This is a genomic window from Veillonella faecalis, from assembly GCF_024677885.1.
Lineage (GTDB): Bacteria > Bacillota > Negativicutes > Veillonellales > Veillonellaceae > Veillonella > Veillonella nakazawae.
The window spans coordinates 57,672-277,553 of the sequence record NZ_JALBWL010000003.1; the positions used below are offsets into that span (position 1 = coordinate 57,672).

Here is a 219,882-nt window from a genome sequence, read left to right on the forward strand (position 1 = left end):
GATAATGCAATCTCCTCAGGAGTTTGTGCACCTAAGTCTAGACCAATTGGTGCATATACCATATCTAATTCTTCTTGCGTCCAACCTTGTTCACGCAATACTTCAAATGCATAATGAATACGCTTTTGACTGCCCATAACACCCATATAGGTTGGCAAATAATCGCGCAATTGTTCTAAGCATACATTATCATACTCATGAGCACGAGTAACAATGATAAACCCATTATATTCATCAAGAGGTAGATCATTTTTAAAGTTTTCTAACGGCAAGCATTTACGAGTTACTCGTTCGTCAAAGAATTCAGGAACTACATATTCTGGGCGGTCATCTACAACGGTTACACGACACCCGATAAATAATAATAAATCCGTAATAGCACGGCTCACATGACCAGCACCCAATACGAGAACAGATGGATCGTTTTCTACAGGTTGTACGAAACATTCCGCTTCGCCTACCATACATAAAGAATTAAGCTTTGCTTTATCTACCATAAATCCTTCGATTGGTGTACCATACAAAACACTACCATCTTCAGCATAAATTGTCTTATCCCCTTGACGAGGGCCAGACAATACAGTAACCATCAGCGTAGTTTCTGTAATCTGAAGACGGTCTTTCATCACATCATAGATCGTTTCCATCTTGATTCCTTTCATACTCCCATGCAGTAACAGCTTCTAAAACACCGCCACCAACGGCAAGGGATTTATCTGAAATACTATAACAATGAGCTTCTTCACAACGAGCATCTACATCGGCCAATTTAAAATGGTCGGATACGATGAGTCCGCTCTTAAGAATACCTCTAAGAATACCTGTAATTTTTGCCCGCACTGGCTCTTTATCTACATAACCAATGACTTCATTAGCTTGTACAGAATCGCCAATATGGCGCTTAGCTGTAAACAGACCAGCCTTTTGTGAGTGAATAACACGTTCATGAGTATAACCACCTACATTACCGGGAATCCCCGTATTAGGCTGCGCTGGACCATCATAGATACAACGACCTAAGTAATGACCGCGCATGGTTTCAATAACAACATCCACATCATGCCCTGCAGTAAATCCAGGCCCCACACCAATGACGAGATCTGCATCATCACGTTTGGTACCAAGATTCTTTTTACTTAAAATAGCATCTACCACAATAGCTGGCTTCAATGTATCAAGTAGCTCTTCATACGAACTAGTCACAACGGGAATAACACCTTGTGCCAACGTATCTGCTACTTCACTAAGGGCTACATGACGTGCTACAAAGCGTTCCAAAATCATTTCTCCACGATGTACAGCATTGCCATAACATACTTCACGGCGAATCATGGTAGGAATGGCGATTTCGTTAATCACCACAGGATAGCCTGCACGTTTCAATCTATATACAGCGCCAGAAGCGATGTCTCCGCCTCCGCGCATAAGGACTAATGGTTTCATAATGCCTCACTTTCACGTTGTTTCAAACGCTCAAAATCATCGGGTGTGTCAATATCATATCCAACATCGTCACGAATCCACAATTTGATAACATGGTCTTTACCACTACCGCGAATGATAGTTTTGCCACCTTGATCCCCTTGGATATGTTGCAATGATTCAAACCAATGTGAACCAAATAGAACAGGATTTCCCGACTGATAATTCGCCCCATAATGCGGGACGACGATAGTTTTCGAATGAAAGTTATCACTAAATGCACTAATAACCTGATGTACAACATTCCCAGTCAATAGTGGTTGATCCCCTACAGAACAAAGAATGCCGTCTAGCGGTATCGGTGAGTTTTCTACCAAATGACGTACTCCTATCGCTATGGACAGGCCTTGTCCACGACTAGGATGTTCATTCTGAACCACTTCAAACCCATAGCTCGTAACTATAGGTTCTAATCTCTCATGATCATCACCAGTAACCGCTACAAAAGGTAGTTTACAGGATTCAGTAAGTTCTACCGAATCATTCCATCCACAATGAAGAGCCCCACAGACCGCATCTAAAACAGTTTTACCACGCCAAGGCAAAAGTTGCTTATTACATCCCATGCGCTTGGATTGACCTCCTACGAGGAGGACAATGCCAATATGCAAAGGACGACGGTCTATGGGGTCTCTCATGGGACTGAAAGCGGTATTAGATTTTGCTTTCACATAAGACATGAGTACCTACCGACATTGAATAATGCGACGGATTTCACAACTTGCTTTGTATCCATCAGCTAAGATGATATCGGAAATGTCGCTATCTACAATATGATCAATAAAATCATCAATGATACGATGTTGCACCGTTTCATAACCAGTACAGAACAGAATTTTTTTACCTTTACTGTATTGGAATAAACCTTGTTTATGGAGCACAAGATCAGCCAACATGCGTGGCGTTACAATGGCACCCATATCGCGTTTCACAATATCTTGAACGAGCTCGATGTTATGCACGTGCTCATCATCAAGCGGCGCTCCTAACATTTGTAAATTCACAAGACCAATCGTAGTCTTTGTGAGAGATGGGATGACTGGCTCAGTCGTCTTAGGCGCCTTAAGCCATTTTTCCTTTGCCCCATCTGCTTCCACTACAATTTGCCAGTTCGGATGCAATTTTGCTAAACCATCGATAAGATCACAATCTAAGGAGTCCACTTTTGTTCCTGTAATGCCAGAGAACCACGCACCACAATATCCACGCAAAATACGATCAGTACAATATTCATCAGCTTCATTAATATTTCGAGTATAAATCGGTTCATAATGAGCCACTTGAGATTCATAGAGTCGAGTCGTAGTCGTAACTACGATGGGCTGACCTTTCAGCCTTCCATATTCTACTAATTTTGAAAGCACAGTCGTTTTACCGCCTGCCCCAACAAGGGCCACGATTCCCGGCTGAATCAATCGATTCCAATAGGATGTTTGTGATGTCATAAAACCAGGCCTCCTTAGAAAGGAAAAGTAAATAGAAATCTCTATACTTTATATTTCTCGTCCATAGCCATAAATACCTTCTCAGGTGTCATAGGTAATGTACGAACGTCCGCACCAACTGCATTTTTAATAGCATGTTGAATAGCTGGACTAGCCGTATTAATAACAACTTCACCAATAGATTTGGCACCAAACCCGCCTGTCGGTTCATAAGACTCTACAAAGTCTACATGTAACTCGCCAATATCTTGACGGGTTGGAATTTTATAAGTCATAAGGTTATTAGTCTCTAAGCGACCATTATTGGAATAGCGTACATCTTCATATAACGCCATGCCGATAGCTTGTACCACACCGCCTTCAACTTGAACACGAGCCAATTTAGGATTGATAACAGTACCGCAATCGATGCAGGAATATGTATGAAGCGGAATAACCTTGCCAGTTTGTTTGTCTACTTTTACCTCTGCAATAGTTGCCATGAATGGAGGTGGGGACGTATGACTGCCCCATGTAGCGAAACCAGACAATTGTTCTGCATTAACGCCTACCAATAATTTTGGAGCTAATTGATGGATATCCATAGTTTGAGAACCATCTTTTGTGGTAGCTACAACGCCATCAAAGTCGATGTTTTCTACATCTGTATCGAAGAATTGAGCGAACTTAGCAATAATCTTAGTGCGTAATTCTTCAGCAGCCATTTTTGCTGCCGTACCAGTTACGTATGTTGTACTAGATGCATAAGAACCTGGATCAAATGGTACGATGTCTGTATCAGATTCAACAACAGTCATGTATTCCATAGGACAGCCAATGATTTCACAAGCCATTTGAGTCAATACAGTATTAGCACCCATGCCCATATCGGAAGAGCCCGTATACAATGTGTAGTTACCATCATCGCCAAGACGAATTTCTACAGATGCTACATCAATGTTAGCAACACCAGAACCTTGTAACGCTAATGCCATGCCAAGGCCACCGCGATAACGTTCGTCAATATCCCAAGAATGAGGACGTTCATCCCAACGAGCCATTTCTTTTACGCGATTTACTGTATCTTGGAATAGACCAGAGTCAAGGTATTCATCTGGAGCGTATACCAAGCTTTGTTCACCTTGAGCAATCAAGTTCTTTTGACGCAATTCAGCAGGGTCAACACCCATTTTATCTGCCAAATTATTAACAGCACACTCTAATGGCCATAACGCTTCTGTAGCACCATAACCACGGAATGCACCGCCTGGTGTATGGTTCATGTATACGCCTTCTGTACCGTAGTGGATAGCTGTCGCTTTATTGTATAAAGGAATGGACTTATGCTCACCAGCTGTAGTAGTAGTGAAACAGTGAGTTGCATGAGCACCTGCATCAGTAATGGAGTCCATATCAATTACTTTGATAATTCCATCTTTTGTAGCACCTACACGGATTTTCCATTCACGAGCATGACGTGTAGTGGAGCAAGTCTGTGCTTCCGTGCGATCGTATAAGAGATAGCAAGGTTTCTTCAATGTCCATGCCACAAAAGCTGTCATAATTTCTGTGCAAGCCGTTTGTTTAGAACCGAAACCACCGCCGATACGAGGTTTGATTACGCGAACCTTTGTAGCCGGAATTCCTAATGCACGCGCAATATGACGGCGCACATGGAATACGATTTGTGTAGAAGATACGATAACTACGCGGCCCAATGCATCAATGTAACCATAACTTTGGAATGGTTCCATTGCTGTTTGGCGTGTAGCTTGGTCAAAGTAAGTACCATCTACTACATAATCACATTTTGCAAGTTCAGCTTCAATATCGCCTACTCGTTTATGATAAGATACGCAAATATTGCGTTTATAATCTTGACCTACAGGGATATTATTGTGAATATCATCTTCAGGGTGGACTACTGTTTCATGGTCGATAGCCGTATGCATATCGAGTACAGGTTTTTGTACTTCGTATTCAACCTTGATAAGAGGCATCGCTTTAAGTGCTGTAGCTTCATCTTTTGCAACAACAAGAGCCACTTCATCGCCTACATAGCGAACTACAGGATCCAAGATAAGCGCATCATAAGCAGATGGCTCTGGGTAGGTTTGACCAGCCAATGTAAAACGAGTATTAGGCACGTCTTCATGTGTAAAGATCGCTTCTACACCAGGAATCAATTTAGCTTTAGATGTATCGATTGATTTAATGCGCGCCTGTGCATGAGGGCTACGAAGAACCTTAATAACGAGCGCATCTTTTGGAACAAAATCGCCAGTATAAGACGGTTTGCCCGTCAAAATACCTTTAGAGTCAACCTTATCATAAGATTTACCAATGTGCTTATTCATTATTTTAGGCCTCCTTCTAAGAATTTACGAACCCCTCGAAGTTGTGATTCATAGCCAGTACAACGGCACAAGTTACCGATGAGGTATTCACGAATCTCATCATCAGTAGCCTTTGGATTTTTACGTTTCAAATTGATAGCACTCATCATCATGCCAGTTGTACAGAAGCCACATTGGTCAGCGCCTTCACTAGCAATACAAGCCGCTAATAATTCAGCCTCTTCTTGCAAGCCTTCTAATGTAGTGATTTTATGACCTGGCGCACGGAATGTAGGATATGCACAAGACAAGATAATTTCGTCATCTATCCATACAGTGCAAAGGCCACAGTTTGTTGTGTCACAGCCACAACGTACGCTATAGTAACCAAGATTACGCAATGTATCCAATAACATTTCATCAGTTGGCACATTAACAGTTACATTTTTATTATTAATATTAAGTACGAGTTCCATTATTGTGCCACCTCCTTAGCCAAGCGTTGAACCATTGCTTTTACCATTTCCATGCGATATTCTTTGGAAGCATGAGAGTTAGATTGGTAAACTAACTCTTCAGATGCTAATTGACCTGCTTCTTTTGCTGCAGACAATCCTTTTTCTGAAAGCAGAGCACTTGCTTTTTCTGCTAATTGAGGCACGCCAGGTCGTGTACCGATGTACACTTCAACGCCTTTGTCATCACGGCGAAGTGCACCTGTCAACACTGGGAAATCACCACGAGAGATGCGAAGAGCCTCTACAGCTACAGGCACATCTACTTTAGGGATACGAATTTCCACGAGGATATCACGTTCTCTGTATTTCATATAGTCATGTATGGACATGCGACCGCCTTTAAAAGTAACGATGTCTGCATGTACTGCCATTAATGCAGGAATAATGTCGGAGAAGCCGAAGCGGCTTGCTACAGATCCACCCATAGTAGCAGTGTTGCGGAATTGAATGCCAAGAATTTCTTTAACACCTTTAACAACAGCACCACCACAGAATTGTTGTAATGGCTCAAAACGTTCCACGTCGCCTTGCGTTGCCATAGCACCAATGACAAATTCGTTATCCTCTTCGCGAACATAACGCAAGTCAAGACTAGCCATATCAATCACTGCAGGCCATGTGCGCCGACCTAAACGCAACCAGCAGCCGCCAGCTAGCATTGGGGCAGTTTTGTTTTTTGTGGCTAATTCATAAGCCTCTTCCACCGTCTTCGGTTGTAATACTTTCATAAATGCTAACATAATCTGTCCTCTCAATGGTATACTAATACTAACAGAACTGGATGATAACCACAAAAATACAGATATCACCGAACTACAAACTTAGCAGGAATCTATAGAATTCCTCACGTTTCTTATACTTTTATTTTACCAATTATTCGCCACTAAATCTATGATGAAAGATATAAATTTACAGGAATTTTGCAAAGAATTACATATTTATGAATTTGGGATTGCCCCTTGGCCTCTACCTGAAAATGCAAAAACCATTTTGTACGAAACTAATCCCTGTCCATTTACAGCTGCAGATGTGGAGGAACGACTACTAGGAACAACTGAGTTCACACCTAAAAGTGCTATTGTCTGTCTCTTTCCATACTACGTAGAACATAGCGGTCCATCCAATCTATCCCGCTACACATGGGGTACAGATTATCACCTGGTCATTAATGAATATTTAGAAAAACTTATTGAAAAATTACAAAAAATAAATACTTCAGCTCAGTTTTCTATACATTGTGACACCTCTCCCCTCGCAGACCGTTACATGGCATACTTAGCAGGCCTTGGCTTTTATGGCAAAAACAATTGTTTTATCAGTCCTAAATGGGGATCCTATGTTATGATAGGAACAATTTTAACTACCTTAGAATTTGAGCCGAACACACCGCTTAAACAATCTTGCATGGGTTGTAATCGTTGTATTACCGCTTGTCTAGGTCAATGCTTAGGGCACGAAGAATTCAAATATGATACTTGTAAAAGCTACTTAACCCAGAAAAAAGGCGAACTCACCGACCAAGAACAACATATTATCGCTAAAACCCCATTAGTATTTGGGTGCGATGTATGCCAAGAGGTTTGCCCTCATAATCAAGGTATCCCCGCAACGCCTATACCTGAATTTCAACGAGTAGAACCGTACATAGATATTAACGAACTAGAGACCCTAACAAACAAAGAATTCAAAGCTAAGTATGGTAATCGGGCATTCTCGTGGCGGGGGAAGAAAATATTAATGAGAAACCAAAATATTATTGAAGAAAAATAGATATTATAATTTGTTATGCTTTATAATATCTTTGTAAGCTTTACAGGCTTTGACATCTGTTTAGCAAAAACTTATAATAATATAACAGAGATAGCTAGATGCCTAAGAACGTCCAGCTCATCTCTAAAACTTTATTTGAGATGTAAAATGGCTGTGACGTCTATTAAGATGTTATGGCTATTTTTCGTTTTTACGGCAAATAAGCACTACGAATGCGCCACAAGTGAATAATAAGCTGATGATGCTTACCACTAGGGACAATATTTCAAAATCACTCATAGTCTCACCTCCTCGAACGAGAGAGATGAGCAGAACAACATCTAACTACCTCCTACACTAAAGTATAAATACAAGAAATTACGAAGTATAATGATTAATTGATATGCCACTAATAGTCACATACGTAGGAGATTTGGTATTTTTGCAGAATAAAAAGAGACGACCATCCGTCGTCTCTTTTTTAATCATTATTTGATTTCGTAATAATTTAGCTCATCTAAGCTTTTACCAAGAGCAGGCATATAAGTCTCAAGGAACATATCTACCTCTGGCATGTTGAGTGCTTTCAGTTTAGCCAAAATGGAGTCATGTGCTTCTTTAAACTCATCGTTCCCTGCCTTGAGTTCGTTTACACATTTCATATAGGCCGAAATTGTATCTGCTGCCTTAACGATAGGCCACTCAGGATTACCCTCTGCATCTACTATGAAAGGCTTATAAACAGCTTGTAATCGTTCTGGCAAGGTAGATAACATTTTCTCTTGTGCTAATGTTTCAACTTCACCGTACAGTTCACGAAGTTTTGGATCAAAATATTTAATCGGTGTTGGCATGTCGCCTGTAAAGATTTCACTCACCTCATGATACATGGCAATGACCGCTACCTTATTAATGTCCACATTACCACCAAAGTATTCATTTTTGAGAGCTGCTAAGTTATGAGCTACCATAGCCACTTCAAGGCTATGCTCTTGAATATTTTCAGTTTCTGTATTACGCATAAGGCTCCATCGATTGATAAAGCGCATGCGTTTTAAAAATGCAAAGAATGAACTCATATATCCCCCATTACACAATAGTTCCCCTAAATAACTCCACGAAGTTTAAAACCGTAATCAAGGAATTGTACTGCTTCATCCCAACGGTTATCATCGTTAAGCATAACTACAATCATAGTATGACCATTACGGGTAGCCGATGCAATCAAGCATTCTCCGGCAGCATTCGTAAAGCCAGTTTTTAAACCATTAGCACCGGGATATTTATTGCGAATGAAATGGTTTGTGGTGCGAATTGTTTCTGGCGTACGGTTTTGATAAGGCACCTTATAATAATCATTGGCTACTTTATCGCGGAACATTTGGTATTTCATACCATACGCCGCAATCATCGCCAAGTCACGAGCCGTAGAGTGATGGCCCATTTGTGTCAAACCATGAGGATTTAAAAATACACTATTTTTTGCCCCTGCTTTTGCAGCAACGCGATTCATGTCCTTTGCAAAGTTCTCTACAGAGCCACTTACATTTTCTGCTACGACAACGGCCGCATCATTACCGCTAGCAACCATCATGCCTTCAAGAACGCCTTCCAAGGTAATTTGATCGCCAACGCGAACCCCCAGATTGGATTCCTCCATACTAGTGGCATAACTACTAATAGTCGCCAGTTCATCAAGTTGTGTACCTTTGAGTTCTAGAGCTGTTAGCAATGTAACCATTTTCGTAGTGCTCGCAGGATGCATCCACTTATCAGGATTCTTTGCAAATAGGATTTCCTTTGTATCCGCATCAATGAGAACAACAGCCTCACCTATCGTAGATGGCGGCGCAATATACGCCGCATGAGAAACACTAGTACTGAAAATAATAGCGCCTATACAGGCTATCATCAAAATAAGTCGTTTCCAAACTATACAAACATTAGTTGTTAAAGATATCATATATCTCACTTTCTGTATCACATATTAACTTTCAGGGTTATCATCAATGGCAACATCCGTTCCACTTGCTTTTTTCTTAGTTCCCTTAATTTCACCAGTAGAGTTATCTACATTTTGAAGATATACAACACGTTGAGGATATGGAATGTCGATACCATATTTATCGAACGCATCTTTTACATCAGACATAATTCCATATTGCACATCTAAGAAGTCTTTCGACTTAACGCGTGCATAGGCAGCAATGCGTACAGAGTTATCGCCAAATTCAGAAATACCAATTTCCATATTTTTAGGATTGAGTACACGTTTATCAGCAGCAAAAATATTTTTTAAGATTTTAATTGCTTCATGATGATTATTGTTATAACCAATATCAAAGACGAACGGGATAACCCTTTCGTGGGTATAAGCAATATTAGTTATGGCTTGGGAGGTAAGGATAGAGTTTGGTATATACACATTTTTTTGATCTTTAGTAGTGATAATAGTATACATAAATTGAATAGACTTAACACTACCTACAGTATCTCCAACTTGAATAACATGACCTGCTCTAAAAGGCTTAAATATAAGAATTAATAAGCCTGATGCCAAGTTAGATAAGTTGTTTTGTAAGGCCAAACCAATACCTAAACCAAAGGCACCAAAGGCAGCTACAAAGGATGTAGTAGGGACACCAATTTGATTTAAGCAAATCAATATTAGACCTACTAGCAATGCATAATTGATGATCTGCGTAATAAAGCTCATCGCAGCAGAGTCATAAGAGGCCTTAGTCATAATACGGACAGCAAAGGTTTTCACCCATTTAATAGCATAACGACCTACCCAAAATATAATAAGAGCTAATAATATATTGCCTGCTTGAGAAAAGAACCAATCTCGAAATTGAATCAATACATTCGCATCTTTAAACAGTAATTCAGAAGCCCTATTTAAAAGATCACTCATACTAACCTCCATGAATAAAATATAACGCTCATTCGGTAGAATCGGAAATATATTCGAAATAAACATATGTGTTATAATCTAACATATGTATTTTACAATAATTTAGTAAAACTATTATATCCTTATATTATATATATAACAATCTAAACCTAGGGAGACTTATATGTTTAACAATCCATATGAAGCACCACAAGAGCTTGCAACAGGAGGTCATGTAACAAAAGAGTTAAATTCCGTTACCGTACACTTTGATGACATCCATTATTCCTTATCTAGTGGTCAACTCAATGGCGGATATCACCATACTTTGGCCGTACGAAATCAGCAACTGACGTATCAAATTGAAACAGAAAAAGATTTGCCTGGCGGCTCTGTAGCAAATTATTTAGCACAAGAGTTTGAACACATCGATACACCTGTTCATTTTAGTACAGCGCTTCTTACGTCTGCTACAATGAACCTTCACGCGTACGCTAAGGTTGAAGAACACGATACGATTGTGGAGACCATCGTTACTGCAGGCTATGAAAAAACAGCCCATCGTGCAGGAACAGGCTATTGCTACGAGGAGCGAGATGGTAGTTTCATAGTACCTGGTACCATTAATATTCTTGTCTTTACAAACAAGGCATTAACAGATAGTGCCATGGTGAAAGCCATCATGACAATTACGGAGGCTAAAACCGCAGCCCTCCAAGATTGGGGTGTTGAAAGTGTACACCTCTATCCATTTATCAACGAAGATATTCCTGAAGCAATTACAAAAGAACGCAAGACTTCTGCTACCGGTACCTCTACAGATGGTGTGGTTCTCACTATCGATACCAATGGTGATGTGTTAACAGATGCAGGCTCCTTCTCCCTATTCGGGGATACATTAGCTAAGGCTGTTTATATAGGTATACAACGAGCCTTAGAAAATGCTATTGGCGCCGAATAAAAAATACGCATTCTAGGCGAAATCAGAACCACCCGTAAAACGGGTGGTTTGCTCACGGGCTATAAGCCCGTAGTACTAGGCCAGCGTCTAAAGGCGCTGGCTTTCACTACGTTCAAGCCGCATAGCCATTGACTCGTAACGTTCCCCTTAAAGGGGATATGTATTACTTGCTACCCTTAAAAGGGTCCTCATATTCTTTTACACTAAGTTTATCTTTCATTTGGTCATGTAACTCTTGCTCACGTATATATTTCTTTACTGTAGCCTCATTTAAACCTACTGTACTAACATAATACCCCTCGGACCAAAAGTGTCTATTTCCAAATTTATACTTTAAGTTTGCGTGTTTATCGAACATCATTAGCGCACTTTTCCCTTTTAAGTATCCCATAAAAGATGATACTGATATTTTAGGTGGGATTAATACTAGCATATGCACATGATCAGCCATAAGCTCCCCCTCTATAATCTTGACACCCTTATATTCACATAAACGTCTCAGTATTTCACGTAAACTATTTCTATATTGATTATATATAACTTTACGTCTATACTTAGGTGTAAATACTATGTGGTATTTGCATAACCATTTTGTGTGCGCAAGGCTCTGTGTCTTTGTTGCCATATAAAATCACCTTTCTTTTGCATATAATGCGGCTTGAACACCTACATTATACTTAAGCAAGGTGATTTTTTTGTATAACTTTCGTTGCCGCACCCGCATAGCGGGTGGTTTAATGATTCGCGACTACGTCGCGAACCAGTCTAAAGACAATAATAAAAAACCGCACATCCTAGGCGATCGGGATGTGCGGTTCATTGTATATAAAACTGTTACACATAGTATAATACTTGAAAATGAATATCAAATTAAGATTTGAGAGTTTTTCTCAAATCTTTTTTTGTTTTCTAATTAATATTCATAGAAGAACTGTTGTAACTTTTTAAGATTTTTAGTTTTTGTAAGCCCCAGCATCAATAAGATACGAGCTTTTTGTGGACTCAATGTATCACTTACGAGATAGCCTGCTAGTGCATCTTGTGGTACAGCAGATACCATGCCACTCCCTGTACGAGAGGCACGTACAGTTGGGAATGCTGTATTTTGTGTTATTTGACGTACATTTTGAGGAATTGTACCATGACCCAATCCAGTCAAGATGAGCCCATCAGGATTAGTGGCAACTACACTCATTGGCACCATGTCATCCATACCGCCATAGCAAGTCAAAATGACTACACGAGGCAATTCCTTAAGGTCATGTACATCAAAGATGGATCCTTTCGTATGACGACGAATAGAGGCTTTATAATAATGAGCTACACCATCCTGGACGATACCAAGATGCCCTACTAATGGACTGTCAAAGGTAGCCACATTAGTTGTATTCTGTTTGGACACATCACGGGCCCCATCAACATAGCCATTTAGAACAACAAGTACACCTTTACCTACAGATGCAGGTGTTCTTGCCACTTGAATCGCTTGTAACAAATTAATAGGACCATCTGCACTGATTGCCCCAGCAGGTCTCATCGAGCCAGTAATAACGATAGGTTTATCTGTATGAACAGTAAGATTAAGAAAATAAGCTGTCTCCTCCATGCTATCTGTTCCATGAGTAATAACAACACCGCCTATATCCTCTTGATTGACTAATTCTTGTACTAACTTAGATAAATCCAACCAATGCTGGACAGTAATATCGGAACTTTCAATATTACTAAACTGAGTATATGTATATGGACCATATGGTTCTGTGCCTGGTACGGAGTCTAAAATTTCATCGAGGCCTAATACACCTGCAGTATAGCCCGTCAAATCTGTATCGGATGCACCTTGTCCAGCAATTGTACCACCCGTACCAATCAACGCAATTTTTGTCTCCATATTACCTCCATCATAAAATACATAAGAAATAGTAAATCTTTTGTTAATCAACATTAGCATGAATTAGACTAGCTAAAACAAGTCCTCTCTCAACATTGTGGGTGAAAGGACGGCATCAATTCTAATTTATGCTTATTAATACGATTTAAATAATCAATACGTTCTTTCGTTTCAAGATTTTCTATCTCTCCAGTTCTAATATATCGATCTAATACAGCATAGGTAAATCCTAATTTATCCTCATCAGATAGACCGCTGAGTCCATCACTAGGCGTCTTATCTACAAGATATTTTGGAATATCAAGTAATCGACCTATTTGGCGCACCTCTTCTACGACAAGATTGGCAAGAGGACTAAAATCCCCAGCACTATCGCCATATTTTGTAGAATACCCGACATAATCTTCAGATCCATTACATGTATTAGCTACGCGTGCCCCATTTGGCAAATTTTGCCCTATTGCATATAGCGTTGTCATGCGAAGACGCGGTGGTGTATTAATTCCTGCATCCTTGGATATATCAGATCTACCAGTAACTGCTTTATAACCTTCACCTTGAATGATAGCATTCGTCAAAGCTTCATAGGCAGTTCCAATATTCACTATGATATGTGGAATCCCCAAATGTGCCACTACAGCCTTAGCATCATCGATATCAGACTGAATTCCATTCGGCATAAGAACACCTACTACGCGTTCTGCCCCAAGGGCTTCTTTACATAAAGCAGCCACAATTGTGGAATCCTTACCACCTGAAACGCCCACTACGGCGCTACAGCTAGGCCCATTTTGACTAAAATAGTCTCTAATCCATTGAACGAGAGCCTCTTTTGTTGCTTCTGGATTGTCTAACATAAGCCCTCCTACTTCTTCCGGAAAATACGATTTAATAAATCCATTTTCATTTGATAGTATCCTGGACTCATATCAAGGTAATGGCGATGTGGATTTTCAAAGCGCTGTTCTTCTAACCAAATTTCGCGGTCTAATTGGTCTTTAACGTATTGACGAAGCTCTTCTAATGTCGGCAATTTTACGATAAGCTTGCCATCTTTAATAATGAGTTGTTTCATCTCTTTAAAGGTGCAATTTTCAAAGTACAATTCACGCCATGGTTGTTCTGGATCGATATAACGATATGGTTCTGTCGTATCTGGCACCTCTTCTAACAATGTTAATAAATCTGCAATGGCACGCCCTTTATCATTGTATACGCGATACACCTTTTTAAAACCTGGGTTCGTAATCTTTTCAACAGATTCAGAAATCTTGATACGAGGCTCCCACAAACCATTCTTTTCAACACCAGCAATCTTGTATACGGCCCCAAATACAGGGTCACTCTTAGAGGTAATCAGTCTTTCACCTACACCAAAGATATCAATGGGACCACCCTGTCCCAATAAAGAGGTTATTGTATATTCATCAAGACTATTGGAAGCCATAATTTTGCAATCTTCTAAGCCTGCCTTGTCAAGCATACGACGCGCTTTTTTAGCTAAGTAAGCAAGGTCACCTGAATCAAGGCGTATACCTTTTAAGCGTTTTCCCATAGGTTCCAATACCTCTTTAGCTACTTTAATAGCATTAGGAACCCCAGAGTTTAATACATCATAGGTATCAACAAGGAATACCGCTCCATCCGGATACACTTCAGCGTAAGCTTTGAAAGCTTCGTATTCAGAATCATGATACATAACCCAGCTATGAGCCATGGTTCCACTCACAGGAATACCAAATTGTTGGCCCGCTAAAACAGTTGCCGTAGACTGTACCCCACCAATGTAGGCTGCTCTCGCACCATATACAGCGGCATCCACATTATGAGCTCGACGAGCCCCAAAATCGGCTACTACACGCCCATCCGCAGCACGAACGATGCGATTAGCCTTTGTAGCGATAAGGGACTGATGGTTCATCATAGTTAGCACTGCAGTTTCTACGATTTGTGCGTCTATGAGAGGGGCTACGATGGTTATAACTGGTTCATTTGGATAAATAATAGAACCTTCTGGGAACGCATATACATCACCAGTAAAGGAAAAATCTTTAAGATAGTTTAGAAATTCCTCACTAAAGATCCCTTGATTCCGTAAAAAATCGATATCACTTTCATCAAAGTGTAGATTTAAAATGTACTCAACGATTTGTTCAAGACCACCAAAAATGGCAAAGCCACCCTTATCTGGATTGCGTCTAAAGAACACATCAAAAGCGACGCGATCCGTATTTTCATGTTGTGTAAAATAGCCGTGTGCCATGGTCATCTCATAAAAATCCATGAGCATACTAATATTGCGACTGTCGTGTTGCATCGGTTCACCAACCTTCTAAAATCTAATGGATTTAATCAATCGTTAATCGTATATCCTCATTATACATTATTATTCCTATATAGCCAGTACATACATATATTACAGATTTCATTAACTATCCTAATAATCATTCTTGTGATATAACTATATATATACTAACTATTTATATATTCCATATATATGTCTGTGAAAGTTATCACTGGAATAAATTCTTTTATTAGTATTACAAATTCAGATACTAATAAAAACACTAAGTATTCCGTATAATCAATCAACATATATATCTATTATTTACATGAGAATGAAAGGAACCATTATGGAATCAATCGTTCAAGCAAAACGCGTATTAGAAATATTTAAAGAAATGAGCCAAATTCCTCGTGAATCAGGAAACGAAAAAGGCATCAGCGATTATATCGTAAACTTTGCTAAAAATTTGGGGCTTGAGGTTCATCAAGACGATCAATTTAATGTAGTCATCAAAAAGCCAGCGTCTCCAGGTTATGAAAACCGACCTTCTATCATCTTACAAGGCCATATCGATATGGTTTGTGTACGAGATCATGACTCCAATCATGACTTCTCCAAGGATCCTATTGCAAACATCATCGAAGGTGAATGGATGCACGCAGACCACACTACACTAGGTGCGGACAACGGTATGGGTGGTGCCATGATGCTTGCCATCCTCGAAGATGATAGTCAACAACATGGACCTATGCAATTATTGTTCACCACAAATGAAGAAACTGGCATGGATGGCGCTTTCGCGATTAAAGAAGGCCAAGTAAGTGGCGATTACTTACTCAACCTCGATACAGAGGTAGAGCACGACTTCACTGTTAGCTGTGCTGGCGGTTGCCATGTTCACGTAAACATTCCATTATTGCGCGAAAACAACCAACCTGGTTATGATGCAGGCTTATCTTTTACCGTAACAGGCCTTAAAGGTGGTCATTCCGGTATTGAGATCTGCGAACAACGTGCTAATGCTAACCAAGTATTAACACGTGTACTCTATGATATTCAACAACAATATCCTGTATGCTTAGCATCCTTTGAAGGTGGCGTAAAACATAATGCCATTCCTTCTAAAGCAGTTGCTGTATTATCCGTACGCGCTGAAGATGTAGCGGCCATTAAAACATTAATTGCCTACCAAGAAAAGCAATATCTCCATGAATATGGTATCCAAGATCCAGGTCTTACATTTGTTGTAGAAGATGTCGCTACTCCTGATGTAGTATATGCAGATGACACAACAGAAGCTCTTATTACTTATATCTATCTTGCACAAGATGGGGTTCATTCTGTAAGCAAATCTATCCCAAATCTTGTAGAAACTTCTAACAACATCGCTATCGTACGAGAAAACGAACATACTATTGAAATACTCATTTCCATTCGTAGCTCCAATAGCAACAGTCTTGAATTCTTGGCTAAGAAAATGATATTACTTGCGAAAACACTAGGTGTATCTGCAGAGCGTACGGGTGGTTATCCTGCATGGGAATACGATAAAGGCTCCAAACTTGAAGAACAAGCTATTTCCTTACATAACGAAATGTTTGATACACCAGCTAATGTAAACGCTATTCATGCAGGTCTTGAATGCGGCTTGTTGAAAGGCGTATTACCAAACACCCAAATGATTAGCTTTGGACCTACTATCGTAAGTCCACATACACCAATGGAACGCGTTCATTTACCATCCGTTGAAAACGTATATGTATACCTCAAAGCATTATTAGCTAAGTTACAATAAAATTATAATAAACATACAATATTAAATAATGACTATATACTTTATATATAATTTGGTATACTAAAAGTAATCTAATTAGAGATTTATATAACGAATTCTCTTCCCCCTCCTATGAGGGCTTCAGTCAACTCTTCCCGACTGAACCTTCTATAGGAGGGATTTTTTTATGTTTTTCAAAAAAATATAAAATTAATATATATTCAAACAGGAGTATTCATTCATATATGGAGAAATTGATAATTCCTACGTTTTTCACAATCAATTATGAATATTAAATACATCTGTTAATATACTCATATAATGTATATAATCCATATATTTAAAGAGAATTTTAAGAATAATAGAAATTTCATAACTATGCATATACCCTAGGATGTATTTTCTGTGTTATCCTATGGGTGTATACTGTGTTTAACTTACTCAGGAGGCACGTATGATTCCTATTATTATCATATCCGGATTTCTAGGTTCGGGAAAAACAACATTTTTACAACATATACTAAAAGAACATAAACCTACAGACAAGGTTTTAATTATAGAAAATGATTTTGGCGAAACTAGTCTTGATGCAGCAAATCTGGCTAAAACAGGTGCTACTATTCGTGAAGTAACGTCTGGTTGTATTTGCTGTAGCTTACAAGGAAATTTCCAACAAGCATTACTCGATATTCTTCAAAATTATGATGTAGATATTATCTATATCGAACCATCTGGGGTCAGCAAATTGAGCGAAATCATCCATACATGTGAAGATGAAGACATTGCGAAATCCGCCTATGTTCACGCCTCAGTAACAACGGTGGATGCTATGCAAGCACCTATGTTTATCAAAAACTTTGGTTTATTCTTTAAAGATCAAATCACAAACAGTGACGCTATTTTCTTAAGTCACACCGAAGATGTTCAACAGACAAGTATTACAAAGCGCATGATTCACGACTTAGCTCCCAACACACCTATTCACGAAGAGTCATGGGATACCATTTCCTTACGAGACTATATTAAACGCCTCTATCACTGTCATGATGACAATTCATTACATGATGAGCATCTATTTATGAGTCATACCTTTAAAGACTTGCGCACACTCACTGTATTACAGTGGAAAACGATCTTGGAAGGTATGCCAGACAGTGTGCTCCGTGCTAAAGGTATTGTACCTACCACCGAAGGTCCCCATGAATTGCAATATGGTACGCATTACTGCTCCCTAGTACCTAGCGAATCCACTGACTACAGCTTAGTCGTTATTGGTACTGATTTTAATGTGCCAATGGTACATAACGAAGTGTGTCAATCATGATACCTGTTTATATCGTTACCGGATTTATCGGTTCTGGTAAAAGTACATTCATAAATGAACAATTACAATACCGTAAAAAGCTGGGCGGCACAGCATGTATCAGTGCCGAACAAGGCTCTGTATCACTTATTAAAGATGCTTTACAACTTAGCCCTGATAAACTCAGTGCAATCACACCTAATCAACCTGACACCTATAGTTCTATAGCAGACGAAATCGCAACCTATATCAATAAGGCAAATCCCAAAGAAATATGGATCGAATGGAATGGTATGGTCAGCTTTCACGAGCTAGAAACCTTGCTATACAGTGATAAGCTGCATCACATGTTACAAATCGAAAAGGTATTATATATTTGTACGGATCAATTCGTCGCATCGATGTTACCTGGTTTAGGTAATGATGTAACAAGCCAGTTATACAGTGCAGATTGCATCATCACGGAGACCGATACACACCATGCCTTATTACGAACCTATAATAGAGAGGCCAAGATTGTAACAGCGCCAACGCCAGAAAAGGTAGAGCAATTATGTCGCAATTCTACGTGGGGCCTTATACCAAATCTATTAGTTATCGGCATTACCGCCTATATACTTTTAGTTACCGCGTTCCGTCATGACATTCCTTACTCTATTCATCAATGCTTTGCCATCATTACAGGGCTGATTATCGAAGCGATTCCATTCCTTTTATTAGGAACTATTGGGTCAACCGTTATACGCTATTTTGTACCACAGAGCGTACTACTAAAACTATTAGGCGATTATTCTTGGAAAAGCTATGGTGCCGCCATGGTTAGTGGCCTAGCCTTACCTGTATGTGACTGTGCTATTATTCCATTATTCAAAGCACTCACAGATCGAGGCGTACCATTATCAGTGGCCCTCCTATTTATGCTCGCCAGCCCAATCATCAATCCTATTACCATTCTCTCCACTTGGTATGCCTTTCCAGATGATCCCATGATTTCTGTATGGCGTATCGTCCTCGGTCTTGGCGTGGCTTTATTGGTATCATTATCGTTCCGCTTCTATCCACCTTCAAAGGAAATAATGAAATCTAGAAATACCCAGAATCTTAGCTACGAAGAGATTTTAATAGAGTCATCTAAGAGTAAATACATCAACAAAAAAAGATTGTTAATTCATATGGAAAAAGAGTTTTCCCAACTCTTATTCTATTTCTCCATGGCAGCCTCTGTTTTATCAGTAGTCCAAGTATATGGAAAACCTTGGCTCATCAATGCGGGTATTACATTACCTATCGTGTGGGCTATTCCAATCTTGCTAGTATTAGCTTTCTTCTTCTCAATCTGTTCTACATCAGATGCTATTATAGGCAAATCCTTAAGCACCCTATTTCCTATAAGCTCAGTTATGGGTTTCCTCATCTTAGGACCAATGCTCGATATTAAAAATGTATATATTTTAAAACAATATATGCCAACTTCATTCATACTTCGTCTAGGCATAACTATTGTAATTATGTCTTATATAACAGCATTAGGTTTTCAATTCTTTGTAGGCTAATTTTAGTCATTACCATTTCAGTTCGTAATAAATATAAAAGGAGATGATTCTATGAAATTAGGACTGAAAGATCGCTTTTCAATTGTGAAAGGCGCTCTCTATCTCATCTTAGGTATCTGCTGTGTATACCTAATTCTGACGGGCCGTTATTTGAACTATATTGCACCCCGATATGAACTACTGCTCGGCATCAGTAGCATAGCTCTCATATTAGGTGGATTAGCAACTATCATTTGGGCTCCATCCCGCTATTACAAGCACAATTTACGTTCTATCGTGCCTATTATTATCCCCGTAGTTTTGCTCATTGTTCCCCCTGTCCTAGTTCCTAATACTGGTGTTCACGGCGCGGCACGGGTTAATGATGATACGAATAATTTTGATTTTACAAATGATGCTATAGGTGAGGTTATTACCGTTAATAGTGAAAGCAAAGAGCCTGGCATTTCTAAAGACAAAAAAGAAATCGTACTAAACTCCGATAACTTCTATCAAACCATAGTAAAGGTCGGCTCTAATGTAGAGCAATACAAGGACTACACTGTATATATGACAGGCTATGTAAATCGCGATGATAATACGCTAAAATCTAATGAATTTACCATCTCTCGTATGGCCATGTCTTGTTGCATCGCTGACGTAGCTCCCATTGGCATGACAGCTCATAAAACAGATGGCGATAGTTTAGCTAATGAACAATGGGTTTCTATCGAAGGCAAAGTATCTACACGAGACTTCCACGGTCGTGCTCAACCATATGTAGAAGTAACCAAAATAAAAACAGCAGAACCTATTTTAGGTTATGTATATCCTTAAATAAATAATATTAAATCAATAGTCTTAATAAAGCTGAAAGAGATATCATTAAACAATCTTAAATAGATATCATTAAACAATCTTAAATAGATATCATTAAACAGTCTTAAATAGATCTGTAAACAAATAAAACCGAGGCATAACGCCTCGGTTTTAATAAATATATAATAATATTATATAAAGACTATATTATCGATGTAATTCTTTAACAATTCGTTTGCCAAGAGATGCTGCAACGGCACAAAGGAAGATGTCTGGACCTACGGGAATCAAGAAGCATGTAATAATAACAGCTTCAACCCCAATTGGTTTGCCTAAGTATAAGTTCATAATAAAGTATAGATAAATCATACCAAGGCCATACACGATAAATAGATTTAATATGGAACCTGCTAATAATTGTTTAAAGGAAAGTTTCTCCATAGATTCTGCAATACGACCTACTGCATAAGCACCTACCATAAAACCGATCAAATAGCCAAAGGTAGGTTGTAAAATGTAACCAGGACCACCACCAGATGTAAAAATCGGTACTCCAATTAAACCTAAGACAATGTATATGCCAACGCTAGCAGCCCCCAATCGACTGCCTAATACAATGCCTGCGAGGGTAGTAAATAAGATTTGTAATGTAAATGGACAATTCGGTAATGGTACCCGTATAAAAGCACCTACGGCAATCAATGCGACAAAGAGTGCTGTCATCGTTAACTGACGGGTAGTGATGCGACCTTGTTTCGACACGGTAGAACTCATGGTATACCTCCATTAATAACACATCAACAAACTACTAACTACCTAAATTAAAACACTTGCATTTTTAATTGTCAACTACGTCTGTTGACTTTTAGTTAACTATGTAGTCTAATACTATATATACGGCAATTTCAAGTATTTTGTTATTTTGACTATACATTATAGTTATTACCAATCATTTATAATAACTAAAAGATATACTCATCTTCATACAAAAATCTTTGAATTTCATCTTGTATTCATGTAGCAACATTAAATTATACGTAAGTAGATTGAGTAAAATCTACTTTCACAAAACAGTATATAAAAGTACCTTATATTAGGAGGCATTCATTATGAAAAATGTTAAAAAAGTATCAAAGGTATTATGTGCATTTGGCGTTAGTACAGTATTATTAGCAGGTGTAGTTGGCGCAGCTAGCAACCATGCTTACAACAACAATAGCAACTGGAAAGGCGTTGGTAGCGTAGCTCCATCCGCTCAAGCTAACTATTCTGTTGATTACATGGGCGCTGTTACAGTATTCCAACAAAACTTCCCTGGCGCTACTGTAAAATCTATTTCTTACGATGCTAAACATAACCCTTACTATGAAGTAGAAGGTTACTACAACAATCGTGCAGTAGAACTTAAAGTAGACGAAGCAACTGGCCAAATCGTTGGTAAAGAAGTTAAAGGCTATGCTAAAGCAAACAAAACTATTAACGTTCAAAACATCATCATCCCTGAAGTAGCTGAAACAAAAGCTCTTGAAAAAGTTGGTTCCGACTTCCAAACTATGGAATGGTCCGTTGAACGCGAAAACGGTAAAGTTGTATACGAATTCGATATGACAACTGGTGGCGACAAAAAAGCAGAAGTAAAAGTTGACGCTACATCCGGTAAAGTATTGAGCTCCAAAGTAAAAACTACAAAATACTAAGAAGCTCTTTTCATCTAGTGAACCCCTATCCTAACCCACTAAGATGACACACTACACATATAACACACATACTATACACACAGTATCCCAATGGATACACTCTCTAACACACAAACTAACACACAAACTAACACACAAACTTAGAGAGCCCTATAACTCATAAAGGGCTCTCCCAAAACCCTATCTCACACAATAGGTAAAGGGTCTGTGTTCACACACCACAGGCCGAATATTACACACACTATACTCCCTTTAAAAGACCTTGGATCGTTGAATCCAAGGTCTTTTTTCTATCCTACTCTATCCGCTATCTCCCAGATATGACTATCTATTTACAAAGATCTATCATAACCCAATAAACTAATTTACAATTAACCAGAATATATATTACAACACAAAAAGACCTCCCAAGAAGGGAGGTCTTTTGTATAAGTTTTATAGGTCTGATAGTTTGTGTTCTATTTCTTAAGCGAGGTCAAAGCTCAAGAATGTCATTTGTATGTTCTGAAAGTTTGATCTATAGTATTTCCATAATGGAAGTAAGAAGTTATGCTTTATCCAAAGCTTGAGCCAAGTCTTCGATAATATCGTCGATATTTTCAAGGCCAATGGATACACGGATCATATCTGGTGTTACGCCAGCAGATTTTTGTTGTTCTTCGTTAAGTTGTGCATGTGTTGTAGATGCAGGGTGAATAACAAGAGATTTAGCATCTGCTACGTTAGCCAAGTTGGAGAAGATTTCCAAAGAGTCAACAAGTTTAATACCTGCTTCTTTTCCGCCTTTTACACCGAATGTGAATACAGCACCAACGCCTTTAGGGAAGTATTTATCCGCTAAAGCTTTGTATTTGCTGTCTTCTAATTCCGGATAGCTTACCCATGCTACTTTAGGATGTTTAGTCAAGAAATCTACTACTTTACGAGCATTTTCTACGTGACGTTCTACGCGCAAGGACAATGTTTCAACGCCTTGCAAGATTTGCCAAGATGCAAGTGGAGTAATGCATGCGCCAGTATCACGAAGCAATTGAGCGCGGATTTTTACAGTGAATGGAATTGGCAAATCACCATATACTAAACCATTGTAGTGTTCATCGCCTTCGGAGAAGCCAGGGTATTTACCAGAACCTTTATAATCGAATTTACCAGATTCTACTACTACACCAGCCAATGTTGTACCATGACCACCAAGATATTTAGTAGCAGAATGTACAACTACGTCAGCACCATGTTCTAATGGACGGAACAAGTATGGAGATGCAAATGTGTTATCTACGATCAAGATGATATTATGTTTATGTGCAATATCAGCTACCGCTTGTACATCAACAAGGTTAATACCAGGGTTACCAATGGACTCGATATAAACAGCTTTAGTGTTTTCATCAATAGCTGCTTCGAATTCTTCCAAATTATCTGGGTTTACGAATTTAGTGTGAATACCCAAACGTGGCAATGTAGCAGTGAACAAGTTATAAGTACCACCGTACAATGTAGATGCAGCAACGATATTATCGCCCGCATTAGCTACGTTCAAGATAGAATATGTAATCGCTGCGGAACCAGATGCTACTGCGATACCACCAGCACCACCTTCAAGTTGTGCCACACGGGCATCTAATACATCTGTAGTAGGATTGCCAAGGCGGGAATAAATGCCACCAGGATTAGTTAAGGCAAAACGACCTGCTGCTTCTTCTGCATCTTTAAATACGAAAGATGTAGTTTGGTAAATAGGCACTGCACGAGAACCTGTTGGATCTACTGTTTGACCGGCATGTAATTGTAATGTTTCAAATCTGTATTGTTTGCTCATTATAACAACTCCTTTATATTAACTGTGAATTGAGTTCATTCTTTATACCTAGTATAATACTATGTTTTAAAAATTATGTCTACTATTAATTTACATGGTTATCCATAACTTAAAGCTATATCCAATATATCTATACAAACCAAAGATCGCTATTCTGCACAAACCAAAGATTGCTATTCTGCAAAACTGCAAAGCGAGATCAATTGATAACATATAAAAATCCCCTAATTACTTTCTTTATATTATCTCACACTAGAGATTTCAGCAGTAATTAGGGGATCTTTTACTAATGATACTTTAGATATAGGCACCTAAGTTCTTATCACGTTCAAATTTCATTTTTTGGATTTGTTCAATGATATACGGTGTTTCTTGGTAAACATAATAATTTAACCAATTTGTAAATAACAATGTACTTACAGAACGCCAGCGTACGATAGGACGTTGTTTTGGATCGTCGTTAGGGAAATAATTTTCAGGAACAGCGATATCCATGCCTTTTTTAATATCCCGTACGTATTCGCGGTTTAATGTGTCCCAATCGTATTCAGCATGACCGAAGACAAAGATATGTTTATTGTCTAAGCTCCGAACGATAGCTGCACCTGTTGGCTCAGAGCCAGCCAACAATTCTAAATCGCGGTTTTCCTTAATTTGTTGCAAGGAAACTGTGGTATGACGGGAGTGTGGCATCCAGAACTTTTCATCGAAGCCACGTAAGAGTACTGGTCGATCATTGTAGATATCATGTTCATACACACCAAATAGCTTTTCATCCATAATGCATTTATTAATACCAAAGTGATGATATAAACCAGCTTGAGCGCCCCAACAGATATAGAATGTGGAGTATACATGCTCTTCGCCCCAGTTCATAATTTCTACTAACTCAGGCCAATAGTCTACCTCTTCAAAAGGCATTAACTCTACAGGAGCCCCTGTAATAATCATGCCGTCAAAGAACTCATCTTTTACCTCATCAAAGGTACGGTAAAAAGTTTCTAAATACTGCTCATCTGTATTTTTAGCCTTACGAGATGCAGTATGTAGTAGTGTCAAATTCACTTGTAATGGACTATTACTAAGAGCACGTAAGATTTGTGTTTCTGTAACTTCTTTAGTAGGCATCAAATTGATTAACAGAATATTCAAAGGTCGGATTTGTTGAGTCTCCGCCCGTTCTGTATCCATCACGAAAATATTCTCTTGAGCTAATTTCGTAATGGCCGGTAAATTTTTTATTACTTTAATAGGCATATTATCACCTCTATACACTAAACAATTTGATAACCTAATCTAAAAAAAATAACTAATTTAGTTAAAACCCTCTAGCCTCGTAGGCACGGCGCCAAGCTTCAAGGCCTTCTTCCAATGTTTTACGAGGACACGCTACATTGATACGTTCAAAATCTTCCCCATCAACGCCAAACATGGAACCAGTATCAAGCCACAACTTAGCTTCATTGATAATCCATTCATCCCGTTCTTTAGGGCTTAATGGCAACTTAGAGCAATCTAACCACATAAGATATGTGCCTTCTGGACGATATACGTGGATTTTCGGCATATATTTTGCTACATAATCAATGGTGAATTGAATATTATCTTGAATATATTCTTTTAACTCGTCGAGCCAAGGGGCACCAACTTTGTAGGCCCCTTCACAACCAACGATGCCCATCGTATTTAGCTGGCTATAGCCAGCACGGTCGATTTCTTTAATAAAACGACGACGTAAGGAATCATTAGGAATGAAAATATTACTTACTTGAAGACCAGCGATGTTGAAAGTCTTGCTCGGTGCAGTACATACGATGCAATGTTCTGCATAGCTTTCACCAAGATCAGCAAAAACCTTGTGCGTATGACCTTTCCAAACAAAGTCAGCATGAATTTCGTCGCTCACGATGAGTACGTTATGTTTAATACAAATGTCGCCAAGACGTTTTATCTCATCCTCAGTCCACACGCGACCTACAGGATTATGCGGATTGCACAAGAGGAATAATGTTACATTTTCCTCCACGATAGCACGCTCAATACCTTCAAAATCGATGGTATATTTGTCTTCCCCTTTGATTAATGGCACATTGATAAGGCGGCGATCATTATCATCGATAACCATACTAAATGGATAGTATACCGGTTGATTGATGAGTACGCCCTCACCTTCATTGGTGAAAGCGCGAACTGCCATGGCCAAGGCAAAGACGATACCAGGTGTTTTAACTAGCCATTTTCGGTCTGGTGTCCAGTTAAAGCGCGTAGTAAACCAGTTTTGTAATACTTTAAAGTATTCATCATCGGATTCTGTATAACCAAATACACCATGGTTTACGCGATCTAGCAAAATTTGCTTCAACTCAGGTGGCACCTCAAAGTCCATGTCCGCCACCCAGAATGGCAATACATCGGCTGGTTTACCGCGTTTTACAGCAAAATCGTATTTCAAGGATTTTGTGTGAGTTCTATCTAAAATTTGATCAAAATTATATTGTCCCATAGGAACTCCTTTATTTATTGAAAGCTTGTTCCAAATCCGCAATCAAATCATCTGTATCTTCAATACCTACAGATAGACGCAATAAGCGACGTGTAATACCTTTGCGCTCTGCATCTTCTGGTTTTAAATCTGGATGTGTTTGCGTTACAGGGTAAGTCAACAAGGACTCTGTACCGCCAAGACTTTCAGCAAACTGAATAAGCTCAATGCCTTCTAATACTTTTTTAGCCGTTTCTTCGCTATCTACTTCAAAGGACAACATACCGCCGAAGCCTGTTGTTTGGGCTTTATTGATTTCATAGCCTGGATGTTCTGGAAGACCTGGGAACAATACTTTAGTAACCTTAGGTTGTGTTTTGAGCCATTCCGCAAGAGCAATGGCATTCTTTTGGTGTTGTTCCATACGAAGGGCCAATGTTTTGACGCCGCGGATAACGAGCCAGCTATCCATTGCAGATAAGCAAGCACCTACAGTTTTGTAAGTTAGACGCAATTTCGCAGCCAATTCATCGTCTTTCACAATAGTAAAACCAGAAATTACATCGTGATGACCACCGATGAATTTTGTACCACTATGAACGACAATATCTGCCCCCAACGTTAAAGGTTTTTGGAAATATGGGCTCAAGAATGTATTATCGATGATTACAAGCGCATTACGCTCATGGGCTAACGCACAGAGAGCGCGAATATCAGTAATCTCCATCATAGGATTTGTTGGTGTTTCAATATATACAGCCTTTGTATTTGGTTTGAAAGCTGCTTTCACCGCATCAAGATCAGATGTACCTACATAGGTAAACTCAATGCCATTTTGTTCGTAAATATTTGTGAACATACGGATAGAACCACCATATAAGTCATCACCTAAAATGATATGGTCTCCAGGGGAGAATAGATGGAATACTGCGTCTACCGCTGCCATACCAGAAGAAAATGCCAATGCATCTGTACCGTCTTCAAGGCCTGCAACCAATTGTTCCAAGCGGTCACGCGTCGGATTAGATTCACGCGTATATTGATAACCTGTTGTATCACCCAACTTTGGATGGGAAAATGTACTAGACATATAAATTGCAGGGGAAATTGCACCAGTGCTATCTGGTTTACCGCTGCCATGAACGCATTTTGTATTAAATTTCATTCCATTCAACTCCTCATATTTGTATACAATATGTTAATTATAAAAGTAGACAATGACTAAGGTCAACAAAAATGGGCACTCATACAGTATGAGTGCCCTTAAAAAGTCATATCTATTTTGAATGGCTTGCCATAACTATAAGTTAAGTTAGACTAAATTTTAGTACGTTTTGTAATAAGTAGAGCCAAAATAATGCCCAAAGAAGATGTTACCAATTGAGGCCAACTAGATACAAATAACATAGTATTTACAATCTTCGGTGGGAATTGGAATAGAGAAAAGAACAAGGAATATCCTCCAAAGAGAACACCTGCTTTTACCAAGGCCGCCACGATAATAAGCAATACCTTCGGTTTATGTTGTAACCAGTGCGCTACGAATACATAGGCTGTCGTGCCAAGGGCGGTAATCAAAATAAACGGTGGCAACGGCAACATGCCTTGTAAATATGCGACTACTGGTGCAATCCAAGCAATAACAAGGCCATTTTTCCAACCATAGCGCCATGTGGCGAGTACAAACGTAGCAGATGTAATAGAACCGATGAGGAACATACTCACCTGGTTAGGAATAAATGGAAAAATGAGACGCAAACTTTGCGCCAATAAGGCTACGGCCAACAATAGACCTGTGCCCGTAATAGACTTTGTAGACATAAGAACCTCCTACTATACGATATAGATTTTACAAGAGGTACCTACCTCATATTTCAAATTAAGCCTCTACAAAATATAGACGCGCTCGATCATACACCCAATTATACACATACGTATAACCTAAGATAACCAATGTCATCGTTATATCCGTCATAAAAGCCATCCAAAAGGTCATCTGCATCATGTACATAATAATCGGTACAGTAGCAAGCATAAATAGACCTTCAAACAATACGGCATGGATTGTACGGATAATTGGGCCCCGTGCTAATCGATCACCTGGTACTAGTTTATCAAAAATCCAATTAAACACAAAATTCCAAACCATAGCTAGTAAGGAAAAAATAACCATTAATACAAAAGGCTGTCCCTCATGCGGAACAAACTGCATTACCAAACAACCAATTAAAATACAACCAAGCTCATATAAAATCGACTGCACCACACGCTCTGAAGTAGACATAATAATAAACACCTCCAGTAAAAACCCCAGATAAGTAATTTACCATCACACCACTATTATATTGATTTTTATAGATTTGTCGAATTTTGTGGAGTATTGCCATTTTAAGATAGAAAAAGCTGCCATATATCTGTCTAGCGACTTGCCCTCTGAAGTGAGTTTTGCCATTTTAAGATAGAAGAAGCCGCCATATGTCTATCCAGCGACTTGCAGCGAATGGAGCGCAGAGAGACATATGGCGGCGGAAAGCCTATCCTAAAAGTGGCATTACGAACTGAATCCATGGAATCCCCACTACAATAAAGATAGCGAGGTAGATAATTCCAAAGATAGCGCCTAATTTCCAGAATTCAGGACCTTTGTTATAGCCACTAGCAAACCAGATTGGGCTGTGACCAGTACCATATGGTGTGAGGATACCCATAATCCCCATTGGTACTAAAAGAATCAACATAACTTGCGCTGGGTCAACGCCAGGAATTTGAAGAATTAGAGTAGCAAATAAGCCTACCATAGCCGTTACATAAGCAGTACCAGATGCAAAGAAGTAACGAAGCAAGCAGAATGCTAACAACAAACCTAAAACTGCCATTGTAGGATCTAGAGACACTAAAGAACCACCTGCAGATTTAGCAAGCCAGTCCAAGAAACCTACATTTTTAAGGCCGGAAGCCATAGGTACGAGTGTAGCGAACCAAGTCAAAACATTCCATGCTGGTTTGTTAGCAAGGAAGTCTTGCCATGTCATAATCTTAGTGAAAATCATTAAGATAATAACAATTAAAGCTGTTGTAGTTGGGTTTACTTTAAATGTAGAAGCACCAATCCACAATACAAGAGCTAACACGGAAATCAAGGCCATGAAAATTTCACTGCGTGTCATGGAGCCTAATTTCTTGTACTCATCCTTTGCCCACGCTGCAATTTCAGGGGAACCTTTCACCTCTGGCTTACAGAATACATAGGTCAACAATGGAGTGATAATGAACAAAATAAGACCTACTGGCAAGAATGCGAGGAACCATGTGCCCCAGTTTGCCGCCACGATACCAGATTTGGCAGACAATTCAAGAGCCAATGGGTTTGGCGCTGCGCCAGTCAAGAAGATGGAGCTAGATACACATGTAGTTGCCAACGCTACCCAGTTCAAATAGGAACCGATTTTACGAGGGTTCTTATCTGGATAAGAGTCAAACATCGGACAAATACTAGATACGATTGGGTAAATCGTACCACCAGAACGAGCCGCATTACTTGGGATGAACGGCGCCAATACAAGGTCCGTAATAGCGATGGCATAACCAAGGCCTAAAGAGGACTTACCAAGCTTTGCTACGAGGAACAACGCAATACGACGGCCAAGGCCAGAGTTTTCATAACCGATACCAATCATGAAAGCGGCAAAGATCAACCACACGATGGCATTAGAGAAACCGCTAAGGCCCCAACTGATAGCTTGTGCATCAGTAATCGCCTTTGCTACACCAGTTGCTTTATCTACAACAGGTGCAGGACCAACCTTAAACAACATAGACACGGTAACAGCAATGATACCGATGAAAGCTGGTGGCATTGGTTCTAAAATCAACCCTACCACGAGGCCCGCGAAAATGCTTACGTAAATCCAAGAATTTGCGCTAAGGCCTTCAGGAGCACCGATGAGCCATACAAGAATAGCTACTACAAGCGGTGCGAATAATTTCCAATTCAACTTCATTAGAAACTCTCCTTACTACTTCAAAACAAAAATTGCAAAAATTGCTTATATAGTATATCAAATATTTTAATAAGATGATATAAACTTAATCATAATACTTATTAATTGATAATAAACTTTTAGTAATAAATTTCATCCTACTAGTAGTAGAAAACGGCACCATTGTGAAACAAGGGACACATCACGAACTGATAGAGCGTGGTGGTCACTATAAAGAACTCTATGAAAACTATGCGGCAGGCATGACAGTATAAGTCAATCTAACAAAAGTTCCACTTTGTATCAGCCAATAATATCCTCATGTTATCTCATATAAATAGAACCCCTAATAAGTAAAAACTTATTAAGGGTTCTTTTATTCATTCCTATATAGCTGTTCGTGCCTATATATTACATTATTATATTCTATTCACCTTTTGGTACGAACCATAGGCCATTGTTATTTTTTTCCATGTAGTCTTTGAATTCTTGAGAGTGGTAAGCTGCTACGATGTCTTTTGCCCATTGTGCATCTTTGTTTTTCTCATTAACTACGAGTTGTAACAACCATTGTGGCAATACGTCTTCATTTGCCAAGGCAGATTTAGGATCGATTTTTGCATTATAGATAATCGCGCCAGTAATGACAATGTAATCGAAATCAGTACGTACAGAAGGAATTGTAAGGGATTTCATTTCTGTAAATTTAAGATGTTTAGGATTTTCAATAATATCTGCTTGTGTTACTGTCGCTAAATCTTTATTTGGATCAAGTTTAATCCAACCAATTTTTTGCAATAATGCATAAGCACGAGCCATGTTGGATGCATCATTAGGTACTGCAATAGTGTCACCATCTGCCACTTGATCTAGAGATGTTTTAGAACCACTAAAGATACCTGCTGGTACTGTTGGAATTGGAGTTAAGGCTACAAGATGACCATTTTGTTTTTCGTTGAAGTTTTTCATGTATGCTGTATGTTGTTCAACGTTGAAATCTACTTCACCATCGCTCAACACTTGGTCTGCTTGTACCAAGTCAGACATATCTACACCTTTAAAGGTATAGCCTTGTTTTTCCAAAATTGGTTTTACACCTTTTTCGAACAATTCAGAGTAAGGGCCTTGAGATTTACTATAGCTTAATTCTTTTTTAGCACCATTATCACTACTGTTTGAGCCGCAGCCTGCGATAAAAGCTACGCTAAATACTAATGCCGCACCGAGGGCAAGAAATTTTTTTAATTTCATGGTATATTCTCCTATACTTTTATACTTTCACAATCAAGATGACTAGAATCTATTTCATCAAATTAGGAACGACGTGCACGACGTGCAAAGTAGTTACCTATTGTTTGAATAATTTGAACAAAAATAATTAAAATAACAACGGTAAATAGCATCAACGGGAAGTTCAACCGTTCATAACCATAAGTAAGAGCCAAATCACCTACACCACCTGCACCAATGGCACCTGCCATAGCAGTAGCACCGATAAGACCTATGGTACCTGTTGTAATAGATAGAATAAGCGAACCCTTTGCCTCTGGTAAAAGGAAATGCCAAATCACCTCAAAATGAGAGGCCCCCATCGATTGTGCTGCCTCGATAATGCCTTTATTAACCTCTAAAATAGAGTTCTCAAAAAGTCGAGCCAGATACGGTGCAATGAATATAACAAGTGGTACAATAGCCGCTGTTGTGCCGACACGAGTACCTACAATCATCTTAGTTAACGGTAATATAAACACCATTAAAATGATAAATGGTACAGAACGCACAATATTAACAATGGTATTTGTAATGGTATAGACAATACTATTTTTAACGATACCATTAGGATTTGTTACTACCAGTGTAACTGCGATAATTAGACCTAATACAGTACCAATGAACAAAGATAGGAACACCATATATAATGTTTGTTCTGCGGCTAGCAATAACTGCGAACCGGGAACACCAAGTTCTTGCATAAAGAAGTCCATTATAGTGTCACCTCCTGCCATTCAATACCTTGTGTCACAAGATATTCTTTTACCTTGCCCACTTCAAGATCATCACCAATAAACTGAACAATAAAAATACCAAGTACTGTATGTTCTAACTCCGTTACTGTAGCAAATAACACGCTCGTTTCTAAATCAAAAGTTTTATTAATATGATATAAAACATTATCGGTTGTATTATTTCCTAAGAAATGCATCTTAAGAATAGTATAAGGTCGCTTATCACAGGCCAAGGTATGTTTCACTGTTGATGGAATTTCATCAGGAATGACAGTCCTAACAAATCGTTTCGTTGTTTCATGCTTTGGTTTACTAAACACCTCAAGCACAGAACCACTCTCTATGAGTTTTCCATGTTCCATAACCACAACGCGATTGCAAATTTTTTGAATTACATCAATCTCATGAGTTACGATAACAACCGTTACCCCTAGTTCACGATTAACGCGCTCTAATAATTGAAGAATAGACTCTGTCGTATCTGGATCAAGAGCACTTGTTGCTTCATCGCAAAGTAGAATTGATGGATCTGTAGCTAGCGCACGAGCAATACCAACGCGCTGCTTTTGACCACCAGATAATTCTCCAGGATATGCATTTGCTTTATCCCCTAAATCAACAAAATCTAATAAGGTTTTAACCTTGTTATCAATCTCTGATTTAGGTACCTTATTTAGAATCAATGGAATCGCCACATTATCGTACACAGATTTAGCATTCAACAAGTTGAACTGTTGAAACACCATACCTATGCGCTTACGAACCTTTCTGAGCTCATTAAAACTTAAGCCATTGATATTCACACCATCTATTTCAACATGACCAGAGGTAGGTACCTCTAAAGCATTAATCATCCGCAACAGTGTAGATTTACCAGCTCCACTGAAACCAATAATGCCAAATATATCGCCTTTTTCTATGGTAAAGTTTACATCAGATAATGCAGTAACCTTTTGCTTATTAACGTCAAACTCTTTCGTTACATTTCGTATAGCAATCACTGTACCACCTCTTTCCCCACAAATTAGTAGGAATTAATATTTTTCTAAAACATATCTTTAAGGTATGTTTTAATTGTATACTTAGATTACTACAATTTATAATGACTGTCAAACACAAAAAGAACCTCAACACTAAAAAGGTTGAGGTTCTTTTCGTATCTATATACTTTTATTTAAGATTAAAACTAGTCCTTTTATCAAACCCATCATCTATATCGATTAAAGAGGTATAGTGATCCTAAAATAACAGGTGCTCCAATATAAAGTCCCATATTTGGTATTTCTCCCAATAAGAATGCTGCCACTATAGCTGCCACAATTGGCGAGATATACATAAAATTGGTTACATCCGAAACTTTTTCGGCATGTTCAAAGGCATAACTCCAGAATACGAATCCTAATGCACTGGAAAAGAATGCTAGGTATACCATAGCAAGCTTCGCAGTAATTGGTGCGGCTCCAATCATTTCAATAGCATGATCTGCAAAAGGTAGTGCCATAATGGCACCTGTAAACATGGACCACATAGCGATAGTAATAGAGTCATAACCTTTCAGACTAAGCCCGCGATTTAGAATATTATAAACCGCAAACAGTATCATACCAATCAACGTCCATATGGCTCCCATTGGAATGGTCAGAGTGGAATTCCAAAGAATAATAATAGCCACACCTATAAAAGCAGTTATGGTGAAGATCCAACCTATAGGGCGTATTTTATCCTTATAGACTACCAATGCCATCAATGCTGTAGTCATCGGTGTCAAAGCCATAATAATACTAGATGTAGCGGCCGGTATTGTTCGCAATCCTTCATTAAAAACGACTTGGTAAACGAAGTTTCCTGTAGCCCCTAGCAGAATATATATGCCCCACTCACGCCAAGATGTAGGTATATGTAATCCCTTAAATACACCGATAATGAGCATGAGTATAGCACCACCTACAACCCGCGCTACCGAGAGTGTCAATGCATCTACTGATTGCAATGCTACTTTACCAAAAGGAAACGCCGTAGCCCAAACGGCAATGGTGGCAGATGCCCCTAAAATGGCTTTCATCCGATTTGTCATTAGCATCTACCTTTCTACGTAATTCCATAATCAATACTATCTAAATATTACCATAATAAGACCCTACAATTCCAAGAAGATACATCACAACATATCGAACGCTCTCTATTTATTGATATAAATTTTCATTATTTAAAGATAATACAATAATTAGTTCCCCCAAATCCAAACCCAAACAAATCAAGTAATTAGTTATACTTTCAATGTATTTATATAGTGTTTTCAATATTATTAAATTACAAATAACATCCATTCTTACGAAAATTGCATAGTATGTATTGAAAATATATATCATTTAAAATTTGTTAAATCAGGACAAACATTGTACACTATAGGCATAGAAATCTATAGTTATATCCTTTTATGGAGGTGCAAAATGCAACATACTGCATGGAAAGATTTTAACACAGGTGTGTGGGATAAAGCCGTTGACGTACGCGACTTTATTCAAAGAAACTATATCCCCTATGAAGGGGACGATTCCTTCCTTGCTGGTCCTACAGAAAGAACGACAAAATTATGGGACCAAGTAATGAAGCTTTATGAAGAAGAACGTGAAAAAGGCGGCATGCTCGATGCTGATACTTCCGTGGCCACACACATTACTGCCCATGCGCCAGGATATATCGACAAAGACCTTGAAACGATCGTTGGTTTGCAAACTGACAAACCATTAAAACGCGCCATGTTCCCTTATGGTGGCTTGCGTACTGCGAAATCCGCTATTGAAGAATACGGCTTCAAAATGGATCCGCAAACAGAAGACTTCTTCAAAAAACATCGTAAAACGCACAATGATGGCGTATTTGATGTATATACACCAGAAATGCGTGCCGCTCGTACGGCTCATATCGTAACTGGTTTACCAGATGCTTACAGCCGTGGCCGTATCATCGGTGACTATCGCCGTATCGCTTTATATGGTATCGATTACCTCATCGAAGATAAAAAAGAGCAATTCAGCATTACTATGGGCGATATGCTTGAAGACGTAATTCGCGACCGCGAAGAGATTCAAGAACAAATCCGTTCCTTAAAAGAATTAAAAGAAATGGCTGCATCTTATGGTTACGATATTTCTGGACCAGCTAAAGACGTGAAAGAAGCTATGCAATGGATTTACTTCGGCTACCTTGGCGCTATTAAAGAGCAAAACGGTGCTGCTATGTCCATCGGCCGTAACTCTACATTCCTAGATATCTACGCAGAACGTGACCTTCGCAATGGCACATATACAGAAGAGCAAATCCAAGAATTCGTAGATCATTTCATCATGAAATTGCGTATGGTTCGCTTCGCACGTATCCACGAATACAACAACTTGTTCACAGGCGATCCTGTGTGGACAACTGAATCCATCGGTGGTATGGGTACTGACGGCCGTACATTGGTTTCCAAAATGTCCTTCCGTTATCTACATACATTGACTAACCTTGGTCCTGCTCCAGAACCAAACCTCACTGTATTGTGGTCCCCTCGCATGCCAATCGGCTTCCGCCGCTTCTGTGCAAAACTATCTATTGAAACATCTTCCATCCAATACGAAAACGATGACTTAATGCGTCCTAACTCTGGTGATGACTACGCTATCGCATGCTGTGTATCTCCAATGCGTATTGGTAAAGAAATGCAATTCTTCGGCGCTCGTTCTAACCTTGCTAAATGCTTGCTTTACGCAATCAATGGCGGCGTTGACGAAAAATTGAAAAAACAAATTGGTCCTAAATACCGCCCTATTACTTCTGAATACTTAGAATTCGACGAAGTATGGGAAAAATTCGACGACATGATGGAATGGTTGGCAGGCGTATATGTGAACGCATTGAACATCATTCACTACATGCACGACAAATACGCTTATGAAAAACTAGAAATGGCATTGCATGACCGCAAGGTAACTCGTTGGTTTGCAACTGGTATTGCTGGTTTATCCGTAGTAGCTGACTCCTTGTCTGCTATTAAATATGCTAAAGTAAAACCTATTCGCGACGAAAACGGCATTGCTGTTGATTTCGAAATCGAAGGTGACTTCCCTAAATATGGTAACGATGACGATCGTGTAGATAGCTTGGCAGCAAAAGTTGTTTCCACATTTATGAACAAGATTCGTAAACACCCTACATACCGTCAATCTGTTCCTACTATGAGCTTGTTAACAATTACTTCCAACGTAGTATATGGTACTGCAACAGGTTCCACACCAGACGGCCGTAAAGCAGGTGAAGCTTTTGCCCCTGGTGCTAACCCAATGCATGGTCGTGATACTCACGGCGCTATTTCTTCGTTGGCATCCGTAGCAAAAATGCCATGGCGTGATAGCTCCGATGGTATTTCCAATACCTTCTCTATCATTCCTGACGCATTAGGTAAATCTGGTGAAACATTTGTGTCCGTCAGCGATTTTGATATTGAGTTAGATTCATCTCAATTACCTAATTCCAATACAAACTTCGCATGTAGTGAACCGAATGTTACTATAAAGGAAGATAAATAGCGTCTTCCATAGTATCGAGTTGCTTTCACCGGCACCGATACGAGTGTTAGTCTTGGTTGAAAGGAGGCAATACCCATGAGCAACCAACAACAAGTTGATAACTTGGTAGAGTTATTGGATGGCTACTCCCAAAAAGGCGGTCATCATTTGAACGTTAACGTGTTCACTCGTGAAACATTGTTAGACGCTCAAAAACATCCTGAGTTGTACCCTCAATTGACTGTTCGTGTATCTGGTTACGCAGTACACTTCAGCAAATTGACAAAACAACAACAGGACGAAGTTATTTCCCGTACATTCCATCAACAAATCTAATCGAGGTTTCCTATGACAGGACGTATTCATTCGGTCGAAACGATGGGTACGGTTGATGGTCCAGGCATGCGCATGGTGGTTTTTCTCCAAGGATGCCCCATGCGTTGTGCTTATTGCCACAATCCCGACACATGGAATGAAACTAGCGATGATGTTAAATTCATGACTGTTGAGGAATTGTGGGACCAGTACGAACGTAACCGCCAATTTTATACTAATGGTGGTATCACCGTCACAGGTGGGGAAGCTCTCATGCAAATTGACTTTGTTACTGAGCTTTTCACATATTTCCGTGAAAGAAACGTCCATACCTGTTTAGATACAAGTGGAATTTGTTTTGATCCCCACCAAGAGGTGGCCTACCGTAAGCTACTCAGTGTCACTAGTCTCGTCATCCTAGACATTAAGGAAATCGATGCTGATAAACATCTGTGGCTAACAGGCAAACCGTTAGAGCCCATTCTCGGCTTTGCTAGATTGACAGCAGACGTAGACGTTCCCATTTGGGTTCGTCACGTTGTAGTCCCTACGATTACAGATAATGCAGATCATCACTATCGTCTAGGCTTTTTTCTAGGATCCCTGAAAAACTTACAAGCCGTTGATTGCTTACCATATCACGTTATGGGTACTGCTAAATATAAGGAGTTAGGTATTACCTATCGCCTAGAGGGCATACCAGCTGCCACAAAAGATATTGCAGCTAAAGCGACAAAAACCGTGGTGGAAGGAATCAAGGCCTATCGACGCCATTGGTGGAGTCCCATCAAAACACAACATCAATCATAATCAAGTTTGAGGATAACTACCTCCCTTGATATATATATACATATATACCAAGACTTGATCTATGATAGCCCTAAACAATAGAGCCGCCCCCACACAACCGGGGACGGCTCTTATTGTATTTATTTAGATACTACGTTAATTGGTTCACCTTTGAAGAATGCTTGAACATTGTCACGAATGATGCCTACCAAACGTTGACGTGTTTCAAGGCCTTTCCAGCCCATATGAGGTGTGATAATCACATTATCGAGTGTATATAGAGGGCTATCCTCTGCTGGAGGTTCTACCTCTTGTACATCAAGGCCTGCACCTGCAATGCGTTTAGTCGCTAATGCTTCACAAAGATCTGCTTCGTTAATGAGTGGACCACGACCAGTATTTACAATGACTGCACTAGGTTTCATCTTAGCGATTGTCTCTTTATTGATCATATACTTAGTTTGCTCATTCAATGGGCAATGCAATGTAATATAATCACTATTTGCGAGTAATTCATCAAGGCTTACATAACGAACGCCGTCGCCATCAGCCTTTGGTGTACGTGTATGAATCAAAATATTCATACCAAGTGCTTTCGCCACTTTGATAACTTCCATACCAATGTGGCCAGCACCAACCACACCTAATGTTTTACCATTCACTTCTGTGTGGCTCACTTGCAAATATTTTGTAAAGTTGCTGCGATCACCTTTAGCAAGCATGCCGATTTGTTGTTGCATTGTGGACGCAAAATTGAGGATCATCATGATTACTGTATGTGCTACACGCTCTGTGCTATACGCTGGAATGTTGCACACAGTGATCCCTCGTTCCTTTGCTGCATTAAGATCAATATTGTTATAGCCTGTACCTGCTTCAACGATGAGCTTTACTGTATCTGGGAATTGTGAAAGTAACTCAGCATTAACAGGAAGCTCTTTTGTTACTACTACACGAGCCCCTTGAATGCGCTCAATAAGTTCTTCATTTGTACTATTATCATAAACCTGTACATCATTAGATAATATGGAGAAATCTAATGCATGGTCATAATTCATTTTACCTGCGTTTACCACTACCACACGTTCGCTCATGAGAACCTCCTACATAGATACTATATTATATATTTATAAATTCCAAACCTACAAGTAATCTGGCTATGTTCACGATGTTAGATGATTACAATTTTGTCTAAATCATTCATAATCAATCTATTAGCTAGAAAAAGCATATATCATACTCTACTATAAATTATACTATTATTTATATAAATTTATACTATTAATATCACAGCTAACAATATTAATTAGTATACTTTCACAATTATTGTATATAATATATGCAGAAAAGCTATAAAATTCAAAATAATACCAATATTTCTGTATAAAACTTTCACAAAAGTATTGTTTAATTCCCTAAAAGTTATACAATAAGATTAATGTTATATAGAATTGAGGAATATCATGAGACCTACCTATTTGACCATAAATACAAGTCTCGTTCGCGAGAATTTGCGTAAAATTAAAGATAGTTTACCGGAATGGAGCACATCCACCGCTGTTATCAAGGCCAATGGCTATGGCCACGGCAGCGTTATGATGGGCCGTATTGCCGTTGAGGAAGGTTATGAATCCTTAGCCGTTGCTATTCCTGAAGAGTCAGTTCCACTTCGCAACGCAGGGATTATGGTACCAATTTATCTACTTGGCCTCACAAGACCTCAGTCCTTTGAACTTGTAGCAGACACAAATTCCATTCCAGCTGTATGCGAATCTACCGATTTAGAAGCACTCGACAAGGTAGCAGAAAATCACGATATGATTATCCGCGTTGCAGTCGCCGTTGATACAGGAATGCATCGTATTGGTATCAAGCCTGAAGATGCTGTTGAGTTTATCAAACGCGTTGAATCCTACGAAAATCTCGAGGTAGACGGTTTCTTCTCTCATATGAGTAACGCCGATGCGGCGGATCAAAGCCACGCTCATGGACAGGCACAAAAATTCCATAAAATGGTCGATGAAATCCGTGCATTTAGACCTGATGCGGACTATCGCTTCTCTCTTGCCAATAGTGCTGGCTTATTATCCGTAAAAGACAGCTTATTCACCGATGCCCGTCCTGGCATTATTCAATACGGCATTATGCCATCCCTTGATGTGCCAAATCGATTAGGGTTAAAACCAGTCCTCTCCTTCCATAGCGAAGTAGTACATGTACAGCGACTAGAAGCAGGTGAAGGTATCGGTTATGGTTCTACCTATGTAACACCTGAACCAATGACGATTGCTACCATTCCTGTAGGCTATGCAGATGGATATCCTCGTAGCTTATCCAACCGCGGTACAGTCCTCATTCATGGCACACGTTGTCCTGTAGTGGGTCGCATCTGTATGGACCAATTCATGGTGGCCGTTCCAGATACGATTACTGTACAACCAGGTGACAAGGTTGTGCTCCTAGGTTCTCAAGGTCATGAAAGCATCTCTGCACTCGAGATTGCTGCTCTTGCCTCTACAATTCCTTATGAAATCTTTTGTGGTTTCTCAGAACGCGTGCCTCGACAATACATATAAAAGGCTAACTATTGTTACTAATAGTAAATGCTCCATATACCAAAAGCGCAGATATGCATTGTATCTGCGCTTTTTCAATTTTTACTATGTATTTTCCTTATATGGTATATCTTTATATTAAATTAACATAGAAAAAGCCCGTAATACATGCAGCGGTCTACATGTATTACGGGTTTTCCTGCTCCCCTATACCTAGCGTACTGTAAAGCAGTTACGTTCTTATTGTGAGAGAGAGTATTATATACCAAGTATATAATCTTATGATTGGGAGGGAACCACAATGCATAAGGGGCCCTCTGAACGACAGACGGCATAGGAGAGAGTCAATGTTTGTCTATCCAATCCAGAGGGCTGCGTGTGTGTAATTGTTTATTGTGTGTGTAAGTGTATTGTGTATGTGTGTTGTGTATGTGTGTAAGTGTGTATAGTATTATGTGTTTAGTGTTCGTGTATTAAAGGGGTTTGCTTTACAGTAGGATAGGCTTAGGATTAGCTTATTTTACGGCCATACCTGTTTTAGCATCCAATGCAATGGATACAGGTTTGTTTTGTGCATCATGGAACTCTACAGTATATATAGGTTTACCATTTTGGTTCACTACAGACCAAGAGTTAATACCAGTTGCTACATTGCCAGTTTGTGCGAAGGCTGCATTGATCGCCACATGTGGAGGTAACACAGTACCAGCATCAATAGCACTAGCTTCCATGGATGCATCATATGCTTTAGGAGTACCTTCAGTTACATTACCAGTTGCCACATCTAGAGTCATGGAATGGGCACCACTAGCATTGAAACCGTCTACTTCATAAACAGCAGTTTTGTCGGCAGCTTTGAAGGATACTTTAGTAATCTTAGAGTCGCCATATTTATTTTCAAATTGATCGATTAAATAATTCGCACCAATTACGAAAATACTATTTTGATCGACTACGCCTGCTTGCTTACTTGTTGTGCTAGGTTGTGATTTTCCACTTTTAGAGTTTTTTTTTCCTCTTTAGTAGTTTCTTTTTTGTCAGCTTTTTTATCTGCTTTTACTTCTTTAGTTTCTTTTACAACTTTATCAGCTTTAACTGCTTTGTCAGCTTTTACTTTAGGCGCTTTATGTGCTTGCGCTTTTTTAGTATTTTTTTCGTCTTTATTAGCTTCTACTTTTTTATCTGCTGCACGTACTACTTTAGCTTCGCTAGGGGCTTTTGCTACCGCTGCAGTTTCAATTGTAGGAGTTGCTGCTGCTGCTGGATTAGCTGCTGCTGGAACTACAGTGTCTTGAGCAACTGGAGCTTTTACATCTTGAGTTGCTGTTGGAACTGGTGTAGTATCTTTAGCTGCTGGTGTAGCTGGAGTCACTTCAACTTTAGCTGCTGTAGGTACTACTTTAGCTGCTACTGGAGCTACTTCTGTTTTAGCTGCTGGAGTCACTTGAATGGTAGGAACTACGTGATGAGTAGCATGTTCTGCGACAGGAGCTGCAGTAGCTGCTACCTCTTGAGTTACAGGAACCGGTGTTGCTTGTTCAGCTGCTGTTACTGCTACAGTAGCACCAAATACGCCAGCTACTGCTAAAGCAATACTGCTTTTCAAAATAGATTTTTTCATAATATCCTCCTTGATAATTCATATATATGCAATCTTACGCATATATATTTCAACCAACTCGGTGTCATCGTTATAGTTCCAAAACATATATCTAGCGTGGACTGTAGATATATAGTCTGGAAACTCCCGATATATTTGAGTTCTGTCTTTTGACTGGACACATATTATCGATAATCTATGAAATAAAAATGTAGAACTCACCGGTCTAGCTTATTTTGGGGTGAGAATAAAATGAATTTATATGTAATTTCAATGAAATTCTATAGTAGTCGATTTACAACTAAGTATTCTATGAACTAACTCTAAAAAGCCTTTTTCCCCATAAATAAAGGAACAAAAGACACTCATTGTAATTCTCATAATGTAAATATCCCCTTTCATGAGCAAATGTTCACAAAAAACTCCTTAAAACTATCCTTTTCTACAAAAAAAGATAATTTTAAGGAGTTTAATTCTTATATTTAAGATAATAAGTCTTCTACTATTAAGTTATATTTACTAGTCACCATAGTTTAGTCGTCAAATTTAACAGACAACAACGTACCATTCATAGCATCAATTCGTACATTGACCTCTTTGTCACCTTCTGTACCGAAGCTAACTTTGTATACTATTTTACCTTTATCATATTGTACAGACCACTCATTAAGGCTTGTCGCTTTGCCTTGTGTTTGAGCATAAGCAAAGTTAACTACAGCTGCTGGCGGTAAGATTTCACGAGGATCAAAGGATTTTTTCTTTAAGGATTTATGGAAGTCACCTTCACGTTTTTCAAAGATTTGATTTGTTGCATAGATATAAGTGAGCTCATATTTGCCACTTTCATCAAAACCTTCTACATCATATCTAATTTGTCCACCATCCGCATCAAAAGTGATTTCAGTGATAGCTGCATTTGGATGATTTTGAATAAATGCATTCAATAAACCATTTGCCCCTACAATCGCTGCATGGTTTCCATCAACAACTGCAATAGTTGGTTCTACTGCTACTAAAGGCGCCGCACTTGCATTTGGCATACCAAACACTGCTGCCAAGGCTAATACAAGGCTACCTTTTATAAATAAGGATTTCATAGGCTCCTCCATCTCTCAAACAGGACCATAGTGTATATATACAATTATACACTAAATCGATACGATTTATTAATCTTTATTTATAATATTAATGCATAGACCACTGCCCTATGATACAATGCACGTAGAATATTTTTTACTACAAGTGAGACCATTATGATTTCAATATATCCTACTATATATCACACATTTCAATGCAAAGCAGATCGATGTGAAAATACATGCTGCCAACTGTGGACCATCGATATTGACGAGACCACTGCGGAACGCTATCATGCCACGACAGGACCTCTTGGTGAAAGCTTACGACAAGCCATCACTGTCGATGACGAAGGTAGCCATTTCGTGTTTTCTAAAGAACAACCTATGTGTCCGTTACTCAATGAAAATGGCCTCTGTAAGGTGGTGCTCGAACTAGGTGAAGAAGGCCTATGCGATACATGTCACATGCATCCGCGATTTTATAAATATATTGAGGACCTCGAGCTATGTGGGGTTGGTTTATCCTGTGAAGCATCGGTAGAACTGCTAGCAGAAGACATGCAGTCTAATCAAGTAATCTTTACTATTGAAGACGATAACGGCGAATTTAGTCCTGATGAACGTTTAACTATTCAGAATATATTTGAACTATTAGCCTTTGATATAGATCCAGCACTATTTCAATATATTCCATCCCCTGACGCACAGTATTATACAAGGCTATTAGATCTATATGGTACAACAGAGCCTATCGATGAAGAATGGACTGCACAAGTCAATAAATTATCTAGTGATATAGATAAACTCACTACCTCTGTTCAAACCTATGTTGCCACTCACGATATGAGCCTATTTAACAAGATTTTCCAATACATCTTATATCGTCAAATCGATATGCTAGCAGATTATTCTTTAGAAGCCATCCTTTCCTATGCTAAGGATGGTGTGGAATACATACTTATGACAAGTGCCCTCGAAGGCTCTCCACTTAAACAAGTGGCAAGATGGTCCCAACAAATCGAATACGACGAAGACAATGTAGAACTACTATTACAACATTATGAAGCAACAAAAACCTCCTAGTATAAACTAGGAGGTTTTTATATAGTTACGCAAACAGTATGCGCATAATCCAGTTATATAAAAGATTTATAATAAATAATACCACATAAACAGCCCCTACTGTAAGAGGCTCTACTTTCATAATACGAGATAAAAGCATAACGGCAACGTAGATAACGGCACAAACATAGGCTAGTGCTAAAGGAACTAATAGGATCATCAAAAATGGCGTAATATAAATGCAAATAATAGATACCAAAATTAATGCTAATCCCAGTGCGCCTGTATAGCCTTCCACATAAGCAGTGCCCATTAATACTTGCTTGAAATCAAACTCACGCTCTAAAAGAACACTCAGTAATTTCCAAAGTATAAAGCTACCAATAAACCAATATATACCAAGGCCTAATATCTCTCTCAATATAGAAAATATGCCATATACAGCAGGAATAAAGCCAAATAAAAAACCTCCAAAGGTCATGGCCAAAGGTAACAGAACAATACCTAAAGCAAAGCCTAAAATATGAGTGGCACACCAACTAGCAAGGCCAGCTTTAATACCCTTTTCTAAGGTACCAAACCAGAAGATTTCATCTATTCCCTTCTTCGGTGAACGCACCAGCAGGGATATTTCTCGTAAAAATGTCGTATCCATAACTAACTCCGCTCTCAACTATACTATAAATTTTATTATATCATAAATTCCAAGATTTAAATTATATATAATTAATTTTAATATAAATTAAACGACAAAAAAACCACAAGACTTTCATCTTGGGGTAATACTTGATTTTACGACTTATATTATTTAACTAATGTATGTACAAAGCGGATCCATTGAGGCAATACCGATACTGATAGCAATGCTACAACAAACATAACAATATAGGTTTTTACGATTCCTAGATTAACATAGCGGCGCATGAGTTGTGCCCCAATAAAAACAGCGTAATACTGACTAAACATGGTAACAAGATAGGCCATATCACCTACATATTTCGGCATAGATAGATAGATTAATATAAGACCCACTATATGAACCAATACCAATACTACGGTACGGAGTGCATTCGTATAGGCTAAGCCATAAATATAGTTCCGCATTACTCCCTTATAGGTACCTGTGCCGCCTAACAATATAAGTAATCGCCAGATAACGAAAGCTCCTAGGATAATCTGAAAAATTAAAAACGATGCATTCCCGAAGGCACTGACTATATCAAAATGTGTTAACCCTGTCATCCGTTTTATGCCTAATGCGGGCGATACGGCTTTCACTATCAAAGGCAACGCATAAGTTATTACATATAATACAACCGTAGATGTTATGAGATTTAAAATAGCGCGAGCATAGGATCCATTTCTAATAATATTTTGAAAGGATTGTTCACTTAATTTCGTGAATAAATGCAATATATCCTTATACCAAGTCATAATGCTCCTTATCTGTTATCGAGTTAATGTATATAGCACTTCACACAACAAAGCCACTAGAATGGCAAGCAACATAATGCTTAGGCCTTCATAAGCACTACCATCAATACAAGCCCCTGCAATACGTCCCATGGTCTGTAGCAACAATACAGTACTAAGAATGCATAATACAATCATACAAAAACCAATAATGGCTTGTAGCAGAATTGGTATGGTCGTTAGAATCAACATAATACCTGCCGTAAGAGTGATCATAGCTACTACTAGTTGAGCAAAGGCCATCATATGTAAAACCCCAGTGACTACGCCGCGAATGTAGAACTTACGTTTTTGCAACACGGCGTAACCTATCAAGATACCAGACATAAGCGCCGCTTTTAAAATCACCCACGTAAAACGACCTACATTCCAAAACTCACGAGGTTTACTTAGCTGCTCAAAAAAGACTTGTATTTCATGCTGCCCTACGGGAAGCGAAAACAATTGCCACTTTACCAAAAGTGATGAATTACGTATAAATGCGCGTATAGCGTCTAAATAGACGCTTTCACCAACGATGGTAAATTGATAACATATGAGGGACAATACCAGCATCCATACAAGCTGACCATAGGTAACATCATAGTGGTACATGCGCGGATGTTTTTCTTCAATGGGGTTTAATAAGCGATAAACGAACTCTAATAAACCTCCCATCATGCCTCTCACCACCTTTTACACAACAAGAATAGCACCATTCTATATAGAATGATGCATCACACAACACAACGATTACGAATTTATAACAATTATTTTATTTTTAATTCATACTCTGTTCATCATTATAGCACAAAAGCAAGGTATATTCATACCTTGCTTTCATATTTTTCATGCTATGTAATTATCTAGATGTAGCAAGCATAACCATGCCTACCAAAATACCAATAAAGACTACAGGAATTAAACTCGTAATAATAGAGATGCCAAAAGTTGCTAAACGAGATTTATTAATTTGGTGACTCAACAATGTCAACCACACCCAGAATATAAAGACTGAAAAAGCAATTAATGTAAATATAACAATAGTTAACCATACGATACTATTTACTGTAGAATTTAGATTAAAACCTAGTATCACAAAGAATGGCACTGATACTAATATTAGTCCAATAAAATATACTAATCCCATAATCTGGTTATAAGCTTGTTCATACCACATAATCTTTAACACAGACTCATATGTAGTATTGGCATCAAATTTATTAGCGACCCAAGAGAAAATAGCAGAATAAATAGCAATGCCAATAAAAGTAAATAGCAAACCTAATACTAGATTCAATATACCGCCCCCAAAAAGAGCTGCCACAATAGTAAGTGCACCATCAAGTTTATCTGCAAATATCGTACTCACAATAATAGGCAAGATATCTGAGAATACCAAGGATACCAATGCCATAGCCACAGTAGCATAAAACCCCTTTCGACAAGATCCATGCTCTACAATCTGTGGAATACCACGTTTAAATGGAGCTACAATAAGCTGCCAAATATCTGAATACCATTTTGTTTCCATATGTTCCCCTCCAAATACATCTAAAGCACATATATGTCTATCATTGTATCATAATACACTTTTAAATTAAATATAAATTCATTATAAATTATCAAAACAAATATAGTAATAAAAAGGTTGATAGACACCTAAAAGCATCTATCAACTTTTCGATTACATATATATTTAAAGAGACATGGACAAGATAATGCCACCTATGCCAAAGACAAAGGATACGATATAAAAGGAAATACCCGTTATCCAAGGGCTCAGGCTAAATTGCTTAGACATTAATTGTGCCATGATAAAGACATTAATGAGTTCTATAGTGCTTAATCCCCCCGACCCACCTCGAATTTGTAAGTTTAATAAGAGATAAATAGGTGCAGCCAAAAGTACAAAAATAAAATGAATCCAACCAGCAATACAAGTATTCAAAAGTAAGTCTGCTACTAGTTGCTTATATGTAACCTGCCCCTTAAAGATCTTGAAAATACCATATAAAATACCAGAAGATGCGAGAACAACTGCTACAATTCCAAGTACATATCCAACGATAGGCACTACCTCAATCTCTACGGGGCTTATAATCTCCCAAATAAATGTTTTAAAAAATGGGCTTTTGGAGAAAATTAGCGATAATATATGTAACCCCAAGTCAGTTATGATTGCTGATATAACAGCTAATAATAACATATTTTTAATGGTGATTAAATGCATCCATTTTTCTATATAAGGACCAAACAAACCATTCATAATACTATACCTTATAAATCCTCACTCTTAAATAATTGATAGCCTTCAAAATAATAACTATGGTCAAGGCCTTTCATAAATAATTCTCGATTATTGATATCACTTGTAAGCGCCTTAGCTAGGACAGTTTTAATTTCTAAATCATTTACTGGACTTCGTTCCATAGCAGATAAATATTGCTCTTTATCAACTTGACTCCAGTCTATAGTCTTTAGTAATTCTGTACACAGCATATGATCAAGCCATAATCGCATACTCCGCCCATTACCTTCTCTAAAAGGATGGGCTACATTCATTTCTACATATTTTTCTATAATTTCATCAAAGGTAGATTGCGGCATATCTTCAATAGTTTTAACCGCTTCAGCAAGATACATGACAGGAACAAAGCGGAAATTTCCTTTTGCAATATTCACAGTCCGCAATGTACCAGCAAAATCATATATATCTTGAAATAATATAGTATGTATTTTTTGCAAGGTAGTCCACGTACCACTAGGCATATCATTAAGTAAGTTTTTTTCAAACAATGTTGTTGCCGCTTTTTTACTAATTCGTTCTTCTTCTCTAGCCAAAGTGGGAGAATCAGTAATGCCTAATTTATTAGTACTAACCATATTGGACCTCCTTTTTATTTATCTTTATTATATATTATACTATAGGTACAAAAATTATAGTTGCTTAATTGTAGAATGAAATTGAACAAATAAAAATCCATAGTGAACCTTGTGTTATGATTTAGGTGTCTAATCAAAATATAACCGAGGTAATCACTATGGACTACAATAATCATAACACGACATTACGCACAAACACTTAAACTTCGAAGAACGATTTTATTTAGAAAAGAGAATTCTTCTAGGAGATAGTATCACTGCAATTTCACGTGCACTGGGTCGTTCTAGAACAACTATTTATACAGAATTAAAACGCGGTACTGTGATTCAAATTCGACAAGGTAAATCTCAACTTGTATATTTAGCTGATTCTGGACAGGCAACATATGAAAGACAACGTGTGGGCTCCTTTAATACCATGAGAGTTGGTGCTATAGAAGCTTTTATAAATTGGATTGAAAGCAAAGTTCTAAATGATCATTGGTCTTTTGATGCTGCTGTTGGATATGCTAAACATAAGGGTTTGTTTGTGCGTAATGAAATGGTTTGTGCTAAAACTTTATATAACTATCTTCACAAAGGTGTATTAGGTATAAAAGCAATTGATTTACCATTAGTAGTAAGGCGTTCCCAACGAAAATCTATTTCTAGAAAACATAAGCGAGAACTTGGTAAATCCATAGAACTTCGTGATCCTAAGATTGAAACGCGCGAGGAATTCGGGCATTGGGAATTAGATACCGTCCGTGGAACAAAAGATAAGACAGACCATGTTTTAATCTCTTTACTTGAGCGTAAAAGCAGACTGTATGTGGCTTTACGATGTCCATCAGCACGAGCTGCTGATGTAAAAGAAACACTGCATACATGGTTAAATACGTTTAAAGATGTTAATCTATCCTACTTATGTAAAACAATAACTGCAGATAACGGTTTAGAGTTTTCAGAGATATCTGATTTAGAAAATGAAACTTTGTCTATTTATTTTGCTCGACCTTATTCTGCTTGGGAACGTGGATCGAACGAAAGGCATAATGGTTTACTTCGTAGATGTATACCGAAAGGAATGTCAATAAAAGCCGTTTCAGAAGAAACAATTCAACGAACACTTCAATGGTGTAATAATTTGCCACGCAAGCTTCTAAATTATAGAACCCCTTTGGATGTTTTTCTTGAAGAAGTTAATAAAATTGTAGATTTGGATACTGTTCAATTTCATATTGCAATTTAAGAAAAATTATAGTTATTACAACTTTAAATATTACGAGCAATGAATAGAACTAAAAAAGCAGCCCAACAAGGGCTGCTTTTCGTTCATCTTATTTCAAAGATGCTGCAATTTTTGTAAGGTTTTCATCCATACGTTCTAAGTATGTTTTATTATCTTCGTTACTTTCGATTGTGTAAATAGTTTCTACCTTAGCACCAACTTCGCTTGCCAAAGTCTTGGATACTTCTGGGCTAGCCATTTCTTCTGCGAAGATAGTAGTGATATTGTTTTCTTTACAATACTTGATGAGTTCTGCCAATTGCGCTGCATTTGGTTCGCCTTCAGCAAATACATCTTCTACACTATTTTGTTCTAACCCAAAGTCACGACATAAGTACGCAAATGCTGCATGACCTGTAACAAAGTTTTTATGAGGCGCTTGTGCAAATTGACCCTCATATTTCTTAATCATTTCATCAAGTTTAGCTACGTAGTCATTGTAATTCTTTTCGTAGTAATCCTTATTAGCTGGGTCAGCTTTTACAAAAGCATCTTTAATATTTTTCACTTCGATTTTTGCATTTTTTAAAGATAACCATGCATGAGGATCTTCTGCGCCATGTTCCTTAATTTCTTCAGGATCAGTATTTTTGATAGCTTCTACGCCCTCTGTTGCAACAACAGTGATGAGCTTGCTGTTTTTAGCCGCATCAATCGCTTGTTGTGCCCATGGTTCCATACCGAAACCGTTGTACACGAATACTTGAGCTGTTGCCAATTGTTTCATATTGTCAGGTTTCAACTCGAAATCATGGGGCTCTACGCCATCTGGAATAATAGTAGATACCTCTACCTTGTCACCGCCAATAGCCTTTGCAAATTCAGCCATTGCATTAAAACTTGTTACCACTTGGATCTTCTTACTTGCTTGCTCCTTCGGTGCATCATTGCCACAGCCTGCAAATAGAGCGGCCATCATGATGCCTACAACTAACAAAACCAGTTTTTTGACCATCGTAGTCCTCCTTTTGTTAATCCTGATCGCTATGCATTCATAGAATATTAATCATTCTATAGTTGCAGTTGCGACTCAGTTGCATTTGTAATATAGTTATAGTATAAACTTACTCAAGATTTTGTCAATTAGAAAAGTGGTTTTTATATGTTATCTATTGAACATCTTTATTTTTCCTATCAAGGTCAGCCACCTTATGTGTTGAATGACCTTAACTTACATATTCACAGCGGTGATTATATATCCATCGTTGGGGACAATGGGTCTGGTAAAAGTACCCTTCTACGTCTCATCTTAGGGTTCCTTAAACCTGTAAAAGGCTCTATCAAGCGAGATACAAACAACATTCGCTACGTATCTCAAAAGAATGATTTCTCTCATGCAGGCTTCCCTATTACGGTAAAAGAAATACTCGATTCCTACCGTAAGCTATTAAAAATTAAAGATAAACATGAAGTAGATCGTGTCTTAGAACTCACCAATATGACGGAGTTCAAAGACCGTTTAATTAGCAAACTATCTGGTGGTCAAGCACAGCGCGTCTCTATCGCTCGTGCCCTCATCGGTAATCCTGACCTCATCATACTTGATGAACCATCTACTGGTGTTGACCGTAAAAGCCAAGAAGGCATTTACTCACTCCTCTGCGAATTAAATCAAGTTCATCACATTACGATTATCTCGGTGGAACATAACCTTGAAATGGCCTTAGCCAATTCAACTAATATTTACCATATCGCAAATGGTCAAGGTCATCTTTGCTCCCCTGAACAATACGCTTGTGAAATTATGCACAGCACAGGACGCAACCCTATGGATCACGAAAGCTGTGCTTGCTTCACAGATGTAACAACCCAGGCTCAGGCTCAGGCTCAGGCTCAGGCTCAGGCTCAGGCTCAGGCTCAGGCTCAGGCTCAGGCTCAGGCTCAGGCTCAGGCAAATGATACTATAATTGAGGAGGTGCGCCATGTTTAGTTATGATTTTATGCAAAACGCCTTCTTTGTAGCTATCTGCATTTCCCTCTTATGTCCCTGTATCGGTATCTTTATGGTACTACGCCGTTCTAGTATGATTGGTGATACCATGAGCCATGCCTCACTAGCAGGTATTACATTAGGCTTATTAACAAATACGAATCCTATCTTAGGAGCATTCATCTTTACTGCTATTTGCGGTGCCCTTATCGAGTTCTTGCGAAAATATTTTTCTCACCATCTCGATTTGATTCTTACTATTATCTTATCTCTTAGCATCGGTACAGCTATTACTCTTATTAGTTCAGGTAAATTAAAAGCTAACGCCAATGTATTCTTCTTTGGCAGTATCTTAACCGTAAACACTACGGATATGATTAGTATTGCAGCCCTAACAATTCTATCTGTTTTAACCTTATATTTCTTATATAACTCACTTCTTTACATCGCTTATGATGAAGAGGCAGCCCGTGTAGCCGGTGTTAAGGTTGATTTTATCAATTACATCTTTGCCATCTTAATGGCTGCGGCCGTATCCATTTCTATTAAAATCGTTGGTGTTCTCGTATTAAGTGCTATGATTGCCTTGCCTGTAGCATCGGCATTACAACTAGAAAAAGGATTTAGAACGACATTACTCTGTTCTATTGGATTTAGTTTGCTAGCCATGATTATCGGCCTCTTCGGATCCTACTATCTCAACGTAGCTCCAGGTGGTTTTGTATCGCTAATATCAGTTGCAATTCTACTCGTAGTATTAGTCATTAAAAATATCAGAACTATCCTACGCCGTATGCAATTTAGCAAGTAAACAAAGATAATCATCAATATATAGATAGCTATTCTATTAGCAAAATAAGATGGCTATCCTGTGCAAAAAAATTATCTACTTATACTTGTATAACAAGTTTAGTATTAAAACAGAATCGAAAGAGCGTTATGAATACAACAAGTTGGCCTGAAGGCATAAAAAAAACCAAACAGCGCGAAGCCATTTGGTCCGTATTAACAACTACAGATAAACCTATTACGGCTATGGAAATCGCAGAGCGATTAGGCGATGGTAGCACTACATGGATGTCTACTATTTACCGCACTCTTGAGCTGTTAGAAACAAAGGAAATCGTTACCCGTACAACACTCATGGGTAGCGATATGGCATATTATGAAATTACACCGCATACACACCGCCACTATGCAGTGTGTACAAAATGTGGAGCCATGATACCTCTGCACACATGCCCTGTTGTAGAAATGCCACAGGAATTAATTGATGCAGGCTTTACGGTGACGGAGCATCATTTGGAAATTGCCGGAACATGTAAAGATTGTAAGAATAAAGGTTAATAAAAACTCTCTAAATAAATCAAACAAAAAGGACGTAACTTTTGAAAGTTACGTCCTTTTCTTATTTGAATATGTTTGAATTAGCCTTATTTAGCTTTTACCAACTACAGCATCAATGGAGCCACTACAAAGCCAAGTGCTACTGCGATAGCAATGGATAGTACACCAGGGATGAAGAACGGATGATTAAATACGAGCTTACCGATTCGTGTTGAGCCAGTATCGTCCATTTGTACAGCCCCTAAAAGTGTTGGGTATGTAGGCAATACGAAAAGTGCAGATACAGCTGCGAAGGATGCGATGATAATGTATACGGATCCTGGGTTCTCTGGAGTAATACCGAGAGCTAGAATTACAGCTGGTACCAATGCTTGCGTAGTTGCCGCTTGGCTATACAACAATGTACTAGCAAAGAAGAATGCTACGGCTAATAGGAATGGATACGCTGTTACCAAGCTAGATGCTAGAGCTTTGATTTCAGGGATATGACCTTTTACGAAAGTATCACCCAACCATGCTACGCCCAATACGCAGACACATGCGGATAAACCGGATTTAAATGTGCTTGTATTAACAAGTTGTGCTGTATCAATCTTACAGAAGAATGTAATAGCAGCCGCAATAATCATCATGAATCCAACGATGGCATCATTTCGACCAAAAATAACTGGTTTAATAAGACCAATGTTCTTGGAGATGGCAGTTGCATAGAATACGATACAAATAATACCAATCAAGAAAATCAATACAGAAGTTTTCGCACCTGGTTTCAAGTGGAAATCAGCACTCTTTTCACGAGGTGGAGCCACATGCCCTGCTGCCAAACGTTCTTGGTATACTGGATCAGAAGACAAATCATTATTCGCAAATGTAGACATAACAAAGGCAGTAATCATAACTGCTACGAATGTTGTAGAAATACAAATAGCGAGTAATGTTGGGTAGTTTACACCGAATGGTTCAAGGAAACCACTCATAGCAACAACTGCTGCAGATACTGGGCTCGCTGTAATAGCGATTTGGCTCGCTACAACGGCAATAGATAAAGGTACAGATGGCTTAATGTTTTCACTTTTTGCCACCTCTACGATTACCGGAATCATAGAAAATGCTGTATGACCAGTACCAGCCAACAGAGTTAAGAAATACGTTACTGTTGGTGCTAAATAGTTGATGTGTTTAGGGTTTTTGCGCAAAATATTTTCCGCAATACGCACCAAATAATCAAGACCACCGGCTAACTGTAAGGCACAGATGGCAGCGATAGCAGACATGATGATGAGAATTACATCCCACGGAATCTGTCCAGGGAACATACCCATACCAAGGCTTAACAATACTACCCCAAGGCCGCCAGCGTAACCGATGCCCATACCACCGAGGCGAACACCAAGGAAGATGGCACCAAATAAAATAATAACTTGCATAATTACATAAATGTCCATACGATGACCTCCTTTATACATATATAGTATCATAGATATGCAGAAATATCATCGAATTTTCACAATGTATAGTCTATAGTTTAAAGACATAACTAAAACATCATAATAAATAAATATAAAAAGCTATATATATCGACAGCCTACATCGTCTGTAGAATCGTGATATATATAGCTTTTATTATTACACCAAACCTTTATAAAATGCTTGATCCTATATTTTTACAAAATAATTGGCCGTAAATCTTCGAGAATCCCCTCTTCTTCGGTAGCTCGTTGGATACTTTCACCAACGATGCGAACCATATCCTCTAATTGTTCCACAGTGGACGCCAATGGAGGCATGAGAATTACTACATCGCCGATAGGACGGCAAATAAGGCCTTGTTCACGGGCAAGAATAGCCACCTTAGCCCCTACCGCATCATTTGGACGATATGCTTCATGAGTGGCCACGTCTTTTTCAAGTTCAATACCTACGATGAGGCCTCGTTGACGAACCTCTTTCACATGTTTCAAATTTTCGATTGGCTTCAATGCATTGGTGAAAGCCTCGATTTTTTTAGGCAATCCTTCGATAACCTTTTCATCGCGAAAAACTTTCAACGAAGCCAATGCAACCGCACAAGCTAAGGCATTACCTGTGTAGGAGTGACCATGATAGAATGTTTTCTTTTCTTCAAAGGTGCCAAGGAATGCATCAAATATGCGTTGTGTAGTCAATGTGGCAGCTAGAGGCATATAACCGCCAGTAATCCCTTTAGACAAGGTCATAAAATCTGGAGCCACATCTTCGTGTTCGCAGGCAAAGAATTTACCAGTACGACCAAAGCCTGTTGCTACTTCATCGACAATGAGAAATACATCATGTTTCGCAGTCAATTCACGAACCCGTTTCAAATAGCCATGAGGCATGACGAGCATGCCTGCTGCAGCTTGAACCAATGGTTCCATAACAAGAGCTGTAATTTCATCACCTTCTTCATTAAGGATGCGTTCTAATTCAGCCAAAGACTCATCGAAGGCTTTATCTCGATCTGCTACGTCGCGATATACGCCAGGGCTTGGTAATGTCAACGGTTTGAATAATAGATTATGGAACACTTGGTGGAATAATTGAATACCGCCTACAGATACAGTACCTAATGTATCCCCATGATAGCCTGCATTAAGGGCAATGAACTTAGTTTTCTTTGTTTGTCCTACAAGTTGACGGTATTGGTACGCCATCTTGATGGCAACTTCAATAGCTGTACTGCCATCATCGGATAAGAATACTTTATTTAAGCCTTCTGGAGCGAGCTCTACCAATTCTTTACACAACTGTGCAGATGGTGGGCTTACAAGACCGAGCAATGTACTATGGGCAATCTTATCTACTTGTTCCTTCAATGCTTGATTTAATACAGGATGATTATGACCATGAATGTTAACCCATAAAGAGGATACGCCGTCATAATACTTTTTACCGTTCTCATCGATGAGGTATACCCCCTCACCACGTTCGATTACCACTGGTTCTTGTGCTAACCAATCTTGCATTTGTGTAAATGGATGCCATACAAACTCATGGTCCCATTGTGCCGCTTGTGAAAGCTGTTTCTCTGCCATTTCCTCACCTCATACGTACAAATTTTACAAACTATAATTCTCTATCCCTATAATACTAAATTACTATAACAATCTAATACCATAAATAATTAGTCTAAATTAAATTACAATATCTAATTACTATATACCTAATACTGTATTCCATACCTTCTTAGAGTCCACAAAGGACCGAGCCCAACCTAGCTGAACCTTTTGGATATCTGGGCCTTGATATGGCGGTACAACAGCCACCACAGGAATACCTGTATATCGTTCCATGTCTTCCACATTTGTTTTCAACAAGAACGGATCCACTGCCGTTGTATCATTAACAATGATAGCTTTCACTTCAATACCATGCATCTTCGCGTATTCACAAGTCAAAATCGCGCGGTTAATGGAGCCCAACCGTCCATCAGCTACAACGATGGCTGGTAATTTAATATCTTTCATTAAATCAGTAAATGTTGTATCGCCGTAAAGAGGTGTTGTAATACCACCAGCACCTTCTACAAAGGTTACATCATAGCGATTAACAACATCTAATGTATGAGCTACTACACCATCATAATCGATTTCTATACCAGATAACTCTGCAGCAAGACGAGGAGAAAAATCACCAGCAATAGCATAGGGATTTACTTCATGACGACGAGATTCAGGAATACCTGCAGCACGCATCAAATGCGTAGCATCCTTGCTTTCAAGATCCACATTATAATTATCCTCATCCATCGTTACACATTCAGGAAAAGGTACTGCGCTGGAGGACACCGGTTTAACCATACCAACCGCAAAGCCATCATCAACAGCCATAGCCCCTAACAACCCTGTCACAAACGTCTTGCCTACATCTGTATCGGTTCCAATTATAGAAATACCTAACTGCTTCATACACGTCTCCTCTCAGCGATACTTAACGCCGCATAGGTTAACCAATTTATGTGAGTAAGTTTACAATCTAATTACAATATACAGCTAAACGGAATATATAGTCAACCTATTATTCCGCTTAAGGTTTACCGTAATAGGACTATATGGGGCCCCCATACATTAGTGCAAGCCTTGTTAAAAATCACAGAACCTAGCTCATCGCTCCAAAGCGAGCTAAGTCGCTCTTTACTAGGTTCTGTGATTTTTATGGCTGTACTTATGTAACAGTCCCATATAGTCCTATCTACAACCATAAATGCGAGAATAATAGGTTGGCTATATATGGAGAAAAAGAAAAAGAGTGATGACTAACCGATTAGCGACTTAGCTCGCTTTGGAGCGTAGAGGTTAGTCATCACTCTTTTTTACCTAAATGTAATTATGTAGAGGGGCCCTTTATTTCTTTTCCCCCTCTCGATACGGCGAAATTACGCTAACTCGTTAATGGCATTCAGATTTGATGGGACTAATTCATAGGTACAGTTAGAAAAAGGACGAGAACTAACCGATTAGCGACTTAGCTCGCTTTGGAGCGTAGAGGTTAGTTCTCGTCCTTTTTCACTTAAATGTACAAATCAACTTGGGCCCCATCAAATCAAAGGTTATATTTCGAGGTAGCGGAATTCGCCTGTATCAGGATCCATCATCCCTCCATAGAATCCCATTCCTTTTGGGAATAGTGGGTGGTTACGCAAGAAGTTAACTGTATAGATTACATTGTCTTCGGAGATGTGGAAACGATCCATCCAGTCAATAAGTCCTGGTTCGATCATGCGAATCGCATCTTCACTGATACCTTTTTCTTTCATGGACTCCATAAATGTAGTAGCAGAGAAATCAATCATACCACAGTTTTCATGGCCAATGATTAATACGTCTTCAATCTCCATACCATAAGTCGCAACTAGCAAGCTTTGTACGATATTATCGATCGGTTGTGTTACGCTATTGCCGGCTGTTTTAATGACGATAATTTCGCCACGGTTAAAACCTAGTGCATCTTCTAGCATGCAGACTAAACGCGTATCCATACATGTGACAATACCTAATTTTTTAGTAGGATGGCTTGTTAATCCTGCCTTTGGTAATTCAGGATGATTTTTCACATATTCTTTATTGGTTTCAATTATTTTTTTAATATCAATCATAAGGTACCTCATTTACATTTCTATCTATAAAATAGATTCTATTCATTATATACAACATATTCACTACAAAACAAGTGATTTCCATCACCTATAAATATTAATTATAACCTATCATCTTCACAAGAAGGCCATAAAACTCATATTAATTCTATCTTTATAATTAATATTCATTTATTATACCTTTTATTCTTATATATTTATAAAAATGAATATACTGTATATTTCTTACATTACTAGTAGATTATAATTCCCCCTATGTGGTACTATTAAAACTATAGAAGAGAAACGCCACATGATACCACATATGACGTGAACTGTATGTACAGTAAGGAGGTTTTTATTATGGGTATCAATCAAAAAACATTGCCAGGCATTCTGCTCTGTGCAGTCCTCGCTATTCCTTGTTGGCTATTAGGCCTGGAATTTCACCTTATTGGTAGTCCAATCTTTGCCATTATCTTAGGTATAATTATTGGCTCTATATTCACATCTTGGAAACGCGAAAAAACTGGTGCCGGCATTGGATTTACATCCAAAAAGATTTTACAATGGGCCGTTATTTTATTGGGCTTTGGCTTAAATATTACACAGATTTTACATGTAGGTTGGATTTCATTACCTGTCATCATTTCAACCATCGCTACATCCTTAATCGTGTCCTATGTTATCTATCGACTCACTCATATCGACTCTAATACAGCTGTACTTATCGGCGTAGGTTCCTCCATTTGTGGTGGTTCTGCTATCGCTGCAGCTGCACCAGTCATCAAGGCAGAGGATCAAGATATTGCCCAAGCAATCTCCGTTGTATTCTTCTTCAATGTAGTAGCAGCTTTTGTATTCCCTCCATTTGGTGATGCTATTGGTCTTTCTAATATGGGCTTTGGTCTATTTGCTGGTACCGCTGTAAACGATACATCCTCTGTAACAGCTACAGCTGCCGTATGGGATAGTATGAAAGGTACTGGTACACAAGTACTAGAATATGCGACAATCGTTAAATTAACACGTACCCTCGCTATTATTCCTATTTGTTTAGGTTTAGCAAGTTACCAAGTATATAAAGCAAAACAAAGTGCTGCTCAAGCTGATGGTAGCAGTGTTAGCATCGCTAAAATCTTCCCTAAATTTGTTTTATACTTTGTGATTTGTTCTCTTATTACAACAGCATTATCCTATGCGAATGTAGATATTCAATTCTTGAGTGTATTCAAAACTATTTCCAAATACTTTATTACAATGGCCATGGTTGCTATCGGTCTTAATACTAATATCGTAAAATTGATAAAATCCGGTGGTTCTGCCCTTGCATTGGGTGCTTGTTGCTGGATTGCCATCACAGCAGTCAGCCTAGCTACACAACATATGATTGGTTTATGGTAAGAAATATACATACCTATTTTAATATGATATAATTGTATATAGTTAGAATAGTAATAACCCCTCCAGTAATGGAGGGGTTTCGTGCTACTATTCACCTTATTAGTACTTTATCATACTATAGTTAGGAGGGTTAACATGTACTTCTTACAAGGACTTCTTGTCGGTCTCGCAACATTTGCCCCTGTTGGCATGCAAAACCTCTTCATCATCAACACAGCATTGGTACAGCCTATACGTCGTATCATATTGACCCTTATCATATTGGCACTATTTGATATGAGCCTCAGTACGGCAGCCTTCTTTGGTATCGGCGCCATTCTTGAAATGTGGCCTCTTACAAAGCTTATCGTACTCCTTTTTGGGGGCCTACTGATTGTATACATGGGCTTTAATATATTCAGAACTGAACCAGATATACGCAATGTAAATACGAATATTCCAATTCGTAAAATTATCCTATCCGCTATCGCTGTATCCTGGGGGAATCCTCAAGCCGTTCTTGATGCAACTATGATGCTCGGCGCCTTTCAAGCTAATATACCTGAAGAAGGTATTTATTATTTCTTTGGAGGCTTCCTAGCTATGACCCCAATGTGGTTTGGAGCCTTGGCTGCCACCATGCATTTATTAGCTAAAAAAATCAAAATTACCCATATGGCTTGGATCAATCGCTTCTGTGGTGCAGTACTCGTCATTTATGGTATAAAATTATTCATCGATGGTGTTACAATGCTCTTGGAATATGTTTAATTAAACGATCCTCAATAAAGCAATATTCAAACAATAAAGCCGTTAGCATATGCTAACGGCTTTTATATTGTAATTGTTTATTTGTTATATGACGATTAAATTTATTTTACATAATCCGTCTTTGATACATTAAAACTCTGCTAAAACTTGTTTAAACATTTCTCTAAAGGCTTCTACATAGGTGTTACTTTGATTTTGTTGCGATACAAAGTAGTAATTGCGCTCCATCGATTTACCATGGTTAGTCAATACCTTGCGCTCAATACCTGGCATGGAGTCGGTTAAATATTTAAAACGATCAAGCAGCAATAGTCCTTGTTGACCTGCTACTAAATAGCGCGCCTCCTCTAATGTACGAGCATAGGCAAAGGCACCAGCATAACCAATGGCCTTACGATAATGTTCTTCCTCAGCTAGCGTATACTTACCGCGACATACTAAGATAAGTGGTAAGTCATCAATAGTTTTAATTTCGACGCTACCTTCCTTTGTATAACCTTGTGGCACCTCGATTACTGTGGTCGCCTTATCAATCAAATGACTTTCATAATCATCAGATAAAATCTGCCAATGATCATTAAAAATCACATCTACGCGACGATCATCTAACATGCCATATAGTTCCTCATGGCTGCCACTATACATGCGGATATCTAGGTTTTTATAGCGTTTAGCCATGCGAATGACCGTTTGCTGCATAGCCATCCCACTATAGCGATTTAAATAGCCAATTCGTAAACTAACACGTGCATCTGTACCAATGCGGGTTGTTTCTACCTTAATATCGTGAAAGCGTTCTAGTAATTTTTTACCAGATCGATATAAATATTGCCCCGCTGGTGTTAGGTGAAAGCTTCGTTTTTCTCGTACCATCAGCTCCACACCTAAACTTATTTCAAGGGCTTTAATTTGTTGTGAAATAGCAGATTGAGACACATACTGCTCCGTCGCAGCTTGAGTAAAACTATTATTATCAACTACACACACAAAATACTCTAATTGTTTCAACAACATAACGATACACTCTCATCTCTCTTATAATTAGTAGCCTTACTCTATCTACTAGCCCACTACACAACATACACCAACCCCTCTCATTGGTATTTGCTACTCACATAATATTTTTCTCTACAACTACAACTACAACTACAACTACAACTACAACTACAACTACAACTACAACTACAATTATTATATTTCATTGAAAGTAGATTCACTATGATGAACTGCTTTCACGAGACATAACTAAATTACGATATACAAACCAGGACGCCACAAAGAATATTGTCGCCGTAGACCAAAACACAGCACCATATCCAAAGGCACGCGCAATAACACCACTAATAACAGGGCCTAAAACATTACCCATCATGGCTACGCTAGATACGGCACCAAAGACAATGCCGCGTCGCTCAACAGGGACGGCCTTGGATATCAGCGTATTTGCAATTGGCGTAATAAAGCCCATAAAGAATCCGGCTATAGCACGGAATACGCCAAGTCCCCATATACTAGGCATCAAGTATTGCAAAATAAATAAGGAGCCCACCGCCCATGTAGCAGTAAAGATAATACGAGGCATGGTCAATCGTTGTGTTACCTTACCGATTGAAATGGATGCTAAGGCGCTAAACAAACCAGCCCCAAAGATAATAATCCCTACAATGGTAGCAACAAATTCATCATTCACGGCCATATAGTGTTTGATATAAAGCGGTAAGATGGGACCAATACCAGTAATACCAAAGTTACATAAAAACTGCATCGCCACTAATAGACGAACTCGAGGTATCATGAGAAATGATTTAATCAAAGAAATCTGTGATTCTTGAGCATCTACCTTATGCTTAAACTGAAGATTAGGCATTAAGAAATAAATACCTAACAAGCAAATTCCAGTCAATCCAGAAAATACAAAAAATGGTGCTCTATAGCCTAATAAATCGGCCGCTAATCCCCCCATAAGAGGTCCAAAGACGAGTCCCATTACCATAGAGGCCTGATATAGCCCCATCGCCCATGGCACCTTTTCCTCAGGTGTTATGAGTACAATAATGGCCAGTCCTATCGGCACATAGCCGCCTACTACACCTTGCAAAATTCTTAGAACCAACAGCTGAGACGGGGTTTGTGTGAAAGCACAGGCCCCCACCGTAACCATTAAGGTGAATAAAATAAACATCATTACCTTACGTGGCCCAAGCTGGTTTGCCTTGCGCGACCAATACGGTGCACTAAGCGCTACCATACACGGCGTTACACCGGATACAATACCTGCCCACATAGCAGCTTCACCTGGATTATGTAGACCTAACTCTATAAGGAATAACGGAAGGAATGATAGTACCCCTATAATTGTTATTCCCCCACCGATCTGTATAATACAGATTAAATAGATAATTCGTTTCCAAGAAGACTCCATAGTGACCTTCTTTCTTATCAGTATATACTTGCACAAAATAATAGAATATACTCATAATATTATTGTATCGTAAACTACAAAAAAAGACCATCTCTTCCACATATAAAGGGTAGAGATGGTCTCTTTTTAGTTCTATGATTATACGACTTTTATAAGAATAAAAGTACGTATATATCATTTATTTTTGTTTAAACATCCAATAGATGTAGTAAATAACAAGTGCATACGTCACTACATCAAATACAGGCAAGAATGGTACCATTTTAGACAAACGTCCAAAACCATGAACATGAATATTTGCTGCAATGATAGCAATAAGGTTCAAACGATGAATCCAGATTGCTTTTTTACGAGATACAGATTCTGCCATATTGCCTACCCAAGGCGTTAAGTACAATACGGCAAAGATAAGAGCAATAAACATGGCTCCAAGGGAGATATAACCGCCCCAGAATCCTAAGAAGGACTTCAATGCTTTCAAGAAGTATACATACCAATGTGCACATACAAGAACAACACTAACGATACCTACGATGCGATGAACTTCAAACATTTCTTTTGGATTATATCGTTTGATAAACCATTTTGGTCTTGTTGCAATATATGTTAATACAAGCCATGCAACATAAGGAATAAGACCTAAGTGAACCTTCCAGTTACCAAATGATCTACCTCCTGTTACATAACCATATTCTACCATTCCCATAAATATTAGGGATAAAACCGCAATCCATATTAAAATATGGTATTTACTCTTAAACTGTTTTTTTACTACTTCTGCCATATAAACCTCACTATTTCTTATACAAACTACCAGTATATATCTAGTTGGCCTAATGTAGCATGCTAACAATTTCAATCCACATAGCATTCTACTTAGAACTTAAAACTAATTAGTTATTAAATCCAGATCCATCCTAAAATTAGAACTAGAATTTGAAGTTGAGGTCTGCACGGTAGAAATCATTTACACGGTTACCATCTTGTGTTTTCGCATGGAAGCCATAGTATGCATTAATACCAATATTTTTCTCTGGTGCGTAAGATGCACCTAATTGCCATGCTTTATAACCTTCATACCGTGTTTTCTTCAATAAATCATTAGATTCATATTTTTGCGTTTTAAATACTGGGGCATTTTTAGCTTGATCAAAGTAATCTAAGCGGATATCCCAAGAGTTCTTCTTGTTAATTTTATAATCGCCCCATTTAACGCCTACGTTCCAAACATCGGAATCACTCAAGCCAGATGCTTTTACCCACTCGCCATCAATACCGAATTTACCAACATTATATTTAGCATTAAAGCCATATACATTATCGAATTCGTTATTTTTCTTGCCATTACCCATACGTACATTTGTTGTACCTACATGAGCAAACATACCGCCAAAGCTAAAGTGATCATTAACAGCTACATGGGCATTAATAAGACCTACATCACCATTATCAGCTTTACTAGTCTTAGCAAAACGGCCTGCTGTCATATAACCATATGCACCATTTAATGTAACTTTATCACCTAGCTTCGCTGTAGCGCCTACACCATCAAAGTTAGAGCTATAAATCAAGCCACCACCAAACTTTTGAGTATAACGACCAGCATCAACTACAACATTTTTACCAAATTTGTGCTCTACATATGCTAGATCCCAGTTAGCTTGAGCTTCTTTAGAACTATCACCTAACTCAATAGAGCCTGTTGTAATACGCGCTTTTACAGATGTATTTTTATTAACCTTTGCATCTAGGCCTAAACGTACACGGGCTGTAATTTTATCTTCGTAATCATAACCATCGATACCCTCTTTGCCGATATAGTTGATACGAGCATCACCAGTAACCTTTACATTGCCTACGCGGTCTTCCAATTTAGCTACACGCACACCAAGCGAATGCAACTCATTGGAGAACTCGTCGGCCAAGCGATTCAACATAGCTTGTTGTTCTGCATTAGCACGATCTTGATTAGCCATGCCTTTCGCAATCATTTGAGCCATTTCGTAACGAGTAATGTTATTTTGGCCTTTGAAAGTCCCATCAGGATAACCATTGATAATACCAGCTGTAGCCAATTGATCTACTGCTTGATATGCCCAGCTATCGGACGGAACATCGGAAAATGGATTAACAGCAAACGCTGTAGCCACACCCATCATGGCTGCCACTGCAAAAGCACTGGTCATTTTACGTTTAATCATAATAAACCTCACACAATAAATAATGATTAATAAAAAATGAAAAGATAATGAAATTTATGACTATAATTATCATTATCATATTTAATATACAAATAATAGCAATTTTCATCTGGTCAGTAAAGAGAGAATGTATATCAATCTCATAATCAATTATGCATTAAACTGATAATATAGAATATTTTATTTCTTAGAAAATAAAAATATAACGAAAAAATCCCTTCTGTATAATACAGAAGGGATTTGTAGGTATCTTATTATTTCTTTTTAAACATCAAGTAGATGCAGTAGATAACAAGGCCATATGTAATGATATCAAAGACTTGTAAGAATGGTACCATTTTGGAAATACGATTAAAACCATGAATATGGATATCCGCAGCAACTAATGCTACGAGATTTAAACGATGAAGCCAAATACCAACATTACGACCAGATGGTGTAACTTTTCTAAGTTTTGGCGTCAAGAACGCAAGGCCAGAAATAGTACCAATACCGAAGGAAGTAAGGGCTACATAGCCACCCCACCAACCGAGAACGGATTTAGCAGCTTTACCGAAATAGAGATACAAATGGAATGCAATAACAGCTACAGATGCAATACCTAATGCACGGTGAATCTTGAACATTTCACATAAGTTATAACGGCTTGTAAACCATTTAGGGCGCGTAGCTAAGTAAGTCATTACAACCCATGCACACCAAGGCACAAGACCTGTGTATACTTTATAGTTACCAAAGGCACGACCACCTACGATATAGCCCCACTCTAGTAAACCAATCATAATTAAAGAAAATACACCGATCCATATAAAAATATGGTAAATACTCTTGTATTGTTTTGTTTCAACTTGATTCATCTAAAACCTCTCTAAAATAATACCTATGGATAACAATCTATCTAAGATATTTTATCATTTAAATCGAAATTTGTGGATTACTTTTATTAGATAGGTAGTATCTATTATAAGAATAATTCTAATTTAGACTTTTATTCTAACTATATAAACAACTGCAAAGTATTTCGGTATAAATAGATTATTCAATCAGAAACAATGTTATGTTATCTAAACTACTTTATCCAAAATTAGCAAACAAAAGCCCCTTGTAGTAGTGAGCATCAGCTTTCACTATTACAAGGGGCTACGATCAATTTGTCATATCATGAAGGGCATACAAATCAATCATCATCCTAATTATTTTTCGTCACGTTTACGATATACAATGAACGGACGTGTTAAGTAGTTGAGTGGAACACTCAAGCAGTGTACCAAACGGCTGAATGGGAAGATAATAGCTACCACCATCCACGCTAACATATGGAATTTAAACATGAATGGTACGCCTTCCATCAAGGATGGATCAGGCATAAAGGATAGTAAGCTACGGAACCAAGGACCGATAGATACGCGGTAATCAAAGAAACCAGATGCATTAAGCAATGTACCAGCCATACCGCTGAAAATAGCTAATGTTAAGAACAAGTATAACCATTTATCAAGGCCAGATGTGTTAACTTTCATAGCAGGTACAGTAAAGCGACGTTTCATCAAGAGCAAGAAGCCTACGATGAAGATAATACCCGCTACAGCACCCATGTATAACGCACCTTCATGGTACAAATGGTCATTAATACCGATTGCAGCAGTCCAAGTTTTAGGGATTAACACACCTACTACGTGACCACCGATAACGCAAAGCAAGCCAAAGTGGAACAATGGATTGGCAATGCGCAATTGTTTTTTCTCTAAAAATTCACTCGATTTTGTAGTCCAGTTTCTTTCAAAATAGAAGAAACGAACCAAAGTACCTACGATTAAGAAGGTGAAAGCGATGTAAGGCAAAGCGCCCCAAAGGAATAGATTCATCGTGCACCGTCCTCCAATCCATTTGCAACAGACAAGATAATATCAAACAAGAATGCATAAGGCAATTTAGCCTCAATGAAGCGTTCTCTAATGTATTCCAATTTTGGCTTACAATAGTCGTAAATTTCTTTTGCTTTTTCATCATCGATAACGGCACATAATTCAAGAAGTGCTGGAACATAGTCTGGCATTTCTTTTGGCAAATCATAGTCGTTTTCTAGGAAGAAAGCTTTAAATTTAACGAGTTCTTCTGCTTGTTCCCCAGTACCTTGTAATTCATAAGTCGACAAATACATAGTTGTATTTTGACTAAAATCAAAGGTACGAACATATTGGTCTTCAAATTCTTTTTTATCGGATTCCTCTACATAGTCGAAGAATTCTAATAAACCTTGGCGAAGTTGAGGATGCCCAACAGATTGGGCGTCCTCTCTCCATTCAGGTAGTTCGTTATACCATTGTTCATCAGGATAGCGTAGAAGAAATGACGCAATAAGAGCGATTTTCTGAGCATCCTTCATTATTGACATCCCCCTGTAGGGCAAGCAAAACCGCGATTATGTTGCATTTCTAGGCGACCTTCGCGAGATACTTTTACGTCAGATGGAATAACAAAGCGATCATTGTATTTGGACAATGCCAACAATTTGTACATACCGTACATTTGATCCTCTGTTAAATCAACTTTATGTTCAATAGGACCGTCACCTGTTTCACGACGGCGCATGTATTCACGCATGTCGAGAACACGTTGCAATGTACGAGCTAAAATTTCTGTATTACCTGCTGTAAACAAGTTAGCAAGGTATTGTACAGGTACGCGCATTTCATGTGCATCTGGCAAGTATACATCAGATGTTACACGTTGCAAGATTGGGCTGAGTGGTGGTACATACCAAACCATTGGCAATGTGCGATACTCAGGATGCAATGGCAATGCCACGCCCCACTCTTTTACAAGTTTGTATACAGGAGATTTTTGAGCTGCTTTAATCCATGCTTCGGAGATGCCTTCAGCACGAGCCGCTTTGATAACCTCTGGATCATGAGGATCCAAAATCAAATCTAAAGTATTTTCGTAAATATCTTGTTCATTTTTTGTAGCTGCCATAGCTTCTACTTTGTCCATATCGTAGAATACAACGCCAACATAGCGCATACGACCTACACAAGTTTCAGCACAGATTTGAGGCAAACCATTTTCCAAACGTGGGTAACAGAATACGCATTTTTCAGCTTTATTAGTTTCCCAGTTATAGAAGATTTTTTTGTATGGACAAGATGGAACGCAATGTCTCCAACCGCGGCATACATCTTGAGATACGAGAACTACACCATCTTCGTCGCGTTTATAAATCGCGCCGGATGGACATGCAGCTACACATGCAGGGTTCAAGCAGTGGTTACAAAGACGAGGCAAATAACGCATGAATACTTCTTCGTAGTCAAATACGATATCTTGGCCCATCTTAGTTAAGTTCACATCAGAACGAGCATGTTGACCACCAGCCAAATCATCATCCCAGTTAGGACCCCAAGTAACTTCCATTTTTTGTTTCGTTACAAGGGAACGAGGACGAGCAACTGGTTGGTTATTTTTACGACCACCATGAATCAATGTTTCATAGTCGTAAGTCCAAGGTTCGAAATAATCCTTCAACTCTGGTTGTTCAGGATGGAAGAATAATTTCATCAAACGATTTGTTTTAGAACCTGTAGAAAGAGCTAATTTACCAGAGTTATCTAGCGTCCAGCCGCCCTTCCATTTTTCTTGGTCTTCCCAATTACGTGGATAGCCTACACCTGGGCGAGTCTCCACGTTATTAAAGTACATATATTCCGCGCCTTCGCGGTTCGTCCATGTATTTTTACAAGTGATAGAGCATGTATGACAGCCTAAACACTTATCCAAATTTAGGACCATGGATACTTGAGCTTTAATCTTCAAGCCAATCCACCTCCTTCAACTTACGAGCCACAATTGTCATATCACGTTGGTTACCAGTTGGGCCATAGTAGTTAAAGCCATAGCTCAATTGACCATAACCGCCAATCATGTGTGTCGGTTTCATGTGAATATGAGTTGGTGCGTTGTGTGTACCACCGCGACGGTCTTTCTTAACTTGCGTACCAGGAACGTTGATGTGACGATCTTGAGAGTGATGCATATAGGAAATGCCACGAGGAATACGTGGAGATACAACTGCACGAGCTGCAACTACACCATTTTTATTGAAAGCTTCTACCCAGTCATTATCTTTAACGCCAATTTCTGCTGCATCATCTTCGTTGAGCCAAATAGTTTGACCACCACGGAACAATGTCAACATTTGTTGGCTATCGAAGTACATACTATGAGTAGACCACTTATTATGTGGTGTTAAGTATTTCAATGTAATTTCTGGAATACCTTCTTGTTTGTAGTCACCTTGTACTGGTTTGTAGGACAATACAGGTTTGTACAACGCCATAGCTTCACCGTAATCGCGCATCATTTCATGATCGCAATAGAAGGATTGACGACCTGTTACGGTACGGAATGGTACTTTATCTTCTGTAGATGTTGTGAATGGGGAATAACGACGGTTTTTATCGTTTTTACCAGTACTTGTTACAGAGCTAATAATGAAGCGTGGTTGGCGAACCATGTCATCAAAGGTAATTTTTTCTTGTTCACGACCTTTTGCATTCTTTTCAAGATCAGAAAGACCAGTTTTTTCTTCCATTGCCTTCCAAGAACGAACAGCCAATTTACCATTTGTACAAGAAGACAATGTCAATACAGCATTACAAGCTTCTTTACATTCGTAAATGCTTGGACGGCCATGAGAAATGAATTCTGGATTATCGATTGTACCATTTTGTGCGTACAATGTTTGATATTCATCAGATACATCCCAAGCCAAGCCATGAGCACCCATTTTGTTTTCAATGTTAGGTCCCAAAGCAATGAATTTTTCAAAGATTTGGCCATAGTTGCGTTTTACATGAACGAGGTTAGGCATTGTTTTACCAGGAATTGGTTCACATTCGCCTTTGCTCCAGTCGAGAACCTTACCTTCTGGTTGAGCCACTTCACCTGGGCTGTCATGACCAAGAGGCAATGCTACGATGTCTTCGTATTCTGTGAAGCCAGACTCTTTTGCTACGCGAGATACTGTTTCTGCAAGGGTACGGAATGTATCCCAGTCAGATTTAGTTTCCCATGCGCAATCAACAGCAGCTTGGAATACGTGTACATATGGATGCATATCTGTAGAAGACAAGTCTTCTTTTTCATACCATGTAGCTGCAGGGAATACGATATCAGAGTACAAGCCTGTAGAAGCCATACGGAAGTCGATGTCGATTAAGAGGTCAAGTTTACCTGCCCCATCAGCTTCACGCCATTTGATTTCTTCTGGACGTGTAGGTGCATCGTCATCTTCTAATACCGCATTTTTAGTACCTAATAAATGTTTCAAGAAGTATTCATGGCCTTTAGAAGAGGAACCGATAAGGTTCGCACGCCATACAAACAAGTTGCGTGGATGGTTTTCTTTAGCCGCAGGATCTTCTACGCAGAATTGTAATTCTTTATTTTTCAACGCTTGCGCCACATATTGATTAATTTCTGCTTCTGTACCAGCACCAGCTGCACGAGCATCGTTAATCAAGTCTTGGCTGCCTTTATTGAAAGTAGGATATGATGGCAACCAACCTAAACGAGCCGCTAATACATTGTAATCGCCAGGGTGACGGTAACGAGGCTTAGCTAATTTAGATACGCGGTCTGCCAAGTCGATGCAATCAGAACGATATTGTTCTGTAGCAAAGTAGAACCAAGATGTACCATTTTGCAAACGAGGAGCTTTACTCCAGTCGTTAGCTGTCATGATACCGCCCCAGCCTTCAATAGGACGAAGTTTTTCTTGACCTACGTAGTGAGCCCAGCCACCACCGTTAACACCTTCTGTACCACAGAACATGATAAGGTTCAAGATTGTACGGTAAATCACGTCAGCATGGTACCAGTGGTTGATACCACCGCCCATGATAATCATGGAACGACCTTTAGTTTTTTCTGCATTGTCTGCAAACTCACGAGCTGTAGCAATAGCGATATCTGCTTTTACGCCAGTAATTTTTTCTTGCCATGTAGGTGTGTAAGGAGTGTCATCTGTATAAGATGTTGCCACTTCACCGCCGATACCACGATCGATACCATAGTTAGCAAGAATAAGATCATATACAGTAGTTACTTTTACAGGACCATCTACAGTTTGTACTGTAATTGTAGGAATAGCACGTTCAATTACGCCTTCGTGCTCTTCATCTCCAAAGTATGGCAACTTAACAACAGTCACATCTTCACGTTGATCAAACACGGATAAACGAGGGTCGATTTTAGCCCCTGTATCGCGGTTTTCAAGGCGTAAGTTCCATTTTTGTGGATTTGTGTGACGTTCGCCCATTGTACCATTAGGAACAACGATTTCATTAGTTGTATCATCGATTAATACCATTTGGAAGTTAGCGCCTTCCTCTTGGCGACCCAAATCCTTAGCATTCAAGAAGCGGCCTGGTTGTACAGTGCCGTTGATTTCTTCAACGCGTACAAGGAATGGCATATCTGTGAACTCTTTAGCATACTCTTTGAAGTATGGAGTTTCTTTATCGATGTAGTATTCTTTTAAGATTACGTGGCCCATTGCCATAGCAAGAGCCGCATCAGTACCGGCTTTTACATTGAGCCAAGCATCAGAAGAAGTTGTAGATTCCGCATAGTCAGGGGATACGGATACTACCTTAGTACCTTTGTAACGAACCTCTGTTAAGAAGTGAGCATCTGGCGTACGAGTCAATGGTACGTTAGAACCCCAAGTCATGATGTAACCAGCATTGTACCAGTCACCAGATTCAGGTGTATCAGTTTGTTCACCCCAAACTTGAGGGCTAGAAGGTGGTAAATCGGCATACCAGTCATAGAAGGACAATGGTGAACCACCCATTAAGTTAAGGAAACGAGCACCTGCTGCATAGGACAACATGGACATCGCTGGAATTACAGAGAAGCCTGCGTTGCGGTCAGGGCCGTATGTTTTTGCAGTATATAATAAGGATGCAGCAGTAATTTCTGTCGCTTCATCCCATGTGGAGCGCACAAAGCCACCCATACCACGGGCAGATTTGTATTTTTTCGCTTTTTCAGGATCTTCTACGATAGATTTCCAAGCTTCGATTGGGTTCTTAGCATGCTTTTTAGCTTCTCTCCAAAGCTCAGCCAATTCGCCGCGCACATATGGATATTTTACGCGCAATGGGCTATAGAGATACCAAGAGAATGTTGCACCACGAGGGCACCCACGTGGTTCGTAATCCGGCATATCATCTGGTGTTTCAGGGTAATCAGTAGCCTGATTTTCCCACGCTACAACACCATTCTTAACGTAGATATTCCAGCTACAAGAACCAGTACAGTTTACGCCATGCGTTGTGCGGACAACTTTATCGTAAGACCAACGGTCACGATAAAAATTTTCCCACTCGCGACCGCCATCTTCAGTTATTTGATGGCCGCTTGGAGATACGTTCTTCTTGCGAAGAAACTTAAACTTTTGAGACAACAAGCTCATCTCGTGTCCTCCTTCAAAACTACAAAAAAATCCTTTGTGCTAGCTGAGCTAACACAAAGGAGAAAATACTGTTATTCGATATTACTAATATTAGGGTCTATATTATCAACCTCTAAATCAAGCAATCCGATTAAAGCATCAAAATCACAGATTACTAGATGGTGTTTGTCATAGGCTACATAGCCCAACTTACGCAACTCACTTAGCATGCGATTTAAACTTTCTCTTGATGTGGCAGCAAATTCAGCCAACTCTTGATTTGTTAGGGCGATATCGATAAAGATACCATCCTCGCGCTCTACACCATAACTATTGGCTAAGCGCAACAAGGTAGAATAAAATGCTCCCTTCTTGCCATATAGTAGCAAGTCTCGGTATTTTGCCTGTTGACGACGCATATGTAATGTGTAGATTTGCATCATCGCAATAGCCAATGAATGATCTTTTGCAATAGCTGGCTCTAACACATCATAGCGAATGGAATAAACAGAGCAATCCTCCCGAGCGATGGCGTTGAACACATACGTTCTTGTGTTCTCCTCATACAACGGAACCTCACCAATTACATTATTCGGACCTACTAGACGCAACGCAAAAATGTGCCCACTAGATTCGAATTTCTTAATGCTCATTCTACCTTTTAACACTACGTAAAAGTGTTCTGCCTTGTCCCCCTCGTGGAAGAGAAAATCACCTTTATTAAGATGGAGTTCCTCGCCCGGCAAAGCAAGTAATTGGTTAATTAAATTTTTATCCATACCTTCACCACTCCATTGTACTTTTAAAATAAAATCCATTAGTTATACTAATCTATTTATAGTAAAAGCACATGTATTATATACTTTTTTGTATATATAAGATTATTATAACTTATTAATTTCAGAATATGTGTGTTTTATGTCACATTCACAAAAAATTTTACAATATATAATATATTTGTGATATAAGACATTGCAAATTTTGTTGATACAATAATTATAACTCAGTTCTCTAAGTAATTCGAATATTTTCTATAGAAATTCTATAAATTGCAATATTCATATACATTGACTGATAATTGTATCTTCCATGTCTTCATTGCATGTATAGTTTTTCAGTAAGGAGAAGTTCAAAATGAGCGAACTAAAAATGCCTCAAGTAGGGGCAAGCCGAAGCGAAATTGTGGCTAATTGGCAACCAGATAATCCAGAATTTTGGGAAAAGTTTGGTAAAAAAATTGCTAAACAAAACTTGGTTATATCCACAATTGCATTAACCCTTTCATTCTGTGTATGGTATTTATGGGCAACCATTGCAGCGCAACTCAACGGCGCAGGCTTTAATTTCACAACCGATCAATTATTTACCTTAGCTGCATTGCCAGGCCTTGTAGGTGCTACATTACGTTTTGTATATACCTACATGCCAGCCTTAATCGGTGGTAAAAACTGGACATTTATTTCCACACTTATTCTATTAGTTCCTGTTGTATGGCTCGGCTTTGCCGTTCAAGATACAACAACTTCTTATACGACATTCATGATTTTGACTGCCCTTATCGGTTTAGCGGGCGCCAACTTCTCGTCCTCCATGGCGTACATTGGCAACTTCTTCCCTAAATCCGAAAAAGGTACTGCTCTTGGTATCAACGGCGGTGTTGGTAACCTTGGTATTTCCGTAATCTACTTCTTGGCTCCATTCGCTATGGGTTCTGCTGCACTAGGTAGCGTATTCGGTGTAACACCAGCTATCATCAAAGGTAATGCAGTATACCTTGCCAATGCAGCTTTCATGTGGATCGTACCACTTGTTGTTATCCTTGCACTTATGACACGATTCATGGATAACTTACCTCTAGAAAAACCAAATCCTAAAAATCTAGTACAAATCTTTGGTAACAAACACACTTGGGCACTTACATTACTTTATACATGTTCCTTCGGTGCTTTCTCTGGTTATGCAGCAGCACTTGGTCTATTAGTAGGTAAAGAATTCCCAGAAGTACCATTTGCTTCTATCGCATTCGTAGGTCCACTTGTAGCAGGTGCACTTCGCCCTGTAGGTGGTTGGTTAGCAGACAAAATTAACAGCGGTACAAAAGTTACCTTTGTAAGCCTTCTCGGACTATGTGCTACAACAGCTCTAATTGCAGTTGGCGTAGATATGCACAACTTCCCATTCTTCTTTGCTATGTCCGTGTTGACATTCGTATGCTGTGGCTTCGCAACTGGTGCTACATTCCGTATGATTCCTCACGTATTCGGTAATCCATTGCTTTCCTCTTTAATTACAGGTTTCGTTGCTGCCGTAGCTGCATACGGTGCCTTCATTACACCTAAAATCTTCGGTTTTGTATATTCCATGTTTGGCAATATTCACCCAGCCTTTGCTGTATTATTAGCCTTCAACATCGTAACTGTAGCAGTATGCTACTGGTTCTATGTGCGTAAAGCAGCTAATATGAACGTATAATTTTCTGGAAACAGAAAATTTACGTTCACTGGACGGTACAACAAAATATAATTCACTTTTCTAAACTAAGTGATAAAAGAAACCCCGCATCTCTCCTCCATACGTATCAGGTCTGCGGCCTAGGGCCTTGACCTCGTAAGTCGGATCGATGCGGGGTTCTCTTTTATAAGAATATAGTTATAAATAAGCTACTCAAACATAGTGAATTATATTTTACGCAGTACATGTACAGTGCGTACAGCAAATTTTCTGTTCAAAATTATAGACTTCATGTTAAGGGAAGAAAAAGAGGACTGCTAAGCAGTCCATTCATTCTAATTTGACGATATATATCTTTATCTCTATAATATAAATAGATAGTCAGACGAGTAGGAACGTCAGGCGCATCTCAAAAACAAAACATATAGGAAATGGCCTTTCTGTTTAGCTAATTACACTTGGTAACGGAGGGCTATTTGCTTTTTAGAGGCCCAACCTCGCTGACTACCTTAATAGTATTATAATCTGAACAAATATACGATACAATAAGCAGTTATTTATCTATATATATGAATAATAAAAAGAGCCTGCTGGAGCAGGCTCTTTTATTATCCAAAGATTTCTTCTAGTAGTGCATCGTCGATGATGGTACCAACGTAGAAGTCGCTGAAGATGCCGTATTTTGCACTGGCTACTTCAAAGCGCATATCATATACGATTTTTTTGAATTGGATGTCGTCATTACTGAAGATTGTAATGCCCCATTCCCAGTCGTCTAGGCCACAGCCACCTGTTGTAAATTCGGATAAAACGTCTAAGTATGTTTTACCAAGTTCACCGTGAGATTTCATCAACATGCCTCGTTCTTGTGGTGGTAGCATGAACCAATTGTCATCACCTTCACGTTTTTTGCTCATGTTATAGAAGCAGATGTATTTGTCACGAGGTACATGAGGGTATAGTTTTTGGTTAACTTCTTCTGTATCGAGTTTGGCCTTAACATACGCACTTACTTCTGTTACAGATGTATAGGAATATGTTTGAACTAATACACTTGCAATCGCAAGGCGACGGAACTTGCGTTCTACTTGTGCCAAATATTCAAGGGATGGCCCAAGGATCCATAGGATTAAGTCCCCTTTTGCGCCATTGCAATCATAGAATGCATAGCTACCTTCTTTAGCTTGATGTTTAGCTTCAAGATCCGCTAAAAATGCTTTTAATTCGTTGCGCGCTTCTGCTTTTTCTTCAGCTGTAAAGCAGTTCCATGCACTGAAATCCATGGCAAATACCATGTGTTGGCTATGCCAACCTTCTACTGTAGGGATTGCTTTTCCCATTGTGATCACTCCTAACTATGGTGATTATATAAAAATGATATATTTCTATTACTATAAGAATCGAAAAGACTCCATATACTATTATAGCATATGGAGTCTTTTCTTATAATTATTTATTAATATTAATTTTCAATTGCTCTCTGCAATAGACTCTACGAGTTCTTTTGCTTGTTTTACACCATCAGGAATACCGATGCCATCAAACGGTGTACCAATGAGATGTAAGTTTGGATAGTGTTTCGCTACATGTTCACGTACTGCTGTGATGCCTGCTCGATGTCCTACATTATATTGCGGCATGCAGTGAATGAGACGATTGATGCGCACCCACTCAGGTTGCGTGGAGAAATTCATAATACGTTGAATTTCCTTTACTGCTAATGCTGAAAGTTCCTTATCATCGAGATGTTCTACCACATCATTGCCAGGTTTACCGATAAAGACGCGCAATACGATTTTATCGTCAGGCGTTGTTTGAGGCCATTTTTGATTAAGAATAGTACACGCTGTAAGAGGCGTATCTGTATTGCGTGTAATCAAGAGACCAGAACCTTTTAAATCACCATCAAAGGTAGCTTTATCAAAGGCCATAATAGCAATAGCGCAGCTAGACTGCTCCATGGAGCGCAAGAAATCAAAACCCGGATCATCCTTAAACCATTGCGTATATTTGGCAGGCGGTGTCGCGATAATCACATGATCCGCCATAGCAGGAGCTTTATCAAGGAGTACCTCTATAGCTGAATCTGTAGTAGAATCACTAGCTTCTACCCTGTTCTCAGCATTAATAGACGCAGTTCTAATAGATTTAGAATGAGACTGACAGCCACAAGCATCGTTTCCAGAGTTCTCCACATCGATAGCATACATACCTTCAACATATCGAATATTAGAAACTAGCGTACCTGTATACAAGTGCACATTACTAGGCATGGCATCAACGATAGCAGTAATAACGCTTTCAAGGCCGCCTGTCAATTGGCGGAACATACCAGATTGAGCAGCAGTCCCCTTTCGGCTCGCCATATCTACTTGAACCTTACTAGTTTGTCGGTGTGGACTAGTATTTGTGGCATGGCCAGAACTGTTTGAACTATTATTCGTAGATGCAGTTTGACTAGACTTTGCTTCATGACTTTCGAATTGACGGTCTGTCATAGTCCCTTTACCAGCACGCGGTACGTCGCCTTCAGCTACGGCACCTTTAGCCGCTTTAGTAACCCCCGCTTTAGAGTGGCCCATCTTAGCAGCCATCATGCCTTTTACCATATTCCCGTATTTTTGTTCTACTTGAATAAAATGAGGGAATGTAGATAACAAGCTAATTTTATAAATGTCGCCGCCATAGATACCCGCCAATAGAGGCTCGATGAGCTTATCCATCATTTCTTGACCTAAATGGTATTGAAAGAAATGACCAATGGATACATCTCCATTTTTATCTAGCTGGTATGGCTTTTTAAAGTAATCTAAACCAGCTCGTAATTTGCCAGGCCAAGAAATAAGCGTTGCTTTCACAAAAGGCATCATTTCCGTAGGGATGCCCATGATAGAGCCCCCTGGAATAGGATGAATAGAACCTTTGTCATACACAAAGGCTTGCCCTGTTTCATTCGATACAAGGGTGTCCCCTAATCCGAGATCATAGACGAGATCCGTCATTTCCGTTTTACGGCCTAAGTAAGAATCAGGTCCGAGCTCTACCACGAAGTCATCGACGCGTTGTGTTTGTATTTTCCCACCAAATCGTGGTGCTTGTTCATAAAGAGTAATGGTCCAGTTCGGCTTTGCATGGCCTAAATAATAAGCCGCTGTCAATCCGGTTAGGCCACCGCCCACTATTGTTACATTCACGAATGAATCCTTTCTATTATTGCACTCGCCATCGCTTGCAAGAATGTTTCATCACAATTCGGCATTTCTGCACGCATATATACAGCGCCGCCAGCATCAACGAGTTCTTTGCACTCTACATCATTATCGTACAACACCTCTACATGATTGCTTACAAAGCCAAATGGTACAAAGGCTATATGTATCGCGCCACTACGTAGAGCTTGATTAATTGCTTCTGCTACGGTTGGCCCTAACCATTGCCCGTGAGGGGCTGCGCTCTGCCAAGCTACAGACCACTGTTCTAAATCGCAACGTTGAGCGATTTCTTTTGCACTTTCCTCTAAGGCCAAAGCATAAGAGTCTGCATTATGACTATTAATAAGAGGTATGCTATGAGCACTAAAAATAACAAATACATCTTTAGTATCATTGATGCAGTCTGAAACTGCTTTTACCCAATACTCGATAAAGGAAGGTTGATCCCACCAAGCACGAATAACATCAAAAGTTACACCTTGAAGGTCACCAATTGCAGCCTGCACTTGTTTCTCATAAGCGCCAGTACCAAGAGACGTAAAGAATGGGGCAGTTACAATAGCGATAATATGCTCTACACCTTGTTTGACTAATGCATCTACCGCATCAGCAATGGACGGCTTCATATGAAGATATCCAATGGCCGATGGTATGGATGGCAACAAAGTAAGCAGTCTATTATATTGACGTTCTGCCATCGTTTGTAATTCTACGTTGGACCACTGACCAATGACATCATAACGATGGGTAAGATTATTAACTTCAGCATCGGTCGGTACGCGACCATGACGAATACTCGTCATGTATGGCACTAAATCAGCCTTACTTGAAGGGCTACCATAGGATAAAAATAATAATCCTTTTTTCTCAATGTTCACTAGATTACCCCTCTTGAGCCCATAGTTCACGACTACGTTCATGTACATAGTCTGTGAGCCAATGAAGCTTCTTAGGATCCGCTTCTGGGAATACGCCATGACCTAAGTTAAAGATATGGCGACCGTAACGAACACCGTCAAGTAAAATACGATCCACTTCATGAGCTAATGTTTTTTCATCGGCGAATAGGTACGCTGGATCTAGATTGCCTTGTACCGTTTGTGTTACACCTCGTTCATTAGCCATAACGATGGAGCTACGCCAATCAAGGGCGATTACATCCAATGGCAAATGAGACCAAATAGATACGAGATGATCGGTACCAACACCATTCATAGCCATAGGCAAATGAGGGTATCGTTCTTTTACAGTCTTAATAATACGTTCCATATGAGGATAAATCCCTTGTTTGTATTGGTCCGCATTCACAGCACCTACCCAAGAGTCAAAGATTTGTAATGCATTCGCGCCCGCTTCAGCTTGCATAGACAAATATTCAATGGACATATCTGCTAACTTTGTCATCAATGCATTCCATACATCAGGTGCACCTATAAGCATGCCACGGGTCTTATTATAATTCTTTGTTGGTCCCCCTTCGATGAGGTAAGACGCAATCGTAAATGGTGCGCCACAGAACCCAATGAGAGGTACATCGAGCATACCGGATGTTAATAATGTAATCGTTTTTCCAATATAATCTACCTTTGTAGGATCAAAGGTATCTAATGTATCTACATCAGCCATGGAGCGAATTGGTGTATTAAACACAGGGCCTACACCGGCCTTGAGCTCTACGTTTACATTCATCCCTACCATAGGGCTCATAATGTCCTTATAAAGGATCGCTGCATCTACGCCGTATTCTTTTACAGGTAGCTCTGTAACACGAGCACATAATTCAGGCTCTTTTGTAATTTCAAAAAGTGTATATTTTTCTTTAATTTTGCGATATTCCGCTTGGCTACGACCAGCTTGGCGCATATACCACACAGGTGTTACACCAGGGTTCTTACCTTGGATCATATCTAAATATGCTGTATTCAAGTACTCAACCCCTTTCTTTCTAATCAATACTAACACACTATGATAATGAAAACAGTTACTTTAGTTACATCATTTGTAACGTTGCCATTACTATTCCCTGTGAAAGCTATATACCTTCACAGGGGTTATATTTAATTGCGACTTAATCTATGCCGATCAATACCTGTAACGGATTGAGCCATATCAAATACAGAACGTTGGCATGTGAATAACCAGATTTGTTGGTTTTTTCCAATTTCAGCTAGCAATTCTAACGCACTATGTTGACGATTTTCATCAAAGCGCACAAGAATATCGTCTAGGATAATTGGCAAGGATTCAACTTGGTAAGAGAATACCTTAGCTAATGCTAGGCGCAATGCCAAGTATACTTGATCAGCTAAACCACTAGACCAGAACTTCAGCTCTAGTCTCTCTCCGTTGCCATTAACCAAGGCTACGCCTTCGTTGATCCCGAGGATATCAAAGGTATAGATACCGCCAGTCAAACGTTCTATATAAGAGGATGCAAGTTCTAACATATGAGGCTGTTTTTCTTGCTCGTACGATTGTTGAGCCTTATCCATGCAGTGGCTCATCAACACTTGAGTAGCCCAATCTTCGAGAGCAGATTCCAGTTCATTTTGTAATGCTTCACGCTCTTGAAGCATTTGGTGTTGCTCTTGGTCAGAACCTAGGGCACGCATAGATTCTACAATTTGACCACGACGTTCATACAAGATAGCCAACTTATCTTCAATAGAAGCTATTTCTCGTTCAGAATGATCTAACTCATCTAACCAATTATCCTTATTGCCTTCACGCAAGCGGCGATAGAATAAATCTTTATTCTCCGCATCAGGAGCTAATAAATCTAACTGTACCTGACTTTGCTTGTAAATGGTTTGCCATTGCTTGTATTGGTCTTCATCGATAAGATGTTGACGATACTCGTTAGAGCTTTCCATGCCAGCCTTGTGCAATAGCTCTTGTTGACGAAGTAGCAATTCTTTTTCTTTGCGGTGCCAATTATCGTATTCATTGCGGAAGCTTTTACGTTGTGCTTCCTTTTGTTCCCATACAATTTTATTTTGTTGGAAGTTTTTATATTGGTTATAAATACGTTTTAACTCTGTAGGAGATACAGGAGCCTCAACACCAAGGTTATACCACAAGGTCATGGCTTGGTCTTCGATAACACGTAAGCCTTCTTTGTGCTCTGCTAAGCGCTTTTCATAACCTTCAATAGTACGTAACTGTTCATGGTACTGATCGTACTCTTGTTTGAGACCGAAGAAATCATCTTCGTTAAGGCTCTTCGCCGCACCTTGAGGCAACCAATTCTGCCAAGCTGCAAGGGCTTCATCATAAATAGCTTGCAACGTATGACCTTCTTGGATCCAACGATCAAGATGTGCTGCACCCTCTATGGATGGAATTGGGTTCACTACAGGTGTTGCGGCTTTCACAAGTGCCTCTAACTGATGTTCTACATCAGATTTACGAGATGACAAGATTTGTAACTCATAATTCAGTTTAGACACATCAGAATTGCCGTTATGACGTCTCCATGTAGCATACCAGAACAATGCCATAGATAGGATTAATAGTATAAAGCCACCAATCGTATAAAGTACAGACTCTAATACTAATAAGCCTGCTAATACGAGTAAAACGCCAATCACTGCAGCTACGCCACTAATGCGTTGTAACCACTTTGGCAAATTGGTCGGTTGTGCATCAGGACCATAGCTATCCCGTTTTTCTGTAACTCGATCAATATCCATCAAGATAAGCTCTAGTTCACGTTCGAGATGCTCTTTTTTCGCCAAATCCTCTTCACTGTAATTTGGTAACGATGCTCCGTCGAGATTGGCTACTGGCAAATCATCAGAGGCCTCAGCAGGCTTGCGATCTTGCCAGTGTAATAATTGATCTTTAGCAGTGCGCAAGCGACTTGCTAAGCGCTCTCCTTCAAACCAATTCACATCGTCAGCCATCGGCTCATCATCACGCCATGCAGAATGCATAGAACGAGAAAACTCTAATTGTTCTCGTACCTTAAAGATATACGCATCCCCTTCTTCACACTCCCGGCGCAATTGCTCCCACTTGGCACCTTGTTGAATAAGGTCTTCAATATCTTGACCATACGTACCAAATGGACTATTCGGGCTAAAGTTAGCTGGCATCAAGGCCGCTTCCTTTTCCTGCCACAACTGCATATTGTCTCGAGCTCGTTTGATTTCCTCATCGATGCGAAGGAACTCATCACGACTCAAGGCAAGCTCACTATTGTACTGTTGCATATGCATACGCGCTTCTTCGCTACGGCGATACGTATCCCATGCGCGCAATACGACGTCTATACCATCGCGGTATTCCTTCCACTCTTGCAACTGACCTTGTAATTCTGCCTCAGTCTGTTCCGTGCTGTGAAAGACTTTTTGCAATTCTACATATTGCGTTTCATGCTCGGCTAAATGGCTTAACTTTTGACGATTTTCTTTAAGCTCATCCATCAACACATTGATGCGGCGTTTACCGTTAGAGGAAGCTACTAATAGATCAGTAGCGCCTTTTTCAATATCTTTTACGACCGATCCTAAATGCTCGCCCCCTTCAGCACCGAAGAAGCGAGACCTAACCTCTACCTCTTGTAGAACATCGAGGCCTTGTAAATCATCAAGGGTCAATGCAAAAATGCGGTTATATGTCTTTTTGTCGATACCATGCCACCAGTGTTGAGCTGGCTCCTCATGAATGGCTGGATTTCCTGGACTGTAAAAGTCTAGTTGTTTACCCTTACGACCAATGTAGTAGCTTTCACCATTACGCTCTACATCGAGGGCACCCGTCATAGGACCATAAGCCTTATGAGTACCACCAAATAGAAGTGTGCGCATCCCTTCAAGCAAAGAGGTTTTGCCACTTTCATTAGGTCCATACATGAGCTGAACACCATGATTTCCCGTAGTGAAAGACCAGTTGCGATACGGGCCAAATTCATCAAATCGTATGCGTTTAATGTTCATCGTTAGCCCCCATCAATACAGTAACACCTTCAATTTCACAGCGCTTCAAGGCGCGAAGCAATAATCCATCACTCAACAAATCGGCATATACACCTAAGCGTTTAAACTCAGGTCGTTCTGCCAAAATTTGACGTACCGTCTGTACCGCATTGCCATCGACCATATCATCATAGGCACGTAAATAATCCCCTACTACATCGGATAACAATCTACGTTCGGCCAAATTAATGCTAGGTCGCGTATTACACATCATGCGATAAGGCATAACGAATATAGACTTGCTTTTCTCTTCACTTTGGGACTCTTGCAACCATAATTTGCGCACACCGTCTTGTGTACATAAACGATGCAATGGACCTGTACCTACGAGAACGATGGAAAGCAAGATATTTTTCTTATGTTGCTTACGCAGATTTTCTTTTTTATGGCGTAAAATTTCTAAGAATTCTGCTTCCGTTTTCATGCCTGCAATATCAATTTTGATTTCTTCAAAACGGATTGCACTTGTTTCAATGAAACGAGGTTCACAATGACCATTATGAGATACAGAGACGAGATAGCACCCCTTAGGGCCTATTTCCTTGCGGTGTAAACCTTGGGGATTACCGGAATAGACAACAAGAGGTTCCTCGCTAAGAACTTGAGATTTGTGAATATGTCCTAACGCCCAATAGTCCATAGCCGCCTCTACTAGATCAGTTAAACTGCACGGGCCGGTCACATTATGGTTTTCAGAGCCTGCACTAGAACCGACTGTGCCGTGCATGACAGCCAAAGAAAACTCATCTCGTTCAAAGGCGCGGTATTGGCGCGCATAATTGTCGCTTTCATTACCATGGCCACAGCTAATGCCGTAAACGCCCCCAATTTCTATATTGTTAACAATTAATGGGAAACGTTGTACTTGTTCACTAGAGAATACATGCACATTATCAGGCATCTGCAATTGAGCCTTCCAGCTTTCAGCAGGGTCATGATTACCTTGCACCATATATACTGCAATGCGATGTTCTGCCAAACGATACATGGCGCGCACAAAGCGTACTTGAGCCTCTAGATTATGGTCTTCGCTATTATAAATATCACCAGCTATGACAACAGCATGAACATGCTCATCAATAGCCGTGTCAATGATTGTATCAAAGGCTACATAGGTAGCTTCGCTCACGGCACGATCAACGGCGCGGCTAATACCTGTAGCATATTGAAAGGGTGCCCCTAAATGCAGGTCACCACAGTGTATAAATCGAAATGGCTGCATCTATATCCACTCCTTGTATTAGTACTTTTATTATAGTTATATATAGTAATTACAATATTTTATTATACTACAAAACCGTAAAGATTACTTAAAAATAACTATTAATCAATCTATCAAAATAGATACTAAAATATAGTATCTCCCATTAGATTCAAACTATAGGCCTTACCTGTATTCAAAATGGTCTAAAACCTACTGCGATATTTTTGTTAACTCAAAAATACATTAAGTTGACAATTTATACACGAACGTTTACAATCAAATTGTCAATATTTTATGTTTTTATTAAGTTAACAATTCTTGGAGGCTATTATGGCTTTGCCTACAGATCAACAATCAACCCAAGTGGGTACATACGAAAAAATCCTTACTATTGCCAACCGCATTATGAACGGCGGCGAAATCACTAAGAAAGAAGCAATCGAGCTGATTCATACTTCAGATGATGACACTATGATTTTACTTGCTATGGCCGATAAAATTCGCCAGCATTTCAATGACAACTCCGTGGATGTATGCGCCATTGTAAATGCACGTTCTGGCAAATGTCCTGAAAACTGTAAATTCTGTGCCCAATCTGCCCATCACGAAACAGGTGTTCAAGAATATCCGTTCATGGATGATGAAAGCATCCTCGATGCGGCGCGCAAAGCTAAAGAAGCAGGCGCTATTCGTTTTTCTATCGTAACGAGTGGTCGTAATACTAATAACCCAAATGAATTTAACCAAATCATTCGCGTATTAGACCGTATTAAAAACGAAGTAGGTCTCGAAATTTGCTGTTCTCTTGGTTTGTTAACTTACGAACAAGCTCTCAAATTAAAAGAAGTGGGTGTAACTCGATACCACTCCAATATCGAAACAGCGCCTAGTCACTTCCCAGATATTTGTACAACCCATTCCTACGAAGATAAAATGTCTACTATCGATAATGCTCAAAAAGCAGGTATTCGAGTTTGCTCTGGCGGCATCTTCGGTCTTAATGAAACATTAGAACAACGCGTAGAGATGGCATTCGAGCTTAAACGTTTGCATATTGACTCTGTACCACTCAACATTTTAAATCCTGTTAAAGGTACACCATTTGAAAATAATAAAGCATTACGTCCTCTAGATATTTTACGTACCTTCGCTGTGTTCCGTTTCATCTTGCCAAACGCATTGATTCGTACAGCTGGCGGTCGTGAAGTAAATCTTCGTGACTTACAAGCTTATGCTTTAAAAGGTGGTCTTAACGGCATCATGGTTGGTGGCTACTTAACAACTGGTGGTCGATCTCCACAAGACGATCTCCAAATGATTCAAGACTTGGAGCTAAGTCGCAATTCTGCCCAAGTTTAAATTTTCGTATATACCATTCTCGTTTGAGAATGTTGTATATAAAAAATATTCCTAAGATTTATAAATTTTTTACACATATAAAAAAGAACCATCTAGTTTGCTGTGCTAGATGGTTCTTTTATTGCCACAATAAATTATAAATGGCTTGACCATTTGTATTGCCTTCAATAGGTTCTGGGTTTTCATTATACTCTACATTTTCATAAGGTGTACCGTCTGCCATGTACGCATCTACCTTTAACGTTTCCATGGTACGATTATATCTACTTATATACACTTTATATCGCAATTCGTCGCCACCCAGTTCATTGACCCGCAGCCACAAAAGCGCATCATAATCACTTTTTTGAACACTGTCATTGTCAATAAATAATTGGTTTCCTGACGCATCTGGTCCAACATAATACCAGTCCGTTGCGTTAGCGGTCCCCCCTATACTGAGTAGCCACAAAAGGGACAATATGGTTAATATTTTCCTCATATGACTGCTCCTCTCATGCCTAAGAGCTGTATACTTTATAAAACTTTAATAGCCATTAAACCTTTATAAAATATACAACTTCTCCTTTATATATAATACCAAAATTGTCCCATATTTATCAACAATAATTAAACTTAATTATTATCTTTTTTAGAATTTCAAGAAATTAAAAGAAATTTCTTAAAAAATTTCATTTTCAACTCATTTTTTGTTCTTATAATGACAATGTCAAATGATAAATAGAGGTAACAATTCCCTGGTTACCATACGTGTATTTATCTCCCGACAAGTATTACTAACCCCAAACCTACTACTTGTTTAAATACATGGTTCATTTGATATTAATACTAACACTCCCCTTACATGAAAAAAGGACTCCAGTTGGAGTCCTTTTTTCGTTATATAAAACTTCAATAAATCTCAAAATACAAGCGTGTATAAATTCTATTTACTTTGTAATCCACGATAAACGAGTTCAAAAATAATTTTCTGAGCTTCTAACCACTCATCGCTCTGAGACCACTTATATTGTTTATTAACAGCATATAGACCGTGTACTAAAAATACAAAAACGGATACCCCCACATCAAACGAAACGCCAAGAGATTCTGCCATAACGAGCCCTTGCCGATCTTTTTCACGTCCTATAATGCGTTGTAATACATATTCTGAAATTTGTTCATCTAAAAATAAAGGTAAATACTTTTTATGTCGTATAATACGCTGACATAAAGGCAATCTATCAAAAATAGAATCGTATGCTTCTCTCAACGAAACAGAATTAGAAGCAGCTGATAAGGTATTAGCTATAGTTTGTAAATTGTTGTTATCTACCATTCCTGGCTTCGAATAAGCGATTGCATCATCCACTAAATCATCAACAATTTCCATGATATTACTATAGTGTAAATAAAAAGTGGAGCGAGTTATACCCGAAGCTTTACACAACGATGTTACTGTTACAGACTCAAAGGAATTGTTTGCTAACCAACTAAGCAAGCCTTCTTTTAACAACATACGTGTCATTTCTTTTCGAGTTATCATATAACCTCCAACATAGACACTTTTATACAATGTGTCTATTAATAAACATAGTGTTAATTATTGTTGAGACTAGTATACCAAAACAAGATACACTAGTTCTAGAGATTACAAATGATAATCTATTCAATTAAATCGACAATAATTTAATTAAGGAGATAACTATGACACAATATACTCACATTCGAAATGCTACAGGAAAATTAACAATAAAAAATACAACATTCCTTATTGATCCATTTTTAGCACCAAAAGATACGTATCCTGGCTTTGAAGGAACATTTAACTATCAACAAAGAATGCCTATGGTTGATTTACCTCTATCAATGGACAATCTATTAAGCAATGTAACTGCAGTGGTAGTCACACACACACATCTTGACCATTGGGATGATACGGCAATTAATGCTATTCCAAAATCACTTCCTATTTTTGTACAAAATACAGCGGACAAAGAACTTATTACTTCACAAGGCTTTAATGATGTACACATCATTTTTGAAAGTCTAGAGTTTAATGGTATCACATTAAGAAAAACAGGTGGCTCCCACGGCACTCTAGAAATGTATGCAAATCCAGCTCTCGCACAATTAGCAGGCGATGCGATGGGCGTTATTTTTGAAGCAGCAGACGAACCAACTGTGTACCTTGTAGGCGATACAGTTTGGACAAGTGATGTTGAGAAGGCTCTTCTTCGCTTCGACCCTAACGTTATTATTATGAACACTGGATATGCTCAAATTTTAGGCTTTGAAGATAGTATTATTATGGGTACAAAAGATATTGGCCGCATGGTGGTACGCAAACCAGAGGCTAAAATTATTGCGGTTCACATGGATACAGTTAATCATACTGCAACAAGTCGTAAGGATGTGCGCAAATTTATCAAAGGCAACAACATTGAAAGCCATGTAGAAGTGCCTGAAGATGGTGAAACCATCACACTTTAATAGGTCTAAAACAATTAGTACATTATACTACGGCTAATACAAGACTAGTAAAAAAATCTATCCACAAACAATAAAAAACACCCTCTTAATTCTAATAGTCATAATAACTATAAGATCTATAGAGGGTGTTTTTATACGTAACTACAAATTATAATCTATCAAAAGATAAACTATTTTACTTCAGCCCAACCTAAAGCAGCACGTTTAGCATCGATATCAGCTAAGATTTTTTCAGCTACTTTAGCAGGATCAGTATTTACATACATAACAGAACCTAAGATATCCTTAGTGTCTTCTTTAAGCCATTTTGTAACAGCATCAGAGCCTTGTGTAGGTGGCTCAACGCAGTGGTAGGAGTTGATCCCCATCAAGCGGAAGCCAAGGGATGCATCGATACCTTTTTCGTTAGACCATTCAGGGCTAGACATTGCAAATGGCATTTGTGGTAAGTTAAGACCTAATTCACCTGCAATACCTGCGAAAATACCGGAAGAACGGGCATTATCTACACATTCGCCAACATGCCATACTGGTGGTTGATCATCGCCCAAGAACTCTTGCAATGCAGGGCTACATTTCTTAATAGCATCTGTATTACAGTAACCAAGTTTCATCAATGGGAAGGATGCACAACCATTTGTTAAGATGATACAGCCATTTTTGATAAGTGTATCAACGATATCTACAGTTGCTTTTTCATAAATAACGCGAGGGTTAGAACAACCTACTACGTTTACGATACCACGAACTTTACCAGATTTTAAAGCCTCTGCCAATGGTTTGAAGGAACCGTAATGTTTAACAGTGGATTCTGGAGAGAAACCAACTTCAGCAGTGATTTCGTATGGCGGAATGAATACAGGCATACCTTTACGCAATTCATGAGCTTCAAGAGCGCGATCCAAGATTTTGCGAGCCAATGCTTTTGTTTCAGACAAGTTAGTGTGATGGTGATCGTAACCGATGTGTTCAGCACCTGGTAAACGAGCTGCATCAGATGTAGTGATAACTTTTGTGTTGAAGCAACGTGCTACGTCCATGATAGCAGGGTAAACGTCTTGAACGTCAGCTACCCAGCAATCGAGTGCGCCTGTACCAAGTACAAGTTCCGCACCGATAGCATTACACAATGGAATAACGTTTTCATAACGGTACATGCTGGACAAGCCAGAGCAGCAGATACCGTAGAATTGGATGCCTTTGGCACCGATAGCTTTCGCTTTTTCTAAGTACTCTTCAGAAGCACCAATTTTACAAATTTGGGATACTAATGTTGGCAAGTGACCATGAACAGCGATGTTAACATAACCTTTTTTCAAGGCACCGATGTTAACTTTGGATGTACGACGACCACCAAGACCGAACAAGGCATCTGTTGCGATGTCCGCTGCTACTACGCCAGTGAATGTGAAAGCAAGGCCACAACGCAAGAATTGTTTCATATTGCTTTCCCAATCGCCATCTGTACCTACGCAAGTACGATGATATGCATCAAATGCTTCATTATACGCAGAAATAGGCAAGATATCCAAGTTTTTCCATACTTCACGACGTTCAGCTGGAGCTAACGCTGTAATTGTTTTATATTCGCCAGGCAATGCACGGCTCAAATCTTCGAGCAATACATCTGCCAAGTCATTAGCCACTTCTTTTAAGGAACGGCCTTCTTCAGGGATATTGAAAGCTTTACATACAGTACGAATTTTTTCTTCACCCATAATTGGAATATCCAATTGGTCATTAGCGGCAGCTTTCAAGGAAATCAAGATTTCACGAGCATGCGCACCGTGTTGAGTCAAGCCACCTGCAGCAGCGCGTGTCATATTACGAGCTACGATAAGGTCAGCATCGGCACCGCAGACACCACGAGGGCTCTTAGGTGTAATTTTACATGGACCCATGAAACAAATACGGCAACATACGCCGGCAATACCGAATGTACATTGTGGTTGTTGTTTATCAAAACGGTCAAATACTGTATCGCAACCAATTTGCTCCATGCGAAGAATCATTTCGCGTACAGCAGGATCTGGTGTTTGTTCGATAACATCTTGTTTTGTAGGCCAAGTTTTACGATATTCTGCAACGGCTTTCATGTAGTCGTTTACGCCATGTTCATGAGGTACCCCTGGTTCATGAGTGTGTGGCACCCATTTATCCGTAGGCAACGCTTTGCCATGACTATGGTCATGGTCATGATGGTGATCATGGTCGTGATCGTGATGGTGACCGCCACAATGGCAGTGATCATGGTCATGATGATGGTCATGATCATGATGGTGATGATGTTCGCCATGGCTGTGATCATGGGTATTTTTATTTTCCACATCTTTACTCATAATAATCCTCCTAGGGGCCTACGTAGGCCAACTAATACTAATAAAAAAACATATTCTACTTTTATGCAAGTTAATTCCACCTCAACGATGGGTTTTAAATCCTATCTCCAAAATATGTTTTAAACTACTATAAGTATATTTTCTGAAAGGACATTTGTCAATTAAATTTTGAGAAATTTTTGACTCATTTATGCCTACAAACTATTGTATTAACTATATTCATCAAATTCGATAACTTCAGATTCCTTTCATAAAACCAAAAGAGGTTAATTCCTTTTATTTCAAGGAATTAACCTCTTTAATCTATACATATGTATTTGTATATCTATATATGTGTATTTGTATATCAATATATATGTTTATAAGTAACTATAGCTTATAGTATCGTAATAGCTCCATATGTATAATTTATAAAAATTGTTGCATAATCTGTGCTACTTCAGCTAGATGGAATCGCTTAGCTCTATCCGATCTGGCAACTAATACCAACTGACGGAAGCAAAGTTTTGATGCAAGAGGATAAAATTTAACCTTATCATCATCGCCCTTACTATTTAATGTGCTTGGCAAGAATGTAATACCATAGTCATCCTCTACCAAGGATCTACAAGTATCCAGATTTTCTGACCCAATAACCGCTTTAGGTACAAAGGACTCAGCCTGACACAAACGATTTACCAAGGTACGTAACTTAAGACCTTCCCGTAGCAAAATAAACGGAAAGGCTCCAAATGGTGCTATGTCATGTATACCATCTGGTGTCATAAGCGAATCAGCAATAGCTATAGCTTTTGTATTTTCTACACTAATGGCCAATAAAATTTGCTCATCTAATACGGGATAACTTTCAAGAGCTTGAGAATAAATAGGCGTTGGAAATAGCCCTACATCAACTAAACCATCGCAAATTTGTTGTTCCAAAAAATGGGACTCTCCTTCTACTACGTGGAATTCCCAAGAAGGTTCAATTTGTTGAAAGCTCTTCAATGTTTTTCCCAACATATGGTGGCCATAGAATTGAGACAACCCAATACGAACATGGTAAGCCGCATCAGACCCTTGATTAATGATAGACTGCGTTAAAGCCTCTACCTTTCCTACTAAGGGCATCCCCTCTTTAGCAATCTGTAAGGCTGCAGCCGTTGGTACAACCTTTGTCCGATCTCGAGCAAATAAAGGCACTCCTAACTCAGCCTCAATGCGACGAATACTTTGACTCAACGCTGGTTGAGAAATATATAGTTTTTTAGATGCCTTTGAAAATGATGCCATCTCGACGATGGTACTTATATATTTAATATCCTTTATATCCATAGAAACACCTTATAACAAAACATTATTGATTTATCATAAGTATATATTACCACAAAAGAAAGAGCCCTCCATAAGGAGGGCTCTTTCTTTAAAGTTTTAAATAATCTCAAGACAGAAATTCAACTGACTCAATATATTACATTAGAGTTTTCAATACATCCAATACTTCTCGGGGCAATTCGTTTTTATGACCAATAAGTTTTTCTACATAGTCATAGCGGAACTCGAAAGCTTTGTGTAATTGGTGATGGTATTCACGCACTTGGAATGGTGGTTCAAAACCAGGAACCTCAACATAAGAGAGGTTTTCATATTTATAGAATGGTTTGAAGTCCAATGTACCTTCTACCAAACGTTCCAATAAATCAAGAGTTACCTCTTTAGGAATTTTGTCTTCCAAGAAGAAGCCTGTATTCATAATGTAGCATTGTACGCCACATTCAGAGAATAGTTTTTTGTAGCTTTCATAGTCACGAACCAATGGATATGTACGGAATGGATTTGCATATGGTTCGATAACAAGTGCATTTGGATCAACGTGAGCATCCAGCTTTTCAGCAGTAGAACGACGTGTCGCCAGTGTTGCGCCCATTGTAGATGCCAAAACAGGGTCATTAATTTTAAGGATTGGTGGCAACGTTTTATCCTTCATAAGCCATACAATGGCATTAACTGGTTGATCTACGTAGTTTACACGATTATCTGTCCAGAATTGAGATTTAATAGCGCGACCATTATTATTACGCACATCTTCTGCCAACACAACCTTATGGCCATCCTCATCCATAGTTACGCCAACATTTTGTAGAGTCAACAAGAATTCATTAGCAGGATGTTCCACAGGATAGTCTTGCATTTTGTCAAAATATGTAGGTTCAAGAGCAATAGAACTCAAGTCATTAGTATTGATGATATACGCATCGTCATGCAAGATAGAAATATCATAACGACCATCATGCTTTTCATGAGTTAATGTGGATTTACCAGAACCGGACAAGCCAAATACACCGATTGTATAGCTTTTACCATTGTCAAGATTGTAACGTTTCATACCACCGTGGCATGCTACATAGTCGAAGCGGTTCGCCAAGGACCACGCCAATGTAAGGGTACCTTTTTTATGTTCACCGAAGTAGCGCATACCAAGAATCATAGCGCAGTTATGAGCTGGGTCAAAAATAGCAAGCCCACCTGGATGACCTGGTACCACATAGTCAGGATCAGAATAGATATAAATGTCGCCTTCTGGAATTTCTACGCTATCATTGTAGAATTCTTTTACAGCTGCATCAAAGAACTTAAAGTTCATGATCCAAGAATACAAAATAGATGCGTGATCTTTTGGAATCATCAAATGAGCACGAGCAGTAAATTTTTTATCAAGACCTACGATAGTATCAGCAGAAATCCATTCTTTACCACGGCTATCATAGACTGCATCACGTGCAATATTAGCGAGTTCCACTTCGTCAATGCCTTCATCGCCAATAATACGACGAGCTTTTGCATAACGACCTGTAGTTTTACCATCATTTGTAACAAGTACCTTTGCATCAGCTGGCAAACCTTGCTCGCATGGTTTATATACAGGCATATCGAGGACGATAACGCCAGGTTCTTCAGTGGCAAATTGGTACGCTTGTGCCACAGATGTAATAGGCGTTACATTGTTTCCATAAAATGCAGTTTCAATAGTACTGCGCATCTTAGAAAATAATGGGTTTGTTTTAATTTCACTTTGCTTCCAAACGCGTCTTGTCGACATAGTATCCAGATCCTCACCTTTAATATATACGTAATTTCTCTTGTAAAAGTAGTTTAAGATAAGAAAATACTGCATCCGCAAATACTTTCATTATGTTTTATTGTACCCTTTTCAGACAAATTTGTATACACAAAACAGATGAATTATAAGAAATTAATGCATGCTTATTTTAAATTAGTGCAACACATTTTATATAAAATATTTTAATAACTCTATCTATTTTATTGAATTTATCCTAATAATGATTAATATAAAAGAGCTAACTGAATATACATCAACTAATAAAAAAATAAAATGAGGCTAGGTCATATGACCTAGCCTTTTATTCTAGAAAAACAAATATTTATCTTCTAAATTCAAGTTCCAAATATATCCTCTATATCTATTTTTTAGTTTACTTTTTATTTCTATTAATAAATCCATCAATTTTACCGACTAAATCATCTACATTAAAATCACCGCGCTCTGCAATCATCTTAATAGTAGCTACCTTTGCCATCACTTTTACCATCGGCGTTTTCAACTTCTCAAATTTAGGATTTAAGGAAATCAAATAATCTACCACTTCAGGGCTCTGTTTAATCAAGTTAGATAGAGTTGTCTTTGCATCGATATGGAAACGACCGTCAGCATCGGTAGTGAGTGGTTCTTCATCTACTTCTTCTGCAGCCTCTTGAGCTAGGGATTTATCATTACCATTACTATTGTCTGTATTTCCTACAAAATCAGTCTTATCCCAAGTCAACAATGTACGAGAGCCTTCAAGTTCACGAATATGAGTACAATCTTGCATCATTTCTAAGACACCGCGGAATTTACCATTTTCATCACGTACCGCTGTATAAATAACGTAGATAAACAATCCCGGTTTATTGATCCAGAATTCAGCTTGGTTTTGCTCACCAGAACGGAATTTCTCTACGATTTCCTCTACAATGTGAACAGACTTTGCAGGGTGACAATTCTTTACCTCACGACCGATAACATTGGCACTGCGAGGGAAAATGCGATGTGGCGTATCGCTATAGAACTTAACAAGTTCGTTTTCATCTACATAGGATAAATCTACTGGAAGATGACGGAACAGCAAATTGATTTGCTCTAAGGTTAATTTACCTGTCGCCACATCGAGGACTGTATCCTTGCCAACTTGTGCTCCACCTACAGGACCTACATACTTAGATAACAAGCCTGCCAAATCATTTAGAAACTCATTAGATACTGCACTATTTTGACCAGCAGCATTTCCATTTAATGAGGCTGCGGAATCGTTAATACCGGGCACGACATATAAACCTGGTGCGTTAATAATAGCATAGCCGATTTCATGGTCATTTTTGCTCATGCGCACAAACTCTTCATCGCTTAATAATTTAAAGGATGTTGGCAATAAAACCTCTAACTCCTTAGAGTTCAAATCACGTAACTTTGCCAATGTTTCTGGAACAGATGCTAAAAACTCCTCATATTTATCTTCCCGAAGCAAAGCATAGGATGCAGAGATAGCATCGCGCACGCCATCATCAAAGGTCCACATAATCCGCGTTGGACGATCAAACCCATGATTTTCTAACATTGGATATAATTGATTTTGCTTACGAGATAGATGGATACGCCATTCTGCTAAGGAATCAAATATGCCAAGCCAAGGATTTTTAATAAACTTATCTTGTTTTAATAATTCATCCGCTTCAAGAGCTACCTTTTCAACAGCATTGATTTCTTCTAAATAAGCCCACAATGGATGATTTTCAGGGTACTCATTTTCGGCACGCACCAACACACCGTCAAATAAATTCAATAAATCATCCATCTTATCTAGGATTTCTTCATCCTTATATACACCTTTCAAACTTTGCTCTGCATAGGCAAACTCATCAGGCGTGCAAGTACCTAATTTTTCTTTCAAAATACGGTTACCCTCTTCTAAGGATAATTTGCCGTCTAAATAATCCTCTTTAATAGATACAATAATTCTGTACCGTTCGTTATTAATGTCTAGCTTTTGCTGTAATGGATTCATATGCTTATACCTCCACGGGTCAAAGACTATTAGTATATACAATATATTATTACTATATTAAATATACATTTATTATACTTATTTTGAAAGTAATTTTCAGTTGCTGTGGATACATTTCTCAAGATAATTGAGCCACAAAATACTTTCACCCCATATAATTAAACCCTTAAGTACTTTCACCAGCACATAAAAAAGCACCCATACAATGTATGAGTGCCTTCTATTAATTTCTAAAATCAATATATTCAGTTTTAGAAGATGCTACTGGATTACCATTAGAATCTGTAGCAGGGGTAAAACGCCATGTAGAAATTTTTTCAACAAGCGCTTCGTCAAGGGCAGTAACGCCACTAGATTTTACGACCTCTATATCCCCTACAGAACCATCTTCATTAATGGTAAAACGCACATCTGCACTATGAATCGAATCGCCATAACCAGTAATATTAATTTGATCTACAGATGGAGTAGATATGGCTACAGGCAATTGAAATGGAGCCGCCAACACAGAGGCTACCATACTAGTTACAAACAATGCGCTTAATACAGTACAACGCAACACTTTTTTCATCACATTCTCCTTATTTAGCTGTTACAGCTTGTTTAGGTAGAGTAATTGTCATCCCAATAATAGATTCATGAGCCTTTTGGTCCACTCCAATAGCAGGTGTGAATTTCCATTGAAGGATTGCCTTTTTCACAGCTTCATCTACTGGTGCATAACCAGAAGAACGTTCTACGAATACATTTTTAACATTACCTTTTTTATCAATTAAGAAGCGTACGCGCATATTAGGCGCTACTGTAGCTGTTTGAGGAACCTCAGGCAACTCAGGTTTTACAATTTCCACTTCGCGCGGAGATTCTAAGAACTTAGCGGCATCAGCTGTATAGTTACCTAATACGCCAAAGGATGCAACAAGTAAAGCCGCCGCAGTGAATCGGAATAATTTATTCATAATATGCCTCCTTAGTTATTGTAAGTCTATAAATAATATCATACTAAATAAAGATGAATATTTAAAGAATATTTTCTTATTGATAAATTTTCTCATTTATGATATATTGAGTTCAAGATAACTGTTCGGACTTACATATCAGGTAGATATGACAAAAAACTACACAAAGGAGGTTCATCATGAGACGTAGAAAGCGTATTCAAATGAAGGTCATGATGGTACTTGGTATCGTTGCCCTCATTGGGCCAAACCATCTACAAGCTCTCATCCACTAATGGATCGTGACCCAAGCAGACGAACGTATTACTGCCAATAGCCGCTACGTTAGTAGCGGCTATTTTTCCGTTTAAATTCAGAGAAATATTCCTTTTCAAATTAATTCATTATTAGAGCAAAATATTTCCCTCAAACAAGATTGTTAAGGTTTTTAAAATTAGTATCTATAAAAAGGAGGTTTATTATGAAGTTCAACCGAGTCGTATTAGTCGTCGTATCATTAGCACTTATGTTGTTCACATTGGCAGGCTGTGGAAAAGATGCAGTCCAAGACAATCAGAAAAAATTAAATGTTGTAGCTACTACTACAATGTTAACGGATTTAGTAAAAGAAATTGGCGGTGACCATGTGTCCGTCCAAGGTCTTATGGGACCTGGCGTAGATCCTCACCTCTACCAAGCCAGCGCCGGCGATGTAACAACTATGTCTAAGGCAGATGTTGTGGTGTACAACGGCATTCATTTAGAAGGTAAAATGGGTTCCATTTTCGATAATTTAACAAAACAAAATAAAGCTACTATCCGCGTATCCGACGCAATTGATCCAGCTACTCTACTCGACTTTGACGAAGAAGATGGCGTGAAAACTAAAGATCCTCATATTTGGTTCGATGTAGCTAACTGGAAACTTGCTGCCAAAGCGGTTTACGAAGGTCTTGCAAAAGCAGATCCAGCTCACAAAGAGGATTTCAAAAAACGCTATGATGCATACCTCACTAAATTAGATGAAACAGATGCATACATCAAAGCACAAGCAGAATCAATTCCTAAAGAATCTCGCGTCCTCGTAACAGCACACGATGCCTTCCAATACTTTGCTCGCGCTTATGGCTTTGAAGTAAAAGGTTTGCAAGGTGTAAGTACTGCTACAGAAGCAGGCACACAAGATGTAAATGAACTTGTTCAATTCATCGTAGATCACAAAATCAAAGCCATCTTCGTAGAATCTTCTGTACCGCACAAAACAATTGAAGCCGTTCAAGAAGCAGCTAAGGCTAAAGGCTGGAACGTTGCTATCGGTGGCGAATTATACTCCGACTCCCTCGGTTCTGAAGGCACTGAAGGCGGCACATATATCGGTATGGTGAAAGCCAATATCGATACCATCGCTAAAGCACTTAAATAACAAATAACGTTTCAAAACAAGGACGACATACAGTGTACATCCTATGTAAGTACAAGTACTACTAACAATACAGCGATAGTAGCACTATTGATAAAAGGAGGTCTCTATGGAATGGGCCGTTGAAGTTGAAGATATGACCGTAGCCTATACGACAAAACCCGTATTATGGGACGTAGATATGAAGGTACCCATCGGTTCCTTAGCGGCTATCGTCGGCCCTAATGGAGCCGGTAAATCTACATTATTAAAGGCCATGTTAGGCCTATTAACAGTTATCTCAGGTAGTGTTAAATTTTATATCGACCACCACCTTGCAATGGACAAAAAGGATTACAAGAAAATCGCCTATGTACCTCAAAGCGGTAGCGTAGACTGGGACTTTCCTACTACCGTATTAGACGTTGTACTTATGGGCCGCTATGGTCATCTAGGTTGGTTCAAACGACCAAGTAAAAAGGATAAGGAGCTGGCCCTCTCCATGATTGAAAAAATGGGCATGAGCGACTATGTAAACAGGCAAATCCGTCAACTTTCAGGGGGCCAACAACAGCGTGTATTCCTCGCGAGAGCCCTCGTCCAAGAGGCAGATATTTACCTCATGGACGAGCCATTCAAGGGCGTCGATAAAACGACAGAGCACGCCATTATCTCCCTTTTACAAGAAATGAAAGCACGCGGTAAAACGGTGATTGTCGTACACCACGATTTAAATACGGTACCTCAATATTTCGACTGGGTAACGATGGTCAACAAGCAAACTGTTGCCTATGGCCCCGTAGCAGATACCTTTACCGATGAAGCCATCGAGCGCACCTACGGCAAGGGGAGGATTGTATGACCATACTCCAATCTTATACGACACAGATGGTATTGCTCGGCACGGCTCTCTTGGGCCTTGCCAGTGGTATTGCAGGCACCTTCGCAGTACTGCGCAAGGAAAGCCTCATCGGTGACGGCCTCTCCCACGCCGCACTGCCGGGTGTCGTTATCGCTTTTTTGCTTACAGGCATCAAAGATATTGAGGTTCTCATCTTGGGCGCCGCCCTCTCCTCGATTACTGCAGCTTGGCTTATTACCATCACCGTAGAAAACAGTAAAATCAAATTTGATGGTGCTCTGGCTACTATACTATCTGCTTTCTTTGGTCTTGGTATGGTTCTACTCACCTACCTTCAAAGTCTAAACAATGCAGGTCAGGCGGGGCTTTCAAAATTTATATTTGGACAGGCCGCCACCATATTAGCCCGCGACGTGTACATTACATCGGCGGCAGCGCTCATCATTATCGTTTTAACAGCCTTATTTTGGAAAGAGCTAAAGCTCATTTCCTTTGACGTAGAATACGCTAAAACATTGCAAATTCCCGTCACCTTTACACTCATTTTATATCGTTCACTATTGATCATGACCATCATCATCGGCATTCAATCAGTAGGTGCTATCTTGATTAGTTCCCTACTCATTGCACCAGCCGTAGGAGCCCGTCAGTGGACGAACAAGCTAGGTACCATGTGTATACTAGCAGGATGTTTCGGTATGATATCTGCTATGGGCGGTACCATTTGGAGTACAACAGTACAAAAACTGCCTACAGGTCCTGCGATCATCGTCATTCTGTCGGTTATCGTACTATTGAGCCTCATATTTGCTCCTAATAGAGGCATCTTGTGGCAATATCGTAAAAACAAACAATCAAAACAAGCTTTATTATCAGAAACTGCAAGGATAAGTCCTGCCGATTTACAACAAAAGATATATAGAGCAGAGGGTGGACAGCCTCGCATAGGAGGTACCCCATGACAGTACATACAGAGATTTTACTCATCGCCATCGCCGTATCCATCGCGTGCGCTATCCCTGGTGTATTCCTCGTGCTGCGCCGCATGTCCATGATGGCCGACGCCATTACGCACACCGTATTCCTCGGCATCGTGCTCGCTTTCTTTGTAACAGAAGACTTAAACTCTCCCTTGCTTTTAGTAGGGGCAACCATAGTCGGCGTAGGAACGGTGTGGCTTACAGAGATGATTCATAACACGGGCCTCGTCAACGAAGACGCGTCCATTGGTATCATCTTCCCCCTTCTATTCTCCATCGCCATCATCCTCGTCAGTCTCTATAGCGGCAACGCACACCTTGACGTAGATACCGCACTTCTAGGGGAAATCGCGTTCGCCCCATTCGACAGATGGATTGTAAACTCCACCGACTTAGGACCTGTATCTCTATGGATTTCCCTAGGGGTAGCGGTCATCAACCTCGTATTAGTTATGCTCTTCTACAAGGAATTGCAGCTATCTACCTTCGATCCACTATTGGCAGGGCTCTTCGGCTTCATGCCCGCCCTCATCCACTACGTGCTGATGACCATGGTATCCCTTACCGTGGTGGCTTCATTCCAAGCAGTAGGCGCTATCCTCGTTATTGGACTCATGATTGGACCAGCAGTTATCGCTTATTTATGGACGGACTCTGTGAAAGCCATGCTTATTAGCAGTATTATCATCGGCATTATCTGTGCTGTCATCGGTACAGAAGTCGCTTTCACCCTAGACGTATCCATCGCAGGTGCTATCGCAACAACGATCGGTCTCGCATTATTAATTGCCGTTATTTGCACACCAAAGACAGGCTATATTGCAACCTATCTTCGCCAACGCCACTTGCGTCGTCACTATCGAGAAACCATGATGCTCTGCCACATCTATACCCATATGAATACACCTGTGGCGGCCATTGAAAACGGTATCGGTACCATTCACGAACACTTGAACTGGAAGCCAGACTATACCCACCAAGCCGCATCACACCTTAAGAAACAAGGCCTGTTGTATGTAACAAATGGGTACTATATGCTGACCGATAAAGGTGTGGCGCAAGTTAAAGAAATTATTTAATTAATCTTATTTAATGAATGTTAATTAGACTCCTTCAAAAATACATATTTTTCCCAACAAAAAAGAAGCTGAAATCAATGCTACCCTGCAAGATTTCAGCTTCTTTTATTATCTGAACTATTAATATTCAATTTTATTGTAAAACCATAAATAGTTAATTCCTACTCATTTCTACGCACCTAAAATACAATCCGCATTTGGTACCATTTAGCACCGCCGTGATCAGACTCAGACTCACCTTCATTGACAAAGCCAAACTTGGCGTAATAATGAATCTTTTCTTCCTTACAGGTTAGAATAACGCCTTTACGTTTTTCCTCTCTCGCAAGGTCGATAAAGGCCTCTATTAACTGACCACCTACACCACGATTGCGGTATTCTGGCATTGTATTTAGACCAAATATCATCTGCCATGCGCCATTGGGATTATGCAGCGAAGCATCGGCGAACATCTCATCCGTCAAGACTTCATCATCCGTTACAAAACCATCTATAAAACCAATAGGTGTATCGCCGTCAAAGGCAATTAAAAACTGACCTGCATAATGATCTAATCGTTCCTTAAAAGCCTCACGAGGCGCCGCTTCAGCAAGCGGGAAACAAGTCGCTTCTATATGTGTCACTAAATCTAAATCAGCAGTTGTCGCTTTTCGTATTAAAATATCCATATCCTTCTCCATCGTATCTACATATCTGTTTTAGTATATACTGTTTTACATAACAAAGGCTACACGTAACGCTATGTACGTGTAGCCTTTTATTAACAATTTGACCACTTACTTGCTATACAGATTATCCGACCACTTATCTTTTTGTATATTTAGGTACGTTCCGATACTGCATCGGCAATGAATCTTCTTTAATTTTAAAGCCATGCTTCTCGTAAAATGGTGCATTCTTGCTATCACCAATCATAACATTAATGTACAAGTAAGACTTGTAAGCCTCTTTCACCATTTCTAACAAATGACCAGCAATACCTTGGCCATGATACTCAGGATGAACCAGTACATAATTGATGAAACACACCAATTCGCTGTCATCCATGACGCGAATAAGACCAACTAAACGATCGTCATCCCAAGCGCTAATCACACGAGATGAATTCATAAGAGCCTTATGTAATCGATCTGGATACTTGCCCACCACCCAACGAACAGATAGAAATAAATCTGCCACTTGCTGAGGCGTAAAATTTCGTTCTTCTGTATACGTAATCGCCATAAAAGCTCCTCCAAATAATTACTTTAACGTTCTCATCTCACGAATAAACGCCTCTGCTTCTTGCAGGTTCTTAGGAAACTCAAAATAAATACATTGCTCATGTCCACAATAAGGATTACGGAAGTCATAGCCGCTCAACAACAAATACTCGATAATCTTCCAATCTTTGTCATTAGATTTTTTAGGGGCTTTGAACTTCTCGTTCACAAAGTACATCTTACCTTTACATGTGGGACAGGTTTTATTTGTATTAAACAACTCGTAGTTTGTGCCCTCCGACAAGGAGAGCCTGCAGTTGATACATACATTTTTATATCCCATAGTTATTTACTCCCATACGTTTTATGTTGAAAGATTTCTTTTACAATTCCTTCACCAACAATATTGCTGCCTTCTATGATAAGGAACTCTGTACCCGCTTGCAGGGCCGAATAATCTGCAGTTTCATACAGTGGCAACGCATTAGCTCGTATTTGTTTACCAAAGATAACATCCTCACCATCAATAAAGTTTACACCTAACAGCTGTTCAGAGCCCTTTATAACAAGATGAGGACAATACTTTCCATTATTCAAATTCGGTATAGTTCTCCTCTTCTTGCTGAAGAAAGTAACTGTACAGCAAATAGTAAAATCTAAATCGCTCATTTCAAGCCTCATCAACTACATATACCATATCACCTGTAAAGTATATGTTCATTATACAATGTACGGGATTCCCTTCAGTCCACAACCAACCCTGGAGTACAGCTCGCCCCCAGTTATAAGTCTCTGTAATGACCTCGAACTCACTTTCACTATACTCCTGCTGATACTGAGGTAACTCAATTCTTTTACCTGTGAAAGTATCTAATATTGTACTATTAAAGACAAGAATTTCTAGATCATCAACATCACATTTCTCAAATACAATCTTGGCCTTATGAGTTTGTTCAACACCATTCTCATAAGAAAAAATATAATCAAAGGTAAAAGTTAAATTACCATCTGCGTATGCTATTTTTTGGACCCTTGCATCATGGAGAGAATATTGGGGATACTCGCCAAAAGATCTTGTCGTTTTCATAGGACCTCTATTTTCAAACAACTGTTTAAACCAAAATCTATAACTTAAAATCAGTATACCAATTTTTTTGTATAACATAAAAGGGGCTGTAACAAAACAGCCCTCAATCATTAATATTTAAATACCTAAAGTAAAAACCTCTTTATAAAATGCTATCATGTCTTTTGCATATTTCGCAGCCCGAGGAATGTCCAATCTTTTATAATAGTCAGCTACTATCTCTTGATGATTCTTCAAAAGATCGAACTCAATTATATACAAAGCAATACTCGTTTTAGAATATTTTCCTATTTCAATTGTAGTTGATACATCCTCCTCAGATATTTCCTCTCCTTTTGGAAATTCTCCATCAGGATACTCCTCAATAGTATCGTCGCTATATTGCAAAAACTTTTTAGACCAAACGATAATATCTTTTCCATATGCTTCTATCATTTGCTCGTAAAACTGCACCATCTCTTTTTCTGAAAGCACCTTACAATTAAAGCCTTCTAGTAAGAATTGTCTTTGTTTCAATCTATTTTTTAGCTCTTCTATTTCAACACTTTGGTAATCTTTATAAAAGTTGTCGACTCCTAGTTCTTTTATAATATCTAAATATATGTCACTATCTAAAAGTTCTTTTATGGTTTCCATACCCTTATTTCCTTAAAGATATCTACTAGTAACAACAAAATAGAAAAAATAAATTAGAACAACTACTACTTTCACAAAAGGCCTCTCACCATAACGATGAAAGGCCTTTGTATATGTATTCTTCAAATACTATGTTGTTCTAATTTTTATTCCCACTCAATTGTAGCAGGTGGTTTAGATGTAATATCGTACACGATACGGTTGATGTGTTGTACTTCGTTTACGATACGACGGGAGATTGTGTCCAACACGTCGTAAGGGATGCGCGCCCAGTCAGCAGTCATGAAGTCTGTTGTTGTTACGCCACGCAACGCCAATGTGTAATCATATGTACGGAAGTCACCCATAACGCCTACAGTACGTGTAGATGTTAATACTGCAAAGTATTGGTTGATGTCGCGATCAAGACCAGCTTTAGCAATTTCATCACGGAAGATGTAGTCCGCATCACGCAAGATGTCGAGTTTATCTTTCGTGATTTCGCCCATTACGCGAATAGCAAGACCAGGACCTGGGAATGGTTGACGCCATACGAGGTAATCAGCCAAACCTAATTCAGAACCAAGTTCACGTACTTCGTCTTTGAAGAGATTACGCAATGGTTCGATAAGGCCTTTGAAGTCTACAACTGCAGGCAAGCCGCCTACGTTGTGGTGAGATTTGATAACTTCTGCTTCGCCAGTACCGGACTCAATAACGTCAGGGTAGATTGTACCTTGAGCCAAGAAGTCAACGGAGCCGATTTTACGACCTTCGTCTTCAAATACGCGGATGAATTCTTCACCGATAGCTTTACGTTTAGCTTCTGGATCTTCAAGGCCAGCCAATTTATCTAAGAAGCGTTTTTCTGCATCGACGCGGATGAAATGCATGCCGGAATCTTTGAAAGCTGCTTCAACTTCGTCGCCTTCGTTTTTACGCATTAAACCATGGTCAACAAAGATACAAGTCAATTGGTCGCCAACAGCTTTAGAAATAAGAGCTGCCGCAACGGAGCTGTCTACACCGCCAGACAATGCTAACAATACTTTGCCATCGCCTACAGTGTTACGGATTTCATCAATAGCAGTTTTTGCATAGTTTGCCATTGTCCATGTGCCTGTGAAGCCGCATACTTCATACAAGAAGTTGTGAAGCATTTCTTTACCATGTTCAGTATGCAATACTTCTGCATGATATTGCATAGCGTATAATTTGCGTTCTTTATTTTGCATAGATGCAACAGGGCAGTCTTTTGTATGCGCAATGATTTCGAACCCTTCAGGAACTTTTGCTACATAGTCAACGTGGGACATCCAAACAACTTGGTCTTCGTCCAAGCCTTTGAACAATGGAGATGTAGTGTCCACTTTAGTAGGTGTTTTACCAAACTCACGGTTGTCAGCAGATTTAACTTCGCCACCCAATGTATGCGCCATAAATTGCATACCATAGCACATGCCAAGAACTGGAATACCAAGTTCAAAAATCTCTTTTTCGATTTTTGGAGAGTTTTCTTCATACACGCTGTTAGGGCCACCTGTGAAGATGATACCTTGCGGTTTTAATTCTTTAATTTTGTCCAGCGCTTTGTTGTATGGATATACTTCGCAGTATACGTGATTTTCACGAACACGGCGCGCGATCAATTGATTATATTGACCACCAAAGTCAACAACAATAACAAATTCCTTGTTTTCCATGCCTTCCTCCATATGCATCTATTTGTGAAAGTATATTCACTATTTTTTAATACCCTTACATTTCTGTACTGGCGGTGCGTTTTCTCGAGCAAAACGCTAAATTTCATTACATTTCATTATACCATACGAAGTATATGGACTCCATATATTCCGTATGAAATTTATGATTAATATTTTAATGTTCGGATTTTAGTTTTACTCTATACAAAACTCAATACAATGAGATGCCCTGTAAGAGACTCTAATCTTTCAAGAGACTATTCTTTCTCAGGCTCACGTTTAGACATCTTTACAGCTCCTACAGGACAGATGGAATAACAATCGCCACATCCGATACAACCTTTACCTATGTTAAACCGAGTATCCCCTTGGGTAATGCATTGAACAGGACAATCTACCGCACACGCACCACACTTAACACAAGTATCATCTATATTAAACTTTAGATTTCCCATTCTACATCACCTCCTATGGGTTTAAAAAACTAACTTAGCATTCGCTCTAACATCAGCTAAAGCAATGTATTACCTGTAATACACTTTCGAGCAATGCCTCACTATAAAACCGATTGGAATACAAACCGACAAACAAATATATATAGTTTTTTCAGATACTACCAGTTAAAAGTATTTATTTTTAACTGGTGGTATCTCAAATTTACACATATCGAACACAATCCAAATTAGAAAGATTTACTTTTAACTGGTAGTATCTCTAATTTACACATATCGAGCACAATCCAAATTAGAAAGATTTACTTTTAACTGGTAGTATCTCAGATTTGCACATATCGAGCACAATCCAAATTAGAAAGATTTACTTTTAACTGGTAGTATCTCAGATTTACACATATCGAACACAATCCAAATTAGAAAGATTTACTTTTAACTGGTAGTATTTCTAATTTGAGGTATGATTACTGTTTTTTAGTAATTCATTATTGTACGCAATAGCGGAGTAGATTGCTTTAGCCACGCCATGATGGTTATTATCGGTCGTCACATAACGCGCTGCTTCTTTAATATTTGGCTTCCCATTACCCATAGCTACGCTAGCACCTGCAAAACGCAGCATGGATAGGTCGTTTTCACTATCCCCTAAGGTCATGACTTCATCGGGACTAAATTTCCAGTGATTTGCCAGTGCTTCTACAGCGGTCCCCTTTGTGGTATGTGGTAGTACGAATTCGAGATTACCTTCACTAGAGAGCAGTACATCATAAAAGCGTTCACGACCCGTACCATCATGAGACATACCTTGATATTCATCACGCAAATCTTGTAAGATTCTTTGGCGCATAGGCTCATCGCCGTAAAAGATTTGCATCTTTTCAGGGCCTTCGTCTAAGGCTTCCATATGAGCTAATAAATCGGGTACCATCGTACGTGTTGCCAAGATAAATGGACGGATATTAGGTCTAAAGAAGAAATTAGACTGTTCCACTTCACACTCAGACATATTTTCATGTGCCGCTGCATCACCTTCGGCTAAAGCATAGTGATCATGCGTTTCACCTGGCAAATGTTTTTCTGTATCAGAAGGTATATGATTGTCCATTACGCTATGGGAACTCTTTGCATCACTATCATTACCTTCCTTACGTTCATCTAAGCATGCACCTAAGCGTTCCGGTGTAATGCAACGAGATGGTGGATACATGCCATAGATTTTATCTTTCACATAGGCCTCTACATAAACGCCATAGGTTAAGAGTTTACGTAATAAATATAATGCTTGTTCTTTATCAAAGGTAACATGGAACAGCGAACGTTTTTCTTCCTTATCCATTACATAAGCACCATTAGTACACATAAAATAGCGTAAACATGGCAGTTTTTCGATGACATCGTTCATCTCATTCCAAGCACGACCAGAAGCGATGGCTACGCGAATGCCGCTTTCACGAGCAGCACGAATCGCCTCGATGGCCTCTTCAGGAATTGCTTTCGCATCGTTAACCAATGTGCCATCTACATCGGATGCAATGAATCGGATGGGTTTATCACCGGTGAGACCTATGTAATTTTTAATTTGTAATGTTTCAGTTGAGGACATAAAGCCTCCTTTAATACGGTATATAAATGGATAGATATTATTGTAAATCAGTAGTACAGTAATACTTAGACGTATATATAAACAAAAATATAACGATTGAAATTTAGGGATTGAAATATAGAATTAAAATGTAAAGTAATCCCGGCCTAAATATCTCTATAAAAATACGTAAATAGTAATCAACATAGATAGGAAGTGAAATCATATGCGCATCATAATAGATCGAGATGCAGTTTGTGCAGGCGATGATATGAATCATCATCGGGAGGAATTTGTCGTTCCAGATGATATCACCATAGCCAGTTTATTTGAATTTCTTGAATTTAAGTATATCCCAGTCATTGCTGGGAATAACGTAGTCTGGACGCTCTATTATCACGAACGTGAGTTAGGAGCCTATTTCACCAAAATTCAGAGCTTCATAAACGGAAATATCTCATTATCATCCATCATTAATAGATCTGAAAAAGACCACGAATTCTACCTACACTATTACAGCCATCCTAATAGATATAGAAAACGCTTTATTTAGATGCATTAAATTCAGCAACGATTTCTTCTAATACAGCTGGATTTTCTACCAATCGTAACAAGGTACGGCCTATGATATTAGCACCGTCCACAATGGTTTGTTCAATGGTAGATTCTAGCATAGCCGCAGCGAATTCTTTAGAGTGACACACCTTGTCTTCACCTGCAAGGCGTAATTTAGGATGGAAGGCAGCACATTGATAGCTAACATTACCAATGTCTGAACTGCCCCCAATATCTGCTGGGCCTGGCTTGAAATCAATACCCATATCAGACATTACGTTTTCAATGAGAACGGTGCCTCTATGGTTTTGGTTCATATCATCATAAGGGTTACCGTAAAACTCTACATCTACAGTAGTGCCTGTACAGAGAGCGGCCCCTTCAAAGATTTTTTTAATTTGTTCAGATAGACCATTTAAATATTCACGTTCAGTGTGACGCACGGTCACCTCTAATTCGCCAAAGTCAGGAATGACATTAGATGCAGTGCCACCGGCAATGATCCATGTACCAATACGGCTTTCAGGACGTACTTGTTGACGCATCATATCCATCGCATGAATAGCGAGTTGCACACCGTTTACCGCATTGATACCATTCCAAGGCTCACCAGCCGCATGGGCTGGTTTACCATGATAGCGAGCGCGGAAACAGTCGAGGGCCAAGAATTGTGAATTAGGGCGTGTTTCTTCCCCATCAAGATGAACCATGATGGCAAAATCATAGTCTTTAAACACCCCTGCGTTACACATATCCACCTTGCAACCTGTGGCTTCTTCATCAGGTGTACCGATGATATCGATGTCCATATTGAAAGCAACGCCGTCTTGTTGCATTTTGCGGAGTGTTAATGCTGCCAGAACGCTCATAGAACCACTAGCAGAGTGACCACATGCATGGCCTACTTCAGGGAGTGCATCATATTCACATAAAATTGCCAAACGACCTTTTGGATTATCTACTTTCACAGCAGAAGCCTTGAACGCTGTTGGCAAGTTACAGAATTCATAGGTTACATCCATGCCATGTTTTTTAAGCACGGCGCCGATCGTTTTAACGGACTCAAATTCATGACTGGACAGTTCAGGATTCTTAGCTAATGTATAATTGATGGTAAACGCATCAGGTGCGAAGCTTTTACAAAGATCAGAAAAAGTATTTGTAAGGGACATAGTGCCTCCATGTATATACGCCAATGACTGTAAAGAATGAGGATGCTCTACAACCTAAAACAGAAAATGTTATATTACTATAAAGTATGGCCTAAGAGAGAGCCATCTTAAATAAAAATTTTAAATATAATGATAAATATAAAACTCGTTTACTCTTAATTATACAATGTTATTGCCTATTATTGTAAAATTCCGTACAATATAAACAGAATTTGATAAACCATGTATATGGATGTTTGAGGAGGTTTCTATGTTTAAGTTCAAAAAGTTGACAGCCATCGCCCTCGTAGCGGTAGCAGCAATGGGTTTATTGGCTGGTTGTGGCAATGACAAACCAAAAATGACACAACAAGAAGGTGTATTGCGTGTAGGTTCTGAAACTACATTCCCACCATTCGAATTTACTGAAGGCGACAAATACGTTGGTTTCGACGTTGATTTGTCCGAAGCAATTGCTAAAAAATTAGGTTTAAAAATGGAATTCAAATCCATGGGCTTCGATGCTTTGATTCCAGCAGTTCAATCTGGCGATATCGACATGATCGCAGCAGGTATCAATGCTACACCTGAACGTGAAAAAGCATTGGACTTCTCCGATGTATACTTCGACCAAGGTGGTTTCATCACAGTTGTTCGTAAAGACAACACAACAATCCATAACATGGATGAATTAGCAGGTCATACTGTAGGTGCTCAAATCGGTACTATCCCTGTTGAAATGGCTCAAAAAATCCCTAATACAACAGTAAAACAAATTGATTCCAATGCTAATATCTTCATGGAATTGAAAGCTGGTACAATCGACGGTGCTATCATCGATAACGCAGTGGCTATGTACTACCTTAAACAAGGTGCTGACAAAGACCTTAAACTCGTAGGCGAACCTACTAAAGCTGAAGGTACAGTTCTTGGCATGAAAAAAGGCAACAAAGCTTTACAAGAAGCTGTTAATAAAGCTCTTAAAGAACTTAAAGAAGACGGCACTTACCAAAAAATCTACGACAAATGGTTCGGCGATTACAACAAAAAATAATATCTATCCCTATGAACTAGGATAAATATGACCCCTCTGAAAGACTTCAGAGGGGTTTTTCCTCTTTCACGGTCCCTCGCGTTCGTTATATAATAAATACGTATTCTATAGTAAATGTAACTAATTAAAGGAGGCCTTATGGCACAGTACTTTACGGAACGCCTACAAAAGGTCTTCCACATGATTTTTAAATCATACAATCAAGAAATGGCCCAAGAAGGTTTGCGCCAATTAGAGCTGATTGTAAATAATCAGCATAGTCCTGAACAGCCGAATCATCGAGCGCTAAGAAACGATATGACTACGTCGCTGGAAAACGAAATCGACACCAAAGAGGACGTATTAAAAATTGCCAATGATCCAGAGGCTCGAGAAATAGCTGATGCATATGCTTTATTGGCTCGTATTTACGCAGGGCCACGATTTACATGGGAGGAATCAAACTTCCCAGAAAACAATATGCGCACTTATCAATGCTTGCACGATAGCATTCGCCGTTGTAGTCCTATCGGTACATTACAAGCATTACGTATCAATGGAACCATTACCCCTACTGTTGAAAAAGATATGTTAATATCCTTTGATGATGCATTTCGTATCGTTTATGACCATGCCAAGCAAGGTGATGCTTTTTGCCAATACATTATAGGCAATGTCTTTTTCTGGCGTGATGACAATCGTATTAGCCTTGCGAGGGATATGATTACACCGCCGCGCCTAAGTTTGGCGAAACGTATCCAACAGAGCTTGCAAAAGGGTTCTATACAGGAACGCCTTATAGCCTTACAAGGTACTGTTTCCAACGAAACATTACAGGAAAATGCTACTAAACTCGCCAAGGAATGGTTTAACAAAGCGCTCGATAACGGGCTCGCCATGTTCCAAGGCAATCTACGAAACATTTATATCGACGAAGGCGATTTTGATAACGCCCGCCGCGTAGCGTTAACGGCTGCTGAGCTAGGTAATCCAACCATGATGCTCTACACGGGCCTAGACTGTCACGAACATGGAAAATTTGAGGATGCTTTCACATGGTTCACGAAAGGTGCCGCCTTGGGCCAAGCTGAAAGCACAGCCGAATTAGCGGATTATTACTATCACTTTTATGATACGAAAGAACTACGCCGCCTAATTCCGTATAATCCTGTAAAAGCAATCGGCCTCTACCGTCGCGCAGCTACTAAGCATTTTAGCGACGCCGGCTATGCTGCATTGCAAGCGGCCTTCGGTTATATTTTCCACATAGGCCACCTTCCTCTCGACTGGGGTCTCATTGCAGACTTAACACACATGGCAGCCACAAAAGAGCGTTTTATGTTCTCCTTACCATATATTGGTTATATGCGAATCCATGGCTTAGGGGTAACGAAAAATATACGTTTCGGTGTACAATCCTTAACACGTGTACTAGATGAGGAAAAGCGCGCATTAGAAGAGGAAGATCGTGTTCTCTTCTATGATATTACACGAGCTTTAACGCGAGTTGCCTTAGGGTATGCCTATGAAAAAGGCTATGTCACAGGCAAACCGGATTTAGATGCCGCTGTAGCCTATTACGAAGAGTCTCATCAATATATACTATCTCACAAGGCAAACCTTGATGAAGAGCTGAAGGATATCCCTATCGATAATGAAGCAGAAGAGCGCTTAGCAGCCTTCGAAGAAATAGATGGCCATTGGCACTATAAAGAGGGCTTTACAGAGTCTACCTCAACAGTACGGCCTGGTCACACTGAATGGCCTCAAAATGCAGCTCGCTTATCTGTAAACATGGATGACTTCTTATGGGATACTACCTTATATGATTGGCAAACCATTGAGCACGCCTTAACATCACAAGACGAAATGAAGCTAAGCTTTTACAATCATTTCCTATCCGTTCCAGATAAGCTACGCAACATTTTTAAGCTAGATGTAAAGCGTATGCTACGTGATATGTACCAAGTCAGACTCCATGGTTATGACCCATCAGAAGGTCAAGAGACCATTTACCGAGCACTGCTCAAGAAAGAGAATGCCATTCAGCTATTAAAAGACCTCTACGATACGCACCAATTGCCTATATTAGGAGACAACTGGTCCATCAAAACGAACGAGGAAAAGCCGACTTGGCATTATGTACTCGATGTAGATCAACAAGCATTCCTACTTGAAGAATACGACGATGCTAACGCCATGATACAAACTGCACTACAAGGCTTAAAAGACAAAAAATACGAACAAATTAATGTCCGTACTCATGACTTTATTGGCCCATCCTATTTCATTTTCAGAGGCAATCACGCAAATCCATTTAGAGTTCAACTCTATCTAAAAGAATCCGTACGCCACTCTATCGACAAAGATGGAAACCCTCTAGATACGCCAGGTAATACCTATCTATTTGAACAACATTTAGGTAACGAAGTATCATTAAACTACTGGATTCAAAAAACGATTAATACCTTAGAAATTCCTGAACTAGACAACTGGAAAAAACTCAGCGTACCTAAGGCATTACAATAGAAATAACCGATAACATAAAAAGAGCTAGTACATAATGTACTAGCTCCTTTTTATAACCTATGAACAAGCTAAACTATTATAGATGATCATGAGGGTAATGAACATGGAAGTCCCCATTTAGTTCCATAGCCTGAACATCTTGTCGTTCAATCTTATCGAGCATTTTAGAACGAGCAGTTGTCATGCTATTATCACTATGCTTTCCACCAAAGAGAGCAAACTTAGATTTACCAAGCGTATACAAAGTTTGTACATAAAACTCTCCAGAATGGCCAAACGATTTATCATAACCTAGGCCTACCGAGATATGAGGTGTCACATTTACATTGACCCCTGTCTTAAGACCATTATTAGAGATACCATTTACAGGGAAGGCAATATTATAGTTATAAATATCATCACTAAACCATTCTATGTCTCTAATCTCACCATTCATATGATTCCAGTGATATCGGTCAATGTAGGCTCGAATATAACGGGCATTTTTAAAAGTTCGCGCATATCCGATATCATATCCAGAGGCAACTCGTTTTTCATGACTTTCACCAACATTAACGTCTGTATCTGGCATATTATAAGGTGCCGGAATCATTTCGTCACGTATAGTCAAACTATGAGACGACGTGGTATGTCCTAGTGGTTTATAGAAATTAGCATAAAATTCATTTTCACCAGTTATATATTCTACACCTAAACTGGCACGCTTATAATGTTCTTTGAAAGCATAATCATAGAAGGTATTGATGCCCACGTAGCTATGCTCTCCTTTACTTAGCCATCTATATCCAATCCCTACGCTACCAGTCGTGCCTATAGATTGTAATGATTGATTAAAGTCATATTCATATACAATTCCACCTGCATTACGAGTAACATGATTCGCATACCCATTGGCAATTTGACTTACACCACCATGAGAACTAACCTTGCCTTGTACAAATACTACGCTTTTAGAGTTATTATCATAATGTCCAATAGGTTGTAATGTCTCTATGCCATATATTGGCTTGTGATTGGTTTGAAACTTAGCTGAAATATCAGTTCTATCAGCCCAATCTTTATAACTGTTAGAATTCACTTTCGCAGCAGTATCTGTATTAGCACTATCTGCTAATGCAATAGACCAACACATCGTACAAGCTGCTACACAAAGCAGCAGTCGTATATTAAACTTTGTTTTACAATACATATAAAAATAATCCTTCACTTACATAATTATTGCTACAACACCAAATTACCATTTTCTAGGTTAATTTAATTGGTTACAAATTATAAACCTACATCGACAACGCCATGATCATAAGTTTCTTCTACAGTTTCTTGTACAACCATATCACTGCGACGTACCTTATCAAGCATCTTAGAGCGAGCTGTTGTAATCGCACTTTCACTATGTTTACCACCACGCCAAGCAAACTTGGATGTACCGATTGTATATTTCAAAGTTGCATAAGGACCACTCAAATGATGAGACGCTGTTTTATAACCCGCATCAAGAGTAAGATGTGGTGTAATATGGAATTCTGCACCCACTTTAAAGCCTTTAATAGCATCGCGTTTAGGTAATTTATAATACCCTACTTTTACAGCCTCTCTACCACGCCAGTTATAATAGTCTGCATAGACACGAGCCCAACGAGCATTTTTGAAGGTCCGTGAGTATCCTACATCAAATCCACTGGCAGCAACCTTTTCTGATAGCATCCAATGATTTTCATAAGAAACCACACCATAGTTATAAAGACTTTGATCAGGATCCATCCCATATGGATACAATCCTGTAGGATCACCCAATACAGTACTACGTCCATGGAGTCCTATATATTTTCTTTCATCAGTCCCCAGATTTCGGTACAGATTAGCATGAAATTCATTAAGGCCTGCCACATATTCTACACCGCCACTAACGCGCTTATAACCACCTTTAAACACATGGTCATAGAACGCATTAACACCAACATAAGCATGTTCACCTTTGCTAAGACGACGATAGCCAATGCCAATATTAGCATTCATTCCTAATGATTCTTTCTTATCTGTTTGCTTATCATGTGTTATAAACGTCCCTGCAGGTCTGGCTGGCTCCCAATAACTACCTAATTTATAAGATGAAATTTTTTCTCCACTGCGCCCAATACGACCTTGTACAAAGACAACGCTTTTAGCATTTTCATCATAATGGGTTATAGGTTGCAAGGTCTCAATATACAATTTATTGATTTCAGTAGATTTTAAACTTTTCGAAGTTACAGTATTTAGATCATCATGTCTCATCGATGATTCACCAACATAATGGTGCTGACTATGCGTCTCTTTCGAATCTTTCATACCAACGCCGACTACGATATCTGTACGATCCATCCAACTAGAACGAACTGCTTCATGTTTAGCTTCATTCACTTCTGTAGTAGAAACTGCAACACCTTGGCCATGTCCATTTTCTACATTGGCTGCAAAACCTGTAGCACTAACGGCACATGCTACAGCACCTAAAACCATTGCTTTTATCATTAATGTCTTGCTCATATAAATTACTTCCCTATTATTACATGTCTTATTTAATATCTATAATCTAAACTATAGTGGTATTATAGATGATCGATTGGCGCCAAATAATCGTATTCAATGTCATCAAAGGACTCTACAATCATGTCTTGACGACGTACCTTATCTAGCATTTTAGAGCGAGCTGTTGTAATCGTATCATCACTATGCTTGCCACCCCAGAAGGCAAATTTAGATGTACCTAATGTATATTTAAGAGTGCCATACATACCTTTCGACATATTATTAGTATTGTTATACCCAATATCTAAAGATATATGTGGTGTTAACTGTAATTCAGCACCGATTTTAATGCCCTTATAGTGATTTGCATTTCGTGCGGTAAACCACGGCACAGACCAATGACCTGGACGTCCCCAATTATATTCTTGTGTATGCCCGAATCCATGTCCCTTCCAACGATATCCATTTACATAGGCACGAGCCCAGCGAGCATTCTTGAAAGATCTAGCAAAACCAATTTCATAGCCATCTAGTGCTCTACCACCTTTGTAGGTATAATAATTTTCACTAGGAATCGTATTATAAGGGAATGTATCTGGATAGCCATTAGGATACAACCGTTTAGGATATGGATTACCGCCACCACCTTTTACGAGTTCCTTATTACCAAGGCCTCTATACACATTGGCATACACTTCGTTGAGACCATTCACATACTCTACACCACCGCTAATGCGATTATAATTGCCTGTGAAAGCTCGATCTACGAATGCATTGACACCTACATAGGCATGTTCATTTGGACTAAGGCGTCGATATCCAATACCAACAGTACCAATAACCCCTAATGTTTCGGATGATTTTTCATCCGTATTTATTTTTGTATAAGAAGTTTGTCCATAGCGATTGATTATTACTTCAGGAAGAAGATAACCACGCATTTCTTTCGACGCTATTTTCTCACCGCCGCGCCCAATGCGCCCCTGTACAAACAGAACACTTTTACTGTTCTCATCATAATGGGAAATAGGCTGTAATGTTTCTATATAGGCCTTCGTTAGATTGCCGTAATCAGATTGCTTATTATAAATGGTATTCAGATCATCTGTTAAAAAATGACCTTTATCTAATTTGGAATGACCTCCAGACTGTACACCTACCGCAATATCCGTACGATCCATCCAATTGGAACGAACCGCTTCATGCTTAGCCCCATTTACTTCTGTAGTAGAGTCTGCAATACCTTGGCCATGTCCATTTTGTACATCTGCTGCAAAACCTGTAGCACTAAATGCACATCCTATAGTTCCTAACACCAACGCCTTAATGAATACATTTCTTCTCATGACTTATACGCTCCCCTCGTTTTGCATAAGAAATAAAACCACACAACACTGCCCGTTCTTCACGTTCATTTCATGTTCAATTAATCTTCATTATAGGTATGCTTGCTTCTATAGTCAATATAAGGCCTTATAGTTAAACGACACTTAAAGATTCTCTAAATCATTATGTTACAAATTGATTTCTATTTTCAGGCATAAGAAAAAGACCACCCGCAAGCTGGGTGGTCTTTTTTCTGGGGAATGAAATTGTTATTTGAATAAAGGCAAGATTGCGTTTGCTAAACCAGTAAGTGCAGCCAAAATTGCTTTAACGATAGTTGCTACCATTGCTCTTCCTCCTTCTCATATAAGCACAATAACTAAACTAACTATAAACATCTTAAACTAGGATATTAAGTTTAATATGAAATGAGTAAATTTTTACACATTAATTTTTCATGAGGAAAACAATAAAGTACTAATTATGATAGATATTTTCATGAGAAAGATAGCATACAACGAATTCATAATTCTATATATTTTCTTAATATTTTGTAAACTAGCATAAATATGACTTAGAAACTCAGTCATAATAGAAAAACCCTTCTCTACATTCCCAGTTCAAACCGAACTAAAGAATATTAGAGAAGGGTTTCTATAAATTATGTTGTTTCCTATCTATAATTATAGAGATTTAACAACCTCTGCACAACGGTGGCAAAGTGTAGGGTGTTCGCTATCTTGACCTACTGTATCGCGGTGGATCCAGCAGCGTTCACATTTTTCAAGTTCAGATGGAGCAACTACTGTTGCAACGCCTATTTCTTCGTCTTTTACAGCTTCTGCAGGTGCAGAGCCATTTACGATGTGAGCTTCGGATACGATAACAAGTTTCGCTAAGCCATCTTCACCAAGAGCGTTCAATGCGTCGAATGCAGCACCTTCAGCATATACTGTAACGGATGCATCCAATGGGTGACCGATTGTTTTGTTTTGACGAGCAAGTTCCAATGCTTTTTGTACGGATGTACGCAAGTCTAACAATTGATTCCATTTATCAGCCAATTCTTGGTTGAAGTGTTCAGGATGACCTTGTGGCCAATCTTGAAGCATAACGGATTCAGCCATGCCTTCTTCTTTAGGCATGTATTTCCAAACTTCTTCTGCTGTGAAGGAAAGTACAGGAGATACCATAGCTACCAATGTTTTCAAGATTTCGTACATAGCTGTTTGAGCAGAACGACGAGCTACGTTGTTTTTGCTTTCAGCATACATAGTATCTTTCATTACATCAAGGTAGATGGAGCTCAAGTCTACTGTGCAGAAGTTATGAATTGCATGGTACAACATGTGGAATTCATAGTTTTCGTACGCTTCAGTAACCTTTTGACGTACTTCTTCTAAGCGCAACAATGCCCATTTATCGAATTCAGACATATCTGCGTAAGCCACTTTGTCAGTATTTGGATTGAAGTCATCCAAGTTACCAAGCAAGAAGCGGAATGTGTTACGGATTTTACGATATACTTCGGATAATTGTTTTACGATGTCTTTGGACAAACGTACGTCTGCTTGGTAATCCGCAGAGGATACCCACAAACGCATAACGTCAGCGCCGTATACGTCGATGATGTCACTAGGTGCCACTGTATTACCTACAGATTTAGACATTTTGCGACCTTCGCTGTCCACAACGAAGCCGTGAGTCAATACGGAGTTGTATGGTGCTTTACCAGTTGTTGCTACTGCAGTTAACAAGGAAGAGTTGAACCAACCGCGATGTTGGTCAGAACCTTCAAGGTACATAGCACATGGTACATCTAAGCCGTTAACTTCAAGTACACCAGACCAAGAGGAACCGGAGTCAAACCATACGTCCATGATGTCTGTTTCTTTTTTGAACTCATCATGACCGCAATGAGGACATTTGAAGCCTTCTGGTAACAATTCTTTTGCACTGTGAGCCCACCAAGCATCGGAGCCTTCTACAGCTACTTTTTCTTGTAATGCTTTGATAGTATCATCGTTGATGATGTGCTCGCCGCAGCTTTCACAATAGTAAATAGGAATTGGCACGCCCCAAATACGTTGACGGGAAATTACCCAGTCACCACGGTCGCGAACCATGTTGAAGATACGGTCATGGCCCCATTTAGGAATCCATTGTACTTGATTGTCGATCGCATCTAGAGCTTGTTGACGGTAACCATCTACAGAGGAGAACCATTGCTCTGTGGCACGGTAGATTACAGGGTTTTTACAACGCCAGCAGTGAGCGTATTGGTGACGCAAGCTAGATTTGTGAAGCAATGCATTGTTGTGCGCCAAGATTTTGATTACAGGCACTTCTGCATCGTGAATTTCTACGCCAGCCAATGGGAATTCAGTATCGCCATAACGGTTGTCATCTACTTGTTTAGTGTAGTTACCAGTTTCATTAACAAGGGATACTATAGGAAGTTCAGTTTTACCTTCCTTGTTATAACGCATAACGATGTTAAAATCGTCTTCACCGTGTGCAGGAGCTGTATGTACGCAACCAGTACCTGCTTCAAGTGTTACATGATCGCCACACAATACAGTGGATGTGCGTTCTACGAATGGATGTTTGAATTCAGCCAATTCTAAGTCTGCGCCAGAGAAACGATTTACGATTTCGTAGTCTTCGATGCCGATATCTTTCATAGCTGCATCAACTAGCTCAGTAGCCATCAAGTAGTATTCGTCGCCTACTTTTACCCAGCCGTATTCAAGCTCAGGGTTAACGGAAATTGCTACGTTGGCAGGCATTGTCCAAGGAGTAGTTGTCCAGATAACAGCATATGCTTGTTTTGGATCTACACCAGCTGGCAATGTCACCTTTTTCTCGGATACGTAAGGGAATTTTACGTAGATGGAGAAGGATTTTTTCTCAGCGTATTCAATTTCTGCCTCTGCCAATGCAGTTTCACAGTGAGTACACCAGTATACAGTTTTAAGACCTTTATAGATATGGCCGCGTTTTGCCATTTCGCCGAAGATACCAAGTTGTTTTACTTCGAACTCAGGGCGCAATGTCAAATAAGGGCGTTCCCATTCACCTAATACACCAAAACGAATAAAGTCTTGTTTTTGGTTTTCTACGCATTCCAATGCATATTCCTTACATTTGTTGCGCAAGTCCAATGGAGCCATTTCATGGCGGTTAAGACCAGTGTTTTTAATAACCGCATGCTCGATTGGCAAACCATGTGTATCCCAACCAGGGATATAACGTGTATAGTGACCAGTCATAGTCTTGTATTTCATGATGATATCCTTCAACGTTTTGTTGAGGGCATGACCGGTGTGCAATTTACCATTTGCGTATGGAGGGCCATCATGCAAGATGAATGGTTTTGCGTCTTTACGCAATTCCAAACGTTTTTGATAAATTTTGTTGTCTTCCCAGAACTTTAAAATTTCTGGTTCGCGCTTAGGCAAATTGCCGCGCATTGGGAATTCTGTTTCAGGCAAATGTAACGTCTTACCGTAATCCATGATGTGCTCCTTTTACATAAAAAAATCGCCCGTCCCCGAAGGGACGGACGTAATATCCGTGGTACCACCCTACTGACCTTCTGTGAAAGCTAGAATATTCCGAGCATACGAAATAACTAGGCTTCATTTTGTGAAAGCCACTTAGACATATAACGGTGTTCACCGGCAGGGTTCCTGCTTGCTCCAAAGTGATCCGCAAATCTCTAGATTTCCAAACCTTTCAGCCCATGAGTTTGGTCTCTATTAAATCCGTCTGAGATATGCCGTCTTTTTCAACGCAATATTCATATAATAGATAATTATAGGACTCAAACGGGGAAATTGTCAACAAGTAAACTATATACCTTCAGGTATATAAGCATCTTGTACTTTATCTAGTAATTTAAAATTCATCGGTGTCCGAGCTAGCTCATTATATTGTGAAATTACCTCATGATGTGTCTCAGCACTTTGTTCTGCTACAAATGCATCAATAGCCGCATCAAGATTCTTAGCTTGTTCAATCCGATTTTGTACCTCCACAGACGTAAACTTAGGTACAATTGCATTGGCTGCGTCCTTTTGAGCTTTCACCCATTGCACATCACTATTAGGCCCTCGCTCAATTATATGGCTAACAATATCACTATAGTACCCCATCATCTCTATCATATGAGCACCATTCACTTGACCATTCGAGCGCATCAACTCAATATCTTTATTACGTTCTTTTTTATGAGCAGCCGCAACTGCCTCATTTAACGCTTCATATTTTGGTTCAAATACTTCTAATAACGCTGAAAGCTTAGCTAGTGTAGCTTGACTAAATGCATAATTATCTTTTTCATACTGCTTTGCTTTATAATACGAATCTAAAGCCTTTACATCGCTTACGATGTCATGCAAGATAGGCAATAGAGCATCTGTTGTGCTTTCAAGATCCTCGTATGAACGACCTGCCTCTTTAGCAGCTACTAGTTCCTGTTCAAGACGCTCATAATCCTGTACCTTAAAATCCGTTAGTGGTTCATTTGAACTTGCCTGTTGCCAGATTAGATCATATTGGCTACCGTATTTAACCTCATTGTAGTTAAACTCATTTGTAGCAGCCAAATAGAAGCGAAACACCCTCTTCGTTTCATCCTTTTTACTGTCTCTTGCTGATGAATCTTGACTATATTGCTTTAGATTATCTAAATTCCACTGACAACCACTAATACAACCTAATGTTACCATCACGCAGCAGACTATCCCTAAGCGACGCCACCAATTTATACCATTCATACACGCTCTCCTATATACGTTTAACCTCTAGTAAAACTATTGTATTAAAATAGTAGCACCAAAACAATATGCGACAATAAATAGACATCTAAATTAACTAAAAAAGAAACTCTCCCTATAGTGAAGCTATAAGGAGAGTTGTCATTTTTACATCACACTTGTCGTTAGCAATCGATCCACCAAGAACCACAGCACAAAGATTGCACATAGTAATCCTGCTGTAAGGCCTGTGGTAGGTGTAGCATCAATCAAACCAATTTCATGAGCCATTTGCTTTGTGAGGATAACGTGCCCTGTTGGTGAGCCAAAACGGTTTGTATGGCTTTCACCAGGAAGAGCCATTAACACTAACAATATAATTGTACCAATGACAGGAACGAGGCCCACAAAGACAAGTCCGCCAGAACGGCCTTGATCGTGCAAGCGTCGTACTGCAACAGCCACGCTAGGGATGACCATAACGACGGACATAAGTACAAGAATGACTAGCCCGAAGCCAACGCCAACTACACTAGAGAGCGGACTAATATAGCTCAAGAATGCACAGGTGAATAGAATAGCCACAAATAGCAATTGATACACCAAAAAGAAATTCCAATATTCGCTACGGCTAGCACGCCCTTCAAAGTCAGCGTATTTATAAACAAAACATTGTTTAAAGTTTTCAATCATGCCTAGACTATATTTATCTAACGAAATGGGTGCTTTACGAATACGTCCACAGTTTGGACAGTATCGTTCACTTTTTAACACCTCGTGTCCACAATAGGGACAAGGTCTCATACTAAACTCCTTCCATTCACAGCAGGAAACAGTGAAGCTCATAAAGTCCTGTTGTTCTTAACACATATAGTAACTTAGATATGTTGTAACGTAACCATATCTATATTTTTAAATTCATCTTGATTTCATTTTACTACAAAGTGTTATATTGTCTATAAAGGAGTTGTTAAACTTTTATAAAATAAAATAATAATGATGCTATTTAATGCAGGTTAATACTATATGTAGCCATTAGCATTAATACCATACCATAATATATCACCGATGGTATCTCCAAATACGATGGATTGAAGAACAAATATGGTAATGCCCATAATCCAGTCTTGTTTTCGAGATGGAGTTTCTTCAAGCCCCGTGGATTGACTTACGCTAGCAGTAATAGGAATATAGGCAGTTCTTTCACCGTAACTATTCTCTCCTTCATCGCCACGTTTCAATTCGTAAGTTAAGAATATAAAGAACCCTATAATAGGAATAAAAGAAATTAGCTGAGTCCAGCCGCTACGGCCAATATCATGCATACGTCGCGTTGTGATGGCGATATTGGGAATCACGAAAAATAAAGTGACTAACAACGTAATCGTATCAATAATAGACTCGAAGTTATAAAGACCAATACCTTTACAAAGAATGGCTACAACCCCTAGTGTTCCTTGAACCATCATCATTCCAGCCATGAATCGCCAGTATTCACTACGGCTCGCACGACCTTTAAAATTGGCGTAGTTTTTGATGCCTAGCACGAAGGCATCGGTATAGTTTAAATCATATACATTTACAGATGCCATACTAGTCCTCCTCAAACTCTTCAAAACCTACGATTTTCCAACCGTTACCCACACTATATAAACGTACTAACATAGATGGTCTTTTATCTACAAAGTCCACTCTATATCCGATATAATCCACAATTACATCATCATCAATATCTTTAGACACATAGTCTAATTGTATAGATTCCACAGCAGAACGTTGTTCCTTCGCCTTAGCCTGTTGCCAAAGATCAAAGGTACCATATCGTTCCATTTCACGACTACTCAATTCTCGATACGCACTATGATAATCGCCATTCGCAAGTGCTTGGTAATACTCTTTCACAACTAGATAACCTTCTGTTGTAGCAGAATCACTACGTAGTAAACGGTTTGCTTTTTTGGTGAAAGCCCCCTGCCCCAAGTTCCCAAAGGCAGTTTCTTCTACCATATAATTATGCCCCATCATAGATGTCCCTACACTGCTAGTAATCCAACCTAAAACAAGGATAGCCACGATGAATACACCCGAAATTGATTTCTTTTCCTTTATACTTGGTTCTGCAGATATTTGTTCATTAGTTACGTTTACTTCTTGTGTTGGAGCCGACCGTTTACATAATAGGTAGAGCAAAACCAACCATCCTAAAATAGGAACAAAGACAAGAATCATCAATGTTGGATCATTGTTGGAATCACGCAACCGTCTTGCTACTAGCATAATAGTCGGCAATGTTAATAATACCGTCAATGCAGTTAATACGCCGCCCCCTAAGGATATGGCATATAGAAATCCATAAGGAATGAAGGTCGCAAGACCTGTTATAAATGTAACTAGACCATATACAAAGGTCATAGCACTTATGGTGAGCCAAAAGTCGGCTGTCGTTGTTCGTCCTTTACCATTTGCATAGTTTTCTACTAGCTCGCGATAGAGGATTTCATATACTCTCTGTTTCATAAAACTCCTACTATATTTAGATATTATACAAACTTAGCTATTACTATTATACTATGCTTTACCAAGGCTTACATTTCATTTTTTCTTCATTAATTTTACCTATACTAATAATATATTTTTTACAACTAAAATTCGTGCAATTAAGTTTGTATAGGAGATAACACTTATGAACGCTAAATTGACTAAAGTAGTAGCTATGGCCAGCTTGGCAGCATTCTTAACAGTAGGCATTGGTGCTAATGTAGCGCAAGCTAAAGATTACCACTTCAAAATCGGTGAAAACCATCGCATGGAAAAGAATGATGATGGTACAGTAGACAGCAGTGCTCATCCATGGTTCAAACCAGATCAAAAGAAACATAGAAAACATAGAATTTCCGAACGCGAAAAACATGACAAAAATGCCACTGCAAAACGCAGTGAACAACATCAACGTTCCGAATCTACAAACGGCTAATCATTCCCCTTTCATAACTGGTTATCCAGTCATATAACACATAACTAAACTAACTAACCTAAAAAGGACGTTATACACATGTATAACGTCCTTTTTATTATGTATTGTATTATCTATTTTATTATGCGTTAGCTTTTTGTACCGCTTGTTTCATAGATTGTACGTAGTCAAATAACGCTTGGTCAGCATGTTCACCGTGTTCTGCAACGATTTTAACGATAGCAGAGCCTACGATAGCACCATCAGATACGCGAGCCATCGCTTCCGCTTGTTCTGGCTTAGAAATACCGAAACCAACGGCTACAGGAATATCTGTATATTTGCGAATGGTCTCAACGATGGATTTAATATCTGTCTTAATTTCGCTACGCATGCCTGTAACACCGAGAGAAGACACACAGTACACAAAACCTTCTGCGTCTTTTGCGATCATTTCGATGCGGTTTTCAGATGTGGGAGCGATCAAGGATACCACTTCAACACCGTGTTTATTGGCTACACTCGCAAGTTCCTCTTTTTCTTCAAACGGCATATCTGGCACGATAACACCAGAGATACCGACCTCTTCGCAGAGGGTAAAGAATTTTTCACGGCCGAATACATAGATTGGGTTCAAGTAGGTCATGAACACGAGTGGGATAGTCACTGCATCTTCACCTGTGCGCAAACGACGCACCATATCAAAGATATCGTGAATTTTTACGCCTGTAGATAATGCGCGTGTGCTCGCTTCTTGGATAACTGGACCTTCCGCTGTTGGATCAGAGAAGGGAATACCAATTTCTACCATGTCGGCGCCAGCTTTCACCATGACGCGAATATAACGTTCTGTATTCTCAATGCCATGATCACCAGCGCTGATAAATGGGATGAATGCCTTACCCTTTGTGAAAGCGTCTTTAATTTTACTCATGAAGATCCACCCCTCTATATTTCGCCATAGCCGCTACGTCTTTGTCACCGCGACCAGATAAACAAATAATAATGATATCATCCTTGCTCATGGTAGGAGCAATTTTACGAGCATGTGCCACTGCATGAGCACTTTCAATAGCTGGAATAATGCCTTCTAAACGAGACAAGTATTCGAATGCATCCACTGCTTCATCATCCGTTACAGGCACGTATTCAGCACGGCCACTATCGTGCAAGTACGCATGTTCAGGTCCAATGCCAGGGTAATCAAGACCTGCAGAGATAGAATATACTGGAGCAATTTGGCCGTCTTCGTCTTGGCAGAAGTAAGATTTCATGCCATGGAAGATACCCACAGAACCTTTTGCGATTGTTGCTGCATGTTCCTCTGTATCAACACCACGACCAGCTGCTTCACAACCGATAAGGCGAACCCCTTCATCAGGAATGAAGTGATAGAACATGCCCATCGCATTGGAGCCACCGCCTACACAAGCCATAACAACTGTTGGCAATTTACCTTCTGCTTCAAGGATTTGCTCACGTGCTTCGCGGCTGATAATAGATTGGAAATCACGAACGATCATAGGGAATGGATGAGCGCCCATAACAGAGCCCAATACATAGTGCGTATCGGACATACGGTTTGTCCATTCGCGCATCGCTTCAGAAACAGCATCTTTTAATGTACTTGTACCAGTTGTTACAGGATGCACCTTAGTTCCTAACAACTCCATACGGTATACGTTAAGCGCTTGACGTTCACAGTCTTCAGCACCCATGTATACTTCACATTCCATGCCCATCAACGCAGCGATAGTAGCTGTTGCTACACCGTGTTGACCTGCGCCAGTTTCAGCAATAACGCGAGTTTTACCCATACGCTTTGCCAATAACATTTGACCGATTACGTTATTCAATTTGTGAGAACCAGTATGGTTCAAATCTTCACGTTTTAAGTAGATTTTAGCGCCCCCAAGATCCTTTGTCATGCGTTCTGCATAGTATAAAAGGGATGGACGACCTGTATATTTTTTATGTAAATCCTCGAGTTCGCGCACGAAATCAGGATCATCTTTGTACTTGTTGTATGCCTCTTCCAATTCGATGACTGCATTCATCAATGTTTCTGGCATAAATTGGCCACCGAAGGAGCCGAAATAACCATGTCTTTGTTCACTCATATAACTAACCTTTCCATATGCCATTCCTACTAACACGCCTGTATAGCGTTACTATTGGCATCTATCTCAACAATCGATGAATTCCATCGGATGTGTCTAAAATATTATTATATCTTAGATTTATGTATTTTTTGTGATTTAGTGAGCTATTATTCTCACAATGTTGGTGAAAGCTTTAATTTTCTCATCGTCCTTCACGCCATCTGTTTCAATACCGCTACTAATATCTATACCGTAAGGGCGAACTGTGCGAATAGCACGCGCCACGTTAGTACTGTCGATACCACCTGCAAGCATAAATGGACGTTCAAACTCATCTAAGCAAGACCAGTCAAACACTTCACCCGTACCACCTCGTTCATCCTTATGGTACGCATCAAATAATAGCATATCGGCACTGCTATCGATCCACGCTTCTGCATCTGCAGCGCTACGGATTTGAACAGCCTTCCAAACCTCTACATCCGTTCTCTCTTTAAGAGCTTGGATGAAAGATTCATCTTCATCCCCGTGCAATTGCACCGCATCAAGATTGGCTTCTTTAGCAATTGTAACGAGGTTATCTACTGTTTCATTTACAAAAACACCTACCGTTTTGATGTTCTCAAAATTAGGATTTTCTTGGACAAATTTCTTACTATCTTGTGCTGTTTCAGCATTCATTGGCGCTTCAACTGCACTATATGTTTTTGCGTATTGTTTATGAAGTTCTTCCACTAATATTTTAGCTTGCTCTACCGTCACTTGCCGTTTGCTCGGTGCAAATACAAGGCCCATGTAGTCTGGCTTTGCATCTACAATAGCCGGAATTGTTTCTACTTTAGAGATGCCACACATCTTAACCTTTGGCGTGTAGTATGTGGGTCCATAAAGATATGCCAACTTTTCAACCTTGTTAGGAGAACGCATGAAGGTTTCCCCCATCAAGGCTACGCCGATATTGTTATCCCGCAACACTTGAATATCCTCTGGCGTTTCTAGACCGCTTTCAGATACAAAAATCACATCGTCTTGAACGAGATTGCGCAAGCGCACACTATTTTGTACGTCTACAGTAAAGTCTTTCAAATTGCGGTTATTAACGCCAATAATGCGTGCCCCACAATCGATAGCCATTTGTACTTCGTGCTCGTCATGGGCCTCTACCAAAGAGGACAAGCCAAGAGAGTCCGCTAACTCACGGAACTTGGTCAATGTTGGTACATCGAGGCATGCACAGATTAAGAGGATTGCACTAGCGCCCCATACCTTTGCTTGGTAGATTTGGTATTCATCGATGATGAAGTCCTTACGAAGGACAGGAATTTTTACGGTACTAGCAATTTCTTGTAAGTATTTCTTATCACCTTTAAAGAAATCTGGCTCTGTCAGTACAGAGATGGCTGCTGCACCAGCAACCTCATATTCTTTAGCGATGTCTAAATACGGGAAATGTTCGGCAATAATGCCCTTAGATGGAGATGCCTTCTTTACTTCGCAAATGAAGTTAAAGTCTTGCTGACGAAGGGCTGCTTCAAAAGGAAATCCTGTATCAGATGGTAACGCCAACGCCGCTGCTTTTACAGCCTCAGGCGTTTCTACCTGTTTTTCTTGGTCTACCCGAATTTTGGTAGCCTCTACAATCTTATCTAAAATCAATGGTTATACCTCTTGGGTTGCTTTCACAAATTGTTCCATTGTAGCAAGCGCCTTGCCAGAGTCGATCATGTTTTTCGCCTCTTCAATGCCCTCTGCTAATGTAATACCCTCTTTTGCAAGGTAAATCGCCATGCCAGCGTTGAGAAGAACTGCTGTGCGTTTACCACCTTGCTCACCACCGAGAACACGACGTGTAATCTCAGCATTTACAGTAGCATCGCCACCTTCAAGCTCAGTTTTATCAGCGTATTCGAAACCATAGTCCTTAGGATCGAATTCGTAGCTTGTGAAAGTACCATTATTAATTTCGCATACATACGTTTTGTTGGTAGCCGTAATTTCATCAAGGCCATCAAAGCCGTGTACTACAGCACCGCGTTTAACCCCAAGATTAGCCAACACGCGAGCCAATGGTTCTACTAAAGATTTATCGTACACGCCCATCAACTCTACAGTAGCACCTGCTGGGTTTGCCAAAGGTCCGAGGATATTGAATACAGTACGAACACCTAATGCTTTGCGTACAGGGCCTGCATACTTCATAGCTTGGTGATATACAGGAGCAAACATGAAGCACATATTTGCTTTATTGAGGACTGCCTCGTTTTGTTCACCATTAAGCTCTAATTTAGCGCCTAATGCTTCGATTAAATCAGCAGCGCCACATTTACTGGATACACTGCGGTTACCATGTTTTGCTACAGGAATACCTGCTGCAGAAATGATAAAACCAGATGTAGTAGAAATGTTGAACGTATTCGCTTCGTCGCCGCCAGTACCTACGATTTCCACAACAGTACCTTCATGAGGTACAGAACCTGCTTTCTCACGCATAACCTCAGCGAACGCTGTAACCTCATCTACAGTAGGCCCTTTTGCCGCCAAAGCGCACAAGAAACCTGCCATAGGCACCTCGGCTACCTCGCCGCTCATAATCTTGTTCATTGTATCTTTTGCAAGGTCGTAGGATAAATCTTGACCATGCGTTACTGCATATAATGCGTCTTTAATCATTTTATATCTCCTTTTGAGGATATCTATTAAATTGATACCATATCTACCTAGTCGGTACCGATTGGGTCATGCCCTCAGCCTCCAAGTGGCCACCCCCCGCTATGCGGGGCGCCAAGTCGGCTTCGCACATAACCCAATCGCACCTATCAGCTAAAAAATCATACCAATTTAATAGATATCCCTCAAACAAACTATTATCAAATGATCCTGCGCATTATATGGAGTAACGCACAGGTCATCCCTTTATAGGGGGAGTGGGAAAGGTGGTGCTTTGCACCACTTTTTCTTATATTAGGGGTTCTGGTTCGCATATTTCTTTAGAAAAATATAGTTACTGTTCGATATATGTATTGTAGAGGGGCTATTATAGGTACTGCCAAGATTATGTTGGCAGGAAATAAGGTCTTAAGGAACGACTTGGCGGCCCTACATAGTGGGGTGGGTGGCCATCGGAGTTCCGAGAGACCTTATTTCTGCCCGATCGTTCTAGAGGCTAAGAATGGCCCCTCGAATACCTAAATTAAACAGTGGTTATTTTTCTAAGAAATTGCGAATCATTTGTTCCCCGTTCGGTGTCATGATAGATTCCGGATGGAATTGCACGCCGTAGATTGGGTAGTCTTTGTGTTCTACGCTCATTACTTCGCCGTCGTCTGTAACGGATGTGACGATGAGCTCGCTTGGCATGGTTTCATCAATGATTGCCAAGGAGTGGTAGCGAGCCACTTCAAATTGTTCTGGTACGCCTTTAAGGATTTTGGATGGGTGTACTTGTTTAGCTACGCTTTGTTTGCCGTGCATCACTTGTTTTGCATAGGATACGGTGCCGCCGAATACTTCGCCGATGGCTTGATGACCTAGGCATACGCCAAGGATTGGGAATTCACCTTTGCATTCGCGCAATAGGTCTTCATATACGCCCGCATCAGCTGGTCTACCAGGTCCTGGTGAAAGTATCACGTAATCTGGTTTTAAAGCGCGGATTTCTTCAACTGTTAATTCATCGCTGCGGATAACTTTAATGTCTGGATCGATAGAGCCTACTAATTGGTATAAATTGAAGGAGAAGCTATCGTAATTATCTATAAGGAGTACCATTATTCTACCTCCTGTGCGTCTGTAATTGCGGAAATCATGGATTGGCCTTTGATCAAGGTTTCGTTATATTCACTAGCAGGAACACTATCGCGAACGATACCTGCACCAGCTCGAACATAAACCTTACCGCCTTTATTCATAGCCATGCGGATGCCGATACATACGTCCATGTTACCGGAGAAATCGATGTAACCTACAGCGCCGCCGTATACACCGCGCGGGCTTTTTTCAAGTTCATGTAAAATTTCGATAGCACGAATTTTAGGAGCCCCGGACAATGTGCCAGCTGGCAATGTAGCACCGATAGCATCGAGAGCATCTTTACCATCTTGAATGTCGCCGCTTACAGTAGATGTAATGTGAATTACGTGGGAGAAACGTTGCAACATATGTAACGCCTCTACTTGTACGGAACCGAATTTAGCAATTTTACCTAGGTCATTACGGCCAAGGTCAACGAGCATGTTATGTTCAGCCAACTCTTTCTCGTCGTTAATGAGTTTTTCTTCAATAGCGAGGTCCTCTGCTTCGGTTTTACCGCGGCGCATAGTACCTGCAATTGGGAAGGTATACATTTTGCCGTCTGTCAATTTTACCAATGTTTCTGGAGAAGCACCTGTAAGCTCTACATCGCCACCAGATAGGTAAAACATGTATGGAGATGGGTTCAATGTACGCAATACGCGGTACGCATTTAACAAGCTGCCATCGAACTCAGCTTCACGGCGGTTAGATACAACACATTGGAAGATATCCCCTTCCTTGATGTAATGTTGTGTCTTTTTAACAACTGCTTCAAACTCATCCTTTGTAAATTCAGAAGTGAACTCTGTTTTAAGAATACCTTTTGGAACATCTGCCTCTTTGCCGTTTACTACGAGATCAGCTAATGCTTTTAACTCAAGCTCAGCCTTGTTGTAGTTGCGTTCTAAATCATTTGTACTGATGTTAGCAATCAGGTAGATTTTGTTTTTGTAATGGTCAAAGGCGATTACCTTATCGAAGAGCATAAGGTCTACATCGTTGACCATAGCAGAGTCATCATCTGGTGTTGGGAAATCGAGGGTTGGCTCGATATAGCGGATATATTCGCAAGCAAAGTAACCTACAAAGCCGCCTGTGAAGGTTGGTAATTCTTCTAAACGAGGGCTTTTATATTGGCTCAAAATATTGCGAATCTCTGCAGCTGGATCAGAGCACTCAAAGGTACGTGTTGTACCGTCTTTAATAGTCATTTTATGATTTTTGCAGAAAAGCTCAATCTTAGGATCGTAGCCTAAGAAGGAGTAACGGCCCCAATGATTACTATTATCCGCACTTTCAAGCAAGTACGTATGACTGCTCACTTGTTTTAACGCTTTCAACACACTAATCGGTGTGCGTACGTCGGATAAAATTTCCATATATACAGGCACGATATCGTAGCCCGGTGCGATAGCTTTCACACGGTCAAGACTAGGAAAAATCATGAGAACCTCCATCTGGCAGTTGCCAATAAAAAAACTCGCCCATGACAATGTAACGTCAAGGACGAGTCTATAGTTCTATTTTTACAAGAGTATTAGAAAATACTTGTATTATGCTATAAATCGCGGTACCACCTTGTTTGAATGCAGCGCATTCCTCTTTCGCAGGATACTAACATATCCCTCACGACTAACGCTCGTGTGACGTCGCACCATACTAGGAATGAAATTCATTCTGTTCCATGCGCCCTCGGTGGTCCATTTAATAAGCTGCGTACTACGGGTTCTCAGCTAATCCCGCTCTCTGTGAGTGCATTTCCTATTTTTATCTCCACCTCATCGGTTTCTTTTAGGCGAGTATAAAATTATAATCTGATTATAATGTTTCTATAGAATGAAAGTCAAGGAGAATCTTAACTTTCAATATGCCAAGATTTTTTAAACAAAAGATGATAACTAACAAAAATATTAATATACGGAACGAAAAGACCAATAATCCATAACCCACTTAATAGGGAATCATGAAGTCTACGTATGCCTAATGTAATCATTGCTATAGCTGGCCATATCAGGATAGCCATAAATCCCCAACGTGGTATATAAAGAGGTATACCAAGCTGAACAATTAACGATACTACGGCTATAACCATATTCATAATGACATCCATGAAAAGACGAGTTCCTATGAGACCAACCCAAAAAGCTGATACAGGAGTCCTTCCCTTAACATCAAAGATTCTAGCAAATAAAACATCCCATATACAGCTACAAATATAGTCAAATTTACTATTATTTGTAGCTTTAGTAATCGTGGAACTTCGAGTATAGGAAATAATATAGTTATTATAGCTATCTCGTCCTTCATCTAAACCATACTTATTAGAATCCGGTACACTAAGAGGCAACGCAAAGCAAGCCAAGATGAAATACTGCCAGAAAAATCCGTCCCAATGAAAGCCTGTATTGATAAAGGTTTCAGATATAGATTCCCAACTAAAACTCATCCCCCAATACACCCACAAACTTAGGTATGCTATGGGAACTAATATCATATACCACAAGGATGAACCACAGTCATTTAGTCTACGTTTGAGAATAAAAATAGATGCAATTACATGTATAATCTGCAAACATCCAAAATAAATATATGACAAATATGTACTGCCTTGAAACAGACCATCTTGAATAAATCCTATCAATACCACAAATAGAAGGTACGCTAAAAATTTACTTCCCATTAAACCGAGCACAGCCCACAAAAATGCCAATCGGCCTATACGTTGATTCACTCGCAGCATTTCTATATTTTGTTTAAATAGTGAAATTTCATTATGTAACCACATTAAAATAAAGCTCTCTTCTCTCTCATACCGAAGGATATCTACAAATTAAAGCTATGTAAATATAATCAATACAAAAATATATAGATAAATAATAATAATAATATCAAGCTCCAAATACGGCAATCATCATATCAAAATTTATATTTCTCATATTCATCCCTTTTATTGTTATATCACACCCAGTTTTCTATCTATTCTAATATAAATAATTAAAATTGAATATATTATTCCTCAAGCAATCGATAATTTATATTGTTTTCCTCTAAACACTAATAGTATACTGAAATTACATATGTTATCAGCTTCTACTGATTATTATGCGAAGGAGAGAGTATGAGTTTTTATTTCACTGATCAAATACAACAGTCTTTCAATAAAATATTCCACCAGTGTAATAAAGATATCGCTTGGGTGGGCAAGGCTGAGCTTGATGCCCTTGTGAAACTTGACGAGGAAGGCCAAAAGATTCCAGGTATTGGCGATGCGTACGCCATTTTGGCACGCGTCTATTCTGGCCCTCAGTTCACGTGGATTGAAGCAGGCTTTCCTGAGGATGACACAAAGGCGTATAGTTATTTACATACGGCTATTCGCAAAGGCAGTGCCATCGCTATTTTACAGGCTATGCGTACCTCTGGTGCCCTTACACCTACTATTGAAAAAGAGTTGCCTATGACGAAGGACCAAGCATTCCAGCGCGTCTATGAGGGCGCCCAAAAGGGTTGTTCTTACTGTGCCTACGCCATTGCCAATGTATTCCAATGGGGAGATTACCGCCTCTTGCCATCTGCACAAAAGATAGTTAATGAAGGTGAACCATCTGGTGTTGTCCATTTTTTAAAATCTTTATTTGCCCAAGTAGATCAACGTAGATTGGCAAATAAGGTAACCGCCATTGCGCAGCAATGGTTACATAAATCTGCAGCGGCAGGTCTTGTTATTGCGTACCGCAACCTTCGCCTTACCTATGCCGAGCAAAATAATAAGGCAATGGAAGAACAAGTTATTTTTGAAGGGGCTGCAGCAGGTTTGCCACTCATGATGTATTTAGCTGGCGATATTTGTAAGTCTCGCGGGGAGCATGAACGAGCTCTCGAATATTTTGAGCGTGGCGTAACCATGAATAATGGCATGTGCTTGCGTGAAGCTGCCGATTACTATGCAAAACCATGTAAGTCTAACAAACGAATCCCTCAGAATATTCAAAAGGCCCTCAAATACTACGAACGTGCTGCTATAAGCCCAGATTATTTAGACTTTAATGACCACGCTTATGTTACAATGCAAGCCATTATTCTTCGCACATTAAATATCGATGGTCAGTCCCAAGACTGGTCTCGCATCGCTCACTTATTGCAACAACCAGCGATTTACACTCTTGATACTATTTGGCCGTATCTCGCTTATGTATTTACTTTCAGGAAAGGTAACACCCCTGCCATAAGAACCGCCATAGAGTGCGTTAATAAGGCTAGCAAATGTTACGATAGATACGGTAGTTATGACTATGCAGATCATCTATGGCAACTGGCCGCCGGCTATTGCTACGAAATTGGTGCCATGACAAAAGAACCTGATTTAGACCAAGCCGTTACCTTCTACGAGCATGCTCGTGAAAGCATCAATCGCCTCAACACAAGAAATGATAATTGGTTAGGCACTGGTGAACCGTTGGCAATCCCTGACGAAGCATCTGAGCGATTAGAGGCCTTTGAACTCGTTGATGGACACTATCAGTACAAAAAAGGCATAAAACAATCTTCTACAACATGTAATCCTATGCCCCCTGCTTGGCCTCAAAACTCCGTAGATGTATTAGAAATCTTCGAGGACTCTACTACTGGTTGGCGCACTAATAAATACGACTGGAATTTCATCGAGCGTGAGTGGGATACACAAAAATATCTCAGCTTTATCATCTATGATAATCGCCAATCCATAGAGAACGTAATTTACGATGTGTACAGCATCGTTATGTTCCACAATGAAGATAAAAATGCTTGTACCATCTATCTATACGGCTACATTGAGGAGCCTAGCGAACTAGATGAAAACGTGGATCCTAGAGTATATGAAATAAGATACTTTAAAGAAATGTCCATTCCTGCAGGTCTCACTTTAATTAAAGACTTCTATGATAATGCCACATTGCCTGTGATTGATGAAAGTTGGGAGAAACAGTACAAAAACACTACGCCTCCTCGAGAATATGTATTAACTTGTGACAACGATATCTTCTACCTCAATCAATATGAACTTTCCAATCAAATGATCAAGGATGCCTTAGAAGGCGTAGCCAATGGCAAGTATGATATCATGGCGGTTCGCCCTTCTAGCCTCGACGATCAAGGTATTAGCTACTTCATCGACCGTGGAAAAGGTAAAAACTTACACATTTCCCTCTATATCACTATAGAAAACGACGGAGAAGAAGGTATCGTATATGGCTTTGAACGGGATTCTAGCAACTTAACCTCCATTAACTACTGGATCCAGGAATCTATGACAAGCAATACGCTTCCAGATTTAAGTGACTGGGATGAAATCAAAAAGAAATAAGAGTATTATTTTATTAAGAACGTACTAAGACTAAGAAAGGAGGGATACTTTGGAAACGTGGAAACGAACGGTGTACATCAGTTTAGTCTGTGTATTCTGTACAGCCTTTGGTGTAAGCCAGTTAGCTCCAATTCTGCCTTTATACTTTCATGATTTAGGCGTACAAACTCCAGAAGCTATGTCCTTATGGTCTGGCTTAGCCACAGGTGCAACCTATATAATCGTTTGCTTAGCAGCACCATTTTGGGGGCGTGTTGCCGACAAAAAAGGTCGTAAAATTACATTAATACGATCTAGCTTTGGCATGGCATTATGCAATATATTAATTGCTTTTCAAACTACACCCGAAGGGGTTGTTTTAATCCGGCTCATCCAAGGTCTAGTAAGTGGCTTTTACTCGGCATCAATTACATTAATAGCTTCAGAATCACCTATTGAGCGGACAGGTTGGGCCTTAGGATTATTAGCATCTGCTAATCTTGCTGGTTCACTAATAGGACCTTTATTGGGCGGATATATTGCAGATACAGTAGGCATTCGCAATGACTTCATCATCGTCGGTACGCTCATGGGTTTAGCTGGTGTGCTGGCTACTATATTCATCCATGAAAATTATGTACCACAACCGAATCCTGAAAAACTTTCCATCCGTAAGTTGAAAGAGCAAATACCGGAATTTAATAGTATTGTCGCATTATGTGTAGCGTCCTTTATCTATGCAATATGCATCATGTCCTTACAACCTGTTATCTCTGTATATATTAAGGGAATCGTTCCTAGTGATACAGAAAATCTAGCATTTATTGCAGGCGCTGTATTCTCCGCTATGGGTATTGCTCAACTTATGAGTAGTTCTCCACTAGGTAAATTAGTCGACAAGATCGGGCCACGGAAAGTATTAGTAGTATCTCTTATTTATGTAGGGATTCTAAATATCCCTCAAGCCTATGTTTCTGATGTATATCAACTGGCAATCATCAGGTTCCTACAAGGTTTTGGTTTAGGTGGCATGTTGCCTGCCTTAAACACTTACCTCTCTTCAAAAACGCCTCGAGAATTTACAGGCCAAGTATTTTCCTATAATCAGTCTTGTTTATTTTTTGGTTATTTCTTAGGGTCTGTTGGTGGTGCTAGCCTTATGGCATGGCTAGGCTTTACTACCCTATTCTGGGTTAGTGGTGGCTTATTTATTATTTCCGCTCTCTGGATTGGCTTCAAACTTAAATAATATAAAGACATATAAATAGAACCCTATCATGATTGAACTGCACCTCCAAAAATTGGACACAATTTTTGGGGTGCAGTTCATTTTGATCACAATAGGGTTCTTTTATTATGTATTCTAAAATTTAACGTCTTTAATATATCTGTAATTTATGAATTTATAGTTTTACCGCTACATTTTAATCTAATCATAGTAACAAGAGCATAATCACTACTGTAGCAATAATACATGGTACAGCATTGCGTTTTGCCATTTCCATAGGGTTAATACCTGCAAGGCCAGCAATGATGATACCTGCACCTGCTACTGGACTCATACTACGGCCGATACCAGCACCCAATTGAGCCATGGAGCCGAGTTGCATAATGCCATAGCCAAAGTCTGCCGCATGCGGTGTTACAGCTCCGTTAAATGCAAGAGCTGCCGCATTACCAGAACCAGAGATAACTGCCAATAAGAATGGACCAAAGGCTGCACCGATTTGAGCGATTTGTTGAGAGTTCTTCATACCATCAATGAGTGCACTTGTAAGGCCGATATATTGCATACCAGCTGTAAAGGCTGCCGCCGCAGCCATAAGACCCACAACATCACACATACCATCGCCAGTACCGCGGAAGAATTTCTTAACTGCTTCCGTTACATTAGGACGTACGGCAATAATACCGATAGCTGTACCAATGAGCATAGATACAGGAACAGAAATTTCAGGAATCACTGCTACTTGTTTACTACCGAGTACGAGTAATACAAGCGGAATAATTGGGATGATAGCATATAAATAATTTACTTTAAATTCTTTACCTTCTTCTTCGTTAGCCTCTTTCAATACATATCCTGTATGCTCTTTCTTAACGATAGCTACGATATTGAGCAAAATAGCTGCTACGACAATGCCAATAATGGCTTGCATAGAAAAGCTAGCGATAACGGTCATTACGTCTTCACCGGCAAGTTGTGCTACTTGAGGGTTAAACATAAGACCAGGACTCAATGCACTACCCCAAGTCCCTAAGAAAATAGCAGAGCCTGCCATCGCTGGATGCACACCGGAGCGAATAAGTGCAGGAATTAATAGAGCACCTACTGCAGCTGCACAGCCTGCCGCTGTAGGCAACGCTATATTGATCAAGAACGTAATAATAACAGCACCAGGGATGATGATTTTAGTCATTTTTTTAAGGCCTGCAGAGATGAAATATACCATGTGCTCTGTACATTTTGTATACTCCATAACATAACTAAAACCAAGCACTGTACAAATAGTTGGTACAAGACCTGGATTTGTAAGCTCTTTTACAAAGGCTGTCGTACCAGCACTAAGCTGTCCACCAATAAAGCACATTAATAAGCCCGATAATAACAACACAAGCCGTGTTTCAAACTGCTTAATAATGGCAATAAACGTTGCCACTACGATAACAATACCAGCAATAACCATAATCTCTCCAATCCATGTATTCCCTACCAATAGCAAGTATTCTTTGCCATTCTATTACGGAATACACCCTTCTAACCACGTAAAATATGATATTTTAGCTAGTTAACACAGATCTAACTAAATTATATCTACATCAAATATTCCACAGTACTCAACCTAGTTAAGTTTAGTACTTTCTAAGCTAAGCTTTCTTAGCACCGTGTCTAATATCTTAGCTCCCGTAACGATGTCATCCATATCTGCAAATTCAGCCGGATTATGACTGATACCTTCACGGCATGGGATAAAAATCATTCCTGTAGGAACTACATCAGCCCAATGCATGGCATCATGACCAGCACCACTTGGCATAGTCATATAGTCTACGCCTACAGACTGAACAGCCTCTTCAATTTCTCGAATCATAACCGGATTCATCACTACAGGATGATCCTTTGCAACAGGCTCAATCGTATAGGATAAGCCTCGTTTCTCTGCAATAACATCAATAAATTCCTTAATGAGGGTAACTACAGAATCTCGGGCCACCTTAGAAATACTGCGAATATCTACGCCCAGTTTAACGGCCCCAGGAATAACGTTCATCGCTCCTGGCACAACCTCTACTACACCGACTGTACCCACCACTGGAGGCTCTTCTTGCATGGATGCAATCTCTTCAATGCCAAGAATGATTTTAGAAGCCCCACAGAGCGCATCATGACGCAAGTTCATTGGTGTAGCTCCACTATGATCCGCATTGCCACGGATGGTTACATAGAACCGCTCTGGTGCGGCAATACCGGTTACAACACCGATAGGTTTAGCTTCGTGCTCTAGCACCTTACCTTGTTCGATATGAATTTCTGTGAAAGACTTTACAGGTCTCTTATATTCCATATGCTCAATAGCATCTGGATTTAAATTACGTTCTTTTAATGCATCATACAAGGAAATGCCTTGTTTATCTACTAAGCGATGTAAATCTTGCAATGTCAATTCACCGCGCATAGCTTTACTACCCAATGTAGCTGCTCCAAAGCGGCTAGACTCTTCACACATAAAGTCTACTACTGCAATGGTATGGTCATGTTCAAAACCATCATCAGTCATACTGCGAACCGCTTCGATAGCAGATAATACACCTACAACACCATCATAATTGCCCCCATTAGGTACGCTATCCGTATGAGAACCAACCATGACAATCGGTAAGTCAGGATTCTTACCAACCTTATAGCCTATAACATTCCCGAACTCATCAGTTTCCACTGTGAGTCCCGCATCAATCATGCGGTCAATAATATATTGGCGACCTTCCCAATCTGCATCGGTGAAAGCTAGACGATTAATACCTTCACCAGGTGCAGTCAACTGTGCCATAGCATCAAAGTCCTTAGCTAATCGCTCTCGTTGGATCATATAACACCTCACAATCTAATCCCCATATTACATCTAACTTATAGCCCACTATACATATTTCTATGCATCCATCTATATAGTTATGCATCTATATAGTCATGCATCTATAGTTTGGATGTAAGCATCACAATATCTCAATCAATATGGCCTATTTTAAATAGTGCGTAGCAATTGTACCTAATGCAACAATGCCGTTTAACATATCTTCTTCATCGATATCGAATAATGGATTGTGATGAGGTGCTTTAATAGCTGAGCCCAATACCATATAGGTTGCTCGACCACCACGATCAATAACACGATTTAAGAAATACGCACAGTCTTCACTACCGCCGCCGCTATAATCAAATGGCACCTCTTTAAAGATACCCAATGGTTCAATGATAGATTGTACTTCGCGAGCTAAATCATCGCTAATACGGCCTGCAGGAGTTTCACCTTGTTTTGTAATTTCAAAGGTACAATCATGCATTTCTGCAGCACCTTTAATAATGGTCTTAGTGCGTTCAATCATATAATCATTGATCTCTGTAGTAGCACCACGAGTTTCTAATTTAAGTGTTGCTACATCAGGAGTAACATTGCGACCTGTACCACTTTCAAAAACGCCTACATTCATGCGAGATGCACCCCCACTATGGCGAGCAATGGCTTGTAAGTTAATAACAGCTGTACAGCCTGCAAGCATGGCATTTTGAGCCTTTTCTGGAGAACCACCTGCATGGGAAGAATATCCATGGAATACAGCATCAAGTTTTGTAGTTGCTAAAAAGCCATGATCACTACAAGCAAAGCAATTAGATAACTGTTCATTGAATCCGATATGCATGCCGAACATCAAGTCAACGTCATCTACTACGCCAGCCTCTACCATCGCTTTAGCACCACGTACGCCTTCCTCTGCTGGTTGGAAGATAAGTTTAATAGTACCCTTCAAGCCATCCTTATGTGTAGCAATATATTCAGCAAGGCCAAGGCCCATTGTCATATGTGTATCATGACCACAAGCATGCATAGCCTTCTCATGGCGGGAACGGAAACCATTCTTAGCAGGAATATGGTTAGATGCTTTAGATTCGATTACATCATTGGAATCCATATCTGCACGGAACGCTACTACAGGACCATCATCACTAAACTTCATAGTTGCCACAATAGCTGTTTTACCATAGCCCATCTTCTCTACTAGTTCAGGATCAGCACCTTCATCCATAGCACGAGCCATGGCTGCTTTCATAACATCCTCGCTCGGCAAACCCATACGAGAATCTAAATCAAGCACTTCTGCACCGAGTGCCACATCATAACCTAAGGCAATTAGCTTTTCAGCTACTTTAGCGGCAGAACGATATTCGAGCCAAGCTGGCTCTGGATACATATGAAAATCACGACGTAAAGCAATAAAATCATCGCGGCGTTGTTGTACGAAATCTTTTACAGACATAGGAACCTCCTAAAAATTAATTAGTACTTATATATTAACTATATGAATAGATAAGTAAATAGTCAACCAAATAGGTCATGTATACAATATAAAGAGACTAGCTATGATATAATAATAGTAACAAAGGAGGTGCCTATGACATTAAATGTTAATAAAGAAAAACTCACCATTTTAGATGTACAATTTGATAATTATGAGGACTTTGATGCAGTTTGGTATGCCGTAGGTTCATCTATGATTGAAGACTTCACTCCTACAACTGAATCAGTTCTAGAATTAAAAAATTATGTTACAAACAGAAGGAAGGAACTACAAATTGGCTAAGAACCAATACGAAGGTTACCAGTACATAGATTTAGATAATTTCTATACCTATGAAAATTCATTTGTATTAATAAATAAACAAAACATTCTAGATCCTAACTTAGCAAAAAATAATGAGCATTTATATGTATCAAAACGGCTTGCAGATTTATATATGTTACCAATTCCAGTATATTCTATGACTGATATACTAAAGCTCCATAAGTATTTATTCCAAGATGTTTATTCTTGGGCCGGTCAATATAGAAAAGTTAATATTACAAAGAGTGGCAATCCTTTTATGTCGATACAATCATTTAGCTCTGCCGAGAACTTTATAAATGATTTGCTAAATACATATCATCAAAAAACCAATACAAAAGAAAGTATAATTAAGAACTTAGCTAAAATCTTAGATTGCCTAAATTTCTTTCATCCATTTAGGGAAGGTAATGGTCGCACACAACGTGAAGTTATTCGAGTATTAGCATTATCAAAGGGGTATAAAGCTCAAATTCGTGTTTCTGAAGATGATACTATATATAATACCTATATGGACGGAACCGTACATGGCGACTTACAGAAACTAGAACTATTATTTGAAAAAATATTAGAAAAAATATAATATTTGATTACAAAAAACACATATACCTCATGGTATATGTGTTTTCGTTTGTTTATTTCATTTCTACTTTATTCAGTTTTTCTAGTACTTCTCGTTTGATTTGACGGTGTCGATCCCAGGCGATAATAAATACGGTTGCAATGATGCAAATCATGCCAAAAATACCGACCAGCGTAAAACGATTCCCTAGCAATACCCATCCAAAGATCGCTGCTGAGATTGGTTCTAATGATGAAAGTATAGAGCCTTGTACAGCACCAATGAGTCTAACCCCTTCCATATAAGCATTAAAGGATACGACCGTACCAAGTATAATGATGGCGAATAATCCTAACCAGGTCATGCCATCCCAGAGGGCTTCCGATTCTACTTGTTGAAACATAGCTAAGGATAAAATACCACAAATAAACATGGCAAAGCCTACAATGGATGTGGTGCCATATTTCTTTAATAGCTCAATAGGTTGCAATGTATATACACAGATACTGGATGCCGATGCAAGCCCCCAGAATAAAGCAAGCACATTAAAGTTCGAAATATCTAGCCCTTCTTGCATGACGATACAGAGTGTTCCCACCAAGGCTAATACAATACAGAAAAGCTCTGGTACAGATGGCTTTTTAAAGTATCTCAAAAATAAATAGATAATGATCAGCGTAGGCGCAACATATTGAAGGACCGTAGCAATACCGACTCCTGAAATGGCAATAGCCTTGAAGTATGAGTACTGAGCTAAAGCAATACCTAAAATACCAAACACTAATAATTTCCCTATATCCTTTGGTTCTTTAAAGATAGAGAAAATACACTTACCATCCCTTATATAGGCAAGGCCTATCGTCAATATACCTGCTATGAGCAAACGCGCTTCTAGTAGCCACTCCACATTGATATGCTTTGTATTTTCAAGGAATTGTACAGATGTGCCTGAAAGCCCCCAAAATAGGGCCCCTAAAATGGCAAGGCCCATACCTTTCCATTGTTTTTCCTCCATACAACCTCCTCTAACAACTACTTTTACATTATGTACAATCATAACAAAGAGGCCTCTAAATGCAATATCCAGCAAAGAGACCTCAAACTATGTACGTTTTTCTAGAGCAATTATAATAACAGTAGCAATAATCATAGCCATGCCCATTATCCCTAATATACTAAATTGATTATCTAAAAAAGCCCATCCAAAGAAGGCCGCGGAAATTGGTTCAATAGATGATAAGATGGATCCTGGAACGGCGCCAATGCGTTTAACCCCTTCAAGGTACGCATTAAATGATACAATCGTACCGAGAAATACTACATTAAAACAACCCACCACAGTCCATACATCCCACATAGCATACGAATTTGGCTGATGAAATAAAATAGCAGCAACAATACCACTGAGAAGCATACCAAATCCTACAATAGGCAAGGTTCCATATTTATATAATAAATCTACAGGAGAAACACTATATACAGCGACCCCTACAGCAGATAGGAGTCCCCATACGAGCACTGCTAGTGGGAATTGCTCCATAGAAAAGCCATCATTCCCCATCAAACAAATCGTACCTACCAAGGCCAGTATAACGGAGATAATTTCCCCTTTAGAGGGCCTTTTACCATAACGAGCTAGCATATAAATAATAATCATTGATGGCGCCAAGTATTGGAGTACCGTCGCAATACCGGCTCCTGCTAAAGCAATAGATTTAAAGTATGTATATTGGCATAAAGCCATGCCAAATACGCCAAAAACGATAAGGCCTGCTGTATCTTTTAAACTACGAAAGACATGGAAGATAGAATTACCATATTTAAACCATGCATAGATAACAGTCAACAGTCCTGCTGTAATTAACCGCATGGTGACTAGCCATTCCAAGTTCATATCCCTAAAGTTACTTAAGAACTGTACTGAAGCACCTGATACGCCCCATAAAACAGCACCTAATAGGGTTAGTAAGACACCTATAATTTCATATCGCTTCATAGGATTACTCGCCTAAGAGATCCACATGCACTTTTACAACAACCTTGCGGATTTTAATAGGCTTATCATTAACAGCTAATAGTGGTCTATGGATATCAGATGGGAAGAATACTGTATAGTACCCTTCTGGGCAATGAATTTGTCCTTCATCGACAGCTTCGTTTGGGTAGAAATAACAATCACGATCTGGATGAGACTCCACAGGCTTTACGAGGCCTTTATCTACAAAAAAGCCCATATTTTCTTCGCCACATACCATGAATTGAATATCTACATAATTGCGGTGAGACTCAGGTTTTGTAGTTTCAAACAATTTTGTTTCTACATCGTCTACATTGGCGTACATCATGTCCCCTTCAATGGCATGACGACCACCAGGCAATGCTTTCAAATCTGTATTTTTTAGGAAATCCAACGCCCGTACGATAGCTTTAGGATAGCCCATTTTTGTATAATCTGCAGTAATGCTAGAGAAAAACATATACGATCCTTTCCCGATATATGGAAATAACACCCGATACATAAGCAATTATATTATCTTAATGTTAGCACATATATACATAAAGGACTAGCAATTCTATGATTTCCACTGCATCTATACATACCAATGATTAGGTCCCTATATTCTCCGTTATCGATTAAGCCAATCCTAATCTATTTCATATATAGTAAAAGCCCTCCATACGCTACATATATGGAGGGCTCGTGTAAAATACTATTCAAATTTATGACTTACGTCAATTGTTATGCTATTAAGTTGTTACGATATGCAATTATCTATTCAGTTGTAGTGATTCTAACTGTATTTGATACAGTACGTGGACATGTTCTTAACTTTATTCTTGAGTCTTACGAGCAGCGATAATTTCTTCCGCTTGCTTATGTGGAACCTCTTCATAAGTATAGAACTGACGGTTAAATACGCCTTGTCCTTGAGTGATAGAGCGCAATGCAGTTACATAGTCGGCCATTTCAGCCAATGGTACTTGTGCTTTAACAACAGAAATACCTGTTCTTTCACTTTGTTCCATGCCTAATACACGACCTCGACGGCTATTCAAATCACCCATGATGTCGCCCATGAAAGCATCTGGTGCAAACACGTTAACTTCATAGATTGGTTCTAATAGGACTGGTTTCGCCTTAGGAATTACATCCTTGATAGCTTGTGACGTAGCTACTTTAAATGCTAACTCTGAGGAGTCTACGCTATGGTAAGATCCATCCAAGAGTGTCACTTGCACGCCAATCATAGGATATCCCGCAATTAAGCCTTTATCTAGGGTTTCTTTGGCACCCTTTTCCACTGCTGGTATGTATTGTTTAGGTACAGCACCACCAAAGATTTTGTCTACGAATGCAAATTCGCTTCCATCGTATAATGGGTCCACTTGAATCTTAACGTGACCATATTGACCATGACCGCCACTTTGTTTCTTATATTTAGACTCGGTTTCAGCGGAGCCTTTAATTGTTTCGCGGTATGGAATATATGGAGTCACAAGTTTAGCTTGTACGCCATATTTACGATCCATTTTGTTGAGGATATGCTCGAGATGAACCTCGCCCATACAATCGATTTGTAGTTGACGGGCCTCAGCATTTTTCACTACTACGCAAGTAGGATCTTCTTCTGCTACTTTTAGAACAGCACCAGCTAATTTTTCCTCCTCACCTTTTTTCACAGGTTCTAATGCCACTGTGTATAGAGGTTGAGGGAAACGGATAGCGTCGTATGTCACTTTAAAGTCAGGAGCAGTTAATGTATCGCCAGTCTTAGCATTTGCCAATTTCGGTATCACTACGATATCGCCAGCTTTAGCGGCAGATACAGGGATTTGTTGCTTCCCGATAAGGGTAACCATCTTGCCCCATTTTTCTTCTACGCCTTGGTTTACATCATAAAGGCGATCGCCTTCTTTTAGTTCACCAGAGAAGATACGTACAAAGCTTTGTTTGCCTGCGAATGGGTCTAACAATGTTTTAAATACGAATGCAGTTAAAGGTTTATCTACATGTACTACACATTGTTCGCCGGTTTCCGCATCAGTTGCGGTCATCACTTTTTTAGTTGCATCCGGCATGTAACGGATCATACGATCCAATACTTGATCTAGGCCAATACGAGATGTGGCACTGCCACACATGATTGGGCACACACGGCCACTAATCATCCCTTCACGCAAGCCTTGGCGAATTTCCTCTAAAGATAATTCTTCGCCTTCTAAATATTTTTCCAACAATTCATCGCTACCTTCAGCCGCGGCTTCTACGGTCATTTCCCGAATTTCTTGAGCCTTTTCGATAAGGTGAGCTGGTACAGCAATCTCTGTTGGTTGGCCGTCCTTGTAAGTAAACGCAGTCATTTTTGCTACGTCTACGACGCCTTCAAAGTTGGCGCCTTCACCGATAGGAATCTGCAATGGCATAATGCCTTTGCCAAATAATTCCCGCATTCTTTCAATAGTACCGAAGAAATCGGCACCATCCACATCCATTTTATTGATAAATGCCATGCGTGGCATTTGTAATTCAACTGCATAATCCCATGCGCGAACTGTGTCAGTTTCTACACCAGATGTGGCGGATAGTACCATTAACATACCATCGCACGCACGCAAAGCGGCACGAACTTCACCATGGAATTCATTATAGCCTGGAGTATCTACGAAGTTAACCTTATGGTCATGCCATTCACATGGAGCCATGCCCAATTGGATTGTTACGTTACGTTTAATTTCTTCAGGTTCAAAGTCCATAATATGTTTATTATCTTGGCCTTTACCTACGAAATCAACCGCACCAGAGGTTAACAACAAAGATTCGACAAGAGCTGTTTTACCCGCACCATCGTGGGAAACAACAGCAACATTTCTAATTTTATCACTACTGTACTCTTTCATCGGAATCGCCTCCTTAATGGCAAATTACGGCTTTTGCTATTACATTTCGACACCCAAATAGAAAAGTCCTCTTTTTCCGAAAAAATTTATCAAAAAAAGAGGACTCTTTATTAATATTAATTTATAAATTAGTATTATCTACCCATTAAAGAGGCACAGCCACTAAGAAGTGCCATGAAAAGCGCCCAAATTATAGCGAAGATTATGGACGTTAAGATACTAGCAATGAATACTTTCATCTTCGTAAGCATTACTTGTGTTGCCATAAGTTCTAAGGATACCCAAATGGATATAACAAGTAAGGCTATTGTTCCTACAAAATAGATAACACCAGCAAAAGCCCTACTATCGAATGCTAAACCTAACATGCCCATTAAAACCAAGACTATCGTATAACCAATACTAAATAATAGTACGCCATACCCTTGTAGATACCAACTAACTTTCATAATCGCCTGTACATTGTCGGTACCACCCATCTTAGTGATAACCCAGTTATATACATAGGAACCGATGGCAACCATCACAAAGGACCAGCCGATACAAATAAGCCATGCAAAGATGAACATAAAGCTGGCACCGATACCGAGTAAATAGGTTAAACCAGTAAATTCATTATGAGGGAGAAATGGAATTAACATAGTCCCAAATAAAGCCAATATAATATATGGGATAGCCCATAAGAATACAGTGCCCCAGAATCCTTTTTTCAATGTCCCCGATTGTACAACTTGATCAATACCGCCGCTAAAAGGACTCACAAACAACCGCCAAAAATCAGAATACCATTTTGTCTCCATAATACACCTCATGTAATGGGGCCCCATCTCTATATATAGGTAAAACTACCCCAAAACTTATAATAGAATCAATGAATTAGATACACAGAGAAGACTAAAACTCTCCCGTACGCTTGCCGTAATGTTTGGAGTCACCATTTTGCTTCCACCCAACGGTGTCACCGATAGACATAACGCGGCGCGTTAAGCAGTCTTTACATTTGTCTGCATTATCATCTACGCAAGGTTTATTATCGTACAGCAAATATTTTGCACGGTGTTCCGGAATAGTAATGATAGGCATCAAAATATTGGCACCTGCAGCAAGGCCTTTTTCACGGCCTAGTTTATCCAAAGCTTGTAATGCAGTAGTAGCTGCAATATTGACATCTTTCAAGAATAAGCGGGTTAAAGCAATCATCTTAAGACCTAATTGAATACGGCGCAATTTACCAGCTTCGTCATCGATGCCCATCGCTAAAGCCTCTTGGCCTAGCGGCGTATCGTGATGTACCACATACGGTCCCATGCCAATCATATCGATATCCATATCGCGATAAAACAAGATATCATTTACCAAGTCTTCTTCTGTTTGACCAGGCAAACCAATCATAACACCTGTACCTACTTGGAAACCTACGCGGCGCAAGCTACGTAAGCATTCAACGCGCGTTTCAAAAGAGTGCAATTCATCTTGAGGATGAATTTTATGGTACAGTTCTTTATTTGTTGTTTCAATGCGCAATAAATAACGGCTCGCACCGGCTTCACGCATGCGGCGGTACGCCTCTTCGCTTTGTTCCCCTACGCACATCGTAATGCCTAGGGAACCATCGCCGATGGCTTTAATATCGCGAATGAGATCTACCACATAATCGACAAATATATCATCACTGCGTTCACCAGATTGTAGCGTAATAGAACCATATTCATGGTCATAGGCCCACTGTGCCATCTTGATAATATCTTCACGATTCATATCAAAGCGTTCCGTCTTATCATTTTCACGACGGATACCGCAGTAATTACAATTCTTAATGCATCGGTTCGAGAACTCGATAAGGCCACGATAGTACGCTACGGGTTGTACATATTTCGCCTTTACTTCATAAGCCTTTTTATATATTAACTGCAACTGTTCTTCATCAGTTACAGACATGAGAAATCTTAGCTCATCCTCTGTTAGCCATTCATCGCCAACGAGGTCTTTTGCAAGGATGTCTTGCACTTGCAAACAATCACTTCCTTTCATAACGAACCGTCATCGATTCGCTTGGTATGGTAATGGAATCTATGTCAGTGACACAGGTAAATCCATTCACTTCGCTCGGTAAATCCCGCACATGTTTCACTTGTCGAGTTAAACATTCGTGAGCCATCACACCGCGACTCATTTTAGAGGACGTACTCATCTGTTTAAATGTATCGCCTCGTAATTCCCAAAATTCAACGGTCACTACCTTTGGATGGTTTACCATTTTAGCATATTCTTTAGACGCTAGATTGAGAATCCAATCTTCCTTGTGAAAGTAGGCATCTACCGTTTCACGCCACGTGTCATATAAGTTAATGCCTACCTTATCTACCATATCAAGCCGATAATCGCGTACGCCCATCGTAGGCTCTACAACACCGTACAACGCAGACATCACAACAAGATGGCTTTCACCAAAGGCCTTGGCCTCTTCAGTCAAATTCGACCAGTTCAAATATTTGAAAGCAATGCCATCGTAGCTTTCACAAGCATGCCCAACAGGATGGGACTCAAAAGCTTGATAGAAATCAAAGAGCGCCTGCGCCTTATCATCCTTGAGTTTCAAAGCTTTACCAAGGGCCGCCACATCTAGGGACTGCACATGTTTTACAATGTCTTGCGTAATGTGCGGTTGAAATTGACCGTCCTGAACCGCACTATGTACTGCCCCATCATTGCCAACAGTAGTAATCGTTTTTGTCTTACTAGGAGAGAGGACGATTTTCATGAGATAATTCCGCCTTGATAGTTTCCTCTGTCAAATTGTCGATCAACTCAGGATTCCACAACATGAGAGGCACAGCCACAACGTGGCTCGCTTTCAATTCTTTACATAGTTTAATGCATTCTTTAAGGTAATCAGAATCTTCGTCCACAAGGTCACATACGATAACTACGTGACGACCTTTAAGATTGACACCTTCGTAATCGATGCTTTCAGCAGATACAGTAAGCATGCCAGTTTCTAGACGACCTTCGCTCATGTCGTTCAAGCGAGACATTAGAACGTGTTCGAGCATAGTAGATACAGGTGTTACCACGCGACCAATGCCAATAAGCGCCTCAGGTTGGGCGTGAACAATAACTGTTTTCTTGCGTTTATCAGTTCTAAAATCAACGAGAGCTTTTTCTAAAGCGCCAAAGAACACGAATAATTGCCAAGGATCAAAAGAACCTGTTTGGAACATGTCGATAACAGAGCCATCCTCATCCATATTTAGGCGCGTTAATAATTCCTCTGCAATGTCGTTTACTACAACACTAAAATCAGATTGCATTGCATCTTGTACTTTTACTTCCTCTGCCATTAGGTCCTCCAAATTTCTATCTATTACACTGGTGAGGGAATGTTCCCTACAGGATTTATACTATCTTTAATTGTAACATATTTTATAGCCCACATGGTTATTCATGGATACACTTTTTACATAACTACTATACCAGTTATATGACAAAGTAATTCTAATAAAATAATGTTGCATGATTAATGTAACTTTATAAATTTGAATACCTATTATACAAAAAAAGACCGCTAACGCGGTCTTTTCCTATTACCCTACAATGAGTAGGTAAATATTCATAACGGTAACAACAATACCAATGCCCCATAATAGTACATTCGTATATGTATGGTTCGCATATTGCCCCATCACCTTACGGCTACTCGTCATATAGAGCTGCAAGAAAATTGTAATAGGTAGTTGCAAACTCAAGAACATTTGAGATATCAACAATGCTTGAAATGAATCAGTAACAAATACAATCAATAGCAATGCCGGAATGTATGTTAAAGCCAAGCCTAATCGAGTATGGAAGTCTTTCATATCGTAAGACTCACCAAACATACCTGCAAATATACTCGCTCCAGCCATACCTGCTGTAGCAGAAGAGGCAAAGCCCGCAAAAAGCAATGCGATAGCAAAGATAGTACCTGCTGCAGGGCCAATGAGAGGTCGTAACAACTCCTCAGCCTGTTCAAGCTCGGTTACTTCAATGCCGTGAGTAAAGAACACTGCTGCCGCCAGTAAAATCATGGCGGAGTTAATCATCCACCCAATCCCCATAGAGAATAAGGTGTCTAGGAATTCATAACGCAATTGGCACTTCATTATAGAAGGATCTTGCGTATTGAATTGGCGACTTTGGATGATTTCTGAGTGCAAGAACAAATTGTGAGGCATAATAACAGCCCCTAAGATACTCAAAATAACGAGCATCGATTCATTCGGAATCTTAGGATCTACCCACCCAATGCCCGCTGCCGCCCAGTCTACATTGACCATATTGACCTCAATGAGGTAGGCCAATGCAATAAGGGATACAAAACCTGCAATAATCCGCTCCAGTTTTCGATAGGAGTTTGTAATAAGCATAACAGTACATATAACGGCCGTTAATACACTACCTATCAGAAGCGGAATGCCAAAGAGCATTTTCAATGCAATAGCAGCGCCGATAAATTCAGCCAATGCCGTCGCCGCAGCTGCAATGCCAGCTGTACTCAATACAAAGCGAGACACGTAACGCGGTAAAAATTCATAGGCACATTCTGATAAGCATTGGCCCCGTACAATGCCTAAATGAGCCACATTATGCTGCAATAAAATGAGCATAATCGTAGATAGTGTTACTACCCATAAAAGTTCGTAACCATAACTAGCACCGGCTGCTAGATTAGCCGCCCAGTTGCCAGGGTCGATAAACCCTACAGTTACGATAATGCCAGGCCCTATAAATTTAAAGACCTCGCTCACCTGGTGCTTACCATTTTGGTGAACAGTAAACAACTGTTTCTTTAAGAAATCAATCATTATAACTCCTTATTAAGGGTTATAGAGTAAAGGTCATCTCTGTTTGCATGCGAGCATCGGTTTTAGATTTTGTATCCTTACCACCGGTATAACGGATGCGCACATTATTATTTACTTTAACACGAGAATCATCAATTTTGAATTTCTTCATTTTTTCTTTGATTTGTTCATCTGTTAAAGCGCGCTCTTCTGGTTTTGCCACTTCATCATTAGCGGTATCTAAAGCCTCTTGTTGAGATTTAGATACTTGGTATGTTTTACCAGACTTCTTAGCCTTTTCAGCACGTTTTTCGTCTAATTTTTGACGACGCTCTCGGGTAACTTTCTTGTCGCGACCGATACGATAGTCCATTACATCACGCATATTTTCTTGATAAATGCGCAATGCATATTGGCGATCGTTTTCGTTCATTTGCTCCCGTTTAGTTACTACCTCATCGATAAGAGGCATAAGCTCATCCTTTGTATAGCTTGTATTGCCATCAAAGACAAAACCATGTGTATCTGTAATAGCACCGTGCTTAATTAGCGTTTGTAACGCTGTATACGTCCAATCACTTGGCGTAATCACACCTGTACTCACGTGATGTTGTGCTTTACTAGAGCTACTAACAGTCTCTACATCGGCACTCATGCCATCTATCATGGGACGTGCGCTTGGAATAGAAATGCTTTCAGCATGCGCAAAACCAACAGAGGCAACGAGACATAATGCACCGATACCCATAGCGCGACGAAGTAAATGTATGTGACGTGTATATTTTATATTCATAAGAGTCTCCTTAAAATTACATTTGATACAATCTATTATATGAAACCCCTTATCATACGTCAACTCTATAACCTTACACGCCTGTATACATCAATATTTACAAGACCTTAAACTCATTTGAGTCCTTACACATTAAGGTCCATACCTAGTAAATATTACAATAAACAAAAAGACCTCACATCGCGTGATGTGAGGTCTCAGCATGGCGGAGGATTAGGGATTCGAACCCTAGCGACGGTAACCCGCCCTAACGATTTAGCAAACCGTCCTCTTCAGCCTCTTGAGTAATCCTCCATGCTTTACTGGGTAATCATATCATACCCAATAAGGCATTGTCAATCGTATTATTTCAACATGGATTCGATGAACCAGATTTGTTTTACTACTATATTAAATATAGTATTCTATGTAGCCATCAGGGATTTTCTTTTCCTCAGCCTTACCGTTATTAGTACGACGAGGTTTACGGACATACATATTTTCTGGATCTGTTTCAAAGATAACCATGTCTTTAGGGATATCATGTTTAATAACAAGATTACAACCGATTTTTGTGCGCGCACCAATGGTAATATCCCCTAAGATTTTTGTGCCTGTACCGATGAGCACTTCGTCTTCGATTGTTGGATGGCGTTTTACCTGTTTAGAGGACATCCCCCCTAGTGTAACTTGGTGGAATAGTGTTACATTATCCCCTACGATGGCGGTTTCACCGATTACAACGCCCATACCATGGTCAATAAATAAACCGCGGCCAATCGTTGCCCCTGGGTGAATTTCAATGCCCGTTACGTGACGAGAATGTAATGCCACACGACGCGCCAAGGTTGGCCACCCCGCCTTATAGAGGCGGTGCGCAAAGAAATGCCAGAATAAGGCCGTAATATGTGGATACGTCCAAATAACCATCCACACACTTGTTGCGGCTGGGTCAGAATCCATTACGCGCTTAATATTATATTGAATTTTGCCCCATAATTCACGCAAACCTTGCATCATAGTGACTCCATCTCAAATAACTCTACTCATATAACATATAGTATACAACATATGTGGTCTGTATTCCTATACATATGATGTTTTATCTATGCGAAATCCGTTATTTTACATATTCGTTATTAGCAAAATCCAAGAGGGATAAATATTTTTCTACCCCATCTGGTGCAATAACCACTATATTCGCCTTTGGTTCTTCTCGTGCAATGCGCTTAGCCGCTACGATAGCGGCCCCCGCTGAAAGTCCAATAGAAACACCGCTTTCACGCATAAAGGTTTGTACTTCGCCAAAAGCTTCTTCATCACTTACAGTTTGTACGCCGTCCATCAAGCTTTGGTCGAAGTTCTCTGGAATGAAGCCCGCACCAATACCTTGAATTTTGTGAGGACCACCCTTGCCTTCTGTAATAGCCGGAGATCCTGTTGGTTCCACTGCGATAGATTTTAGATTCGGATTATGCTCTTTCAATCGTCTAGTAACACCTGTGAAAGTACCACCTGTACCGATACCTGCCACAAATACGTCTACATTTGGCACTTGTTCTATGATTTCAGCGCCCGTAGTACGGTAATGTATATCTGGATTCGCAGGATTTACAAATTGGCCTAAAGTAAACGCATTAGGATATTTTTCTAAGATTTCATTTGCTCGTTCAAGAGCACCCTTCATGCCTGTTTCTTTCGGTGTTAAGATGAGCTGTGCACCGTACGCCTTAATAAGTTCACGACGTTCTTTACTCATGCTTTCAGGCATAATAATTACAGTTTTAATATGTAAGATAGCGCCCACCATGGCAAGAGCAATACCTGTATTGCCACTTGTAGCCTCTACGATGATGCTATCCTCGTGAAGGCGTCCTTTTTCCTTAGCATCTTGCAACATACCAAGTACTGCGCGATCTTTCACAGAACCGCCTACATTATATTTTTCAAGTTTTACATAAATATTGGTATTTGGTAATTGATATACCGGAGTTTTACCAATCAGTTCAGTTGTTTGATTTGTGACTATACTCATCTGATTCTCCTTTTGGTGATAGATGATAAAAATCGTCCTCAGGAACATCCCAAGGACGATATGAATTTCACCTTGTTATTCTCTATACACTGGATATAACCATTTGTGTATTCTCATAAATACAATCATACTCTATCACCTGCATCTATGCATTGTCAAGAGAATGAGAACCGCTTTTAAAACCCTAAAAATATAGGAAATAACTAGGTTTATTTATAATTTTGTCAGTGTATCTACCACCATACCCCAAGTAACAGGCACCATAATAATAACTAGCGCGAGTCCAATAAAGATGACTGTCCCTAGTATAACGGTAAGTCGTGGAAGGATGGCTATCACGGTACTATTCGCTACATTATACGCCTTATCTATGTCATAGTGTAGCGCTACATAGCCCCACAGGTATCCTGCTATCACATATATCGCTACATAAGGGTATAGTATGATATGCGTTGATGTCATCGTTTCAACATGCATTAGCCGATTGATGACTGGTGAAAGTAGCACATTAGCAAGCATCGCTATAAGCTTGAACCAAATAAGGCATATAATATAAGGCCACATGGTTCTCATGGTCATCCGTATCATGTAAATCAATCCTACAATAGCTAAGCCCAACCCGCCCTTTTCATGGGCCATGTACTGTTCCATCCAGGAAGGTTGTTCTTTACCTTGATGCAATTGGTCATAGTGAAACGATAAGTTTCTTTCACCATGAGCCAAATCGACGAGACCTAACACTTGTAGCAATACCAGAACAAAGACGACAACAACGCCTATTTGGAAGCTTTCACTAAAGAATATAGCCATCGGATCAATAGCCAGCTCACGCAGAACAGATAGATTGCCATACACATCATAAAACACAGCATATAGGCCATTTGTTATGAGTACATCCACAATAAACAGGGTCAATATAAAAATAAGATACCCATTCCACCGAGTCCATCGACTCAGATGTGATAACTTCGTATGCTCCCCTACGATTATGGATGCAGGGTGAATAGACAATATCACACCGATCATAAAAAACATTATAAACGATGTGACCATTGTTAAATATTCGTATGCCATATTAACGGTATGCTACGCGCTCAGGCTGCATATCGTGGAAATGAAGACGCTCTTTTGCAGTCTTTTCCCACTCTGTACCAGGCTTGCCATAGTTTGCGTATGGGTCGATGGACAAACCACCGCGCGGCGTAAACTTGCCCCATACCTCGATGTACTTAGGATCCATCAACTTCACAAGGTCTTTCATGATGATGTTGATGCAGTCCTCGTGAAAGTCCCCGTGATTGCGGAAACTAAATAGGTATAATTTCAAAGACTTGGACTCTACCATTTTCTTATCTGGTACATAAGAAATGTAGATCGTCGCAAAATCTGGTTGACCGGTCATAGGGCACAAGCTAGTAAACTCAGGACAATTAAATTTAACAAAATAATCATTATCAGGGTGCTTGTTATCAAATGCCTCTAACACCTGTGGTGCATAATCAGTAGGGTAATCGGTCTTGTGACCTAACATCGTTACCCCTTGTAACTCTTTTTCAGATCTGCCGGATGCCATAGGGAACCTCTTTCTATAAACTCTATAACTCTATAATTAGATATACTAAATAATTCATGTAACACTTAATTATAGCATATAAAAGAATACACTACTGATAGAGATAAACGATTTCAGACTATAGTTAAATGACCAGTTCATCCTATGTCTCTAAATAAACTATCCTATCCCCATAATCTAGTTCAATTATATTACGCTCACATATAGATTGTATAAAATTAAAATTTATAATAAAATATTCATATACATTTGGTAACGTTAATACATTCAAAATGATATAACACCTTATGGAGGTCACTTATGAAATTAAAACAGCTTATTTTATCCAGCATCACTGTAGGTGCATTAGCTTTCACATTTGGCACAGTACAGCCTGCACAGGCGGCTATTGGCATGGAGAATCCTGGTCCAGCTATGAATCTTGAAAAGCCTGCATCTGTTACGACTGCTCATCATATCAATGTAGATGGTAAAGTGGTTGAACCTATTAACGGTCAACAAAATGTAATCTATGTAGATGGTCAACCGCTCGTAGCATTGCGCCAAGTATCTGAAGCATTGGGCTATAAAGTGGCATGGGATGAGCCTACTAAAACAGCATTAGTAGACATGAATATCGCTACATTAGCTATCCAACCTGATTCTGCAGAGATAGTGCGCCATGGTAAATTGAAAATCATCAACCTTGATACTTCTGAATCCTTCTTGCCTGCAGCTCGCAAAGTAGATGGTACTATCTTTGTAAAACCTCAAGTATTCAAATTATTATTGAATGATGTAAAAATTACAAAGGATGAAATCTTCATCGCTCCTCAACGTGTCCAATTAGCATCTACTACAAACACAGAGGTATCTCATAAGAATGAACTCAACACATTCTTACCACCATCTCAAAAAGATGTGAAGAAAAAAGAAGAGCCAAAAGCTACAGAAAAACCTCTTATTAAAATCAAAAAATCTGTATCCAAAGACACTGTAACTGTAGACGATCAAACTCCATCTACAAATACATCTGAATACCAACGCGCTAACGGATTAGATCGATAAGTAAAGCAATTAGATTGTTAAATAAATCTATTAAAGATGTAACGCAATCTAGGCAAACAAAAAAGGTCCCATAACGGGACCTTTTCTTTTTATAGTCATAAATGGCTGTTCAAAACTAGAATTTGTAATCTCTACCAAGCACTCTATTAAATTTGGCAAGCCAATAGCTAAGGCTATTTGCTTCAGGGCTATAGTCTGCTGGATCATCATCAGTAACAGTAGTCTCTGGCCAGTCTTTTACTTCTGTTGTAGCAGGGTCTTTAATAACATATGTGCTATTATCTGTATTGTTGTTATTGGATACATATGTAGTATCTGCGCCATAGCGTGTACCGTTAGGGCTCAATGTTGTAGGATTGTAAGTATTATAATCCATAGATGCGGATGCTTGTTGTGGTGCTAATGCAGCAACACCTAATGCAAGTACAGCTGCGGCCAAAACGATAGAGAATTGTTTTGATGCTTTCATAAAAAACCTCCAAATAACACAAAAGTATTATATCAAAAATTATGATAACGGAGATTTATTATAAACCATCTACATAAACGCACAATGAAAGAGAGTTAATATCATTTATATTTCATTTATCACTTTATTTTGATACCTTTAAAAGCATCTTTCACCTCATCAATTTGGCGTTTTACATCACCAACAGATTCTTTTACATCATCGGGAACCTTGATGCTATCTATACCTTTAGCTGACTCAGAGGCACGCTTACTATTTTCACCAGCTTGCTTCATCCCCTCTTTAATCCGATCCATATTCTCATCGATCTCATCGAAGGATTCGTCGTAGAGGATAAAATTACTACCCCCATGGGATGTAATGTTGAGAGGCCCCATGGTGAGCTGCCCATTATCGATACGCAACGCATCTGTAGAAATAGTCGTAATATTCGTATTAACTGTCACATCACTAAAGGATAAATGACGTCCTTTATTGTGAAAGTTTCCTGTAATATTTTTAATTGGAATGAGCATATAATGGCCTTCTCCAGACCAGAAATTTCCCCATACCTCCATGTCACGAGGCTGGCCCTCGCTTTTAAAGTTCAAATTAGCCGACACCGGTACAACAAATTCAGGTGTTTTAAGAGCCTCACTACTATCAAGGTCCTTTGCTATCCCTGTAATCGTATAAGCTCGAGTATCTAAGTTATATATGCCCTTTGCCTCTAGCTTTCCACCGTATACATTGGCATTTACATTTTCAAAGTTCAAAATGCCGTCTTGGTACGTTACATCGCCTACTACATTTTCAAAGGTAAGCGCAGGAATTCGTAAAACAGGCATCGTTACACGACCTTTAGCCAATGGACGATTAAAATCACCAGTTACCTTTGTCAACAAAGTCATTGCATCGTGGATATTATCGCCAAAACCGAGTGATGATGGGTCCACACCCTTTACATCAAACTGTAAGTCTAACTGAGGCATGCGATGCTTTAATACATCCTTTAGATCAACACGACCTTTTAGTGTAAGGCCATCACCAATGGCTGTGCCACCGAACTTACCCGTTTCCATATCAATACGAATAGCACGGTTACTATCAAGATGTATCTTAGAATTCACGTTCCTCATTACATAGTGACGATTTTTCTGAAAGATTTCTAGCTGGTTATTCCTAAGTGTAATGGTAAGATTCAAATGTTGGCCTTCCCAATTAAAGTTACGAACCTTCTTGCCCAGTTCCTCCTGTCGCTCTTGAGTCGTCTTTTTCGGAGGTTTAGGTCGCGGCTCTACCTCATTGAGTGGCTTGTTTACATCAGGTGAAGCAGGCACAAAGTCAAGACGGTTGTTATCGTCTAAATCGACTACAATGGTCGCATCATTTAGCTCGATTCCGTTTATAGCAGAGGCCTTAAAATTCCGTGTTATTATGTCCCACATATTAACGCGAATCTTTCCATCTGGAACTGTAAGCAACTCTCGGCCTTCTGGATCCTTCCATACCAAGTCAGTAAAGGATAATGTTCCCCACGGTGTTGCAGTTAAACTCTCTACCGTTACAGTCCCTCTCATCATCGTTTGACGAGCCATTACCTCGTTAAAAATAACGCCCATCCCACGGCTCGCTATCGTAGCGAGCACAAAGACTATAATCGCTCCAATGGCAAGAAAAGCAGCAATGCCTTTTAAGCCTTTCTTATACAATTGTTTATATTTCGTCCAATAGGAATGTATGTAATATTTCATAGCATTATTATATCATGATGTATTTATAATTTTATTTTAATGGGGCCCTAAAACGTAGCGGCCGGTATATTGAAATGAGTGGTCTATACAACTTCGCTCCAAAGCAAGCTAAGTCGCTCATTATGTATAGACCACTCATTTCATAACGTTTGTTACAAAGGTGTCCCATTAAAATAAAATATATTCCTAAACTCTGATAATAATAATGATATGAAGCATTACTCGAAAAGAGTTAAACAGAAAAAAGACGAGGGTAAACCTCGTCTCTTTTCTATTTTAGTATTCGGTTGTTATGCTTCGTCGTCTGTTACAGCTTTGGTGCCTCTTGTGCCTGTCCGTATACGCATAGCGTCTTCTACATCATATACAAAGATTTTACCGTCCCCTACTTCACCGGTTTGTAATGTATTACGTGCTGTGTCCATCACGAGATCCACAGGCACATCACACACAACGGTTTCAACTTTTACCATAGGAATTAAATTTACATCATATTGTTGGCCCCGATATACTTCGGTATGGCCCTTTTGTAATCCACAGCCAAAGACTTGTGACACCGTCATGCCTTGAATGCCAATCTTGTTTAACGCCTCTTTTAAATCCTCTAGCTGCTCTGCACGAGCGATTATATCTACCTTTTTCATTCGTTTCATATATCTATCTCCTATACGGTACAAAAGTACACATTATATGACCTAACTTTCACCAATTACGGTATATATACATTCAATTGTACCTTACGATTTATCTATCACAAATTATAACAAGGACGTTTGATTGGACGAAATAAAACGACCTGAGCTTTTAAATTCAGATTGATTATAAGCGCCTTCGCCATGTTCACTAATATCAATACCAAGTGATTCAGAACCAATGCTAACACGCATATCCATGAAAGCGCTAACGATTTTAAATAGTATAAATGTACCTACAATAGCAAATACATAGGCAATCACGAGTGAAAGCAATTGAGGACCTAACAAGGAACCACCATAGAACAACCCATTCGCCCCATCTGGATTAATAGTTGTGGTAGCCCATAAACCGGTAGCAATAGCGCCCCATGTACCGCCTACACCATGAATACCAAAGGCATCAAGAGAATCATCATAGCCAAGGCGATTTTTAATGATCGCTACCGCTAGGTAACATACGACTGCCCCAATAAAGCCAATAATAATGGCGGCCATAGGCGTTACAAAGCCTGCAGCTGGTGTAATAGCTACTAACCCAGACACCCCACCAGAGGCAGCCCCTAACACAGTAGGTTTACCACGGTGTATCATTTCTACTAGTACCCAACCTACAATACCAACTGCTGCAGAGATTTGTGTAGTTAACACTGCATTAGCTGCAAGGAAGCCTACGCCAAGGGCAGATCCTGCATTAAAGCCAAACCATCCAAACCATAGAATAGCAGCTCCAAGAATTGTCATCGGCAAATGGTGCGGTAGCATAGGCATGCGCCCATAACCGCGACGACGGCCTAACAGCATACATAAGGTCAATCCAGATACACCAGACAGAACATGTATCGCAAGTCCACCAGCAAAGTCTAATGCACCCAAATCACTAAGGAAGCCACCGCCCCAAATCCAATGGGCCATCGGATTGTATATAAAGATAGACCATAGCAAAGCAAATACTACAAAGGGTGCAAAGCGCATCCGCCCCGTAACAGAACCACTCATGATGGCTGGTGTAATGACAGCAAACATACATTGGAATGCTATAAAAGCAAGCTCAGGAATATGGGTATCACTTAAGATGGTTGTTTCCGCACCACCAAGGCCAAATTTACTAAAGTCGCCGATGATACCATGTAGATCATCACCAAAAATCAACGTATAGCCGATCAAAATAAACTCAACAGAGATGACGCCAATTAAAAAGAAGCTCTGCATGATCGTACCTAGCACATTTTTACTACGCGCCATCCCACCATAAAACAACGCTAAACCAGGTGTCATAAAGAATACTAAGGCAGTGCATAACAAGACCCATGCTGTGTTGCCCGTATCAATCATATTGACCATAAGAAACTCCTTTCCATACAAAAAGCGCCTTGCTCGCAGAAACTCTGCATGCAAGGTGCCGTTACCTAACTATTTTATTGTAGTAATATACATCACTACATACATCGTATATTAGATTATAATGTATGTCAACAAATTCTATAGAATTTTATTTTCAATCCCATAAATTTCTATGAAACATACTAATTATCTAAAAAAAGAGCACTCATAACGAGTGCTCTTTTAAATATTTAATAAAACAAGCTATTATGCTTTTGCTTCTTTACCGTATTTTACAAGGCTTTCAGCTTCGATTTCAGCTTGTGTACGATAATCTTGAGGAATATTGGACAAGCGAATCCAGCTGCGTACAGCTTCTACCAATACGATAAGGATCATGAGGAACATAGCAGCACTAAATGCTACTAGGATCCATTTACCAGCTGGGATATAGCTGTTAAATACGTTTTCAAAGTCCGCAGCGATAGCAACGATAGCCATAAGGATACAAGGAATACCTGTTACCCATGCATAACGTTTGCGGCCAAGTCGCATGATAACTGTAGTACCTACAGCTAATGTCATAGTACCTAATAATTGGTTAGATACGCCGAATAAAGGCCAGATAATACCGATGTTACCTTGTAGAACTAGGTAGCCCCACAAAATACAAATTAAAGCTGCACAACCATAAACGCCAGGAGCCCAATGTTGGTCGTTGAATTTAGGATGGAAATGACCTAATAATTCTTGAAGTAAGTAACGACCTACACGAGTACCAGCATCGATCAAAGTCATGATGAACAATGCTTCGAACATGATACAGAAGTGATACCAGTAACCTAGCAAGTGATCCATGTTAGGCAATCTGGAGAAGATATGAGCCATACCTACTGCAAGGGATACGGCGCCACCAGGACGGTGCATCAAGTCTTCACCAACCATTGCAGACAATGCTGGCAATTCATGAACTTGAAGGCCTAATGCTTTGAAGGATTCAACAGTGGAGTTGATTGCAAAGTAATCATCTGGATGCAATGCAGTTGCGGCAATCAACGCCATCATAGCGATGAAGCCTTCTGTTAACATTGCACCATAACCGATAGGCAAGATTTCTTTTTCATTAGTAAGCATTTTAGGTGTTGTACCTGTTGCGATAACAGTATGGAAACCAGATAACGCACCACATGCGATAGTAATGAAGATATAAGGGAATACAGAACCTTTCAATACAGGACCGCCACCCCAGATGTAAGGAGTTACAGCTGGCATTTGAATTTCAGGCATTACGATGATAATACCAAGAGCCAATGCGCCGATTGTACCGATTTTAAGGTATGTGGACAAGTAGTCACGAGGAGCAAGCAATAACCAAACTGGCAATGCTGCTGCAAAGAAACCATACACGGCAAGCATGATTTCGATGGTTTGCAAGTCATATGTAAACCAAGAAGCGTATTCACTAGCTGCTACGTTTGGACCGTAGATAATAGCTGCGAAGATCAACGCTACACCAATAATAGTTGCTTCTTGAATTTTACCAGGACGCAACCATTTCAAATAAATACCAATGAAAATAGCGATTGGAATTGTAGCAAATACGGAGAAGAAACCCCATGGGGAGTTATGCAATGCGTTAGCTACTACTACGGCCATACCAGCAAGGGTGATGATCAATAGGAACAATGTAGCTAGCATAGCACCGAAACCAGCGAATTTACTAATTTCTTCCCGTGCAATATCCGCAATAGATTTACCATCATAGCGAACGGATGCGAATAAGATAACCATGTCATGTACAGCGCCGGCTAATACAGAACCGATAAGGATCCATAATGCACCAGGTAAATACCCGAACTGGGCTGCGATAACAGGACCTACAAGAGGGCCTGCACCAGCAATCGCTGCAAAGTGATGACCAAATGTTACCCATTTGTTAGTTGGCACGTAATCGTGACCATCATTGTGGACCATAGCTGGCGTTGGACGATATTCATCCAATGTTAATACTTTCGCCGCTATGAAAGCCCCATAAAAGCGGTACGCTAAAATTAGAATACACGCGGAGGCTATAACTAAGTAAATACCATTCATAACCATATAAACACCTCCAATTGTCTTGTGTGACATGGTGTTATATAAAAATATCTGATAAATCTTTTGCACATCCATGCCACATTGGCTCTCAAAACTTTTAGTACTTACAATAATATTGTATATCTAAACATAGAAGTGTCAATTATCAATTTCTCATTTTGGATGTACATTATGAGTTAAAGACATAATCAGAACCACCCGCAAAACGGGTGGTTTGCTCACGGGCTATAAGCCCGTAGTACTAGGCCAGCGTCTAAAGGCGCTGGCTTCCACTACGTTCAAGCCGCATAGCCATTGACTCGTAACGTTCCCCTTAAAGGGGATGTGTATTACTTGCTACCCTTAAAAGGGTCCTCATATTCTTTTACACTAAGTTTATCTTTCATTTGGTCATGTAACTCTTGCTCACGTATATATTTCTTTACTGTAGCCTCATTTAAACCTACTGTACTAACATAATAACCCTCGGACCAAAAGTGTCTATTTCCAAATTTATACTTTAAGTTTGCGTGTTTATCGAACATCATTAGTGCACTTTTCCCTTTTAAGTATCCCATAAAAGATGATACTGATATTTTAGGCAGGATTAATACTAGCATATGCACATGATTAGCCATAAGCTCCCCCTCTATAATCTTGACGCCCTTATATTCACATAAACGTCTCAATATTTCACGTAAACTATTTCTGTATTGATTATATATAACTTTACGTCTATACTTAGGTGTAAATACTATGTGGTATTTGCATAACCATTTTGTGTGCGCAAGGCTCTGTGTCTTTGTTGCCATATAAAATCACCTTTCTTTTGCATATAATGCGGCTTGAACACCTACATTATACTTAAGCAAGGTGATTTTTTTGTATAACTTTCGTTGCCGCACCCGCATAGCGGGTGGTTTAATGATTAGCGACTACGTCGCGAACCAGTCTAAAGACAATAACTAAAGGGGCACCTCCTTCGAGGTGCCCCTTTGCTATGGTTTCTTAAAGAATTCCATATCATTAGTCTAATATAGTAAAACAATATATATTTTCTATTTAAAAAAGGACTTTTCTAAACGCATAAGCAAACACGATAATCCCCCATAATGCAGAAAACGCTGCAATAAGGCCCTCTTTAAAATATATACTACCTCTTTTTTGACAAAACCCCGTGAGTATTGTAAAAAAGAAGAAAATCAACCAAATACTGCCATAATCTACTATAAATTTATAATCTTTATCCATTAAAAATTTAAGATTTAATACCACTAAACTTATAATAGAGATTATAGATAAATACTTTGTTAGGCTACCAAAAATTCTATGTTTTTTCATATATTCATATTTTTCATCAAATGAACATTTACGGATCTCAATTTTATATAACCCTATAGATAATGATATAGATATAAAAACAAAAAAATATCCTAATATTCCAAGTTTACTCATTTTCTCCCCGTTTTCCAGAGTTTTAAGGATTAATTTTGACTTTGTAGCGATAGATATATAGACTTATCAACTTCATCTAAGTCTTCAATCTTATACTTCGTTTTACTTGCATCAAAATGATAATATTTCTTTACATGATCTAATAAAGCTTTGGACTCTTGGTTTTGTTTGGAGAAGAATAGAATACAATTCATATTATTATCAAAGACAATCATATTATCCTTACATAATAAGTATAGATACGAGCTGCCAGCCTTATCTTTCTCTACAAAGGCATCAAAGAAATAAGGAAATTTAGAGTTAGAGAAACTAGTATCAGATACAATAAATTGGCTAAACAATTTGCTAATATGAATTTCATTCTTAGGCCCAAATTCTAAAGTTACACTGCGCCCAACCAACTCATCAGATGATGGTTCATGATAAAACATAAAAGCTATAAAAGCTGTTATTAGAGTTATGAGAATAATAATCCCAAGAAAAAACTTTTTCATCAATCTAGCCCCAAATTTTTTCTATATCAGCGATGCTATGTGCATCAGAGCCTAGTACGAATGGCACCCCGATGATAGCAGCCATACCTTGGATAAAGCGGCTTGGGTACATTTCACGGCAATCTGGTTTGAAGAAGCCACTCATGTTGTAGTCTAGTTCGCGCCCTTGTACGCGCATAATATGTAAAATATCGCTTACTACCTGCGCATTGCGGCGATCCAAGTGACGCTCAAAGCCAAAGTGGTGTTGGTATTTCTTAATCAAATCAAAGTGACCAATGCGTTTTGGCGTATATTCACCAAGATCAGCACGCACCGCTTGGCGCACGGTGGAGTAATATTTGTAATATAACTCATATTGCTTTTGAATCCACGGACCAAAGCCCTTTTCAAATTCTTTAGGGCTATAGTCTAAGCAGTAATAGGCATTATTCACGCCTTCCATAAAGTGAACGGACAAAATATTGTCATCTGTTAATGGACCATAACGGTCCAGAAACTCTTGAATATCTGCCTCAAAGCCTGGAATGTAATCCACTTCAAAGCCAAGGGAGATGTCGATATGCGTGCCATAAGCACGTTGCAATTGACGGCCTAATTCTAGATAGGAATCTACTTGGTTCAATTTCAAAGACGCTGTGTCATAAGCCTTTTGGTCACCGCCGTATTCAACGGCAAAAGCCTTTGGCAATGGCGCATGCTCTGTAAGGCATACTTTCTCAATACGCAACTCAATAGCCTTTTCGATCATCATTGCAGTCCGGTCTCCACTACCATGTGGACACAACTCTGTATGTACATGACCATCTACGAGTCGACTGCGATACTTGCTATAGCCAACGAACTGTCGTTCATCTTTCATGTTCATTCAATCACCCTATTCGCCCTAACCCGTAGCGAACCCTTATCTATCATCTGTACATTTAGTTTGTAATTTAATATCTACGTTTTATTATACCAATAATGCGTATGTTTCGGTATCCTGATATTTTCCATGTTTGAAACCAACTTGCGGTGTTAGACCACAATAGGTGAATTCAAACCGTTCATGCAATACTGTACTTGCCGCATTTCCAGCAGTAATAACAGATACTACCGTATGCAATGTATCAGTCACTCTTGCATGATCTAATATATGCGCCATCAACTTAGATGCCACACCCTTACCTCTATAATCTTCGTGGATGTAAATAGATAATTCTACAGTGCTTTTAAAAGCATCCTTTGTTCTATATGGTGAAAGCGATGCATAGCCTACTACAACATCGTCCATAAGCCCTACAAAAATACAGTGCTCCGCTGTCTGATGCGCCTCAAACCACTTTTGCCACTCTGGCAGCGTACGAGGTTCAAGATCAAGGGTGGCTACGCCATTTACAACCTCGTAATTGTAAATATCTAAACAATCTGCAACATCATTCTTTGTAATTGATCGTATAGTAAGCACAGTAATACACTCCTAATCTTTCGTCATTCCTAAAATTTATAGTCAGTACCTTGTATATCGCTATTTATGAAATTCAAGTTTTGCTATAATCAAGATGTCACCAACTCCATCCTGGGGAAACAGGTACAGGAAGGAGGTGTGCCAATGAGAAAATTCCTCATACTCTTTATTGTACCAGTTATGATAAATGTGGTTAGCTACCTCATTTATAAATTGCTCGACTGGTATTTAAACTGGTGATTGAGCGTCGGTTTATCTCCGTGAAAAGATAAATAAAAAGCCCCCTAGGTATTTGGCCATTCCTAGGGGGTCTTTTTACGTGTACCAATAATGATACCTCATACTCTTTAAGCTAATTATAGTATACCTTATTCTATGAATTTGTCTAGTTCTATCTATTACACAATTACGAATAGTAGTACTGTAATAGCAATCAATGCCCCAATTACAGCGTAGTCCATAGTTTTCAATCCTACGGATGCTGCAAAGCTATGTGTAGATCCACCGAAGCCGCGTAGTTCTAGGGATAGCGCCATTGTTTCGGAGCGGCCCAAGGATTTTAAAAGCAATGGTTGGATCACGGATGCATAGGATTTGATGCGTTTAATGAAGTTGCCTTCTAAGGATAAACCACGGCACGCTTGTGCCTCTTGTACAGCATGGCTTTCAGCAATGAAATCAGGCACAAAGCGTAGTGCTGCCGTGAACATAAATGCATATTCGTAAGGAATTTTGCATTGTGTTACGAGCGCTGCTGTAAGGTCTTGCAATTTTGTAGTTGCCAACAAGCAAATGAATACAAGTGTCATGGCAAGCATACGCAAGCCGGATACGATGGCAGATGCTATATCGCCGCTGCCGAGGAATTGAACGATGCCAAGGAATACGGCAAAACTGGTCAATGCCATTACGGCCTTACGTTGTTTGATCAATAAACCTGCAACAAATAACACGACAAGTTCTACAACGACTAATGCCAATAGCGATGCCCAGTCACGCAATAGGATGGCCCACACGGATACAGCAAGGGTCATCAAGATTTTTGTTAACGGTACTAAACGTTCCATATGTCCCTCCTATTTTCCGCTCAACTGAGCCACTAACTTGGATTTCAATTCATCCATAGATTTGCAATAACCTAAGGATGGTACCGCTAGTGAAAGTTCCACACTTGGCGGTTTTGTGAGGCCTAGGTCTTGCAATTCATCCGTAGATTTCTTGAACAGTTCTTCTGGACTGCCATCAAAGGCAACGGTTTGGTTACCCATGATGAGTGCACGGCTACATTCGCTAGCCATGATTTCCATATCATGTGTAATGAGAAGGATCGTAATGCCTTCTTGATTAAGTTGACGCAATAGTGCTAACAACTCTTTAGTTTCCTTACCATCTTGACCACTTGTTGGTTCGTCGAGGATAAGGATTTTAGATTGCATTGCTAGTGCAGAAGCAATAGCAACACGTTGCTTTTCGCCGCGGCGCAATGTTGGAGGATAGGCTTCACGTAAGTGAGCGATACCTGTACGCTCCAACACTTCATCAACGATGCGTTTCACTTCGGATTTACTGCGACCTAGTGATTCAGGACCAAAAGCAACCTCTGTGGCTACTGTTGGTCTAAACATTTGGCGATCTGGTTGTTGGAATACATAACCAATAAATTGACCACGTTTAGATGGCGGCATAGATGTAATATCCGTACCATTATAGTACATGCGGCCTTCGCTCGCCTTTTCAAGACCTACAAGCAAACGAGTGATAGTCGTTTTACCACAACCATTGCGACCACCGATGGCAATATATTCGTCGCCTTCGATGGTGAAAGTCACATCACGGAAGATGTCTACAGATGGCACATAGCCAAAGCGGATATTTTCAACCTTAAGCATGAGCGCCACCGTCCTTTCCTTGTACATTATCAACGCGTTGAATAGGTTTTCTATCTTCTACTACAGTAGTATTTGTTTGGTTATTGGTAGAGTTGCTTTCACCATGCACCTCAGTTTGAATAGCATGAGCCATTTCAATTTGGTGCAAGCCCTTGATAGCAGACTCGATGCTGAGCCAAGGCTCATCGCTGTGGAAGCCCGCTTGCTCAAGTTCCATATACGTAGTGAACACGGATGGCAACGCATCTACGTGAATATTGTGTTCGTACATGTAACGAAGCGTAGTTGGTACATCGTCATCGCACGCAATAGAGCCATCCACCATGAGAGCCATGCGATTTGCATACGGCAATACAGCGTGCAAATCATGATCGATAACAACAACGGTAATACCATGTTTCTTGTTCAAATCACCTACGAGGCGATATAATTCGGCAGTCCCATCTGGGTCGAGGGAGCTCGTTGGTTCATCAAGAACAAGAACAGTTGGGTTCGTAGCTAATACGGAAGCAATCGCCAAACGTTGGCGTTGACCACCGGATAGACTAGTAATCTTGCGGGCTTCTAAGCCGACAAGACCAACTTGTGCAAACACCTCTTCAGAACGAGCTTTAATGGTTTCACGGTCATAACCGCGATTTTCCATAGCAAAGGCCACTTCTTCACGAACTGTCATCGTTACGAGTTGTGTATCGTAATCAGCGAGAACCACACCGATGTGATTAGCCAATTCAGGAATTTCCATTTGCGTAGTCGCTTTACCATCTACGAACACCATGCCTTCAAGGCGGCCGCCGTAGAATTTAGGTACAGCCCCTACCATAGCCATGCAAAGGGTACTTTTACCACAACCAGCAGGACCAGTCACAACGAGGAAGTCCCCATCATGTACGTCGAGATTGATGTTTTCAAGAGATGGTGTAGTCGCCTTAGGATGGTAGTAATTTACGTGTTCAATGGAAATCTTAGCTTGGCGCTCAGGCAAGATCGTCATATGACTATGGTCAGACGTCAATTGATCTGTACTTGGCAACATACCGCGTTTAGAGAATAGACGTTGCGCCGGAATGTACAAGATTGGCGTAATGGCACCATTCAAAGCGCCTACGATAAGAACCATCGGCCACATACCATACATATATACATTGTCTGGTAAGCCCAATACTTTCCACAAAATAGTAACGAAGATACCGCCAGATACAACTGTGGCTAAGAAGCCAGATAGGATTGGCGTTAAATCAAAACCACCGATTTTACGGAACTTCACGGACAACATAGCGCGCGTCACGAGAGCTGCCGTCAAAGCACCACCTGGTTCAGACAACAAGTTGCCATAAGGGAATGCTGACTTAGATGTCAAAACATTGATGAGGGCCGCTACAAGGCCAATCCCCAACGTTTGACTTAAACTAGGACGAGTCAATAAAATAGCTACGCAGTACGTAGCAATCGTCCAGTTCGGCGTTACCCCAGCCACACTAGGGCTCACCAAATGCAATATCGTGCCCAATGCGAGCATCAATGTGCTGACAGTGACCCATCTAAACTGGCCACCCTGCACATGCGTGTACACAAGATCTTGAATCCGTTCCATAATAGCCTCTTTTCTAAAAATGAATATATAGTGTCTATTGTAACATCCTTCGAGAATTTGTTAAAGCCAAGATACTATTAATAAATAGTATCTTTATCATATGATAAAAAGCACCATCTATTAACGATAGTGCTTTTAAGAACTAATGTACTTCATCTAATAGTATTCTAAGATAATCACGTCTACTGTTTAATATTCTATCAATATAGATAGTCCGGTCTAAATAACGGTAAAAGCTTAAATAATTATGACAAAGTAAATATCTGTATTCAATTTTACTTTCTAAATTAATCAATAATCGCTGCCCCATTTCTGGAAATATACTCAACGAGTCATTCGTAGTCACTATATCCGAAACGGTTTTCTTAGCTAGCTCAATATCACCGGTTTCTTCTTCTATAAAAGATTTTATTTCTAGCAAATCTTCTCGTGCTTTTGGTGCATAGCTAATTTGATTATTCATAATTAAATCCCCAATTCACTCTTTAGTTGCTCTGATGAAATCCAGCCTCGTTCTTCACCAGATTTACGACCTGCCTCTAAAGCCCCCATAAGTTTTATAGTAGCCATTACACGCTCATAATCTTGAATATCCATAATTGCATATCTACCTCTACCATTTTTAGTTAAGAATACGGGACTATCTATAGTAACATCACGTAAAACTTCAGAATAATTACGTAAATCTGAAATAGGTTTTATATTCGGCATACTATCACCTCCAAAATACTTTAGTGATATAACACTCATCTTTCTAATATCTTATCATTATTGTAGTTAAATTATCATGTAAATTCAACATCAGATTTTACAACATTTCTTAAAATTACTATCAACATATATGATACTGCTTTCTTCCTTTTCTTGTTATATACTTGTTATATAATGTGCATAGATACTTATATACGAAGAAATGGACAATAATTTAATAACTAATATAATAAATTCTAATTACATTCACATAATACATATAATTTATCTTTAATAAAGGAAATACATCATGGCACAAGCATTAATCGTAATCGACATACAAGAAGGCTTAGTTAAAGAAAATCCTTTCGATACAAAAAATTTTATCATAAATACAAAAGCAATCATTCAACATTTCAGAGATCAAAATATAGAAGTAATTTTTATGAGACATTCTGAAGATGATGGTTTATTAGCAACGGGTAGTGATAATTGGCAAGTTTATCACGAATTAAAGCCTCAAGAAAACGAAAAGATTTTCAATAAATATTACAATAGCATCTTCAAAAATAGTGGGTTAAAGGAATATTTAGATAGTAAAAGTATTACCAATTTAACATTCGTAGGAATGCAGGTGGAATTTTGCATTGATACATCTGTGAAAGTAGGCTTTGAATATGGCTATAAAATTACCATCGTCGAAGATGCTATCTCAACCTTTAACAATGAGCATCTACCTGCCGATCAAATCTTATCCTTTTACAAAGAAAAAATTTGGAGAAATCGATTTGCGCAACTAAGAACAACAAAAGAAATTCTAGCTATTAATTAAATTGTTATGCTCACTTTCCCGTCATATAGTTGTGATATAATGCATATAAATACTTATGCCTAGGACATAGGAGGTCTATATGTACAAATATATTACTATTTTAGGGGCCGCTGGCCAGATCGCACAGAAGTTAACTGCTACATTATTAACATATACAGATATGCACCTTACATTATATGGTCGTCAATTATCTACTCGTTTACATCCAGAAATCTTGGAACATGAACGAGTTACAGTCATTGAAGGCTCTTTCCAAAATCCTGCAAAATTAGAACAAGCTGTAACAAATGCAGAAATCGTTTTCGTAAGTGCTATGGAGTCTGGCAGTGATATGGCGGCTATTGTGAAAGCATTGAGCCGCAAAAATGTGCGTCGCGTTATCGGCCTTTCTATGGCTGGTCTTTCTGGTGAATTCCCTGCAGCACTTGAAAAATGGACCTTCGATAGCTTGCCTATTAGCTATGTACAAGGCGAACGCCAAGCACGCAATGTGTTACGCGAATCCAATTTAAACTACACAATCTTGCGTCTCACATGGCTTTACAATGATCCAGAAAATACGAATTACGAGCTCATCCCTGAAGGCGTTCAATTTAACGATGCCCAAGTTACACGTGAGGCTGTAGTAAAAGCAATCTTCGACATCTTACATGTAGATGATGAAACACCATTCCACCGCGCAAGCATCGGCGTAGGTGAGCCAGGTACACACTACGACAAACCAAGCTTTCACTAATATATAGCTATATTAAGAACAAAGGCCTAACAGACTATGAATATAGGTAAAAGCTACAGTGATACAATAAATATTAATGATACTACAACTAGCATTTTACAAGCTAAGATAGATATATTATCTGCTATTGTAGAAGGCCAAAATGATATTATCCAAGGGCGTACTCTATCTCTAGAGAAATCCTTTGATAGCATAGACAAAATGTTAGAAAAAATATAAATAGTATAATCTATTAATTTTTTAATATAAGGTATATCCAAAATCCAGAGAGTACATTTTTACTCATGTAACATAGATTTTGGATATACCTTTTCTTATTCTTATATTTTATAGTTATTTATATAGATAAAGTTCTGTATTTACGCTATACTAATAAATGATTAAGTTATACTAATAGATATGTGAAAGTAAACGCCTATGCGGTTATCGACACCATTTATATATACATTTCTCTGCATAAAATATCGCGAAATCCATGTATAAAAATTAACGATATCCATTATTAGTCCCACTTAGGGATGAGGCTGATTAAGGAGTTATTATGAATCGCATTGTTGTTATTGGTAGTTGCAACATGGATATTGTAGTCCTCGCGGACAAACGCCCTACAGCAGGCGAAACAATTATGGGCAACGAATTGCACATCGCTCACGGCGGCAAGGGTGCAAACCAAGCGGTAGCTGCTGCTCGTCTAGGCGCAGAGGTTACTATGGTTGGCTGTATCGGTGCAGATGCATACGGCCAAATGATTTTAGATAATCTAAAAGAAAATCATATTAACACAGACTACATCGTTACGGTTCCAAATACTACAACAGGTACGGCACACATTACGTTGGCTGAAGGGGACAACAGCATTATCGTTATTCCTGGCGCTAATGCTAAGGTAGATCAATCTATAGTAGATAATGCTTGCTCTGCTATCAAACAAGCAGATCTCGTAATGGTACAAAACGAAATTCCTATTCCTACAATCGAATATATTGTTCGTCGTTGCCACGAGGCTCATGTAAAAGTCCTCTTAAATCCTGCTCCAGCAGCGGACCTCAGTCCTGAATGGTTAGAATTGGCAACCTATATCACGCCAAACGAGCATGAATTATCTGCCCTCTACCCAGAGCAGTCTACAGAGCAAACATTGTTAGCCAATGAAAATAAAATCATCGTTACCCTTGGCAGTAAAGGTGTAGGCTACGCCGATAACGGTGAAATCCACACCGTATCAGGCTTCAAGGTTGACCCAGTAGATACAACAGGTGCAGGCGATACCTTCAACGGTGCCTTTGCAACTGCTATCGTTAATGGTAAAAGCTTAGCTGACGCATTGCACTACGGCAATGCAGCTGCGGCCCTCTCCATCCAACGTTTAGGCGCCCAAGGCGGCATGCCTACAAAGGACGAGGTTGCTGCATTCTTAGCGGAGAATTAACTATTGAATAAATAAGGAGTTTACCATGCAACGACACGGCATTTTAAATAGCCATATCGCTAAGGTTCTTGCAGATCTTGGTCATACAGATACGATTTGTATCTCCGACTGTGGTTTACCAGTACCTGAAGGGGTTCAAAAGATTGACTTAGCCTTAGATTTTGGTGTACCAAGCTTTGAACAAGTGGTATCCATCATCGCTAAGCATATGAAATCCGAAGCAATTCATGTGGCAAAGGAAATTAAGGGCAATAATCCTGAGGCTTATGACTTCTTGGAGTCTACCTTCCCTTCCAGTCAATACGAATGGATTGAAACGAGCCATGAAGCTTTCAAAGAAGCAACAAAACAATGCAAATGCATTATTAGAACTGGTGAAGCATCTCCGTATGCGAACATTATCTTGCGCGCCGATTGTATCTTTAGCGATCGTCCCTAGAGTAGTAGATTGACTAACTCGATTTATACCGTAAGAAACTGATCCTCTAAATCAGTTTCTATAAATTAAATAGGTTAGCAGTCAAAGATTACTAACCATCTAATCTATTACACACACTAGAGATACTTTCACCAATCATATAGGAGTAGTTATGGAAATTGTTATGTCAGGCATTGCGAAGGCATTTGGTACGAACCAAGTACTGCGCGATGTAAGTATTACTCTCAAGGAGGGCGAGGTTCACGCCTTGATGGGCGAAAACGGCGCCGGCAAGTCCACCCTCATGAATATCCTTACGGGCATTCACAAGGCAGACGCTGGTAAAATCACCATCGACGGCGTAGAACGTACCTTCCCGAATCCGAGAGAGGCCGAGCTAAACGGTGTGGCTTTCATCCACCAAGAGCTCAACATTTGGCCAAATCTAACATTGTTAGAAAATCTATATTTAATGAGACCGAAGCGCAATAAATTTGGTATGCTCGATAAAAAAGCGATGCTCGCTGAGGCGGAAAATACATGCCGAGAGTTAGGCATCGAATTACCACTCACAACTGAGGCAGGTCTTTGCTCCGTTGGTCACCAACAAATGACGGAAATCCTTCGCATCTTGATGTTAGATGCCAAGGTGGTCATCATGGACGAACCAACAGCGGCCCTTACAGAGCGTGAAACGGCGACATTGTTTAAGATGATGCGCAAAATGAAAGCACGCGGCGTTGCCATCGTATATATCTCTCACCGTATGGAAGAGGTATTTAGCGAATGCGATACGATCACAGTTATGCGTGATGGTCACACCATCATTACAAAACCAACATCTGAAATTTCTGTAGACGAAGTGGTACGCCACATGGTAGGCCGTTCTATTGACGAGTTCTACCCAGCTCGCACTACAACACCAGGCGAAGTGGTCATGAGCGTAGATAACCTCAAACCAGAAGGTTTCGACAACGAAATTTCCTTCTCCTTGCGCAAAGGGGAAATCCTCGGCGTAGCAGGCCTCATGGGCGCAGGCCGTACAGAAATCATGCGCGCTATCTTTGGTGTAGATAAACACAATGGCGGTACCGTAACAGTTAACGGCTCCGTTCTGAACTGTAAAAAACCAGAAGATGCCATCAAAGCTGGCATTGCTTTCATCACAGAAAATAGAAAGAGCGAAGGCTTGATCCTCGATTTCTCCATCGGTTCCAATATTACATTGCCGAACCTTGGCGAAATTTGCCCATCTCATATATTGGATAAGGGCAAGCTCAATTCCTTTGCTGACGAATTGTCTAAAAAACTAGGCGTTAAAACACAATCTATTCACGAACCAGCATCGTCCCTATCCGGTGGTAACCAACAAAAGGTGGTTATCGCGAAATGGGTTGGTAAAAAGCCATCCATTATCATCATGGACGAACCGACACGGGGTATCGATATCGGTGCGAAACGTGATATTTATGATTTAATGAACGAATTAACGAACAACGGTGTGTCCATTATCATGGTGTCCTCTGAATTACCTGAAGTGCTGGGCATGAGCGACCGCGTTATGGTCATTCATGAAGGTCGCGTAGCAGGTATCTTGGACCGCAGCGATGCAACACCAGAATCGATTATGACATTAGCCACAGGAGGACAATAATGGACAGCAAAGCTCTACAATATGTAAAAAAATTAGGCCCCCTCATCGGCCTCATCCTATTATTTGTAATTATCTCTGTCATGAATGACAGTTTCCTTGAATTCTCTAACTTGCGTAACTTGTTGCGCCAAGTATCCATCAATGCGATCATCGCCTTTGGTATGACGTTCGTTATCTTAACGGGCGGTATCGACTTATCCGTTGGTTCCATTCTTGCCCTCTCTAGTGCAGTGATGGCCAATCTCATCGTAACTGGTACTGACCCTGTGTTAGCTATCGTATTAGCTGCAGGTGCAGGCCTTGTATTGGGCGGTATTAACGGTCTCGTTATTACCTATGGCCGCGTAGCTCCATTTATTGCTACCTTGGCGACCATGACAATCTACCGTGGTGCGACGCTAGTATTCACAGACGGTAACCCAATCTCCGGCCTAACACAAGATCCTCTATTCCACGGCTTTGGCCAAGGGGATATTGCAGGCCTTCCAGTTCCAGCGATCACCATGTTCCTAGCTTTCATCGCCCTCTGGTTCGTATTGAGCCGCACATCCTTAGGCCGTAAGACATACGCCGTAGGTGGTAGCGAAAAGGTTAGTTACATTGCTGGTATCAAGATTGACCGCGTTAAAATCTTCGTGTACGCCTTGACTGGTATGCTCTGTGGTATCGCTGGTGCAATTATCACTTCTCGTCTTAACTCTGCACAACCTACAGCAGGTGCAGGCTACGAACTTGACGCTATCGCAGCCGTAGTGCTTGGCGGCACAAGCCTTGCTGGTGGTCGTGGTCATATCGTTGGCACATTAATTGGTGCCCTAATTATCGGTACCCTCAACAATGGGTTAAATATTCTCGACGTTTCCAGTTTCTATCAACAAGTCGTAAAAGGTATTGTTATTTTACTGGCTGTTCTTGCAGACCGCAAGAAAGCTTAGGAGGTTCCTATGAAAAAACTATTGTTACTGTTGGCGATGGCTATTATGGTTATCGGTCTTGTAGCAGGCTGTGGTAAAAGCGCTGATAACGGCGGCGACAAAAAATCCGGCACAATCGGCTTCTCTGTTTCCACATTGAACAACCCATTCTTCGTATCTATGAAAGAAGGCGTTGAGGCTCAAGCTAAAGCGCTTGGTCTTAAAGTTAAAATCGTTGACGCTCAAAACGACCCTGCAAAACAAGCAAACGATATTTCCGACTTGCTTGAAAGCGGCGTTTCCGTATTGATCATCAACCCTGTAGACTCTGCAGCTATCTCTACTTCTGTAGAAGCAGCAAATGCTAAAAACATTCCTGTCATCACTGTTGACCGCTCTGCTGACAAAGGCAAAGTAGTGGCTCACATCGCTTCCGATAACGTAAAAGGTGGCGAAATGGCAGCTCAATTGATCGTTGATAAAGTAGGCAAAGCTGCAAAAGTAGCTGAAATCGAAGGTATCCCTGGTGCTTCCGCAACTCGTGAACGTGGCCAAGGTTTCCACAACGTAGCTGACAAAGACTTAACAGTAGTAGCAAAACAAAGTGCTGACTTCGACCGCACAAAAGGTTTGAACGTAGCAACTAACATCTTACAAGCTAATCCAGACGTACAAGCTATCTTCGCTCATAACGACGAAATGGCTTTGGGCGCTATCCAAGCAGCTAAATCCGCAGGCAAAACAATCTTCATCGTAGGCTTTGACGGTACTGCTGATGCAGACAAAGCTGTTAAAGACGGCACATTGGCTGCAACAATTGCTCAACAACCAGACCAAATGGGTAAAATCGCTATCGATGTAGCTCAAAAAGTTATCAAAGGCGAAGCTGTAGAAGCTAAAATCCCTGTAGATCTTAAAGTTGTTACAAAATAATTGTATATAGAAACTGGGTACAAAAAAGAGTCGCATCCTTTGATGCGACTCTTTTTATTTTGGCTCTCGTTCTAAAAACTCTTCGGCTCTCGCTCTAAAAACTCTTCGGCTCTCGCTCTAAAAACTCTTTGAAAAACGCAATAAACCTCGGCAAATAGGTTTGATCTAAACTTTCAATAGTCATATTACATTTGTAATTATAAACGGTACAGATGTTAATCTCCATCGTTAGAGCACCCTTTTGATCTAACGAGAATGTAAGCGTATCCCCTTCTCCTGTCAGAATATTTGTAAAGGTTGCTTCCCCTTTGCAGTTTTCATACAAGTTAACTAAGGCTTTATAACCAGCGCGAATGCCTGACCAATCACTAGGGTCAATATATCCAGAACAAATATTATAGCCCTGTTTAATATATACGCCAAACACACCAAATGGAGATAACTCTGTATCCATATCAAAGGCAATGGTTAAATTTGGTTCATTTACAATTTCATACATTCTATGTCACGCTCCACAAACAACATTTTTTGTTTATTATAACACTGTGTTTGTGAATAAAATAGAAATTTTTACCGTTCTATAATATCTTCTTAAAGAATATCGTCGTATGTACCTTCCCAGGTAGTTGTACTCGCTTATATTCTTTAAAGCCAAAGTTTTCGTACATTTTCGCAAGCCACGGGTGTTCTGCAGCGGTACCAAGTGTTACAGCAGGAGTTTTATATACGTTGCGGAGTAGGTCTTCTGCTTCGGCGAGGACTTCTCGAGCATAGCCCTTTCCCTTATGTTCAGGGGCCGTCACAAAGTGTGCAATATGCGGGTATACATCTGGTGTAGCCTTGAGAATCCAAGGCATGCGGAATGAAATAGAACATACCAAGGAGCCATCTACGTAGAGGCCATATACTGGATATTTTAAGATCCATGCGCGAGACTCTTCTTGGCTAAAGTTGATGGCATCGAAGGATATAGGATAGTTCTTATTCTCTGCGTAGCCCGCAATCAACACCTCGTGGTACTCAGCCGCATCATCTACGGTTAATTGTCTAAATTCTTTCATTATGTACCTCGTTTATAATGCTGCGCTATCGAGAGGCAATTCACTATCGAGTGTAAGGTAACGGCTCAAGAATTTACGTGTTCGTTCTTCTTTTGGATGTTCAAGTACCACTTTAGGATCACCTTGTTCTACGATGACGCCACCTTCCATGAATACCACTTGGTCTGCTACTTCTTTAGCAAAGCCAATTTCGTGCGTTACGATAATCATGGTTACCTCTAACTCTTTAGCAATTTTGCGGATAACAGCCAATACTTCCCCTACAAGCTCTGGGTCAAGGGCTGATGTAGGTTCGTCAAAGAGGATAACCTCTGGATCCATAGCAAGGGCCCGAGCGATGCCGATACGTTGTTGTTGACCACCGGAAAGTTGTACAGGATAGTAATCATCATAGCCTTCCATGCCTACTTCCTTGAGGAAACGTTGAGCAATTTCACGGGCTTCAGATTTTTTCATTTTCTTAACTGTTACAAGGCCTTCCATGATGTTTTCAATAACAGTCTTGTTAGAGAATAAGTTATAAGACTGGAACACCATGGATGTATTGCGGCGTACGTTTAAAATTTCCTTGTTAGACGCTTTATGTAAGTCGACAGAAATATCGTTTAATTGCATCGTCCCTGCGTCTGCCTTTTCAAGGAAGTTAAGCGTTCTAAGGAACGTCGTCTTACCGCTACCAGATGGGCCGAGGATAACCGTTACAGACCCTGTTGGCACATGTAGGTCGATGCCCTTTAAAATTTCACGGTTCCCGAAGGATTTGTGAACTTGTTTAATATCTATCATAATGCATTACCTCGTTTATACTTGCTTGCATAGACTTCTAAACGATGGAAGATAAATTCAAAGACAATCCCCATCACCCAGAATAGACCGGCCACCACGATGTAGGCCTCAAAATACTGCGAATTTTCCTCTGTATATAACTTTGCAGCGCCAAATAATTCAATAACAGTGATAACGAATACGATGCTGGTACTCTTCATAGTATTAAGGAATTGGTTTGTAAATAGTGGCAACGCAAAGACTGTCGCTTGTGGCAATACGATACGACGGAACGCTTGGAACCAAGTCATACCAATGGCCTGAGCCGCTTCCATTTGACCTTTCGGTACGGATTGCAAGGCAGCCCGGAAGATTTCACTCAAATAGGCCCCTGTATGCAGTGTTAAGCCTACAACGGCTACGAAGGTTGCTGGCACCTTTTCAAACGGCACATGCACCCCTGTTTGATCCTCTAGTGCGAGGAATAGAATTGGCAAGCCATAGTACACGAGGTATAAGAGAACCATGTTCGGAATACTACGGCACAACAATACGTACAAATAGCTGAGCTGACTGAGCACAGGTACTTTATTTTGTTGTAGCACGCAACTTAATAACCCTAGGATTGTACCCAAACCAACGCTGAGGAAGGTAATCATGAGGGTTACTTTCACATAAGGAATGACAGCAAAGAAGGTGCCATAAATATAGGTTGAATCAATAATATGTCCCATAAGCCCCTACTCCTCACTGATCAAAATGCGTTGCGTTTCCTTGCCCGCAACAGTAAAACGTTTTTCAAGCAATCGGCCCAAGAGGGACACGATGATAATTAAAATGCCATAAATGATGGCCGCATCGACGAATAACTCAAGATAGCGCTGACTATTTCCGCCCATGAGGTCCGCCTTACGCATCATATCGACAACGCCGACGTTAAAGATGAGGGCCGTTCCTTTCAACATGCCGATAACGAGGTTCGTCAACGGTGGAATGCTCATGGTGAAAGCCTGCGGCAAGATGATGCGCACATAGCTTTGGAATTCAGTCATACCAAGACTCTTAGCGGCTTCCTTCTCACCAGGCGCAACCGCATCAATACTGGAGCGCATGATTTCAGCACTATATGCCGCAATATGCAATGTAAACACGGCATATACAAATACAAGGCCCGGCACATTTTTCATGTTAAGACCCATATGGGACATGATTTCTGGCACCCCAAAGTAAATGAGGAAGAGTTGTACCAAGAACGGCGTGCCCCGCATAAAGGAGATAAATACAATAAATAATTGGTTTAATACTGGCACCTTCTTGAGGCGAATGATGGCTATAATAGAGCCCAATATAACACCTAAGATGGCAGAAATAACGGTGATGAGCACCGTTACGTGAACATAATTCAAGAGCTGTGGAAACGCTTGGATCATGTAGGACACATCAAAATACTTGCCCACAGTAGTACCTCGTTTCTATACATAATAGAATAAGGCCGCCAAGGCGGCCTATTCGTTATTTTTGTGTTGGATCGAATGTATAATCCCCACCAAGATATTGTTCAGAAAGTTTTTTCAACGTACCGTCAGCACGCATTTCTTTCATTGTTTTATCGATTTTTTCGTTTACTTGTTTCATATCATCTGTGCGTTTAGACAAGAAGTATGTAGGTACTACTGCCAATACATCGCCTACGGCTTTGAGTGGCAAGCCACGGTCCTTAATAGCGGAGTTAATTACGTATTCGTACTCACCTGCTGCATCGGCACGGCCTGTAGCAACGAGGTTCAATGTTTCGGCACCTGCTTTATCTGTGTAGATAATGTCGATTGGTGGATTAGCTGTTTCATTAAATTGTTTTACTAATTCATTGAACTCAGAAGATGTAGTAACGGCGATTTTTTTGCCTTTTAAATCATCTAATTTAGAAATGTCGTTGCGGTCGTTTTTCACTACTAATTTACGTGTGGAATAGTTATTAACCTCGTTTGTGTAGTAGTATTTTGCTTCACGAGTTGGATTGCGGCGCATTTGGTTCGCAATCATATCCACTTGGCCTGCATCCATCGCTACGAAGGCAGCATCAACGGCCATAGGCTTGAAGTTGAAGTGAAGGTCTGGATTACGACGTTCAATTTCTTTCAACAATTCTACGTCAAAGCCTGTAAGGTTGCCGTTATCATCTGTATAAGAATACGGGCGAACTGTACCACGTGTAGCTACGTTAACCACTTTAGCATCTGGGTTCACTTTTTGTTCTTTAGATGTATCATCACCGCAACCAGCTACAACGAGCACGCCTAGTGCCAATGCGCCGATAGCGAACAATTTCGTTAATTTCTTAGTATTAAACATGTAAAACTCCTTCTTTTCGCAATGTTTGCAGGAATGGCTCTACCTTATCAGTATTAGTAAAAGCCTCAATCATTCTATCTATTTGTTTCGTCTCTAAGGTGAGACCTAGTTTTATGCGTATATCCTCCATAGTAAGAGGATTCTTCGGCGATCCTTTCGGATTGTTCACCGTTTCTGTGAAAGTATCTCCATTTTTCAAGGTAACGGTTACAGTTGTAATCCGCTCTGTTTGGGATACCTTCGGCAAGTCATAGACACGCTCTATACGCGACATATAGTCTCGCACTGATTGGTCTATAGTATCTATCTTAAATAATTCATCTTGTACCGCCCCATAGGCGAGGACTTGGTACACGATGTACTCTATGGAAAACTGACCTTCTCGACCTGTTGTTGGCGCTGTATACCGCAATGCTGCATCAGCACCAGGTGGGAAGTGAACAGTAACTCGATCTATATCCTCCCAAAGGGAAGAAAAGAGGGTGGCACATAGTCTACGTTTACCTTGTTCCTCTGCATCTGGTGAAACGTTGTAGTGCTTAGACACATACGAAGAAGATGTATATATTCTATGTGCCACGGTTTCAGCTGCTTCAGCACCACAAATGGCTGCCGAGCAATAGGGGTGGACTTTCATCCACAAACCAGGATCAATGAGTTGCCCTGGAGCTAACCAACGGCTAGCAATGTCATTTGATGTAACAGTAATGTTACCGATTGTTTTAAACCAACCCAGTTCAGGGTCAAATGGTTTTGTACTTGTTGTTAGTGATGTATGTTGCAACAGTTCGTAAGCCCATACGCCATTGCGTGCTGCAAGTCCCGCATGGAGCGGCTTACCATCTGTACCACTTTGAAAGAACATGCCCGCCGACTGAGTAGCAGCCAGAGACAGGAGCTGAGCCAAGCTTTCACCATGAAGGCCTCGCAAAACGCCTATAGCGGCCGCCGCCCCAATGACACCAACGGTCCCCGTAGAATGCCATCCTTGGGTCCGATGGGCAGGATTGATGAGGGAACCAATAATCCCCTCTAGCTCGGCGCCAATGATATAGGCACGGAAGAAATCATGCCACGTATGATTCGGCTCGAGCACTGCCAGTAAAGCAGAGTATAAAACAGTACTGAAGTGACCCGCTAGATTCGCTTGCGCATCATCAAAATCAAGATAATGCGAGGCAAAACCATAATATAAGGCTTTATCAGCTTTAGATACATTTTCTCCATTAGTCCCGATGAGCCGAGCCAAATCTTGAACGGCTTGCTCATCCTCAGCAGGTGCTAAGGATGCCAGATAATCTAGAAAGGCAATGCGAGCCACTGACAAGAGATCCTCACGGTTCGTCACATCCGTTTGTTCTATGTAGTTCACAATCGTCTGTGTTACTGAATCCATGGGCCCTCCTCTGAGCAATTTATAATTGAATAGCTACTCTATCAAGTATTTAGCAATGATATATTTATCCAACTAATTATCTATCTAATGATTTATCTAATTATTTACCAAATTTTTCAGCACGGTCATTTGGTTCTAACCAAATGGAATCATCTGGACCTTTTGGAATGAGGCGTGGTAAATCTTCAAATGGCGTATGGTCTACGTAGTAGAAACGTTTACGCATAGAGTCGAAGTCTGTTGTGCCCCCGAACGCTGGATGGGAGTACAAGTCCTTTGCGTAGTTCCAAAGGTTTGGATAGTCTACGAGGCGTTTTTTATTAACCAAGTATTTTTGGTAGAATACGAGGTCAAAGCGCGCCAATGTTGGGAAAATACGAATGTCTGGATCTGTAATCGTATCACCCATCAAGTAACGCTGCTTGCTAAGACGTTCTTCAAGCCAATCTAAGCGAGCAAAGATACGATCGTAGTAGTACTCGTAATCTTTTTGGTTTGTTACGAGAGCCGCTAAGTTTACCGCCAAGTTGAAGTCAGCGTAGATGATAACGTTCAATGCATCGATATCAGCACGCAATTCTTCTGGGTAAATATCTGGAGCATCAGGAGAGATGAAATCTTTGAAGCCCAATGCTAATTCTGTAGTCAACGCATGGTAATCGTTGTTTACTACCGCACCAGTTGTAACATCTACGATAGCTGGTACTGTGGAACGTGCGTCGTAGTTAGGGTCGCCTTTGCGGTACGCTTCACCTAAGGAGTGAATACCCAATACAGGGTCCTTTTCGTCTTTATCAAGGGTAAAGAACCAATCTGCAATAACGCCTGCTGGACGCAATGGATCAACCGTGCCTTTAGAAATTACTGTATCTAATCCAAGCAAATCGATGGCGATAGCAATACGGTGAGCCCAAGGACAATGCTTAGACCATACAAGACGATAACGGTCTTTTTCTACAGGTAGAAGCCCTGGTTCACTCCCAAAAGGTGTTGTGAATTGAGGTTCTTCGCTATCAGAATATTTTTGACGACGGTTAAAATTCGATGCATCTTTACCTTCATACTCCTTTTGCTCCCCTTGAGAACGAGGATTACTAGACTGAAACTCAGAAAAATCGATAGGACAAGGATTCATAGCACGTTGGAACTCAACTTCTTTTCGAGCTGCCGCGATACTAGGATCCTTGATGTTACTTACATCTACGTGTTCACTCATTCTATACTCCTATAGAGGTCATCTCTATTCGCTTTACAATTCTTATTTTGAAAGCTACTGTGATATCCCTCACTTATTCCTACTAATATAATATGATTATGTGACCATATTACATTATTTAAATACCTATGTCAATAGTAGGTATTTAAAATTTATAATGATTATTGAAAATAAAAAAGCCCGAGCTATATCTTTTCTAGATATAACTCGAGCTTTATTTAGATTATGTAATTAGAACATGAAGTTTACATCTGTACGCCAGTAATCACCTAATTTATTACCGTCCATATCTTTATTACCGAAGCCATAGTAAGCGCCGATGGATACATTTTGGAATGGTACGTAGTTTACATTAGCTACGAATCCTTTAAAGCCATTACGTACATGGCCGACGCCTTTATTATCTACATAGTGTTGATTGTAGAAGCTATAGGCAGGAGCAAAGGCACTACTGAAGATTGGAGAATTTGCTTCTTCATAGTAGTATTGACCGCGAACGCTATAAGTATGAGCTTTCTTAATGTCATAGTTACCATAACCAAGGCTAGCCATCCACGCATGAGAATCAGATACACCTGGTGCTGTAAGCCATTCGCCGAAGACGTTCCAGCGTTTAAAGTTCATGTTTGCGTTGAGGCCCCAAATGTTTTTGTATGGAGAATCAATAAAGGATTTAACTTGTTTACCAGTAAGTGCATCCACATCTTGGCCTTGGTACAATTTACCATTATGGAAGCGACCATACATACCGCCAAGGGTAACATGTTTATTAAGTTTACCCTTAACTTCAACCATAGCGGCAGTAATAGTATTGTCTTTAGTTTGGTATGTAGGAGCGCCGCCTAACCAGTAACCATAACTAGCGGATACATCAAGCTTGCCATGTTTGTACATAAGACGAGCACCATCAACGAGATCATCATACATAAGACCTAGAGCTGGTGTATAGAGTTGACGACCTACGCGCAAGGTTGTGTCTTTACCAAAATGATGATCTACATAGGCAAGATTAATTTTGCCTTGTGTTGCATTGCTATTACCAAATTCACTAGAGCCTTGAATACGTACAACAGCATCAGTTTTATCATTAACTTTAGCATTAAAGATAACACGGGCACGATAATCAAAGGAAGAATGTTTACCATACGCATAGGTATCATTTTTCAATTCACTGCCACGGTAACGCAATCGATAATTACCAGTTACCTTTACATTCCCGACTTGATTCTCTAATTTTGCCACTCGTACACCTAATGTGTTGAGTTCAGAACCGAATTCATCGGCCAATCGATTAATCATCGCTTGTTGTTCAGCATTGGCTTTATCTTGGTTAGCCATCGCTTTAGCCACCATTTGAGCCATTTCGTAACGCGTAATAGGATTGCTGCCTTTGAAAGTTCCATCAGGGTATCCATTAATAATACCTGCATTTGCTAATTGCTCAACAGATTGATACGCCCAACTAGAAGCATCTACATCGGAAAATGGATTAGCTGCATACACACTTACAGAACCCAATACCATACAGGAAACTAAACTTGCTACCAACTTTTTATTCATTAAAAAGACCTTCTCTCATATAGATATCACATTTATTCATGCGGTGTTGTATAGTTAATATCTTGTGCCTTGTAACTTTCACCATGAGCAAATACGTGAACGATGGTTTCCAATGTGGCACGTACAGTTTCAACAGCCATACTTGGTTGATTTGGTTTATCCACAACTTGGGATGGCAAGTACGGAATGTGCATGAAGCCCGCCTTAATATTGCCTTTTTGTGCTGCATAATGACACACTCCATACATCAAGTGATTGCATACAAAGGTACCGGCTGTATTAGAAACCTTTGCAGGAATGCCATTTTGGTGCAATGCATTGACAATATTTTTAATTGGTAATGTCGCAAAATAGGCACTAGGACCATCGGCTACAACAGGTTCATCTTCAGGTTGGTTGCCTCCATTGTCTGGAATGCGGAAATCGTCACAGTTAATAGCAACACGTTCTACTGTAATATCTGGGCGACCGCCTGCTTGACCTACACATAGAATAAAGTCTGGTTGGCATTGTTCAGCCGCAGCTTTCACAGTATCAACAGATTTGTAACGTACAGTAGGAACCATTTGAGTCACTACCTTATAATCACCATCGGTATAGCCATCCATTGTTTTTACCGCTTCCCAAGCTGGGTTAATAGGTTCACCGCCAAATGGATCAAAACCGGTAATCAAAATTGTTTTCATCACACTACCTCATAACGATATCTTATGGTGCATTAGAATAATCAAACATGACACGTAACCTTAAAAGGATGTATCATATTGTTTCATAAGAATATCGTACTTTCACAAAATGAGTTAAATAAAGTAATACATCAATAAGATGTTTAATACGAGCATAATCAATGCAATTGGAAGTTGAGCTTTAATAACGCCGTATTGGTCGCGCATTTCAAGGAGCGCTACCGGTACGATATTAAAGTTTGCCGCCATAGGTGTCATTAAAGTACCGCAATAGCCAGCAAGCATTGCGATAGCACCAACAGCAGCTGGGTTTGCACCATGGGCTACAACGAGCATTGGAACACCGATAGCACTTGTAATCATCGCAAAGGCTGCAAAAGCGTTACCCATGATCATTGTGAAGATGACCATACCGATGCAGTATGCTACAACTATGAGGAATACATTATCTGCAGGCACCACACTAGCTACAGCACTGGAGATAATTTTACCAACGCCAGCTAAATTAAATAAATAGCCTAGAGCCGCTAATAATTGGGATAAGATAGCAGTCCAACCGATAGCATCGATAAGACGACGACCTTCATGGAAGCCTTGATTAAATGAACCCTTAGTGATGTAAAGAGCAGCACCCATAGCAATGATGGCCGCAATACCAATGCCTACAAGAGCCCCTAATTTAGTAAAGAAGCCAATGATGAATGTGATGATACCAACAAGTAAAGCCGGTACGAAAATAACATTACCAATACGGACTGCTTCGTCTTTTTTGAATTCAATAGGAGATTCAAAGTAATGACCTTTGCCAAGTTGTTTTACCAAGACGATAGCAGCCATGGCGATAACGAGCCAGCCATTGATTTCCTTTGATAGATAAGAACCAAAGATAAAGGACACGCTGTACAAGAGCCAGAATAAACCTGTACCGATACGATATTTATGTTCTTTATCTAAAAATGATTGAATGGCAAAGATAAATAAGATGATCCCTACGAGAAGGTATACATAATCTAAGGGCTGCATTTTATAGATAAGTTCTAACATATTATTCAGCCTCCTTCTTTAATTCTTCTGGTGTAACAAGGATATTAAATTCATTAGGTACTAATTTACCAGCTTTCATATCCTCTTCGTCGCGAGCTACAGAGGCTTGAATTGTTTTATCGAAGATAATAAAGCGAATGAAGTTAACGATATAGGCACAAACAGCAGTTGGCAATCCGTATAACACCATATCTGTTAACTCTACAGAATAGCCTAATTGTTCCATAACACCTTTGATAAGCAATAACCCACCAGCAGCAAGGAACAAGTTTTGACCGAAGAAATTGCCTATATTATCTGCAGAAGCAGCTATACCACGCACCTTATCAAGAGTACGTTGAGATACTGGGCGACCTTGCGCTACTGCAGCTTCACTCATAGGTGCGATCAACGGACGTACCATGGCAACCATACCGGACATGTTAATACCAAAAGCTACAGTTACTTGGCGCACAAATAAGTAAATCATAAAGATACGACCAGCCGTAGCAGCGTTGATCTTGCCGATCAAAATTTCTGCCCGTTCACGTAAGCCATGACGTTCCATAAGACCAATAACAGGTAAAATCAAAATAAATAATGACATATAACGATTTTTAACGAAAGCCTCCCCAATGGCACCAACGATATCGTTGATACTGAGACCACCTGCAAGGCCCGTTACAAAACCTGCGGCTACGACAACTAACAAGGCATTAAAGCGCAGCATCAGACCGATGACCATCACTAAAATACCAGATAAGACTAACATAGTCTCACATCCTTTCTACAAACCATCTATAAACTAGTTCTAAAGTCCATAGATATAATATATATGTTTACATTATATACCCAAATATGTATTTTTTGCATAAACAAATAAACCTTATACATTACTCTCATTTGATACAGTTATTATGTCACATTAAGTACACTCTATATCAAAATAGGTATGTATAAGGTTTGATTAGTTACTAGGCAACTATAATAAATCTTTTTTGAAAAGTATAGTAGTATGTTGTTTACCTCTAAAATGAACTTTATCATATGCTTTAAAGCCGAAAGATTCATACATTTTAGGCAACCACGGATGCTCTTGTGCTGTTCCTAATGTAACAGCTGGCGTTTTAAATTGATTGATCAATAATTCTTCCGCATAACCAAGCGTTTCCCGAGCATAGCCTTTACCTTTGAACTCAGGTGCCGTTACAAAGTGCGCAATGTGTGGAAATTTATCCGGTGTAGAATATTTAATCCACGGCATACAGAACGTAATAGAACTAACAAGTTGCCCATCAATATACAATCCATATACAGGATAGGTTTCGATCCACTCCTTGGATTCTTCTTCTGTAAAATCGATAGCATCGAATGTAATTGGATAGTCTTTAATCGCTGCATAGCCGTCAATTAATACCTTATGATATTCTGCTGTATCCGCTACTGTTAATTGTCTAAATTCTTTCATGGTCTTCCCTCATATCTATGTTTTTATTCATCGGTTTTGTATATTTATTACTTATGAAGGTTATTATACACCTATATGTATTAAGTTGCAATATACTTACATAAATATTGCATGAAGTTTTGATATCTAATAAGAAAATAGAAGATGATATATTGTAATACTAATATATTACACGGTACTAATACTTCTCTATTATAAAAAGTATCCAATATACATAGTTTGTATAAATATTAATATTTTAGAGTCAACATATTAATATCGGTATAAGCACAAAAAAACAGGATGTATCACTGGGATACATCCTGTTTTTGAGCTTTCACAAGCTCGAGGGGAAGTTATCAATATATTATTGATTAATACGGGAACCGTATACGTCGCGTTGAGTTTTAGGTTCGTTGTTAACGCGAACACGTTCTGTTTTATGACGATCGTTGTCAGCACCAGAAATACGATCAACACGGAAGTGGTTAAGACGAATATTTTGTAATTCAGGACCAAATTCGTTCATAGCACGTTTCATGTTGTCATCGATAGGAGCACCATTTTGAAGTGCACGGTACAACATAGTAGCGAATTCGTAACGAGTCATCTTAACATCGCCTTTGAATGTGCCATCAGGGTAGCCAACAAGGATACCATTACCAGCCAATTGGCTAATGTATTGGTAAGCCCAGTGGTTACGAGGAACGTCTGGGAATTCAGCAGTTTTGCTAGGATCAATTGCATGTGGAGTCAAGATTTGTAACAAGTTGTTATATTTGTTTTCCATATCTTGAAGACGTGCATTCAATTCAGCAATTTCACGGCCCATAGCTACGCGAGAGCGGGACTCAGGGGAACGTTTACCAAGACGAATGGATACGCCAGCGTTCAATTGAGATTCGCCAGTACCTACAGTACCACCAACGGAGAACATTGTGTCTTCGTTAGGACGGTAGAAAGCGCCCAATGCAGCGGAGTTAGCATTGTGGTAGTGACCATAACCAGCAGCGATTGTCCATTTGTCATCTGGGTTGAAGTCCAATGGATGTAAAGCAGCCAATGCAGCAGAACCTGCGCCTACTTTATTAACGCGTTTTTCAACATTGCCAACTCGGTTATTCAAGTTAGTAATATTATTGTTGATTTGACCTGGTGTGGAGTTGTTGATTTGAGTTTGTAAATCATTTGCTACGGAGTACAATTGGCTACCGTTTACAGCATCTGTGGAATCAGCGGAAATTTTACCAGCTGCTACGTTGTGGATTTGACGTTCTTGACCAGCTTTACCAACGGATACAGAGCCTACAGGGCTAGTACCTGCGAAGCCACCATATGTATGGCCAGCTACAGTTGCGCTAGTTACGTTTGTTGCAGAACGAGTAGTGGAGTCAGCACCTAATGCAATGGAGTTTGCAGTGGATGCATTAGCTTTGTTACCGATTGCAATGCTGTAATCAGCAGTTGCAGCTGCATCAGAACCGAATACGTTAGTACGTACGCCTGTTGCTTGAGCACCAGCACCGAATGCTTGTGCATGATCGCCAGTAGCTGTTGCAGAGGAACCAATAGCATTAGCATGGTTGCCATTAGCTGTAGCATCAGCACCGATAGCATTAGCTTTGTAACCAGTGGATTTTGCTTGGTGACCAAGAGCTAAAGAACGTACATCGGAAGCTGTTGCACGAGTACCGATTGCAATGCCCCAAGTTTTGTCAGCTTGAGCTTCGTGACCGATAGCAATGGATTCGCTCATTTTAGCTTTTGCTTCGTTACCTACTGCTAATGCAGAGCTACCTAATGCAGTGTTTTTAGAACCGATAGCTACAGAATTACTGTTCCAAGAACCAGTTTGAAGTGTAGCTGCATCAGATTCATTATCGAAAGTACGATCGCGGTAGTTTGTAGTTGTACCAGCTACAGTATTGTTATAACCATAACCGATTGCATTTGTACCATTGATTACGTTGCTATCACCGAAAGCTTGTGCAAAAGCACCTTTTACAGTATTACCATCACCAAATGCATTAGCTTGGTTACCATCAATTGTATTTTGGTTACCATATGCACTGCTAGAACCGTTAGCGCTTGTAATTGTATTACCTTGACCTACAGCGATGCTAGTAGCTGTACCATTTGCAACAGTACCATAAGAAATACTATTATGTGTAGTATCTGGGGTTTGACCAGCTTGATCACCTACGGCTGCAAAAATAAAACCATCTGCTGTAGATACAGGTGTTGCTGCACTTACAGGAGCAACAGTAGCACCTACAGCTGCAGCAGCAGCCAATACAGCAAACGCTAATTTTTTGGAATGTTTGTTTTCTCTCATCTTACACCCTCACTAAATTAAAATTCTTAACCAAACACAATACAATTTTTCAACCTCTCTAAGTTCCGCCTCTCTCCTCGGGCTGATAAAATATACTTCTCACTTCTCACATAAGAAATATATTTGATTCAATTTAAGAAAAATTTATATTGTTGATTACCCGCATAGCATATCAAAGTTTTACGATATAAACAAGCCTTTTTCCCATATAAAGTTCATTAATAGCTCTTCATAATTCCAAAAAATAGCATGATTACTGGCATTCTTTGTTGTATCAATATACTCATCATTTTTAATGATGAGTAAGAAAAATCACAGCTTTTTAAAGATTCTACAGAATATATTTTGTATAACTTATAAATAATTGCTATTTTAATAAGTTTTATGAATATTTCAAGTAGCCCACCAGCCCTTATTCACATTAACTTCATGAATACTTTCTGAACTTCCAATGAGAGAATAATTAATCATTTTTCTGGATTTTATAATAATTTTATTTTTACTCTTAATAGTATTCTATATCTACTTAAATAACTTAATAAGTATACACATATCACCCAAAATATTCGCATAAGTTTACAAAACAAGGCTTAATCTATATATACAGCATCCATATTCTTTCCATAGCTATCATAAATACCAAAAAGCTCCTACGTTACATGAACGTTAGGAGCTTTATATATATTAAGCCAACAAGGCTTTTACAAGTTCTTCTGCTTTGCCAAAATCATCTGCATCTGGGTTCCAGTTACATTTAATTTCAGGTTCCACCACGGAGAAACCATATTTAGTTAATTCTTCACGAAGTACCTTCGTAGATTCACCAGACCAACCGTAGGTACCAAATACGGCAGCCTTTTTATTTTTAAACTTCAATTCACGCAAAAAGTCGAGCCAACCAGCTACAGAAGAGATAACACTATTCCCTACTGTCGGAGAACCAACGGCAATCGCTTTTGATTTAAATACTTCTGTCATGATGTCGTTTTTATTTGTTTTACTGATGTTAAAGATCTTAACCCGTGTATCAGGAGACTGTTTAGCAATCTCATCAGCAATTTTATGGGCTAATTTCTTTGTACCATCCCACATAGTGTCATATACGACTGTAATTTGATCTTCTTGGTATGCTTGAGACCACTCATAGTATTTCTCTACGATTTGCAATGGCTTTTCACGCCAAATTGCACCATGGCTAGTAGCGATAATATCGATTGGCAAGTTGAGCTTTTGAATTTCTTCAACCTTAGCTTTTACCAATGGAGAGAATGGATTCAAAATATTGGCGTAATATTTCATCGCCTCTGCCCATAGACGACATTGATCAGCCTTATCGGCCCACAATTCTTCTACCGCGAAATGTTGTCCGAACGCATCGTTAGAGAACAAAATATTGTCACCAGTCATATAGGTTGCCATAGAGTCAGGCCAATGGAGCATGCGCATTTCTACGAATACCAAAGATTTACCGTTACCGATATCTACGGAATCACCTGTCTTCACAGTTTTAAAATTCCATTCTGGATGATGATATTGACCAACCAAGGACTTAACGGCATTTTCTGTGCAGTAAATCGGCGTATTAGGGATTTTTTCCATCAATGCTGGCAAGGAACCGCTGTGATCGACTTCGCCGTGATTACATACGATAAAATCAATTTTATTTAAATCAATTTCAGATTCCAAATTGTCTATAAACTCTGAGGAATGAGGTTTCCATACGGTATCGATGAGGACGGTTTTCTCCTCTTCAATCAAGTACGCGTTTTGGCTAGATCCATTATTAATACTGTAATCAGAGCCGTGGAATTCTTGTAATTCCCAATCAATTTTACCAACCCAAGATACGTTATTTTTTATATGCTTTCTCATAATAACCTCCATAATTCTTGTGAAAGTCTTTCACAATTAACAATATGTATGGCCTATGTGGTATCTATGTATAAATCTATCTATACTGCTATGCATATATCACAACTCGGTCATTAACTATGGTTTTATTATACCCATATCGCATAGTTAAGTCTGTATCTGCAGGTACAGATTTGATAATTATTCTAAAAAACCACTCATAGATAATCAAATTCTATACATTAGCGTACAATAGATTTCCTATGAGTGGTTACGAGCATATGTAGTTTTAATAGCGGGTTGTTTATTATCTAGCTTAAATAAGCTAGGATAAGGTCCGATTATTTATTCTCAGGCTTAGATAATCCTGGGATAGCTTTATAGATATATAACGCAATATATCCATCAACCATGCTATGAATAATGGTGCCGCCACCTACAAGGACAAATACGACGTAGATAAGATCGATGTTTGGCATTGTAGTTGTCGTATAGAACAAGAGGCATGCGAGTACTTCACCGATGGCATGAATAATGGCACAACCAAGGTTGAACGCAGCGAAGGATAAAGCCCCAGACAGTACACCTGGATGATGTTTAATATAGTAAGCACCCATCAAGGCAAAGATAATATGAGAGGCCGCACGCATAACGATAACAAGTGGGAAACCTGCTACGAAGAAACCTAGTGTAGAACCTATAACTACACAAGCAGCCATCTTACGAGATAAGAACATGGCTAAGAATATAGGCACATGACTGGCCAACGTATACGAAGCCGGTGGAATGACAACTTTCAAAGGCATCATAATAGGAATCATGATGGCTAATGCCATCAATAACGCAGTAATAGTTAAATTTCGATACATGGAAGAATTCATAAAGGCCTCCTTGGAAATGTTTTGCCCACTGATTACATCTACAATATTCTAATGCATAAATTTTTAATATATTAAATACGGACTATAAATATCTTTAATTTCCTACACTGCCCCACAAGTTTAGGATTACCACACCCACTACAATAAGAGCAATACCTAATATAGTGTAAATATTATAGCCCTCACTAAAGATAAAAACCGAAATGAGAGCCGTCACCACTAGACCTACGCCAGACCAGGTAGCATAAGTAACACTAAGAGGAATATATTTCAGTACATGCGTCAATGTATAGAAAGATCCTACATAACCACATACGCAGGCAATAGTCTGTAACGGCCGCGTAAAGCCATCAGATGCTTTCAACATGGTCGTAGCAAATAGCTCAAGCCCTATAGATAAGGCAAGTAAAAAATAAGATAACATAACCCCTCCTACAAAAAAGAGAGGGCCTTACAACCCTCTCTTCAATACATAAGTACGCACTCAATCGCACCTATTATAAGCGTTCGATAACAGCTTGCGCCATTTCTGTGGTACCTACGCGTTTCAACCCTTCGCGGTAGATATCGCCTGTGCGATAGCCATCAACGAGCACTTGTTCAACAGCTTTTTCAATAGCATCAGCCACTTGAGGTAAATCAAGGGAATGACGGCACATCATAGCTGCGGACAAGATTGTGCCTAATGGGTTCGCCAAGTTTTGACCCATGATGTCTGGTGCAGAACCGTGGATTGGCTCGTACAATGCTGTGCCAGTACCCATGGATGCAGATGGTAAAAGCCCGATAGAACCAGAGATAACAGCACCTTCGTCAGACAAGATATCGCCGAACAAGTTTGTTGTAACGATAACGTCGAACTGTGCAGGATTTACAACAAGTTGCATCGCTGTATTATCTACGTAGAAGTAATCTGTTGCGATATCTGGATTAGCTGCCGCTTTTTCTTGAGCGATTTTACGCCACAAACGAGAAGAAGCCAATACATTTGCTTTATCTACAGATACAACCTTTTTATTACGTTTGCGAGCTGTTTCCATAGCAATGTCCATGATGCGCTCTACTTCGTAACGGCTGTAAGTTTCTTTATCCCAAGCAAACTCGTTAGCGCCTTCACCTTGTGCCTCTTCGCGTTCACCGAAGTAAATACCGCCAGTCAACTCACGAACGATAACGAAATCTACATCTTGTACAAGTTCCTTTTTAAGAGGAGAATACTCTTGCAAAGATGGATAGATTTTTACAGGACGCAAGTTGCAGAACAAACCAAGCTCCTTACGAAGACCAAGGATTGCTTTTTCAGGACGGATAGCAGGATCTACATTATCCCATTTAGGGCCGCCTACAGCACCAAGCAATACAGCATCAGCAGCTTTACAAGCCTCAATCGTATCCTCAGTCAAAGGCACACCATATGCATCAATAGACGCACCGCCCGCTTTTTTATCAATCCAATTAACCTTTACATTAGCTTTCTCAAAAGCCACATCACACACAGCCTTCGCTGCAGCAATAATCTCAGTACCGATACCATCACCAGGAATCAATACGATATTCTTTTCGCTCATATTACCTCTCCATATAACAAATGCTCATAGATGAGCCACAAACTCATCAGCCTTTATTGCACTATTCAGGTCTATATAGCCTGTGCCGAGCCTTCACACTCCCAAGAGCCGAATGCTCGTCGAAAACGACTTTGGCCCTGCGTAGGCCGCAGGCCGAAGTCAGACCCGGCCAGTGGAGGCTTGAGACGAGTGTTTGGCTCGCCCTTATTTACGGTTTTTCGCAAAGTTCACAAGACCACCAGCTGCCGCAATATCTTGAATGAATTGTGGCAACTCAGTCCCTTGGTATTGTTCATTTTTAGTCAAGTTATACACGATACCTTTAGACAAATCTACGCCGATTGCATCGCCAGCATCGATACGATCTACTTGTTCGCCGATTTCAACTACTGGCAAACCAATGTTGATTGCATTACGGAAGAAGATACGTGCAAAGGAGTGTGCTACGATAACAGGCACGCCTTTTGCTTTGATAACGCCTGGTGCGTGTTCACGGGAGGAACCACAGCCAAAGTTTTTACCAGCTACCATGATTTCGCCAGCTTTCACATTAGGAGCGAAAGTAGTATCAATGTCTTCCATCGCATGTTCAGCCAATTCGTTCCAATCGGCAATCGCCAAGTAACGAGCCGGAATGATTACGTCTGTATCTACATCGTCGCCGTAGCGCCAGATTTTTTTGCTTTCAAAATCCATATTAAACCTCCTCAGGGCCTGCAATGCGGCCTAATACAGCACTTGCTGCCGCCACGTAAGGGCTTGCCAAATATACTTCAGAATCAACGTGACCCATACGACCACGGAAGTTACGGTTTGTTGTGGAAACTGTGCGTTCCCCTTCAGCCATGATACCCATGTAACCACCTAGGCAAGGACCACATGTTGGCGTGGACACTGCGCAGTCAGCTTGAATGAAGATGTCCAATAAACCATCTTTCATAGCTTGATCATATACATCTTGAGAACCAGGAATTACGATACAACGAACGAATGGAGCTACTTTGCGACCTTTGAAGATTTCTGCAGCTGCCACCAAGTCTTCGTAACGGCCATTTGTACAGGAACCGATGATAACTTGGTCAATTTTAATATCTTTGTCGATCTCGTTGATGTAATGTGTGTTAGATGGCAAATGAGGGAATGCTACAACTGGTTGCAATTTGGACAAGTCAATGGTAATTGTTTGAGCATATACTGCATCAGCATCTGGATTAATTGGTTCTACAGGACGATTTACGCGGCCTTTAATGTATGCTTCAGTAATTTCATCATATGGGAATACGCCACATTTACCACCAGCTTCGATAGCCATGTTACAGATGGTAAGGCGGTCAGCCATAGTCATGTGTTGTACGCCTTCACCAGCAAATTCAAGAGCCATGTAACGAGCGCCATCTACGCCGATTTGACCGATTAAATCAAGAATTACGTCTTTACCAGTTACCCATTTGTTAGGTTTGCCGATAAGTTCAACTTTGATTGTTTCAGGTACTTTGAACCAAGTTTTACCTTCTGCCATAGCAACGCCCACATCAGTGGAGCCTACGCCTGTGGAGAATGCATTTACTGCACCATATGTACAAGTGTGGGAGTCAGCACCGATCATCATTTCCCCAGGACCGATAAGACCTTTTTCTGGCAAAATAACGTGCTCGATACCCATTCTACCGACTTCAAAGTAGTTTGTAATGCCATATTCGCGTACGAAATCGCGCATTACTTTCGCTTGTGTAGCGGATTGAATATCTTTATTTGGTGTGAAATGGTCAGGCACCAAGTAGATTTTATGACGGTCAAATACAGGTTTGCCGATTTTCAAGAACTCTTTACGCGCTGGTGGGAATGTGATGTCGTTCATCAATACCGCATCCAAATGACATTCGATGATTTGGCCCGGTTTTACAACATCAAGACCCGCGTGGCGAGCCATATTCTTTTCAGTAATGGTCATACCCATATTATTTTTCCTCCTCTTGTTCTAGCTCCATAGCTAGGAATACTGAGTTTACTGCATTAATATATGCATTTACACTTGATTTAACGATATCGGTGCTGATACCACGACCATGGTACAAACGACCGTTATATTCTACCTTAAGGGTTGCTTCCCCAAGGGCATCTTTACCTGCTGTAATAGCGCGGATTTGGTAGTCTTTTAAGCTGATTGGCAAGCCAACCACACGTTCAACCGCTTTAAGAGATGCGTCTACTGGACCGTCACCAACGGCAGCATCGGCTTTTTCACCTTCTGGAGTCATGAGACGAACGTCTGCGTAAGCGTAGCCTTTTTCACCCAATTTGTAGTATTGAGCCACAAGCTCGAATGCTTTTTTGTGATGTAAGTTATCTACTACAAGAGCGATGATGTCATCATCGTATACTTGTTTTTTACGGTCTGCCAATTCTTTGAATTTAGCGAAGAGGTCGTTGATTTTCTCTTCTGTGAAAGATTGGAAACCAAGTTTTGCCAAATGATCAGCAAAGGCATGACGGCCAGAGTGTTTGCCCAATACGAGGTCTGTTTTTTCAGCCCCTACGGACTCAGGAGTCATGATTTCGTAAGTTTCAGGGTTGCTCATCATACCATGTTGGTGAATACCAGACTCATGAGCAAATGCATTGGAACCTACGATTGGTTTATTTGGAGGAACTACGACACCTGTCAAACGACTTACGAGTTTAGAAACTTTTGTAAATTGTTTTGTATCAATGTTCACTTGAAGATCGCCGAAGTAATCATGGCGTGTTTTTAGAGCCATTACTACTTCTTCAATCGCTACGTTACCAGCGCGTTCGCCTAGACCATTAATTGTGCCTTCTACTTGGCGTGCACCTGCTTTAATAGCAGCTAACGTATTTGCATTAGCAAGACCTAAGTCATCATGACAGTGAACGGAGATGATGGCATTTTCAATGCCTGGAGTATGTTCTTTGATGTAACGGATTTTGTCACCAAACTCATTAGGGTTCATGTAACCTACTGTATCTGGTACATTAATAATCGTTGCACCACCAGCAATGGCAACACCAAATACTTGGCACGCGAAATCTAAATCAGAGCGTGCTGCATCTTCACCGGAAAACTCGATTTCATCAACTTTACCTTTTGCATACGCCAATACAGATTTAACCTTATCCAAAACCTCTTGGCGAGTCATTTTTAATTTATATTCCATATGAAGTTCGGAAATAGCAATGAATACATGCAAACGGCTACGTTCCGCATCTTTCAATGCATCAATCGCTTTTTGTACGTCCTTTTCATTAGCACGTGCCAACGCACAAATTGTTGCGCCTTTCACTTCGCGTGCAATCGTTTGTACCGCTTCAAAATCCCCAGGGGATGCTGCTGGGAAACCAGCCTCGATTACATCGATGCCGAGGCGTACTAGGCCTTTCGCAATTTCAATTTTTTCAGGTGTTTGTAAAGACACACCTGGTGTTTGTTCCCCATCACGAAGGGTTGTATCGAAGAAATATACGCGATTTTGATCCATAATCTTCACCTTTTCTATACTAATAAAACATAACGCTGTATTATATCTATCTATTGTGAAAGTTTAGTAAAATCGCCGATTTCAACGCTATTTCAGCTGAAGTCAACATAGATACATCAAATCAGTAATTTTACTAGACTTTTACAATAAAAAAAGCCCCTCAGAACAACTGTCGTTGCTCAAAGGGGCGTTATATTCATAACACGGTACCACCCTAATTGGGACTCGTTGCGGGTATAACGGAACCACCGTCGATGACTACTGCTGCATTCGCCACCAAAGCTCACGGGAGAGTGTCAGCGTACAACCTCTATTGCCTCGCACCAACCGGCAACTCTCTGAAAGCAGGATCTGTAAACCTTTATACCCATTCATAGCTTGTTTTTAAGATATAAGGGTATTGTACTGTATTCTATAGACTTATGTCAATTAGGATATGATGAAGATTAAAAATTATGCCTTTAATAATACACCAGAATTATTAATAACTTCTCTAGAAGGACCATCTTTCATAGAGTATAATAAAATTAGTTAGATTTAATATCTTTTTTAAGCTTTAATAAACACTATATAAAATACTATGATGAAACTATTTTCTTACAGATTATAATCAATATTCTAGGTGATTTATGAGCAAAGTAGACAAAATAGGCAAATTTAGTAAAAAAATTATTGATTTATTAAATTTAGATATACCAGAAAATACTGAAATTTATATTGGTAATCAAAATAGAGAGCATATGGAAAAAAAACATTCTCATGACTATTATTATTACCATCATCTACTTCCAAATATTATAGAAAATCCGGATTATGTTGGTATAGAACCCAAGAATAACTCTATTGAGTATATAAAAGAAGTCTCTATAGATCCAAACGTAATTATCAAGATAGCTATACGAGTTTCTTCAAATGGTAAATACTTTGTTCGCACAATGTATAATATCTCAGATCATAAAATCCAAAGCGCCTTAAACAAAGGCTATCTATTTAAAGTAGAAAACTAATTTAACCTTTGACAATTATACCTCTTCTAACTATAATAAAATTAACAAGTGAATCAGAGGACAGAACGGGCAGCTGTCGCCGGATGGATTTAATCCTGATTAGGAGATGTGGGAATGTCACCCCACCTATTCACACATATGTTAAGAGGAATGTAATTACATTCCTCTTTTTTATATAAATAAATTAAATTAAGAGACTACATATAACATATAGATATATAAAAATTGGCATATCCATTTTGTTATTAACTAGCACAAAAAAATAGCAGGACAACCGTCCTGCTATTTTTTCGTTCATATGAGACTATGTCACATATTGACATCCCTTGTCATGTATATACTAACACTTCACTATAGTATAATCAATACGCTCTCTGTGGGTTCAAACTTAAAAATCAATCCATTTTAACTCGTCAAATTTATTTATGATTAAATTTTTCATTTTTACCACTTGATTAGTAAGCTCTATTCGATTATTAAAAAATAAAATATCTGTATACCATTCCTTTAAACCTGCGTACACTTCATTCTCTAAATCAATAAACATAGTTTCTATGGGATCCCAGGTTTTGCATCTTACAGACTCGACCATAACCATGCTATTACCTATGAAAGTAACATCTCTACCATAAATCCAAAATGGTAATACTTTCCCCTTTATAGAAATAGAATATATAGCATCTCCATGAGGCGGTTCCGTTTCATATTGCACTTTTATATTGTACTTTTCCATTATCTCATTGCTAGCATTTTCTATATATGGCAATGTTGAAATCTTGTAATTTTTTAGGTTCATAAAAACTCCGTTATTTTTAATATGAAGCACACCAAAGAGGACTGTATATCGCTATTTGTGTAAAGAGTATTTTGCTATACTTATTACGAAGAGAGTCCGTTGACGTGAGTTAGGTTCATCTCCGCGAGGAGGTGATACTATGACAAATCATGAAGTTACCTATGTAATTATCATAGTTCTGTTATCAGTAGTCACTATCATTGCACTAGTTAAGTAGTACAACGATAAACGCCTAACGTATAGAGGAGTGCAGTCCTCTAACACGTTAGGCGTCATCATAATTTTGTTCAGTTTTAGATGAGCATAACGCCCTAATCACGTTAATGGGCTCTCTTTATATGTATATTATAAACTAATCAGGCTTAAGAAGATAGTACAGTAATAAACTTAATTAGTACCTACACTGTTAATCATTTCTCTAGCCCGCTCAATAGAAACTGGGGCATTAAATAAGAACACATGATTCTGCCCCACATGTTCCCAAGATGCTAAGTAAACGGCGTCATCTACCATTCGATAGGTTACCGTCATACCATTGATAACATCAGTTTTCTGAGGCACATAATCCTTATAGTCACCTGCGATATTACCCGATACTGTCGATACGCGATACTTAATATACTGAGGCATATCATCTACACGGTCAAAATATGTTCCTTTTAAAAGCTCATGATAGGCATACACGACTTGTAGTACATTATGATCCACAATAGATACATGTACGGGACGTAATCCCTCTAAACCACTTGGCAACTGTGGCTTAAAGTTCAAATGTTGCTTAGCCTCATATACAGTATCAAACACCTCTAGAGACTGACCTTTACGAGTGCTTCTATAATCGCTATCCGTCATAGTACAACTACCGAGTCTGTCAGGACATGGAAACTCATTTCTGTCACCATAGGGCTGATCATAAATAGAATTACCATTAAGACGGAATCTCATCAAATCATCTGCGAACACAACATTAATGGAACCTATAAAAGCTAGCGTAGCTAATGCATATACAACCTTTTTCATGATATATTCCCCTATAAACAAACTATATATATCAAGTAAATTATATCACTAAAATTTGAAACAGCTATTATCATAAATCTATCACATTTGATAGTATCTATCGTAAATCATTCTACTATCCAAAATTATTGTAAGTGCTATAATGAACTCAACAAAAGAAACAGATGCTCATATGATACTAAATCAAGCATCATCTCAAACCTATAGTTAGTAGTTTATAAAAGGAGATCATCATGACACATACACAATTAACACAACTCGTACAAGCTTTATTAGATGCACCTACAAGCAATGAAGCAGTAAAGGAATTCGCTCAATCTTGGATTAATGCAGAAGGTACACCTAAACAAGAAGAACTTACAAAACAACTCGTATCCGTAGCAGAACAAAACATTGCACTTATCGATGAAACAATCGGCTTTGCAGGCTCTGAACTTGCTACACAAATCCTTGGCGAAGAAGGCGCAGCTAACCTATTACAACACGCTAAAGACATCAAAGCAGAAGGCGCAGAATTCTGTGACTGTCCTGGTTGTGTAGCCGCTAAAAATATTATCGATTTGAAAGCAGAAATTAAATAATATAGTTAATACAATTGTTAAATTAAATGCATACAATATTAAGTAGAAAAAGCAACCTTCAATAAGAGGTTGCCTTTTCTGTTTAATATACATTTTTATCAATTCTCTTTTTTACTTCTCGCCTAAGGGAATTTAACGCTTCTTTCCTAGTTAAGTAAGAACTTATATAGCACCAGAATATACATAGTCCAAAGGCTATAAAACTGTTAATTTTTAACGATGTTTCAATCCATCCTTTATGTGTCATATTCACTAAATGAGTACTAATAGAAATTACATCTTTTATAGGATTAAGACTATTAAGTGATGACATATAAACCTCAGTAGATATTAATTGTCCTATATGATTAAATGTAGCTAAAATATAATACAATCCACCTATATAGAAGCTAACTAAGAGTCCAACAAAAAATAAATATAAACTTTGAATACATAAAAATTTACACTGATTTGGCATATCTAAAAAACTAATATCATATTTATCTTTAAAATACTTTAACAATTCTCCCATTACTAAGCCTATACTCCAAAGGAAAAGAAAGCCTAAAGGAATAAAGTATACAAAAGGTATTAACCAATAAAATATGAGTTCTATTTTTTGTAATATAATTTGTATTTTTTGAGATAGTATAAATTGAGCATCTACAATATTAACATTATAAGTGTCATATAAATAGTTAGAAAATAGACTGAATATAAAGAGTACAGACAAACACTTTGTAAATAGGTCAGTTCGTTTTCTAATTAAATAAATCAAAACTTTAACATTCTCAATCATAAATACCTCCAAATTTATAAGAAACTCATAAGTATAATACTATTCAATATAAGTAATTTTCTTCACATATAATATAATATCAAAATGTTATATACAAAAATATACCAAAACTCTTGTATAGCAGGGGTTTTCTTTATTCTCCAGCACTAGCTAGCGTTTGTGCATATGGATGTATTGCTTCTTTTAGTTGTTTTGCTTCGATAATCTCTACGATTTGTCCTTCTTTTATAACGCTGATTCGGTCTGTTACGGCTTGTAATAGTCCGATATCATGGCTGACATACACATAGCCGAAGGGTTGTTCTATATGTAGTTGTTATAATAGGTCTAGCACCAACTTTTGGTTCACCGCATCAAGGGCTGATGTAGGTTTGTCAAAGAGTACTAGTTTAGGATTCATCAGCATAATCCGTGCCAGTACGACACGTTGTAGTTGACTATGCTATGGGGCGCTGAATCGTATTTTCCGTTAAGTCTACCCGTTGCATCCATTTGCGGATATCATTCTTTGCTGCCTCCATATCTATGAGTCCATAGTTGATATACCACTCTAAGAGAAATGCTTCTAAGTTCATCCCCGGTGGAATCACGCAAAGGGTTTTGGAAGATTATCTGTATTGAGCGATATATTTCTGTATAGTTTTGAATGGATATTACGTCTTTACTAAAGAGCCACAGATTACCAGAAGTAGGCTCATCCAATAAGGCAATCAACCTAAGCAGCGTACTTTTACCAGAACCACTACCTCCAGCAATACCTACGCGTTCATTAAGAGCCACGAACAAGGATACATTATATGAAAGTTTTACATCTATACCAAAGGGGCTGTAATAGAATGCAATAAAACCGCATTCTATTACAGCCCCTTTCATTTACAAACTTGCCTTCACAAGTTATTTATGGGTGTATAGTTTTATGTATTGTGATTCGATTATTTAACTAAAAATTTTACTCAACAATTTGTATGTATTTTACGAAGTTATTAACTAAATTATTTACTAATTTAGTTGATATTTGCTATTTATTGTTCCGCATATGGAATTGCTAGTGGATGGTTATCGTAGGTGCCTCTATGTTGGTCGTAGATGGATTCTGCACCTGGTAATGGTGGCAAGCCCAAGGAGTCGGTACGTGTGAAGGCTTCAAATAGGCCTGGTGTTAGGTGCATGTGTGGAACATGTTCCGGTGTTACTTCGTGAACGATGGTATCGCCTTTACCAGTCATGATTTTATGACCAAATTCAGGATCTACCAAAGTACCACGGCCTACTGCGATGATGTCAGTGTAGTTTTCTACCGCATCACGAGCTGCTTCTTCACTGAAGATGTTGCCTACAATGATAAGTTTTGTTTCATCATCTAGAACAGCTTTGAATAGAGAGCCAAAGGATTGATCTGCACCTTCTGGTTTGGAGTCATAGCCACCCCATAAGGATAAGTGGATGTAATCTAACTCTTCTTTTACAATAGCCTCTACGAGTTGAAGGGATTCTTTGTAAGTATAACCAATATCTGTACCGTGGATTTCTTCTGGGCTCAAACGATAGCCAATGATAAAGTTTTGTGCGCCCACTTCTGCTACAACGCGTTTTACTTCACGCACAACGGCTAATGGGAAACGCATGCGATTTTCTAAAGAGCCGCCCCATTTATCTGTACGATGGTTTGTTAATACAGAGAAGAATTGTTGCAATAAATAGTGGTTAGCACCGTGGATTTCTACGCCATCAAAGCCCGCTTCAATAGCTCGTTTTGTAGCGCGACCAAAGTCTGCAATGATCTCTTTAATTTCACTTTCAGTAAGAGCACGAACAGGGAACTTACGTTGTAAATCGCTAGGCGCTACTACGTCTTGATGATTGATAAAGCGACCAATCGCCATGCGACCACCGTGATGGATTTGCATAACCGCTTTATTGCCGTCTTTCTTTAAAGCTTGTGCAATCTTCTTTGCTCCCTCTAAGTGAATATCAGAGTAAATGCCCATTTGAGATGGATAGCCAGGCATGTACGCTGGGCCACCACTTTCACTAACATAATGGAACTCAGTGATCAATAGGCCTGCGGCCTTAGAACGATGATTGTAATAACGGATTGTATCATTACTTGCATAGCCACCCTCTAATGCAGATTGACTTTGCATCGGAGCCAAGGCAATGCGGTTAGGAATCGTTAAGCCACGACGGAATGTAATTGTATCTGTTAAGTTATGTTGTGCCATTATAGCCTCTTTCTCCTATTACTATAGGAATTTTATACGATATACATCTAGCTGATGACTGAATTATATCGTAATTTCGCGATATGTCAATTTATCGTTATATCATATGTTTTATAAATAAAAGCCCCTGATTGATATGTACCACCTTTACTGGTTCTCCAGTAAAAATAGCATATCCAAACAGGGGCTTTTCTTTATAAACTTGCTTCCACAAGTGCTTTTGTATATGGGTGTACCGCTTCTTTAAGTCGTTTTGATTCGATGTTTTCTACGATTTGCCCATCTTTCATAACGATGATCCGGTCTGTTACGGCTTGTAAGAGTCCGATGTCATGGCTGACGAATACGTAGCCGAAGGATTGTTCCCTGTGAAGTTTTTGTAATAAATCTAGTACCAGCTTTTGATTCACCGCATCAAGGGCTGATGTAGGTTCGTCAAAGAGTACTAGCTTTGGGTTCATCAACATGATCCGTGCCAATACGACACGTTGTAGCTGACCACCGCTGACTTCGTGAGGGTATTTATACACCGTATTTTCTGGCAAGTCTACTCGTTGCATCCATTTGCTGATATCTTCCTTTGCAGCGGCTATATCCATAAGCCCATAGTTGATATACGGCTCTAAGAGAAATGCTTCTAAGTTCATTCTAGGCGGAATCACCGCCAAGGGATTTTGGAACATCATCTGCATAGAGCGATATATTTCTGTATGATTTTGAATGGAATGGATATCCTCACCAAAGAGTCGCAAGGTGCCAGATGTAGGTTTTTCTAGCATGGCAATCATCCTAAGCAATGTACTTTTACCAGAACCACTACCACCGGCAATACCTACCCGTTCATTCTCCGCTACAGAAAAAGATACATCATCAACAGCACGAATCGTATGATTGTGGTTTGTATATTGTTTACAGATATTCTCGAGTTGAATCATACTACACCACTTTCATTACAGAATCTAACAAAATACGAGTATACTCATCTTTTGGGCATGCCATAACCTCTTCGGTGGAGCCTACTTCAACGAGCTGTCCCTTATTCATAACGCCAATACTATTGGCAATTTGTGCGGCCGACTTGATATTATGGGTTACGATAATCACCGTTGCTCCAAGAGCTTGTGTTACCTCTTTTAAAAGGTCTAGCACAGAGGCTTGCACGAGCATATCTAAGGCACTAGTTGGTTCATCGGCAAACACGATGCTAGGCCTCAAGATAAGGCTCAAAGCTATTGCCAACCGCTGTTGCATACCACCGCTCAATTGAAATGGATAGGACTGCAAGATACGCTCGCCATCAGTGAGATGAACTAACTTCAACATGTCGATGACGCGAGCTATTTCATAGCTTTCACCATGAGCACGGAATAAATCCTTGAAGTGATTTTCTACGGTGCGATTTGGATTTAGATAGGCGCTAGGATTTTGAAAGATCATAGAAATCTTGGTGCCCCGCAATTGTCGCCAATCACTAGCCTTCAAGGTAGAAACATCTGTACCATTTAAAAGGATTTGACCACTAATACTAGCTTGTTTCAACATGCCAAAGGCGGCACGAACTAACGTAGATTTACCAGAGCCACTTTCACCAACGATGGCAAAGACCTCACCAGTGGGCACGGAGAAGGATACATCGCGTACCGCCTCTTCCGTACCATATGAAATTGTAACCTTATCAAATACGATACAATCAGATTTATTCAATAGTAGAATCCTTTGTTAATAAGTAGTAATCAATTGGATGTACTGGTACATTTTTAACTTTTGTAGTGGATACAACAGTTGCACTTGGATACATCAAGTAGATATCTGCTACGTCATCAACTAGCAATTGTTGCACTTGTTTAGCTTCGTTAGCTCGTTCATTTTGGTCAAATGTTACGGACAATTGATCGATTAATGCGTCTACTTGAGGGTTGGAGTAAGCACCAACGTTTGCTTTAGCACCAGTTTTGTAGAACAAGCTGAGGTACCAGTACGGGTCATTTGTAGACATAGTAACTACAGCACGTTCTACCATATCAAAGCCATCTGTACCAAGTGTATCTACTTCACCAGCGCCTTGTAATTTTTTAAGAGTTACTGCAATGCCAGCTTGTTTCAATTCTTGTTGAATTTCTTCGTACAAGCTTGTGTCTTTACCCCAAATAGCAAGAGTTAGAGCCAATTCTTTACCATCTTTAGCATAGATACCGTTTGCATTTTTAGCATAGCCAGCTTGAGTCAAAAGTTGGTCAGCTTTAGCTACATCTGTCATCGGTTTATTAGCGATAGAATCAAAACCTAAATTAGCAGATGGTGGGAATGGAGCCGCACCTGGTGTAGAACTGTTACCAATGATTTTCGCCATAGAATCGTAGTTAATAATATGAGCAATAGCGGAACGTACAGCTTTGTCATGTAATGGAGATAATTCAGTATGGTTCAATTTCAACATGAGCACACGAACGCCTGCAACGTCTTGAATATTGAAGCCATCTTTGAACAAGCTGCGGTTAGCAGAGTCCACTTTTTGGATTACATCAACGTCTTTAGATTGTAACGCCATAGCGCGTTTGTTGTTATCTTCGATATCTTTTACTGTTACAGTATCAAGACCTGGTTTGCCACCCCAGTAATCTGCGAAGGCAGCAAGTTCGATTGTTTCACCTTTTGTGAAAGCAGTGATTTTATAAGGACCTGTAAGAACTGGTTTAGATGCTACGTCTTTAAGGTCTGCAGTGTCCATGATAACGAACGCTGGTTCAGTTAAGCTAGATAACAAGGAACCATTAGGTTCTGTCGTTTTAATAATCAAGTTTTGACCATCTACTGTGATGGACTCGATTTTAACAGCTTTCGCGGAACGAGCACTTTGTTTCATTGTGTACTCGATAGACTCTTTAACCTTTTGTGGCGTCATTGGAGTACCATTATGGAATTTTACATTTTCACGGATGTGGAATTTCCATGTTGTAGGGTCCACATTTTCCCAAGAGTCTGCTAATTGTGGAGTAAATTTCATATCTGGTGTTACCGTTGCCAATGTTTCACCAGCACCGATACGCGTCAATGTCCACGCATCCCACTCGTGAGTTGGATCTAATGTTTCACCAAACCAATATAAGCCAACATTCATATGCTTCCCTTGTTTGTCTTGTTTAGCCGTATCACTTCCGCAACCAACCAAGAGAGCTACCATGCTCAGCATAGTTAGACACACTAATAACCAACGTTTCATAACTTCTCCTTTTTTGAACATCGCCTCTGTGAAAGAGGCTTTCACCATAAAACTCTATACACATCGCGGTTAGCGAGATACATCGAGAGCATCGCGCAACGCATCGCCAATATAGTTAAATAAAACAACAGTAATAAAAATTGCGAACCCTGGGTAAATTAACAGCCATGGCGCAGTTTGTAGAAAATCTCGGGAGCTCAACAAGATAGCGCCCCACTCCGGATCCGGCGGTTGTACACCGATGCCGATGAGTGAGAAACTGGCTACCAAGATGATAGTCTCCCCTAGATGTTGAATAATAACAATCAACAACGGCGGCAATACATTCGGCAAAATATATCGACTCAGGATTCGTAGGTTCGAAGCACCCGACATGCGAGCAAAGGTAATATACTCCGCATGGCGTTCAATCTGTACGAGGCCTCTAGTGATACGCGCATATTCCGCCCATTTAGTAATGCACAGGGACAGGATGACATTCGTGATGCTCGGCCCCATAATACCGATGAAAGCAATGGCAATAACCATATTCGGGAATCCTAGTACCAAATCAATTAAGCGAGATAACCAACGGTCGATACGCGGTGTAGAGAATCCTGCCAATCCGCCAATAACGATGCCGATAGCACCGCTGATACCGATAATGGTGAAAGCAATGCCTAACGAAGCTTTACCGCCATAGAGGATGCGAGACCAAACATCTCGCCCTAACTGATCAGTACCTAATAAGTGAGTACTGCTTATGTCTTGTAAGCGATCTGCCACACTAGTCATCTCCGGATCAAATGGTGCTATATAGGGTGCACATAGGAAAAATATAATCCAAAGAGCAGCCAAACATAACATAACATATAAGGTATACGGCTTTTGTCTACTCATAAGAACCTCCTTTTATGGCGGCTCTTCGTTTCGGATTTAGCCAAAAACTCAAAACATCAATGATAATATTAATCACGATAAACACCATAGTAATCCAAATAATGTAGCCTTGCATCAAAACATAATCGCGAGCCACAATGCCTTGCACCATCATGTAACCAAAGCCTTTAATGGCGAATACCATTTCAATAACGGCAGACCCACCTAACATGGCACCCATCGTTACTCCCATCATGGGCAATAACATAAGGCCTACATGAGGGAAGATATAACGGGTATACACCATCCACTCAGGTAGCCCCAAAGCGCGAGCCCCTTGCACAAAAGGCTGCCGAGATACTTCTAAAATGGCATTGCGCAAACGACGAATATACAAGCCGCATAGCCATAAGGCTAGGGTTACAGCTGGCAATACATAGGCAGCAAAGCCCTTTGTATTCGTCACAGATACGAGCTGTAATTTGACACCAAATAGATACAATAGCAGTAGGCCTACCCAAAAGCTTGGGATAGCTAAAGCTAAAAACGTAACTAAACGGATACCATGATCCACCCAGGAATCCTGATATTTTGCAGCTAATATGCCAAGAGGGATAGTTACAGCGATACCTATAACAAGTGCTAGCGATACAAGACCTAATGTATTCGGTAAGGCACCACCTAAAATCGTAGCCACTGGCAAAGCGTACAGAATAGACTCACCAAAGTCTCCTTGTACGATTTGACCTAACCAACGTAAGTATTGCTGCCACCAAGGATCATTGAGCCCTAACTGCTCTCGTATCTGTGCAACCACAACTGGATCAGGAGTAGCCCCTAAAAGATTAAACTTCATCGACACAGGGTCGATAGGAGATAATTTTATCAATACAAATGTACCGATAGTAACCACCAATAAAATACCTAAAATACTTGCTAAACGCTGCAATATTAATCGATACAACACATCACCTGCCTTCTTTATCACAAAATAGTCGTATTTATATTATAACATTTATTCTCATTTTTATATATCCGTATAGCTATATCAGAATGATTTTCATTATAAAATTTTTGCATACCAAAATCAGAACCACCCGTAAAACGGGTGGTTTGCTCACGGGCTATAAGCCCGTAGTACTAGGCCAGCGTCTAAAGGCGCTGGCTTTCACTACGTTCAAGCCGCATAGCCATTGACTCGTAACGTTCCCCTTAAAGGGGATGTGTATTACTTGCTACCCTTAAAAGGGTCCTCATATTCTTTTACACTAAGTTTATCTTTCATTTGGTCATGTAACTCTTGCTCACGTATATATTTCTTTACTGTAGCCTCATTTAAACCTACCGTACTAACATAATACCCCTCGGACCAAAAGTGTCTATTTCCAAATTTATACTTTAAGTTTGCGTGTTTATCGAACATCATTAGTGCACTTTTCCCTTTTAAGTATCCCATAAAAGATGATACTGATATTTTAGGTGGGATTAATACTAGCATATGCACATGATCAGCCATAAGCTCCCCCTCTATTATCTTGACGCCCTTATATTCACATAAACGTCTCAATATTTCACGTAAACTATTTCTGTATTGATTATATATAACTTTACGTCTATACTTAGGTGTAAATACTATGTGGTATTTGCATAACCATTTTGTGTGCGCAAGGCTCTGTGTCTTTGTTGCCATATAAAATCACCTTTCTTTTGCATATAATGCGGCTTGAACACCTACATTATACTTAAGCAAGGTGATTTTTTTGTATAACTTTCGTTGCCGCACCCGCATAGCGGGTGGTTTAATGATTCGCGACTACGTCGCGAACCAGTCTAAAGACAATAACTAAAACGGCCCCTCATGAGAGGAGCCGCTTCTTATATAACCCTTACAGTGTCCATGCGAGTGCTTCACCACAGCTCGCATGCCTATCCCACTAGGCTGGACTGTTATATTATTTTGTATATGCTGTATGTGCTGTAGGTGCTACAGTGTTAGCAATGATCGCTTTTGCCATGTCGCGATTTACAGGGCGTTCAAAGTACATCGCATGGTTTTGACCATCTTTTGTCCAACCAGCGAGATATACCATTTTTTCGCCACCTTTGAAAGTAACCTTTGTACCGTTTACCTTTTCTGTAGCTGTAACGCGATAATCCTTATGATTACCACTGATATCACCTTTTGTAGTACCTACACGATACACAATACGTTTGCCTGCTGCTTGATTGCGAGTAGAATCTTCACCAGCTTGGTAAATATACACAACTTGCAAAACATCTTTATTGATTGTGCTTACAGACTCAATATTATAGCCTACAGGTAATACTTTAGGTAGATGAGGCATAATATTCATGTATTTAGCAGCTTCATCAATAGTAGCAAATTCATGAATTGGGCTTGGCATACCAACCATTGGAGATGCCTGTTCTGCAACTACAGGTTTAGCTGGATCTGGTTTTACATCTAAAGTACCTTGTGCACCAGCAACAGTATAAGAACCTACACAAGCACACGCAACTGCTAGTAATACAAATTTTTTGACCATGGGTATAATCTCCCTTCGCGTAACATAAAAATTATTAAAAACACATTTATTTTGTATGTGATTTTTCTTCAACAATATTATGGATAATAGCCTTCGCCACATCTCGTGTAACGGGGCGATAAAAATCTAAAGAATGATTTTGTCCATCTTTTATCCACGATGCAAGATAGACCATTTTGTCATTGCCTTTGAAAGTAACCTTCATACCGTCTACACGTTCTAGTTCTATCACCTTATAAATTTTATGGTCACCGCTGATATCACCAGTTAACTTAGATGAACGATATATAATATATGCGCCTCCATCTTGATTATAATATGGCTCCGTACCAGATTTGTAGACATACACAACTTGTAATATATCTTTCTCTACAGTGATGACAGATTGAATATTAAAGCCTACAGGTAACACCTTTGGCATCTGTGGTGTAATATTCATATATTCCGTCGCTTCTTTAACTGTGGTGAACACATGTATAGGACTCGGCATAATAAAATTTGGTTCCGTAGTTTCAACTGAGATTCCACCAGTCATAGGCACAGAACGATCTCCAACAGATGGATCATGAGCACTAGTAATGCTATAGGAACCAATAGCTACACATGCTAAAGAAGCCACTAGTAATGTCTTTATCTTTGTTGTCATAACAACAATCTCCAAAAACAAGTTTTGTAAAATTATATTTATTAAAATATGCTTAATAAGTGTATCCTAAATGATATAGGATTTCAAGTAATAAATGCTGCCTATATCATTTTAACAAGCTTAGTATTTAGCCTGTTATTTCTTATGTACCATAAAGCCTGCCGCTTGTTGGTTCGCCATGATGGTTACATCAGAGATTTGCAAGCGTTTAGGTTGGTTTGTTACATATAGTACAACATCGGCCACATCCTCTGGTTGAACAGCCTCAATACCAGCGTACACAGATTTAGCTCGTTCCGCATCACCGTGGAAACGTACTTCACTAAATGGAGTTTCTACGATGCCTGGTTGAATGGTAGTAACCTTAATATCTGTAGCTATGGTATCCATGCGGATGCCATCGCTTAATGTCTTAACAGCTGCCTTTGTAGCGCAGTACACTGCGCCATTAGGATATGCATAAATGCCTGCAGTAGAACCCATATTTACAATATGACCTTCATTTTTATCAATCATAAAAGGTAGTACTGCTTTTGTTACATATAAAAGACCTTTCACATTGGTATCAATCATAGTCACCGCATCATCAACAGCACTATCTTGGAAAGGATCAAGCCCTTGTGCAAGACCCGCATTATTAACGAGCACATCGACGCCACCAAAAGCCTCGATAGCAGCAGGAACCTTGCTTTCAACATCCTCTCGACTACGCACATCAAGAACTAAAGTCTCAACACGCACGCCATATTCCTTAGACAGACGAGCCTGTACCTCGCCCAATAACTCAGCACGACGACCAGAAATCAACACATTATCGCCATGCTTGGCATAAGCCTCAGCAATACAAAGACCGATACCAGACGTTGCACCAGTAACAAAAATATTACGAGCCATAAAAGCCTCCTCATTATCAATCCGTTCTATTCTAATAAGTTAATTATACCATTATAAAAATCAAAAAACGCTACCCTACCACCTATAAACGATAAAAATAGTGTATACATTGGCGCCTTCTACTATTCCCTAGAATAATATGCTGGCGCATCTGTATGTAAGACAAAAATATTTGAGCTCTACCACAGCTAGAAAGCAAATAGGGATACCTATTCGAAGCCGCCTTGGGCGCTACGCGTACCCATGAAGGCTGAGGATAGGTATCCCTATTGTTTTATTAAGTTTGACGAGGAGAGCTCAAATATTACAGCTCTTTATTTCAGATGCGCCAACATATCATTTAACACTTCCATGCAATCCCCCACGATGCCATAGTTAGCGTGTTGGAAGATTTCTGCGTTTGGATCGTTGTTGATAGCCACGATTGTATCAGCACCGGAGATGCCGCTCACGTGTTGGATAGCGCCGGAGATACCGAATGCCAAGTATAGTTTAGGGCTTACAGTTTTACCTGTTTGGCCTACTTGGTATGGCAATTCAATCCAGCCTTTTTCAACGAGTGGACGTGTAGCGCCTACTACGCCACCGATAGCATCGGCTAGTTCGTAAAGTTTATCGAAGTTTTCTTTAGAGCCCATACCACGACCACCAGCTACAATGATATCTGCCTCTTGGATATTGTAACCATCTTTACTGAATGGAATGAAGTCGAGGCGTTTCATGCGAATGTCTTCAGGCTTGAGGTCGAATTGCTCAATTTGGATGCGACCCCAGCTATCTGCAATACGTTCAGGTTTTTTAAATACGTTAGGACGTACAGAACCCATTTGAGGACGATGGTTTGGAGAAATGATTTCCGCCAAAATATTGCCGCCCAAGGCAGGACGTGTCCATTCAACAAGGCCTTCATTCGTATCTACTGTCAAGATCGTACAGTCTGCAACAACGCCGTTTTGCATGCGACCAGACATGCGAGGCGCCAAGTCACGACCATTGTTAGTGGCACCAATCAAGAGGATATTAGGCTTATGATCTTTAAAGAAGTCTGTTAATACCTTAGTGTAGCCATCCGTTGTATAGTATTTCAAAAGGGGGCTTTCAAAAACGTGAACAATATCGGCACCATGTGCTACCAGTTCCTCTGCTTCGGTTTGCACATGCTCACCAAGGAGCATAACTTGAACGAGTTGGCCCAATTCCTTAGCAATGCGGCGAGCTTGACCGATCAGTTCATACGTAACCGGATGTACCACGTCATCGATGGTATCGGCTACAACAAAGACGTCTCTATATTCATCAAAATTTGTTACGGCCATTACCGGTCACCTCCTTTAGAACCTTCATCACCTTTAGCAGCTGCTACCGCCTTAAATTCACTAGGGGATACGCTTTCAACAGACGCAGCCCGTTGCACAGGATCTTTTACATCTACACCCTCATCATTATCCTCAGCCACCTCAACAGGTGCATCATTTGGCACTAATAGATGAGCAAATTTTTCTGGCTTAATATGGTATGCCAATTCGAGAACCTTTTTAGCCCCTTCCTCTATGGATGGCAACATTTCTACCTTGCCGCGGAGAGGTGGTTGGTACACCTTGCGCACACGCGTAGGAGAGCCATTAAGGCCGATACGGCTTTCATCAATATGCGGCATATCGCGCAATGTAATGTGAGTAATAGTGTAACGTTTTGCATAAATAGAGCTCCAAAGGCCTGGTTGGCGTGGCTCGTTGAGCTCAGCTGTAGCCGTTACAAGCAATGGTAATGGAACCTCTACGATTTCATAGCCATTTTCATGTTGTCGTTTCACAACTGCTTTTTGCGCAGCTTGATCAACGGATAGTTCACAAGCATAGGTAGCTTGTGCCATACCGAGTTCCTCTGCAATTTGAGGACCTACTTGTGCCGTATCGCCATCGATAGCCTGCTTACCGCAGAAGATAATTTGGAATTGACGGTTCATAGTCCGTTGAATATGACGGATAGCAGACGCAATGGTATAGCTAGTAGCCAATGTATCGGCACCACCGAACGCGCGGTCTGTAACGAGTACTGCATCATCGGCGCCGAGGGATAAACACTCACGAAGAGCTGCCTCAGCCTGTGGAGGGCCCATGGATAGAACGGTTACACGACTACCTTCATATTGGTCTTTCACCGCAAGAGCCGCCTCTAACGCATGCATATCGTCAGGGTTTACAATGCTAGGCAAGCCTGTGCGGATGAGATTATTTGTTTCCGGATCCAGCTTAATCTCAGATGTATCTGGAACCTGTTTGATACATACTAATAACTCCATACACTCACCCCTGTCTAAATTCTACGCCCTTAGCGTTACGCGGATATTTCCATGTTTTTACGATTGTTTCACCACAAAGAACGCGGCATGTACCGCACTCTAAGCAACCAGCAAAATCAAAGGCTAAATCGCCATTCTCTTGCAATGTATATAGACCGGCAGGACAGCCGTTTACGAGTTTCATTTTCTCTTCAAGGCTAAAACCAGCGCCATCCACCAAGATATGAGGAGACGTTTCATCTACATAATATTTATTGGTGCCCAAACGCTCTTCTAATTTCATAGGGAACGCACCCCTTTCCAAACATCACGAATCAAGGTAAATAAGCCAATGTCTCCGACACGGCGCATAATTTTTTTCATCATTGGCACTGCACCATCACCATTTACAGTGAATACGTCGCGCATCAAATTGTTAACAAATGCTGGGTATTCATTGAAAATACGTGGATGTGTAGCAAGGAATTTAGGCATATTCTTGTAACGCTTCAAATCCTTCAGCAACCAAGAAGCCTTGATTTGACGTTCATACAACTTAGCCACACGGTCCATATTTTCGTCGCGCAAGGCTACGTTAACCGCATCTGCTGCACACATACCGGACTCGATGGCAAGGTCCATACCACGAATAGTATAGCCAAGATTCATACACATACGTGCCGCATCACCGACGATAACATACCCATTACCGCCCAACTCAGGCATAGATTTATAGCCACCTTCTGGTACGAGATGAGCACTATGCTCTTTCAATTGGCCATTTTTCAATAATGGTGCAATTCTTGGATGGCTTGTGAAAGCTGACAGCATATCGTCTACAGAACGATCGGCTTTGCCAATATCTTCAAGGCCTACAACCATACCTACAGAAAGGCTATCTTTATTTGTGTAAATAAAACCACCGCCTAATAAGCCAGAGGTCATATCGCCTAAAGTGAGCCATGCCATACCATCATCACCAGACAGCATGAGGCGATTTTCAAGATCTTCTTTCTTAAGTTTGTATACCTCTTTTACACCTACTGCCATTGTACTTGGATCGGTAGGCGCTGTGAGGCCAGTTTTTTCTAATAATAATGTATTGGAGCCTTCTGCGATGATAACGAGTTTTGCATACACTTCATCATCGTGGCACCGAACACCTACAACGCGTTGCTTTTTGCCTTCTCCTTCAGTAATGAGGTCTGTTACTTGTACATTGGATACGAGAAGAGCCCCTTTTTTCTCAGCCTCTTCAGCGAGCCATTTATCGAATTTAGCACGTAATACTACGTAGGACTCTTCATTCGGTTGACCATCTTCGTAGCTGTACTCAATAGTCGTCATTTCATTGCCATTGCCAATAGAAATACGTTCTTTTGTTACCTTACGTTCCAATGGGGCACGGTCTCTAAAGTCCGGTACTAACCGTTCTAAAGAATGCGTATAGATACGTCCACCCATCATATTTTTAGCGCCTGGTGCGGTACCGCGTTCAATGAGCAAAACCTTTACTCGCTGTTCTGCGAGGCGTAACGCCGCCGCAGAACCCGCTGGCCCTGCACCAACAACGATAACGTCAAATGTTTCATTGCGATCAATTGCCATATACTCAGCTCCTTTAAATCAAAGCTTAGACTTACATAAGTTCATATAGTATATATATTTCTCTATTAAGAACTAAAATACCTTTAAAAATTACCATAAAAAAATGAATATATTCTATATTTTACGATTTTATATTATAAATGTGTCTATAGGATGTATATATACTCATTATATGTTTATACTATTGCATACTTTCTGTTATAAATAGGTGCAACAAAATTCATCAATTCGTGAAATTTATAAGTTTATCTAGCTTTCAAAGGAAAAGTAGCGTATGATAAAAGTAGGAAAAACCCTATACGGAGCAACACGCGTATAATACGACCGCATAATGCAAGACCACGGTCAAGGTTAGGCACTCATTATTTTGGAATTACCAGAGGAGGCCATATGGACCCGTTAAGAATCTTGAAAGCATTATCAAATCCACATCGGTTAGATATTATATTGTGGCTAAAGCACCCAGAGAAAGAATTCGGTGTACAAGTACACACTAAAACTCTTATCGATTTCCCTAACAGTGTAAGTGTTAAGAGTATTCAAAAGCGCTGTGGTGTATCTCAATCTTCCATCTCTACATTTATGAGCATCTTAGAAAATGCGAAACTCGTAGAGTCTCGCAAGATTGATCAGTATACCTATTTCCGCCGTAACGAAGAAGTAATTCGTGAGTTCGGCGAATGGTATAACAAAGAGGTATCCATCCAATCGGATGGTATCGATAAATTATTAAAAACGGTTAACTTAGAAGACACTTCGTATCCTACACTAGAGGAAACCTCTGCGCCTGGCGAGCAACTCGCTGCCGAAATCAATACTAAGGGATCCGATCATGATGAAAACAGAAACTAAAATTCTCCCTTATTCACTATACTTAGGGATAAAAGAAAAAGAGCTATAATACATGTAATTATAGCTCTTTTTGATTTTTATATCATAATTCTATCATTATTTTATTAATTTTACTAACAATATTATGGTAATAATAATTCAACTAAAAATGCGGGTTATAGGACAAAACGTGTTGGTTTTATAGGCGATGGAGCCAGTAAATTACTGGCTCCATCGCTATTTTAAGTTCTTTTGATAAACTTAGAGGGTGGACAAAATGTGTTGGTAAAAAGTCCCAAAATCCTTGATTTTACTGGCTTCAATAAGGTTATATCTTCTTAGAAAATCGTGTTCTAAGTGGAGGGAATAATCATGCTGGTAAGATGTATAAATTGTGGATTTTCTTGTCAAAAATATGGGAAAAC

Annotated in this window: 207 protein-coding genes, 1 tRNA gene and 1 other annotated feature (1 of these 209 cut by a window edge); of the genes, 45 read left to right on the forward strand and 163 right to left on the reverse strand. The window is 39.6% G+C overall.

Features of this window, described 5'->3' with window-relative positions; translation table 11 throughout:
* The 7 genes in view from MOQ65_RS06970 to MOQ65_RS07000 are tightly spaced (at most 41 nt apart) and all read right to left on the reverse strand, a layout consistent with a single transcriptional unit that may run on beyond the window.
* Nucleotides 1–647 carry the 5' portion of an XdhC family protein gene (locus MOQ65_RS06970; RefSeq protein WP_257847080.1) on the reverse strand. 82 nt of this gene lie to the left of the window's left edge, so only the first 647 of its 729 coding nucleotides appear in the window; its start codon is at nt 645–647; its stop codon lies beyond the left edge, outside the window.
* The gene (gene yqeB, locus MOQ65_RS06975) at nt 631–1,443 is read right to left on the reverse strand and encodes a selenium-dependent molybdenum cofactor biosynthesis protein YqeB (protein ID WP_257847081.1); all 813 of its coding nucleotides are present in this window, start codon (nt 1,441–1,443) and stop codon (nt 631–633) included. Before yqeB ends, MOQ65_RS06970 begins: the two co-directional genes overlap by 17 nt.
* The gene (locus tag MOQ65_RS06980) at nt 1,440–2,162 is read right to left on the reverse strand and encodes a nucleotidyltransferase family protein (protein ID WP_257847082.1); all 723 of its coding nucleotides are present in this window, start codon (nt 2,160–2,162) and stop codon (nt 1,440–1,442) included. Before MOQ65_RS06980 ends, yqeB begins: the two co-directional genes overlap by 4 nt.
* Nucleotides 2,163–2,168: 6 nt before the next feature.
* Nucleotides 2,169–2,927, reverse strand: a complete 759-nt coding sequence (yqeC, locus tag MOQ65_RS06985) for a selenium cofactor biosynthesis protein YqeC (RefSeq protein WP_060923868.1) — start codon at nt 2,925–2,927, stop codon at nt 2,169–2,171.
* Between the two features lie 41 nt (nt 2,928–2,968).
* Nucleotides 2,969–5,263 (reverse strand): xanthine dehydrogenase family protein molybdopterin-binding subunit, encoded by a 2,295-nt coding sequence (locus MOQ65_RS06990; protein WP_257847083.1) that lies wholly within the window; start codon nt 5,261–5,263, stop codon nt 2,969–2,971.
* Nucleotides 5,263–5,718, reverse strand: coding sequence for a (2Fe-2S)-binding protein (locus MOQ65_RS06995; RefSeq protein WP_257847085.1), 456 nt, complete (start codon nt 5,716–5,718; stop codon nt 5,263–5,265). Before MOQ65_RS06995 ends, MOQ65_RS06990 begins: the two co-directional genes overlap by 1 nt.
* On the reverse strand, nt 5,718–6,500 hold the full coding sequence (locus tag MOQ65_RS07000; RefSeq protein WP_119209175.1) for an FAD binding domain-containing protein: 783 nt from the start codon (nt 6,498–6,500) through the stop codon (nt 5,718–5,720). The genes MOQ65_RS06995 and MOQ65_RS07000 overlap by 1 nt, the downstream gene beginning before the upstream one ends.
* A gap of 154 nt (nt 6,501–6,654) precedes the next feature.
* On the opposite strand from MOQ65_RS07000, the gene MOQ65_RS07005 reads away from it, so the two are divergent.
* Nucleotides 6,655–7,530, forward strand: a complete 876-nt coding sequence (locus MOQ65_RS07005; protein ID WP_257847230.1) for an epoxyqueuosine reductase — start codon at nt 6,655–6,657, stop codon at nt 7,528–7,530.
* A 467-nt stretch (nt 7,531–7,997) separates the two neighbouring features.
* On the opposite strand, the gene yfbR is transcribed toward MOQ65_RS07005, so the two are convergent.
* Genes yfbR through MOQ65_RS07020 form a run of 3 tightly spaced genes read right to left on the reverse strand, consistent with a single transcriptional unit; the run spans nt 7,998 to nt 10,426 of the window.
* A complete protein-coding gene (yfbR, locus tag MOQ65_RS07010; protein ID WP_227283277.1) occupies nt 7,998–8,588 on the reverse strand; it encodes a 5'-deoxynucleotidase in 591 nt (196 codons plus the stop codon).
* A 26-nt stretch (nt 8,589–8,614) separates the two neighbouring features.
* Nucleotides 8,615–9,472, reverse strand: coding sequence for a D-alanyl-D-alanine carboxypeptidase family protein (locus MOQ65_RS07015; protein WP_105085203.1), 858 nt, complete (start codon nt 9,470–9,472; stop codon nt 8,615–8,617).
* A 24-nt stretch (nt 9,473–9,496) separates the two neighbouring features.
* Nucleotides 9,497–10,426, reverse strand: coding sequence for a mechanosensitive ion channel family protein (locus MOQ65_RS07020; protein ID WP_257847086.1), 930 nt, complete (start codon nt 10,424–10,426; stop codon nt 9,497–9,499).
* A gap of 163 nt (nt 10,427–10,589) precedes the next feature.
* On the opposite strand from MOQ65_RS07020, the gene MOQ65_RS07025 reads away from it, so the two are divergent.
* The gene (locus tag MOQ65_RS07025; protein ID WP_257847087.1) at nt 10,590–11,366 is read left to right on the forward strand and encodes an adenosylcobinamide amidohydrolase; all 777 of its coding nucleotides are present in this window, start codon (nt 10,590–10,592) and stop codon (nt 11,364–11,366) included.
* A 163-nt stretch (nt 11,367–11,529) separates the two neighbouring features.
* On the opposite strand, the gene tnpA (MOQ65_RS07030) is transcribed toward MOQ65_RS07025, so the two are convergent.
* The 4 genes from tnpA (MOQ65_RS07030) to MOQ65_RS07045 all read right to left on the reverse strand — a co-directional run bounded on the left by tnpA (MOQ65_RS07030) (nt 11,530) and on the right by MOQ65_RS07045 (nt 15,574).
* Nucleotides 11,530–11,991 (reverse strand): IS200/IS605 family transposase, encoded by a 462-nt coding sequence (tnpA, locus tag MOQ65_RS07030; protein ID WP_005380067.1) that lies wholly within the window; start codon nt 11,989–11,991, stop codon nt 11,530–11,532.
* A gap of 288 nt (nt 11,992–12,279) precedes the next feature.
* Complete coding sequence (locus MOQ65_RS07035) at nt 12,280–13,257, reverse strand: asparaginase (protein WP_105085199.1); 978 nt, start codon at nt 13,255–13,257, stop codon at nt 12,280–12,282.
* Between the two features lie 89 nt (nt 13,258–13,346).
* A complete protein-coding gene (gene nadE, locus MOQ65_RS07040; protein WP_105085198.1) occupies nt 13,347–14,114 on the reverse strand; it encodes an NAD(+) synthase in 768 nt (255 codons plus the stop codon).
* A gap of 8 nt (nt 14,115–14,122) precedes the next feature.
* A complete protein-coding gene (locus tag MOQ65_RS07045; RefSeq protein ID WP_213467626.1) occupies nt 14,123–15,574 on the reverse strand; it encodes a nicotinate phosphoribosyltransferase in 1,452 nt (483 codons plus the stop codon).
* Nucleotides 15,575–15,890: 316 nt separating this feature from the next.
* On the opposite strand from MOQ65_RS07045, the gene MOQ65_RS07050 reads away from it, so the two are divergent.
* The 4 genes from MOQ65_RS07050 (at nt 15,891) to MOQ65_RS07065 (ending at nt 20,990) form a co-directional block, all read left to right on the forward strand.
* Complete coding sequence (locus MOQ65_RS07050) at nt 15,891–17,339, forward strand: aminoacyl-histidine dipeptidase (protein WP_257847088.1); 1,449 nt, start codon at nt 15,891–15,893, stop codon at nt 17,337–17,339.
* A 433-nt stretch (nt 17,340–17,772) separates the two neighbouring features.
* Nucleotides 17,773–18,642, forward strand: coding sequence for a CobW family GTP-binding protein (locus MOQ65_RS07055; protein WP_257847089.1), 870 nt, complete (start codon nt 17,773–17,775; stop codon nt 18,640–18,642).
* Entirely contained in the window at nt 18,639–20,174 is a 1,536-nt protein-coding gene (locus MOQ65_RS07060; RefSeq protein ID WP_257847090.1) for a permease, read from the forward strand. The genes MOQ65_RS07055 and MOQ65_RS07060 overlap by 4 nt, the downstream gene beginning before the upstream one ends.
* A gap of 51 nt (nt 20,175–20,225) precedes the next feature.
* Complete coding sequence (locus MOQ65_RS07065; RefSeq protein ID WP_213467623.1) at nt 20,226–20,990, forward strand: TIGR03943 family putative permease subunit; 765 nt, start codon at nt 20,226–20,228, stop codon at nt 20,988–20,990.
* A gap of 189 nt (nt 20,991–21,179) precedes the next feature.
* On the opposite strand, the gene MOQ65_RS07070 is transcribed toward MOQ65_RS07065, so the two are convergent.
* Complete coding sequence (locus tag MOQ65_RS07070) at nt 21,180–21,746, reverse strand: biotin transporter BioY (protein ID WP_257847092.1); 567 nt, start codon at nt 21,744–21,746, stop codon at nt 21,180–21,182.
* A 335-nt stretch (nt 21,747–22,081) separates the two neighbouring features.
* On the opposite strand from MOQ65_RS07070, the gene MOQ65_RS07075 reads away from it, so the two are divergent.
* Nucleotides 22,082–22,669, forward strand: a complete 588-nt coding sequence (locus MOQ65_RS07075; RefSeq protein ID WP_227721174.1) for a PepSY domain-containing protein — start codon at nt 22,082–22,084, stop codon at nt 22,667–22,669.
* A gap of 547 nt (nt 22,670–23,216) precedes the next feature.
* On the opposite strand, the gene MOQ65_RS07080 is transcribed toward MOQ65_RS07075, so the two are convergent.
* From MOQ65_RS07080 to MOQ65_RS07130, 11 genes are all read right to left on the reverse strand, one after another.
* Entirely contained in the window at nt 23,217–24,488 is a 1,272-nt protein-coding gene (locus tag MOQ65_RS07080; RefSeq protein ID WP_257847094.1) for an O-acetylhomoserine aminocarboxypropyltransferase/cysteine synthase family protein, read from the reverse strand.
* A 297-nt stretch (nt 24,489–24,785) separates the two neighbouring features.
* Nucleotides 24,786–25,745, reverse strand: a complete 960-nt coding sequence (gene metA / locus MOQ65_RS07085) for a homoserine O-acetyltransferase MetA (protein ID WP_257847095.1) — start codon at nt 25,743–25,745, stop codon at nt 24,786–24,788.
* Nucleotides 25,746–25,806: 61 nt separating this feature from the next.
* Nucleotides 25,807–26,991, reverse strand: a complete 1,185-nt coding sequence (locus tag MOQ65_RS07090; RefSeq protein ID WP_257847096.1) for a MalY/PatB family protein — start codon at nt 26,989–26,991, stop codon at nt 25,807–25,809.
* 10 nt (nt 26,992–27,001) lie between these two features.
* Nucleotides 27,002–28,135, reverse strand: coding sequence for a trans-sulfuration enzyme family protein (locus MOQ65_RS07095; protein WP_257847097.1), 1,134 nt, complete (start codon nt 28,133–28,135; stop codon nt 27,002–27,004).
* Nucleotides 28,136–28,287: 152 nt separating this feature from the next.
* Nucleotides 28,288–28,791, reverse strand: a complete 504-nt coding sequence (locus MOQ65_RS07100; protein ID WP_257847098.1) for an ECF transporter S component — start codon at nt 28,789–28,791, stop codon at nt 28,288–28,290.
* Between the two features lie 58 nt (nt 28,792–28,849).
* Entirely contained in the window at nt 28,850–29,254 is a 405-nt protein-coding gene (locus MOQ65_RS07105; RefSeq protein ID WP_129823636.1) for a PACE efflux transporter, read from the reverse strand.
* 250 nt (nt 29,255–29,504) lie between these two features.
* Nucleotides 29,505–30,971: a DASS family sodium-coupled anion symporter gene (locus MOQ65_RS07110; RefSeq protein WP_257847099.1), complete on the reverse strand. Its 1,467-nt coding sequence runs from the start codon at nt 30,969–30,971 to the stop codon at nt 29,505–29,507.
* Between the two features lie 405 nt (nt 30,972–31,376).
* Nucleotides 31,377–32,201, reverse strand: a complete 825-nt coding sequence (locus MOQ65_RS07115) for a MetQ/NlpA family ABC transporter substrate-binding protein (protein WP_257847100.1) — start codon at nt 32,199–32,201, stop codon at nt 31,377–31,379.
* Between the two features lie 62 nt (nt 32,202–32,263).
* Nucleotides 32,264–32,935, reverse strand: a complete 672-nt coding sequence (locus tag MOQ65_RS07120; protein ID WP_005381510.1) for a methionine ABC transporter permease — start codon at nt 32,933–32,935, stop codon at nt 32,264–32,266.
* Entirely contained in the window at nt 32,935–33,957 is a 1,023-nt protein-coding gene (locus MOQ65_RS07125) for a methionine ABC transporter ATP-binding protein (protein ID WP_257847103.1), read from the reverse strand. Before MOQ65_RS07125 ends, MOQ65_RS07120 begins: the two co-directional genes overlap by 1 nt.
* Nucleotides 33,958–34,163: 206 nt before the next feature.
* Nucleotides 34,164–35,030 carry a DMT family transporter gene (locus MOQ65_RS07130; protein WP_257847104.1) on the reverse strand — a complete coding sequence of 289 codons (867 nt, stop codon included), beginning with the start codon at nt 35,028–35,030 and terminating at the stop codon, nt 34,164–34,166.
* Between the two features lie 376 nt (nt 35,031–35,406).
* On the opposite strand from MOQ65_RS07130, the gene pflB reads away from it, so the two are divergent.
* The 3 genes from pflB to pflA all read left to right on the forward strand — a co-directional run bounded on the left by pflB (nt 35,407) and on the right by pflA (nt 38,628).
* The gene (gene pflB / locus MOQ65_RS07135) at nt 35,407–37,524 is read left to right on the forward strand and encodes a formate C-acetyltransferase (protein ID WP_257847105.1); all 2,118 of its coding nucleotides are present in this window, start codon (nt 35,407–35,409) and stop codon (nt 37,522–37,524) included.
* Between the two features lie 75 nt (nt 37,525–37,599).
* A complete protein-coding gene (grcA3, locus tag MOQ65_RS07140; protein WP_024066082.1) occupies nt 37,600–37,839 on the forward strand; it encodes an autonomous glycyl radical cofactor GrcA3 in 240 nt (79 codons plus the stop codon).
* Nucleotides 37,840–37,851: 12 nt separating this feature from the next.
* Nucleotides 37,852–38,628 (forward strand): pyruvate formate-lyase-activating protein, encoded by a 777-nt coding sequence (gene pflA, locus MOQ65_RS07145; protein ID WP_308221109.1) that lies wholly within the window; start codon nt 37,852–37,854, stop codon nt 38,626–38,628.
* A 119-nt stretch (nt 38,629–38,747) separates the two neighbouring features.
* Here the strand turns inward: pflA and MOQ65_RS07150 are convergent, their stop codons facing one another.
* Nucleotides 38,748–39,701 (reverse strand): 2-hydroxyacid dehydrogenase, encoded by a 954-nt coding sequence (locus MOQ65_RS07150; protein WP_257847107.1) that lies wholly within the window; start codon nt 39,699–39,701, stop codon nt 38,748–38,750.
* 369 nt (nt 39,702–40,070) lie between these two features.
* Here MOQ65_RS07150 and alr point away from each other — a divergent pair, with 369 nt between their 5' ends.
* Nucleotides 40,071–41,183 carry an alanine racemase gene (alr, locus tag MOQ65_RS07155; protein ID WP_119206986.1) on the forward strand — a complete coding sequence of 371 codons (1,113 nt, stop codon included), beginning with the start codon at nt 40,071–40,073 and terminating at the stop codon, nt 41,181–41,183.
* Nucleotides 41,184–41,677: 494 nt separating this feature from the next.
* On the opposite strand, the gene MOQ65_RS07160 is transcribed toward alr, so the two are convergent.
* From MOQ65_RS07160 to MOQ65_RS07170, 3 genes are all read right to left on the reverse strand, one after another.
* A complete protein-coding gene (locus MOQ65_RS07160; RefSeq protein ID WP_119206988.1) occupies nt 41,678–41,956 on the reverse strand; it encodes a PepSY domain-containing protein in 279 nt (92 codons plus the stop codon).
* A 158-nt stretch (nt 41,957–42,114) separates the two neighbouring features.
* Nucleotides 42,115–42,783 carry a ribonuclease E gene (locus MOQ65_RS07165; protein WP_257847108.1) on the reverse strand — a complete coding sequence of 223 codons (669 nt, stop codon included), beginning with the start codon at nt 42,781–42,783 and terminating at the stop codon, nt 42,115–42,117.
* Between the two features lie 512 nt (nt 42,784–43,295).
* Entirely contained in the window at nt 43,296–43,859 is a 564-nt protein-coding gene (locus tag MOQ65_RS07170; protein WP_257847109.1) for a PepSY domain-containing protein, read from the reverse strand.
* A 156-nt stretch (nt 43,860–44,015) separates the two neighbouring features.
* Here MOQ65_RS07170 and fliB point away from each other — a divergent pair, with 156 nt between their 5' ends.
* Nucleotides 44,016–44,924, forward strand: coding sequence for a flagellin lysine-N-methylase (fliB, locus tag MOQ65_RS07175; protein ID WP_257847110.1), 909 nt, complete (start codon nt 44,016–44,018; stop codon nt 44,922–44,924).
* 25 nt (nt 44,925–44,949) lie between these two features.
* Here fliB and MOQ65_RS07180 read toward each other — a convergent pair whose 3' ends face one another.
* The 6 genes from MOQ65_RS07180 to fic form a co-directional block, all read right to left on the reverse strand.
* Entirely contained in the window at nt 44,950–45,558 is a 609-nt protein-coding gene (locus tag MOQ65_RS07180) for a hypothetical protein (protein WP_257847111.1), read from the reverse strand.
* A 149-nt stretch (nt 45,559–45,707) separates the two neighbouring features.
* Nucleotides 45,708–46,337, reverse strand: coding sequence for a hypothetical protein (locus MOQ65_RS07185; RefSeq protein ID WP_156719701.1), 630 nt, complete (start codon nt 46,335–46,337; stop codon nt 45,708–45,710).
* A 15-nt stretch (nt 46,338–46,352) separates the two neighbouring features.
* Nucleotides 46,353–47,036: a hypothetical protein gene (locus tag MOQ65_RS07190; RefSeq protein ID WP_257847113.1), complete on the reverse strand. Its 684-nt coding sequence runs from the start codon at nt 47,034–47,036 to the stop codon at nt 46,353–46,355.
* A 181-nt stretch (nt 47,037–47,217) separates the two neighbouring features.
* A complete protein-coding gene (locus MOQ65_RS07195; protein ID WP_005387676.1) occupies nt 47,218–47,889 on the reverse strand; it encodes a hypothetical protein in 672 nt (223 codons plus the stop codon).
* Nucleotides 47,890–48,054: 165 nt separating this feature from the next.
* Nucleotides 48,055–48,624, reverse strand: a complete 570-nt coding sequence (locus MOQ65_RS07200) for a hypothetical protein (RefSeq protein WP_257847116.1) — start codon at nt 48,622–48,624, stop codon at nt 48,055–48,057.
* Nucleotides 48,625–48,635: 11 nt separating this feature from the next.
* Nucleotides 48,636–49,241: a protein adenylyltransferase Fic gene (fic, locus tag MOQ65_RS07205; RefSeq protein ID WP_257847117.1), complete on the reverse strand. Its 606-nt coding sequence runs from the start codon at nt 49,239–49,241 to the stop codon at nt 48,636–48,638.
* Nucleotides 49,242–49,425: 184 nt separating this feature from the next.
* Here fic and MOQ65_RS07210 point away from each other — a divergent pair, with 184 nt between their 5' ends.
* On the forward strand, nt 49,426–50,472 hold the full coding sequence (locus MOQ65_RS07210; protein WP_444493236.1) for an IS30 family transposase: 1,047 nt from the start codon (nt 49,426–49,428) through the stop codon (nt 50,470–50,472).
* An 88-nt stretch (nt 50,473–50,560) separates the two neighbouring features.
* Here the strand turns inward: MOQ65_RS07210 and MOQ65_RS07215 are convergent, their stop codons facing one another.
* Nucleotides 50,561–51,466 carry a metal ABC transporter substrate-binding protein gene (locus MOQ65_RS07215; protein WP_129823615.1) on the reverse strand — a complete coding sequence of 302 codons (906 nt, stop codon included), beginning with the start codon at nt 51,464–51,466 and terminating at the stop codon, nt 50,561–50,563.
* Between the two features lie 147 nt (nt 51,467–51,613).
* Between MOQ65_RS07215 and MOQ65_RS07220 the strand changes: the two genes are divergently transcribed.
* The 3 genes from MOQ65_RS07220 (at nt 51,614) to MOQ65_RS07230 (ending at nt 53,788) form a co-directional block, all read left to right on the forward strand.
* The gene (locus MOQ65_RS07220; protein ID WP_257847118.1) at nt 51,614–52,441 is read left to right on the forward strand and encodes a metal ABC transporter ATP-binding protein; all 828 of its coding nucleotides are present in this window, start codon (nt 51,614–51,616) and stop codon (nt 52,439–52,441) included.
* Nucleotides 52,434–53,252 carry a metal ABC transporter permease gene (locus tag MOQ65_RS07225; RefSeq protein WP_129823613.1) on the forward strand — a complete coding sequence of 273 codons (819 nt, stop codon included), beginning with the start codon at nt 52,434–52,436 and terminating at the stop codon, nt 53,250–53,252. The genes MOQ65_RS07220 and MOQ65_RS07225 overlap by 8 nt, the downstream gene beginning before the upstream one ends.
* A 128-nt stretch (nt 53,253–53,380) precedes the next feature.
* On the forward strand, nt 53,381–53,788 hold the full coding sequence (locus MOQ65_RS07230) for a Fur family transcriptional regulator (protein ID WP_060923908.1): 408 nt from the start codon (nt 53,381–53,383) through the stop codon (nt 53,786–53,788).
* Between the two features lie 104 nt (nt 53,789–53,892).
* Here the strand turns inward: MOQ65_RS07230 and MOQ65_RS07235 are convergent, their stop codons facing one another.
* The 4 genes from MOQ65_RS07235 to MOQ65_RS07250 form a co-directional block, all read right to left on the reverse strand.
* Nucleotides 53,893–55,233, reverse strand: a complete 1,341-nt coding sequence (locus MOQ65_RS07235; protein WP_156719708.1) for an anaerobic C4-dicarboxylate transporter — start codon at nt 55,231–55,233, stop codon at nt 53,893–53,895.
* Between the two features lie 219 nt (nt 55,234–55,452).
* Nucleotides 55,453–56,841, reverse strand: coding sequence for an adenosylmethionine--8-amino-7-oxononanoate transaminase (gene bioA / locus MOQ65_RS07240; protein WP_257847119.1), 1,389 nt, complete (start codon nt 56,839–56,841; stop codon nt 55,453–55,455).
* A gap of 120 nt (nt 56,842–56,961) precedes the next feature.
* Nucleotides 56,962–57,714, reverse strand: a complete 753-nt coding sequence (gene bioD / locus MOQ65_RS07245; protein ID WP_257847120.1) for a dethiobiotin synthase — start codon at nt 57,712–57,714, stop codon at nt 56,962–56,964.
* Nucleotides 57,715–58,355: 641 nt separating this feature from the next.
* The gene (locus MOQ65_RS07250) at nt 58,356–58,901 is read right to left on the reverse strand and encodes a beta-class carbonic anhydrase (protein WP_257847121.1); all 546 of its coding nucleotides are present in this window, start codon (nt 58,899–58,901) and stop codon (nt 58,356–58,358) included.
* Between the two features lie 342 nt (nt 58,902–59,243).
* Here MOQ65_RS07250 and MOQ65_RS07255 point away from each other — a divergent pair, with 342 nt between their 5' ends.
* Together MOQ65_RS07255 and MOQ65_RS07260 are read left to right on the forward strand one after the other, a co-directional pair.
* Entirely contained in the window at nt 59,244–60,284 is a 1,041-nt protein-coding gene (locus MOQ65_RS07255) for a YeiH family protein (RefSeq protein WP_105085160.1), read from the forward strand.
* Between the two features lie 135 nt (nt 60,285–60,419).
* Nucleotides 60,420–61,034, forward strand: a complete 615-nt coding sequence (locus MOQ65_RS07260; RefSeq protein WP_105085159.1) for a LysE/ArgO family amino acid transporter — start codon at nt 60,420–60,422, stop codon at nt 61,032–61,034.
* 129 nt (nt 61,035–61,163) lie between these two features.
* On the opposite strand, the gene MOQ65_RS07265 is transcribed toward MOQ65_RS07260, so the two are convergent.
* The 10 genes from MOQ65_RS07265 to MOQ65_RS07310 form a co-directional block, all read right to left on the reverse strand.
* Nucleotides 61,164–62,048: a LysR family transcriptional regulator gene (locus MOQ65_RS07265; protein ID WP_257847123.1), complete on the reverse strand. Its 885-nt coding sequence runs from the start codon at nt 62,046–62,048 to the stop codon at nt 61,164–61,166.
* Between the two features lie 202 nt (nt 62,049–62,250).
* The gene (locus tag MOQ65_RS07270) at nt 62,251–63,456 is read right to left on the reverse strand and encodes an MFS transporter (protein WP_257847125.1); all 1,206 of its coding nucleotides are present in this window, start codon (nt 63,454–63,456) and stop codon (nt 62,251–62,253) included.
* 178 nt (nt 63,457–63,634) lie between these two features.
* Nucleotides 63,635–64,240 (reverse strand): ferric reductase-like transmembrane domain-containing protein, encoded by a 606-nt coding sequence (locus MOQ65_RS07275; RefSeq protein ID WP_257847127.1) that lies wholly within the window; start codon nt 64,238–64,240, stop codon nt 63,635–63,637.
* 145 nt (nt 64,241–64,385) lie between these two features.
* Entirely contained in the window at nt 64,386–65,657 is a 1,272-nt protein-coding gene (locus MOQ65_RS07280; RefSeq protein WP_257847128.1) for a putative porin, read from the reverse strand.
* Between the two features lie 254 nt (nt 65,658–65,911).
* A complete protein-coding gene (locus MOQ65_RS07285; protein ID WP_257847129.1) occupies nt 65,912–66,514 on the reverse strand; it encodes a ferric reductase-like transmembrane domain-containing protein in 603 nt (200 codons plus the stop codon).
* A gap of 336 nt (nt 66,515–66,850) precedes the next feature.
* Nucleotides 66,851–67,522, reverse strand: coding sequence for a respiratory nitrate reductase subunit gamma (gene narI, locus MOQ65_RS07290; RefSeq protein ID WP_105081540.1), 672 nt, complete (start codon nt 67,520–67,522; stop codon nt 66,851–66,853).
* Nucleotides 67,519–68,043: a nitrate reductase molybdenum cofactor assembly chaperone gene (gene narJ, locus MOQ65_RS07295; protein ID WP_054748527.1), complete on the reverse strand. Its 525-nt coding sequence runs from the start codon at nt 68,041–68,043 to the stop codon at nt 67,519–67,521. Before narJ ends, narI begins: the two co-directional genes overlap by 4 nt.
* Nucleotides 68,043–69,470, reverse strand: a complete 1,428-nt coding sequence (gene narH / locus MOQ65_RS07300) for a nitrate reductase subunit beta (RefSeq protein ID WP_105094613.1) — start codon at nt 69,468–69,470, stop codon at nt 68,043–68,045. Before narH ends, narJ begins: the two co-directional genes overlap by 1 nt.
* Complete coding sequence (locus MOQ65_RS07305; RefSeq protein ID WP_257847130.1) at nt 69,460–73,137, reverse strand: nitrate reductase subunit alpha; 3,678 nt, start codon at nt 73,135–73,137, stop codon at nt 69,460–69,462. Before MOQ65_RS07305 ends, narH begins: the two co-directional genes overlap by 11 nt.
* A gap of 71 nt (nt 73,138–73,208) precedes the next feature.
* On the reverse strand, nt 73,209–73,895 hold the full coding sequence (locus tag MOQ65_RS07310; RefSeq protein WP_257847131.1) for a Crp/Fnr family transcriptional regulator: 687 nt from the start codon (nt 73,893–73,895) through the stop codon (nt 73,209–73,211).
* Nucleotides 73,896–74,250: 355 nt separating this feature from the next.
* On the opposite strand from MOQ65_RS07310, the gene MOQ65_RS07315 reads away from it, so the two are divergent.
* On the forward strand, nt 74,251–75,588 hold the full coding sequence (locus MOQ65_RS07315) for an MFS transporter (RefSeq protein WP_257847132.1): 1,338 nt from the start codon (nt 74,251–74,253) through the stop codon (nt 75,586–75,588).
* A 587-nt stretch (nt 75,589–76,175) separates the two neighbouring features.
* On the opposite strand, the gene hemQ is transcribed toward MOQ65_RS07315, so the two are convergent.
* The 6 genes from hemQ to MOQ65_RS07345 all read right to left on the reverse strand — a co-directional run bounded on the left by hemQ (nt 76,176) and on the right by MOQ65_RS07345 (nt 84,980).
* A complete protein-coding gene (gene hemQ / locus MOQ65_RS07320) occupies nt 76,176–76,907 on the reverse strand; it encodes a hydrogen peroxide-dependent heme synthase (protein WP_060923924.1) in 732 nt (243 codons plus the stop codon).
* Nucleotides 76,908–77,036: 129 nt separating this feature from the next.
* Entirely contained in the window at nt 77,037–78,761 is a 1,725-nt protein-coding gene (gene hemG / locus MOQ65_RS07325; protein WP_257847133.1) for a protoporphyrinogen oxidase, read from the reverse strand.
* Nucleotides 78,758–79,657, reverse strand: coding sequence for a ferrochelatase (gene hemH / locus MOQ65_RS07330; protein WP_257847134.1), 900 nt, complete (start codon nt 79,655–79,657; stop codon nt 78,758–78,760). Before hemH ends, hemG begins: the two co-directional genes overlap by 4 nt.
* A gap of 4 nt (nt 79,658–79,661) precedes the next feature.
* Nucleotides 79,662–80,705 carry a uroporphyrinogen decarboxylase gene (hemE, locus tag MOQ65_RS07335; protein ID WP_257847135.1) on the reverse strand — a complete coding sequence of 348 codons (1,044 nt, stop codon included), beginning with the start codon at nt 80,703–80,705 and terminating at the stop codon, nt 79,662–79,664.
* Nucleotides 80,706–80,836: 131 nt separating this feature from the next.
* Nucleotides 80,837–83,719 (reverse strand): ATP-binding protein, encoded by a 2,883-nt coding sequence (locus tag MOQ65_RS07340; protein WP_257847136.1) that lies wholly within the window; start codon nt 83,717–83,719, stop codon nt 80,837–80,839.
* On the reverse strand, nt 83,709–84,980 hold the full coding sequence (locus MOQ65_RS07345) for a metallophosphoesterase family protein (protein ID WP_257847137.1): 1,272 nt from the start codon (nt 84,978–84,980) through the stop codon (nt 83,709–83,711). The genes MOQ65_RS07340 and MOQ65_RS07345 overlap by 11 nt, the downstream gene beginning before the upstream one ends.
* A gap of 312 nt (nt 84,981–85,292) precedes the next feature.
* On the opposite strand from MOQ65_RS07345, the gene bioB reads away from it, so the two are divergent.
* Nucleotides 85,293–86,321 carry a biotin synthase BioB gene (gene bioB, locus MOQ65_RS07350; protein WP_105086429.1) on the forward strand — a complete coding sequence of 343 codons (1,029 nt, stop codon included), beginning with the start codon at nt 85,293–85,295 and terminating at the stop codon, nt 86,319–86,321.
* 118 nt (nt 86,322–86,439) lie between these two features.
* Here bioB and MOQ65_RS07355 read toward each other — a convergent pair whose 3' ends face one another.
* Nucleotides 86,440–86,802 carry a hypothetical protein gene (locus MOQ65_RS07355; protein ID WP_005387626.1) on the reverse strand — a complete coding sequence of 121 codons (363 nt, stop codon included), beginning with the start codon at nt 86,800–86,802 and terminating at the stop codon, nt 86,440–86,442.
* A 444-nt stretch (nt 86,803–87,246) separates the two neighbouring features.
* Complete coding sequence (locus MOQ65_RS07360; protein ID WP_257847138.1) at nt 87,247–87,846, reverse strand: TetR/AcrR family transcriptional regulator; 600 nt, start codon at nt 87,844–87,846, stop codon at nt 87,247–87,249.
* Nucleotides 87,847–88,007: 161 nt separating this feature from the next.
* Between MOQ65_RS07360 and MOQ65_RS07365 the strand changes: the two genes are divergently transcribed.
* A complete protein-coding gene (locus MOQ65_RS07365; protein WP_257847139.1) occupies nt 88,008–88,793 on the forward strand; it encodes an MBL fold metallo-hydrolase in 786 nt (261 codons plus the stop codon).
* 170 nt (nt 88,794–88,963) lie between these two features.
* On the opposite strand, the gene cooS is transcribed toward MOQ65_RS07365, so the two are convergent.
* The 6 genes from cooS to MOQ65_RS07395 form a co-directional block, all read right to left on the reverse strand.
* On the reverse strand, nt 88,964–91,132 hold the full coding sequence (gene cooS, locus MOQ65_RS07370; RefSeq protein WP_105094602.1) for an anaerobic carbon-monoxide dehydrogenase catalytic subunit: 2,169 nt from the start codon (nt 91,130–91,132) through the stop codon (nt 88,964–88,966).
* A 408-nt stretch (nt 91,133–91,540) separates the two neighbouring features.
* Nucleotides 91,541–92,446 carry a LysR family transcriptional regulator gene (locus tag MOQ65_RS07375; protein WP_257847140.1) on the reverse strand — a complete coding sequence of 302 codons (906 nt, stop codon included), beginning with the start codon at nt 92,444–92,446 and terminating at the stop codon, nt 91,541–91,543.
* 136 nt (nt 92,447–92,582) lie between these two features.
* Nucleotides 92,583–94,211 carry a phosphoenolpyruvate carboxykinase (ATP) gene (locus tag MOQ65_RS07380; RefSeq protein ID WP_257847141.1) on the reverse strand — a complete coding sequence of 543 codons (1,629 nt, stop codon included), beginning with the start codon at nt 94,209–94,211 and terminating at the stop codon, nt 92,583–92,585.
* A 394-nt stretch (nt 94,212–94,605) separates the two neighbouring features.
* Nucleotides 94,606–96,234 (reverse strand): PAS domain-containing protein, encoded by a 1,629-nt coding sequence (locus MOQ65_RS07385; protein WP_257847142.1) that lies wholly within the window; start codon nt 96,232–96,234, stop codon nt 94,606–94,608.
* A gap of 223 nt (nt 96,235–96,457) precedes the next feature.
* Nucleotides 96,458–96,805: an energy transducer TonB gene (locus tag MOQ65_RS07390; protein WP_213467582.1), complete on the reverse strand. Its 348-nt coding sequence runs from the start codon at nt 96,803–96,805 to the stop codon at nt 96,458–96,460.
* Nucleotides 96,806–96,815: 10 nt separating this feature from the next.
* Complete coding sequence (locus MOQ65_RS07395) at nt 96,816–97,193, reverse strand: energy transducer TonB (RefSeq protein WP_024064750.1); 378 nt, start codon at nt 97,191–97,193, stop codon at nt 96,816–96,818.
* Between the two features lie 460 nt (nt 97,194–97,653).
* Here MOQ65_RS07395 and MOQ65_RS07400 point away from each other — a divergent pair, with 460 nt between their 5' ends.
* The 4 genes from MOQ65_RS07400 to MOQ65_RS07415 all read left to right on the forward strand — a co-directional run bounded on the left by MOQ65_RS07400 (nt 97,654) and on the right by MOQ65_RS07415 (nt 101,492).
* Nucleotides 97,654–98,595: a metal ABC transporter solute-binding protein, Zn/Mn family gene (locus tag MOQ65_RS07400; protein ID WP_156719428.1), complete on the forward strand. Its 942-nt coding sequence runs from the start codon at nt 97,654–97,656 to the stop codon at nt 98,593–98,595.
* Between the two features lie 106 nt (nt 98,596–98,701).
* Entirely contained in the window at nt 98,702–99,433 is a 732-nt protein-coding gene (locus MOQ65_RS07405; RefSeq protein ID WP_257847143.1) for a metal ABC transporter ATP-binding protein, read from the forward strand.
* Nucleotides 99,430–100,395, forward strand: a complete 966-nt coding sequence (locus tag MOQ65_RS07410; RefSeq protein ID WP_257847144.1) for a metal ABC transporter permease — start codon at nt 99,430–99,432, stop codon at nt 100,393–100,395. Before MOQ65_RS07405 ends, MOQ65_RS07410 begins: the two co-directional genes overlap by 4 nt.
* A complete protein-coding gene (locus MOQ65_RS07415; protein ID WP_257847145.1) occupies nt 100,392–101,492 on the forward strand; it encodes a metal ABC transporter permease in 1,101 nt (366 codons plus the stop codon). Before MOQ65_RS07410 ends, MOQ65_RS07415 begins: the two co-directional genes overlap by 4 nt.
* A gap of 179 nt (nt 101,493–101,671) precedes the next feature.
* Here MOQ65_RS07415 and MOQ65_RS07420 read toward each other — a convergent pair whose 3' ends face one another.
* The 9 genes from MOQ65_RS07420 to MOQ65_RS07460 all read right to left on the reverse strand — a co-directional run bounded on the left by MOQ65_RS07420 (nt 101,672) and on the right by MOQ65_RS07460 (nt 108,154).
* Nucleotides 101,672–102,160, reverse strand: coding sequence for a GNAT family N-acetyltransferase (locus tag MOQ65_RS07420; RefSeq protein WP_257847146.1), 489 nt, complete (start codon nt 102,158–102,160; stop codon nt 101,672–101,674).
* A gap of 136 nt (nt 102,161–102,296) precedes the next feature.
* A complete protein-coding gene (locus MOQ65_RS07425) occupies nt 102,297–102,716 on the reverse strand; it encodes a GNAT family N-acetyltransferase (protein ID WP_257847147.1) in 420 nt (139 codons plus the stop codon).
* Between the two features lie 18 nt (nt 102,717–102,734).
* The gene (locus MOQ65_RS07430; protein ID WP_257847148.1) at nt 102,735–102,932 is read right to left on the reverse strand and encodes a hypothetical protein; all 198 of its coding nucleotides are present in this window, start codon (nt 102,930–102,932) and stop codon (nt 102,735–102,737) included.
* 107 nt (nt 102,933–103,039) lie between these two features.
* Nucleotides 103,040–103,363 carry a hypothetical protein gene (locus tag MOQ65_RS07435; RefSeq protein WP_257847149.1) on the reverse strand — a complete coding sequence of 108 codons (324 nt, stop codon included), beginning with the start codon at nt 103,361–103,363 and terminating at the stop codon, nt 103,040–103,042.
* A gap of 1 nt (nt 103,364) precedes the next feature.
* Nucleotides 103,365–103,781, reverse strand: coding sequence for a hypothetical protein (locus MOQ65_RS07440; protein ID WP_257847150.1), 417 nt, complete (start codon nt 103,779–103,781; stop codon nt 103,365–103,367).
* A gap of 117 nt (nt 103,782–103,898) precedes the next feature.
* Nucleotides 103,899–104,417: a hypothetical protein gene (locus MOQ65_RS07445; protein WP_257847151.1), complete on the reverse strand. Its 519-nt coding sequence runs from the start codon at nt 104,415–104,417 to the stop codon at nt 103,899–103,901.
* A 146-nt stretch (nt 104,418–104,563) separates the two neighbouring features.
* Nucleotides 104,564–106,099, reverse strand: a complete 1,536-nt coding sequence (gene guaA, locus MOQ65_RS07450; protein WP_039969514.1) for a glutamine-hydrolyzing GMP synthase — start codon at nt 106,097–106,099, stop codon at nt 104,564–104,566.
* A gap of 257 nt (nt 106,100–106,356) precedes the next feature.
* Entirely contained in the window at nt 106,357–106,554 is a 198-nt protein-coding gene (locus tag MOQ65_RS07455; protein ID WP_257847152.1) for a 4Fe-4S dicluster domain-containing protein, read from the reverse strand.
* Between the two features lie 445 nt (nt 106,555–106,999).
* On the reverse strand, nt 107,000–108,154 hold the full coding sequence (locus MOQ65_RS07460) for an HAD family hydrolase (protein ID WP_257847153.1): 1,155 nt from the start codon (nt 108,152–108,154) through the stop codon (nt 107,000–107,002).
* A 205-nt stretch (nt 108,155–108,359) separates the two neighbouring features.
* Here MOQ65_RS07460 and MOQ65_RS07465 point away from each other — a divergent pair, with 205 nt between their 5' ends.
* Entirely contained in the window at nt 108,360–108,686 is a 327-nt protein-coding gene (locus MOQ65_RS07465) for a hypothetical protein (protein WP_257847154.1), read from the forward strand.
* On the opposite strand, the gene MOQ65_RS07470 is transcribed toward MOQ65_RS07465, so the two are convergent.
* Nucleotides 108,679–109,860 carry an amidohydrolase gene (locus MOQ65_RS07470; protein ID WP_257847155.1) on the reverse strand — a complete coding sequence of 394 codons (1,182 nt, stop codon included), beginning with the start codon at nt 109,858–109,860 and terminating at the stop codon, nt 108,679–108,681. The genes MOQ65_RS07465 and MOQ65_RS07470 overlap by 8 nt on opposite strands.
* A 250-nt stretch (nt 109,861–110,110) precedes the next feature.
* Between MOQ65_RS07470 and MOQ65_RS07475 the strand changes: the two genes are divergently transcribed.
* Together MOQ65_RS07475 and MOQ65_RS07480 are read left to right on the forward strand one after the other, a co-directional pair.
* Nucleotides 110,111–110,893, forward strand: coding sequence for a basic amino acid ABC transporter substrate-binding protein (locus MOQ65_RS07475; protein ID WP_105094582.1), 783 nt, complete (start codon nt 110,111–110,113; stop codon nt 110,891–110,893).
* Between the two features lie 138 nt (nt 110,894–111,031).
* Nucleotides 111,032–113,401, forward strand: a complete 2,370-nt coding sequence (locus MOQ65_RS07480; protein WP_257847156.1) for a tetratricopeptide repeat protein — start codon at nt 111,032–111,034, stop codon at nt 113,399–113,401.
* Between the two features lie 76 nt (nt 113,402–113,477).
* On the opposite strand, the gene MOQ65_RS07485 is transcribed toward MOQ65_RS07480, so the two are convergent.
* The 8 genes from MOQ65_RS07485 to MOQ65_RS07520 all read right to left on the reverse strand — a co-directional run bounded on the left by MOQ65_RS07485 (nt 113,478) and on the right by MOQ65_RS07520 (nt 124,512).
* Nucleotides 113,478–114,590, reverse strand: coding sequence for an inverse autotransporter beta domain-containing protein (locus MOQ65_RS07485; RefSeq protein WP_257847157.1), 1,113 nt, complete (start codon nt 114,588–114,590; stop codon nt 113,478–113,480).
* An 80-nt stretch (nt 114,591–114,670) separates the two neighbouring features.
* Nucleotides 114,671–115,927 carry an inverse autotransporter beta domain-containing protein gene (locus MOQ65_RS07490; protein WP_257847158.1) on the reverse strand — a complete coding sequence of 419 codons (1,257 nt, stop codon included), beginning with the start codon at nt 115,925–115,927 and terminating at the stop codon, nt 114,671–114,673.
* A gap of 62 nt (nt 115,928–115,989) precedes the next feature.
* Nucleotides 115,990–117,255 (reverse strand): inverse autotransporter beta domain-containing protein, encoded by a 1,266-nt coding sequence (locus MOQ65_RS07495; RefSeq protein ID WP_257847159.1) that lies wholly within the window; start codon nt 117,253–117,255, stop codon nt 115,990–115,992.
* 663 nt (nt 117,256–117,918) lie between these two features.
* Entirely contained in the window at nt 117,919–120,753 is a 2,835-nt protein-coding gene (gene ileS, locus MOQ65_RS07500; protein WP_257847160.1) for an isoleucine--tRNA ligase, read from the reverse strand.
* Nucleotides 120,754–121,089: 336 nt separating this feature from the next.
* The gene (locus MOQ65_RS07505; protein WP_178884253.1) at nt 121,090–122,016 is read right to left on the reverse strand and encodes a putative RqcH family protein; all 927 of its coding nucleotides are present in this window, start codon (nt 122,014–122,016) and stop codon (nt 121,090–121,092) included.
* A 147-nt stretch (nt 122,017–122,163) separates the two neighbouring features.
* Entirely contained in the window at nt 122,164–122,799 is a 636-nt protein-coding gene (locus MOQ65_RS07510) for a DUF805 domain-containing protein (protein WP_257847161.1), read from the reverse strand.
* Between the two features lie 218 nt (nt 122,800–123,017).
* Nucleotides 123,018–123,587, reverse strand: a complete 570-nt coding sequence (locus MOQ65_RS07515; protein WP_257847162.1) for a DUF805 domain-containing protein — start codon at nt 123,585–123,587, stop codon at nt 123,018–123,020.
* 1 nt (nt 123,588) lies between these two features.
* Nucleotides 123,589–124,512, reverse strand: coding sequence for a DUF805 domain-containing protein (locus tag MOQ65_RS07520; RefSeq protein ID WP_257847163.1), 924 nt, complete (start codon nt 124,510–124,512; stop codon nt 123,589–123,591).
* Nucleotides 124,513–124,678: 166 nt separating this feature from the next.
* Between MOQ65_RS07520 and MOQ65_RS07525 the strand changes: the two genes are divergently transcribed.
* Nucleotides 124,679–124,969: a hypothetical protein gene (locus MOQ65_RS07525; protein ID WP_155086864.1), complete on the forward strand. Its 291-nt coding sequence runs from the start codon at nt 124,679–124,681 to the stop codon at nt 124,967–124,969.
* Between the two features lie 121 nt (nt 124,970–125,090).
* Here MOQ65_RS07525 and trpA read toward each other — a convergent pair whose 3' ends face one another.
* The 7 genes from trpA to MOQ65_RS07560 form a co-directional block, all read right to left on the reverse strand.
* The gene (gene trpA / locus MOQ65_RS07530) at nt 125,091–125,882 is read right to left on the reverse strand and encodes a tryptophan synthase subunit alpha (RefSeq protein WP_257847164.1); all 792 of its coding nucleotides are present in this window, start codon (nt 125,880–125,882) and stop codon (nt 125,091–125,093) included.
* Nucleotides 125,875–127,068, reverse strand: coding sequence for a tryptophan synthase subunit beta (gene trpB / locus MOQ65_RS07535; protein ID WP_257847165.1), 1,194 nt, complete (start codon nt 127,066–127,068; stop codon nt 125,875–125,877). The genes trpA and trpB overlap by 8 nt, the downstream gene beginning before the upstream one ends.
* A gap of 138 nt (nt 127,069–127,206) precedes the next feature.
* Nucleotides 127,207–128,706 (reverse strand): bifunctional indole-3-glycerol-phosphate synthase TrpC/phosphoribosylanthranilate isomerase TrpF, encoded by a 1,500-nt coding sequence (gene trpCF, locus MOQ65_RS07540; RefSeq protein WP_257847166.1) that lies wholly within the window; start codon nt 128,704–128,706, stop codon nt 127,207–127,209.
* Between the two features lie 3 nt (nt 128,707–128,709).
* Nucleotides 128,710–129,720, reverse strand: a complete 1,011-nt coding sequence (trpD, locus tag MOQ65_RS07545; RefSeq protein ID WP_257847167.1) for an anthranilate phosphoribosyltransferase — start codon at nt 129,718–129,720, stop codon at nt 128,710–128,712.
* A 531-nt stretch (nt 129,721–130,251) separates the two neighbouring features.
* Entirely contained in the window at nt 130,252–130,818 is a 567-nt protein-coding gene (locus MOQ65_RS07550) for an anthranilate synthase component II (protein WP_213467546.1), read from the reverse strand.
* Nucleotides 130,818–132,287, reverse strand: coding sequence for an anthranilate synthase component I family protein (locus MOQ65_RS07555; protein ID WP_105083450.1), 1,470 nt, complete (start codon nt 132,285–132,287; stop codon nt 130,818–130,820). The genes MOQ65_RS07550 and MOQ65_RS07555 overlap by 1 nt, the downstream gene beginning before the upstream one ends.
* A gap of 410 nt (nt 132,288–132,697) precedes the next feature.
* The gene (locus tag MOQ65_RS07560; RefSeq protein ID WP_005387551.1) at nt 132,698–133,627 is read right to left on the reverse strand and encodes a DUF805 domain-containing protein; all 930 of its coding nucleotides are present in this window, start codon (nt 133,625–133,627) and stop codon (nt 132,698–132,700) included.
* A 333-nt stretch (nt 133,628–133,960) separates the two neighbouring features.
* On the opposite strand from MOQ65_RS07560, the gene MOQ65_RS07565 reads away from it, so the two are divergent.
* Together MOQ65_RS07565 and MOQ65_RS07570 are read left to right on the forward strand one after the other, a co-directional pair.
* Nucleotides 133,961–136,186 (forward strand): SEL1-like repeat protein, encoded by a 2,226-nt coding sequence (locus tag MOQ65_RS07565; protein ID WP_257847168.1) that lies wholly within the window; start codon nt 133,961–133,963, stop codon nt 136,184–136,186.
* A gap of 49 nt (nt 136,187–136,235) precedes the next feature.
* On the forward strand, nt 136,236–137,414 hold the full coding sequence (locus MOQ65_RS07570) for an MFS transporter (RefSeq protein WP_257847169.1): 1,179 nt from the start codon (nt 136,236–136,238) through the stop codon (nt 137,412–137,414).
* A gap of 184 nt (nt 137,415–137,598) precedes the next feature.
* Here the strand turns inward: MOQ65_RS07570 and dcuC are convergent, their stop codons facing one another.
* From dcuC to MOQ65_RS07585, 3 genes are all read right to left on the reverse strand, one after another.
* Nucleotides 137,599–138,852 (reverse strand): C4-dicarboxylate transporter DcuC, encoded by a 1,254-nt coding sequence (gene dcuC / locus MOQ65_RS07575; RefSeq protein ID WP_257847170.1) that lies wholly within the window; start codon nt 138,850–138,852, stop codon nt 137,599–137,601.
* Nucleotides 138,853–139,008: 156 nt separating this feature from the next.
* Nucleotides 139,009–140,253 (reverse strand): M20 family metallo-hydrolase, encoded by a 1,245-nt coding sequence (locus MOQ65_RS07580; protein WP_257847171.1) that lies wholly within the window; start codon nt 140,251–140,253, stop codon nt 139,009–139,011.
* 148 nt (nt 140,254–140,401) lie between these two features.
* Complete coding sequence (locus MOQ65_RS07585; RefSeq protein ID WP_257847172.1) at nt 140,402–141,697, reverse strand: amidohydrolase; 1,296 nt, start codon at nt 141,695–141,697, stop codon at nt 140,402–140,404.
* A gap of 135 nt (nt 141,698–141,832) precedes the next feature.
* Here MOQ65_RS07585 and MOQ65_RS07590 point away from each other — a divergent pair, with 135 nt between their 5' ends.
* A complete protein-coding gene (locus MOQ65_RS07590) occupies nt 141,833–142,021 on the forward strand; it encodes a hypothetical protein (RefSeq protein ID WP_060925036.1) in 189 nt (62 codons plus the stop codon).
* Nucleotides 142,014–142,625 carry a Fic/DOC family protein gene (locus tag MOQ65_RS07595; RefSeq protein ID WP_257847173.1) on the forward strand — a complete coding sequence of 204 codons (612 nt, stop codon included), beginning with the start codon at nt 142,014–142,016 and terminating at the stop codon, nt 142,623–142,625. Before MOQ65_RS07590 ends, MOQ65_RS07595 begins: the two co-directional genes overlap by 8 nt.
* Nucleotides 142,626–142,677: 52 nt before the next feature.
* On the opposite strand, the gene MOQ65_RS07600 is transcribed toward MOQ65_RS07595, so the two are convergent.
* The 15 genes from MOQ65_RS07600 to queF form a co-directional block, all read right to left on the reverse strand.
* Nucleotides 142,678–143,619: a DMT family transporter gene (locus MOQ65_RS07600; protein ID WP_257847174.1), complete on the reverse strand. Its 942-nt coding sequence runs from the start codon at nt 143,617–143,619 to the stop codon at nt 142,678–142,680.
* A gap of 87 nt (nt 143,620–143,706) precedes the next feature.
* Entirely contained in the window at nt 143,707–144,600 is an 894-nt protein-coding gene (locus tag MOQ65_RS07605) for a DMT family transporter (protein WP_257847175.1), read from the reverse strand.
* Between the two features lie 4 nt (nt 144,601–144,604).
* Complete coding sequence (locus tag MOQ65_RS07610) at nt 144,605–145,081, reverse strand: NanQ anomerase/TabA/YiaL family protein (protein WP_227720643.1); 477 nt, start codon at nt 145,079–145,081, stop codon at nt 144,605–144,607.
* A gap of 355 nt (nt 145,082–145,436) precedes the next feature.
* Nucleotides 145,437–147,503 (reverse strand): elongation factor G, encoded by a 2,067-nt coding sequence (gene fusA / locus MOQ65_RS07615; protein ID WP_060925032.1) that lies wholly within the window; start codon nt 147,501–147,503, stop codon nt 145,437–145,439.
* Between the two features lie 134 nt (nt 147,504–147,637).
* The gene (locus tag MOQ65_RS07620; RefSeq protein ID WP_155086848.1) at nt 147,638–148,303 is read right to left on the reverse strand and encodes a hypothetical protein; all 666 of its coding nucleotides are present in this window, start codon (nt 148,301–148,303) and stop codon (nt 147,638–147,640) included.
* Nucleotides 148,304–148,397: 94 nt separating this feature from the next.
* Entirely contained in the window at nt 148,398–149,534 is a 1,137-nt protein-coding gene (hydE, locus tag MOQ65_RS07625; RefSeq protein WP_257847176.1) for a [FeFe] hydrogenase H-cluster radical SAM maturase HydE, read from the reverse strand.
* Entirely contained in the window at nt 149,521–150,264 is a 744-nt protein-coding gene (locus MOQ65_RS07630) for a YaaA family protein (RefSeq protein ID WP_257847177.1), read from the reverse strand. The genes hydE and MOQ65_RS07630 overlap by 14 nt, the downstream gene beginning before the upstream one ends.
* Nucleotides 150,242–150,844, reverse strand: coding sequence for a hypothetical protein (locus MOQ65_RS07635; RefSeq protein WP_257847178.1), 603 nt, complete (start codon nt 150,842–150,844; stop codon nt 150,242–150,244). The genes MOQ65_RS07630 and MOQ65_RS07635 overlap by 23 nt, the downstream gene beginning before the upstream one ends.
* Nucleotides 150,845–151,087: 243 nt before the next feature.
* Nucleotides 151,088–152,347 carry an Nramp family divalent metal transporter gene (locus tag MOQ65_RS07640; RefSeq protein WP_257847179.1) on the reverse strand — a complete coding sequence of 420 codons (1,260 nt, stop codon included), beginning with the start codon at nt 152,345–152,347 and terminating at the stop codon, nt 151,088–151,090.
* Between the two features lie 19 nt (nt 152,348–152,366).
* Nucleotides 152,367–153,119, reverse strand: coding sequence for a hypothetical protein (locus tag MOQ65_RS07645; RefSeq protein WP_119206580.1), 753 nt, complete (start codon nt 153,117–153,119; stop codon nt 152,367–152,369).
* A 203-nt stretch (nt 153,120–153,322) separates the two neighbouring features.
* Nucleotides 153,323–153,413 (reverse strand) — tRNA-Ser (locus tag MOQ65_RS07650).
* Nucleotides 153,414–153,509: 96 nt separating this feature from the next.
* Nucleotides 153,510–154,118: a serine O-acetyltransferase EpsC gene (epsC, locus tag MOQ65_RS07655; RefSeq protein ID WP_105094553.1), complete on the reverse strand. Its 609-nt coding sequence runs from the start codon at nt 154,116–154,118 to the stop codon at nt 153,510–153,512.
* Between the two features lie 100 nt (nt 154,119–154,218).
* Nucleotides 154,219–155,133, reverse strand: coding sequence for a cysteine synthase A (cysK, locus tag MOQ65_RS07660; RefSeq protein ID WP_257847180.1), 915 nt, complete (start codon nt 155,131–155,133; stop codon nt 154,219–154,221).
* A gap of 213 nt (nt 155,134–155,346) precedes the next feature.
* Nucleotides 155,347–156,159, reverse strand: a complete 813-nt coding sequence (locus tag MOQ65_RS07665) for a hypothetical protein (protein WP_257847181.1) — start codon at nt 156,157–156,159, stop codon at nt 155,347–155,349.
* 49 nt (nt 156,160–156,208) lie between these two features.
* A complete protein-coding gene (gene queF / locus MOQ65_RS07670; RefSeq protein ID WP_004697960.1) occupies nt 156,209–156,706 on the reverse strand; it encodes a preQ(1) synthase in 498 nt (165 codons plus the stop codon).
* Between the two features lie 300 nt (nt 156,707–157,006).
* Here queF and MOQ65_RS07675 point away from each other — a divergent pair, with 300 nt between their 5' ends.
* Nucleotides 157,007–157,753, forward strand: coding sequence for a stalk domain-containing protein (locus MOQ65_RS07675; protein WP_257847182.1), 747 nt, complete (start codon nt 157,007–157,009; stop codon nt 157,751–157,753).
* Between the two features lie 115 nt (nt 157,754–157,868).
* On the opposite strand, the gene MOQ65_RS07680 is transcribed toward MOQ65_RS07675, so the two are convergent.
* The 15 genes from MOQ65_RS07680 to MOQ65_RS07750 form a co-directional block, all read right to left on the reverse strand.
* Nucleotides 157,869–158,222: a hypothetical protein gene (locus tag MOQ65_RS07680; protein ID WP_257847183.1), complete on the reverse strand. Its 354-nt coding sequence runs from the start codon at nt 158,220–158,222 to the stop codon at nt 157,869–157,871.
* Nucleotides 158,223–158,341: 119 nt separating this feature from the next.
* Nucleotides 158,342–159,955 (reverse strand): AsmA family protein, encoded by a 1,614-nt coding sequence (locus MOQ65_RS07685; RefSeq protein WP_257847184.1) that lies wholly within the window; start codon nt 159,953–159,955, stop codon nt 158,342–158,344.
* Nucleotides 159,956–160,245: 290 nt separating this feature from the next.
* On the reverse strand, nt 160,246–160,608 hold the full coding sequence (locus tag MOQ65_RS07690; RefSeq protein WP_105086369.1) for a P-II family nitrogen regulator: 363 nt from the start codon (nt 160,606–160,608) through the stop codon (nt 160,246–160,248).
* A gap of 105 nt (nt 160,609–160,713) precedes the next feature.
* Entirely contained in the window at nt 160,714–161,991 is a 1,278-nt protein-coding gene (locus MOQ65_RS07695) for an ammonium transporter (RefSeq protein ID WP_295221673.1), read from the reverse strand.
* Between the two features lie 246 nt (nt 161,992–162,237).
* Complete coding sequence (locus MOQ65_RS07700; RefSeq protein ID WP_105094545.1) at nt 162,238–164,070, reverse strand: carbon starvation CstA family protein; 1,833 nt, start codon at nt 164,068–164,070, stop codon at nt 162,238–162,240.
* A 326-nt stretch (nt 164,071–164,396) separates the two neighbouring features.
* Complete coding sequence (tnpA, locus tag MOQ65_RS07705) at nt 164,397–164,858, reverse strand: IS200/IS605 family transposase (protein ID WP_257847185.1); 462 nt, start codon at nt 164,856–164,858, stop codon at nt 164,397–164,399.
* Nucleotides 164,859–165,108: 250 nt separating this feature from the next.
* A complete protein-coding gene (locus MOQ65_RS07710) occupies nt 165,109–165,501 on the reverse strand; it encodes a hypothetical protein (RefSeq protein WP_257847186.1) in 393 nt (130 codons plus the stop codon).
* Between the two features lie 29 nt (nt 165,502–165,530).
* Nucleotides 165,531–165,932 (reverse strand): hypothetical protein, encoded by a 402-nt coding sequence (locus tag MOQ65_RS07715; RefSeq protein ID WP_257847187.1) that lies wholly within the window; start codon nt 165,930–165,932, stop codon nt 165,531–165,533.
* 67 nt (nt 165,933–165,999) lie between these two features.
* A complete protein-coding gene (gene hisJ, locus MOQ65_RS07720; protein WP_257847188.1) occupies nt 166,000–166,863 on the reverse strand; it encodes a histidinol-phosphatase HisJ in 864 nt (287 codons plus the stop codon).
* Nucleotides 166,864–166,947: 84 nt separating this feature from the next.
* On the reverse strand, nt 166,948–167,448 hold the full coding sequence (locus MOQ65_RS07725; RefSeq protein WP_308221111.1) for a GNAT family N-acetyltransferase: 501 nt from the start codon (nt 167,446–167,448) through the stop codon (nt 166,948–166,950).
* Between the two features lie 392 nt (nt 167,449–167,840).
* Nucleotides 167,841–168,509, reverse strand: a complete 669-nt coding sequence (locus MOQ65_RS07730; RefSeq protein WP_257847190.1) for an energy-coupling factor transporter transmembrane component T family protein — start codon at nt 168,507–168,509, stop codon at nt 167,841–167,843.
* A gap of 9 nt (nt 168,510–168,518) precedes the next feature.
* Nucleotides 168,519–169,331 (reverse strand): energy-coupling factor ABC transporter ATP-binding protein, encoded by an 813-nt coding sequence (locus tag MOQ65_RS07735; protein ID WP_257847191.1) that lies wholly within the window; start codon nt 169,329–169,331, stop codon nt 168,519–168,521.
* Nucleotides 169,324–170,925: a tryptophan transporter gene (locus tag MOQ65_RS07740; protein ID WP_257847192.1), complete on the reverse strand. Its 1,602-nt coding sequence runs from the start codon at nt 170,923–170,925 to the stop codon at nt 169,324–169,326. Before MOQ65_RS07740 ends, MOQ65_RS07735 begins: the two co-directional genes overlap by 8 nt.
* Before the next feature lie 142 nt (nt 170,926–171,067).
* Nucleotides 171,068–171,388, reverse strand: a complete 321-nt coding sequence (locus MOQ65_RS07745) for a type II toxin-antitoxin system RelE/ParE family toxin (RefSeq protein WP_129823534.1) — start codon at nt 171,386–171,388, stop codon at nt 171,068–171,070.
* A gap of 2 nt (nt 171,389–171,390) precedes the next feature.
* Complete coding sequence (locus MOQ65_RS07750; protein WP_257847193.1) at nt 171,391–171,636, reverse strand: type II toxin-antitoxin system prevent-host-death family antitoxin; 246 nt, start codon at nt 171,634–171,636, stop codon at nt 171,391–171,393.
* 289 nt (nt 171,637–171,925) lie between these two features.
* On the opposite strand from MOQ65_RS07750, the gene MOQ65_RS07755 reads away from it, so the two are divergent.
* The 8 genes from MOQ65_RS07755 (at nt 171,926) to rbsB (ending at nt 178,531) form a co-directional block, all read left to right on the forward strand.
* Entirely contained in the window at nt 171,926–172,447 is a 522-nt protein-coding gene (locus MOQ65_RS07755; RefSeq protein ID WP_257847194.1) for a cysteine hydrolase family protein, read from the forward strand.
* 79 nt (nt 172,448–172,526) lie between these two features.
* Complete coding sequence (locus MOQ65_RS07760; RefSeq protein ID WP_257847195.1) at nt 172,527–173,183, forward strand: NAD(P)H-binding protein; 657 nt, start codon at nt 172,527–172,529, stop codon at nt 173,181–173,183.
* A 36-nt stretch (nt 173,184–173,219) separates the two neighbouring features.
* Nucleotides 173,220–173,402 (forward strand): antitoxin PHD, encoded by a 183-nt coding sequence (locus MOQ65_RS07765; protein ID WP_105094034.1) that lies wholly within the window; start codon nt 173,220–173,222, stop codon nt 173,400–173,402.
* Between the two features lie 322 nt (nt 173,403–173,724).
* Nucleotides 173,725–174,612 carry a ribokinase gene (rbsK, locus tag MOQ65_RS07770; protein ID WP_257847196.1) on the forward strand — a complete coding sequence of 296 codons (888 nt, stop codon included), beginning with the start codon at nt 173,725–173,727 and terminating at the stop codon, nt 174,610–174,612.
* A gap of 25 nt (nt 174,613–174,637) precedes the next feature.
* Entirely contained in the window at nt 174,638–175,051 is a 414-nt protein-coding gene (gene rbsD / locus MOQ65_RS07775) for a D-ribose pyranase (protein WP_257847197.1), read from the forward strand.
* Nucleotides 175,052–175,202: 151 nt separating this feature from the next.
* Nucleotides 175,203–176,684 carry a sugar ABC transporter ATP-binding protein gene (locus MOQ65_RS07780; protein WP_257847198.1) on the forward strand — a complete coding sequence of 494 codons (1,482 nt, stop codon included), beginning with the start codon at nt 175,203–175,205 and terminating at the stop codon, nt 176,682–176,684.
* Entirely contained in the window at nt 176,684–177,619 is a 936-nt protein-coding gene (locus MOQ65_RS07785; RefSeq protein WP_008715159.1) for an ABC transporter permease, read from the forward strand. The genes MOQ65_RS07780 and MOQ65_RS07785 overlap by 1 nt, the downstream gene beginning before the upstream one ends.
* Nucleotides 177,620–177,628: 9 nt before the next feature.
* Nucleotides 177,629–178,531, forward strand: coding sequence for a ribose ABC transporter substrate-binding protein RbsB (gene rbsB, locus MOQ65_RS07790; protein WP_257847199.1), 903 nt, complete (start codon nt 177,629–177,631; stop codon nt 178,529–178,531).
* Between the two features lie 94 nt (nt 178,532–178,625).
* On the opposite strand, the gene MOQ65_RS07795 is transcribed toward rbsB, so the two are convergent.
* The 21 genes from MOQ65_RS07795 to MOQ65_RS07895 all read right to left on the reverse strand — a co-directional run bounded on the left by MOQ65_RS07795 (nt 178,626) and on the right by MOQ65_RS07895 (nt 200,169).
* A complete protein-coding gene (locus MOQ65_RS07795; protein WP_257847200.1) occupies nt 178,626–179,030 on the reverse strand; it encodes a hypothetical protein in 405 nt (134 codons plus the stop codon).
* 79 nt (nt 179,031–179,109) lie between these two features.
* Complete coding sequence (locus tag MOQ65_RS07800) at nt 179,110–179,592, reverse strand: GNAT family N-acetyltransferase (protein ID WP_257847201.1); 483 nt, start codon at nt 179,590–179,592, stop codon at nt 179,110–179,112.
* Nucleotides 179,593–179,604: 12 nt separating this feature from the next.
* Entirely contained in the window at nt 179,605–180,378 is a 774-nt protein-coding gene (locus MOQ65_RS07805; RefSeq protein ID WP_257847202.1) for an amino acid ABC transporter ATP-binding protein, read from the reverse strand.
* Nucleotides 180,375–181,091: an amino acid ABC transporter permease gene (locus tag MOQ65_RS07810; protein ID WP_008603263.1), complete on the reverse strand. Its 717-nt coding sequence runs from the start codon at nt 181,089–181,091 to the stop codon at nt 180,375–180,377. Before MOQ65_RS07810 ends, MOQ65_RS07805 begins: the two co-directional genes overlap by 4 nt.
* Nucleotides 181,092–181,097: 6 nt before the next feature.
* A complete protein-coding gene (locus tag MOQ65_RS07815) occupies nt 181,098–181,814 on the reverse strand; it encodes an amino acid ABC transporter permease (RefSeq protein ID WP_004697693.1) in 717 nt (238 codons plus the stop codon).
* Nucleotides 181,815–181,869: 55 nt separating this feature from the next.
* The gene (locus tag MOQ65_RS07820) at nt 181,870–182,709 is read right to left on the reverse strand and encodes a transporter substrate-binding domain-containing protein (protein WP_257847203.1); all 840 of its coding nucleotides are present in this window, start codon (nt 182,707–182,709) and stop codon (nt 181,870–181,872) included.
* Nucleotides 182,702–184,105, reverse strand: coding sequence for an MmgE/PrpD family protein (locus MOQ65_RS07825; protein ID WP_257847204.1), 1,404 nt, complete (start codon nt 184,103–184,105; stop codon nt 182,702–182,704). Before MOQ65_RS07825 ends, MOQ65_RS07820 begins: the two co-directional genes overlap by 8 nt.
* 100 nt (nt 184,106–184,205) lie before the next feature.
* Entirely contained in the window at nt 184,206–185,321 is a 1,116-nt protein-coding gene (locus tag MOQ65_RS07830; RefSeq protein ID WP_257847205.1) for a glutathione S-transferase C-terminal domain-containing protein, read from the reverse strand.
* Between the two features lie 231 nt (nt 185,322–185,552).
* Nucleotides 185,553–186,881, reverse strand: a complete 1,329-nt coding sequence (locus MOQ65_RS07835; RefSeq protein WP_257847206.1) for an S-layer homology domain-containing protein — start codon at nt 186,879–186,881, stop codon at nt 185,553–185,555.
* A 32-nt stretch (nt 186,882–186,913) separates the two neighbouring features.
* Entirely contained in the window at nt 186,914–187,567 is a 654-nt protein-coding gene (gene pcp, locus MOQ65_RS07840; protein ID WP_257847233.1) for a pyroglutamyl-peptidase I, read from the reverse strand.
* A gap of 114 nt (nt 187,568–187,681) precedes the next feature.
* Entirely contained in the window at nt 187,682–188,611 is a 930-nt protein-coding gene (locus MOQ65_RS07845) for a DUF979 domain-containing protein (RefSeq protein WP_178884145.1), read from the reverse strand.
* 1 nt (nt 188,612) lies between these two features.
* Complete coding sequence (locus MOQ65_RS07850) at nt 188,613–189,362, reverse strand: DUF969 domain-containing protein (RefSeq protein WP_101928628.1); 750 nt, start codon at nt 189,360–189,362, stop codon at nt 188,613–188,615.
* A 210-nt stretch (nt 189,363–189,572) separates the two neighbouring features.
* Nucleotides 189,573–190,058 (reverse strand): GNAT family N-acetyltransferase, encoded by a 486-nt coding sequence (locus MOQ65_RS07855; protein WP_119208347.1) that lies wholly within the window; start codon nt 190,056–190,058, stop codon nt 189,573–189,575.
* Between the two features lie 346 nt (nt 190,059–190,404).
* Entirely contained in the window at nt 190,405–192,372 is a 1,968-nt protein-coding gene (locus tag MOQ65_RS07860; RefSeq protein ID WP_257847207.1) for an S-layer homology domain-containing protein, read from the reverse strand.
* Between the two features lie 684 nt (nt 192,373–193,056).
* A complete protein-coding gene (locus tag MOQ65_RS07865; protein ID WP_257847208.1) occupies nt 193,057–194,244 on the reverse strand; it encodes an oxygen-binding di-iron domain-containing protein in 1,188 nt (395 codons plus the stop codon).
* A 320-nt stretch (nt 194,245–194,564) separates the two neighbouring features.
* A complete protein-coding gene (locus MOQ65_RS07870; protein ID WP_257847209.1) occupies nt 194,565–195,104 on the reverse strand; it encodes a hypothetical protein in 540 nt (179 codons plus the stop codon).
* A 94-nt stretch (nt 195,105–195,198) separates the two neighbouring features.
* A complete protein-coding gene (locus tag MOQ65_RS07875) occupies nt 195,199–195,528 on the reverse strand; it encodes a DMT family transporter (RefSeq protein ID WP_129823518.1) in 330 nt (109 codons plus the stop codon).
* 73 nt (nt 195,529–195,601) lie between these two features.
* Nucleotides 195,602–196,672 carry a 3-isopropylmalate dehydrogenase gene (gene leuB, locus MOQ65_RS07880; protein WP_005381431.1) on the reverse strand — a complete coding sequence of 357 codons (1,071 nt, stop codon included), beginning with the start codon at nt 196,670–196,672 and terminating at the stop codon, nt 195,602–195,604.
* A 204-nt stretch (nt 196,673–196,876) separates the two neighbouring features.
* A complete protein-coding gene (locus tag MOQ65_RS07885) occupies nt 196,877–197,368 on the reverse strand; it encodes a 3-isopropylmalate dehydratase small subunit (RefSeq protein ID WP_009351898.1) in 492 nt (163 codons plus the stop codon).
* A 1-nt stretch (nt 197,369) separates the two neighbouring features.
* Complete coding sequence (gene leuC / locus MOQ65_RS07890; protein WP_257847210.1) at nt 197,370–198,629, reverse strand: 3-isopropylmalate dehydratase large subunit; 1,260 nt, start codon at nt 198,627–198,629, stop codon at nt 197,370–197,372.
* A 1-nt stretch (nt 198,630) separates the two neighbouring features.
* Nucleotides 198,631–200,169: a 2-isopropylmalate synthase gene (locus MOQ65_RS07895; RefSeq protein WP_105089572.1), complete on the reverse strand. Its 1,539-nt coding sequence runs from the start codon at nt 200,167–200,169 to the stop codon at nt 198,631–198,633.
* A gap of 180 nt (nt 200,170–200,349) precedes the next feature.
* Nucleotides 200,350–200,553, reverse strand: a binding site (T-box leader).
* 245 nt (nt 200,554–200,798) lie between these two features.
* Here MOQ65_RS07895 and MOQ65_RS07900 point away from each other — a divergent pair.
* Nucleotides 200,799–201,176 carry a PBECR3 domain-containing polyvalent protein gene (locus MOQ65_RS07900; RefSeq protein WP_257847211.1) on the forward strand — a complete coding sequence of 126 codons (378 nt, stop codon included), beginning with the start codon at nt 200,799–200,801 and terminating at the stop codon, nt 201,174–201,176.
* 388 nt (nt 201,177–201,564) lie between these two features.
* On the opposite strand, the gene MOQ65_RS07905 is transcribed toward MOQ65_RS07900, so the two are convergent.
* On the reverse strand, nt 201,565–201,972 hold the full coding sequence (locus MOQ65_RS07905) for a hypothetical protein (RefSeq protein ID WP_257847212.1): 408 nt from the start codon (nt 201,970–201,972) through the stop codon (nt 201,565–201,567).
* 387 nt (nt 201,973–202,359) lie between these two features.
* On the reverse strand, nt 202,360–202,992 hold the full coding sequence (locus MOQ65_RS07910; RefSeq protein WP_257847213.1) for a hypothetical protein: 633 nt from the start codon (nt 202,990–202,992) through the stop codon (nt 202,360–202,362).
* A 233-nt stretch (nt 202,993–203,225) separates the two neighbouring features.
* Between MOQ65_RS07910 and MOQ65_RS07915 the strand changes: the two genes are divergently transcribed.
* Entirely contained in the window at nt 203,226–203,573 is a 348-nt protein-coding gene (locus tag MOQ65_RS07915) for a hypothetical protein (protein WP_257847214.1), read from the forward strand.
* A gap of 82 nt (nt 203,574–203,655) precedes the next feature.
* Here the strand turns inward: MOQ65_RS07915 and MOQ65_RS07920 are convergent, their stop codons facing one another.
* The 17 genes from MOQ65_RS07920 to MOQ65_RS08000 form a co-directional block, all read right to left on the reverse strand.
* On the reverse strand, nt 203,656–204,351 hold the full coding sequence (locus MOQ65_RS07920) for a hypothetical protein (protein ID WP_257847215.1): 696 nt from the start codon (nt 204,349–204,351) through the stop codon (nt 203,656–203,658).
* Nucleotides 204,352–204,484: 133 nt separating this feature from the next.
* Complete coding sequence (locus tag MOQ65_RS09645; protein WP_257847216.1) at nt 204,485–204,637, reverse strand: hypothetical protein; 153 nt, start codon at nt 204,635–204,637, stop codon at nt 204,485–204,487.
* Nucleotides 204,638–204,852: 215 nt separating this feature from the next.
* On the reverse strand, nt 204,853–205,224 hold the full coding sequence (locus tag MOQ65_RS09650) for an ATP-binding cassette domain-containing protein (protein WP_373027849.1): 372 nt from the start codon (nt 205,222–205,224) through the stop codon (nt 204,853–204,855).
* Nucleotides 205,225–205,373: 149 nt separating this feature from the next.
* On the reverse strand, nt 205,374–206,573 hold the full coding sequence (locus MOQ65_RS07935) for an NADH-dependent flavin oxidoreductase (RefSeq protein ID WP_257847217.1): 1,200 nt from the start codon (nt 206,571–206,573) through the stop codon (nt 205,374–205,376).
* 194 nt (nt 206,574–206,767) lie between these two features.
* Nucleotides 206,768–207,508: an ABC transporter ATP-binding protein gene (locus MOQ65_RS07940; protein ID WP_257847218.1), complete on the reverse strand. Its 741-nt coding sequence runs from the start codon at nt 207,506–207,508 to the stop codon at nt 206,768–206,770.
* A gap of 1 nt (nt 207,509) precedes the next feature.
* Entirely contained in the window at nt 207,510–208,277 is a 768-nt protein-coding gene (locus MOQ65_RS07945; RefSeq protein ID WP_257847219.1) for an ABC transporter ATP-binding protein, read from the reverse strand.
* The gene (locus tag MOQ65_RS07950; protein WP_257847220.1) at nt 208,270–209,793 is read right to left on the reverse strand and encodes an ABC transporter substrate-binding protein; all 1,524 of its coding nucleotides are present in this window, start codon (nt 209,791–209,793) and stop codon (nt 208,270–208,272) included. The genes MOQ65_RS07945 and MOQ65_RS07950 overlap by 8 nt, the downstream gene beginning before the upstream one ends.
* Nucleotides 209,794–209,862: 69 nt before the next feature.
* The gene (locus MOQ65_RS07955; RefSeq protein WP_257847221.1) at nt 209,863–210,672 is read right to left on the reverse strand and encodes an ABC transporter permease; all 810 of its coding nucleotides are present in this window, start codon (nt 210,670–210,672) and stop codon (nt 209,863–209,865) included.
* Nucleotides 210,665–211,615: an ABC transporter permease gene (locus MOQ65_RS07960; RefSeq protein ID WP_308221110.1), complete on the reverse strand. Its 951-nt coding sequence runs from the start codon at nt 211,613–211,615 to the stop codon at nt 210,665–210,667. Before MOQ65_RS07960 ends, MOQ65_RS07955 begins: the two co-directional genes overlap by 8 nt.
* Nucleotides 211,616–211,879: 264 nt before the next feature.
* Nucleotides 211,880–212,341: an IS200/IS605 family transposase gene (tnpA, locus tag MOQ65_RS07965; protein WP_005380067.1), complete on the reverse strand. Its 462-nt coding sequence runs from the start codon at nt 212,339–212,341 to the stop codon at nt 211,880–211,882.
* A gap of 262 nt (nt 212,342–212,603) precedes the next feature.
* The gene (locus tag MOQ65_RS07970; RefSeq protein WP_257847222.1) at nt 212,604–213,197 is read right to left on the reverse strand and encodes a hypothetical protein; all 594 of its coding nucleotides are present in this window, start codon (nt 213,195–213,197) and stop codon (nt 212,604–212,606) included.
* A gap of 46 nt (nt 213,198–213,243) precedes the next feature.
* Nucleotides 213,244–213,843 carry a hypothetical protein gene (locus tag MOQ65_RS07975; protein ID WP_257847223.1) on the reverse strand — a complete coding sequence of 200 codons (600 nt, stop codon included), beginning with the start codon at nt 213,841–213,843 and terminating at the stop codon, nt 213,244–213,246.
* Between the two features lie 135 nt (nt 213,844–213,978).
* A complete protein-coding gene (locus MOQ65_RS07980) occupies nt 213,979–214,737 on the reverse strand; it encodes an SDR family NAD(P)-dependent oxidoreductase (RefSeq protein ID WP_257847224.1) in 759 nt (252 codons plus the stop codon).
* 314 nt (nt 214,738–215,051) lie between these two features.
* Entirely contained in the window at nt 215,052–216,053 is a 1,002-nt protein-coding gene (locus tag MOQ65_RS07985) for an electron transfer flavoprotein subunit alpha/FixB family protein (RefSeq protein ID WP_257847225.1), read from the reverse strand.
* A complete protein-coding gene (locus MOQ65_RS07990) occupies nt 216,053–217,039 on the reverse strand; it encodes an electron transfer flavoprotein subunit beta/FixA family protein (protein WP_257847226.1) in 987 nt (328 codons plus the stop codon). The genes MOQ65_RS07985 and MOQ65_RS07990 overlap by 1 nt, the downstream gene beginning before the upstream one ends.
* Before the next feature lie 4 nt (nt 217,040–217,043).
* A complete protein-coding gene (locus MOQ65_RS07995; protein WP_257847227.1) occupies nt 217,044–217,322 on the reverse strand; it encodes a ferredoxin family protein in 279 nt (92 codons plus the stop codon).
* Nucleotides 217,319–218,626: an FAD-dependent oxidoreductase gene (locus MOQ65_RS08000; RefSeq protein ID WP_257847228.1), complete on the reverse strand. Its 1,308-nt coding sequence runs from the start codon at nt 218,624–218,626 to the stop codon at nt 217,319–217,321. The genes MOQ65_RS07995 and MOQ65_RS08000 overlap by 4 nt, the downstream gene beginning before the upstream one ends.
* A gap of 390 nt (nt 218,627–219,016) precedes the next feature.
* Between MOQ65_RS08000 and MOQ65_RS08005 the strand changes: the two genes are divergently transcribed.
* Entirely contained in the window at nt 219,017–219,478 is a 462-nt protein-coding gene (locus tag MOQ65_RS08005; protein WP_257847229.1) for an ArsR/SmtB family transcription factor, read from the forward strand.
* Nucleotides 219,479–219,882: the final 404 nt, after the last annotated feature.

Bases quoted from the DNA above. Each gene is read 5' to 3' on its own strand.
- MOQ65_RS07235 (WP_156719708.1), bottom strand. From the start codon at position 55,233: ATGGACATTTATGTAATTATGCAAGTTATTATTTTATTTGGTGCCATC.
- guaA (WP_039969514.1), bottom strand. From the start codon at position 106,099: ATGGAAAACAAGGAATTTGTTATTGTTGTTGACTTTGGTGGTCAATAT.
- MOQ65_RS07215 (WP_129823615.1), bottom strand. From the start codon at position 51,466: ATGGTCAAAAAACTGGTTTTGTTAGTTGTAGGCATCATGATGGCCGCT.
- MOQ65_RS07950 (WP_257847220.1), bottom strand. From the start codon at position 209,793: ATGAAACGTTGGTTATTAGTGTGTCTAACTATGCTGAGCATGGTAGCT.
- MOQ65_RS07605 (WP_257847175.1), bottom strand. From the start codon at position 144,600: ATGAAGCGATATGAAATTATAGGTGTCTTACTAACCCTATTAGGTGCT.
- MOQ65_RS07865 (WP_257847208.1), bottom strand. From the start codon at position 194,244: ATGAGAAAGCATATAAAAAATAACGTATCTTGGGTTGGTAAAATTGAT.
- MOQ65_RS07955 (WP_257847221.1), bottom strand. From the start codon at position 210,672: ATGAGTAGACAAAAGCCGTATACCTTATATGTTATGTTATGTTTGGCT.
- narJ (WP_054748527.1), bottom strand. From the start codon at position 68,043: ATGAAGGATGCTCAGAAAATCGCTCTTATTGCGTCATTTCTTCTACGC.
- tnpA (WP_005380067.1), bottom strand. From the start codon at position 11,991: ATGGCAACAAAGACACAGAGCCTTGCGCACACAAAATGGTTATGCAAA.
- yfbR (WP_227283277.1), bottom strand. From the start codon at position 8,588: ATGAGTTCATTCTTTGCATTTTTAAAACGCATGCGCTTTATCAATCGA.
- MOQ65_RS07780 (WP_257847198.1), top strand. From the start codon at position 175,203: ATGGAAATTGTTATGTCAGGCATTGCGAAGGCATTTGGTACGAACCAA.
- MOQ65_RS07265 (WP_257847123.1), bottom strand. From the start codon at position 62,048: ATGTTGTTGAAACAATTAGAGTATTTTGTGTGTGTAGTTGATAATAAT.
- MOQ65_RS07830 (WP_257847205.1), bottom strand. From the start codon at position 185,321: ATGAGTGAACACGTAGATGTAAGTAACATCAAGGATCCTAGTATCGCG.
- MOQ65_RS07810 (WP_008603263.1), bottom strand. From the start codon at position 181,091: ATGGGACATATTATTGATTCAACCTATATTTATGGCACCTTCTTTGCT.
- MOQ65_RS07250 (WP_257847121.1), bottom strand. From the start codon at position 58,901: ATGATTGATATTAAAAAAATAATTGAAACCAATAAAGAATATGTGAAA.
- bioD (WP_257847120.1), bottom strand. From the start codon at position 57,714: ATGAAGCAGTTAGGTATTTCTATAATTGGAACCGATACAGATGTAGGC.
- MOQ65_RS07510 (WP_257847161.1), bottom strand. From the start codon at position 122,799: ATGAGACCTTGTCCCTATTGTGGACACGAGGTGTTAAAAAGTGAACGA.
- ileS (WP_257847160.1), bottom strand. From the start codon at position 120,753: ATGGATTACGGTAAGACGTTACATTTGCCTGAAACAGAATTCCCAATG.
- cooS (WP_105094602.1), bottom strand. From the start codon at position 91,132: ATGAGTAAAGATGTGGAAAATAAAAATACCCATGATCACAGCCATGGC.
- MOQ65_RS07555 (WP_105083450.1), bottom strand. From the start codon at position 132,287: ATGATTTTTCCTAGTCTTGACCGTGTGAAAGCTATCGCACCGGGCTAC.
- MOQ65_RS07935 (WP_257847217.1), bottom strand. From the start codon at position 206,573: ATGGCACAACATAACTTAACAGATACAATTACATTCCGTCGTGGCTTA.
- hemQ (WP_060923924.1), bottom strand. From the start codon at position 76,907: ATGGGAAAAGCAATCCCTACAGTAGAAGGTTGGCATAGCCAACACATG.
- MOQ65_RS07430 (WP_257847148.1), bottom strand. From the start codon at position 102,932: ATGTACTTTGTGAACGAGAAGTTCAAAGCCCCTAAAAAATCTAATGAC.
- MOQ65_RS06990 (WP_257847083.1), bottom strand. From the start codon at position 5,263: ATGAATAAGCACATTGGTAAATCTTATGATAAGGTTGACTCTAAAGGT.
- MOQ65_RS07560 (WP_005387551.1), bottom strand. From the start codon at position 133,627: ATGTGGTTACATAATGAAATTTCACTATTTAAACAAAATATAGAAATG.
- MOQ65_RS07975 (WP_257847223.1), bottom strand. From the start codon at position 213,843: ATGACAACAAAGATAAAGACATTACTAGTGGCTTCTTTAGCATGTGTA.
- MOQ65_RS07275 (WP_257847127.1), bottom strand. From the start codon at position 64,240: ATGGCAGAAGTAGTAAAAAAACAGTTTAAGAGTAAATACCATATTTTA.
- yqeC (WP_060923868.1), bottom strand. From the start codon at position 2,927: ATGACATCACAAACATCCTATTGGAATCGATTGATTCAGCCGGGAATC.
- MOQ65_RS07280 (WP_257847128.1), bottom strand. From the start codon at position 65,657: ATGATTAAACGTAAAATGACCAGTGCTTTTGCAGTGGCAGCCATGATG.
- MOQ65_RS07515 (WP_257847162.1), bottom strand. From the start codon at position 123,587: ATGGCATCTGTAAATGTATATGATTTAAACTATACCGATGCCTTCGTG.
- MOQ65_RS07640 (WP_257847179.1), bottom strand. From the start codon at position 152,347: ATGATTGATTTCTTAAAGAAACAGTTGTTTACTGTTCACCAAAATGGT.
- MOQ65_RS07105 (WP_129823636.1), bottom strand. From the start codon at position 29,254: ATGTCTACTTCAGAGCGTGTGGTGCAGTCGATTTTATATGAGCTTGGT.
- hydE (WP_257847176.1), bottom strand. From the start codon at position 149,534: ATGAAAGGAAGTGATTGTTTGCAAGTGCAAGACATCCTTGCAAAAGAC.
- MOQ65_RS07700 (WP_105094545.1), bottom strand. From the start codon at position 164,070: ATGGTTATGAATGGTATTTACTTAGTTATAGCCTCCGCGTGTATTCTA.
- narI (WP_105081540.1), bottom strand. From the start codon at position 67,522: ATGAATCTATTCCTTTGGGGCGCTTTGCCTTACATCGCTTTCACCTTC.
- MOQ65_RS07305 (WP_257847130.1), bottom strand. From the start codon at position 73,137: ATGAGCTTGTTGTCTCAAAAGTTTAAGTTTCTTCGCAAGAAGAACGTA.
- MOQ65_RS07100 (WP_257847098.1), bottom strand. From the start codon at position 28,791: ATGTCTACAAAGTCTATTACGGGCACAGGTCTATTGTTGGCCGTAGCC.
- MOQ65_RS07610 (WP_227720643.1), bottom strand. From the start codon at position 145,081: ATGTTTTTCTCTAGCATTACTGCAGATTATACAAAAATGGGCTATCCT.
- MOQ65_RS07635 (WP_257847178.1), bottom strand. From the start codon at position 150,844: ATGGCAGAGGAAGTAAAAGTACAAGATGCAATGCAATCTGATTTTAGT.
- MOQ65_RS07375 (WP_257847140.1), bottom strand. From the start codon at position 92,446: ATGGATATAAAGGATATTAAATATATAAGTACCATCGTCGAGATGGCA.
- MOQ65_RS07735 (WP_257847191.1), bottom strand. From the start codon at position 169,331: ATGCTTAAGGTTGAAAATATCCGCTTTGGCTATGTGCCATCTGTAGAC.
- queF (WP_004697960.1), bottom strand. From the start codon at position 156,706: ATGGCATCCGGCAGATCTGAAAAAGAGTTACAAGGGGTAACGATGTTA.
- MOQ65_RS07520 (WP_257847163.1), bottom strand. From the start codon at position 124,512: ATGAAACAGAGAGTATATGAAATCCTCTATCGCGAGCTAGTAGAAAAC.
- MOQ65_RS07220 (WP_257847118.1), top strand. From the start codon at position 51,614: ATGTTATCTATTGAACATCTTTATTTTTCCTATCAAGGTCAGCCACCT.
- MOQ65_RS07835 (WP_257847206.1), bottom strand. From the start codon at position 186,881: ATGAATAAAAAGTTGGTAGCAAGTTTAGTTTCCTGTATGGTATTGGGT.
- MOQ65_RS07405 (WP_257847143.1), top strand. From the start codon at position 98,702: ATGGAATGGGCCGTTGAAGTTGAAGATATGACCGTAGCCTATACGACA.
- MOQ65_RS07600 (WP_257847174.1), bottom strand. From the start codon at position 143,619: ATGGAGGAAAAACAATGGAAAGGTATGGGCCTTGCCATTTTAGGGGCC.
- MOQ65_RS07995 (WP_257847227.1), bottom strand. From the start codon at position 217,322: ATGAAATTAGAAGAGCGTTTGGGCACCAATAAATATTATGTAGATGAA.
- MOQ65_RS07425 (WP_257847147.1), bottom strand. From the start codon at position 102,716: ATGGCGATTACGTATACAGAAGAACGAAATTTTACGCCTCAGCAAGTG.
- MOQ65_RS06995 (WP_257847085.1), bottom strand. From the start codon at position 5,718: ATGGAACTCGTACTTAATATTAATAATAAAAATGTAACTGTTAATGTG.
- MOQ65_RS07905 (WP_257847212.1), bottom strand. From the start codon at position 201,972: ATGAACCTAAAAAATTACAAGATTTCAACATTGCCATATATAGAAAAT.
- MOQ65_RS07000 (WP_119209175.1), bottom strand. From the start codon at position 6,500: ATGTTAGCATTTATGAAAGTATTACAACCGAAGACGGTGGAAGAGGCT.
- MOQ65_RS08005 (WP_257847229.1), top strand. From the start codon at position 219,017: ATGGACCCGTTAAGAATCTTGAAAGCATTATCAAATCCACATCGGTTA.
- MOQ65_RS07160 (WP_119206988.1), bottom strand. From the start codon at position 41,956: ATGACTCTAGATGTGGCAACTGGTAATGTAACTGAAGGTACTCCTAAA.
- pflB (WP_257847105.1), top strand. From the start codon at position 35,407: ATGCAACATACTGCATGGAAAGATTTTAACACAGGTGTGTGGGATAAA.
- MOQ65_RS07170 (WP_257847109.1), bottom strand. From the start codon at position 43,859: ATGAAATCCTTATTTATAAAAGGTAGCCTTGTATTAGCCTTGGCAGCA.
- MOQ65_RS07110 (WP_257847099.1), bottom strand. From the start codon at position 30,971: ATGAAGTTGAATTGGAAATTATTCGCACCGCTTGTAGTAGCTATTCTT.
- MOQ65_RS07940 (WP_257847218.1), bottom strand. From the start codon at position 207,508: ATGATTCAACTCGAGAATATCTGTAAACAATATACAAACCACAATCAT.
- leuC (WP_257847210.1), bottom strand. From the start codon at position 198,629: ATGGGTATGACCATTACTGAAAAGAATATGGCTCGCCACGCGGGTCTT.
- fic (WP_257847117.1), bottom strand. From the start codon at position 49,241: ATGGTTAGTACTAATAAATTAGGCATTACTGATTCTCCCACTTTGGCT.
- MOQ65_RS07490 (WP_257847158.1), bottom strand. From the start codon at position 115,927: ATGAGCAAGACATTAATGATAAAAGCAATGGTTTTAGGTGCTGTAGCA.
- MOQ65_RS07090 (WP_257847096.1), bottom strand. From the start codon at position 26,991: ATGGGACAATATAATTTTGATCAAATTTTAGATAGAACTCACACAAAA.
- MOQ65_RS07760 (WP_257847195.1), top strand. From the start codon at position 172,527: ATGTACAAATATATTACTATTTTAGGGGCCGCTGGCCAGATCGCACAG.
- MOQ65_RS07990 (WP_257847226.1), bottom strand. From the start codon at position 217,039: ATGGAGTTATTAGTATGTATCAAACAGGTTCCAGATACATCTGAGATT.
- MOQ65_RS07785 (WP_008715159.1), top strand. From the start codon at position 176,684: ATGGACAGCAAAGCTCTACAATATGTAAAAAAATTAGGCCCCCTCATC.
- MOQ65_RS07380 (WP_257847141.1), bottom strand. From the start codon at position 94,211: ATGTCGACAAGACGCGTTTGGAAGCAAAGTGAAATTAAAACAAACCCA.
- MOQ65_RS07340 (WP_257847136.1), bottom strand. From the start codon at position 83,719: ATGAACATTAAACGCATACGATTTGATGAATTTGGCCCGTATCGCAAC.
- fusA (WP_060925032.1), bottom strand. From the start codon at position 147,503: ATGAAAGAGTACAGTAGTGATAAAATTAGAAATGTTGCTGTTGTTTCC.
- hisJ (WP_257847188.1), bottom strand. From the start codon at position 166,863: ATGAACATGAAAGATGAACGACAGTTCGTTGGCTATAGCAAGTATCGC.
- MOQ65_RS07035 (WP_105085199.1), bottom strand. From the start codon at position 13,257: ATGGAGACAAAAATTGCGTTGATTGGTACGGGTGGTACAATTGCTGGA.
- MOQ65_RS07080 (WP_257847094.1), bottom strand. From the start codon at position 24,488: ATGAGCAAACAATACAGATTTGAAACATTACAATTACATGCCGGTCAA.
- MOQ65_RS07150 (WP_257847107.1), bottom strand. From the start codon at position 39,701: ATGAGCGAACGTGTGGTAGTGGTAAACGCAGGTAAAATGAATTATGAC.
- MOQ65_RS07025 (WP_257847087.1), top strand. From the start codon at position 10,590: ATGTTTAACAATCCATATGAAGCACCACAAGAGCTTGCAACAGGAGGT.
- MOQ65_RS07385 (WP_257847142.1), bottom strand. From the start codon at position 96,234: ATGAATCCATTACAGCAAAAGCTAGACATTAATAACGAACGGTACAGA.
- MOQ65_RS07070 (WP_257847092.1), bottom strand. From the start codon at position 21,746: ATGAGTTCTACCGTGTCGAAACAAGGTCGCATCACTACCCGTCAGTTA.
- MOQ65_RS07715 (WP_257847187.1), bottom strand. From the start codon at position 165,932: ATGTTTTATCATGAACCATCATCTGATGAGTTGGTTGGGCGCAGTGTA.
- MOQ65_RS07855 (WP_119208347.1), bottom strand. From the start codon at position 190,058: ATGAAAGAATTTAGACAATTAACAGTAGCGGATACAGCAGAATATCAT.
- MOQ65_RS07985 (WP_257847225.1), bottom strand. From the start codon at position 216,053: ATGGCCGTAACAAATTTTGATGAATATAGAGACGTCTTTGTTGTAGCC.
- MOQ65_RS07415 (WP_257847145.1), top strand. From the start codon at position 100,392: ATGACAGTACATACAGAGATTTTACTCATCGCCATCGCCGTATCCATC.
- rbsK (WP_257847196.1), top strand. From the start codon at position 173,725: ATGAATCGCATTGTTGTTATTGGTAGTTGCAACATGGATATTGTAGTC.
- MOQ65_RS07850 (WP_101928628.1), bottom strand. From the start codon at position 189,362: ATGTTAGTCTTATCTGGTATTTTAGTGATGGTCATCGGTCTGATGCTG.
- MOQ65_RS07590 (WP_060925036.1), top strand. From the start codon at position 141,833: ATGACATTAAATGTTAATAAAGAAAAACTCACCATTTTAGATGTACAA.
- MOQ65_RS07525 (WP_155086864.1), top strand. From the start codon at position 124,679: ATGAACGCTAAATTGACTAAAGTAGTAGCTATGGCCAGCTTGGCAGCA.
- MOQ65_RS07260 (WP_105085159.1), top strand. From the start codon at position 60,420: ATGTACTTCTTACAAGGACTTCTTGTCGGTCTCGCAACATTTGCCCCT.
- MOQ65_RS07060 (WP_257847090.1), top strand. From the start codon at position 18,639: ATGATACCTGTTTATATCGTTACCGGATTTATCGGTTCTGGTAAAAGT.
- MOQ65_RS07730 (WP_257847190.1), bottom strand. From the start codon at position 168,509: ATGGAACGTTTAGTACCGTTAACAAAAATCTTGATGACCCTTGCTGTA.
- MOQ65_RS07480 (WP_257847156.1), top strand. From the start codon at position 111,032: ATGGCACAGTACTTTACGGAACGCCTACAAAAGGTCTTCCACATGATT.
- MOQ65_RS07680 (WP_257847183.1), bottom strand. From the start codon at position 158,222: ATGAAAGCATCAAAACAATTCTCTATCGTTTTGGCCGCAGCTGTACTT.
- MOQ65_RS07230 (WP_060923908.1), top strand. From the start codon at position 53,381: ATGAATACAACAAGTTGGCCTGAAGGCATAAAAAAAACCAAACAGCGC.
- MOQ65_RS07355 (WP_005387626.1), bottom strand. From the start codon at position 86,802: ATGAGGAAAATATTAACCATATTGTCCCTTTTGTGGCTACTCAGTATA.
- MOQ65_RS07630 (WP_257847177.1), bottom strand. From the start codon at position 150,264: ATGAAAATCGTCCTCTCTCCTAGTAAGACAAAAACGATTACTACTGTT.
- MOQ65_RS07755 (WP_257847194.1), top strand. From the start codon at position 171,926: ATGGCACAAGCATTAATCGTAATCGACATACAAGAAGGCTTAGTTAAA.
- MOQ65_RS07360 (WP_257847138.1), bottom strand. From the start codon at position 87,846: ATGATAACTCGAAAAGAAATGACACGTATGTTGTTAAAAGAAGGCTTG.
- MOQ65_RS07505 (WP_178884253.1), bottom strand. From the start codon at position 122,016: ATGAATGGTATAAATTGGTGGCGTCGCTTAGGGATAGTCTGCTGCGTG.
- MOQ65_RS07165 (WP_257847108.1), bottom strand. From the start codon at position 42,783: ATGAAAAAATCTATTTTGAAAAGCAGTATTGCTTTAGCAGTAGCTGGC.
- MOQ65_RS07390 (WP_213467582.1), bottom strand. From the start codon at position 96,805: ATGAAAAAAGTGTTGCGTTGTACTGTATTAAGCGCATTGTTTGTAACT.
- trpD (WP_257847167.1), bottom strand. From the start codon at position 129,720: ATGATTAAAGACGCATTATATGCAGTAACGCATGGTCAAGATTTATCC.
- MOQ65_RS07470 (WP_257847155.1), bottom strand. From the start codon at position 109,860: ATGTCCCTTACAAATACTTTTTCTGATCTTTGTAAAAGCTTCGCACCT.
- tnpA (WP_257847185.1), bottom strand. From the start codon at position 164,858: ATGGCAACAAAGACACAGAGCCTTGCGCACACAAAATGGTTATGCAAA.
- bioB (WP_105086429.1), top strand. From the start codon at position 85,293: ATGGCTTTGCCTACAGATCAACAATCAACCCAAGTGGGTACATACGAA.
- MOQ65_RS07645 (WP_119206580.1), bottom strand. From the start codon at position 153,119: ATGAATATAAAATATACACGTCACATACATTTACTTCGTCGCGCTATG.
- MOQ65_RS07565 (WP_257847168.1), top strand. From the start codon at position 133,961: ATGAGTTTTTATTTCACTGATCAAATACAACAGTCTTTCAATAAAATA.
- grcA3 (WP_024066082.1), top strand. From the start codon at position 37,600: ATGAGCAACCAACAACAAGTTGATAACTTGGTAGAGTTATTGGATGGC.
- MOQ65_RS07745 (WP_129823534.1), bottom strand. From the start codon at position 171,388: ATGAATAATCAAATTAGCTATGCACCAAAAGCACGAGAAGATTTGCTA.
- MOQ65_RS07225 (WP_129823613.1), top strand. From the start codon at position 52,434: ATGTTTAGTTATGATTTTATGCAAAACGCCTTCTTTGTAGCTATCTGC.
- MOQ65_RS07180 (WP_257847111.1), bottom strand. From the start codon at position 45,558: ATGGATACGACATTTTTACGAGAAATATCCCTGCTGGTGCGTTCACCG.
- MOQ65_RS07365 (WP_257847139.1), top strand. From the start codon at position 88,008: ATGACACAATATACTCACATTCGAAATGCTACAGGAAAATTAACAATA.
- fliB (WP_257847110.1), top strand. From the start codon at position 44,016: ATGATTTCAATATATCCTACTATATATCACACATTTCAATGCAAAGCA.
- MOQ65_RS07195 (WP_005387676.1), bottom strand. From the start codon at position 47,889: ATGGAAACAAAATGGTATTCAGATATTTGGCAGCTTATTGTAGCTCCA.
- nadE (WP_105085198.1), bottom strand. From the start codon at position 14,114: ATGTTAGACAATCCAGAAGCAACAAAAGAGGCTCTCGTTCAATGGATT.
- MOQ65_RS07460 (WP_257847153.1), bottom strand. From the start codon at position 108,154: ATGTCCTCAACTGAAACATTACAAATTAAAAATTACATAGGTCTCACC.
- MOQ65_RS07685 (WP_257847184.1), bottom strand. From the start codon at position 159,955: ATGAAATATTACATACATTCCTATTGGACGAAATATAAACAATTGTAT.
- yqeB (WP_257847081.1), bottom strand. From the start codon at position 1,443: ATGAAACCATTAGTCCTTATGCGCGGAGGCGGAGACATCGCTTCTGGC.
- MOQ65_RS07920 (WP_257847215.1), bottom strand. From the start codon at position 204,351: ATGATTGAGAATGTTAAAGTTTTGATTTATTTAATTAGAAAACGAACT.
- MOQ65_RS07055 (WP_257847089.1), top strand. From the start codon at position 17,773: ATGATTCCTATTATTATCATATCCGGATTTCTAGGTTCGGGAAAAACA.
- MOQ65_RS07020 (WP_257847086.1), bottom strand. From the start codon at position 10,426: ATGAGTGATCTTTTAAATAGGGCTTCTGAATTACTGTTTAAAGATGCG.
- MOQ65_RS07400 (WP_156719428.1), top strand. From the start codon at position 97,654: ATGAAGTTCAACCGAGTCGTATTAGTCGTCGTATCATTAGCACTTATG.
- MOQ65_RS07130 (WP_257847104.1), bottom strand. From the start codon at position 35,030: ATGACAAATCGGATGAAAGCCATTTTAGGGGCATCTGCCACCATTGCC.
- pflA (WP_308221109.1), top strand. From the start codon at position 37,852: ATGACAGGACGTATTCATTCGGTCGAAACGATGGGTACGGTTGATGGT.
- MOQ65_RS07885 (WP_009351898.1), bottom strand. From the start codon at position 197,368: ATGGATTTTGAAAGCAAAAAAATCTGGCGCTACGGCGACGATGTAGAT.
- MOQ65_RS07345 (WP_257847137.1), bottom strand. From the start codon at position 84,980: ATGCAGCCATTTCGATTTATACACTGTGGTGACCTGCATTTAGGGGCA.
- MOQ65_RS07765 (WP_105094034.1), top strand. From the start codon at position 173,220: ATGAATATAGGTAAAAGCTACAGTGATACAATAAATATTAATGATACT.
- MOQ65_RS06980 (WP_257847082.1), bottom strand. From the start codon at position 2,162: ATGTCTTATGTGAAAGCAAAATCTAATACCGCTTTCAGTCCCATGAGA.
- dcuC (WP_257847170.1), bottom strand. From the start codon at position 138,852: ATGGTTATTGCTGGTATTGTTATCGTAGTGGCAACGTTTATTGCCATT.
- MOQ65_RS07065 (WP_213467623.1), top strand. From the start codon at position 20,226: ATGAAATTAGGACTGAAAGATCGCTTTTCAATTGTGAAAGGCGCTCTC.
- trpB (WP_257847165.1), bottom strand. From the start codon at position 127,068: ATGAGTGAACAAAGACATGGTTATTTCGGCTCCTTCGGTGGCCAATTT.
- MOQ65_RS07805 (WP_257847202.1), bottom strand. From the start codon at position 180,378: ATGATAGATATTAAACAAGTTCACAAATCCTTCGGGAACCGTGAAATT.
- MOQ65_RS07870 (WP_257847209.1), bottom strand. From the start codon at position 195,104: ATGAATTCTTCCATGTATCGAAATTTAACTATTACTGCGTTATTGATG.
- MOQ65_RS07115 (WP_257847100.1), bottom strand. From the start codon at position 32,201: ATGAAATTAAAAAAATTTCTTGCCCTCGGTGCGGCATTAGTATTTAGC.
- tnpA (WP_005380067.1), bottom strand. From the start codon at position 212,341: ATGGCAACAAAGACACAGAGCCTTGCGCACACAAAATGGTTATGCAAA.
- rbsB (WP_257847199.1), top strand. From the start codon at position 177,629: ATGAAAAAACTATTGTTACTGTTGGCGATGGCTATTATGGTTATCGGT.
- MOQ65_RS07045 (WP_213467626.1), bottom strand. From the start codon at position 15,574: ATGCAACACGACAGTCGCAATATTAGTATGCTCATGGATTTTTATGAG.
- MOQ65_RS07585 (WP_257847172.1), bottom strand. From the start codon at position 141,697: ATGTCTGTAAAAGATTTCGTACAACAACGCCGCGATGATTTTATTGCT.
- pcp (WP_257847233.1), bottom strand. From the start codon at position 187,567: ATGAAAACAATTTTGATTACCGGTTTTGATCCATTTGGCGGTGAACCT.
- MOQ65_RS07255 (WP_105085160.1), top strand. From the start codon at position 59,244: ATGGGTATCAATCAAAAAACATTGCCAGGCATTCTGCTCTGTGCAGTC.
- cysK (WP_257847180.1), bottom strand. From the start codon at position 155,133: ATGAGTATAGTCACAAATCAAACAACTGAACTGATTGGTAAAACTCCG.
- MOQ65_RS07270 (WP_257847125.1), bottom strand. From the start codon at position 63,456: ATGGAGTCTTCTTGGAAACGAATTATCTATTTAATCTGTATTATACAG.
- MOQ65_RS07015 (WP_105085203.1), bottom strand. From the start codon at position 9,472: ATGATATCTTTAACAACTAATGTTTGTATAGTTTGGAAACGACTTATT.
- MOQ65_RS07820 (WP_257847203.1), bottom strand. From the start codon at position 182,709: ATGTTTAATACTAAGAAATTAACGAAATTGTTCGCTATCGGCGCATTG.
- alr (WP_119206986.1), top strand. From the start codon at position 40,071: ATGAGACCTACCTATTTGACCATAAATACAAGTCTCGTTCGCGAGAAT.
- MOQ65_RS07970 (WP_257847222.1), bottom strand. From the start codon at position 213,197: ATGGTCAAAAAATTTGTATTACTAGCAGTTGCGTGTGCTTGTGTAGGT.
- trpA (WP_257847164.1), bottom strand. From the start codon at position 125,882: ATGAGTAAAATTAAAGACGCTTTCACAAAGGGTAAGGCATTCATCCCA.
- MOQ65_RS07800 (WP_257847201.1), bottom strand. From the start codon at position 179,592: ATGAAAGAATTTAGACAATTAACCGTAGATGATGCGGCTGAGTACCAC.
- bioA (WP_257847119.1), bottom strand. From the start codon at position 56,841: ATGGCAGAGAAACAGCTTTCACAAGCGGCACAATGGGACCATGAGTTT.
- MOQ65_RS07485 (WP_257847157.1), bottom strand. From the start codon at position 114,590: ATGTATTGTAAAACAAAGTTTAATATACGACTGCTGCTTTGTGTAGCA.
- epsC (WP_105094553.1), bottom strand. From the start codon at position 154,118: ATGATGCAAGGTTTGCGTGAATTATGGGGCAAAATTCAATATAATATT.
- MOQ65_RS07675 (WP_257847182.1), top strand. From the start codon at position 157,007: ATGAAATTAAAACAGCTTATTTTATCCAGCATCACTGTAGGTGCATTA.
- MOQ65_RS07420 (WP_257847146.1), bottom strand. From the start codon at position 102,160: ATGGATATTTTAATACGAAAAGCGACAACTGCTGATTTAGATTTAGTG.
- MOQ65_RS07620 (WP_155086848.1), bottom strand. From the start codon at position 148,303: ATGGAGACAAAATGGTATTCTGATTTTTGGCGGTTGTTTGTGAGTCCT.
- MOQ65_RS07050 (WP_257847088.1), top strand. From the start codon at position 15,891: ATGGAATCAATCGTTCAAGCAAAACGCGTATTAGAAATATTTAAAGAA.
- MOQ65_RS08000 (WP_257847228.1), bottom strand. From the start codon at position 218,626: ATGGCAATTGATCGCAATGAAACATTTGACGTTATCGTTGTTGGTGCA.
- MOQ65_RS07860 (WP_257847207.1), bottom strand. From the start codon at position 192,372: ATGAGAGAAAACAAACATTCCAAAAAATTAGCGTTTGCTGTATTGGCT.
- MOQ65_RS07740 (WP_257847192.1), bottom strand. From the start codon at position 170,925: ATGGAACGGATTCAAGATCTTGTGTACACGCATGTGCAGGGTGGCCAG.
- leuB (WP_005381431.1), bottom strand. From the start codon at position 196,672: ATGAGCGAAAAGAATATCGTATTGATTCCTGGTGATGGTATCGGTACT.
- MOQ65_RS07395 (WP_024064750.1), bottom strand. From the start codon at position 97,193: ATGAATAAATTATTCCGATTCACTGCGGCGGCTTTACTTGTTGCATCC.
- MOQ65_RS07900 (WP_257847211.1), top strand. From the start codon at position 200,799: ATGAGCAAAGTAGACAAAATAGGCAAATTTAGTAAAAAAATTATTGAT.
- MOQ65_RS07495 (WP_257847159.1), bottom strand. From the start codon at position 117,255: ATGAGAAGAAATGTATTCATTAAGGCGTTGGTGTTAGGAACTATAGGA.
- MOQ65_RS07200 (WP_257847116.1), bottom strand. From the start codon at position 48,624: ATGAATGGTTTGTTTGGTCCTTATATAGAAAAATGGATGCATTTAATC.
- MOQ65_RS07750 (WP_257847193.1), bottom strand. From the start codon at position 171,636: ATGCCGAATATAAAACCTATTTCAGATTTACGTAATTATTCTGAAGTT.
- MOQ65_RS07695 (WP_295221673.1), bottom strand. From the start codon at position 161,991: ATGGTCAATATGATTGATACGGGCAACACAGCATGGGTCTTGTTATGC.
- MOQ65_RS07915 (WP_257847214.1), top strand. From the start codon at position 203,226: ATGACACATACACAATTAACACAACTCGTACAAGCTTTATTAGATGCA.
- MOQ65_RS07895 (WP_105089572.1), bottom strand. From the start codon at position 200,169: ATGGATCAAAATCGCGTATATTTCTTCGATACAACCCTTCGTGATGGG.
- MOQ65_RS07690 (WP_105086369.1), bottom strand. From the start codon at position 160,608: ATGAAACGAATGAAAAAGGTAGATATAATCGCTCGTGCAGAGCAGCTA.
- MOQ65_RS07185 (WP_156719701.1), bottom strand. From the start codon at position 46,337: ATGACTTGGTATAAGGATATATTGCATTTATTCACGAAATTAAGTGAA.
- MOQ65_RS07120 (WP_005381510.1), bottom strand. From the start codon at position 32,935: ATGGACTTCTTTATGCAAGAACTTGGTGTTCCCGGTTCGCAGTTATTG.
- MOQ65_RS07665 (WP_257847181.1), bottom strand. From the start codon at position 156,159: ATGATCGGTGTGATATTGTCTATTCACCCTGCATCCATAATCGTAGGG.
- MOQ65_RS07190 (WP_257847113.1), bottom strand. From the start codon at position 47,036: ATGATGGGAGGTTTATTAGAGTTCGTTTATCGCTTATTAAACCCCATT.
- MOQ65_RS07075 (WP_227721174.1), top strand. From the start codon at position 22,082: ATGAAAAATGTTAAAAAAGTATCAAAGGTATTATGTGCATTTGGCGTT.
- MOQ65_RS07910 (WP_257847213.1), bottom strand. From the start codon at position 202,992: ATGAAAAAGGTTGTATATGCATTAGCTACGCTAGCTTTTATAGGTTCC.
- metA (WP_257847095.1), bottom strand. From the start codon at position 25,745: ATGCCTATTAAAGTAATAAAAAATTTACCGGCCATTACGAAATTAGCT.
- MOQ65_RS07310 (WP_257847131.1), bottom strand. From the start codon at position 73,895: ATGGATAAAAATTTAATTAACCAATTACTTGCTTTGCCGGGCGAGGAA.
- MOQ65_RS07875 (WP_129823518.1), bottom strand. From the start codon at position 195,528: ATGTTATCTTATTTTTTACTTGCCTTATCTATAGGGCTTGAGCTATTT.
- rbsD (WP_257847197.1), top strand. From the start codon at position 174,638: ATGCAACGACACGGCATTTTAAATAGCCATATCGCTAAGGTTCTTGCA.
- MOQ65_RS07440 (WP_257847150.1), bottom strand. From the start codon at position 103,781: ATGAAAACGACAAGATCTTTTGGCGAGTATCCCCAATATTCTCTCCAT.
- MOQ65_RS07580 (WP_257847171.1), bottom strand. From the start codon at position 140,253: ATGATCCAACGAGAGCGATTAGCTAAGGACTTTGATGCTATGGCACAG.
- MOQ65_RS07445 (WP_257847151.1), bottom strand. From the start codon at position 104,417: ATGGAAACCATAAAAGAACTTTTAGATAGTGACATATATTTAGATATT.
- MOQ65_RS07285 (WP_257847129.1), bottom strand. From the start codon at position 66,514: ATGAATCAAGTTGAAACAAAACAATACAAGAGTATTTACCATATTTTT.
- MOQ65_RS07410 (WP_257847144.1), top strand. From the start codon at position 99,430: ATGACCATACTCCAATCTTATACGACACAGATGGTATTGCTCGGCACG.
- MOQ65_RS07475 (WP_105094582.1), top strand. From the start codon at position 110,111: ATGTTTAAGTTCAAAAAGTTGACAGCCATCGCCCTCGTAGCGGTAGCA.
- MOQ65_RS07315 (WP_257847132.1), top strand. From the start codon at position 74,251: ATGAGCGAACTAAAAATGCCTCAAGTAGGGGCAAGCCGAAGCGAAATT.
- MOQ65_RS07465 (WP_257847154.1), top strand. From the start codon at position 108,360: ATGCGCATCATAATAGATCGAGATGCAGTTTGTGCAGGCGATGATATG.
- MOQ65_RS07980 (WP_257847224.1), bottom strand. From the start codon at position 214,737: ATGGCTCGTAATATTTTTGTTACTGGTGCAACGTCTGGTATCGGTCTT.
- MOQ65_RS07005 (WP_257847230.1), top strand. From the start codon at position 6,655: ATGAAAGATATAAATTTACAGGAATTTTGCAAAGAATTACATATTTAT.
- MOQ65_RS07825 (WP_257847204.1), bottom strand. From the start codon at position 184,105: ATGGATTCAGTAACACAGACGATTGTGAACTACATAGAACAAACGGAT.
- MOQ65_RS07435 (WP_257847149.1), bottom strand. From the start codon at position 103,363: ATGAGCGATTTAGATTTTACTATTTGCTGTACAGTTACTTTCTTCAGC.
- MOQ65_RS07845 (WP_178884145.1), bottom strand. From the start codon at position 188,611: ATGTTAGAACTTATCTATAAAATGCAGCCCTTAGATTATGTATACCTT.
- MOQ65_RS07095 (WP_257847097.1), bottom strand. From the start codon at position 28,135: ATGAAATTTAATACAAAATGCGTTCATGGCAGCGGTAAACCAGATAGC.
- MOQ65_RS07795 (WP_257847200.1), bottom strand. From the start codon at position 179,030: ATGTATGAAATTGTAAATGAACCAAATTTAACCATTGCCTTTGATATG.
- MOQ65_RS09650 (WP_373027849.1), bottom strand. From the start codon at position 205,224: ATGAAAGGGGCTGTAATAGAATGCGGTTTTATTGCATTCTATTACAGC.
- MOQ65_RS07550 (WP_213467546.1), bottom strand. From the start codon at position 130,818: ATGGTACTCCTTATAGATAATTACGATAGCTTCTCCTTCAATTTATAC.
- MOQ65_RS07455 (WP_257847152.1), bottom strand. From the start codon at position 106,554: ATGGGAAATCTAAAGTTTAATATAGATGATACTTGTGTTAAGTGTGGT.
- MOQ65_RS07710 (WP_257847186.1), bottom strand. From the start codon at position 165,501: ATGAGTAAACTTGGAATATTAGGATATTTTTTTGTTTTTATATCTATA.